General features: G+C 65.9%; 197 protein-coding genes and 4 pseudogenes (2 of these 201 running past the window's edge). 87 read left to right on the top strand and 114 right to left on the bottom strand.

Features of this window, described 5'->3' with window-relative positions; all coding sequences use genetic code 11:
• A protein-coding gene (locus L1080_RS11435; protein ID WP_250768366.1) for a non-ribosomal peptide synthase/polyketide synthase crosses the window boundary here: on the top strand, nucleotides 1-14,109 show its 3' portion. The gene continues 16,929 nt to the left of window position 1, outside the view; only the last 14,109 of its 31,038 coding nucleotides appear in the window; its start codon lies beyond the left edge, outside the window; its stop codon occupies nucleotides 14,107-14,109.
• Between the two features lie 205 nt (nucleotides 14,110-14,314).
• Here the strand turns inward: L1080_RS11435 and L1080_RS11430 are convergent, their stop codons facing one another.
• Nucleotides 14,315-14,959 carry a TetR/AcrR family transcriptional regulator gene (locus tag L1080_RS11430; protein WP_159922143.1) on the bottom strand — a complete coding sequence of 215 codons (645 nt, stop codon included), beginning with the start codon at nucleotides 14,957-14,959 and terminating at the stop codon, nucleotides 14,315-14,317.
• A gap of 160 nt (nucleotides 14,960-15,119) precedes the next feature.
• A complete protein-coding gene (locus L1080_RS11425; protein WP_250768363.1) occupies nucleotides 15,120-16,550 on the bottom strand; it encodes an MFS transporter in 1,431 nt (476 codons plus the stop codon).
• Between the two features lie 230 nt (nucleotides 16,551-16,780).
• On the opposite strand from L1080_RS11425, the gene L1080_RS11420 reads away from it, so the two are divergent.
• The 4 genes from L1080_RS11420 (at nucleotide 16,781) to L1080_RS11405 (ending at nucleotide 19,717) form a co-directional block, all read left to right on the top strand.
• The gene (locus tag L1080_RS11420) at nucleotides 16,781-17,212 is read left to right on the top strand and encodes an acyl-CoA thioesterase (protein ID WP_250768359.1); all 432 of its coding nucleotides are present in this window, start codon (nucleotides 16,781-16,783) and stop codon (nucleotides 17,210-17,212) included.
• A gap of 247 nt (nucleotides 17,213-17,459) precedes the next feature.
• Nucleotides 17,460-18,293, top strand: coding sequence for a phytanoyl-CoA dioxygenase family protein (locus L1080_RS11415; RefSeq protein WP_250768356.1), 834 nt, complete (start codon nucleotides 17,460-17,462; stop codon nucleotides 18,291-18,293).
• A gap of 29 nt (nucleotides 18,294-18,322) precedes the next feature.
• Nucleotides 18,323-18,724 carry a RidA family protein gene (locus L1080_RS11410; protein WP_159922151.1) on the top strand — a complete coding sequence of 134 codons (402 nt, stop codon included), beginning with the start codon at nucleotides 18,323-18,325 and terminating at the stop codon, nucleotides 18,722-18,724.
• Nucleotides 18,725-18,733: 9 nt separating this feature from the next.
• Nucleotides 18,734-19,717, top strand: coding sequence for a hypothetical protein (locus L1080_RS11405; protein WP_159922171.1), 984 nt, complete (start codon nucleotides 18,734-18,736; stop codon nucleotides 19,715-19,717).
• Nucleotides 19,718-20,302: 585 nt separating this feature from the next.
• Here L1080_RS11405 and L1080_RS11400 read toward each other — a convergent pair.
• Nucleotides 20,303-20,668, bottom strand: coding sequence for a hypothetical protein (locus tag L1080_RS11400; RefSeq protein WP_159922173.1), 366 nt, complete (start codon nucleotides 20,666-20,668; stop codon nucleotides 20,303-20,305).
• Between the two features lie 417 nt (nucleotides 20,669-21,085).
• Nucleotides 21,086-21,736, bottom strand: coding sequence for a helix-turn-helix domain-containing protein (locus tag L1080_RS11395; protein ID WP_250768353.1), 651 nt, complete (start codon nucleotides 21,734-21,736; stop codon nucleotides 21,086-21,088).
• A 132-nt stretch (nucleotides 21,737-21,868) separates the two neighbouring features.
• Between L1080_RS11395 and L1080_RS11390 the strand changes: the two genes are divergently transcribed.
• The 11 genes from L1080_RS11390 (at nucleotide 21,869) to L1080_RS11340 (ending at nucleotide 32,546) form a co-directional block, all read left to right on the top strand.
• Entirely contained in the window at nucleotides 21,869-22,843 is a 975-nt protein-coding gene (locus L1080_RS11390; RefSeq protein WP_250768349.1) for a sugar phosphate isomerase/epimerase family protein, read from the top strand.
• Between the two features lie 44 nt (nucleotides 22,844-22,887).
• Nucleotides 22,888-23,613 (top strand): SDR family NAD(P)-dependent oxidoreductase, encoded by a 726-nt coding sequence (locus tag L1080_RS11385; protein ID WP_250768346.1) that lies wholly within the window; start codon nucleotides 22,888-22,890, stop codon nucleotides 23,611-23,613.
• Between the two features lie 14 nt (nucleotides 23,614-23,627).
• Complete coding sequence (locus L1080_RS11380; protein ID WP_250768343.1) at nucleotides 23,628-24,524, top strand: intradiol ring-cleavage dioxygenase; 897 nt, start codon at nucleotides 23,628-23,630, stop codon at nucleotides 24,522-24,524.
• Nucleotides 24,521-25,597 carry a maleylacetate reductase gene (locus L1080_RS11375; protein ID WP_250768340.1) on the top strand — a complete coding sequence of 359 codons (1,077 nt, stop codon included), beginning with the start codon at nucleotides 24,521-24,523 and terminating at the stop codon, nucleotides 25,595-25,597. The genes L1080_RS11380 and L1080_RS11375 overlap by 4 nt, the downstream gene beginning before the upstream one ends.
• A gap of 49 nt (nucleotides 25,598-25,646) precedes the next feature.
• Nucleotides 25,647-26,033, top strand: coding sequence for a nuclear transport factor 2 family protein (locus L1080_RS11370; RefSeq protein ID WP_250768337.1), 387 nt, complete (start codon nucleotides 25,647-25,649; stop codon nucleotides 26,031-26,033).
• A 75-nt stretch (nucleotides 26,034-26,108) separates the two neighbouring features.
• Nucleotides 26,109-26,891, top strand: coding sequence for an SDR family NAD(P)-dependent oxidoreductase (locus L1080_RS11365; RefSeq protein ID WP_250768334.1), 783 nt, complete (start codon nucleotides 26,109-26,111; stop codon nucleotides 26,889-26,891).
• A gap of 256 nt (nucleotides 26,892-27,147) precedes the next feature.
• On the top strand, nucleotides 27,148-28,701 hold the full coding sequence (locus L1080_RS11360; RefSeq protein ID WP_250768306.1) for a sugar ABC transporter ATP-binding protein: 1,554 nt from the start codon (nucleotides 27,148-27,150) through the stop codon (nucleotides 28,699-28,701).
• The gene (locus tag L1080_RS11355; protein ID WP_250768303.1) at nucleotides 28,694-29,692 is read left to right on the top strand and encodes an ABC transporter permease; all 999 of its coding nucleotides are present in this window, start codon (nucleotides 28,694-28,696) and stop codon (nucleotides 29,690-29,692) included. Before L1080_RS11360 ends, L1080_RS11355 begins: the two co-directional genes overlap by 8 nt.
• The gene (locus tag L1080_RS11350; protein ID WP_250768300.1) at nucleotides 29,689-30,702 is read left to right on the top strand and encodes an ABC transporter permease; all 1,014 of its coding nucleotides are present in this window, start codon (nucleotides 29,689-29,691) and stop codon (nucleotides 30,700-30,702) included. The genes L1080_RS11355 and L1080_RS11350 overlap by 4 nt, the downstream gene beginning before the upstream one ends.
• Nucleotides 30,699-31,721 (top strand): sugar ABC transporter substrate-binding protein, encoded by a 1,023-nt coding sequence (locus tag L1080_RS11345; protein ID WP_250768297.1) that lies wholly within the window; start codon nucleotides 30,699-30,701, stop codon nucleotides 31,719-31,721. The genes L1080_RS11350 and L1080_RS11345 overlap by 4 nt, the downstream gene beginning before the upstream one ends.
• 24 nt (nucleotides 31,722-31,745) lie before the next feature.
• Nucleotides 31,746-32,546 carry an SDR family NAD(P)-dependent oxidoreductase gene (locus tag L1080_RS11340; protein WP_250768294.1) on the top strand — a complete coding sequence of 267 codons (801 nt, stop codon included), beginning with the start codon at nucleotides 31,746-31,748 and terminating at the stop codon, nucleotides 32,544-32,546.
• 442 nt (nucleotides 32,547-32,988) lie between these two features.
• On the opposite strand, the gene L1080_RS11335 is transcribed toward L1080_RS11340, so the two are convergent.
• The gene (locus L1080_RS11335) at nucleotides 32,989-33,999 is read right to left on the bottom strand and encodes an NADP-dependent oxidoreductase (RefSeq protein ID WP_250768290.1); all 1,011 of its coding nucleotides are present in this window, start codon (nucleotides 33,997-33,999) and stop codon (nucleotides 32,989-32,991) included.
• A 236-nt stretch (nucleotides 34,000-34,235) separates the two neighbouring features.
• Between L1080_RS11335 and L1080_RS11330 the strand changes: the two genes are divergently transcribed.
• The 7 genes and pseudogenes from L1080_RS11330 (at nucleotide 34,236) to L1080_RS11300 (ending at nucleotide 40,483) form a co-directional block, all read left to right on the top strand.
• The gene (locus tag L1080_RS11330) at nucleotides 34,236-35,204 is read left to right on the top strand and encodes a polysaccharide deacetylase family protein (RefSeq protein WP_250768287.1); all 969 of its coding nucleotides are present in this window, start codon (nucleotides 34,236-34,238) and stop codon (nucleotides 35,202-35,204) included.
• 45 nt (nucleotides 35,205-35,249) lie between these two features.
• The gene (locus tag L1080_RS11325) at nucleotides 35,250-36,770 is read left to right on the top strand and encodes a long-chain-fatty-acid--CoA ligase (RefSeq protein WP_250768284.1); all 1,521 of its coding nucleotides are present in this window, start codon (nucleotides 35,250-35,252) and stop codon (nucleotides 36,768-36,770) included.
• An 86-nt stretch (nucleotides 36,771-36,856) separates the two neighbouring features.
• Nucleotides 36,857-37,810 carry a helix-turn-helix transcriptional regulator gene (locus tag L1080_RS11320; protein WP_268962601.1) on the top strand — a complete coding sequence of 318 codons (954 nt, stop codon included), beginning with the start codon at nucleotides 36,857-36,859 and terminating at the stop codon, nucleotides 37,808-37,810.
• Nucleotides 37,811-38,054: 244 nt separating this feature from the next.
• Nucleotides 38,055-38,785, top strand: a pseudogene (locus L1080_RS11315) (SDR family oxidoreductase).
• On the top strand, nucleotides 38,786-38,998 hold the full coding sequence (locus L1080_RS11310; RefSeq protein WP_250768629.1) for a hypothetical protein: 213 nt from the start codon (nucleotides 38,786-38,788) through the stop codon (nucleotides 38,996-38,998).
• Between the two features lie 259 nt (nucleotides 38,999-39,257).
• A complete protein-coding gene (fabG, locus tag L1080_RS11305; RefSeq protein ID WP_159922205.1) occupies nucleotides 39,258-40,031 on the top strand; it encodes a 3-oxoacyl-ACP reductase FabG in 774 nt (257 codons plus the stop codon).
• Nucleotides 40,028-40,483, top strand: coding sequence for a MaoC family dehydratase (locus L1080_RS11300; RefSeq protein ID WP_250768281.1), 456 nt, complete (start codon nucleotides 40,028-40,030; stop codon nucleotides 40,481-40,483). The genes fabG and L1080_RS11300 overlap by 4 nt, the downstream gene beginning before the upstream one ends.
• 119 nt (nucleotides 40,484-40,602) lie before the next feature.
• On the opposite strand, the gene L1080_RS11295 is transcribed toward L1080_RS11300, so the two are convergent.
• A complete protein-coding gene (locus L1080_RS11295; protein ID WP_250768614.1) occupies nucleotides 40,603-41,025 on the bottom strand; it encodes a YciI family protein in 423 nt (140 codons plus the stop codon).
• Between the two features lie 696 nt (nucleotides 41,026-41,721).
• Between L1080_RS11295 and L1080_RS11290 the strand changes: the two genes are divergently transcribed.
• Nucleotides 41,722-43,062, top strand: a complete 1,341-nt coding sequence (locus L1080_RS11290) for a potassium channel family protein (protein ID WP_250768278.1) — start codon at nucleotides 41,722-41,724, stop codon at nucleotides 43,060-43,062.
• A gap of 310 nt (nucleotides 43,063-43,372) precedes the next feature.
• Here L1080_RS11290 and L1080_RS11285 read toward each other — a convergent pair whose 3' ends face one another.
• From L1080_RS11285 to L1080_RS11205, 17 genes and pseudogenes are all read right to left on the bottom strand, one after another.
• Nucleotides 43,373-43,498, bottom strand: a complete 126-nt coding sequence (locus tag L1080_RS11285; RefSeq protein ID WP_284707578.1) for a hypothetical protein — start codon at nucleotides 43,496-43,498, stop codon at nucleotides 43,373-43,375.
• An 87-nt stretch (nucleotides 43,499-43,585) separates the two neighbouring features.
• On the bottom strand, nucleotides 43,586-44,260 hold the full coding sequence (locus L1080_RS11280) for an esterase/lipase family protein (RefSeq protein ID WP_250768275.1): 675 nt from the start codon (nucleotides 44,258-44,260) through the stop codon (nucleotides 43,586-43,588).
• A gap of 945 nt (nucleotides 44,261-45,205) precedes the next feature.
• A pseudogene (locus tag L1080_RS11275) lies at nucleotides 45,206-46,278 on the bottom strand (2-oxo acid dehydrogenase subunit E2).
• A gap of 18 nt (nucleotides 46,279-46,296) precedes the next feature.
• On the bottom strand, nucleotides 46,297-48,633 hold the full coding sequence (locus tag L1080_RS11270; RefSeq protein ID WP_250768272.1) for a transketolase-like TK C-terminal-containing protein: 2,337 nt from the start codon (nucleotides 48,631-48,633) through the stop codon (nucleotides 46,297-46,299).
• A 481-nt stretch (nucleotides 48,634-49,114) separates the two neighbouring features.
• A complete protein-coding gene (locus tag L1080_RS11265) occupies nucleotides 49,115-50,737 on the bottom strand; it encodes an AMP-binding protein (protein ID WP_308202115.1) in 1,623 nt (540 codons plus the stop codon).
• Nucleotides 50,738-50,897: 160 nt separating this feature from the next.
• Nucleotides 50,898-52,001 carry a 3,4-dihydroxy-2-butanone-4-phosphate synthase gene (locus L1080_RS11260; RefSeq protein ID WP_250768267.1) on the bottom strand — a complete coding sequence of 368 codons (1,104 nt, stop codon included), beginning with the start codon at nucleotides 51,999-52,001 and terminating at the stop codon, nucleotides 50,898-50,900.
• A 2-nt stretch (nucleotides 52,002-52,003) separates the two neighbouring features.
• Complete coding sequence (locus L1080_RS11255) at nucleotides 52,004-52,522, bottom strand: flavin reductase family protein (RefSeq protein WP_159922217.1); 519 nt, start codon at nucleotides 52,520-52,522, stop codon at nucleotides 52,004-52,006.
• Between the two features lie 81 nt (nucleotides 52,523-52,603).
• Complete coding sequence (locus tag L1080_RS11250; RefSeq protein WP_250768264.1) at nucleotides 52,604-53,359, bottom strand: creatininase family protein; 756 nt, start codon at nucleotides 53,357-53,359, stop codon at nucleotides 52,604-52,606.
• An 8-nt stretch (nucleotides 53,360-53,367) separates the two neighbouring features.
• The gene (locus L1080_RS11245) at nucleotides 53,368-55,251 is read right to left on the bottom strand and encodes an AMP-dependent synthetase/ligase (RefSeq protein WP_250768261.1); all 1,884 of its coding nucleotides are present in this window, start codon (nucleotides 55,249-55,251) and stop codon (nucleotides 53,368-53,370) included.
• A gap of 26 nt (nucleotides 55,252-55,277) precedes the next feature.
• The gene (locus L1080_RS11240) at nucleotides 55,278-56,549 is read right to left on the bottom strand and encodes an ABC transporter substrate-binding protein (protein WP_159922221.1); all 1,272 of its coding nucleotides are present in this window, start codon (nucleotides 56,547-56,549) and stop codon (nucleotides 55,278-55,280) included.
• Between the two features lie 111 nt (nucleotides 56,550-56,660).
• Complete coding sequence (locus tag L1080_RS11235; protein ID WP_162603222.1) at nucleotides 56,661-57,380, bottom strand: ABC transporter ATP-binding protein; 720 nt, start codon at nucleotides 57,378-57,380, stop codon at nucleotides 56,661-56,663.
• Complete coding sequence (locus L1080_RS11230; protein WP_250768258.1) at nucleotides 57,367-58,152, bottom strand: ABC transporter ATP-binding protein; 786 nt, start codon at nucleotides 58,150-58,152, stop codon at nucleotides 57,367-57,369. Before L1080_RS11230 ends, L1080_RS11235 begins: the two co-directional genes overlap by 14 nt.
• Nucleotides 58,152-59,141: a branched-chain amino acid ABC transporter permease gene (locus L1080_RS11225; RefSeq protein ID WP_250768255.1), complete on the bottom strand. Its 990-nt coding sequence runs from the start codon at nucleotides 59,139-59,141 to the stop codon at nucleotides 58,152-58,154. The genes L1080_RS11230 and L1080_RS11225 overlap by 1 nt, the downstream gene beginning before the upstream one ends.
• The gene (locus L1080_RS11220) at nucleotides 59,138-60,004 is read right to left on the bottom strand and encodes a branched-chain amino acid ABC transporter permease (protein ID WP_250768252.1); all 867 of its coding nucleotides are present in this window, start codon (nucleotides 60,002-60,004) and stop codon (nucleotides 59,138-59,140) included. Before L1080_RS11220 ends, L1080_RS11225 begins: the two co-directional genes overlap by 4 nt.
• A 10-nt stretch (nucleotides 60,005-60,014) precedes the next feature.
• Entirely contained in the window at nucleotides 60,015-60,809 is a 795-nt protein-coding gene (locus tag L1080_RS11215) for an enoyl-CoA hydratase/isomerase family protein (protein WP_250768249.1), read from the bottom strand.
• A 3-nt stretch (nucleotides 60,810-60,812) separates the two neighbouring features.
• Nucleotides 60,813-61,679, bottom strand: a complete 867-nt coding sequence (locus tag L1080_RS11210) for an enoyl-CoA hydratase-related protein (protein ID WP_250768248.1) — start codon at nucleotides 61,677-61,679, stop codon at nucleotides 60,813-60,815.
• On the bottom strand, nucleotides 61,676-62,869 hold the full coding sequence (locus L1080_RS11205) for an LLM class flavin-dependent oxidoreductase (RefSeq protein WP_284707575.1): 1,194 nt from the start codon (nucleotides 62,867-62,869) through the stop codon (nucleotides 61,676-61,678). The genes L1080_RS11210 and L1080_RS11205 overlap by 4 nt, the downstream gene beginning before the upstream one ends.
• 353 nt (nucleotides 62,870-63,222) lie before the next feature.
• Here L1080_RS11205 and L1080_RS11200 point away from each other — a divergent pair, with 353 nt between their 5' ends.
• Nucleotides 63,223-63,810: a TetR/AcrR family transcriptional regulator gene (locus L1080_RS11200; protein WP_250768245.1), complete on the top strand. Its 588-nt coding sequence runs from the start codon at nucleotides 63,223-63,225 to the stop codon at nucleotides 63,808-63,810.
• 344 nt (nucleotides 63,811-64,154) lie between these two features.
• On the top strand, nucleotides 64,155-64,508 hold the full coding sequence (locus L1080_RS11195) for a VOC family protein (RefSeq protein ID WP_250768242.1): 354 nt from the start codon (nucleotides 64,155-64,157) through the stop codon (nucleotides 64,506-64,508).
• A gap of 34 nt (nucleotides 64,509-64,542) precedes the next feature.
• On the opposite strand, the gene fdhD is transcribed toward L1080_RS11195, so the two are convergent.
• The 3 genes from fdhD to L1080_RS11180 all read right to left on the bottom strand — a co-directional run bounded on the left by fdhD (nucleotide 64,543) and on the right by L1080_RS11180 (nucleotide 68,669).
• On the bottom strand, nucleotides 64,543-65,370 hold the full coding sequence (fdhD, locus tag L1080_RS11190; RefSeq protein ID WP_250768239.1) for a formate dehydrogenase accessory sulfurtransferase FdhD: 828 nt from the start codon (nucleotides 65,368-65,370) through the stop codon (nucleotides 64,543-64,545).
• Nucleotides 65,370-67,673 carry an FdhF/YdeP family oxidoreductase gene (locus L1080_RS11185; RefSeq protein WP_250768236.1) on the bottom strand — a complete coding sequence of 768 codons (2,304 nt, stop codon included), beginning with the start codon at nucleotides 67,671-67,673 and terminating at the stop codon, nucleotides 65,370-65,372. Before L1080_RS11185 ends, fdhD begins: the two co-directional genes overlap by 1 nt.
• A gap of 81 nt (nucleotides 67,674-67,754) precedes the next feature.
• Nucleotides 67,755-68,669 (bottom strand): LysR family transcriptional regulator, encoded by a 915-nt coding sequence (locus tag L1080_RS11180; RefSeq protein ID WP_250768233.1) that lies wholly within the window; start codon nucleotides 68,667-68,669, stop codon nucleotides 67,755-67,757.
• A 333-nt stretch (nucleotides 68,670-69,002) separates the two neighbouring features.
• Between L1080_RS11180 and L1080_RS11175 the strand changes: the two genes are divergently transcribed.
• Entirely contained in the window at nucleotides 69,003-72,311 is a 3,309-nt protein-coding gene (locus tag L1080_RS11175; protein ID WP_159922243.1) for a protein kinase domain-containing protein, read from the top strand.
• Nucleotides 72,312-72,342: 31 nt separating this feature from the next.
• Here L1080_RS11175 and L1080_RS11170 read toward each other — a convergent pair whose 3' ends face one another.
• Together L1080_RS11170 and L1080_RS11165 are read right to left on the bottom strand one after the other, a co-directional pair.
• Entirely contained in the window at nucleotides 72,343-72,924 is a 582-nt protein-coding gene (locus L1080_RS11170) for a dihydrofolate reductase family protein (protein WP_159922245.1), read from the bottom strand.
• Between the two features lie 225 nt (nucleotides 72,925-73,149).
• The gene (locus tag L1080_RS11165; RefSeq protein ID WP_250768607.1) at nucleotides 73,150-74,295 is read right to left on the bottom strand and encodes a helix-turn-helix transcriptional regulator; all 1,146 of its coding nucleotides are present in this window, start codon (nucleotides 74,293-74,295) and stop codon (nucleotides 73,150-73,152) included.
• Between the two features lie 103 nt (nucleotides 74,296-74,398).
• On the opposite strand from L1080_RS11165, the gene L1080_RS11160 reads away from it, so the two are divergent.
• Both L1080_RS11160 and L1080_RS11155 read left to right on the top strand, forming a co-directional pair.
• Entirely contained in the window at nucleotides 74,399-74,785 is a 387-nt protein-coding gene (locus L1080_RS11160; protein ID WP_250768230.1) for a hypothetical protein, read from the top strand.
• A gap of 94 nt (nucleotides 74,786-74,879) precedes the next feature.
• Nucleotides 74,880-75,683: an MBL fold metallo-hydrolase gene (locus L1080_RS11155; protein WP_159922249.1), complete on the top strand. Its 804-nt coding sequence runs from the start codon at nucleotides 74,880-74,882 to the stop codon at nucleotides 75,681-75,683.
• Nucleotides 75,684-75,814: 131 nt separating this feature from the next.
• Here L1080_RS11155 and L1080_RS11150 read toward each other — a convergent pair whose 3' ends face one another.
• From L1080_RS11150 to L1080_RS11125, 6 genes are all read right to left on the bottom strand, one after another.
• Nucleotides 75,815-76,681, bottom strand: coding sequence for an SMP-30/gluconolactonase/LRE family protein (locus tag L1080_RS11150; RefSeq protein ID WP_250768227.1), 867 nt, complete (start codon nucleotides 76,679-76,681; stop codon nucleotides 75,815-75,817).
• A gap of 267 nt (nucleotides 76,682-76,948) precedes the next feature.
• Nucleotides 76,949-78,580: a flavin-containing monooxygenase gene (locus L1080_RS11145; protein WP_213572187.1), complete on the bottom strand. Its 1,632-nt coding sequence runs from the start codon at nucleotides 78,578-78,580 to the stop codon at nucleotides 76,949-76,951.
• A 46-nt stretch (nucleotides 78,581-78,626) separates the two neighbouring features.
• Nucleotides 78,627-80,243: an AMP-binding protein gene (locus L1080_RS11140; protein ID WP_250768223.1), complete on the bottom strand. Its 1,617-nt coding sequence runs from the start codon at nucleotides 80,241-80,243 to the stop codon at nucleotides 78,627-78,629.
• Nucleotides 80,240-81,313 carry an acyl-CoA dehydrogenase family protein gene (locus L1080_RS11135; protein WP_250768220.1) on the bottom strand — a complete coding sequence of 358 codons (1,074 nt, stop codon included), beginning with the start codon at nucleotides 81,311-81,313 and terminating at the stop codon, nucleotides 80,240-80,242. The genes L1080_RS11140 and L1080_RS11135 overlap by 4 nt, the downstream gene beginning before the upstream one ends.
• A gap of 2 nt (nucleotides 81,314-81,315) precedes the next feature.
• The gene (locus L1080_RS11130; RefSeq protein WP_308202116.1) at nucleotides 81,316-82,482 is read right to left on the bottom strand and encodes an acyl-CoA dehydrogenase family protein; all 1,167 of its coding nucleotides are present in this window, start codon (nucleotides 82,480-82,482) and stop codon (nucleotides 81,316-81,318) included.
• 19 nt (nucleotides 82,483-82,501) lie between these two features.
• Complete coding sequence (locus L1080_RS11125) at nucleotides 82,502-83,275, bottom strand: enoyl-CoA hydratase-related protein (RefSeq protein ID WP_159922257.1); 774 nt, start codon at nucleotides 83,273-83,275, stop codon at nucleotides 82,502-82,504.
• 482 nt (nucleotides 83,276-83,757) lie between these two features.
• Here L1080_RS11125 and L1080_RS11120 point away from each other — a divergent pair.
• The 6 genes and pseudogenes from L1080_RS11120 to L1080_RS11095 form a co-directional block, all read left to right on the top strand.
• Nucleotides 83,758-84,081: pseudogene (locus L1080_RS11120) on the top strand (helix-turn-helix domain-containing protein); the annotation flags it as partial.
• 300 nt (nucleotides 84,082-84,381) lie between these two features.
• The gene (locus L1080_RS11115) at nucleotides 84,382-85,137 is read left to right on the top strand and encodes a TetR/AcrR family transcriptional regulator (protein ID WP_250768603.1); all 756 of its coding nucleotides are present in this window, start codon (nucleotides 84,382-84,384) and stop codon (nucleotides 85,135-85,137) included.
• Between the two features lie 341 nt (nucleotides 85,138-85,478).
• Nucleotides 85,479-85,883, top strand: coding sequence for a hypothetical protein (locus L1080_RS11110; RefSeq protein WP_159922261.1), 405 nt, complete (start codon nucleotides 85,479-85,481; stop codon nucleotides 85,881-85,883).
• 244 nt (nucleotides 85,884-86,127) lie between these two features.
• A complete protein-coding gene (locus tag L1080_RS11105; protein WP_250768214.1) occupies nucleotides 86,128-86,619 on the top strand; it encodes an SRPBCC family protein in 492 nt (163 codons plus the stop codon).
• A gap of 733 nt (nucleotides 86,620-87,352) precedes the next feature.
• Nucleotides 87,353-87,877: a pentapeptide repeat-containing protein gene (locus tag L1080_RS11100; protein ID WP_459030858.1), complete on the top strand. Its 525-nt coding sequence runs from the start codon at nucleotides 87,353-87,355 to the stop codon at nucleotides 87,875-87,877.
• A 52-nt stretch (nucleotides 87,878-87,929) separates the two neighbouring features.
• The gene (locus L1080_RS11095) at nucleotides 87,930-88,367 is read left to right on the top strand and encodes a hypothetical protein (RefSeq protein WP_159922267.1); all 438 of its coding nucleotides are present in this window, start codon (nucleotides 87,930-87,932) and stop codon (nucleotides 88,365-88,367) included.
• A gap of 46 nt (nucleotides 88,368-88,413) precedes the next feature.
• On the opposite strand, the gene L1080_RS11090 is transcribed toward L1080_RS11095, so the two are convergent.
• A complete protein-coding gene (locus L1080_RS11090; RefSeq protein ID WP_250768211.1) occupies nucleotides 88,414-88,989 on the bottom strand; it encodes a CGNR zinc finger domain-containing protein in 576 nt (191 codons plus the stop codon).
• Nucleotides 88,990-89,071: 82 nt separating this feature from the next.
• Between L1080_RS11090 and L1080_RS11085 the strand changes: the two genes are divergently transcribed.
• On the top strand, nucleotides 89,072-90,244 hold the full coding sequence (locus L1080_RS11085) for an epoxide hydrolase family protein (RefSeq protein WP_250768209.1): 1,173 nt from the start codon (nucleotides 89,072-89,074) through the stop codon (nucleotides 90,242-90,244).
• Nucleotides 90,245-90,311: 67 nt separating this feature from the next.
• Here L1080_RS11085 and L1080_RS11080 read toward each other — a convergent pair whose 3' ends face one another.
• The 3 genes from L1080_RS11080 to L1080_RS11070 all read right to left on the bottom strand — a co-directional run bounded on the left by L1080_RS11080 (nucleotide 90,312) and on the right by L1080_RS11070 (nucleotide 92,818).
• Nucleotides 90,312-91,352, bottom strand: a complete 1,041-nt coding sequence (locus tag L1080_RS11080) for an NAD(P)-dependent alcohol dehydrogenase (RefSeq protein WP_250768207.1) — start codon at nucleotides 91,350-91,352, stop codon at nucleotides 90,312-90,314.
• Between the two features lie 108 nt (nucleotides 91,353-91,460).
• Complete coding sequence (locus L1080_RS11075) at nucleotides 91,461-91,922, bottom strand: MerR family transcriptional regulator (RefSeq protein WP_159922275.1); 462 nt, start codon at nucleotides 91,920-91,922, stop codon at nucleotides 91,461-91,463.
• A 200-nt stretch (nucleotides 91,923-92,122) separates the two neighbouring features.
• Complete coding sequence (locus L1080_RS11070; RefSeq protein WP_159922278.1) at nucleotides 92,123-92,818, bottom strand: FadR/GntR family transcriptional regulator; 696 nt, start codon at nucleotides 92,816-92,818, stop codon at nucleotides 92,123-92,125.
• A 197-nt stretch (nucleotides 92,819-93,015) separates the two neighbouring features.
• Here L1080_RS11070 and L1080_RS11065 point away from each other — a divergent pair, with 197 nt between their 5' ends.
• From L1080_RS11065 to helR, 5 genes are all read left to right on the top strand, one after another.
• Complete coding sequence (locus L1080_RS11065) at nucleotides 93,016-94,380, top strand: SLC13 family permease (RefSeq protein WP_159922280.1); 1,365 nt, start codon at nucleotides 93,016-93,018, stop codon at nucleotides 94,378-94,380.
• A gap of 160 nt (nucleotides 94,381-94,540) precedes the next feature.
• Nucleotides 94,541-95,737 (top strand): CaiB/BaiF CoA transferase family protein, encoded by a 1,197-nt coding sequence (locus L1080_RS11060; RefSeq protein WP_250768205.1) that lies wholly within the window; start codon nucleotides 94,541-94,543, stop codon nucleotides 95,735-95,737.
• Nucleotides 95,737-97,245, top strand: coding sequence for a carboxyl transferase domain-containing protein (locus tag L1080_RS11055; RefSeq protein WP_159922284.1), 1,509 nt, complete (start codon nucleotides 95,737-95,739; stop codon nucleotides 97,243-97,245). Before L1080_RS11060 ends, L1080_RS11055 begins: the two co-directional genes overlap by 1 nt.
• A 200-nt stretch (nucleotides 97,246-97,445) precedes the next feature.
• A complete protein-coding gene (locus tag L1080_RS11050; RefSeq protein ID WP_250768203.1) occupies nucleotides 97,446-98,675 on the top strand; it encodes a glycosyltransferase in 1,230 nt (409 codons plus the stop codon).
• A gap of 5 nt (nucleotides 98,676-98,680) precedes the next feature.
• Nucleotides 98,681-100,819, top strand: a complete 2,139-nt coding sequence (gene helR / locus L1080_RS11045; RefSeq protein ID WP_250768601.1) for an RNA polymerase recycling motor ATPase HelR — start codon at nucleotides 98,681-98,683, stop codon at nucleotides 100,817-100,819.
• Between the two features lie 36 nt (nucleotides 100,820-100,855).
• Here the strand turns inward: helR and L1080_RS11040 are convergent, their stop codons facing one another.
• Together L1080_RS11040 and L1080_RS11035 are read right to left on the bottom strand one after the other, a co-directional pair.
• A complete protein-coding gene (locus L1080_RS11040) occupies nucleotides 100,856-101,278 on the bottom strand; it encodes a hypothetical protein (protein ID WP_213572140.1) in 423 nt (140 codons plus the stop codon).
• Nucleotides 101,279-101,397: 119 nt separating this feature from the next.
• Nucleotides 101,398-101,883, bottom strand: coding sequence for a carboxymuconolactone decarboxylase family protein (locus L1080_RS11035; RefSeq protein WP_109329809.1), 486 nt, complete (start codon nucleotides 101,881-101,883; stop codon nucleotides 101,398-101,400).
• Nucleotides 101,884-102,033: 150 nt separating this feature from the next.
• Between L1080_RS11035 and L1080_RS11030 the strand changes: the two genes are divergently transcribed.
• Entirely contained in the window at nucleotides 102,034-102,969 is a 936-nt protein-coding gene (locus L1080_RS11030; protein ID WP_159922292.1) for an RNA polymerase sigma-70 factor, read from the top strand.
• Nucleotides 102,970-103,503: 534 nt separating this feature from the next.
• Here the strand turns inward: L1080_RS11030 and L1080_RS11025 are convergent.
• Entirely contained in the window at nucleotides 103,504-103,842 is a 339-nt protein-coding gene (locus L1080_RS11025) for an RNA polymerase-binding protein RbpA (protein WP_005255751.1), read from the bottom strand.
• Nucleotides 103,843-104,014: 172 nt separating this feature from the next.
• Here L1080_RS11025 and L1080_RS11020 point away from each other — a divergent pair, with 172 nt between their 5' ends.
• The 7 genes from L1080_RS11020 (at nucleotide 104,015) to L1080_RS10990 (ending at nucleotide 137,030) form a co-directional block, all read left to right on the top strand.
• Nucleotides 104,015-104,347 (top strand): hypothetical protein, encoded by a 333-nt coding sequence (locus tag L1080_RS11020; protein WP_109329829.1) that lies wholly within the window; start codon nucleotides 104,015-104,017, stop codon nucleotides 104,345-104,347.
• Between the two features lie 225 nt (nucleotides 104,348-104,572).
• Entirely contained in the window at nucleotides 104,573-131,386 is a 26,814-nt protein-coding gene (locus L1080_RS11015; RefSeq protein ID WP_250768201.1) for a non-ribosomal peptide synthase/polyketide synthase, read from the top strand.
• 128 nt (nucleotides 131,387-131,514) lie between these two features.
• Complete coding sequence (locus L1080_RS11010) at nucleotides 131,515-132,738, top strand: lipase family protein (RefSeq protein WP_159922296.1); 1,224 nt, start codon at nucleotides 131,515-131,517, stop codon at nucleotides 132,736-132,738.
• Nucleotides 132,739-132,853: 115 nt separating this feature from the next.
• The gene (locus tag L1080_RS11005) at nucleotides 132,854-133,543 is read left to right on the top strand and encodes an SDR family NAD(P)-dependent oxidoreductase (RefSeq protein WP_250768199.1); all 690 of its coding nucleotides are present in this window, start codon (nucleotides 132,854-132,856) and stop codon (nucleotides 133,541-133,543) included.
• Nucleotides 133,544-133,626: 83 nt separating this feature from the next.
• The gene (locus tag L1080_RS11000) at nucleotides 133,627-135,948 is read left to right on the top strand and encodes an ATP-binding protein (protein WP_250768197.1); all 2,322 of its coding nucleotides are present in this window, start codon (nucleotides 133,627-133,629) and stop codon (nucleotides 135,946-135,948) included.
• Nucleotides 135,949-136,310: 362 nt separating this feature from the next.
• Nucleotides 136,311-136,703, top strand: a complete 393-nt coding sequence (locus tag L1080_RS10995; RefSeq protein ID WP_250768194.1) for a Zn-ribbon domain-containing OB-fold protein — start codon at nucleotides 136,311-136,313, stop codon at nucleotides 136,701-136,703.
• Nucleotides 136,704-136,706: 3 nt separating this feature from the next.
• Nucleotides 136,707-137,030 (top strand): hypothetical protein, encoded by a 324-nt coding sequence (locus L1080_RS10990; protein WP_159922304.1) that lies wholly within the window; start codon nucleotides 136,707-136,709, stop codon nucleotides 137,028-137,030.
• Between the two features lie 11 nt (nucleotides 137,031-137,041).
• Here the strand turns inward: L1080_RS10990 and L1080_RS10985 are convergent, their stop codons facing one another.
• From L1080_RS10985 to L1080_RS10960, 6 genes are read right to left on the bottom strand one after another with little or no spacing between them, the layout of a single operon-like run.
• On the bottom strand, nucleotides 137,042-139,135 hold the full coding sequence (locus L1080_RS10985; RefSeq protein WP_250768191.1) for a xanthine dehydrogenase family protein molybdopterin-binding subunit: 2,094 nt from the start codon (nucleotides 139,133-139,135) through the stop codon (nucleotides 137,042-137,044).
• Nucleotides 139,135-140,124: an FAD binding domain-containing protein gene (locus L1080_RS10980; protein WP_250768188.1), complete on the bottom strand. Its 990-nt coding sequence runs from the start codon at nucleotides 140,122-140,124 to the stop codon at nucleotides 139,135-139,137. The genes L1080_RS10985 and L1080_RS10980 overlap by 1 nt, the downstream gene beginning before the upstream one ends.
• Nucleotides 140,121-140,657 carry a 2Fe-2S iron-sulfur cluster-binding protein gene (locus L1080_RS10975; RefSeq protein WP_159922310.1) on the bottom strand — a complete coding sequence of 179 codons (537 nt, stop codon included), beginning with the start codon at nucleotides 140,655-140,657 and terminating at the stop codon, nucleotides 140,121-140,123. Before L1080_RS10975 ends, L1080_RS10980 begins: the two co-directional genes overlap by 4 nt.
• A gap of 46 nt (nucleotides 140,658-140,703) precedes the next feature.
• Nucleotides 140,704-141,354 carry a phosphate signaling complex protein PhoU gene (gene phoU / locus L1080_RS10970; RefSeq protein WP_250768186.1) on the bottom strand — a complete coding sequence of 217 codons (651 nt, stop codon included), beginning with the start codon at nucleotides 141,352-141,354 and terminating at the stop codon, nucleotides 140,704-140,706.
• A 39-nt stretch (nucleotides 141,355-141,393) separates the two neighbouring features.
• Entirely contained in the window at nucleotides 141,394-141,663 is a 270-nt protein-coding gene (locus L1080_RS10965) for a DUF4235 domain-containing protein (protein ID WP_250768183.1), read from the bottom strand.
• A 53-nt stretch (nucleotides 141,664-141,716) separates the two neighbouring features.
• The gene (locus tag L1080_RS10960) at nucleotides 141,717-142,178 is read right to left on the bottom strand and encodes an SRPBCC family protein (RefSeq protein ID WP_159922314.1); all 462 of its coding nucleotides are present in this window, start codon (nucleotides 142,176-142,178) and stop codon (nucleotides 141,717-141,719) included.
• A 135-nt stretch (nucleotides 142,179-142,313) separates the two neighbouring features.
• Between L1080_RS10960 and L1080_RS10955 the strand changes: the two genes are divergently transcribed.
• From L1080_RS10955 to L1080_RS10945, 3 genes are read left to right on the top strand one after another with little or no spacing between them, the layout of a single operon-like run.
• A complete protein-coding gene (locus L1080_RS10955) occupies nucleotides 142,314-143,636 on the top strand; it encodes an NAD(P)/FAD-dependent oxidoreductase (RefSeq protein ID WP_250768180.1) in 1,323 nt (440 codons plus the stop codon).
• Nucleotides 143,637-143,681: 45 nt separating this feature from the next.
• On the top strand, nucleotides 143,682-144,005 hold the full coding sequence (locus L1080_RS10950) for a GNAT family N-acetyltransferase (protein ID WP_159922318.1): 324 nt from the start codon (nucleotides 143,682-143,684) through the stop codon (nucleotides 144,003-144,005).
• Entirely contained in the window at nucleotides 143,998-144,222 is a 225-nt protein-coding gene (locus tag L1080_RS10945; RefSeq protein WP_109329860.1) for a hypothetical protein, read from the top strand. Before L1080_RS10950 ends, L1080_RS10945 begins: the two co-directional genes overlap by 8 nt.
• Nucleotides 144,223-144,269: 47 nt before the next feature.
• Here the strand turns inward: L1080_RS10945 and L1080_RS10940 are convergent, their stop codons facing one another.
• On the bottom strand, nucleotides 144,270-144,962 hold the full coding sequence (locus tag L1080_RS10940; protein ID WP_250768177.1) for an HAD family hydrolase: 693 nt from the start codon (nucleotides 144,960-144,962) through the stop codon (nucleotides 144,270-144,272).
• Between the two features lie 117 nt (nucleotides 144,963-145,079).
• Between L1080_RS10940 and L1080_RS10935 the strand changes: the two genes are divergently transcribed.
• Complete coding sequence (locus tag L1080_RS10935) at nucleotides 145,080-145,544, top strand: SRPBCC family protein (RefSeq protein ID WP_250768174.1); 465 nt, start codon at nucleotides 145,080-145,082, stop codon at nucleotides 145,542-145,544.
• Between the two features lie 79 nt (nucleotides 145,545-145,623).
• Here the strand turns inward: L1080_RS10935 and L1080_RS10930 are convergent, their stop codons facing one another.
• From L1080_RS10930 to L1080_RS10915, 4 genes are all read right to left on the bottom strand, one after another.
• Nucleotides 145,624-145,893, bottom strand: coding sequence for a hypothetical protein (locus tag L1080_RS10930; RefSeq protein ID WP_250768171.1), 270 nt, complete (start codon nucleotides 145,891-145,893; stop codon nucleotides 145,624-145,626).
• A 46-nt stretch (nucleotides 145,894-145,939) separates the two neighbouring features.
• Nucleotides 145,940-146,401 (bottom strand): DUF6098 family protein, encoded by a 462-nt coding sequence (locus L1080_RS10925; protein ID WP_250768597.1) that lies wholly within the window; start codon nucleotides 146,399-146,401, stop codon nucleotides 145,940-145,942.
• 62 nt (nucleotides 146,402-146,463) lie between these two features.
• The gene (locus L1080_RS10920) at nucleotides 146,464-146,706 is read right to left on the bottom strand and encodes an acyl carrier protein (protein ID WP_159922324.1); all 243 of its coding nucleotides are present in this window, start codon (nucleotides 146,704-146,706) and stop codon (nucleotides 146,464-146,466) included.
• 78 nt (nucleotides 146,707-146,784) lie between these two features.
• Nucleotides 146,785-147,228 (bottom strand): DUF4383 domain-containing protein, encoded by a 444-nt coding sequence (locus tag L1080_RS10915; protein WP_159927194.1) that lies wholly within the window; start codon nucleotides 147,226-147,228, stop codon nucleotides 146,785-146,787.
• 238 nt (nucleotides 147,229-147,466) lie between these two features.
• On the opposite strand from L1080_RS10915, the gene ctaD reads away from it, so the two are divergent.
• Nucleotides 147,467-149,230 (top strand): aa3-type cytochrome oxidase subunit I, encoded by a 1,764-nt coding sequence (gene ctaD / locus L1080_RS10910; RefSeq protein WP_159922326.1) that lies wholly within the window; start codon nucleotides 147,467-147,469, stop codon nucleotides 149,228-149,230.
• A 32-nt stretch (nucleotides 149,231-149,262) separates the two neighbouring features.
• Here the strand turns inward: ctaD and L1080_RS10905 are convergent, their stop codons facing one another.
• Complete coding sequence (locus tag L1080_RS10905) at nucleotides 149,263-150,069, bottom strand: MBL fold metallo-hydrolase (protein WP_250768168.1); 807 nt, start codon at nucleotides 150,067-150,069, stop codon at nucleotides 149,263-149,265.
• A gap of 13 nt (nucleotides 150,070-150,082) precedes the next feature.
• Entirely contained in the window at nucleotides 150,083-150,511 is a 429-nt protein-coding gene (locus L1080_RS10900; protein WP_159922330.1) for an STAS domain-containing protein, read from the bottom strand.
• A gap of 283 nt (nucleotides 150,512-150,794) precedes the next feature.
• Here L1080_RS10900 and L1080_RS10895 point away from each other — a divergent pair, with 283 nt between their 5' ends.
• The gene (locus L1080_RS10895) at nucleotides 150,795-151,226 is read left to right on the top strand and encodes an ATP-binding protein (protein ID WP_159922332.1); all 432 of its coding nucleotides are present in this window, start codon (nucleotides 150,795-150,797) and stop codon (nucleotides 151,224-151,226) included.
• Between the two features lie 112 nt (nucleotides 151,227-151,338).
• Nucleotides 151,339-151,587 (top strand): DUF6480 family protein, encoded by a 249-nt coding sequence (locus tag L1080_RS10890; protein ID WP_159922334.1) that lies wholly within the window; start codon nucleotides 151,339-151,341, stop codon nucleotides 151,585-151,587.
• An 18-nt stretch (nucleotides 151,588-151,605) separates the two neighbouring features.
• Here L1080_RS10890 and L1080_RS10885 read toward each other — a convergent pair whose 3' ends face one another.
• The 15 genes from L1080_RS10885 to mbp1 form a co-directional block, all read right to left on the bottom strand.
• Nucleotides 151,606-151,755 (bottom strand): hypothetical protein, encoded by a 150-nt coding sequence (locus L1080_RS10885; RefSeq protein WP_204164929.1) that lies wholly within the window; start codon nucleotides 151,753-151,755, stop codon nucleotides 151,606-151,608.
• A gap of 55 nt (nucleotides 151,756-151,810) precedes the next feature.
• The gene (locus tag L1080_RS10880; protein WP_250768165.1) at nucleotides 151,811-152,875 is read right to left on the bottom strand and encodes an NAD-dependent epimerase/dehydratase family protein; all 1,065 of its coding nucleotides are present in this window, start codon (nucleotides 152,873-152,875) and stop codon (nucleotides 151,811-151,813) included.
• A 41-nt stretch (nucleotides 152,876-152,916) separates the two neighbouring features.
• Entirely contained in the window at nucleotides 152,917-153,951 is a 1,035-nt protein-coding gene (locus tag L1080_RS10875) for an NAD-dependent epimerase/dehydratase family protein (RefSeq protein ID WP_250768162.1), read from the bottom strand.
• Nucleotides 153,942-155,261, bottom strand: a complete 1,320-nt coding sequence (locus tag L1080_RS10870; protein ID WP_250768160.1) for a UDP-glucose dehydrogenase family protein — start codon at nucleotides 155,259-155,261, stop codon at nucleotides 153,942-153,944. Before L1080_RS10870 ends, L1080_RS10875 begins: the two co-directional genes overlap by 10 nt.
• Nucleotides 155,254-156,216, bottom strand: coding sequence for a glycosyltransferase family 9 protein (locus L1080_RS10865; RefSeq protein WP_250768157.1), 963 nt, complete (start codon nucleotides 156,214-156,216; stop codon nucleotides 155,254-155,256). The genes L1080_RS10870 and L1080_RS10865 overlap by 8 nt, the downstream gene beginning before the upstream one ends.
• Nucleotides 156,207-156,911, bottom strand: a complete 705-nt coding sequence (locus L1080_RS10860) for an SDR family oxidoreductase (protein WP_109329885.1) — start codon at nucleotides 156,909-156,911, stop codon at nucleotides 156,207-156,209. Before L1080_RS10860 ends, L1080_RS10865 begins: the two co-directional genes overlap by 10 nt.
• A gap of 28 nt (nucleotides 156,912-156,939) precedes the next feature.
• The gene (locus L1080_RS10855) at nucleotides 156,940-158,370 is read right to left on the bottom strand and encodes a PfkB family carbohydrate kinase (RefSeq protein WP_250768154.1); all 1,431 of its coding nucleotides are present in this window, start codon (nucleotides 158,368-158,370) and stop codon (nucleotides 156,940-156,942) included.
• Entirely contained in the window at nucleotides 158,367-158,879 is a 513-nt protein-coding gene (locus L1080_RS10850) for a D-sedoheptulose-7-phosphate isomerase (RefSeq protein ID WP_159927196.1), read from the bottom strand. Before L1080_RS10850 ends, L1080_RS10855 begins: the two co-directional genes overlap by 4 nt.
• An 83-nt stretch (nucleotides 158,880-158,962) precedes the next feature.
• The gene (locus L1080_RS10845; protein ID WP_250768151.1) at nucleotides 158,963-160,006 is read right to left on the bottom strand and encodes a glycosyltransferase family 9 protein; all 1,044 of its coding nucleotides are present in this window, start codon (nucleotides 160,004-160,006) and stop codon (nucleotides 158,963-158,965) included.
• The gene (locus L1080_RS10840; RefSeq protein WP_250768146.1) at nucleotides 160,003-161,583 is read right to left on the bottom strand and encodes an HAD-IIIA family hydrolase; all 1,581 of its coding nucleotides are present in this window, start codon (nucleotides 161,581-161,583) and stop codon (nucleotides 160,003-160,005) included. Before L1080_RS10840 ends, L1080_RS10845 begins: the two co-directional genes overlap by 4 nt.
• 8 nt (nucleotides 161,584-161,591) lie before the next feature.
• A complete protein-coding gene (locus L1080_RS10835; protein ID WP_250768143.1) occupies nucleotides 161,592-163,232 on the bottom strand; it encodes a carbamoyltransferase family protein in 1,641 nt (546 codons plus the stop codon).
• 119 nt (nucleotides 163,233-163,351) lie between these two features.
• Nucleotides 163,352-164,302 carry a UDP-glucuronic acid decarboxylase family protein gene (locus L1080_RS10830; RefSeq protein WP_250768140.1) on the bottom strand — a complete coding sequence of 317 codons (951 nt, stop codon included), beginning with the start codon at nucleotides 164,300-164,302 and terminating at the stop codon, nucleotides 163,352-163,354.
• Between the two features lie 23 nt (nucleotides 164,303-164,325).
• Complete coding sequence (locus tag L1080_RS10825; RefSeq protein ID WP_250768574.1) at nucleotides 164,326-165,540, bottom strand: glycosyltransferase; 1,215 nt, start codon at nucleotides 165,538-165,540, stop codon at nucleotides 164,326-164,328.
• 43 nt (nucleotides 165,541-165,583) lie between these two features.
• Nucleotides 165,584-166,555 (bottom strand): glycosyltransferase, encoded by a 972-nt coding sequence (locus tag L1080_RS10820; protein ID WP_250768137.1) that lies wholly within the window; start codon nucleotides 166,553-166,555, stop codon nucleotides 165,584-165,586.
• 131 nt (nucleotides 166,556-166,686) lie between these two features.
• The gene (gene mbp1 / locus L1080_RS10815; protein WP_109329899.1) at nucleotides 166,687-166,929 is read right to left on the bottom strand and encodes a microaggregate-binding protein 1; all 243 of its coding nucleotides are present in this window, start codon (nucleotides 166,927-166,929) and stop codon (nucleotides 166,687-166,689) included.
• A 217-nt stretch (nucleotides 166,930-167,146) separates the two neighbouring features.
• Between mbp1 and L1080_RS10810 the strand changes: the two genes are divergently transcribed.
• The gene (locus L1080_RS10810) at nucleotides 167,147-167,974 is read left to right on the top strand and encodes an SDR family NAD(P)-dependent oxidoreductase (protein WP_159922358.1); all 828 of its coding nucleotides are present in this window, start codon (nucleotides 167,147-167,149) and stop codon (nucleotides 167,972-167,974) included.
• An 87-nt stretch (nucleotides 167,975-168,061) separates the two neighbouring features.
• Here L1080_RS10810 and L1080_RS10805 read toward each other — a convergent pair whose 3' ends face one another.
• From L1080_RS10805 to L1080_RS10765, 9 genes are all read right to left on the bottom strand, one after another.
• Nucleotides 168,062-168,385, bottom strand: coding sequence for a hypothetical protein (locus tag L1080_RS10805; protein WP_159922360.1), 324 nt, complete (start codon nucleotides 168,383-168,385; stop codon nucleotides 168,062-168,064).
• A gap of 63 nt (nucleotides 168,386-168,448) precedes the next feature.
• On the bottom strand, nucleotides 168,449-168,598 hold the full coding sequence (locus L1080_RS10800) for a hypothetical protein (protein ID WP_201453577.1): 150 nt from the start codon (nucleotides 168,596-168,598) through the stop codon (nucleotides 168,449-168,451).
• Between the two features lie 27 nt (nucleotides 168,599-168,625).
• Nucleotides 168,626-168,877, bottom strand: a complete 252-nt coding sequence (locus L1080_RS10795; protein WP_159922362.1) for a hypothetical protein — start codon at nucleotides 168,875-168,877, stop codon at nucleotides 168,626-168,628.
• Entirely contained in the window at nucleotides 168,874-169,332 is a 459-nt protein-coding gene (locus tag L1080_RS10790) for a phage holin family protein (protein ID WP_250768134.1), read from the bottom strand. The genes L1080_RS10795 and L1080_RS10790 overlap by 4 nt, the downstream gene beginning before the upstream one ends.
• Nucleotides 169,333-169,411: 79 nt before the next feature.
• Nucleotides 169,412-169,648 (bottom strand): DUF3072 domain-containing protein, encoded by a 237-nt coding sequence (locus L1080_RS10785; protein ID WP_159922366.1) that lies wholly within the window; start codon nucleotides 169,646-169,648, stop codon nucleotides 169,412-169,414.
• A 127-nt stretch (nucleotides 169,649-169,775) separates the two neighbouring features.
• Nucleotides 169,776-170,279: a DUF6328 family protein gene (locus tag L1080_RS10780; RefSeq protein WP_109329912.1), complete on the bottom strand. Its 504-nt coding sequence runs from the start codon at nucleotides 170,277-170,279 to the stop codon at nucleotides 169,776-169,778.
• A 35-nt stretch (nucleotides 170,280-170,314) separates the two neighbouring features.
• Nucleotides 170,315-171,031, bottom strand: a complete 717-nt coding sequence (locus tag L1080_RS10775) for a metallophosphoesterase family protein (protein WP_201453618.1) — start codon at nucleotides 171,029-171,031, stop codon at nucleotides 170,315-170,317.
• On the bottom strand, nucleotides 171,028-171,288 hold the full coding sequence (locus L1080_RS10770) for a BON domain-containing protein (RefSeq protein WP_201453578.1): 261 nt from the start codon (nucleotides 171,286-171,288) through the stop codon (nucleotides 171,028-171,030). The genes L1080_RS10775 and L1080_RS10770 overlap by 4 nt, the downstream gene beginning before the upstream one ends.
• The gene (locus L1080_RS10765; RefSeq protein ID WP_236603472.1) at nucleotides 171,285-171,941 is read right to left on the bottom strand and encodes a nucleotidyltransferase; all 657 of its coding nucleotides are present in this window, start codon (nucleotides 171,939-171,941) and stop codon (nucleotides 171,285-171,287) included. The genes L1080_RS10770 and L1080_RS10765 overlap by 4 nt, the downstream gene beginning before the upstream one ends.
• 153 nt (nucleotides 171,942-172,094) lie before the next feature.
• On the opposite strand from L1080_RS10765, the gene L1080_RS10760 reads away from it, so the two are divergent.
• Nucleotides 172,095-172,940: a DNA topoisomerase IB gene (locus tag L1080_RS10760; protein ID WP_250768131.1), complete on the top strand. Its 846-nt coding sequence runs from the start codon at nucleotides 172,095-172,097 to the stop codon at nucleotides 172,938-172,940.
• A gap of 81 nt (nucleotides 172,941-173,021) precedes the next feature.
• On the opposite strand, the gene L1080_RS10755 is transcribed toward L1080_RS10760, so the two are convergent.
• The 3 genes from L1080_RS10755 to L1080_RS10745 all read right to left on the bottom strand — a co-directional run bounded on the left by L1080_RS10755 (nucleotide 173,022) and on the right by L1080_RS10745 (nucleotide 174,131).
• Nucleotides 173,022-173,297, bottom strand: a complete 276-nt coding sequence (locus L1080_RS10755) for a GlsB/YeaQ/YmgE family stress response membrane protein (protein WP_109329916.1) — start codon at nucleotides 173,295-173,297, stop codon at nucleotides 173,022-173,024.
• Between the two features lie 106 nt (nucleotides 173,298-173,403).
• Entirely contained in the window at nucleotides 173,404-173,943 is a 540-nt protein-coding gene (locus L1080_RS10750; RefSeq protein WP_159922372.1) for a Dps family protein, read from the bottom strand.
• Between the two features lie 65 nt (nucleotides 173,944-174,008).
• A complete protein-coding gene (locus L1080_RS10745; RefSeq protein WP_257792479.1) occupies nucleotides 174,009-174,131 on the bottom strand; it encodes a hypothetical protein in 123 nt (40 codons plus the stop codon).
• A gap of 510 nt (nucleotides 174,132-174,641) precedes the next feature.
• Between L1080_RS10745 and L1080_RS10740 the strand changes: the two genes are divergently transcribed.
• From L1080_RS10740 to L1080_RS10725, 4 genes are all read left to right on the top strand, one after another.
• Nucleotides 174,642-174,845, top strand: coding sequence for a cold-shock protein (locus L1080_RS10740; RefSeq protein ID WP_250768572.1), 204 nt, complete (start codon nucleotides 174,642-174,644; stop codon nucleotides 174,843-174,845).
• Between the two features lie 160 nt (nucleotides 174,846-175,005).
• The gene (locus L1080_RS10735; protein WP_159927200.1) at nucleotides 175,006-175,803 is read left to right on the top strand and encodes an SDR family oxidoreductase; all 798 of its coding nucleotides are present in this window, start codon (nucleotides 175,006-175,008) and stop codon (nucleotides 175,801-175,803) included.
• A gap of 125 nt (nucleotides 175,804-175,928) precedes the next feature.
• Nucleotides 175,929-176,411, top strand: a complete 483-nt coding sequence (locus L1080_RS10730) for an adenosine-specific kinase (RefSeq protein ID WP_159922376.1) — start codon at nucleotides 175,929-175,931, stop codon at nucleotides 176,409-176,411.
• A gap of 285 nt (nucleotides 176,412-176,696) precedes the next feature.
• Complete coding sequence (locus tag L1080_RS10725; protein WP_250768128.1) at nucleotides 176,697-177,533, top strand: formate/nitrite transporter family protein; 837 nt, start codon at nucleotides 176,697-176,699, stop codon at nucleotides 177,531-177,533.
• Nucleotides 177,534-177,551: 18 nt separating this feature from the next.
• Here the strand turns inward: L1080_RS10725 and L1080_RS10720 are convergent, their stop codons facing one another.
• From L1080_RS10720 to L1080_RS10675, 10 genes and pseudogenes are all read right to left on the bottom strand, one after another.
• Nucleotides 177,552-178,454, bottom strand: coding sequence for an ATP-dependent DNA ligase (locus L1080_RS10720; RefSeq protein ID WP_250768125.1), 903 nt, complete (start codon nucleotides 178,452-178,454; stop codon nucleotides 177,552-177,554).
• Nucleotides 178,455-178,577: 123 nt separating this feature from the next.
• Entirely contained in the window at nucleotides 178,578-179,207 is a 630-nt protein-coding gene (locus L1080_RS10715) for an antibiotic biosynthesis monooxygenase (protein WP_250768122.1), read from the bottom strand.
• A 160-nt stretch (nucleotides 179,208-179,367) separates the two neighbouring features.
• A complete protein-coding gene (locus tag L1080_RS10710; RefSeq protein WP_250768119.1) occupies nucleotides 179,368-180,597 on the bottom strand; it encodes an NAD(P)/FAD-dependent oxidoreductase in 1,230 nt (409 codons plus the stop codon).
• Between the two features lie 114 nt (nucleotides 180,598-180,711).
• On the bottom strand, nucleotides 180,712-181,179 hold the full coding sequence (locus tag L1080_RS10705) for an SRPBCC family protein (RefSeq protein WP_159922386.1): 468 nt from the start codon (nucleotides 181,177-181,179) through the stop codon (nucleotides 180,712-180,714).
• 73 nt (nucleotides 181,180-181,252) lie between these two features.
• Nucleotides 181,253-182,758 carry an FUSC family protein gene (locus L1080_RS10700; protein ID WP_250768570.1) on the bottom strand — a complete coding sequence of 502 codons (1,506 nt, stop codon included), beginning with the start codon at nucleotides 182,756-182,758 and terminating at the stop codon, nucleotides 181,253-181,255.
• A gap of 231 nt (nucleotides 182,759-182,989) precedes the next feature.
• On the bottom strand, nucleotides 182,990-184,147 hold the full coding sequence (locus L1080_RS10695; protein ID WP_250768116.1) for a hypothetical protein: 1,158 nt from the start codon (nucleotides 184,145-184,147) through the stop codon (nucleotides 182,990-182,992).
• Nucleotides 184,108-184,587, bottom strand: a complete 480-nt coding sequence (locus tag L1080_RS10690; RefSeq protein WP_250768113.1) for a hypothetical protein — start codon at nucleotides 184,585-184,587, stop codon at nucleotides 184,108-184,110. Before L1080_RS10690 ends, L1080_RS10695 begins: the two co-directional genes overlap by 40 nt.
• A gap of 114 nt (nucleotides 184,588-184,701) precedes the next feature.
• The gene (locus L1080_RS10685; RefSeq protein WP_374433056.1) at nucleotides 184,702-186,513 is read right to left on the bottom strand and encodes a zinc ribbon domain-containing protein; all 1,812 of its coding nucleotides are present in this window, start codon (nucleotides 186,511-186,513) and stop codon (nucleotides 184,702-184,704) included.
• A 950-nt stretch (nucleotides 186,514-187,463) separates the two neighbouring features.
• Nucleotides 187,464-187,910: pseudogene (locus tag L1080_RS10680) on the bottom strand (AAA family ATPase); the annotation flags it as partial.
• Nucleotides 187,903-189,333 carry a 3' terminal RNA ribose 2'-O-methyltransferase Hen1 gene (locus L1080_RS10675; RefSeq protein ID WP_250768107.1) on the bottom strand — a complete coding sequence of 477 codons (1,431 nt, stop codon included), beginning with the start codon at nucleotides 189,331-189,333 and terminating at the stop codon, nucleotides 187,903-187,905. The pseudogene L1080_RS10680 and the gene L1080_RS10675, both read right to left, overlap by 8 nt.
• Before the next feature lie 192 nt (nucleotides 189,334-189,525).
• On the opposite strand from L1080_RS10675, the gene L1080_RS10670 reads away from it, so the two are divergent.
• From L1080_RS10670 to L1080_RS10650, 5 genes are all read left to right on the top strand, one after another.
• Complete coding sequence (locus L1080_RS10670) at nucleotides 189,526-190,713, top strand: serine hydrolase domain-containing protein (RefSeq protein ID WP_250768104.1); 1,188 nt, start codon at nucleotides 189,526-189,528, stop codon at nucleotides 190,711-190,713.
• A 74-nt stretch (nucleotides 190,714-190,787) separates the two neighbouring features.
• Nucleotides 190,788-191,366: a putative immunity protein gene (locus L1080_RS10665; protein ID WP_250768101.1), complete on the top strand. Its 579-nt coding sequence runs from the start codon at nucleotides 190,788-190,790 to the stop codon at nucleotides 191,364-191,366.
• Nucleotides 191,367-191,503: 137 nt separating this feature from the next.
• Entirely contained in the window at nucleotides 191,504-192,046 is a 543-nt protein-coding gene (locus L1080_RS10660) for a hypothetical protein (protein ID WP_159922394.1), read from the top strand.
• A 111-nt stretch (nucleotides 192,047-192,157) separates the two neighbouring features.
• Complete coding sequence (locus L1080_RS10655) at nucleotides 192,158-192,619, top strand: hypothetical protein (protein ID WP_250768098.1); 462 nt, start codon at nucleotides 192,158-192,160, stop codon at nucleotides 192,617-192,619.
• Between the two features lie 121 nt (nucleotides 192,620-192,740).
• Nucleotides 192,741-193,076 carry a hypothetical protein gene (locus L1080_RS10650; RefSeq protein ID WP_250768094.1) on the top strand — a complete coding sequence of 112 codons (336 nt, stop codon included), beginning with the start codon at nucleotides 192,741-192,743 and terminating at the stop codon, nucleotides 193,074-193,076.
• A gap of 4 nt (nucleotides 193,077-193,080) precedes the next feature.
• On the opposite strand, the gene L1080_RS10645 is transcribed toward L1080_RS10650, so the two are convergent.
• The gene (locus L1080_RS10645; RefSeq protein ID WP_250768090.1) at nucleotides 193,081-193,536 is read right to left on the bottom strand and encodes a hypothetical protein; all 456 of its coding nucleotides are present in this window, start codon (nucleotides 193,534-193,536) and stop codon (nucleotides 193,081-193,083) included.
• 147 nt (nucleotides 193,537-193,683) lie between these two features.
• On the opposite strand from L1080_RS10645, the gene L1080_RS10640 reads away from it, so the two are divergent.
• Entirely contained in the window at nucleotides 193,684-194,271 is a 588-nt protein-coding gene (locus L1080_RS10640; RefSeq protein WP_159922400.1) for an AAA family ATPase, read from the top strand.
• Between the two features lie 84 nt (nucleotides 194,272-194,355).
• Here L1080_RS10640 and L1080_RS10635 read toward each other — a convergent pair whose 3' ends face one another.
• A complete protein-coding gene (locus L1080_RS10635; RefSeq protein WP_250768568.1) occupies nucleotides 194,356-195,261 on the bottom strand; it encodes an amidohydrolase family protein in 906 nt (301 codons plus the stop codon).
• Between the two features lie 81 nt (nucleotides 195,262-195,342).
• On the opposite strand from L1080_RS10635, the gene L1080_RS10630 reads away from it, so the two are divergent.
• Both L1080_RS10630 and L1080_RS10625 read left to right on the top strand, forming a co-directional pair.
• Nucleotides 195,343-195,969, top strand: coding sequence for a class I SAM-dependent methyltransferase (locus L1080_RS10630; RefSeq protein WP_250768087.1), 627 nt, complete (start codon nucleotides 195,343-195,345; stop codon nucleotides 195,967-195,969).
• 140 nt (nucleotides 195,970-196,109) lie between these two features.
• Complete coding sequence (locus L1080_RS10625; protein ID WP_250768062.1) at nucleotides 196,110-196,757, top strand: HemK2/MTQ2 family protein methyltransferase; 648 nt, start codon at nucleotides 196,110-196,112, stop codon at nucleotides 196,755-196,757.
• A gap of 26 nt (nucleotides 196,758-196,783) precedes the next feature.
• On the opposite strand, the gene L1080_RS10620 is transcribed toward L1080_RS10625, so the two are convergent.
• Nucleotides 196,784-197,395, bottom strand: a complete 612-nt coding sequence (locus tag L1080_RS10620) for a flavodoxin family protein (RefSeq protein ID WP_250768060.1) — start codon at nucleotides 197,393-197,395, stop codon at nucleotides 196,784-196,786.
• 172 nt (nucleotides 197,396-197,567) lie between these two features.
• Here L1080_RS10620 and L1080_RS10615 point away from each other — a divergent pair, with 172 nt between their 5' ends.
• Nucleotides 197,568-197,999, top strand: a complete 432-nt coding sequence (locus L1080_RS10615) for an ATP-binding protein (protein WP_250768058.1) — start codon at nucleotides 197,568-197,570, stop codon at nucleotides 197,997-197,999.
• Nucleotides 197,999-198,796, top strand: a complete 798-nt coding sequence (locus L1080_RS10610; RefSeq protein ID WP_159922410.1) for a SigB/SigF/SigG family RNA polymerase sigma factor — start codon at nucleotides 197,999-198,001, stop codon at nucleotides 198,794-198,796. Before L1080_RS10615 ends, L1080_RS10610 begins: the two co-directional genes overlap by 1 nt.
• An 11-nt stretch (nucleotides 198,797-198,807) precedes the next feature.
• Here L1080_RS10610 and L1080_RS10605 read toward each other — a convergent pair whose 3' ends face one another.
• Nucleotides 198,808-199,062, bottom strand: a complete 255-nt coding sequence (locus L1080_RS10605; RefSeq protein ID WP_159922412.1) for a hypothetical protein — start codon at nucleotides 199,060-199,062, stop codon at nucleotides 198,808-198,810.
• A gap of 108 nt (nucleotides 199,063-199,170) precedes the next feature.
• Here L1080_RS10605 and L1080_RS10600 point away from each other — a divergent pair, with 108 nt between their 5' ends.
• The 5 genes from L1080_RS10600 to L1080_RS10580 all read left to right on the top strand — a co-directional run bounded on the left by L1080_RS10600 (nucleotide 199,171) and on the right by L1080_RS10580 (nucleotide 205,727).
• Entirely contained in the window at nucleotides 199,171-200,466 is a 1,296-nt protein-coding gene (locus L1080_RS10600; protein WP_250768056.1) for an ATP-binding protein, read from the top strand.
• A gap of 16 nt (nucleotides 200,467-200,482) precedes the next feature.
• A complete protein-coding gene (locus L1080_RS10595; protein ID WP_250768054.1) occupies nucleotides 200,483-202,531 on the top strand; it encodes a CocE/NonD family hydrolase in 2,049 nt (682 codons plus the stop codon).
• Nucleotides 202,532-202,601: 70 nt separating this feature from the next.
• Nucleotides 202,602-203,702, top strand: coding sequence for an Rv2629 family ribosome hibernation factor (locus tag L1080_RS10590; RefSeq protein WP_250768052.1), 1,101 nt, complete (start codon nucleotides 202,602-202,604; stop codon nucleotides 203,700-203,702).
• Nucleotides 203,703-203,704: 2 nt separating this feature from the next.
• Nucleotides 203,705-204,796 carry an FUSC family protein gene (locus L1080_RS10585; protein WP_250768050.1) on the top strand — a complete coding sequence of 364 codons (1,092 nt, stop codon included), beginning with the start codon at nucleotides 203,705-203,707 and terminating at the stop codon, nucleotides 204,794-204,796.
• A 148-nt stretch (nucleotides 204,797-204,944) separates the two neighbouring features.
• Entirely contained in the window at nucleotides 204,945-205,727 is a 783-nt protein-coding gene (locus L1080_RS10580; protein WP_250768047.1) for a GAF and ANTAR domain-containing protein, read from the top strand.
• 2 nt (nucleotides 205,728-205,729) lie between these two features.
• On the opposite strand, the gene L1080_RS10575 is transcribed toward L1080_RS10580, so the two are convergent.
• From L1080_RS10575 to L1080_RS10550, 6 genes are all read right to left on the bottom strand, one after another.
• Entirely contained in the window at nucleotides 205,730-206,554 is an 825-nt protein-coding gene (locus L1080_RS10575) for a glycosyltransferase family 2 protein (protein ID WP_250768045.1), read from the bottom strand.
• Nucleotides 206,551-207,555 carry a glycosyltransferase gene (locus tag L1080_RS10570; protein WP_250768033.1) on the bottom strand — a complete coding sequence of 335 codons (1,005 nt, stop codon included), beginning with the start codon at nucleotides 207,553-207,555 and terminating at the stop codon, nucleotides 206,551-206,553. The genes L1080_RS10575 and L1080_RS10570 overlap by 4 nt, the downstream gene beginning before the upstream one ends.
• The gene (locus tag L1080_RS10565; RefSeq protein ID WP_250768566.1) at nucleotides 207,552-208,679 is read right to left on the bottom strand and encodes a glycosyltransferase; all 1,128 of its coding nucleotides are present in this window, start codon (nucleotides 208,677-208,679) and stop codon (nucleotides 207,552-207,554) included. Before L1080_RS10565 ends, L1080_RS10570 begins: the two co-directional genes overlap by 4 nt.
• Nucleotides 208,661-209,728, bottom strand: a complete 1,068-nt coding sequence (locus tag L1080_RS10560) for a glycosyltransferase family protein (RefSeq protein ID WP_250768031.1) — start codon at nucleotides 209,726-209,728, stop codon at nucleotides 208,661-208,663. The genes L1080_RS10565 and L1080_RS10560 overlap by 19 nt, the downstream gene beginning before the upstream one ends.
• A 66-nt stretch (nucleotides 209,729-209,794) precedes the next feature.
• On the bottom strand, nucleotides 209,795-211,225 hold the full coding sequence (locus tag L1080_RS10555; protein ID WP_250768028.1) for an alpha,alpha-trehalose-phosphate synthase (UDP-forming): 1,431 nt from the start codon (nucleotides 211,223-211,225) through the stop codon (nucleotides 209,795-209,797).
• Nucleotides 211,222-211,677: an STAS domain-containing protein gene (locus L1080_RS10550; protein ID WP_159922430.1), complete on the bottom strand. Its 456-nt coding sequence runs from the start codon at nucleotides 211,675-211,677 to the stop codon at nucleotides 211,222-211,224. The genes L1080_RS10555 and L1080_RS10550 overlap by 4 nt, the downstream gene beginning before the upstream one ends.
• Nucleotides 211,678-212,018: 341 nt before the next feature.
• Here L1080_RS10550 and L1080_RS10545 point away from each other — a divergent pair, with 341 nt between their 5' ends.
• The 3 genes from L1080_RS10545 to L1080_RS10535 all read left to right on the top strand — a co-directional run bounded on the left by L1080_RS10545 (nucleotide 212,019) and on the right by L1080_RS10535 (nucleotide 215,530).
• Nucleotides 212,019-213,671 (top strand): RecQ family ATP-dependent DNA helicase, encoded by a 1,653-nt coding sequence (locus tag L1080_RS10545; RefSeq protein WP_250768026.1) that lies wholly within the window; start codon nucleotides 212,019-212,021, stop codon nucleotides 213,669-213,671.
• A gap of 69 nt (nucleotides 213,672-213,740) precedes the next feature.
• Entirely contained in the window at nucleotides 213,741-214,619 is an 879-nt protein-coding gene (locus L1080_RS10540; RefSeq protein WP_250768024.1) for a glycosyltransferase family 2 protein, read from the top strand.
• Entirely contained in the window at nucleotides 214,616-215,530 is a 915-nt protein-coding gene (locus L1080_RS10535; RefSeq protein ID WP_250768021.1) for a glycosyltransferase family 2 protein, read from the top strand. Before L1080_RS10540 ends, L1080_RS10535 begins: the two co-directional genes overlap by 4 nt.
• A 17-nt stretch (nucleotides 215,531-215,547) precedes the next feature.
• Here L1080_RS10535 and L1080_RS10530 read toward each other — a convergent pair whose 3' ends face one another.
• Both L1080_RS10530 and L1080_RS10525 read right to left on the bottom strand, forming a co-directional pair.
• Nucleotides 215,548-216,333 (bottom strand): ANTAR domain-containing protein, encoded by a 786-nt coding sequence (locus tag L1080_RS10530; protein WP_250768017.1) that lies wholly within the window; start codon nucleotides 216,331-216,333, stop codon nucleotides 215,548-215,550.
• 150 nt (nucleotides 216,334-216,483) lie between these two features.
• Nucleotides 216,484-218,280 carry a thiamine pyrophosphate-requiring protein gene (locus L1080_RS10525; protein WP_250768014.1) on the bottom strand — a complete coding sequence of 599 codons (1,797 nt, stop codon included), beginning with the start codon at nucleotides 218,278-218,280 and terminating at the stop codon, nucleotides 216,484-216,486.
• A 164-nt stretch (nucleotides 218,281-218,444) separates the two neighbouring features.
• Here L1080_RS10525 and L1080_RS10520 point away from each other — a divergent pair, with 164 nt between their 5' ends.
• Both L1080_RS10520 and L1080_RS10515 read left to right on the top strand, forming a co-directional pair.
• Nucleotides 218,445-218,705 (top strand): ANTAR domain-containing protein, encoded by a 261-nt coding sequence (locus L1080_RS10520; protein ID WP_250768011.1) that lies wholly within the window; start codon nucleotides 218,445-218,447, stop codon nucleotides 218,703-218,705.
• 88 nt (nucleotides 218,706-218,793) lie between these two features.
• Complete coding sequence (locus tag L1080_RS10515) at nucleotides 218,794-219,042, top strand: hypothetical protein (protein ID WP_250768008.1); 249 nt, start codon at nucleotides 218,794-218,796, stop codon at nucleotides 219,040-219,042.
• A 9-nt stretch (nucleotides 219,043-219,051) separates the two neighbouring features.
• On the opposite strand, the gene L1080_RS10510 is transcribed toward L1080_RS10515, so the two are convergent.
• Nucleotides 219,052-219,798, bottom strand: a complete 747-nt coding sequence (locus L1080_RS10510; protein ID WP_159922442.1) for a GAF domain-containing protein — start codon at nucleotides 219,796-219,798, stop codon at nucleotides 219,052-219,054.
• Nucleotides 219,799-219,880: 82 nt separating this feature from the next.
• The gene (locus L1080_RS10505; protein WP_250768005.1) at nucleotides 219,881-220,588 is read right to left on the bottom strand and encodes an ANTAR domain-containing protein; all 708 of its coding nucleotides are present in this window, start codon (nucleotides 220,586-220,588) and stop codon (nucleotides 219,881-219,883) included.
• Between the two features lie 183 nt (nucleotides 220,589-220,771).
• Here L1080_RS10505 and L1080_RS10500 point away from each other — a divergent pair, with 183 nt between their 5' ends.
• The gene (locus L1080_RS10500) at nucleotides 220,772-221,236 is read left to right on the top strand and encodes a hypothetical protein (protein ID WP_159922444.1); all 465 of its coding nucleotides are present in this window, start codon (nucleotides 220,772-220,774) and stop codon (nucleotides 221,234-221,236) included.
• Nucleotides 221,237-221,251: 15 nt separating this feature from the next.
• Here L1080_RS10500 and L1080_RS10495 read toward each other — a convergent pair whose 3' ends face one another.
• Nucleotides 221,252-221,470 carry a CDGSH iron-sulfur domain-containing protein gene (locus L1080_RS10495; RefSeq protein WP_109330043.1) on the bottom strand — a complete coding sequence of 73 codons (219 nt, stop codon included), beginning with the start codon at nucleotides 221,468-221,470 and terminating at the stop codon, nucleotides 221,252-221,254.
• Between L1080_RS10495 and L1080_RS10490 the strand changes: the two genes are divergently transcribed.
• Complete coding sequence (locus L1080_RS10490; protein WP_374433036.1) at nucleotides 221,471-222,553, top strand: iron-containing redox enzyme family protein; 1,083 nt, start codon at nucleotides 221,471-221,473, stop codon at nucleotides 222,551-222,553. It abuts the gene before it with no gap.
• A 15-nt stretch (nucleotides 222,554-222,568) separates the two neighbouring features.
• Here L1080_RS10490 and L1080_RS10485 read toward each other — a convergent pair whose 3' ends face one another.
• Nucleotides 222,569-223,954 (bottom strand): WS/DGAT/MGAT family O-acyltransferase, encoded by a 1,386-nt coding sequence (locus L1080_RS10485; protein WP_250768562.1) that lies wholly within the window; start codon nucleotides 223,952-223,954, stop codon nucleotides 222,569-222,571.
• A gap of 376 nt (nucleotides 223,955-224,330) precedes the next feature.
• Nucleotides 224,331-224,795, bottom strand: a complete 465-nt coding sequence (locus L1080_RS10480; RefSeq protein ID WP_250768002.1) for a DUF6292 family protein — start codon at nucleotides 224,793-224,795, stop codon at nucleotides 224,331-224,333.
• Between the two features lie 116 nt (nucleotides 224,796-224,911).
• Between L1080_RS10480 and L1080_RS10475 the strand changes: the two genes are divergently transcribed.
• Nucleotides 224,912-225,622 carry an enoyl-CoA hydratase/isomerase family protein gene (locus L1080_RS10475; RefSeq protein WP_250768000.1) on the top strand — a complete coding sequence of 237 codons (711 nt, stop codon included), beginning with the start codon at nucleotides 224,912-224,914 and terminating at the stop codon, nucleotides 225,620-225,622.
• On the opposite strand, the gene L1080_RS10470 is transcribed toward L1080_RS10475, so the two are convergent.
• The 6 genes from L1080_RS10470 to L1080_RS10445 form a co-directional block, all read right to left on the bottom strand.
• Nucleotides 225,609-226,061 carry a hypothetical protein gene (locus L1080_RS10470; protein WP_250767998.1) on the bottom strand — a complete coding sequence of 151 codons (453 nt, stop codon included), beginning with the start codon at nucleotides 226,059-226,061 and terminating at the stop codon, nucleotides 225,609-225,611. The genes L1080_RS10475 and L1080_RS10470 overlap by 14 nt on opposite strands.
• Complete coding sequence (locus L1080_RS10465; protein ID WP_159922454.1) at nucleotides 226,022-227,002, bottom strand: alpha/beta fold hydrolase; 981 nt, start codon at nucleotides 227,000-227,002, stop codon at nucleotides 226,022-226,024. The genes L1080_RS10470 and L1080_RS10465 overlap by 40 nt, the downstream gene beginning before the upstream one ends.
• A gap of 117 nt (nucleotides 227,003-227,119) precedes the next feature.
• Nucleotides 227,120-227,515 carry a VOC family protein gene (locus L1080_RS10460; RefSeq protein ID WP_159922456.1) on the bottom strand — a complete coding sequence of 132 codons (396 nt, stop codon included), beginning with the start codon at nucleotides 227,513-227,515 and terminating at the stop codon, nucleotides 227,120-227,122.
• Nucleotides 227,516-227,574: 59 nt separating this feature from the next.
• Nucleotides 227,575-228,003, bottom strand: coding sequence for a PPOX class F420-dependent oxidoreductase (locus L1080_RS10455; RefSeq protein ID WP_250767996.1), 429 nt, complete (start codon nucleotides 228,001-228,003; stop codon nucleotides 227,575-227,577).
• A 541-nt stretch (nucleotides 228,004-228,544) separates the two neighbouring features.
• On the bottom strand, nucleotides 228,545-228,835 hold the full coding sequence (locus tag L1080_RS10450; RefSeq protein WP_250767994.1) for a nuclear transport factor 2 family protein: 291 nt from the start codon (nucleotides 228,833-228,835) through the stop codon (nucleotides 228,545-228,547).
• Between the two features lie 128 nt (nucleotides 228,836-228,963).
• Nucleotides 228,964-229,356 carry a hypothetical protein gene (locus L1080_RS10445; protein WP_236603146.1) on the bottom strand — a complete coding sequence of 131 codons (393 nt, stop codon included), beginning with the start codon at nucleotides 229,354-229,356 and terminating at the stop codon, nucleotides 228,964-228,966.
• Between the two features lie 181 nt (nucleotides 229,357-229,537).
• Here L1080_RS10445 and L1080_RS10440 point away from each other — a divergent pair, with 181 nt between their 5' ends.
• Nucleotides 229,538-229,744 carry a hypothetical protein gene (locus L1080_RS10440; protein WP_250767991.1) on the top strand — a complete coding sequence of 69 codons (207 nt, stop codon included), beginning with the start codon at nucleotides 229,538-229,540 and terminating at the stop codon, nucleotides 229,742-229,744.
• Nucleotides 229,745-230,117: 373 nt separating this feature from the next.
• Nucleotides 230,118-230,686, top strand: partial view of an MBL fold metallo-hydrolase gene (locus L1080_RS10435; RefSeq protein WP_250767988.1) — the 5' portion only. Its footprint extends 256 nt past the window's final position; the window shows 569 of its 825 coding nt (coding positions 1-569); it begins with the start codon at nucleotides 230,118-230,120; the stop codon falls past the right edge of the window.

The raw sequence follows: 230,686 nt of genomic DNA, 5'->3' as shown, positions 1-230,686 counted from the left end.
GGGGTCACAGCGCTGGTCACCTATGTGTGTGCTGCATCGGGGAACGAGGTCGACGTCGACGAACTGGCCGCATTCGTCGGCGAGGCGTTGCCGGCGCACATGGTCCCCGGTGCGATCATGGTTCTCGACTCGATCCCGCTGACACAGGCAGGCAAGCTCGACCGCCGCGCTCTCCCCGAGCCCGTGTTCGTCAACCGTACCCGATTCACCGCACCCGAAACGGCGGACGAGCTCGCCGTCGCCGCTGCGTTCGCGGATGTGCTGGGCGAACGACGCATCGGTGTGGACGACAACTTCTTCGCGCTCGGTGGCAACTCGTTGTCCGCCACCCAGGTGGTTTCCAGGGTCGGTTCGGCGTTCGGCACCCGTGTCTCCGTTCGCACGCTGTTCGACAACCCCACTGTGCGTCAACTTGTGTCCGCAGTTGCCACGTCGGGCGCGGACGCGTCCGCGGGGCGCCCCGGCCTGACGCGGCGCGAGCGTCCCGGACGGATCCCGTTATCGCTGGCGCAACAGCGGATCTGGTTCCTCAACCAATACGATCCTTCGTCGTCTGCGTATAACATCCCGCTCGCACTGCGGATGTCGGGCCGGATCGACGTTCCGGCCTTGCGTGCAGCGCTCGTTGACGTAATTGAACGTCACGAGTCGTTGCGGACCGTGTATCCGGGTTCGGCGGACGGTGCGCATCAGGAGATCCTGCCTGCTGCCGTGGCAGAATTCGATCTCACACCGATCCGAACCAAGCCGGACCAGCTGATGCTCCGTATCGCCGAGTACGCATCCGCCGGTTTCGATGTGACCCGGGAGATCCCGTTCCGAATCCACCTGTTCCGGGAGAACCGTTCCGAACACGTGCTACTGCTCGTCGCACACCACATCGCTGCAGACGGATGGTCGTTCGGTCCGCTCGCCGCCGACGTGATGGCCGCATATGCATCCCGAGTGGAAGGGCTGGAGCCGTCCTGGGAGCCGCTGCCCGTCCAGTACGCCGACTACAGTGTGTGGCAGCGGGAACTGCTCGGTGCCGAGGATGATCCGGGCAGTCTGTCCGCTAAACAGATCGAGCGTTGGCGTGCGGCTCTGGACGGTGCGCCCGAGGCACTCGAACTGCCTACGGACCACCCTCGTCCCGCGGTGGCGTCGCATCGCGGCGAACGCGTGGACTTCGTGATCGATGCCGACATCCACCGTGGGCTCGTCGAGCGCGCCCAGAACAGCGGCACCACGCTGTTCATGGTCGTCCATGCTGCGTTTGCGACGCTCTTACACAGGCTCAGCGGCAGTACGGACATCGTGATCGGCACACCCGTGGCCGGCCGCGGCGACGAGGGACTCGATCCGCTCGTCGGAATGTTCGTGAACACCCTGGCCCTGCGCACACGAATTCATCCCGGCGAGAGTGTCGACGCTCTCCTGGCACAGGTGCGCGATGTCGATCTCACGGCCTTCCAGGACACCGAGGTTCCCTTCGACCGGCTCGTCGAGATCCTGCGTCCCACCCGGTCGTCCGATCGGCACCCGCTGTTCCAGGTGATGTTCGCCTTCCAGAACCTGCGACCGGTGACGCTGGAATTGCCGCAGTTGGTGGTGGAGGCCGTCGACTTCGATCCTCACATCGCGAAGTTCGATTTGGATTTGGCGCTCGCCGAAATTATGGACGACGCCGGACACCACAACGGGATCTCCGGGGCCTTCACGTTCGCATCGGAACTCTTCGAACGCGCCACTGTCGTGGGATTCGTGGACCGATTCTTGCGGATCCTGGAGGCGGTCGCTTCCGCTGACGAAATCGCCGTCGGCGATATCGCCATCCTGGGTGCGGCCGAGCAACAGTCCCTCGCACCGGTGTGGGGCGGGCCGCTTCTCGCGAGCGCCACCCTGCCCGAGCTGCTCGTCGCGGCCGCGGAACGGTATCCGGACTCGACTGCGCTCGTCTTCGACGGTGTCTCGATCGACTACAGTGAGCTGGATCGGCGATCGACCCAGCTGGCACGGGCACTTATCGGGATGGGCGTCGGCCCGGAAACCTACGTCGCAGTGGCCTTGCCGCGCTCTGTCGAATCGGTGCTATGCGTGTGGGCCGTTGCCAAGACCGGTGCGGCTTATGTTCCGATCGACCCCGCGCATCCGGTGGATCGGATCGCGCACATTCTGCGGGATTCGGGAGTCGTCGTCGGTGTCACTCGCGCCGAGTTCGCCGAACACCTTCCGGGTGTGACCGACTGGCTCGTACTCGACGACCCGGAGGTGATCCGCGAATTATCTTCGGCGAGCACGGAGCCGGTAAGGGACGCGGACCGCACATCGGCTCTGCACGTCGATCATCCCGCTTATCTCATCTACACGTCGGGTTCGACGGGTCTGCCCAAGGGCGTGGTGGTCTCCCACCGCGGTCTCGCGAATCTCGCCGGCTCGTATACCACCGCGGTGCGGGCAACCGAGGAGTCCCGGGTCGCGCACCTCGCGTCCCCGACGTTCGACTTGTCGGTCCTGGAACTGCTTCTGGCCCATACCTCCGGGGCCGCGCTGGTGGTCTGTCCGCCCGGTGTGTATGGCGGCGTCGAGCTACACGAGCTGTTGCAGTCCGAACGCGTCACGCACATGACCATCACCAATGCTGCTCTGGCGTCGGTCGAGCCGGAGGGACTGGACGATCTACGCTCGATCGTCGTGGGCGGCGACGCCTGCCCACCGGAGACGGTGGCGCGATGGGCCGACCGGGTCGAACTCGTCAACGGATACGGTCCCACCGAAGTGACGGTGGGCGCCACGTTCAGTTCGGTGCTCGGCCCGGGTAGAGACATCACCATCGGCGGTCCGCTGCCCGGGGTCGCCGCTGTGGTTCTCGATTCGAGGCTGCGGCCCGTGCCGGTCGGTGTCATCGGAGAGCTGTATCTGCTGGGGCCGGCTCTGGCACGCGGATACCACGATCGCGCCGCGCTCACGGCACACCGCTTCGTGGCCAGTCCGTTCGAGGCCGCCGGTGCCAGGATGTACCGCACCGGTGACATAGCGCGTTGGCGCGCAGTAGATTCCGGCATGACCGGCAGCATGACCGAAGGCACACTTCCCGGACATGCGATCGAATACCTCGGCCGCTCCGACCACCAGGTCAAGGTTCGTGGCCTACGTATCGAACTCGGCGAGATCGATGCCGCCCTCAACGCACATCCCGACGTCGACTTCGCCGCCACCTTGGGTTACGAGTCGCCATCGGAAACACGACTGGCATCGCACGTGCTCGTCGGTGCGGGCGCCGACCGTGACTCGGCAGCTCTGCTTGCGTTCCTGCGTCAGGCATTACCGGGGTACATGGTTCCGTCGGCGCTGGTGTTCCTGGACACCATCCCGCTGACCCCGAACGGCAAACTCGACCGGGGCGCCCTGCCCGTGCCCGACTTCGCCGCGGCCGCGAAGGAGATCGCGTACCGGGCGCCCCGGAACCCACTCGAGCGGTCGATCGCGGATGCGTTTGCCGAAGTGCTGGGCGGTACGGACATCGGTCTCGACACAAATTTCTTCGATGCAGGCGGTAACTCGCTCTCCGCGACGCGGGTGACGGCCCGGGTCGGTGCCCTGCTCGACATCCGGGTCACGGTGCGTGACGTCTTCGAAGCCCCGACCGTCCTCGCGCTGGCAGGTTCGCTGGCGCCGCGAATATCCGGGACCGGCGCCGGCGGTTCGGCCGGACCGGCTCTGGTGCCGCAGCCGCGCCCCGACCGGATCCCGCTGTCACTCGCGCAGCAGCGGATGTGGTTCCTCAACCAATTCGACACCTCGTCGGCGACGTACAACCTGCCCGCGGCCGTCCGGCTGACCGGATCGCTCGACGGTGCGGCACTGAGGTCGGCAATCGTCGATCTGGTCAGTCGGCACGAATCGCTGCGGACCGTCTTCCCCGATACGCGCAGCGGTCCCCACCAGGTGATCCTCGAACCCGGAGAGGTCACCCTCGACGTCGCACCGGTCCGGGTGAGCGAAGCCGCACTGCACGCGGACCTCCAGGAGTTCCTCCTGGCCGGGTTCGACGTCTCCCAAGCCGTGCCACTGCGGGTGAAGGTGTACTCGCTCAACGACACCGAGCACGTCCTCGCCCTCGTCGTCCACCACATCTCGGCCGACGGCGCCTCGATGGAACCGCTGATCCGGGACCTGATGATCGCCTACGCGAGCCGCGCCGCGGGCCGGGCGCCCGATTGGGCGCCGCTGCCCGTGCAGTACGCCGACTACGCGCTGTGGCAGCGGAAGGTGCTCGGCGACGAGTCCGATCCGGCAAGCCTCGCCGCCGCGCAACGGGAGTACTGGACCCGGTCGCTCGCCGGTGTCCCGGACCAGCTTTTCCTGCCCCGGGACCGGGCCCGGCCCGCGGTTCCGTCGCATCGCGGTGCTGCCGTGCGTTTCTCGCTGTCCCCGGACACCCATCGCGCCCTGGCGGAGCTGGCCCGGGCTCACGGCGCGAGTCTGTTCATGGTGGCGCACGCCGCCCTCGCGGTACTCCTGAGCCGACTCAGCACCACCTACGACATACCGGTCGGCACCGCTGTCGCCGGGCGCGGTCGCCGGGAACTCGACGACATCATCGGCATGTTCGTCAACACTCTCGTTCTGCGCACCGAGCTCGACCCCGGGGCCTCGTTCGTGTCGCTGCTCGGGCAGGTACGCGACGTCGACCTGGAGGCGTTCGCGCACGCGGACTTGCCGTTCGAGCGTCTGGTCGAAGTGCTGAGCCCCGTCCGCTCCACCTCCCATCACCCGCTGTTCCAGGTGGCGCTCGGCGTGGATACGGTGTCTGCCGATCGACTCGAACTGGACGGACTGTCCGTGGAACCGGTCGCCGCCCCGGTGAGTATCGCCAAGTTCGACCTGCACTTCACCCTCGTCGAACGGGTCGACGGCTCTGCGGAGCCCGCCGGCATCGACGGCGAACTGGTGTATGCCACAGACATTTTCGATGCCGGTACCGCGGCGGAATACACACTGCGGCTGCAGCGGATCTTCGAGTCCGTCGTTGCCGACCCGCAGCGCGCCGTCGGGGACATCCCCGTACTCGGAAACGACGAATACGAGGCGCTGACGCCGGTTCGGGGCGCCGACGCCCGCCCGGTGCAGATGCTCACCGAGATTCTCGCGGACGCGGTGGCCGCCGCTCCGGACGAACCGGCCGTCGTCTTCGACGGCCGAAGCATGTCCTACCGCGATCTGGACGAACGGTCGAACCAGCTGGCCCGACTTCTGGTCGATCGGGGCGTAGGACCCGAAACGCGGGTGGCGCTGGCACTGCCGCGCTCGTCCGAATCGGTGATGGCCGTCTGGGCGGTGGCGAAGTCCGGTGCCGCCTTCGTGCCGGTCGATCCCCGCTACCCCGAGGACCGGATTCGGCACATGGTGCAGGACTCGGGCGCAATGGTCGGCATCACCGTGTCCGCGGAACGCCCCCTCCTCCCGGATTCGATCCGGTGGCTGTTGCTCGACGACACGGCGCTCGAGCAGCGCTGCACCCACGAATCACGGCTGCCCCTCACCAACCGGGACCGCATGCGGCCGATCCTGCCCGACCAGGTGGCGTACGTGATCTACACCTCCGGGTCCACCGGGCGCCCCAAGGGGGTCGCGGTGACCCACCGTGGCCTGGTGAACCTGGTGACCGACGAACGCGAGCTTCTCGCGGTGACGTCCCGGTCCCGCGTCCTGCACTTCGCGTCCCCGAGCTTCGACGCCTCGGTGTTCGAGATGTTGATGGCGTTGAGCGCCGGCGCCGCCCTGGTGGTCGCGCCGCCGACCATCTACGGCGGCTCCGAACTCGCGGAGCTTCTCGCCGCGGAACACGTCACCCACGCGTTCTCCGCGCCCGCGGCCCTCGCCTCCGTCGACCATCACGGGCTCGACGACCTCGCCGTCGTGGTGGTGGCCGGCGACGTGTGCCCCCCGGAGTTGGTGGCCCGCTGGGCTCCCGGGCGTCGCATGGTCAACGCATACGGGCCGAGTGAGGCGACGATCATGTCGTCGATCACCGAACCGCTCCGGGCGGGCGAACCGGTCACGATCGGCGGGCCGAGTCGCGGCGTGCAGGCACTCGTGCTCGACGGGCGGCTGCGTCCGGTGCCGGTGGGCGTGCCCGGGGAGCTGTATGTCAGCGGGCCGAGCCTGGCCCGCGGCTATCTCGGCCGCCCCGGTCTCACCGCCGATCGGTTCGTGGCCGACCCCTTCGGCGAACCCGGGGCACTGATGTACCGCACCGGCGACCTCGTCCGGTGGCGCGAGGACCGGGTTCTCGACTTCGTCGGCCGTACCGACCACCAGGTGAAAATTCGGGGCTTCCGAATCGAACTCGGCGAGATCGACGCCGCGCTGACCGCGCACCCGCAGCTCGAGTACGCCACCACGATCGGTCACCAGCATCCCAACGGGGACACGTCCCTCGTCGCGTACGTGCTGCCGTTCAGCGGCGAGGACGTCGACCGGGTGGAGGTGGCGAAGTTCATCGGCGAAACCCTGCCTGGGTACATGATTCCGTCGTCGATCACGATCCTCGACGCCCTACCGCTCACCCCCGCCGGCAAACTGGACCGTGCCGCACTGCCCGAGCCGGTGTTCGCCGCCGCGGACCGCCCCTTCGAGGAACCCCGCAACCCGCTCGAAGTAATCGTCGCGGGTGTCTTCGCGGAGGTCCTGGCGTTGCCGGAAGTGGGAATCCACGACGGGTTCTTCGACCTCGGCGGCAACTCCCTGCTGGCCACGCAGGTGGTGTCGCGGATCAACGCCGCTCTCGACGTGCACGTCGGCGTCCGCGAAATCTTCGAAGCGCCGACGGTCGCGGCGCTCGCGGCCCGTCTCACCGAGTCCGCCCGCCACGGTGTGCGCCGCCCGCCGCTCGTCGCCGGGCCCCGTCCCGAGCACATTCCGCTGTCACTCGCCCAGCAGCGGATGTGGTTCATCAACCAGCTCGACACGGCGTCGCCCGCCTACAACCTCCCGATCGCGCTGCGGTTGACGGGGGAGTTCGACCTACCCGCGATGCGCGCCGCTGTCGCCGATCTGGTGGGCCGGCACGAATCGCTGCGCACCCTCTACCCCGACTCAGACTCCGGTCCCCATCAGGTTGTCGTCGACGCCGCGGGCGCGGTACCCGACCTGACCCCGATTTCCGAGCATCCCGACGACGTCCTCGAGCGGGTAATCGACTTCGTCACAACCGGATTCGACGTCACCGCGGAGGTGCCGCTGCGCGCCCGCATCTACCGCGTCGCCGCCGACGACCACGTCCTGGTCATGGTGGCTCATCACATCTCCGGTGACGGATGGTCGCTGGCACCGCTCGCGCGGGACGTCATGCTGGCCTACACCGCACGGGCTGAGGGGCACGTGCCCCAGTGGTCACCGTTGCCGGTGCAGTACGCCGACTACAGCCTGTGGCAACGGGAACTGCTCGGTGACGAGACCGATCCCGAATCTCTTGCCAGTGAACAGATTACGTACTGGAAGTCCGCGCTGGCGGGGATACCGGACCGGCTCTCGCTGCCGACCGACCGCCCCCGGCCCGCGGTGGCCTCGAACCGCGGCGCGCACGTCACGTTCACGATCGACGCCGACACCCACACCGCGCTACTCGCGGTGGCGCGCCGTCAGAACGCCTCGCTGTTCATGGTCATGCACACCGCCCTCACGGTGCTGCTGGCGCGGCTGAGCAACGACACCGACATCGCGGTGGGCGCACCCGTCGCCGGGCGCGGTGACCAATTCCTCGACGAGCTGGTCGGGATGTTTGTCAACACGCTCGTCCTGCGCACCTCGGTCGAGCTGGGTGGTTCGTTCGCCGACAATCTCGCTGCCGCGCGAGCAACGGACCTCGGCGCGTTCGCGCACTCCGACATTCCGTTCGAACGGCTCGTCGAGGTGCTGAACCCCGCCCGCTCCCGGGCGCACCACCCGCTGTTCCAGGTGGCGTTCTCGTTCCAGAACCTCGCCCGGACCGCCCTCGAACTCCCCGGACTGCACGTCGAGGGCCTCGACGTACCCAGTGCCGTCTCCAACTTCGATCTGCATCTGACATTGTCGGAAAGCTACGACCACGATCGGAACCCGGACGTGATCGAGGCGCAGTTCACCTATGCCACCGACCTGTTCGACGAGTCGACGGTGCAGTCCTTCGCGGACCGGTTCCTGCGGATTCTGGGATCGGTCGCCGGAGATGCCGATGTCGTGGTCGGTGGTATCGACCTCCTCGGCGGCGCGGAGAAGGTGCGAATCCTCGGTCAGTTCAACGACACCGCCGCTGAACTGCCGGCCGCCACACTGGTCGACCTGTTCTCCGCGCAGGTGGCGCGCACCCCCGACGCGGTCGCGCTGTCCCTCGGCGGCGTCGACGTGACTTATGCGGAGTTCGACCGCCGCGTCGGCGAACTCGCCCGGCACCTCGCCGACCATGGGGTGGGCCCGGAATCGGTGGTGGGGCTGGCGATGAACCGGTCCATCGAACTTCTGGTCGGGATGTACGCCATCCTGCGCGCCGGTGGTGCCTACCTGCCGATCGACCTCACCCACCCCGCGGACCGCCTCGCCTACGTTCTCGACGCCGCGGCCCCGGTCTGCGTCCTCACGACGTCCTCGGACGGTTTCGTCGTCGGCGGCGTGCCCACCATCGAGATCGATGGGTCATTCCTCGACACGCCGATCCCGTTCGACGCGCCGACGCTCGCGGCGCCGCGACCCGAGAACACCGCCTACCTCATCTTCACCTCCGGCTCCACCGGCCGGCCCAAGGGTGTCGCGGTACCCCATGCCGCCATCGTGAACCAGCTGCTGTGGAAACAGCATCGGTACCCGCTGGACATCACCGACGCCGTGGTCCAGAAGACACCGGTCACCTTCGACCTCTCGGTGTGGGAACTGTTCTGGCCGCTCGTCTCGGGAGCGCGATTGGTGATCGCCCGGCCGGACGGCCACCGTGATCCGGCGTATCTGGCCGACCTCATGCGCGAACATCAGGTCACCGCAGCGCCGTTCGTTCCATCCTTGCTCGAGGCGTTTCTTGCGACACCGGGTGCGGCGCAGCAGCCTGCCCTGCGACGTGTGCTGTGCATCGGCGAGGCCCTGCCCCCCGACCTCGCTGCTCGCTCCCGCAGCGCGTTCGGTTCGGCAGTTGCATTGCACAACCTGTACGGGCCGACCGAGGCCGCGGTGTCGGTCACCTCCTGGCAGCACACCGTCGACGATCGCGACAGCGTTCCCATCGGCACCCCCGCCTGGAACACGCAGGCGTTCGTGCTGGATGGGCGTCTGCAGCCGGTTCCGCTCGGGGTAGCCGGCGAGCTGTATCTCGCCGGCGACCAGCTGGCCCGCGGGTATGTCGCCCGGCCCGATCTCACCGCGGAGCGTTTCGTCGCCAACCCGTTCGGCGCGGCCGGCTCCCGGTTGTACCGGACCGGTGACGTGGTTCGCTGGCGCCTGCGCGGCACCGAGGGCGTGCTCGACTACCTCGAGCGCTCCGACTTCCAGGTGAAGGTGCGCGGATTCCGGATCGAACTCGGCGAGATCGAGTCGGCGCTGAGCGGATGCCCCGGCGTGCAGCAGGCCGTCGTCGTCGCGCATCAAAACCCGACGACCGGGACGGCTCTGGTCGGATACGCGGTGCCCGAGGATGGCGCGACCCTCGTCGTCGCAGACGTGCTGGCGGACGCGGCCCGTCGAGTGCCGGGCTACATGGTGCCCGCAGCGCTCGTCGTCCTGGATGCCCTGCCCCTGACCACCAACGGAAAACTCGACCGTAAGGCGCTGCCAATACCGGAATTCGGGACCGCGCACGACGAGTACCGGGCCCCGGAAACGGATATGGAGGCCGCTGTCGCCGCGGCATTCGGGGACGTGCTCGGGGTCGAACTCGTCGGCGCCGACGCGAGCTTCTTCGAACTCGGCGGCAACTCGCTGGTCGCCACCCGGGTTGTGGCGCGGCTGTCCGAAACCCTGGGACGCCGCGTAGAAATCCGCACACTCTTCGAGGCGCCGACGGTGGCCGGCCTCGCTGCGCTGCTCGAGTCGACGGAGAACGCCGACGCCGACCGTCCGCGCCTCGCACCGGCCGAACGCCCCGCACGCATCCCGCTGTCGTCGGCGCAGCGCCGGATGTGGTTCCTCAACCGGCTCGACCCGGACTCGGCCGCCGACAACATTCCGGTGGCGGTGCGCCTGTCGGGGTCCCTCGATGTCGACGCGCTGCAACACGCGGTCACCGACGTCCTCGGCCGCCACGAGTCGCTGCGGACGGTGTATCCGGATTCCCCGGAGGGGCCGCACCAGATAATCCTGCCCGTCGACCGGGTCGGGGGTGAACTGTCCGTGGTCAGCGCCGAAGAAGCGGAGCTGGCCGGGCTGATCGCCGCAGTGGCCACGACCGGGTTCGACGTCACCACCGAGGTCCCGTTGCGAGTACGGATCTTCCGGTTGTCCGACACCGAGCATGTGCTGGCGCTCGTCGTGCACCACATCTCCGGCGACGGCTGGTCGATGGCACCGATGGTGCGGGACGTGATGACGGCGTACGCGGCCCGCTCGGCGGGTGCCGCGCCGCAGTGGTCGCCGCTGCCGGTGCAGTACGCGGACTACGCGTTGTGGCAGCGGGATCTGCTCGGCGACGAATCGGATCCGACCTCGCTGGCGGCGCAGCAATTGGCGTTCTGGACCCGCACCCTGGCGGGTGCCCCCGACCAGCTGAACCTGCCCACCGACCGGCCACGTCCGGCGGTGTCGTCGTACCGGGGTCGAAGCATCGACTTCCTCGTTCCGGCCGCCTTGCACCACGGCCTCCACCGGACCGCGCGGGACGCGAACGCCACCCTGTTCATGGTGGTGCATTCGGCCCTCGCGGTGTTGCTGAGCCGGCTCGCCGGGACGAGCGACATCGCGATCGGCACCCCGGTCGCCGGCCGCGGCGAGCGCGCACTCGACGACCTGATCGGCATGTTCGTCAACACCCTGGTGTTGCGACAGCAGGTCGACGGCGCACGCACCTTCGCCGAGTTCGTGGCAGACATACGCGACACCGACCTGGCCGCATTCGCCCACGCGGATGTCCCCTTCGAGCGGCTCGTCGAAGTGATCAATCCCGCGCGGTCCACTGGGCGGCACCCGCTGTTCCAGGTGATGCTCACCTTCCAGAACCTGGACCAGGCAACCCTCGAGCTGGGGGAGCTGGCGGTGAGCGGTGTCGACCTCGACGTGGACCTGGCCAAGTTCGATCTGCAGCTGACGCTGATGGAACGCTTTGACGCCGACGGCCGCGCGGACGGGATCACCGCCCGGCTCACCTACGCCTGCGATCTCTTCGAGGAATCGACCGTGCACGTCTTCGGTGAGCGCTTCCTGCAAGTGCTCGCCTCCGCCGTCGACGATCCGGGTGTTCCGGTCGGCGACATCGACGTCCTCGGCGCCGGTGAACGGAAGCAGATCGTCGGCATCAACGCGACGTCGCACGACGTCCTGGCAGGAACCCTGCCGTCGCTCTTCGGTGCGCAGGTCGCCGCCACCCCGGACCGCACCGCCCTGGTTTTCGACGGGGAGGAGTTGACGTACGCCGAGTTCGATGCGCGCGCGAACGCGCTTGCGCGCCGACTGATCGAGCAGGGTGTGGGCCCCGAATCGGTGGTCGCAGTGGCCATGCGCCGCTCCGTCGAACTGCTGGTGTCGGTCTACGCCGTCGGAAAGGCGGGCGGCGCCTACCTTCCCGTCGACCCCGATCACCCGGCCGAACGCACGGCCTCGGTCCTCGCGACAGCGGCACCGGTGTGTGTGCTCGTCGACGGTGAGACCGTGGACACCGCGGTGCCGGTCATCGACATCGCCGCCGAGGATTTCACCGGATACAGCCGGGTCGCCGTCACCGACCGCGAACGGCTGGCACCGCTGTCGTCGGCGAACACCGCGTACGTCATCTTCACGTCAGGATCGACCGGCCGGCCCAAAGGCGTCGCCGTCACCCACGGTGCGATCGTGAACCGGCTGCTCTGGATGCAGCACGAATACGGACTCACCGCCGAAGACGTCGTTCTGCAGAAGACTCCGACCACGTTCGACGTGTCGGTGTGGGAATTGTTCTGGCCGCTACAGGTGGGCGCCGGCCTGGTGGTCGCCGCACCCGACGGGCACCGCGATCCGCGGTATCTGTCCAGGCTCGTCCGGGAACATCGCGTGACGACGATTCACTTCGTGCCGTCGATGCTCTCCGTCTTCCTCGCCGAACCCTCTGCCGCGCAGTGTGAGTCGCTACGGTTGGTGTTCTGTTCGGGTGAGGCTCTCACTCCGGAGCAGGCGCAGCGGTTCCGGTCGGTCAGTCGGGCAGACCTGCACAATCTGTACGGCCCCACGGAGGCGGCGGTCGACGTAACCTACTGGAACACAAGTGCCGCCGACCTCTACGCGGTGCCCATCGGGCGTCCGGTGTGGAACACCCAGCTCCACGTCCTCGATGCGCGGTTGCATCCGGTGCCCAATGGTGTGGTGGGGGAGTTGTACCTGGCTGGAGACCAGCTGGCGCGCGGCTATCTCCGGCGGCCGGACCTGTCGGCGGACCGCTTCGTCGCCAACCCCTACACGCCGGGGGCACGCATGTACCGGACCGGTGACCTCGTGCGACGCCGGGGCGATGGAGCGTTGGAGTATTTGGGCCGCAGTGACTTCCAGGTGAAGCTGCGCGGCCAGCGCATCGAACTCGGCGAAATCGAAACAGCCCTCGAAGCGCATCCGGACGTCAGCCAGGCGGTGGTGGTCGTGCACCGCGACTCGCGCGGGGACGAGGCACTGATCGCGTACCTGGTGCGAGGGCACTCACCGAGTTCACCCGACGTGCGCGCCCACCTGTCCACGCGGCTCCCGTCGTACATGATCCCGGCGCACGTCGTCGAGCTCGGCGCCCTCCCGCTGTCGGCGAACGGCAAACTCGACCGCGCCGCGCTGCCCGTACCGGAGCTGTCCTCGGCTGCCGTCGAATACGCGGCGCCTCGCACCGCGGCCGAGAAAATGGTTGCCCGCGTCTTCGAGGAAGTGCTCGGCCTGGAACGGGTGGGCCGCACGGACAACTTCTTCGATCTGGGCGGCAACTCGCTGATCGCGACCCGTGTCGCCTCCGCACTCGCCGATGAACTGGCAAGCGACTTCCCGCTCCAGTGGATGTTCAGCGACCCCACGCCGCAGTCGCTGGGGGAGCGGATCGCGAAGTCGACGGCGGACGGCGTCCTCGACACCGGTGCGTCCCTCGACGTCCTGCTGCCGATCCGCACCCGCGGAGCGGCGGAACCGCTGTTCTGCGTCCACCCCTTCATCGGGCTCGCGTGGAGTTACGCCGGGTTGAGTGGGCACCTGACCCAGGATCGGCCGATCTACGGGCTGCAGTCCCCGGCACTCACCGAGGACGAGGCGCCGCTCGCGTCGATCACCGAGTTCGCCGCGCGGTATGTGCGCGAGATCCGCTCGATTCAGCCACACGGCCCCTATCACCTGCTCGGATGGTCCCTCGGTGGCGTGATCGCCCAGGAAATGGCCGTACAGCTGCAGGCATCCGGCGAGAAGGTCCGACTCCTCGGGATGCTCGACAGTTACGTCGGGCTCGATCGCAGTGCGAGCGCCGAGAACCCCGCTACCGTGGCGGACCTCCTGGGCGGCTTCGGTCTCGAACTGCCCACGACGGGCGGATTCGACGAGCTCGCGCCGGACGGCATATTCGACGCAGAGCGAGCCGCAGCGCTCCTCGGGGCGATTGGGGGACCGCTGGCGAGCCTCACCGCGCCGCAACTCGCCCGTATCTACGCAAACGCGCAGCGGGCGCCGGAGCTGATCGATCGGCACCAGCCGCGGATGTTCGACGGCGACCTCGTATTCTTCACCGCTGCCCTGGACGACGGATTCCACATCGATCCGGTGACGTGCTGGAAGCCTCACGTCGGCGGCGACATTTACGAGCACCCCGTCGACGCGACGCACTGGACGATGACCACGCCGGAGGCGCTCGCGGTGATCGGGCCGCACCTCGCGACACCCGGTCCGGTGCGTGATGCCATCAGCGGACCCGATGGCAACGACCCCGACGACAGCGAGGAACGGCAGCCGTCCGTCCGCTAGGTGGACCGAGAGCGTCGCCCAAGTTCGATGTCAGTCGTCTCGACTTCGTGTCAGCGGCCGTAGCAGTTTCTCGAACTCGTGTCGGCAAGAATGTCTGAACCTGCACATTGGTGCAGGAAAGAGCGCTTCTCTCCCGAAGGGCGCCACCGGCAAGGTCCTCGAGCACGAACTGCGCCGAGGCTGAATTCGCTCCGGCTCACCGCCGCTACGGCGGAGAAATGAGCCGGATCACCCCGTCGAGTATCTGCTCGATCTTGTCGGCGCCGAAGTTGTGGGGCTCGAGGGGGGCGATGATCGCCAACCCGTCACCCATCGCCCCGATTTGATCGACGAGAATCACCGCGGATACGTCATCGCGGATCGTGCCGCGCCGCTGGCCTTCCCGGACAACATCGGCGAAGCGCGCACGATAACTCGCGTATCGCCGAGCGATGGTCTCCCGCAATTTCGCGTCGAATTGCGTATTGGCCAGCAGTTGCGACATCACATGGGAGAATTCCGGCTCCCCGACCGACATTTCCAGCCATTGCTGCAGCAGTCCACGGATATCTGCCTCCGGTGCGACGGCATCGAGCAGTGTGTCGTACCGGTCGAAGCGGCTTTCCGCGAGCGCGTGGACGAGGTCGCTCTTATTGGCGAAATAGTAGGTCACCGCCCCCGTCGTATATCCAGCGCGTTCGGCGACTTTTCGAAGCGACGCTCTCGCGAACCCCTGTTCGGCGATGACGCTGGTTGCCGCTCTGAGCAGCTCCGCCCTCTTCTCCTCGCGATCGCCTACCGGGCGCCCGGGTCCTCGCATCGGTCGTGCCGTGTGATCGGCACCACCCGGGTCGTTCGTCTGCGTCAGCATGGTCCCCATCATCACATCGCCGCCGCCCCGGATCGACCCGCGGGCATCTGCACGGTGCCGAACAGCGTTCCACCGCGGTTTCGGTTCCTGGCGACAACGGGCCGCCGGGCCTTTCCAGACCGGGCGGCCCGCGTGTACGCGACTGTGGTCAGTCGGCAGGTCACAACTCGCGCGCCGAGACTTCTTCCAACGATTTGTTGGCCGTCTTCGGGCCGAACCCGAACACTATGATCGCGGACACGATATACACCGCGGCTGCGCTGATCATCAGGCCCGACCGGTCGAGACCCCATTCGTCTGCACTGTAGATGGCGGCGCCGAGCACGCCTGAGAGAACGCCACCCAGTCGGCCGAGACTGAAAATGACGCCGGTTCCCAGACCTCGGGCCTCGGTGGGCATTGTTTCGGGAATGTAGGCGTAATAGACGGAGAACACGACACCGGTGAGAATGCCCGCGGCACCGCCCGCGATGGCGACCACGACATCGCTGGTAGCGAGCCCGAGCGCCAGGATCGGGAACGCCGAAGCCGTCGACGACCAGAGAATCAGCGTTTTACGCTCCATCCGGTCGATCAGCAACACGGTGACTAGTGGAGTGAGCGCATACACGAGTGACCAGACGAACTGGAGTGTGTAGGCGTCGGTCTCGGAGTATTGCAGCGAGTCGACCAGCACATAGACCGACCAGTTCTGATACATGTAGAGCCCGAGCGTGGCGCCGAACCAGCCGAAGCCGACGACGGCGACCAGCCGAAGCATTTTCTTGTTTCGCATCAGTTCGCGCAAGGTGTATTGGGTGCCGGTTTCGATGCGTACGATGGGCTCCGGCAGCGGTTTACCCGCGTGCCGGGCAATGCCTTCCAGGTCGGCGACCTGCTTGTCGGCGGCGTCGAGATTTCCTTGGCCGACCTGCCAGCGCACCGATTCCGGGAGCAACAGGCGGATGGCGGGGGCGATCAGCAAGCCGATTGCGCCGAATAGGAACAGGTAGCGCCACGTTCCTGGCGCGCTGTTGGGCAGCATGTACAGCGACAGGGCGCCGAGGATGGGCGCGGTGAGGGTGAAGGCGATCGTGGCGATCGCGACGAAGCGTCCCCGCGATTTCGACGGGAACATCTCGGCGATGTACACGAGCAAGACCGAGGTCGCCGCCTGCACACCTATGCCGGTGATGATCCGGGAGACCAGGAGCCAGGAGTATTCGGGTATTGCCGCCGACATCAGTGAGGCGAGGGAGTAGACCACTGTCGCCCACACCAACACGGGGCGGCGACCGAACCGGTCGGCCAGTCGCCCGCCGATGAGCGCGCCGACGAGCATGCCGACGAAGAAGGCGCTGCCGATGGTGCCGATCTGGCCGGTGGTGAGATTCGCGTCGGATTGCAGTGCCGGTGCGATGTAGATGAAAAGCCCGTTGTCGTAGTACTCGATCATCAAATTGATCGCGATGAGGGCAATCCACAGGAGGTGTGGTTTCAGTACCGGGAGCCGGTCCAGTCGGGCGACGATGTCGGGTCCGTGCAGGGGTGGGCTGACACGGTCGGTAGTGCTGGGCTGCTGTGTCAAGGTGTGCTCACTGATGTCGATCACACCGTCGCGGTGTGATGGGGATGGAGGCGTCGATACGTGGGGGACGCCTGCGAGCGGAACGGTCTCCCTCGCCGGGGCTCCGGCCCCCTGTTCGGGTGACGCACGCCACATTATCGACTCGCCATGATTAACGCAACAGTGGTTATGTAAACTCCGAGTTGCCGGCCGCGGAGTCGGCTCGTCATGAGCCTGTCGGCGGTCGGGCCCTGAGAAGTGAGCAGGTGAGGTGGATGGGCACATCGCAGGTCATCGGAATCCCGTTGCGTTGGAACGACGTCGATGCGTATCGGCACGTCTCGCACGTGGCCCTGGTGGCAATCCTCGACGATGGTCGGGGCCGCTGGCTCGACAGCGTCGTCGGCTCCCTGCTTCCGGGGTGGGGGTATGTCGTCGCCCGGCTCGAGCTGGACTTCCGGGCCCCCGCCTCACTCGGCGAACGGGTGCTCTTCGGCTCGTTCGCGGTGGAGCACATCGGCTCGTCGAGCATCAGACTGCAGGAGCGACTGACGACCGATTCGGGCACGGTGGTGGTCGAAGCTGTCAGCGTGATCGTCGCCTGGGATCAGGACGAGGCGGTCGGCCGCCCACTGACCGGTGCGGAGAAGGCAGCACTCGCCGAGCAATCGGCGTCCCTCAGCCCCTGGCTCGGCTCGGCGCCGTAACACCGTAAACGTGTGGGTGTCGGATTCGGGCCAGGTCGAACTCGCGGGCACCGGAGCCGATACCAGCTGTGAGCCGTCGCTTCGGTCCCGGCCAATCGCCGTTCAGATTCGGCTGCGTAGATCGTGCGTGATGTCGGCCGTGGAGCCCTGGGCTGCAGTGTGTTTCCTTTTACAAAACAGATGTTGTGCAAATGCCGTCTACCCGTTAGCGTGGTCTGCGTCACCCCCTAGGAATTAGGAGACTCCCATGATCGACGAATCCGTCAAGAAGGCCTTCTGGGAAGACGGCGCCACCGTTGTCCGCAACTTCCTCAACCCGGAACAGCTCGCGGAGCTGTACGAGGTCTTCAAGTGGAATGTGGCCAACCCGGGCCCGTTCGTCTTCCGTCGCCTCGACGGCACGAGCCTGCAAACCCACATCGACAACGCCAACCCGGCCGCGAAGGAACGGCTCGACGAACTGGTGACCCGGCTTCCGTTCGGCGAGTTCTTTGCCGAGCTGTGGGACTCCGAGCACGTCTGGTACTACGCCGAAGAGGTGTTCGTGAAGGAGAACGGCGCGAGCGGCCGCGGCCCATTTCACCAGGACACCTCGAACCTGCCGTGGGCGGGCCCGGACTGGGGCAACGCCTGGATCTCGTTCCAGCATGTCCCCAAGAAGAACTCGCTGGAAATCGTGCGTGGCAGCTGGAAGGGCATCGAGTACGACGGTGCCAGCTTCGCCAACGCCGACGACCCCACCGAACCGCTGTACGGCGACGGATCGCTGCCGCGGCTGCCGTGGATAGACAAGGACCTGGAAAAGGACCCGAACTCCTGGGATCTCGTCTCGTTCGAAGTCAACCCCGGCGACGTGGTGTTCCTGCACCCCCGCTCGCTGCACGGCGGCGCTGCGGTCGATGCCGATTGCCCCGATCGCCACACCCTGGTGCTGCGATTCTTCGGTGACGATGCAACGTTCCGCGAACTGCCGCAGTCGAACCCGCGCTACGCGCGCAACGGCGTGCTGTTCACCGACGAGATGGCAAAGCTGAACGCAGGCAACCCGTTCCGCTCGCCGGTCTTCCAGCAGCTCGTCTAATCCATCCCAGAACAGGAGATCCTTTCCCGATGTCGAAGCGTCAGAACTTCAATCCCGGACCGCGTGCCGAGCGTTACCACAATGACCTGCACTTCTCGACGGCCACCCGCGTCGGTGACCTGATCTGGGTGTCCGGTCAGGTCGGCATCGACCCGGCCACCTCGGCGCCCGCCGACGGCATCGAGGCCCAGGCCCGGTTCGCGTTCGACGGCGTCAAGCAGGCCCTCGAAGCGGCCGGGTCCTCGATGGACAACATCCTCGAACTGCTCACCTATCACACCGATATGGCCCGAGACGGTGAAATTTTCGGCCGGGTCAAGGACGAATACATCAAGGAACCGTACCCGTGCTGGACCGGCGTCGGAGTCACACACCTCGCCCGCCCGGAGCTGCTGTGTGAAGTCCGCGTCATCGCCTACGCCAACGACTGAGGAGCGGTAATGAATTCGACGCAGTCACGCCGGGTCGGACTTTACGGAACCGGACGCGCCGCCGCCCAGCTCGTCGGCGCCATCGAGGCGAGCCCGCACACGCTGACCACTGCCATCGTCTTCTTCGACGAGCATGCCGGCCAGGACATCGGCACACTCACCGGGGGTCGAGCCGCCGGGATCACGGCGACCACCGACCTCGAGGGCGCGATCCGCTCCGGCGACTTCGACGTCCTGACCTACGCCGGCCTGAAAGGTGAAGTGCTGCACCGGGCGATGGAACTGTGCGCCGACGCCGGTGTCGACCTCGTACACGCCTGCTTCGTCCATCCCCGGGTCAAGCTCGATCCCGAGATGTACTCGCGGTTACAGAAGCGCGCCGAGGAAACCGGTGCGCGCATCGTCGGCACCGGCATGCTGCCCGGATTCTGGCTCGACGTGCTGCCTGCACTGCTGAGCAGCGCGCTGCCCGCGCCGGTCTCGATCGTCGGCGAATCCCGCTCCGACATCACCGCGTGGGGCCGAGGCGTCCTCGCCGACGAGATGGGTCTCGGCACACTCGCAGACGGTCAACCCGGTCCTGTGGGCGGGGTGCTGCAAGAATCCGCGGAGATGATCGCCGATGTCCTCGGCCTCACCGGGTACGTGTCGAAGGTGTACGGCGGATTCGTCACGGCGGACGCCGCCACCGAGGTGGCGGGCATCCAGATCAGCCCGGGCACCAGGGTGGGTTTCGACGAGGCCGCGGTAGTGGTCCACGACGGTCGTGAACGCATCCGCATCGCCTGGAAAGGACTGCCCAAGGGGTCTTTCGAAGGTTACGAGCGCTCCTTGACGGTCACCGCGATCGGGGGCGACGACTCCGAGTGCACCCTGAGCATCACCCCGGCACTCGATCCCTATCCGGGTACCGCCGCACGCATCGTGCACGCCGTCGGCGCGCTCGGTGCGCTGCCGGGCGGCCAGCACACCCCGATAGGACTCGGTATCTGAACCAACGAGGTAGGATTGAGATTTCCGCCGCGAGAACCACGACGACGACCACGGGGCCTTTCGGAGGACCGCCCGGGCCTTCACCGAAGCCGAGGTCGTGAAGGTCTTGGACGAGTGACTCGCCGCAGGCATCGTGCCGAGGGACTTCTATCGCAATGTAGGCGAGATGGGATTCCTCGGCATCGGGATCCCTGAAGAAGCTCCAAGCAGTACCCCAGACGGTCCCGCTCGACATGCGGTGTGTTGTCCGCATTGGTTTGGTCCACCGGACCACCTTTGCGGGACAACAGCAGTCAAGCTTCCAATTGGGGACCGCTTCCGGAACACGCCGGTCGGGCTTCCGCTAGCGGAGTTTTCCGGCTCCACCGGCCAGCCGGAAGTTGACCCACCCAACGACGCCGAGTTGAGGACCGTGCCGCTCAGGGATCCCTCGGCATTGCGGACCCGTTCGGGCGCACCACTCGAGTGGTGCCCGAATGAGAACATCCTGGCCGGTGGTGAGCGACGTGAGGACCTCGATTCATGCCGTCATCTCTCGAGAGTAAATCATCGGCTCACATCAAACAGGCGGGCTGCGAACAGATCTCAGAGCGAGATGACAGCTTCGATTGCAGGCGCGGACACGTGAGCAGTAGCGGTACTCAACCAGAACCGGACGCGCCCGAGGCCCGACGCGACATAGGCCGCGTTACCCGAGGTTTGATATCGATCCGGGCGGCTGTCCATCGGATAGACCGTGCGACTGCCCGCCGCGCCCGTATCAAGGTTCTCCCAATGCACGGTCACCGGGATAAGGCACGAGGTCAGTTCGTGCGGTGCTCCTCGCAGCTCCGCGGGCACATAGAACTCCGGTGACAGCAGAATGTATGCCTCGGCACCTGGCCACCCGCTCGACAGACCCACCGTCATCGGGATCCGGGCAACACCGCATTGACTGACGTCCTCGGCCATAGCCCATGTATCACCGGCTTGCACCGGGACCGGAGCGGCGGAGGCCGACCCGCAACCGACCACAGCGGCTACAGAGACCGCGGCAAACGCAAACACAATCCGCCCAATAGACTTCAACATCGCCCCCCATTTCGGCGAGGAAGGCCGTCCCACGGCCACTCGCATCTCCGTGAATCCATTCGAGTGGATATCACCATCTCCGGTTCGATCGTTACACACTGGCGAGGGCTGACCAGAAGCCCACGTTCACAGTGATTGCAGAGAGTCGGCATACGCGGCAGGGGTCAACCAGCTGCTCCCGAGTCCGCGCCGGTGGACGCGCTGGTTCGCGGCGGCCTCGGCGCGGGTAGTGGGTACTCACCCGCAGGCAGGATCAGGCGGAGGTGATCGCCGAAATGTGGGGACAGGCTAGCGGGTTTACCTGAACGTGGGCAGATGGGTGCGGCTCTGGCCGGTTCCGTTGGCGGTTCGCATCGCGTCTAGCAACGATTTGACGTCGGCGGTGTGGCTCGCGGTGTCGAAGACGAACCAGACGCCGCGTGCGGGTACCGTGCCTGGGTTGTAGAACAGGTGTGGCCGGCTCGAGTCGAAGCAGAACGAGTCGCCGGGGCCCAGGTCATGTTCGTCGAAGTCGAGCCGGAGCCGCAGCGTGCCTTCGAGGATGTACGCGAACTCGGCTCCGTCGTGGCGCATCTGTTTGCCGTCGACCGAGCTGGAAGCGCCGACCTCGTAGGTGACATAGAGCGGTTCGATCTCAGTGCGCCCTCCGGTTGCCAGCCGCTGCCAGGTGACCCCGTTTTCCATTTCGAGGACCGGATTGTCTGCGGCGCGCTGGATACCCGCCGCGGCGTCGCGGTTCTGCGGGAGCTCGATGTCGAGACCGCTGCGACCGGACACGATCTGGTCGAGGGAGACCTCGAGCACGGTCGCGAGACCGAAGAGTGTTTTCACCGACGGCTGGGTTTTTCCGTTCTCGACCTGGGACAGCAGGCTGGTGGAGATGCCGAGCTGATCTGCGACCTGGCGAAGTGACAGTTTCTTGTCCAGGCGGGCCCGCTTCAAGGCCACGCCGATTTCCTCTTCCACCACTGTGCCCCGTTCTGTGTGTCTGACGCTGGATATCCACTCTGGCTTAACTCCGGCGGTGGTGCAACACCGCAGTTCATCGCCCGATGTTGACATTCACACTACACGGCTTGCATGATTGGAGTCACAAAATTAAGCCAAGATGAAATGTTTGGTTGGTCGGTCTGGCATCGTCGCGATCCTGCGCTACACCGCAGGATGCAATCCACCCAACCCCTCTGGAAGGAAGATTTGGTAGTGAGCAAGGTCGAATTGATCGCTGGAACGTGGACGACCGCTGGTGACGCCGATGCCGGCAATGCGGAGAACGATCGCAGTCCGCACAGCTTCCAGGAGCGCATCGAAGTTGCCGCGAAGGCCGGATTCACCGGCGTGGGCATTGGGTACCTGGATCTTCTCGACGCCGAGCAGCAGTACGGGTTTCCCACTGTCAAGACCATGCTCGCCGACAACGGCATCGCTCACCTCGAGCTCGAGTTCCTGGAGAACTGGTTCCTCACCGACAAGCGCCGGACAGCCGCGGACGAGATTCGCGCGAACATGTTCCGGGCCGCCGAAGCTCTCGGCGCCCGTCACATCAAGGTCGGCGGCGACTTCAGTGGTGGTGAATTTGATGCGGATCACATGGCGGCCGAATTCGTGAAGCTCTGCACCGACGCTTCAAACGCGGGTACCACGGTGGTGTTCGAGCCGATGCCGTTCGTGAACGTCAAGACACCGCAGCAGGCACTCGAGTTCATCGCCAAGGCCGATCATCCCGCTGGCGGGTTGTTGATCGACATTTGGCACGTCGCCCGTGCCGGCGTCGACTTCGACACTCTCGCCGATATCCCGGCGCAGTACATCTTCGACGTCGAACTCGACGATGCGCCATTGACGTTCGAAGGTGACCTCATCGCCGACACCTTCAACGGCCGCCGGCTTCCCGGCGAGGGCGAACTCGACGTCCAAGGCTTCGTCGACGCCATCCGTAAGACCGGCTACGACGGAATCTACGGCGTGGAGATCTTGTCCGCCGCCTACCGCAAGCTCCCGATCAGCGAGGCCGTTCCCGCCGCCTATGAAGCGACGATGAAGTACCTGCGCTGACCTGGCCGGATACCGATTCGAACACGAAAGAAGAGGGCAACACAATGGCGCGGTTGGAACAGAAGGTAGCTGTCGTCTCCGGCGGAGCCCGCGGTATCGGCCGCGCCACGGCGGAACTGTTCGCCGAGGAAGGCGCGAGGGTGGTGGTCGGCGACCTGCGGGAGCCGGAGCCCTTCGATCACCCGAACATCACCTTCAAGCGCCTCGACGTCACCCAGCTCGACAGCTGGCAGGGACTCGTCGACTCGGTGATCGCCGCGCACGGGCGGATCGACATCCTGGTCAACAACGCCGGCCTCGTCGGCTCCTACGAGGCGATCGACAAGATCGACCTCAACGACTGGCACCACATCATCGCGGTCAACCAGACCGGGGTCTTCTACGGTATGCGCTCGGTCTTGCCGACCATGCAGGCCCAGCACGCCGGCGCGATCGTCAACGTCTCGTCGATCTGGGGCATCGTCGGCGCCGCCGGGGTCTCGGCCTACCAGGCCAGTAAGGCCGCGGTGCGGATGATGAGCAAGAACGCCGCCCTGTCGTACGTCGGCGACGGCATCCGGGTCAACTCCCTGCACCCAGGTCTGGCCAGCACACCGATGATCGACGCTCAGGACGAGGCGATCACCGCCGAGGTGATCGCCGCCACCCCGATGAAGCGTGCCGCCAATCCTCGCGAAATCGCCTATGGCGCATTGTTCCTCGTCAGCGACGAGGCCAGTTACGTCACCGGCATCGAACTGCCGGTCGACGGCGGCTACACCGCACCGTGAAAGGAGTTGAACCGATGACCGATCGTGGACTGTTCACCGAAGGCCGCTCAGCCGAGGTGGTGATCGACAGCCTCGGAGCCGACACCGATCCCCGGCTGCGCCAGATTCTGACCTCCCTGATCCAGCACCTGCACGACTTCGTCAAGGACGTCCAGCTCACCGAGGAGGAGTGGACCGCGGGCATCGAGTTCCTCACCCGCACTGGACACACCTGCAACGACGTGCGTCAGGAATTCATCCTGCTCTCCGACGTTCTCGGGGTATCGATGCTGGTCGAGACGATCAACCACCGCGCCCTCGATCACGCCACCGAGCAAACCGTTCTGGGCCCGTTCCACATGGTCGACTCCCCGCCGCGCGAGCTCGGCGACACCATCGCCCTCGACGACGGTGGTGAGCCGTGCCTGGTGACCGGACAGGTCCGCAGCGCGGACGGCACCCCCTTGGCCGGGGCGAGTGTGGACGTCTGGCAGGCAAACGCCGAAGGCTTCTACGACGTCCAGCAACCCGGCATCCAGCCGGAGCTGAACTTGCGTGGGTTGTTCACAACCGACGACGAGGGCAAGTTCTGGTTCCGCTCGATTGTTCCGCGGTACTACCCCATACCCGACGACGGACCGGTGGGGGAGCTGCTGGCCATCACCGGACGCCATCCCAACAGGCCGGCGCACGTGCATTTCATCGTCACCGCACCCGGCCACGAACCGGTCACCACCCATCTGTTCGTCGACGGCACCCCTTACATCGACTCCGATGTCGTGTTCGGGGTCAAGGAAAGCCTGATCCGGGAGTTCCCGGTGGTCGACGACCCGGACCGCGCCCGCGAGCTCGGGTTCGACAATCCTTTCCGCACGGTCCACTTCGATGTGACCCTGCTCGAATCCGAGGTACGAGAGGCGGCCGGACTGTGACCTTCACCACCTCCTTCCACTATGAGGCCCTGCCGATGCGGGTGAGCTTCGAGGTCGGCGCGGTGACCAAGATCGGGGAGGAACTCGACCGACTCGGGCTGAGCCGGGCGCTGGTCCTGTGCACTCCCGAGCAGAAGCACCTGGCCGATCTCGTCATGGATCATCTCGGTGACCGCGGTGCCGGCATCTTCGACCAGGCTCGCATGCACGTGCCGGTCGACACCGCGGACCGCGCCCGGGACCGGGCCCGCGAGCTCGGCGCGGACAGCTGCGTGGTGATCGGCGGTGGTTCCTCGATCGGCCTCGGCAAGGCGATCGCCCTCGAACACGGGCTACCGATCATCGCGATCCCCACCACCTACGCCGGATCGGAGATGACCCCGATCTGGGGTCTGACCCGCGACGGGCGCAAGCAGACCGGGCGCGACGCGAAGGTGCTGCCGCAGAGTGTCATCTATGACCCACAGCTGACTACCACGCTGCCGGCGGGGATCTCGGCCGCCAGCGGCCTGAACGCGGTCGCGCATGCCGTCGAGGCACTCTATGCCCCGGACGCCTCGCCGATCATCTCGCTGATGGCCGAAGAGGGAGTTCGCGCCTTCGCCGAATCGCTTTCGGTGGTGGTCGCCGACGGCAACGATCTCGACGGCCGATCGAAAGCCCTGTACGGGGCCTGGCTGTGCGGTGCCTGCCTGGGGGCGACCACGATGTCGCTCCATCACAAGCTCTGCCATGTCCTCGGCGGATCCCTCGACCTGCCGCACGCCCAGACGCACGCGATCGTGTTGCCCTACGTGCTGGCCTACAACGAATCCCACGCCCCGGCAGCGCGGGCCGCCTTGCAGCGGGCCCTGGGCACCGACGGTGACCCGTCGACCGCGCTGTGGGACCTCGAACAGCAACTGCAGATCCCGCACTCGCTCGAAGAATTGGGGGTGAGCGAAAGCCAACTTCCTGCCGTCATCGACGAGGTCCTGTCCAACCCCTACTCGAACCCGGCCCCGGTCACCGAGGACGGGCTGCGCCACCTCCTCGGCCAGGCTCTGCGCGGCGATCGGCCCACCCGCCGATGACCTGGTACGACACCTACCCTCGCCCACCCTGAACAGCACAGGAGCCGACGTGACAGCTATCCACGATGCGACCACCACCATCCGTGACCTCGAAAACGCCCGGTACCGGGCGATCGTCGAGCAGGACCTGGCTCGGTTCGCCGAGCTGAGTCATCCCGACCTGGCCTACTCGCACTCCTCCGGGGACACGGACAGCCTCGACTCCTACCTCGACAAGGTGCGGTCGGGCTACTACGTCTATCACGACATCGACCACCCGATCGAGTTCATCCGGATCGTCGACGATGTCGCGCTCGTCATCGGTGAGATGAACGCCAGCATCACCGCCGGCGGACGCGAGAAGAAGCTGCGGAACCGGTGCCTGGCGGTGTGGAAGTACACCGACGAGGGCTGGCGATTCCTCGCCTACCAGCCCACCCCGGTGCCCACCGCGTAAATCCCCCTCGCCCGACCCCCGTGCACCGGTGTGCCTGCGGAGTTCACCCCACCCGAACACCAGATTGGATTCCCCATGTCCACCCTCGAGAACAAGATCGCCATCGTCACCGGAGCCAGCCGTGGACTCGGTGAGGGCATCGCCGTCGAACTCGCCCGACGCGGCGCCACGGTCGTCTGCGCCGACCTGCACAGCGCCGAGGAGACCGCCAGCACGCTGCAGTCCGCCGGCAGCCCGAAGAGCAGCTCCGCCAAGGTCGACGTGTCCAGTGCGGCGTCGGTGGACGAGTTGGTCGGTTCCACTGTCGAGACGCACGGGCGTCTGGACATCATGGTCAACAACGCCGGCATTTACACCTACGGTGCAATCGCCGAGGTCACCGACGAAGACTTCCGCCGCACCATGGACGTCAACGTCGGCGGCGTCTTCAACGGTTCCCGTGCGGCTGCCCGGGTGATGAAGAAGCAGAAGTCGGGGCGGATCATCAACACCGCCTCCCAACTCGGCAAACTCGCCCGCCCCAACGAGGGCGTCTACTCCGCATCGAAGGCGGCCGTCATCTTGATGACGCAGGCCCTCGGGCTGGAACTGGCGCCTTTCAACATCACCGTCAACGCCATCTGTCCCGGCTGCATGTACACCGAGATGATGGAGAAGTCGTTCGCGGAAATCGCTCAGAGCGAGGGAATTACGCTCGAGCAGAAGCTGCAGGACTACCTCGACGCCAAAATACCCACGGGTCGTTTCGGCACTCTCGACGATATGGGCCGGATGGTCGCCTGGCTGGCCTCCGACGAGGCTTCGTTCACCACCGGTTCCGCTCTCAACCTCACCGGTGGCGAGCAGGTCTTCTTCTAGGTCTCCGGCCTCCTCGGCGCAGACACCGCGGTGGTAACCGATCGGCTTCGTCCGATCGGTTACCACCGCGTCTGTATTCAGCTGCAATGAACATTGTCCGATGCGACTCCATGATTTCCCGACATTGACAGTCACACTGAACTAGATGGTATGGTGGGCGTCACACTTTAAGTAGTGATGAAAAGTCGTTTGGGGCGTCCATCACCCCCGCGCCCTGCAGTACCGCGTTATTTCCCAGCCTGTATCAGGAGCCCCCGTGACCTCACAGATCCCCGCTTCGTCACCCGCTGCCATCGAGGCCGCCGGGGTCAGCAAGCACTTCGGCGGTGTGCACGCGCTCGAGGACGTGAGCATCCGCATCGACTCCGGTACCTGTCACGCCATAGTCGGCGCGAATGGCGCCGGCAAATCCACACTGATGAAGGTGCTCGCCGGCCTCTATACCCCCGACGAGGGTCAGGTGCTGGTCTCCGGACAACTGCTGTCCGGGGGGACCGTAGCGTCCAAGGCCGCCGGCATCGCACTGGTCCATCAGGAACTGAGCCTGTGCCCGGACCTGACCGTCGCCGAGAACATCTGCGTCGGAACCACTCCCACCAAACACGGACTCGTCGACCGCAAAGCTATGCGCTCGATCGCCGCCGCACTGTGCGCGCGGCTGGGCGTGAACATCGACCCCGACACCCTCGTCGGTCAGCTGCCGGCGACCCTCCAGCAGTTCGTCGAGATCGCCAAGGCATTGCGCCTGGACCCGCAGATCCTCATCCTCGACGAGCCCACCGCCTCCCTGACACCCCAGGAGACCGACCAGCTGCTCGACCTGCTCGAGTCCCTGCGCGATCAGGGTGTGACCATCGTGTACATCTCGCACCGGCTGCGGGAGATCTTCAAACTGTGCAGCCGCGCTACCGTCCTCCGCGACGGCCGCCTGGTCGAGCACCTCGACCTCGCCGAGACCACCACCGACCGCCTGGTCGAGAGCATGGTCGGGCAGAAACTGCTCGACCAGGAACAACACGAGCGGGAAGAGAAGACGGACTCATTCGGTGAGGTGGTCCTGTCCGTCGACAACCTCTGCGCGCCTGGGGTGTTCGGCACCAGCCTCGAGGTCCGTGCCGGCGAAGTCCTCGGTCTCGGCGGACTGATGGGCTCAGGTCGCAGCGAACTGGTCCGGGCCATCCTCGGCCTCGAACCCCGCTCCCGCGGGTCGGTCACCCTCAGCTACGACGGCCACCGCCGCACCATCAGTTCCTACCGCTCCGCGGTCCGGTCCGGCGTCGCCTTCGTCCCGGAAGACCGCCGCACCGAAGGGGTACTGCTAGCCCGGTCGGTGCGCGAGAACCTGGTGCTACCCTCGCTGACCGCGCTGAGCCGGTTCGGACAGATCCGCACCAAGGCACTGAAAAAGATGGCCACCGGCCTCGCCGGCGAGGTCAACCTGCGCCCCGCCAACACCTCCGCCACCGTGAAACTGCTCAGCGGCGGCAACCAGCAGAAGGTCGCCTTCGGCCGGTGGCTACCGACCAATCCACGACTGTTCGTCCTGGACGAGCCCACCGCCGGCGTCGATGTCGGAGCCAAAGCCGAAATTCACGAACTAGTCCGCTCTTTGACCGCGAAGGGCACCGCCGTCATCGTCGTCTCCTCCGACCTCGAGGAACTGCTCTCGTTGTCGGACCGGATCGCGGTCCTGCGCGACGGCACGATCACCGGCGAACTGTCCGCCACCGAGGCCGACCAACAGGCCATCGTCCGGCTCGGCACCCATCACGACACCACGCACCAACGCAAGGAAGCCGCACATGTCTGACACCCAGATCGCGCCGGCAGGGCGGGTCGCACCTTACGTGCCGCCCCTGCGGCACACATTCGATGAGAACCCCACCGCAATCGTGGTCACCGGGGCGCTGATCGCACTACTGCTGTTCGCCGCGGTCGGACTCGACGGCTTCTGGTCCGCACAGAACCTCGGCACGCTGCTGCGTAACAGCGCCTTCCTCGGATTCGTCGCACTGGCAATGACGTTTGTGGTCGTCTCGGGCCTGATCATCGACCTGTCGGTGGTGCCGCAGATCGCCCTCGCCGCCATTGTCGTGATCGCGGTGAGCCCGCACGGCATCGCCGTGGCCGCACCGGCCGCGATCCTGGCGTGCCTGTCCTTCGCGATCATCAACGGCATCGGCGCCGGACTGATGCGCGGCAACGGAGTCATCGTCACCCTGGCCACCGCCACCGCCGGCATGGGCGTGCTCAACTACATCACCGGCGGCGCCCAGTACTCCGGAAACACCACGCTGTTGTCGTGGATCGGCAACGCCTCCGTCGCCGGCATTCCGGTGGTGTTCCTGATTTTCGCCGTCGTGGCCGTGCTCGCCCACAACCTGCTCTCCGCCACCAGCTTCGGGTACTCGCTGCGGGCCACCGGCACCAACCGCGGTGCCGCCCGGATCGCCGGACTGAACACCACCCGCACCCTCACCCTCACCCTCGCCGTCTCCTCGCTCGGGGCGGCCGCGGCGGGCATGGCGCTGGCCGGCTACAGCTCGAGTGCAGTCTCGACGATGTCCGCCGGCTACGACTTCAACGCCCTCGCCGCCGTCGTCATCGGTGGCACCAGCCTCTTCGGCGGCCGCGGATCGATCCTGGGCACCGTCCTCGGTGTCGCGTTCGTCCAGGTACTGCTCAGTGTCCTGTCCCTGGCCGGGTTGCCGTTCCAATGGCAACAGTTCGTGCAGGGCTTCATCATCGTCGCGACCCTCGCGGCGGACGCCATCCTGCGCCGACGTGGAGGTCTCAAGTGAACGGCCACACTCTTCTGACCCAGTTCAAGAGCTGGACCGCATTCCGGGCGGTGATCCTGCTGGCCCTGGTCGTCGTGGTGCTGCTGGCAGTCCAGCCGACCGCACTCGGCTCCTACGGCATCGCCCTGTCCCGCATCGTCGACGTCTGGCTGGTGGCGATCGCGCTGGTCCCGGTCCTCGTCCTCGGCGAGATCGACCTCAGCGTCGGATCGACCATGGCCGTCACCGCGGCCGTCGCCGCGCAGGCCTCCGGCAACCTCGCCGTCTCGATTCCCCTCGCGCTGATCACCGGTGCGGTGGTGGGACTGATCAACGGTCTCCTGGTCGTCAAGGTCGGCATCAACTCCTTCATCACCACCCTCGGCATGCTGATCACCCTGCAGGGTCTCGCCCTGGCGATCACCGACGGCGCCCCGGTGCCACTGCAGGACTCCACCCGGGCCCTGGAATTCAGCGTCCCGCTGATCGGGCAGATCACCCCGGACATCGTCATCGCCGTCGCCGCGACCGCCGCCCTGTGGTTCTTCATGACCAAGATGCGTACCGGCCGCGAGCTCTACATCATCGGCGGCAACGCCGAAGCCGCGGCGTCGGGCGGTATCTCCATCGACACCCGCAAGATTCTCGCCTTCACCATCTGCAGCTGCGTCGCCGGCCTCGCCGGTGTCGTCGACACCCTCAACCTGGTCGCCGCCTCACCCACCCTGGGATCGACGGTGATGCTGCTGGCAATCGCGGCCGCCGTCGTCGGGGGCGCCAGCCTGTCCGGTGGCCGCGCCAGCGTGATCGGCGCCGTCATCGGGGCGATCGCGCTCGGTGGCATCAGCATCGGCCTGCAGATGAGCGGGCTGGACTCGAGCGTCGAGAGCATCGCCATCGGCGCGATCCTGTTCGCCGCGATCGTCTTGACCAAGGAGGGCGTGCGGGCCCTGCGGCTCCCATCGCTGGTCGGTCCCCTCACGGGCGCATCCTCAGACCCCACAGCCGTCGCAGCAGGAAAGGCACGATGATGGCGCACAAGAGTTCTCTGTTCCGGCGAGCCGCACTCGCGATCGCCGTCTGCGTGGCCACCGTGCTGGCCGGCACCGCGTGCGGCGCTCCCGGCGCGGCCACCGACAACGAGGACTGGCCCACGATCGCCTTCCTCGTGCCGATGGACCGCAACCACGAGTACGGGCGCAACTACGTTTCGTCCCTGCGGAAGGCAGCCGAAGAACACCACGTCAACGCGTTCGTGATGAACTCGAACTACGACGCTTCGGTGCAGGCGTCGCAGATGAAGATTGCGATCGCCAAGAAGGTCGACGGCATAGTCATCTGGCCCGCGCTCTACGGCGCCGAACAGCCGATGCTGATCCAGGCCCAGCGGGCCGGAATTCCGGTCAACATCAGCAACTCCCAGCCCCCCGAGGGCCTCGACGCCAGCCTGTACCACGCGTTCACCGGACCGAACGACCAACGTATCGGCGAACTCCAGGGCAAGGAACTCGCGAAGCTGCTCGGCGGCAAGGGAACCTACGTCTACATCGGCGGCACCCCCGGCAACGCGGCAGCGATCAACCGTCAGATCGGACTCGAACGCGAGATGGCCAACCACCCCGACATGAAGCTCCTCGGCTCCCAGCCGGGCAACTTCGACAAGAACCAGGCCCAGACCGCAGCGAGCGCACTGATCAGCCGCTTCGGCAACCAGATCGACGCCCTCGTCACCCCGGACGACATCATGGCCTCCGGCGCCGCCCAAGCCCTCGACGCCGCAGGGATGGCCGGACAAGTCAAACTCCTCGGCCACAACTACGCCCCGGTCGCCCGGACCCTGCTCGAGAACGGATCCATGTCGACGACACTGTTCCAATCCCCGTGCTGGGACTCCACCCACGCCCTGACCACCATGATGGACGTCCTCGCCGGCAAAGACGTGCCGCCGGTCCTTTACATGCCGCTGCCGGTGGTCACCAAGGACAACCTCGACGAGTTCACCCCCAACGGCTGCCTGCCCGCGGGGTACTCCGAACTCGCCCGCAACTAACACCCACGCCCGAAAGGAATCACGATGGAAACCGGACTAGGGGACAAGGTCGTCGTCATCACCGGCGCCGGCTCCGGAATCGGAGCCGCATCCGCACGGGCTTTCGCCGCGGAAAACGCCCGCCTCGCCCTGCTCGACCGCGACCGGCACGGCCTCGACATCCTCGCCAAGGCACTCGAGCAGGTCACCGAGGTGCACTACGCCGTCGCCGATCTGAGCACCGAGGCCGGGGTGACCGGAGGTCTCGACGAGGTCCTCGCCCCTTACGACGGCCGGGTGGACGTGTTGTTCAACAACGTCGGCGCCGGCAGCCTGGGAACCATCGACAGCCTCACCGACACCGACTGGGTCTCCACCCTCGAACTGAACTTCCTCAGCCAGGTCCGCGCCGCCACCTACGTGCTGCCGACCATGCGGGCCGCCGGACGCGGTGTCATCGTCAACAACGCCTCGGACCTGGGGCGTCAGCCGATCGCCGCCGGACCGGACTACGCCGCGTCGAAGGCGGCCATCCTGTCGTTCACCAGTTCGCTGGCCATCAGCGAGGGCCCGATCGTGCGAGTCAACGCGGTCGCACCCGGCCCCATCCTCTCGCCGATGTGGCTGATGGAGGGTGGCCTCGCCGACACCTTCGCCGCCGTCCACGGCGTGCACCGCGACGAATCTATCGACGTCGAGATGAAACATCGCGGACTTCCTTTGCAACGCATAGGAACTCCCGAGGAAGTGGCCAACGTGGTTGTCTTCCTCGCCTCCGACCTCGCCTCGTACGTCACCTCCTCGGTGTACGGCGTCGACGGCGGTTCCTTCCGCGCCATCACCTGACCGCCCGCCCCACCCGGAGCGGCTGTCGATCACTGGCACGGTTCGGATCCATCGGAAGTGAGCCGAAGCGTTCGCTGAAGGGCAGCCTTGTGGTCGTGTGGTATCGCCCGACGAGACCGCACGTCCTGCGCCACAAGCAGATTCCGGTCACGGCCGAATTGACTGATGGTCAGGCGCGGCGCGAGGAACCACTTTTCGTATCCAATCTGGCTGCGCGGTAGGGGCGCCCAGGGCGGGAAGCCGCGGACTGACCCCAGTGCGCCTCGACGACCACCCGATCGGGTAGTTAGCGGGTATACCACGAAAGGGGAGCCTGCTATCCGGTTGGGGGAGTGATCCGTTAATGGGGGTGCTCGGACAGTGATGGATGCGTGTGGAGGCCGGATCCCTGCTGCGCGGTGATGGGATAGAACCTCGGGCTGAGGCCGGCTTCAGACGCTGGCTACGCAGTGAGATCGATGATGATTTTGCCTGGTTGGCCGTTGGAGAACGAGTCCACGAAGGCGGCTGGCAGCTGTTCGAATCCGGGCAATACTGATTGCACGGCCTCCAACTGTCCGGAACTGATGACTTCGCCGAGCGTGGCTTCAACCTCTGCTGCTCGATCCATGTAGTCGAGCACGATGAATCCTTGTGTGAGGACTCGCTTGGTGAGAAGCTGTCCGAAATTGCTTGGTCCGGCGGGTCGCTCGGTCAAGTTGTAGCCGTCGATCAGGCCACACAACGCGATGTGTGCGTGGTTGTTGAGTCGGGTGATCGATGCGTCGAACATCGGGCCTCCGGAGTTTTCGAAGAGGCGGTCGATGCCGTCCGGTGTTGCCGCCTCGAGCTGGCCCTTCCAGTCAGGGGCCTTGCGATCGATGACGGCGGCGGCGCCGAGTCGGGCGACCATCGAGCACTTCTCGGCGCCTCCTGCGATGCCGACAACATGTGCGCCCGCCTGCTTCGCGAGCTGGACGGCCACGCTTCCGACTGCGCCCGAGGCGCCGGAGATCAAGACGGTGTGCCCTGGTTCCGGCCGCAGGATGTCGCATACTCCGGCCCACGCGGTCAGGCCCGTCATCCCGAGGATTCCGAGGTAGTGCTCCAAGGGAACGTCCTCCCGTGGTGTGATTCGGTCCCAGTCAGTACCGGGCGAGCTGATGATCTGGCGCCGTTGCCAGCCGACGAAGCCACGCACAATGTCGCCCACGGTGAAGTTGCTGTTGCGTGAGGCGGTCACGCGTGCCAGACCGAAAGCGCGCACTGGCTCTCCGATCGCGACTGGCGGAAGATAACTCGGTCGGTCGTCGAGCCAGCCCCTGATGGCCGGATCGATCGAGATGAAGAGGGTCTCGAGTGCGACGTCGCCGGCCTCGAGTTCGGGCAGGACGACGTCCTCCACACGGAAGTCCTCCACGCTCACGTGCCCGTGGGGGCGCTGCGCCAGGACGATCTGTTGTGATGAATTCACGGTGTGCTTCTCCTTCGTCACCACCGACGGTAGATGTCATGACAAGGCGAAACTTGGCCCGATGCGCACGGAATTCGACGAGCACGCACAGCGCGCATTTCAATGCCGGATGCGTGTGCGCCTGATGAAAGCAGATGCGCGCAAACAACCAAGACGTGACGTCCGTCACTTCGTAGGGTCGGTGAGAAGTGGGCTGCGTGCCGAGGAGCCCACCTGGAAGATCCGGAGTCAACGCAATGAATGACACACGCACCGACCGACCTCTCGAGATTGCGGTCACGATCGATGACTTCGTCCTGTGGGACGGCGTTCCCATGCCGGACGAGACCACTCCCACCGACATCACGCGGTCTGTGGCGAAAACGCTGAACGACTACGGACTTGCGGGAACCTACGGCTTCTCTCATACCTACCGGCTCGAGAACGAGCCAGAGCAAATCGAGGCCTTCGAGGCGTGGGCCGAAGCGGGCCATCACCTGGGCAACCACACTCACCAGCATGCTCCACTGCGCTGGATGCCCGATGCGGCATTCCGATGCGATTTCGAGACGGCCGAGAAGTACATCGGTCATCTGATCGACGCCGCACCGTCGAAGTACTTCCGGTACCCCATGGACATGTCATCAGGATCGGAACGACGTCGAGGGGAAGTCGAGACGTACATCGCAGATCTCGGCTACCGCACTGCCCCGATCACGAGTTGGTTCAGTGATTTCGCGTTCATCATGCCGTACTTTCGCGCGATGACCCTTGGCGACAAGGACGTGCAGAAGCAGGTCCGCGACCTGCATGTGTCGACCGCGGTTGACATGCTCTACAAGCACGCGGACACCGCGCGTACCTTGTTCGGTGCCGACGCCCCTCTCATCTGGCTCGTACACGGCACCCCGATCTCTCGTGACACCCTCGCTCCAATCCTCGAGGCCTTCCTCGAGCGTGGCGTCGAATTTGTCACCCTCGATGAGGCGATGAAGCATCCGGTGAACTTCGGGAAGCCGCCGTGTAATGAGAGCTTCACCAACCAGCTTCAGAGGTTCGCGCTTGCTGCGCGCGTGCCGAAACCTGAACTCGACGTCGAGCGGCTGGCCGAGATCCTGAACCTTGCGCCCATTCCTGGTCTCGACACGATGGCGACCTACGAAGAGCGCATGTTCAAGCCGCTGGCGAAGCGGGTGGGAGCGAAGTACGACTGGGATTGGTCCTGAGTCGGCATTCCACATTCACAAACGTCATTATCTGAAAGCAGGATCATGCTCAACCTGGCCACCATGCTTGCCGACACTGCTCGACGCACTCCCAGCAGAACCGCTGTCATCGAAGGTGACCGCACCCTTACCTTCGGTGAGATCGATGCGGCTGCGAACAGTGTGGCCCATTTTCTTCTCTCACGGGGGTTGCGTCCAGGCGACCGCGTCGCCTTGACGATTGCGAATGTTGTCGAGTTTCCGATCGTCTACTTCGGCATCCTCAAGGCCGGTGGAGCCGTCGTGCCGCTCAACACGATGCTCAAGCGGGAGGAGGTTGCCTATCACCTCCGTGACTCGGGCGCGACGGCATACTTCTGTACCGTGCCGGGGCCCGACGACGAGGCGTGGCGCGGGTTCCAGGACGTCGAATCCTGCGAGTATCTGGTCACCCTTGGTTCCGCGTTGCCCGATGAGCCAGACGTGGGAACAACCCTGGCGAAAGTATTGGCCGAACACCCCGCGAAAGACGTCCTGCAAGTGACCGAGGCAACGGACACGGCGGTAGTCCTGTACACGAGCGGGACGACCGGCCAGCCGAAGGGCGCGGAGCTCACCCACGCCAACTTGGTCCTCAACGCCATAGGGCATAACCAACTGCTCGACGCCCGAGCCGACGACGTGCATCTGGTCACTCTTCCGCTCTTTCACTCGTTCGCGCAGACCGTACAGCTGAACGCCGGTTTCGCAATGGGTGCCACCCTGGTCCTGCTGCCACGATTCGACGCAGCTCAGGCTCTGGCATTGATGACACAGCACCGGGTAACGGTCTTCGCCGGTGTTCCGACGATGTACTGGGCGCTGCTCAACAAGGCCGCTGACGGAATAGACGTCGATCTGGCCGGTCTCCTGCGAATCGCGCTTTCGGGCGCAGCTGCCATGCCCGTCGATGTGCTGGAGCGATTCAGGGATGTCTTCGGTGTCGGGATCCGGGAGGGCTACGGACTCTCCGAAACCAGTCCGACCGTCACGTTCAACCCACTCGACCAACCGAACCGGTCGGGGTCGATCGGCACACCGATCTGGGGAGTAGAGGTCAAGCTCATCGACGATCAGTGGAACGAGGCTCCCGCCGGTGAGCCAGGAGAACTCGCGATACGTGGATACAACGTGATGAAGGGATACCTGGGGCAACCCGAGGCGACACAGGAGGTGATCCGAGACGGCTGGTTCCGCACGGGCGATATCGCAACGCGAGACGAGGACGGCTACTACTTCATCGTCGATCGCGCCAAGGACTTGATCGTGCGGGGAGGCTTCAACGTCTATCCGCGCGAACTCGAGGAAGTGATCATCGGCCACCCAGAGGTCAGCCTCGTGGCCGTCGTCGGAATCCCCGACGAGCGAATCGGTGAGGAAGTGAAAGCCTTCGTCATCCGCGAGCACGGATCGGAGTTGAAGGAAGAAGATCTGATCGGCTGGTCACGGGAACGGTTGGCGGCTTACAAGTACCCGCGCCTGGTCGAGTTCAGGGAGACCTTACCGATGAACGCGACAGGAAAGCTCCTCAAGCGGGCTCTGCGATGATCAAGCCGTTGGCGTGGGCGCCAGCGCGCGCTAGCGTCGACTCTGGCACGAGTCGCAGTTTCTGCATACCGGTGTGAGTAGGTGTTGTGGCCTTGTATTCCGTCGATACGTTGCGTAGCAACGAGCACGACCAGCGCGAGCGCGGTGATTGGTGGCGCGATCAAGTCTCTTCGATCCACTGTCCGATGGCCTTCTCCCTCGCAGACAACTACCAGGGAACCCTTCAGCATCAACATTCGGACACGTACCAGCTAATTCGCTGGTGGGGCGAAGCGGAGGTCCTCTCCCGCACGGCATCCGACATCCGTCGACATCCACACGGCGCCTACGAACTGCTCATACCGGTCCAGGGTGAAGTAATCCTCGAGCAGGATCGTCGTGAGGCCACGATCACACCGGCGGTCATGGCCCTCACGTCGCTGGACACCGCGACCGTTCTGCGCCACGGTGATGGCTTCTCCTCTGTCGCATTCGTGATTCCACGTGACCGGATCGAGGCGCGGGTGCCGACATTGCCTCACCCCGGCACCGTCCTCGATGCAACATCGGGACTGGGACGCATCGTTGTCGACGTGGTCAGTAGTTTGCGCAGGGAGCGGCACCAGCTCACCGGCGGTCAATTCGACGCGATCGCCGACCGAATCGTCGATCTCGTGGCACTCGCCTACAACGCAGACACGGCCGGCCCCTCCGTCGACGTTCAGGACGAGTTGGTCACCGCCATCCGGCGCTTTGTCCGAGAGAATGCGCACGACCCGAACCTCACAGGCGCCGTGGTCGCGACGCGCCTGGGCTGGTCGCTCCGTCACGTGCAGGCCCAATTGCAGCGGATCGGGACAACACCGTCGGACCTCATCAGACAGGAGCGTCTGGCGTTGGCCCGGTTGCGTCTTCAGGACCGTGGCTGGAGCCACCAGAGCGTTTCTCAGGTCGCATACTCCTCAGGATTCGGCGACCTCAGCACCTTCAGTAATGCGTACCGGCGGGCCTTCGGTGAGCGCCCGTCCGACACACGTTCTGCAGCATCCGAACACGACTGAATCAGCAGACCCGTGGGTCGGCTCGAGCGTGAGGATCGGGCCCGCCCGCCGGGTCAGCTCATGGGTTTGCTGCGCGCGGTGCAAGCGGAGTGCGTTGCCCCCCAATAGATAACGTCAATGCGTTCCTAGCGTAGATAGCATGAATAGTGCCACGACGTACGAAGTGCGACCGGAATTCGACTCCCTCTTCTCTGTCGCCGGGACGACCGCCGTCGTAACCGGTGGCTCACGAGGGATCGGCTCCATGATCGCCCGCGGCCTGGCACTGGGCGGTGCCCACGTTGTCATCACCAGCCGAAAGGAGGAACAGTGTCGCGCGACGGCCGAAACTATCAATGCCGAGGCAGACGCTGCGGGAACGGCAGGACGCTGCACCCCCGTCGCCGGTGACCTGTCATCTGTAGACGGGGTGGCCGGTCTGGTCGACTGGCTCGGCGAGCACCTGCGAGCATCGACATCCTGGTGAACAATGCCGGGGCTACCTGGGGTGCGCCGCTTGAAGAATTTCCCCTCGTCGGTTGGACGAAGGTACTCAACACCAACCTTGTCGCTCCGTTCTACCTCATCACGGGAACGCTTCCGCTTCTGCGCAATGCGGCACGGCCCGACCGGCCCGCTCGGGTCATCAACATCGGCAGCGTGGATGCCTGGGCTACGCCGAGCTGGGAGAACTACTCATACAGCGCGAGTAAAGCGGGGCTGCACATGCTCACCCGCCATTTGGCCAAGCAATTGGCGTCCGACGGCATCACCGTCAACGCGATTGCCCCTGGCCCGATCCTGACGGACATGCTCGGACACATCGCGGCGGATCCAGAGGTCGAGTCCGGGCTCCTCGGGCGCGTCCCGCTCGGCCGCTACGGAGAAACCGACGATCTGATCGGCACGGTCCGGTTCCTGGCCTCCCGTGCCGGCTCTTACCTCACCGGCAGCATCATTCCGCTCGACGGCGGGATCTCCGGCTGCGCCGGCTGAATGAGAACCACCATCTGCTCCTTCTTCCACAGCAATCACCGATTCGAGGAACACCCCCTGCCTGAAGCTGTCATCGGCGCCTCCGCCGGTTTACCGATCGGGAGAGCGATCAAGGGCTCATTGAAGGACATTCTGCCCGATGGTTTCACCGTCCAGATGATTGGAATCACTCCACTTACGCGCATCGTCAGCACCGGGGTCACCGGCTTGTAGCCCCGAGATCATGAAGATGTCGCCTTCCCCGGCGCGAAAGGCTTTGCCGGACGTGTACATCCGAAGCTTGCACCGAGACCTTCTCAGCGCCAACGTCAACGATGGGGCCATCGCAGAAGACGAAAACCGGGACAACCCCCGCGGGGGTGAGACCCCGAAACTATGTGCGTAGGCAGAGGACGGGGCATGGCCCTGACCCTCGACTCGCTCTCCTGACCCGAAGTCACACCGATCTAATCCCCGGAAGGAACCCCATTTCGTGAACGCATCACCTCATCCCGAACGCCGCCGCACCGCCATCGTCACCGGCGCCGCCGGGGGAATCGGCGCCGCCGTCGCACAGCGGCTCGCAGCAGACGGCCACGCTGTCGCCGTCCTCGACCTGGAGGAGGCCGCCGCCCAGAACGTGGTCGACACGATCACCCAGGCCGGAGGCACCGCACTCGCCGTCGGCGCAGACGTCTCCAACGCAACCGCCGTCGAAAAAGCAGTGGATAAGATCACTACGGAGCTCGGAGCACCGGTCGTTCTGGTCAACAACGCCGGCATCACCCGCGACAATCTTCTGTTCAAAATGTCGGCCACCGACTGGGATAGCGTCATGAACGTCCACCTACGTGGCTCGTTCCTGATGACGAGAGAGGTCCAGGGACACATGACTCAGGGTGGTTTCGGACGAATTATCAACCTCTCGAGCGTGTCGGCGCTCGGAAACCGCGGTCAAGCAAACTACGCCGCAGCCAAGGCCGGGCTGCAAGGTTTCACCAAGACCCTCGCCCTCGAACTCGGCAGATTCGGCGTTACCGCCAACGCCGTTGCTCCCGGTTTCATCGAGACCGAGATGACAGCCGCAACAGCAGCGCGAATGGGAATGAAATTCGACGAATTCAAGAAGAGGGCGGCCGCTGACATCCCCGTCGCCCGAGTTGGGATCCCCGACGACATCGCACACGCGATCTCATTCCTTGCGAGCGAGGGAGCCGGATTCGTCTCCGGGCAGGTTCTCTACGTCGCTGGAGGCCCTCAGGTATGAAGACACTCAAAGGGATCGACGGACTGCACGCCGTGGCGAACACCCGGATCGGCCACTCGTCATGGCACACCCTCACCCAGGAGAAAATCGACGCATTCGCTGACGCAACGGGTGACCGCCAGTGGATCCACGTCGACCCCTCACGGGCTGCTGACGGACCGTTCGGCGCCACCATCGCCCACGGACATCTGCTGACCTCGATGATCCCGATGCTGGTATGGGAGGTCTACGCCGTCGACGGCATGCGAATGGGCATCAACTACGGGTCGAACAAGGTGCGATTCCCAGCGCCCGCACCCGTCGGCTCACGAATTCGGGCTGCGGTTGACATAGCAAACGTTGAAACCGTTCCCTCGGGCGTCAAAGTTGTCACGGTCGTCACTATCGAACTCGAGAATGCCGACAAGCCGGTTTGTATAGCTGAGATCGTCAGCATTTACGTCGCGAATTAACGTCGCAAGATCGCAACCTGTGCATCCGCAGTGTCCCGACTCTTGCCCACGCGCGCTAGACAGACCGCCTTGTTCTATCGTCCCTCGGCACTGTGTTCGGATGATCCGGGGGACGGTCATCACCCGCGGTGAAAACCGCACTCCGTAGTCGGAGAGGCGGCCAGGAACGGGCGCATCTCGAGCCATTCGTGGATCGATTTCCCATCCGCGCCCGGTGCCGCGGACAGCTCGCCGGCCAGTTCGAGCGCCCGCTCGTGGATCTCGACGTCGATCACCATCCAGCCGGCAATCAGGTCCTTGGTCTCCGCGAACGGACCGTCGGTCACCGGCGGACGCCCCTCGCCGTCGTACCGGACGAACGTACCTTCCGGTGACAGTGCCTGACTGTCAACGTATTCGCCGGTGCTTTCGAGCCGGGCGGCGAACTCGTTCATGTACTGCACGTGGACCGAAACCTCCTCTGGCGTCCATTGATCCATCGGCACGTCGTTGACCGATGCGGGCGCGCCTCGGTAGTGCTTGAGGAGCAGGTACTTGGCCATCGTCTTCTCCTCGGTGTGGTGTACGGCCCATTGTGGCCGCATTGCACCCCTGGGACGGAGCTGCGCGCGGGTGATGGTGCCGTCGCAGCGGCCGCCGCGGGTGTAGTTGTGCCGGCGGGCTGCGGATTCGCCGGCCCGCACACCCCACAGCTCACCAGGTCCAGCAATGAGTGGGCTCGTCGGGCGGGTTCGGTAATCAGCACCTCATGCAAGTCGACGGCCGCGCCGACAGGGGCGGAGTGGTCGCACAGGCCGGAGTCGGCGAGGACCTGCAAGTAGTGGGGGGTCGGTTGGGGATGCGGGTGCCCGAGAACCGCTGTTCGACATTGGTGACCGCGATCGGTTCGAGCAGAGCCATTTCCATATTCCGTTCGCGGCAGCGACGTATTCGGAAAGTGGTCTGTGTATGCACTACCGCTCCGTGAGAATCTCAAGGGCTTAAACAGGACTACTTATGACCTAGTCCGAATTGTCGCTTACCGCCGTAAGGCCGGTGGTGGAACGGGGCGAGAACAGAGGTGGTGACGTGCGGTGAACATCAGGTTTTGTGAGCGCGTAGTTCCGGACTTCGTGTGCTGCGGTCCTGTTGCGCTACAGCCGAGCTTGCTCCGGACTACTCGCCGGTAGAAATTCTCGTGTGGGATCCGTGGTTTTTCTCGGGTACGCTCTCGTGATCCCGAGCCGGAAGGACCACACGTGAACGACTCATATCTCGTCATCGGCGAAACCACCGTGGCCCGACGGGTCTGTGCCTCCCTCCGCGAGAGGGACTTTCACGTACGCCATCTCGTTGCCCCGGACGACGACGAACTTCGCGTGGCGATGGCGGACGAGCCTTGCGGTATGGCCGTACTGGTGCGCGACGATGTCGTCGCGCTGCGTTACGCGCTGGCCGCGGCGCACATCTCGGCGTCGATCCCGTTGGTGGTGACTATCTTCGACCGCACGGTCGCGGACCAGCTGTCCCAGCTGCTTCCGCAGTGCGAGGTGACGTCCCCGGCCGACCTCGCCGCACCCACGCTCGCCGGACCCTGCCTAGAATCCGAACTCGTCGCTGCCCGGCATGCGGGCGAGCACATGCTGACGGTCCGCATGATCGACGGCCACCCAGAGGGCGCGCACGTCGACCTGCCCCGGCGGAGCTGGTGGCGCACCGCGGCGACCGGCGCGACCGGACTGTTGCGGTCGCACGACATCGGCACGCGCATTCTGCTCGGTGGGCTCGCCGGACTTCTCGCGGTCCTGTTCGCTGACTGGCTGTGGCTGATGCTCGGTCAGCACGTGGCACCGCTCGACGCGTTCAACGAGGCGGTGCGCGTGGTGACCACCGTGGGCCCGGGAACCGATACCCACGGCAGCCCCGCTTACGCTGTGTTCTCCTCGGTGGCGATGCTCTTCACCGTCGTCTTCACGGCCATGTTCACCGCCGGGATCATCGAGCGCCTGCTCGGCCCCCGGCTGGTTGGCCTGGTGGGCAGCCGCGTCCTGCCCCGCTCCGGCCACGTCATCGTCGTGGGCCTGGGCCAGGTCGGGCTCCGGCTCTGCCGGGAACTCCAGGCTCTCGGTGTCGCGGTGGTGGGCGTCGAACGCGACCCTCACGCCAGGAACCTGCGGCTCGTGCGGTCGATGAACATTCCGACCGTCGTCGGGCACGGCGGCGACCGTGAACTCCTCGAGCGACTGGGCGTGCGCCGCGCGCTGGCCCTGGCCGCCGTCGGCTCCGACGACCTGGACAACATCGCCGTATCCGTGGCCGCGCAAGCTCTGTCACCCGGACTGCGGCTGGTCCTGCGAGCCGGTGAGCAGGAGGCGATCGCCGAGACACGGTCGTTGCTGCGGCTCGGCATCATCCGCGACGTCACCAGCCTGAGCGCCACCTACGTGGTGGCCAAGCTGATCGGTCTGCAACCGCAGGGGGTCGTGGCCAACGGCAGCCGCCTCTACCTGGAGGTGCCGACGGCGGAATCGCCCGAACCCATATTCACCGAGCTGCCCGTGTCACCGCGGATGAGTTGCCGGCACCTTGTCACTGCCTAACGACTAGCGCGTCCGCTCGAAACCGCCGGTTCGCTCGAATCCATGATCCGAAATCTTCTGGCAGGGCCTGCAAGTCGGGAACGCGTCGTCGCGGCTGCCGTCGGTCGGTCGAGCGGCCCGGTTCGTGGCGCGTGAGATGAATGCGGAATGGTCGGCGGTCGGGTTCATCAATTACGGGGTCTGGTGGAGTGCGGTTCGTGTTCCTTTATCGGGAGCCGGACTGCCGGGACTGAGACACGGAAGGCATCGCGAGGCCCCGCCAGAGGCGTTCTGCCACAAACCTCTCCCGGCTCATCGTGCGCGCCGACACTCATTGCAGCAGGTTCTCGTACGCGCGGCGGTCGATGAGAGCGCCACCGAAGGCCGCGGCGACGAGCCACCAGGTCCGCCGGCGTACCAGCGTGCCACCCACTACCGACAGCTGGATTTGGCCCACCTGATGGTGAGCGGGAAAGTGGGCAGTGGGGAGTCCGGAATTGTGGACCGAAACCGCGGTACGCGATTCCGGTCCACACCAGCGGTGCTACCGGACGAAGTCGCGGACCTGACCGTAGATCGTGGCGTTCTCGAGTATTCCGTTGTGGGTGAGGCATCCTGTCTGAGTGTTGGTCGCACCGGCGAGGGACACGCTGGAGTCGGGGTTGATCACCGTGTCGCAGGGCGACCACCACGTTCCGTAGGCGGGCGCACCGGGCGTCTCGTCTCCGGAATTGAGACTCGTCAGATACGCCGAGCCGATCCGCATTTCGGTGCAGGAAGCGGTAAAGCAGCCGTTCGAGGTGTCGGTGCCGTGGTTGGGGCCCGCAAGGGAGATCCAGTCGTCGATCTTGGTGGCCCCGTTGAGGTTCGTGGCGTAATACCGGGTGGATAATCCGCCCATCGAGTGCGTGACGACATCCACCTTGGCGGCGCCGGTGATGCGGAGAATGTCGTCGACCTTCGCCTCCACCTGTGCGGCGGTCGTGACATTGGATTGATTGGAGTTGTACGACCAGTTGTAGAGCTCGGCGTCGGTCCATCCGTCTGCCTTGAATGCCGCGATCATGGTGTTCCACTGCGAAGAGCTGCCCTGCCATCCATGCACGAAGAGGATGGGATCGTGCCCGGTCGCGTGAGCGGGCGCCAAGGGTGCGATCAGCAACGACACCGCGGCCAGGCCGACGGCGGCGAACAGACGCGAGAGTAGAACACGAGGCATGTAGGTCTCCACTTGTAAGAAACTGATAAGGACTGGTGATGTTAACCACCGGTAACTTAGCCGCTGGCGTAGGAGCGGGGAGCGTTTTGGCCACACTCGTTCATGGGGTCCCGGCAGGGTGAATGTAACCCTGCGACAACAGATACCACCTTTCATACCAAGGACGACTTCCTCGCTCGAGGGCGCGAACATCTTGGCGACGGCGGGTTCCATCTCGCATTGAGCGGTCGAGACATCGCGGCTTTGCGACCAGTCCGGCCAGCAGCTCAGCTAGCTCGGCGACGCTTGGTCCCATCCCATCGGACCGTTATGTGCGATGTGAGAAGTAGATGGATCGGAGCGTGGTGGCGGTCTGGGGGTCGCAGTCCGGCTTTGAGAGGGCATCGGCAAGAACCTCGAGGTATCGCGCCGCTGTCATGCCGTATCGGACGAAAATCTCTTCCGTGGGCACCTTTCCGTAGGGTGCCCATGCCTGTGCAAAACGTATGAGATCAACGCTTTCTTCTGGTAACTGACGGTGTCGCGCTCGACGCAGTTCCTCGGACATTCGAGCGCGGCGCTGGCGGCGGTAGGCGCTCAGCTGGTCGGTGAGGGAATCTGAGGACATGGACGTGTGGTTTCCGGTGAGAGTGTTGCTCGGTGCTCGCTCCGCTCAACTGCAGATTGTCGGTCGTGAGGCGTCCAACTTGTGCTGGCAGAGTGCAATGATGTGTTGCCGGTCCGATGGATCCAGGCGTGGGCACGGGGGCGTCAGAAGGAGTGTGAGGAGTCTCCGGTAGTACATCGTTGGCTGCAGTCCGAACTCCGGCAAGATGTACTCGTCGAAGTCGGGGAAATTGTCGTTGATGGCAACTATCGGTGCCCACCGTAGGGCGAATGCGACGAGTCGGTGATCGTCACTGGTGCTGTGTCCGGGCATAGAACCTGGGACGTGTGCTGGCCCATTCACTGCAGGTCCGACGAGAGAAATCCGCCTTCGAGGCTGTGACGGACGGCGGCGAGGTAGCCGGCGGCGTCGGCGCCGTCGACGATGCGATGGTCGTATGACAGTGAGAGGTACGCCATCGACCGGACGCTGATCTGGAGTGCGCCGCCCTCGCCGCGCGTGGGGACGACGCGTTCGACGACGGTTCCAATGCCGAGGATGGCCGACTGCGGCTGGTTGATGATCGGGGTATCGAACAGGGCTCCGCGGCTGCCGGTGTTGGTGATGGTGAACGTGCCGCCGGAGAGGTCGTCGGGCCGGATCGTCCCGTCCCGCACGCTGTCCGCGACGACGGCGATTGCATTCGCGAGTTCAGGAATTCGCAATGCTCCTGCGTCGCGGATGACGGGAACCATCAGTCCCTTGTCGCTGTCGACGGCCATGCCCAGGTGCACCGCCCCGTGGTAGGTCACCTCGGTGCAGTCGACGTTCAGGGACGAATTGATCACCGGATGCTCGGCGAGCGCTTCGACGGCGGCGATGACGAAGAACGGCAGAAAAGACAGCTTCACCCCGGTGCGGCGCAGAAACGCATCTTTCTCCCGAAGACGCAGACGTGCGATGCCGGTGACGTCTACTTCGACGATCGTGGTCAATTGCGCTGATGTCTGCAGGGATTGAGCATGCGCTTTGCGATGGTTCGCCGAATGCGGGGCAGCTTCTCCACCCGGTCTACTGCGGAAGGTGGTGAAGCTGGACGGGGAGCCGGGTTCGAGAGGGATGTGGGTGCAGGGCCCTCTGGAGCGGCAGCGGGCGCCGGCGTGTCCTGGGGATCGCTGCACTGTGGGCCGAGGATGGCCATTGCCGCCCCGACCTCGACGACAGTGTCTTCCGGGGCGACAATTTCGAGGAGGGTGCCGGCGGCAGGGGAGGGGACCTCGGTGTCGACTTTGTCGGTGGCCACCTCGAGCAGCGGCTCTCCCGCCTCGACTCGGTCCCCTCGGGCCTTGAGCCAGCGGGTGATCGTGGCTTCGGTGACGTTCTCACCGAGCGACGGCAACACCACGGTGGTGCCTGTCTGTGTCGTGGTCATTCGTCATGTCTCTCTGGGTCAGTCGGTGAGGTCGAGGGCGGCGCGGACGATGTTGTCGGTGTCGATGCCGTGGTAGCGGTAGACGTCGTCGAGGGAGCCGACCTGCCCGAACTTGCTGACGCCGAGCGCCGCGCCGGGGACGTTGTTGATCCCGGTCAGGAATGCGAGGGTGTGCGGGTGGCCGTCGAGGACGGTTACCATCGGTGCCGCCCGGTCGGCGGGGAACACTTGGTCCAGGATCCACGACGGGCCGTCGGCGAGTCCGCGGCGCGCCTGCACCGCCTCGAACAACAGTCCCGGACTGGTGACGCACACGACGTCGGCGGTGATGCCCTGATCGGCTAATCGGTCTGCGGCGGTGAGGGTTTCGGTGATGACGGCGCCCATCCCGACCAGGGTGACGGCCGGACTGCCGGTGTGGCGGAGGGTGTAGGCGCCGGCGACGACCTGACGGCGACGGCGTTCCCGGGCCGCCGGATCGGAGGGGACGGCGGCGAGAGTCTGATCGACGGGGCGGGTCGAGAGTCGCAGATACGACGAGGAGCCGTCGGGGCGGCCCAGGCGAGAGATGCTGTCGAGCAGGGTCCACTCCACGTCGATCGCGAAGGCTGGTTCGTAACTCACGCAGCCGGGTTGTTCGAGTCCGATCGAGGGGGTCTTGATCGACTGATGGGCGCCACCCTCCGCGGCGAGGGTCACCCCAGAAGGGGTGCCGACCAGGATCGACTGCCCGCCCGCGTAGATCCCGTACGACCACGGCTCGAGCGCCCGCTCGACGAACGGGTCGTACATCACCCCGATCGGGAACAGCGGCTGACCCCACCGACTCCATGTGGCGCCGAGCTCACCCATCAACCCGACCAGGTTGGTTTCCGCGATCCCCAGTTCCATGTGCTGTCCGGTCGGCTTTTCCCGCCAGTGCATGATCGTCTCGGCGTCGTCGTCGAACCAATTGCGGCGTTCGTTCGGTGACCACACCCCCACCTTGTTCAACCACCCGGCCAGGTTCGTGGTCGAGGAGACGTCGGGGCTGACCGTCACCACCCGCTTCGCCGCCTCCGGTGCCTCCCGGGACAGATCGAGCAGCGCCCGGCCCAATGCGGCCTGTGTCGTCGAGATCCCGGACGGGGTGCGGCCGATGTCGGCCGGCACCGCAGGCGGGGTTGCGAGCTTGGTGGGGTCACGCTGAAGCCATTCGGCGGAGGCGGCGCAGACGCGGCCGGCGGTGCTGTCCGGGGCGAACCGCGCCCACGGATTGTTCGGGTCCATCCCCAACTCCGTGGCCAATTCTTCGTACTGTTCCACCGTGAGGAGCGAGGAGTGGTTCTGCGGATGCCCCTGCGTCGGCAGACCGCGGCCCTTGATCGTGTAGGCGATGATCACCGTCGGGCGGGTGTCGTCGATCTGCCCGTACGCCGCGCGCAGGGCGTCCAGGTCGTGACCACCGAGATTGCGAATGGCATGCAGGACGGTGTCGTCGTCAAGACCGGCGATCAGGGCGGCGATCTCCATCGCGTTCGGGCCGCCGCCGGGCAGCCGGTCCCGCACCTGCTCGGCCGTACAGCGCAGCAGCCGCTGGTACTCGGGATTGGGCATGTCCAGGATTCGGGTGCGCAGCGCCGACCCACCGGGTCGGCTGAACAGTGATTCGAGCAGGGTCCCGAATTTCACGGTGAGCACCTGCCAGCCGGCGGCAGCAAACATCGCTTCGAGCCGGCCGGCGGCGATGTTGGGCACCACCCGGTCCAGGGACTGCCGGTTCAGGTCGACGATCCACACGATCTCCCCGAGTTCGGCGACGGAGGTGTCGAGGATCGCCTCCCACACCGCACCCTCATCTAACTCCGCGTCCCCGACTAGCGAATACTGCCTGCCCGTCCCGGCGCCGCCGAGATGGGTGTCGACGAAGCGGCGGGCGATGGCACCCCATATCGGCGCCGTCGCCCCGATCCCGACCGACCCGGTCGAATAGTCCACTGGATCAGGATCTTTCGACCTGCTCGGGTACGACTGCAGCCCACCGAACTCCCGCAACGTCGTTAGATACTTCTCGTCCAGCTCGCCGAGCAGGTAGTTGATGCCGTGCAGCACCGGGGAGGCGTGCGGCTTGACCGACACCCGATCACCGGGACGGAGCTGCTCGAACCAGAGCGAGGTCATAATGGTCACGATCGACGCACACGACGCCTGGTGACCACCGACCTTCAGCCCCGTGGGGTTGGGGCGAACCCGGTTGGCGTGGTGGATCATCGCGGTCGACAGCCACAACACGCGTTGCTCGATCTCCACGAGCGCCTCGGGGGTCGGGGAGGGAGCGGTGTTGATGCCGGTGTCGACTGTGTTCGTGCCCTGCATGAGATTGCGTCCTTACCTATGAATTCGTGGGACCGACTGAACTGCGGCCAGCTCAGGTCGTGAGCGGTCGGTCGGTGATGTCAGCAGGCGGCTCTGGTGAGAGTCCGACGCCGCCAGTGGCGGTCGGTGAATCCGCCTGCTGAGGAGGAAGTCCCGTGTGCAGAACTCGCCTATAGTTCAGCATCGGCAGGTACTTTGTGCAACACCCATCGCAAGACTTCAGCATTGTGCGCACCGGTGCGCCTACAACCTCGCTGGGGGGTAGCACAATGCCCAATCGCGGCCACCATTTTCGGCGATCTCCGCGCCGCGGCGACGTGATCGCTGTGCTCTCCGATAGACGCCGGAAGTGTTCTGGCGCAGGTATTCTGCGAATCAGTCACACTGCAAACGCGGGTCGGACCGAGAAATAGCCTTTCGGCACCGGCCATGCCCCGGTGTGGTGGCGGGCGCCACCGCCAGTGCAACAGCTCGACAGTTCTCAGCCGTTGATCATGTTGTGCCGTGAACTCCACTCCGCGTCACGCAGTTCGTTCTTGCGAATCTTTCCTGTTGACGTTCTGGGAAGGTCGTCGACGAACTCGACCGATCTGGGTGCCTTGTATGACGCGATTCGCGACTTCACGTGTGCGATGACCTCAGCCTCGTCGATGTGCGCTCCATTGCCAGTCATCACGAACGCTTTCGGCCGTTCGCCCCACTTGTCGTCAGGTACCCCCACGACGGCGGCTTCGAGTATCGCCGGATGCGACAGAATTGCCTGCTCTACCTCGATCGTCGAAATATTCTCTCCCCCGGAGATCACCACGTCCTTCGCACGGTCGAGAAGTTGCACGTATCCGTCGGGATGCATGACGCCCAGGTCACCTGAGTGGAACCAGCCACCCTCGGTTGCCTTCCGCGTCCCGTCCTCGTCGTCGTAATAGCCTTTCATCACGGTATTGCCGCGCATGACGATCTCGCCCATCTCTGTGCCGTCTGCGGCCACGTCGGTCAACTCGCCCGCCGGTGAAAGTCCGGGACGCACAACCCGCAGCCGCTCGGCAGTGATCATGCCGACACCCTGGCGCGCCATGAGTTTCGCGTGGTCCTCGACATCCACCTCGTCCCACTCGGGCTTGGGTTCACAGACCGAGTAGGGTCCGTAGGTTTCAGTGAGGCCGTAGATGTGCACTATCGATGCGCCCAGAGCGCGGATCCCGGCGATGATGGTGGGGCTGGGCGGTGCACCTCCACTGCTGATGGTTAACGGTGTCGTGAGGGGATGGGCCTGCTCAGCGTTGGCCAGGAGGGTCAGAACTGTCGGTGCTCCGTTGAGGTGGGTAATCTGGTGCTCGTCGATCAACGACCACATGCTGTCGGCGCGCACCGCCCGGTAGCAGACGTGTGTCCCGAGCGCCGCGGTGACCGCCCAGGTCGTGCACCATCCGTTGCAATGGAACATCGGCAGAGTCCACAGATATTTGGTGGTCTTATCGAAGCCTGCATGTAAGATTTCGCCGAGCGAGTTGAGGTAGGCGCCGCGATGGGAGTACATGACTCCTTTAGGGCGGCCCGTGGTGCCGGATGTGTAGTTGATTGCCAGCGTACGGTTTTCGTCGTCAATCTCCCAGCGTAGATCATCGCCCTGGCCGCGTGTCACCAGTGAGTCATAGCTGTGAAGTTCGTTAGATCCGGTGAAAAGACCTTCCACCGTCGGTAGTTCGATCCACTCGTCGACGGTGGAGAAATCGAGTCCGGCGTGGAGCAGCGGCTTCAGTAGCTCGATCTCACCGAAGAGCAGGTGCACACCAGAATGCCCGCAGATGTATTCGATCTCGGCCGCTGACAAGCGTGTGTTGATCGCAACGAGTACTCCGCGCGCGAGCGGGACGGCGTAATGGGCGATGAGCAGCTCGGCGGAGTTGGTGGCCAGATATGCGACGCGTTCGCCATCCGTGATACCGGAAGCCCGGAGCGCTTTCGCGAGGGCCTGTACTGAGGCACCGAATTCACGGTAGGTCCATCGACGCTCGCCGTCGATGATTGCGATTTTGTCGGGCATGACCTCGACTGCACGTTCGAGGAAGCGAATGGGTGTCAAAGGAACGTCGAGACCGGTCACAGATCCTCCAGTTGAGGCAGCGCTTCATCCGAAGCGCTGGGCGGGTCGGGTTGCGAGTTGGAGGTACCGACTACGTCGGTACCTCCAGGGCGGAAGTGGGGTTTCAACGGCGTCAAGTTCGCGCCCACGGTTTCGGTCCCCCTGCCCCGGTTGGAGGCAGTCAGAGCGAGGCGGCGGTCTTGTAGGCCGGATTGCGGACAGTCGGCGTCAGGTCGAGCGCGCGGGCCGATGTCGGGTGCTGATCACCCGGCCATCCGGACACGATGACCGTGGTGAATCCAAGGTGGGTGAGGATGGAACTGATGGATCCCTGTGCGAGTTCGTGTCCCTGAACCGTGTACTGGTTGGCGGGCCGCGGGTTCGACCGCAAGTAGACGATGATCCCGCCTTCTGCGGCGATTCGGGTACGACGGGTTTCGAACTCCCGTCGGCACCCGCAGTCGGGTGCGAGTGGATCGCGGTGCGAACATTCGAAGACGATGTACACCGTCGGAGCTGCCGCAGGCGTTGTCGAACCGAGGAAGGCCGTGTGGTGGGCGCCGGTCAATTCGTCGTCGAAGTCGACTACGCGCAGGCACCTGTCAGGAACGTCCACAATACGTGTGGCCGTCTGGCGAACCCGCCCAACGTGGCCGTCGCCGTGGTGTAGGCGGTAGTGCACCACATCCTGGACCTGCACCACTGGAACGCCGTGTACCTGGGCGAAAGCCGCGAGTTCCGTGCCCTGCAGCAGGGTTCCGTCGTCACCCAGCAACGTGGCCGTCAGCGCTACCGGCGAAAGTCCGGCGATTTCGCACAGGTCGACCGCCGCTTCCGCACTGTTTCGGCGCTCGAGCACTCCACGTGAAGCCGTTCTCAACGGCAGGACGTGTCCCGGCCGCGTCAGATCCACTGGGCGGGTCTGCGGGCTGGCGAGCACCCGAGCGGTCCGCGACCGGTCTGTCGCGCTGATACCGGTTCCGACGCCGGCAACGGCGTCGACCCCTACACCGAAGGCCGGAGTTGTCGTGCTGGAGCCGTTGCCCCTCACCATCGCGGGCAGTTCCAGCTCGTCTGCCCGGGTCGAACGCATCGCCGCACACAACAGCCCGGAGGTGTATCGAACTGCCCAGGCGGTCCACCGTGGGCTGGCTAGGGCGGCGGGAATCAGCACATCGGCGACCTCCTGATCGTCCGCTCCGCTGACGATCAGTGCCGGCCTTCCGGTGGTCAACGCGTTTGTCGCGGATTCGATTCTCTTTTTCACGTCACAGACGTCGGTCATCACTATCCCTCGCCGATCACGAGTGTGCGGAAACGGCTGTCATGAAAAACAAGGGGTTGTGCTGTCTCATTTACCGCGGTGCTGTTGACCTCCAGAAGTACAACATCGTGGTCCCCTGCGGGGATCGACGTCGAGATCCTGCAATCGAGCCATGCTGCGGCGTCGGCTAGGAATACTGCATTGGATTCGCCTGCGAACCAGGAGATCCCGGCGAACCGGTCGACGTTCTTGGCCGCGATCTGGCGACTCGCCGCTTCGTGCGTCGATGCCAGGACCGAAATACCTAGATGGCCGTCCTTCGACAGCGTCGGCCACGTCGTCGAAGTGTGCTGCACGCAGATCGATACCAACGCCGGGTCCATGGACACTGGTGTGAACGAGGTAGCCACGATTCCCACCGGTCGTCCCTCCTGGAGCGCGCATACTGCCGCGACGCCAGTCGGATATTGCCCGTACAGTCGGCGGAGCTTGGTGGTATCCCGTTGCGAGTCACCCGTCTTTACTGGATCGAAAGTGATCATGGCGTACCGCCTTGGCTGAGAAGTGAATTGGATTTATCGACGTCGGAGGATCGCGTTGGGGTCGCTCGCATGTCGTGCATGTCACGCACCCCTGGCGCGCGCATGCTGGACAATGAGGGAGGTGACGGCGTCGAGGCATACCGTCCCGATGGATGGCGACGCGCCTGCAGGGTCTCCCAGAATTCCGTTGGGGGATATCGAATGAATGCCCTCCCGGAAGGCACGATCGAGGAGTCCCTTGTCAACCATGCCCGAGTATCCACGGGCAAAGCGTTCGACGCGAACCCTGTCGGGGTGAAGTGCGAGCATCACGGAGGTTTCTGCGACGTCAGCATGCCCACCGACGTTGCCGCCCAGGGAGGCCACGTCCTCGGCGGCCCGGCGCCAGGCGTCCAGAATCGCTTCACTGTCGGTGAAGACGATGACCGACAGTGGTGCCAGTTTGTCCGCCAGACGCAACTCGAAGTCGCGCATGACCGGGTAGTTGCCGATGTGGCCCGAGAACACGACAATCCGCTCGAAACCGGACGCAGCCAGGTGCGCGCTGTAATCTTCGCAGATCGCCTCGAGAGTCGATGCGCGGAGGGACAGTGTGCCGGGGAATCCGAGGTGATGCGGCGAGTACCCGACACTAACGGTCGGCAGGACGAGCGCACCTCCGAGGTCGTGCGCGACCCGCACTGCAAGAGCGTCGGCGTGGTCAGCGTCCATCGACAGCGGTAGATGCCGGCCGTGCTGTTCGACTGCACCGAGGGGCAGGATCGCGGTGCGCGCCCCACCTGCGATTGCGTCACCGATTTCGGCACTCGTCATGTATTCGATCCGAAGTTCGTTCATTATGGCACCTACTTGCGATCCGGCCTGGCAAATCGGGCCTGGCGGGCAATCTCGTCCTGCTCGCCTGCGTCGTACATCTCGTCGACGAGATCGGTGAAGGAGGCGAGGATGTTAGAGCGTCGGATAGTGGCTTTGGCCGTCAGCTCTCCCGCTGCCGCTGACAGCGCCCGCGGCAGAACCCGGAACTTCTTCAATTGCAACGGGCGGGCGAGTTCGGAATTGACCTCGTCGATCCATCGGGTCAGAGCAGCATCGCGGTCATCCCGAGTCATTGCCTGCGCCTCGTCGCTGACGCTGAGCAGTACGGTGAGGTACTTGCGGCCTTCGCCCACGACGATCGCCTCGTCGATCAGCGGACTCGCCTTGAGCCGTACCTCTATCGGCTGCGGGCTGACGCTCTTGCCGCCACTGGTCTTGAGGACATCCTTCATTCGCCCGATGATCTTCACCTCGCCATCGGAGCTCTGCTCGACAAGGTCGCCTGTGCGGTACCACCCCTCCTCCAGCGCCGAGGCCGTCGCCTCCGGATTGTTCCAGTAGCCGTCGAAGAGACATGGGCTGCGCACCTGCAACTCGCCTTCGTGGGACACACGGACAACCCACCGGGGATCGGGCATGGCCTTTCCAATGGTTCCCGGCGCTGGAAAGGCGCGATCCCACTGGGCGATCACGGAGCCACACGTTTCCGTTGTACCGAAAAGCTCGCGAAGATCGAGACCCCACATATGCCAGAGCGCGGTCACGTCGGGGGCCATGCTTCCGGAGGCTGTCCAGCTCACCTCGATGCGATCCATGCCGACTTTCGCCCGCAGTAGCAGGAACACGTATTTCAGGCACACGCCGTAGAGGACTTCGAGGTACTTTGGCACCTGTTGCCCACGCCAGCGTAAATCGCTGACCCTGCGCGCGACCTTCATCGCAATCGCGTATCCGAAGCGGAAAGCTCTGCCGGACTCGGCAAGCGCCTGCAGTATTTCGCTGGCGAGCTTCTCGTGCATCCTCGGCGGCCACAGGACAGCAGTTGGCCGCACCCCGCAGAGCGCTTCGACCCGTTGATCCATGGTGCAGTAGGTGACGACGAGCCTGGTCATTATCGGCGCGAAGACTCCGATCAGAGCCGGCGCAACATGTGAAAGTCCGAGGAATCCCACGAGGTCGTGCCGGGACCTGCCGATCTCGGGGTAGGACATTGCGAAACCAAGTACCGAGTACTGGAGTGTGCGGTGCGTGTGTCTCACGCCCTTCGGCGCTCCAGTGGATCCTGAGGTGTAAAACAGGGCGGCCAGCTGGTCGATGTCGCCCGCTTCGACAAGAAGCGAGAACAGTTCCGGCTCAGCCACAGCCCGAGCGCTCCCGATGGCGCATAAGGACTCCCAATGTACTGCTTTGACCGTTTCCGGCAGGTCTGCCGGCTCGGCGTCGAAACTGACAGTTGCACGTAAGTGCGGCAACTTGGGGGCGAGCGCAGCAACTTTCGCGATATCGGACGTGCCCTCGGCGAAGATCGCGGTCGCGCCGCTGCTCTCGAGCGCGTGCTCTACCTCAGGGGTCGAGCTTGTGGGGTATACCCCGACCGGAACGCCACCCACACTCAGGATCCCGAGTGCCGCCACAACCCACTCTCGGCGGGTAGAAGACATGATGGCCACCCGGTCGCCCGGCGCCACCCCGAGATCATGGAGGCCCAGTGCGGTCGCCCGCACTTCCTCTAGATACTCGCTCCAGCTGGTCGGGCGTGCAGCGCCCTCAACCCAGCTGCAGAATGCGACCGTGTCCGGTTCGCGCTCGGCGCGGTCGCACAACATCTGGGCGAAGGTGCGATCCACGGCCTCGAATCCCGAGACGCTGCGCAGTACCGGTATTCCATCCCTGCCGCCCTCACGCGAACTCATTGAAACAGTGTTCTCCATCTCCATGGTCACTGCAATTCCTCAGCTAAGTCGTTGATCTCGGTGCCCGTGTAGCGCTTGACTACCTGCCACTTCCCGTCGACTACCTGATAGATCCCGTAGTCGGGCACCGCAGTGTTCGTCGAGTTGTAATTGACGGGACCGCTGGCACCGTGATAGTCGATCGTTTCATCTTTGGCCAGGAGATCCAGGCCTTCGTCCAGGGAGAACACCGGCGTGCCGCCGGAATCAGTCACGTTGTGGAGGTTCTCGGCAATCGCCGTGCCGGTGGTCTCGCCGCCGGCCGCCATCGCCAAGAGTCCCGAAACGATCGCATCGTATGCCATGGCCGCCGTGGGCTGCTGAGCGATGGCCGCACCTTGCTCGACGCCATACTCCTCGACCAGCACATCGCGCATCCCCGCGACGGACGGCGAGTCTGCCGCGACCGCGGACTGACCGTACGCGCCTTCGAGGTATTGGGCCCCGACCTCGTCGAGTAGCACGGGGAAGGTCAACTCTGCGATAAATGCCCATTTGCCAGGTAACCCCGACCGCGCCCACTCGCGCACGATCGGTACAGCGGGCTCCACGGAGCCGGCGAGGAACACCATATCGGGCTGAGGCTCAAAGGCGCTGCGCACCTCCGGCAGATAGGAACTCTGTCCGCCGTTGAAAGCGACCTTCGCCACCACCTTGCCACCGAGCTTCGTGTAATAATCCTCCAACCAGCTCGACGTGCTTCGCGCTGAGTCGGAGTTTTCGTAGAGTATGGACAGGGTCTTGATGCCGTTGTCCCAGAGGTTTTTAGCGACCGCCAGGCCATCGAAAGTGTCCGGACCAATAGTGCGGAAGGTGTAGGGATTGGCCTGGTCGTCGTACTCGACGATGCCGGAGTACGGAGACGCGATCGCAACCTCGCTGCGTTCTGCCTGGCTGAGCGTCGCCATGAACGTCGATGACGTCGGACCCACGATGAATTGCGCGTCGTCTTTATTGATGAGCTTGGTGACGGCGCGGACTCCATCCTCGGCGTTGAACTTCTCGTCCTCGCTCACAACCTCGAGGGTCGTCCCATTGATGCCGCCACGCTTGTTGACATGGTTCACTACTGCTCGGGTGATCGAATCGACAGGCCCGCCGAAGACCGCCGCTTCGCCTGATAGCGGCGCGGCCACACCGATCACCGTGGTTCCGCCCGACGCCCCTCCACCGTCGCCGCAACCTGTGAGCACTGCCCCCGTCGCCATGACCACGCATGCGACCGATACCTTGCCTGCTGTTGTTCTGAGTACTTTCATCGCTCAAAATCTCCTGTGAACTGCTGCTTTGGGGGGTCGGACTTTCTCTGGTAGAAGCGAGGAGAGTGAAGCCTGCTTCTCTTTCGCGATTGCGGTAGGCATGCGTGCTGCTCACGCCTGTGGGATTCGAGCACCCAGGAACATCTCGGCGAAGCCCGGATCCGCTAGCAGTTGCGGCCCGTTTGCCTCGTGATGAATTTGGCCCGATTCCATGAGAAATACGCGTTCGCACAGTGGCAGGATCTGGCTGGGATGCTCCTCGATAATCCATAAGACGCCGGTCCCGCTGCGTTCGATGACGCAGATCTGCTCGATGAGCGAATCGACAATCTGGGGCGCTAGACCGGTGGTGGGTTCGTCGAGGATCAACAGCCTCGGCCGCATGAGCAGCGAGGAAGCGATTGCGAGCTGCTGCCGTTGTCCGCCGGACAGCGTTCCGGATCGCTGCTTTCGGCGCTCTGCGAGAATGGGAAACAGTTCGAAGACCTCGTCCACGCGATCATGAGGCAAGCGCATCGCGCGAGTAACGACTTCCAGATTGTCCTCGACGGATAGTGCACCGAAAACGTTGCGCAGCTGAGGTGTATATCCGAGGCCGCGGCGTGCGCGCTCGCGGGCGGACATCCCATCGAGGGGCTCGCCACCAAGTCTGACGCTCCCGCCGCGTGCATCGACTACCCCGGCGATGGTCTGCACGAGGGTTGTCTTGCCGGCTCCATTAGGGCCAATAATGGCTGTAATCGATCCTTCCTCTGCGGCAAGAGAAATGCCCCGGATGATGTTGTTTCGACCGTAGCCGCTGGTGAGGTTTTCGACATTAAGCAGTGGCACGGCGTACTCCCAGATAGGTTTCGATAACTAGGGGGTCGCGGATGACGTCCGCCGGTGGGCCGCTTGCAATGACATGGCCGTCGTGCATGACGTACAGCGCATCGGAGATTGCGTTCATGAAGGACATGTTGTGCTCGATGACGAGCACCGTGACGCCCTCTACATCGCGCAGCTGACGCACTGTCGCAGATAAGCGGTCCTGATCGTCGGGGTTCAGGCCCGAGGACGGCTCGTCGAGCATCAACAGCGACGGCGGTTCCATGAGCAGCCGGGCGATCTGCAGTAGGCGGCCTTGGCCGATCGACAGATCTCCCGCCCGGACGTTCGCCAATTCGACCAAACCCAGGCGATCAAGCAGAATCCATGCACGGTCGACCAGGCTGCGCTCACTCGCCGAGATCGCGCGCGGAGACGTGAAGAGGCGCGAGAGGCGCTCGCCTGGCACAGTGCGCACAGAGGTGAGCAAATTCTGCACGACCGACATGTCAGTGAAGTCAGCAGTGTTCTGGAACGTGCGCTTCAGGCCCATCCGCGCAAGTTGGTGCGTCGGAGCCCCTGTCACGACACGCCCGTCGAACACGACCGTCCCTGCATCAGGCTTCAGGAAACCGGAGACTGCATTGAACAGGGTGGTTTTGCCGGAGCCGTTTGGCCCAATGAGTCCTGTAACCTTGCCCCGGCTAACGGTCATATCGACACCGTCGAGCGCCCGGAGCTGACCGAAGCTCTTCACAACGCCCTTCACTTCGAGCAAGGGATTCGGTGCAGTCATCAGCGACCACCTGCCACAGAAGTCGCCAACACAGGAGGTGTTACGGAGGGGGAGCGTGGTGGCGGGTAGACGGACAGTCGCGGCCGGAAGAGGCCACCCGGCCAGAACAGGAGTATCACAATGAGGACCAAACCTTGCAGTGCGTCCTGAAGGCTGGCCAGCAGCTCCGGTGTAATAAAGTCCACTTGAATGTATGTGAGGCCCTCCCGCAGGCCCAACAGAACAACCGCACCAAGAACCGCGCCGACATTGCTGCCTGTCCCGCCGATAATCAGAGCAATGAAGACCGTGAAGGTGATATTCACGTTGAAGAAAGTCGGAGTAAGGATCGACAGATACCACACATACATCACCCCGGCCAGACCCATGAAGAACGCCGCAAAGACGAAAGCTTTGAGCTTGACCGCGTAGACGTTCACACCGAGCGAACGGGCCACCGCTTCGTTCTGGTTGATCGCGAGCAGACTTCGGCCGAACGCCGACCGAGTCACCCGCCGGAAGAGCAAGAAGCTGATTCCTGAAACAACCACAACGATCGCAGCGACGAACAACACCTGCGCTCGACCCGGGACGATATCGAGGCTGGGCACCGGCGCGTTCAGCAGCCCGCGCGCCCCATTGGCGATCGCCGGCTGGTTGATGAACAACTGGCGGATCACCTCGGCAAGCGCTAGCGAGACAACGGCGAGGTACTCCCCACCGACCTTCAGCAGGCCGCTTCCGACAACGAACGCGAGCAGAGCTGATACGAGACCACCAATGATTGCGCCCGCCCACCACGGCAAACCGAGCCCGAGAAGGTATGTGTACAATCCGGACGGTGCCGGCATGACGGTGAGTGCGTAGGCATAGGCGCCGACACCGAAGAATGCCGCCACACCGAAATTCACCATCCCGCCAACGCCGAACTGAAGGTTCAGTGCCAGGGCTGCGACGGCGTAGATCCCCATTAGAGTGATCAGTCCGCCAAGAATCAGCAGAGTGCTCATGCGACACGCTCCTTCGGCCCGCTGAAAAGGCCCTCAGGCCGGATGAACACGACCAAGGCGATCACCGCGAACACAACCATCTGGGTGTATTCGGACGGAATGACAAGGGTCGCGAGACTTGACGTAAGACCGACGAGGACTGCCGCGAGCATCACGCCGTAGATACTGCCGAGACCACCGATGATTGCGGCGGCGGAGATGATCAACACCTGATCCCAGCCGAGCTCAGGGTAAATGCGTGCGGTCAAGGCGATGAGCGTTCCCGCCAGCGCAGTCAGCGCACTCGCTACCGCCCAGGTGATGTATTGCAGATAAGTGGTGTTGACACCGCGAATCTGAGCCAGTGCCTGATTGTTGGCCATCGCGCGCAACGCCCGTCCGCTGTAGGACTTCGACAGCCAAAAGTGCAGTGCTATAACCACCAGAGCGGCAATGACGATTACAGCGACCTGATCGATGCCGGCCACGGCAATCCCACCGATACGGAAGGTCTCTTGAAGAGGGACGTCGAGTGTCTTTACGCCGTACCCCGTGAAGACCTCGATCATTGCGTGAATGAAGAACGCGAGACCGACTGATGCGATCATGGGAATATAGTGCGGACGCCCGCGCATCGGCCAGAAGATCAGCCGAGCTGATACGACGCCCGCCACCGTCGTGACGGCGATCGCCGCGAGACACGAGACTATCCAGTGAAACCCGAGCAGCACGTTGAACCCGTACGCGCTGAACCCACTGAGCACGATCAGCTGGGGCAGCGCGATATTCAGGAAGCCCTCCACCCGGCGCACCAATTCGAAGCCCACGGTCGCGAGCAGCAGAACCGCACCGCTGACCAGGCCTGCAACAAGGACGGCTAACATGACTCCACCCTCATCCCTGACCTCCTCGAGTGCGACTGCCGTTCCAGCTATCTCGTAGTCCACGGGCGACGGGGTCATCGAAGTACTCGGCGGCAGACCCAAGTGTGCGATGCAGGGAGACTTCGTCGCGGGAGTCGTCGGAATCGTTGACACTGCGTTTCAATGCGCCGTAGAGCACGGGTGCCTTGGCCCCGGCCTCACGTGCCGATGCGACAGCCGCAGCGACAAGGTCTGCGGGGTCCGCGAGGACATCGACGAGACCGATCTCCAGTGCGGTTTCAGCATCGAATAGTTCCCCCGACAACAGCAGTCGCCTCGCGGTACGTGCTCCGAGTAGTCGGGCGGCACGCTGAATACCCTTATCGGCCGGTAGGAGGCCGTGATTGATCTCTGGGAAACCAAAACGCGCACCGTGGACGGCCAGCACGGTATCGGCGAACAGAGCAATCTCCATGCCACCGCCCACACAGTGACCGTTGATCGCGCTGATCACCGGTCGCGGGTACCTGTCCATTGCTACAAGTAGCGAGTGAAACTCCCGCATCCGGGCGTCCAACTCTTGTTGGGGTGCTTGTTCGAGTTCTTTTATATCGCCTCCGGCGCAGAAGAATCGTTCTCCCTGGCCTGTGAGGACGACCGGGGGTGCTTCACGCATCTCGCTGAGGTCGGCAAACAGCGCCGCGAGATTGCGAATGGCTGATCGGTTCAGTGCGTTTGCCGGCGGCCGGTCCAAGGTGACGACAAGGACACCCGTATAGTCCGCGGCGGTGAACCCGGCGGTCTGTGTGGTCTCAGGCCCTCTCATGCTTCACCCGGCAACTTCTTGCGTCGCCGGGGAACCAACAACGAGGTGGTCATCTCGGCGGGCGGAGGGAAATCGGGCCGGTCGCCCTTCGCGGAAGGCTTGTCGGGCCTCGGCGTAGTCTGCGCCGGCGAAATTGAGGGTTTCCAACGCCGCCGACAATTCCTGCTGCGGAAGGGCGTTGGTCAGCCAACCAGAGTTCAGTGAACGCTTCGTCCAGCGGATTGCCTGCTGCGAGCCCTGGGCAAGGTCATCGGCGATCGCCAAGGCGCGTTCGAGCACGGCGCCTTTCGGTTCGGTGAGGCTCACCAAGCCGATCCGCTCGGCCTCCGCGCCGGTCAGGCTTGCTGACGTCAGCTGGTAGTACTTAGTTTTGGCCATGCCGACCAGCAGCGGCCAGATCAGGGAAGAATGGTCGCCGGCGACCACCCCGATGCGGGTATGGCCGTCCAGAAGCAAGGCGTCTTCAGCAGCTACGCTGATATCGGCGAGCAGTGCCATCGACAAACCCCAGCCCACCGCTGGTCCGTTGATCGCGGAGATGAGAGGCTTGTCCATGTTCAGGAGGGTCGTAATTCGCCGCCGCTCATCCTCCATGAGTTCGATCGCGTCATCCAGAGTAGGGTCTGGTTCGCGTACGTCCATGCCCGTGCAGAAACCGCGGCCGGCGCCGGTGATGACAGCCACACGCGTGTGGGGGTCTCGGTCGACGTCCTCCCAGATTCCGGACAGATGCTTGAACATCGGCAGCGTCAGGGAGTTGAGTCGCTCGGGACGATTGATGGTGATGAGGAGTACCCCATTCGGCTTGCGCTCGATCAAGATCTCCTTCGGGTATCGGCTGAAGACGTCATCCGTGGCCAATGTGCTCATCGTGCTTCTCCTACCTCGACACTGTTTCCGGTTGTTTCTTTCTGTGCACTTTCGAACGCTTCCACCTCGGCGTAGTGGGCCGGACGGGCGGCGCGAATATCGTCCAGAACCGCGGCAGGGGTGCGCACCATAGCGCGGGGGTTCTTGAACTTGGGGATTACGTACTTGCCGAAAAGTTCGATCGACTTCATCAATTCCCTGTGGGGGAGCCCGTCGATGCGCATAACGAGCGAGTCGGCGCCCAAGTCGGCGAATCGCTGTACCTGGGCGACACAGTCGTCGGGATCGCCCACGATGAAGCCGGAGGAGTCCTCGAACATGTAGCGCTCATCGTTGAAGTCCAGATGCTTGACGGCTCCCATGTACTGGTAGTCATCGGAGAGTTTCGAGAGGCGTTGGTACGCGTCGGTCGATAGCGCGACCGATTCTGTGAGGCTCCTCGCCCATGTGACGGCTTCGTCGCGTGTTTCTGCGCAATGCATACCGCCGCCGACTGCAACGAGCTTTTGTGCCTGCACTGGGTAGGTGTGCGTCGCGCCGTCGAGAGCGTCATCGTAGATACGCAGCATATTCTCGAGGAATTCGAAGCCCAGGTAGAAGCCTCCGACGATCGCGCCGACGCCGAGCTCCGCCGCAGTTCGAACAGACTCGGGACTCCCGGTCGCCATGTGGATCGGAGGATAGGGAGTCTGAATTCCTCTGGGTACGAGGCTTCGTGGTGGGATCTTGTAGTGCTCGCCCACAAAGGAGAAGACGTCGTTGTGCAGCGCGCGTCGAATGACTTCGAGCCCCTCGATCTGCTGGGCCTTGTTTTCCGTCGGTGAAACCTCAAAGGCCCGCAGTGCAAGGGTGGTGTTGCCTCGGCCGACACCGAGTTCCACGCGGCCGTTGGACAGAATGTCTTCGGTGGCCAGCCTCTCGGCGACCCGAAGCGCGTGGTTGATGCGCGTGGGCAACAGGGTCACCAGGTGCACGAACCGAATGCGTGAGGTCAGCGCCATCAAGTACGGATAGAGGACCTCCGGCGCGGACGTCGTCGCCGTGCCAATCGCCACGTGCTGCTCAGAGGTGCCGAACGCATCGAAACCCACCTCTTCGGCGAGGAGGACCTCGTCGACGAGCTCCCGGTATCGGTGCTCATGGGTATGCCCTGGGGGCGTTTCGCCCTCGCTCATGAAGATGAATCGCATGGCCACAACCTTTCGTGTGTGAATGCGCATTAACGTGAATGAGCATTAACGTAGAACGAGAGTGTGAGCTTGTCAACACTCGGCGGGCATTTGGGCACCTTCACTCGCCACGGCCCGCAATATCGCTGGTCAGATGCAAAAGTGTGCGGTCGCGCGCGGAGCGTGGGCCCGCAGCTAGCATCGACAGGTGTCCGATCGCTGTCCGATTGTGTTAATGCGTGTTACTATTGGTCGCATGGAGCTGATCAAGGTGGATGCGAGCGACGCTTGCAGGCGGTGTGCGACTCGGTATGTGTTGATCTCAGATTTCTCGGGTTGCCCGGTTGCTGTCGTGAACCATGAAGGCTGATCAGATGCCGTCAGCCGCGCCAACGGTTCGCCGGTCACGCCGGGAGCTGCTGCTGGAGGTCGCCGCCGATCTGTTCCTGCACCAACCCTACGACTCGGTTACGGTCGAGATGATCTGCGCGAAGGCAGGAATCTCCGCTCCCGGGCTCTATCGTCACTTCCAGAACAAGCAGGCCCTCCTCATCGCAGTGGTGGAGAATCCGTTGGAGTTTCTCCATCAGTCCGCCCGGGCGACGGTGGAGTCGGAACCCGATCCGCGTGCTGCGCTGGACGCCATGGTCGAATTCCACATCAGGTCGGTCCTGTCTGCGGCCCCGACAACACTGATTTTCCTCAAGAACGAGCACGCGTTTCCCGAAACGGATCGCCGGCGCATTCGACGAGCGATGAATATGTACGCCGAGGAGTGGATTTCGACAGTGTCGCTGCTGCGGCCAGAGCTGTCGGATCCGGAGGTACGCCTGCTTACGCAGGCGGTGTTCTCGATGTTGAATACCGTACCCACGCTCAATAAAGGTCTTGACCAGGAGTCGATCGTCAAGACAATGTCAACTGCGGCGGTCCAGGCATTGACCTCTCCTCGGGCCGAGTGATGGCGGACCTGCCGGATTGATCAGGCGCCTACGGAACGTGGCGATAGCATCCGGTACTGGCCTGTAAATAGACCCCGTTCAATCGGATACCCTGGTTGAACGGGGCTTGATCGTCGACGATCGAGCGAAGGCGACATCCGCCTGTGTCGGTCGCACCAGTCTCGACCTCAAATATTTAAATACACTGTTGCACAGTCGAATACTGCAGCAGACTGCGCGATCCTCAATGCGGCACGTGGATCGGAGCAGTGACGCCGGCCCGGGGTCGCGCAATGACAGGATCCGCGCCCTTCCGTGCGGAAGCGCCTGGCCGGTCCTGCAATCCGATTTACGGGGAGACTCAATTGAGCGAGCATGATGTGCGAATGATCGTCCTGTCAACCGACAACTTGGACGAATCGGTCCGGTTTTACTGCGAGACTCTGGGAATGCCGTTGAAGTTCCGCGACGGGGACCGTTTCGCGGCCCTGGATGGAGGGACTATCACCGTCGCGTTGGCGACTGCGGTCGACCACCCCATGCCGGGGCAAGTTGTCGTCGGCATAAGGACCGCCGACGTCGACAGTGCGGCGAAGGCCGTGGAAGCCAACGGCGGTGGCATTGTGGGAGGCCCGTATGACCACGGACACGAACGCCGTGCAATGGTCTACGACAATAACGGCAACGGCTTGGTCTTCTACAGCCCGCTGACCCGATAGCACAGGACTGCCGGGCCCCGCGCATTGCACGTGGTCAGCCTTGTATTACCCGATGGGTGTGGGTGTAGAGGTTCATGTTCTGGCCGCGAAGAAACCCCACGAGCGTAAGTCCTGTTTCGTCTGCGAGGTCGACAGCGAGTGACGATGGCGCGGAGACAGCGGCAAGTATGGGTATGCCTGCCATTGCGGCTTTTTGGGCGAGTTCGAACGAGGCGCGACCGCTGACCATGAGGATGCTGCCCCGGCAGGGGATGCGGTGTTGAGCGATTGCCCAGCCGACGACCTTGTCTACGGCATTGTGCCGGCCGATGTCCTCGCGGAGGGCGAGTAACTGCCCGTACTGATCGAAAAGTGCGGCTGCATGTAAACCACCGGTGCTGTCGAATACTTTCTGCGACTGGCGTAGTCGGTCGGGCAGTGTCGCCAGAACATCGACATGCACCGTGGTGTTGTCCTCGGCCGGGGAATGGACCGTCGCGAGGCGAACGGCGTCGAGTGATGCTTTCCCGCAAACTCCACATGAGGAGGTTGTGTAGAAGTTGCGTTCGACACCGGGTTGGGGTGGGGGGATGCCAACGGTGAGGGTGATGTCGAGGACGTTGTAGGTGTTGAGGCCGTTGTCGTCCACTCCGTCGCAGTAGCGGGCCGAAGCGACGTCGTCAACGCTGTTGATGACTCCTTCGGTGAGGAGGAAGCCGTGCGCGAGTTCGACATCGTGGCCTGGGGTGCGCATGGTGACCGCGAGCGGGGAGCCTCCGACACGGATTTCGAGTGGTTCCTCGACGACGAGTGTGTCGGGCCGAGTTGTGGAGTTCGGTCCACGCACGCGCACGATGGGGCGACGGGTAGTGATGCGTCCCATCAGGGTCGGTGCTCGAGCCGAATCAGGATGGCTTTGCTGACGGGCGTGTTGGATTTGTCTGCGACGTGGTCGAGGGGAATGAGGGGATTGGTTTCGGGGTAGTAGGCGGCGGCGTTGCCGACAGGCGTGGGGTAGGCGACGAGTCGGAAGTTGTCGGCTCGTCGTTCTTCGACGTTCCCGCTCCGGTTCTTCCATCCGGAAATCAAGTCGACGTGGTCGCCGTCTCGGTATCCGAGTTTTTCGATGTCGCGGGTGTTGACGAACAGAACTCGCCGGCCGCCTTTGACGCCGCGGTAGCGGTCGTCGAGACCGTAGATGGTGGTGTTGTACTGGTCGTGACTTCGCATGGTCTGCAACATGAGTCGGCCAGGCGGGACAGGTAGCCACACGAGGTCGTTGACGGCAAAGTTCGCTTTACCGGTCTCCGTCTGGAACGTGCGTGAGTCTCGCGGCGGGTGGGGGAGTCCGAACCCCTCCTTCTGTCGGACCTTGGTATTGAAGCCGTCGAAGCCGGGCACGACGCGCGAGATCGCATCCCGGATGAGGTCGTAATCGGCGGTGAACGACGTCCACGGCACGGGATGGCCGGGGCCGAACAACGTCTCGGCGATGCCGCAGACGATGGCAACTTCGGAGCGCATGTGGATGCTCGACGGGGTAAGACTTCCGCGGGAACGGTGGACCATCGACATCGAATCCTCGACGGTCACGAACTGCTTACCAGTCGCCTGGACGTCTTTGTCGGTGCGTCCGAGCGACGGCAGAATGAGTGCGGTGCGGCCGTGAACGAGATGACTGCGGTTAAGTTTGGTGGACACCTGGACGGTGAGCGAACAGTTCCGGAGGGCGGCCTCTGTGACGTCGGTGTCCGGCGTGGCGGACACGAAGTTGCCACCCATTGCCATGAACACCGAGGCTCGCCGTTCGCGCATGGCGCGGATGGAGTCGACGGCGTCGAGCCCGTGTTCTCGTGGTGAGGTGATGCCGAATTCGGTGTCGAGGGCGGCGAGAAACGATTCTGGCATCTTCTCCCAGATGCCCATGGTGCGGTCGCCTTGGACGTTGGAGTGCCCGCGGACGGGGCATACCCCGGCTCCGGATTTACCGATCATGCCGCGCATCAGCAGCAGGTTCACGGCTTCTTCGATCGTGGCAACACCGTGTGTTTGCTGGGTCAGTCCCATCGCCCAGCAGATGATGGTGGCGTTCGACTCGATCAGGGCCTGCGCTGTGTCGTGGAGTTGTTCGATTGTCAGGCCGGTGGCGTCGACGACCGTGCCGAGATCGACTCTGCGGATGTGATCGAGCCAAGCGTCGAACCCCGCGGTGTGGCGGTCGATGAAGCGTCGGTCGAGGACGGTGCCTGGCGCGGCGTCCTCGGCGGCGACGAGCAGTTTGGCCAGCCCCTGGAAGAGGGCCATGTCAGCGCCGATGCGGATCTGCAGGAAGTCGTCGGAGATCGCGGCTCCGTCGCCGATGACACCATGAACCTTCTGTGGGTCTTTGAACCGCAGCAGTCCGGCTTCGGGAAGCGGGTTGATGGCGATAACCCGGGCGCCGTTGGATCTGGCTTTTTCGAGTGTGGAGAGCATGCGTGGATGGTTGGTGCCCGGGTTCTGGCCGGCGATGAGAATGAGGTCGGCGTTCTCGATATCCGGAACGGATACCGATCCTTTGCCGATGCCGATCGAGGCGGTCAGTGCGCTGCCGGACGATTCGTGACACATGTTCGAACAGTCGGGCATGTTGTTGGTGCCGAAGGAGCGAATCAGTAACTGGTAGAGGAACGCTGCTTCATTGGATGTTCGGCCGGAGGTGTAGAAGATCGCCTCATGTGGGCTACCCAGCGCGTTCAGTTCGTCTGCGATGATGCGGTTCGCGTCATCCCATTCGATTGGCTCGTAGTGTGTGGCGCCTGGGCGTAGCACCATGGGGTGGGTGAGGCGTCCCTGCTGTCCGAGCCAGTACTCGGTGCGGCCGAGGAGGTCGTCAATGGAGTGTGCGGCGAAGAAGGCTGGGCCGACGGTCCGCTTGGTGGCTTCTTCGGCGACGGCCTTGGCGCCGTTCTCGCAGAATTCGGCGTGCTTGCGGTGGCCGGGTGTTTCCGGCCACGCGCAGCCCGGACAGTCGAAGCCTTTGCGCTGATTGAGTTTGGCGAGAGTGGCAGCGGTGCGCGTCGCACCCATCTGTGACATGCCGCGTTGAAGTGATACGAGCACCGCCGGTACGCCTGCGGCGTACTGCTTGTTCTTCGTCACGACGATGCTGTGCTCGTCGTATTCGTAGTCGTCTCGACGCGCCATCAGCAGTGCAGCCTTCCCCAGGTTTACAGACAGTCGGTCGAGGATGCACCACGGATATGGGTGGTGTCCAAGATGCCCGTCCTACTGGTCGATAGGCGTTGCCGATGATGTCTGGTCGAGGACTGAAGCCGTCGCTTCGAGAGCCTGAACGAGAAGGGACGACGGGCCTTCTGCGCGGGTGATCAACCCGACCACTGGAGCTGTGCGACCTTCGATGAGTGGAGTGGACCGGAGGCCGGGTGGTTCACCGAATACTTTGAACCACACCTGAGGCACGACTGCAGCCCACTGCCCGGTCTTGACGTGGGCATAGAGGGAAGCGATGGAATCGGTTTCGACTTGTGCGGTGTGGACGGCTCCGTCGTCGGCGAAATAGTCGTCGAGGATGCGCCTGCCGCGCATGATCGACGGCAATGTGCACATCGGCAACGTCGACGCTTCGCTCCAGGAGATGTCGGCGCGGCGCGGGAGGGCCGGGTCGTCGGCGGTCAAGAGTGCGTATCGCTCACGATAGAGCGGGAAAGTGTGGTAGCGCAGGGCGATGTCGTCGTCGAGGTAAGTGATGCCGCCGTCGAGCTCGAAGCGATCGAGCCGAGCTGTGATCTCGCTCGAGGACAGGTCTTCGGCGAGACGCACCGTGATAAGGGGATGCCGCAGACACAATGGGCTCGACAGGTCGGCGACTGTCGCGGATGCGGTGGGAATGACCCCTATTCGGAGGGTGCCGGTGACGCCCGACCGTAGGCTGGCGGCCTCGTGTAGGAGTGAGTCCTGGTTGGCAAGAATTCTCTGAGCCCAACGTACGATCTGCTCGCCCTCCGCTGTGAGGCCTTCGAACTTGCGGCCTCGAACGATCAGCGGCAGATCGAGTTCGATCTCCAGTTTGCGGATCGCCTCCGACAAAGCCGGTTGAGAGACAGCACATGCATCCGCTGCGCGAGTGAAGTGCTTCTCACGCGAGAGGACGACGAGGTACTCGAGCTGCCGGAACTGCACAGCATAATCTTCTCATCCCGTCTCGCTCCCGGAGGAGGCGGCGAAGTTTTGCGGCCCGACAGCTGAGTATCGGATGCGTCGTTTGGTGTCAGGGTCACCTCTCTCGCATCGCTGGCCAGGGTCTAGGCCAGGTCCGTTTTGGCCGTTTCGTGGATCGTGGTGAGGCCTCCCCAGGCGACTGCAACGGGACCAGACGGTCGGTATCGACGATTCGATCAACACAATTGCCCCGACTCGGTGGCAGGTGGCGTTACCCTGAATTCAGATCATTGAGGGACAAAGAAATGCTGTGTCTTTGGGGTACCGCCGGATCGAGTGAATCGCCAGCTGCGCATGGCAAATGGTGATCCACTCGAGACTCAGCGTGACGTGGCGTCCGCCGTCGTTGCGGAGTTGACCACGGCAGGGTTTACGGAGGTCCACGAAATCGGACGTGGCGGCTTCGGTCTTGTCTACCGTTGTGGGCAACCCTCGCTGGACCGCACTGTCGCGGTGAAGGTCCTCACCGCCAATCTGGACGAAGACAACCGGGCACGGTTCTTTCGAGAGCAGCGGGCGATGGGCCGCCTTACGGGTCACCCGAACATCGCTAACGTGCTCCACATTGGAACCACAACCAGCGGTCGGCCCTACATCGTGATGCAATACCACTCGCACGGTTCGTTGGACACCCGAATCCGTCGGCATGGCCGACTCGAGTTGGACGAGGCTCTGCGATTCGGCGTGAAGTTGGCCGGCGCGCTCGAGACCGCGCACCGGCTCGGCATCCTCCATAGAGACGTAAAGCCGGGGAATATCCTGATCACCGATTACGACGAGCCCGCCCTGACCGACTTCGGCATCGCTCATTTTGCTGGGGGATTCGAGACCTCGACGGGCATTCTCACCGGATCCCCGGCTTTCACAGCCCCCGAGGTGCTCGAGGGAGAGGAGCCGCCCAGCGCGGCCTCAGACATCTACAGTCTCGGCGCGACCTTGTTCTCGGCCGTAACCGGGCACGCAGCTTTTGAACGTCACAGCGGCGAGCAAATAGTCGCACAGTTCATTCGCATCACTACCCAACCGGTACCAGATCTCCGCGAGCAGGGGATTCCGGATGATGTCAGCGCGGCCATCGAACACGCGATGTCAGTAAATCCTCGGGAGCGTCCCCTCAGCGCGGCGCAGTTCGGTGACGAACTACGCCGGAGTCAGCTCGCTCACGATTTCCCGGTCGAAGAGATGGACCTGCTCGCCGAACGAGGCGCGAAGCGCTCCGCACAAGACCAACCAAGAGCCCGTCGCCGCTCCACCGCCGGCCTCCTCCACAACGCGATCCCGCCGTCAACATGGGGAGCGGCGGGAGATCTTCCGGCGGACCTCACCAGCTTCGTAGGCCGCCGTCGCGAGCTGACCGACGCCAAGGCGAAGTTGTCTACTTCCCGCCTGGTCACCTTGACCGGGATCGGCGGGGTCGGCAAAACGCGCCTTGCGCTACGCGTTGCGACGGAGGCGCGGCGCGGGTTCAGCGGCGGTGTGAGGTTGGTCGAGCTAGGCGAACTGAACGAGCGGTCACTGCTCGTGGATGCGGTCGCTGCGGCCGTCGGAATACATCATCGCTCGGCACGACCGCTTGAACGCGTAATTGCGGAGTTCCTCGCCACACGCAACCTTCTGCTCGTTCTGGACAACTGCGAGCGTTTGGTGGATGCAGTCGCCACGCTCGCCGGGGAACTGCTTCGGACCTGTCCCGAGCTGCGGATTCTGGCCACGAGCCGGGAGGCCCTCGGTATCGAAGGGGAAGCGGTGCTGCGCGTACCGCCGCTAACGATTCCCGACGCGGACGATGAGTCGTCCCTGCGCGGGCTTTCCCAGTACGACGCCGTGACGCTGTTCTTGGAACGTGCCGCCGCTGCGGTGTCCGGGTTCGAGTTGACCGAGGAAAACCGGATCACGGTAGCGCATATCTGCCGGGCACTTGATGGTCTACCCCTGCCGATCGAGTTGGCGGCCGCGCGGTTGCGGGCGATGTCTGCCGACCAAATCGCCGAGCGACTGAATGACCGGTACAAACTGCTGACCCTGGGACGTCGCGGTGCGCCGAGGCGCCAACAGACGCTGTGGTTGTCGATGGACTGGAGTTACGACCTGTGCAGTTCCTCGGAACAGCAGCTGTGGGCACGCGTGTCGGTATTCGCCGGGAGCTTCGAATTGGACGCGGCGGAAGGCATTTGCGTGGGGGAGAAGGCTCCTGAGGATCTGCTCGACGTGCTCACAGCGTTGGTCGACAAGTCGATCCTGATCAGGGAGGCTCCGTGGGGAGTGGTGCGTTTCCGCCTTCTCGAGACGGTACGTGACTACGGCCGACACAAAGCAGAGCAGTCCGGCGACTACCAGACGTTACGCTCGCGGCACCGGGATTGGTACGAGAAGCTGGCACTGACAGCGGAAGCGGAGTGGGTCAGTTCGCAGCAGTTGAAATGGATCGCACGGCTCGGGCGCGAGGAGTCGAATCTGCGTGAGGCGATGACGCTGTGCCTATCCGAGGTAGGCGATACCGACCCCGAGGCCGGGCTGCGGATCGCAGCTGCGCTGTATCCCTTCTGGCTTACCCGCGGCAAGCTCACCGAGGGACGATACTGGCTCGACCGAGCCCTCGCCTGCCATCCCCGGCAGCCCACCGCGACACGAGTCAAAGCCCTGTACTACAGCAGCGTGCTGTCCGAACTTCAGGGCGACCTCCCCGCTGCGACTGCACTGGTCGAGGAGGGGCGATCCTTGGCTGAGCAGATCGACGACCCGATGACGCGTGCACTCGGCACCCAAGCAGAAGGGCTACTCGCGCTCAACAACAGCGACCTCCAGCGCGCGAGCGGACTTCTGGAAGAAGCCCGCACCATGTACGCGACACTGAACGATGACCATCGAAAGGTTGCAGTTGAGTATCTACTGGGTATGGCATATGGACTGCGTGGGGACATTCCGCGGGCGATGGCATGTCATGACAGGGTTATCGCGATGACGGATGATTTGGGCGAGTCGATATATCGCTCGTATTCGTTGTGGTCCATGGGTGTTGGGGTTTGGCAGCAGGGAGATTCGAAGCGTGCCGCTCGCTTGCTTGAAGACAGTTTGCGGCTCGGCCGACTGGCGGACGACCAAATTACCGTCACCGTGTGTCTGGAATCCCTGGCGTGGCTTTGTGACGAGCGCCATGCACAGCGTGCCGCGGTGCTGATGGGCGCCGCCGAGGAATTGGGGCACACCGTGGGCAGCTCGACGGTGATGTTCCCCCACCTCCTCGTCCACCATGAAGAGAACAAGCGCCGGATTCGCCATACACTCGGTGAGCGCGCCTTTCAAGCCGCCCATCGGGAAGGGCGCGCGCTCGGAACTCACGATGCCATTGTGTATGCCTTGAACGAACAGCCCAGGGACACGACGCGGCCCGCCGGTATCGCGACGAACCTGACCAAACGTGAATGGCAGGTCGCCGACCTGGTAGCAAAGGGTTTGACCAACAGGGCGATCGCAAAGAGTCTCGTCATCTCGGACCGTACCGCCCAGGGCCACGTAGAACACATCCTGAGCAAGCTCGGATTCACCTCACGAGCACAGATCGCGGCCTGGTTCGTTGACCAGACCCAAGGCGAACAACTCTGACTCGTGAGCTCCGCGTACCCGCTCAGATCGGTCAACGGCGCACCCGATAGCGCAGGTGAAGCACCCGATTGCCCTGAATCACCACGTCAGGATCCTCCAACAGGTGCTGCGCGTGGACCGATCCGAAGAAACGCTTGCCGGACCCGAACACCACGGGTGCGACGTCCATGCGCACCTCGTCGACCAAACCTGCGGCAAGCACCTGGCCACCGACGTCGCCAGCGGCGACCTCGACGATGCGGTCACCCGCGAGCTCCTGGGCCTTGGCCACGGCTGCGTCGATGCCGTCGACGAAGTGAAACGGCGCCTCGCGGTCCCAGCCCTCGGGCATCGGCCGGTGCGTCACAACGACCACGTGGTCGATTCCGCCCGGAGGCTTGCCGTCCCAGCCGTCCGTCATGTCGAAGACGTGGCGGCCGACGATTGTCGCCCCGATCTGGTCCCAGTACGGCCGGGTGTAGTCGTAGGACGTCTGCGACATCTTGATCTCGCCGCTCTCGTCCAACGGGACGTCACCGCTGGACAACCAATCGAACAGCGGTCCGGGCTGGTCGTTCTCGTCCGCGATGAAGCCGTCCACCGACACCGAGCTGTACATGACCACCTTGCCCATGGGGCACTCCTCTGCTTTGGGGTTTCCCAAATGTAGCGGGTCGTGAGCTGTCGCTCTTGTAAGAAATCAATCGCCTGGCAGCGGCCACGCGAATGAGTGTCGCGCCGGATCGGTACGGCGCGGCAGGAGGCGCGGAAGACCATTGAGGAGATCCACCGCAGCACCGCTCTCGAGATCGCGCTTGGATTACGAACGAGATTTTTTGGCTTATTAGAAGGGGTTCGGCTATTGATTTGTGCGGCGCCGACGATCCGTGGGCCAGGGGCCACCCCGGAGCGGTCGGTCGTCGAGCGTGCGTTTCTCGTTGTCACGGAACCGCGGCTCGTAGTGATGGAAGAACACCTTGCCGACCAGGTCCCGTCGGCTGTGCACGCCGGTCTTGTCGAAGATGCTCTTCAAATGTTGCTGCACGGTCTGCGCCGACACGTGCAGCTCGGCGGAGATCTGCGAAGTCGACGCCCCTTGTAACACCATCGACGTGACCTCCTTCTCCCGCTCGGTCAGCCCGTACGCCGACATCAGCAGGGGATACAGACGACTCGGATGCGCCGGCTCGACGATCACCGCGATCCGCCGCCTGCCCGTCGACGTCAGGCATGCACCGTGCAGCACCAACCACGCACCCGACCGCGACAGCACCGGCGAGATGGCCACGTCGCCCAGCCGATCGCGGTCTTCTACACACCGCAACACACGACCGGCGAGCGTGATCACCGCGGCCGGCAACTCGCCCCGATCCCAATCCCCACCCGGCAGATCCACCATCCACCGGTCGACCCCGGGCGTCGCGGATTCGATGTTCCAGTTCTCGTCGAGAACAAGCAGACCCGGTGAATCGGCGTACTCCGGTTCCTCGGCCTGCCCGTACAGCAGTGCGCGGCGGGCACCACCCGCGAGGACCGGCGCGATCTCCTTCACGAACGACTTCTCGGTTTCGGAGAACATCGGCATTCCCTCGTCGCGATAGAGGCTCAGCGCTCCCCACGTTTCTCCCGAGCGCGTGCGTAACCGTGCGATCAGCTCCTGGTCGCCGCCGAGCGTCCGGTTCCGGCGCCAGCGCGGACTTCCCGACGGATCACCATGCGCCGCGTCGTGCAACGTGGAAACCCCGTCGGCGGAACGCATTACGTCGGGGACGGACTGAACGTCGTCCTCGTAGTACTCGGCGGCCAGCCATTCCCCGGGAAACTCGTCCATGCCGAAGTGATAATGACTGGTCATCAGCAAGGACACGGGGTCGAGGGTGAACCAGCACGGCGTCCAGTAGTACGGGACGACCCCGGCGACGACGTCCGACGCGTCCCGCCACAGCGAGACCAGCCCGCGTGGGGCGGCGCACAATCGTGCGACCTTGTCTACCGCGCACTGCACGGAATCCACGCTCACGAGTCAATCGTACGAGCGCGGATCGGCAATCGGATATACCAGAATTGTGGAATGGTGCCCCCTCCGCGTCGGGCCTAGCGTCGGTGACATGTCCAAAACCGATACCACGAATGTGCGGCTGAGCCCGCCGCCGCCCCAATTGATGCGGCTGGTCAATCCGTTGGTCCGGCGGGTCCTCACGACCCGGTCACTGGGGCGGCGCATCCGGCGCCAAGGACTGATCGAGTTCACCGGCCGTCGTACCGGGCGTACCCTGCGGGTGCCGGTATGCCTGCACGACGTCGACGGTCAGACGCTCGTCTTCACCGAGCGTCCGTGGCGGCGCAACTTCGCCGGCGGTGCACCCGTGACGGTCACCCACCGGGGCCGTGTCCGCCGGGGGCGGGCCCTGCTACTCGAGGCACCCCCGCCGAGGCAGGCGCCGCATTCCGGGCAGCTCTCGACGACGGGGCCACCCCGTTCGAACTCGGGCTGAAGGTTCCGCGAGGATACGAGCCGACCGAAGCCGAACTGGCGGCGATCGCCAGGTCACTGATCCGCGTCGACTACGATAACTGAGGAGAGTTCTTATGCGTATCAACAGAATCCGACGTGACATTACTGCTCTGAGCGACGAATTGGAAGTACCGGGGATCGGACACCTGCCGGTGAACGCGTACGTTCTGCACGCCGCCGAACCCGTCGTCGTCGACACCGGACTGAGTCTGCCCGGACGCGGGTTCATGGACGCCCTGGGATCGGTGCTCGACGCCGCGGACGTCGAGTGGATCTGGCTGACGCATCCGGACCGCGATCACACCGGCGCGCTGTTCGACCTGCTCGACGCGGCGCCGCGCGCCCGCCTGATCACGACCTTCGCGGGCGTAGGCATCATGTCGTGCGCACGGCCCGTGCCGATGGACCGGGTCTATCTGCTCAATCCGGGTCAATCCCTCGACGTCGGCGATCGGACGCTGACGGCGTTGCGGCCGCCGCTGTTCGACAATCCCAGCACCGTCGGCTTCTACGACGACCGCAGCGAGGCCTACTTCTCCTCGGATTGCTTCGGGGCGCCGATGGAGACCGCCGAACTCGCCACCGCCGATGACATCGGCTACTGCACGCCGACCACGGTGCGCGCTGCCCAGCACCTGTGGGCCACCGTCGACAGCCCCTGGGTTCACACGGTGGACCAGGACAAATTCCTGGCCACCGTGTCAACCCTGAGCGATCTCGAACCCCGGCGACTCCTCAGCACTCACCTGCCCCCGGCGGACGGGCGCACCGCGGAGTATCTCGACATGCTCGCCACCGCGCCACAGGCTGATGCCTTCGTCGGACCCGACCAGGCCGCACTCGAACAAATGTTGGCCGGATTCGAACCCGCTCGCTGAGAGTCCTCCGGGCTTGTTCGCGACCGACGCCGGCAAGCAGGAACAGGTGAAGCGGTTTCCACCACGATGTGCTCGGCCAGGTCGCGCACCGAAATCTGTGACGGTGTGGGCAGACGCCTGTCACCTCACGTTCAGATGGACGCCGGAACTCCGGTGCGCCCGACCCGCGCGACGGCCACATGAGCGGTCGAGCGTCCTTCGTGAAACGCTTCGAGCGTCGTTGTATTGCAGCAGAGGTAGAGGGTGTCGAGGTTCTCTCCGCCGAATGCGCACGCCACTGCCCACGTGTCGGTGACCTCGACCTTATCGGTGATCTGGCCGCCTTCGACGACCCGATAGAAGCCACTGTCGGCACCGAGGGTCAACGCGTTCCCGAACCAGAGGCCTCCGTCACTATCCAGGGCGATGCCATCGGGATGAAACGACTCGTCGAGCTGAGCCCATACTCGGTGGTTGGTCAGACCGCCATCTTCCGCCATGTCGAACGCGCTGATGCGGTGCGGGAAGGTTTCCGCGACCAGCAGGGTGCCATCTGGGGTACGTGCACAGCCGTTGGGGAAGATCAGATCTCCAGGAACCTGCGAGACGCTGCCGTCGGCACGGATGTGGACGAGGTGTGTCGGCTTCGGATCCTCTTCGCCGAGCGCGAATCCGAAATTGCCGGCATAGGCGTCGCCCGCCGGTGCAACGTACAGGTCGTTGCCGATCCCTCCAGCCAGTGCGCTGAAGTCGGCATACTGCTCGAGCTTGCCGCCGGCGGTGATGCGATACACCGACCGCTCGTTCTGCGAGACGACAAGAGGTGTCCCGTCGGGAAGGAAACCGAGTCCGGACGGTCGTCCGGGCACTTTGGTTATCGGCGTTGCGGCGCCGTCCTCAGCGAAGGTGAGCACCTGTTCGCTGAAGAAGTCGCTGGCCCAGAGTTTTCCGTCATGCCAGCGAGGTGCCTCGAGAAACTGATGCCCGGTCGAGAATACTGTGGGTTGGTAGGTAGCCATCGCGTGAACTCCTAAGTCCGTGCGGGTTGAGGTACTGGGTGATTTTCACTCGGCTGTCAGGAATTGGGTCCCGTGCCAAGGATTCACACTTGGGCACGATTGTGGACTGGATCGGCTCCTTGTGGAGAGAGTGGTCGACGAAAGTTCGAAATCCTCTTCGGGAATCGTCGATTCCACTGGTCTAGATGGACGGCTCAAAGGTGAATGTCACGACAGGTATGAGCGTGTTTACCCTCGGTTCAGATCGGGGTGGTTGGTCAGGTGAGATCAGACAAGTTCGAATTGCTCCTGATATCCACCGGCAGCGGCCTTCTCGAGGATTTCGAGGTATACCGAAAGACCGCCGGGATACATGAGCATTTCGACGGTTTTGCCGGGTACGTTGGCGCCCATGTACCATGACTTGGCCAGCGGGAAGAGGGTGGCCGAGGTGAGATCTGCGATATGCGCACCCCAATATTGCTGGGCTTCCGGCTTGGCCTCGATGCGGGTATAGCCGTTGTTCCGCATGTGCTCGACGATTTGGATCAGATGTTCGCCTTCAAGTTCGGCGCATGTCGGACCATTGCAGAATGCGTTCGGGCTCTGGGGCCCGTAGACGTACAGAAGATTCGGGAAGCCTACTGTCGCCTTGCCCAGCGCTGTCCGGCTGCCGCCGCGGAACACCTCCTCGAAGGTCTCATTGCTGGTGCCGCGAATATCGATGGCAGTCAAACCTCCGGTGACCGAGTCGAAGCCGGTGGCCAGCACGATGACATCGACTTCGTGTCGGGTTCCGTCCGCGGTGACGATGGCGTCACTGGTGACCTCCCGGATCGGATTGGCAGAGGAATCGACGAGCTCGACATCGTCACGGCACAGGCTCTCGAAGTAGTTCTGCTCCAGGGAGACACGCTTGACGCCCCACGGATGGATCGGCTCGGTCGGTGCAAGCAGTTCCACCAGCTCGGGTCTGGTGATACGTTGACGTGTCTTGTCCCGCCAGAACGCATACAGGATGTCGTTGTCGTCCTTGTCGAACAGGACATTCAGGAAGCCACCCAGCCAGGGCTGCAACCCACCGTTGGTCCAGAGCTCCTCGAGTATTTCGTTGCGACGTTCCTCGCTCAGATCCTGGAGGTTCTCTTTGAGGAAGTCATAATCGAAACCGGCCCAGGTGTTCTTGCGGTTGGCGAATCGCTCCGGGTAGGTCTTCTTCATCTCGGCATTGTCCGCCTCAGTGAGCGCTCGCTGATTCATCGGAAGCGCGGTGTTGGGGGTGCGCTGGAACACCGTCAGATGATCTGCGACCTTCGAGGCCTCCTGGATTACCTGGATGCCGCTGGCTCCGGTGCCGATGACGGCGACCCGCTTGCCCGCAAGGTCGTAGCCCTCCAGTGGCCAGCGTGCTGTGTGGAAGTAGTCGCCCCCGAACTTCTCGAGGCCAGGGAGGTTGGGGAAGAGGGGCTTGGAGCCGGCACCGAGACACATGATCACGAACCGCGCCTGGGTGGTGAATTCCTCACCGGTGCGCTCGTTGCGGGAGACCAATGTCCACTTATGGGTTTCTTCATCGAACCGGCCTGCCAGGACACGGGTCTCGTAGCGGACGTCTTTGCTCAGGTCGAGCTTCTCGTCGACGTATTCGAAGTAGCGCACCAGCTCGTCACGACCGGGGTACATCTCGCTCCAGTTCCAGTCGCGCCAGAGCTCTTCACGCGAGAACTGGTAGACCGGCGCCCAGGTATCGACGCGTGCACCTGGATAGGAATTCCAATGCCAGACGCCGCCGAGTCCGGTGCCGGCCTCGTAGATCTTGACGTTGTAGCCGAGGGTGCGCAGCCGGTCGAGCTGGTAGACGCCGGAGAAGCCGCCGCCGATGACGAGGACGTCGAGTTCCTCGAGGAGTGTGGTGTTCACGGGAGTTTCCTTTCGGAAGGGGTACGAGGGAGATGGGGGAGTGCGATCAGACAGCCTTGTCAGAGGTCAGAGTGTCTCGGATTCGGTCACGCAGGACGAACTTTTGGATCTTGCCTGTCGCCGTCCGCGGTAGTTGTTCGACGACTTCGAGCCGCTCGGGCAGCTTCTGGGTAGCCATCCGATGTTCGCGCAGGAACGACGTGAGCTCGTCCAGGGCAGGTGGATGCGCCTGGTCGCTCGGTACCACATAGGCGCAGATGCGTTCGACCATGATCGGGTCGGGCATGCCGATCACCGCGATATCGGCAATACCGGGATATTCGAAGAGCAGGTCTTCGATCTCCTTGGCGGAAATGTTCTCCCCGCCCCGGACGATGATGTCCTTACGCCGGCCGGTGATCTGGATGTAACCGTCCTCGTCGATCACCGCCAGATCACCGGTCCGAAACCAGCCATCCGGGGTGAAGGCATCCGAATTGAGTGTCGAATCGAGGTATCCGGTGAACAGGTCAGGGCCGCGAACCTGCAGGTCGCCGACCGCGCCCGGGGGGACCGGAGTGTCGTGCTCATCGACAGTCCTCGCTTCTGCGGACCCGATGGGACGCCCGTCGGTGGCGGCGCGCTTGTCCAGCGGATCGCTCGCGTTTCCGCCGGACAGAGTCGGGAATTCGGTCGATCCGTAGATGCGGGTCGCGGTGCAGCCCAGCTGCTCCTCGGCCTGCCGGATCAGTTCGGGGGGTACGTCGGCGCCACCGCAACCAAAAACCCGCAGGGTGATGTCGTACTCGGCGCGATCCGGGTGGTGTACCAGCCCGTGCAAGAAGGGTGTGGCACCGACGACGAACGTGCAGCGTCGGCGTTGCAGCAACTCCAGGCCGGCGCCGGGGTCCCAGATATCTTGGAACACGACATGGCTGCCGAGCATGAACGGCAACTGCAGTCCGTACAGAATGCCGGTGATGTGACCGACCGGTGAGGGCATGTACACGATGTCCTCGCCGGTCAGATCGAAGAGTTCGATGATGCTCCGGTTCTCGTAATCCAGGCTTTCGTGGGTGTGCAGAGCACCCTTCGGATCGGAGGTGGTTCCGGATGTGTACAGAAGCAATGCGATATCGGTGCTGGCGTGCTCGACGGGGTTGTCGAGTGGAGTTGCGCCCGAGAGGATTTGGTCGAACTCGTTGTCGGAACCGCGAACGGTGATCACATGCTCGAGGTCGGGGAGCGTGGGCGCCAGCTCGTCGAACATCCCGCGGTGGTCGAAGGTGCGGAACATGCCGGGCACAAACGCGATACGCGCTCGCGATTGCTTCAGAATGAACTGCACTTCGCGATGTCGATAGATCGGGATGATCGGGGTGGAGACCGCGCCGATCCGCAGCGCACCGTGATGTACGACGATCGCTTCGAGCCAGTTCGGCAACTGCCAGACCACCGAGTCGCCCGGCCGGATCCCACGCTCGAGTAGCACGCCGGCCAACCGGCGGATCATGGCGTCGAGTTCGGCATAACTGACCTGACGATCGCCATCGACCACAGCCAGCCGATCAGGGTGATGGTGTGCACACTCGGCCAAAGCAGAATCGATCGTGCTGCGGCTCCACTCGCCGCTGGTGAGGTAGCGGTCGCGGCGCGCGGAATCGGTGTGAGTTGCGGTGATCATCGGTCGACTCCGTCGGTCAGGCGCCGCGAACCGATGAGTGCGTGGAGTTCGTGCTCGTCCCCATACCAGGTCCGCAGGGCGAGGACGCGGCGGTAGTACCAGTGTAGGTCGTATTCGGTGGTGAAGCCGATCCCGCCATGCAACTGCAAGGCGTCCTCGACCACCTGTCGTCCGGCGCCGGCGGCATAGGCCTTGGCCGTCCACGTTGCCATCTCGATGTCGAAATCAACGTCAGCAGAGGCAATATCGGAAACCGTTGCCTCGCAGAGCGCCTCCATCGAGATGGTCGCCTGCGCCATCGACGCCGCAATGTGTTTCACGGCTTGGAACGATCCGACGGGCTTGCCGAATTGCTGACGTTGCGCGACGTACTCGACGGTTTTCTCGAGCATACGGCGGGCGATACCACTGATTTCGCAGGCGGTGAGAAGCCGGAACCATGCCCGGATCTGTCGTAGGAGTGTGGCCGCTTCGATTCCGGTGGCGAGGATCTCGGCGTCGGCGACAGTTCGCGATGCGATCTCCAAGCGCACGTAATGCGATGTGGGATCAGAACTGCTGATCGGCGTGAGCGTCAGCGCCGGGTCACTGCCCGGTAGGAGCAGCAGCGCCGGTCCGTCCGGGCCGTCGACTGCCAGTACCAGCGAATCGGCCTCGGCGCCAAAGCGTACGAGTTCGATCGTTCCCTGGATCTGCCCCGATTCCATGTGCACGTAACCGATCGAGGAGGCCCAGTCGAGGGTGACGGCAGGGTCGGCGAAGGCGACGAGCGAACCTTCGGGAATGTCGAGGTACGCCGGCAGGATCAGTTGCTCGACCAGGGGGCCGGGTACGAGCCGATCACCGACCAAGGCGATCAGACCGGCGACCGCGGTCAGGTCGATGCCTAGACCACCGCGGTTTTCGGGGCGGGTCAGCTCGAACCAGCCGAGGTCGTCGAGTTCGGCGATCAGATCCGGGTCCCAGCCGCCGCCGCTGAGCAGGGCATGACGGTAGTCGGATGTGACACGGCGGTCGAAGAATTCGCGGATAGGGGTGACGAGGTCCACGTCAGGTGCGGTGAGACTCATCATCAGCTCCTGGGTAGGCCGAGCAGCCGCTCGGCAACGATGTTGCGTTGGATCTGGGATGTACCGCCGTAGATTGATGCGGCACGCGAGAAGTAGTGATCGTGAATCAACTGTGCGGCGTTCAGGCCGAGAGGTTGTGATTCGGCGTCGAGGCGGAACGGTCCGAGAAGATCGGCGAGGGCGCGACCGACCACCTGCTCTGCGTCGTTGAGGACGAGCTTGTCGAGCGAGTCGAGGGGATGTGGTCCCTCTTCGTCGATCAGGCGTTGCACAGTTCGGCGGATCTGGGCGTCCAACACCCGCAGCGCCACGTGTGACTCTCCGATGGCGGTGCTGATCCGACGATTGGTCGCCGATTCCGGGGAGGTGCCTCGTAGTCCGTCGATCGTCTTCTCGACACCCCAGCCGATCTCCACCTGTCGGCGCATTGCATAGTTGCCTCGTTCCTGAGACAGGGTGTCGAGGGCAATTCGCCAGCCGTCGTTTTCTTTGCCGACCAGGTTGCCGACCGGGACTTCGACGTTGTCGAAGAAGACTTCGCAGAATTCGGCATCGCCTGTCATCTGGACGAGTGGACGGACGGTGATTCCGGGGGAACTCATGTCGACGATGAGGTAGGAGATGCCGGCGTGCTTGGGATCGGCGTCGGGGTCGGTGCGGCACAGCAGTGCGCACCAATTGGCCTGATTACCCCAACTGGTCCAGACCTTCTGTCCGTTGACGATGTACTTGTCCCCGTGGCGAAGAGCGCGGGTCCGCAGTGATGCGAGGTCGGAGCCGGCGGAAGGTTCGGAGAACCCCTGACACCAGATGTCTTCACCGGCGAGCAGCGGTGGCAGAAAACGGGAGCGCTGCTCGGGCGAACCGTACCGGTGGATCGAGGGGCCGACCACATCGAGGCCGATCAACCCGATCGGGGCGGGTGCATGAGCGCGCGCCAGCTCCTCGGAAAAGACTTGCTGGTGGCGCGCGGTGAGGCCACGTCCGCCGGCTTCCCGTGACCATCCCAGCCCCGTCCAGCCGGCATCGAATAGTGTGCGTTGCCATCGACGAAGGACGTTGAACCGTTCCTCCAGCTCCAACGGCACGGTGGGGATCTCTGCTTCGGCGAGCCACCTCCGAGCCTGGCGCCGCAGATCGGCGATCTCGGTGATCTGCTCGACCGGCACAGGTGAAACAGCATTCATCTCATGCTCCCGTGTAGGCCGGTGCGCGATGCTCGAAGAATGCTGCTACGGCCTCTTTGGCGTCTGAGTAGGCGGACAACTCGCCGGAAAGACCCTGCTCGAACTCGTAGCCGCCCTTGAGGTCCTGGTATTCGATCGCATTGAGGCTGCGCTTGGCGAACCGCAACGTGACCGGGGAGTGCCGAACCATTTTGGCCGCCACGTCGTAGGCTACATCGAGTAGCTGATCGGGATCGACGACTTTCAAGACGCCGCCCTGCTGGGCGAGTTCCTCGGCAGACAGCGATTCGCCGGTGAGGTGCAGGTAGCGGACCAACTGCTGCGGTACCAGGCGTGAGGCATGTTTGGCGCCGCCCATCACACCGACGTTGACCTCGGGAAGCGTGAAGGTGGCGCCCTTGGCTGCGACGACCAGATCACACGACGCTGCGAGGGCCAGTCCGGTGCCCACGGCCACTCCGTGGACAGCCGCGATCACCGGCAACGGGCAATCGTAGATCGACCAGAACGCTTCACGGACCGCAAGCATGCGCTCACCGGCGTTTTCCGGCGTCATCGTCTGGAATTCGGTGAGATCGTTGCCGCCGCAGAAGTGCTTGCCGGCGCCGGTCAAGACGATCGCCCGAGCCTCGGGGAGGTACTCCTCCGTGTGGGTGAAGAACCACTTGATCTCTGCGTACATCTCCCGGGTGACCGCGTTGACCGGTGGGCGGGTAAGCCAGACCGTGCCTATCTTCTGATCGGTCTGGCATTGCAGAAATTGCAGATCCTTCATCAAAGTTCCTTTGTTCGAACGGGTGTAAGCAGAAGCTGTGACCGGCCGGGTGCGGATGGTCACCTCCATGAGGCGGCATGTCCCTGATCCCTAGTGGTTTACTTCACAACCTGATGTGCTTCTACTCACATTAGTAGGCTCCTCTCCGTAGATATGTCAATAGCTCGTATCTGAAGATGTGGAACTGATCGGGTCCAGGAAGTTCAGAGGATGCATCATTGAACTTTCGTGCATTCGCGAACGTATGACCTGGTAGGGGCCCGGAAAAAGCCGAGTAGGGTGGGTGACTCCTCGTGAGTGAACCGCGGCAGCGCGAGGTGTGCCTCGCTGCGTGTTAAGCCGAGAATGTCATGCGAACGTATCTTCTGTTGAATCGAGCAGGTAGCATCGAATCAAGGAAGTTTGTCCATGGCTCTTATCGTAAAATGTGCGTACAGTACGGACTGCGGCCGTAGTGGAGACCTCACCTACGCTCGGGCGCAGTGCGCCTGCGCCGCCCCGCGTGGGAAGGGGGCATTGCGTCCGATCGGCTCTCGAACGGCGGCAGTGCGGGATACTGCGGTGGACCGTCCGCCGCATCCCATAGGGGCGTCGAGGAGGAAAAGGGTGTCGTGACCGCATCGCAAATTGTGAAGGTGTCCACCGCCTCGCGCCGGCGACCCCGTGACCGGCGTGCGCAGATACTCCACAACGCCAGTGAATTGTTCACGAAATACGGGTTTCACGCCGTGCGGATGGAAGACATCGCTGAGGCAACCGACGTCACCGCACGGGCGATCTACCGGCACTTCGCCAACAAGCAGGATCTACTGTCGCAGGTGGTCCTCGAAGACCAGGACCGACTGCTCATGGCAGCCCAATCCGTCGAGAGCTCCGAATCCGGCGGCTGCAGCTTGGAGCAGTTGTTGACGTTGATGGTCGAGGCATCACTGGAGAGCCTTCGACTCGGCCCCCTATGGCAGCGAGAAGCACGGCACCTCACCGCCGATGACTTCGAGCGAGTGCGCGAGGGTACTCGTCGCGTCGGAGGCGCGGTGCGAAGGGCCATTGAAAAGGCCGATCCCTCCAAGAGCAGATTCGGTGCCGACGTACGCGCGTGGATGGCAGTGAGCATCATCACCAGCCCAGGGCACTACGACCGTTCGCTGTCACAGCGTCGCCTGTCCCCACTGCTGGTGTCTGCTGCGTTGGCAGCCATCAATACCCCCGAATGCGGTTCAGCGTCGCCCGATTCCGGCGATGCGCCAGCGGCGGAGGCTCCAGTCGCACATGAACGGCCAGGTACTTCACGTCGCGAACAGATCATCGCAGCAGCGGCGCGCGCGTTCCGGGAGCGCGGTTTCGGTGGAGTCAGCCTCGACGAGTTCGGCATCGCAGGCCCTGCCGTCTACAGGTACTTCGACAGCAAGGCAGACATCCTCTCCGCCTTGATCATTCGAGTACAGGAATGGATGGCCCTGGAAAGCTCCAGGGCGATGCATCACAGCGCCTCGGATGAACAGGTCATCGAAGGCCTCGTGAGAGGTTATGTGCGTATCGCAACCGAAGCAACGGATCTGCTCGCCGTTTCGGTTACCGAAGCCCTCAACCTCCCCGCCAGTGCTGCCGAGCGTAATCGGCGAGTCCGCCAGGACGACCTCGCCGAATGGGTCAAATGGCTACGAATCTCGCGTTCAGAAGTCACCGAGGCCGACGCACTCGCGCTGGTGAATGCGGTTCGCACGGCACTCAACGATCTTGTCCGTATTCCGCACCTCTCACGACACGCCGAGTTCCCCGAAGAGCTTGTTGCGTGCTCGCTGAATGCTCTTCTGAATACCCCGATGCCATCGGCACGATCGGGTCGGCGGCGTGATGAATAACCATGGTTGGCTAGAGAGCGGTGCCCGAGAGTCCGCTGCACCAGGGCCCCGAAAACGACTCAGGCCGTTGGCGAGCTGAGTAGCGGCATACTGTGCCGACATGGATTGCGAGCCGAGTCGGTCGAAGGCGAACCACGGGCACCGACGTGGGCGAGTGCCGCTCCGAGGTCAGTGTGTCCGGCGGCTCGTCCGTGGTAAGGCCTTTGCCGCACACGTGCTCCGCGGCACCGAGTTCGAAGCCTCCCCGCGAAGACCGCCACTCGCCCCCACGCCAGTTGTTCGATCGGCCCGGAACCGGGCTTGTCGGGGACTGACAGCCCGTAACCGGCTAACCTGCGCAGATGAGGTTCTTGGTCGGCTGCTCCTACGTCAGTGTGTTGTGTGCCTTACTGATCGGAGTGTGGGTGCTTCCCCAGCTGTTGACGAAGGGATATATCGATGTAGGCGGTTCCCCGGCCTTCGAGCCGTTGTTCATCTATCCAGGGGTGGTCGGGTTTGTCGTCTGCATCATGGCCGCTGCGACTTCGTTGGTCCTGATTGGACGCCGCAGACTTACCTCGGTCGGTCAACGCCTGATCGCGGCTGGCCAGGTGTTCACAGTCACGTTGTTCGCCGCATGCATTGCGTCGTTGTGGCTGCCATCGGCGACTGGATGGGAACTACTCGCACTGCCCGGAGCATTGCTGATCGGTCAGACCGCGGTGGGGGCCGGCTTGGTGTTTTCGAGATCGCTGAGGGGCACCTGATGAACGGGATGCTGTGAGCGCTTGCTTGCCGCGACTGGGCACGCACTTCGTGGTGGATAATCGCCTCGGCGAGCCGCACGTCGACGGGTGCGGCGCAGCCGCAACACGCCCTTGCCCTCCGCAGATAGGGCGATCCCGCCGTGACCACCGCAACCGGGAGATCGTTGGACGTGCCATGACCTCACGGTATGAAGCGAGGGTGCTAGCGTCGGCTTCCTTACTCGGGAACCAGGAGCGCTCCGCCATGAAGTACACCGTCTCGATCGAGATCGCCCTGCCTCTGGAGACAGTGGTACAGCTGCTCGCCGACTCGGCACACCTGCCGAAGTGGCTGCGGGGTCTGGTGCTGCACGAGCCGCTGAGTGGGGTGCACGGGCAGGTCGGTACCAGATCGCGAGTCGTGATGCAGATGGGGAAGCACAAGTTCGAGGGCACCGAGACCATCACGCGTCGGGAACCGGCAGACCTGCGCGGGATCCCGAAAGGGAGCGTCGTTCACTTCGACCGCGAGATCGTCGGCGAGGGCATGTGGAGTGCCGTGCGCGACCGGCTGACCGAAGCGGGTCCGGAGATCACGCTCTGGGTGAGCGAGAGCGAATACCGGTTCGACGGCTTGCTGATGCGCCTGGTGGGGCTCCTGATGCCCGGCTCCTTTTGCAAGCAGTCGCTACAGCACATGCAGGACTTCAAGGCGTTCGCCGAGCAGGGAAAGGACGTCCGCGAAGCGAAGGACTGATCTACGAGCAGCTCTCCCGAAGAGTAGGAGCAGCCGGACGTGACCTCATGAGGCACCGCAAGGGGTCCGCTTTCGGAAACCGCTCGGAAGCTCGAGGTTCCGATTCGGGCGATCGGGCTGGGCGAGCGCGGTGGGGACGAGTTGCGGGTCGCCGCGGCCGAGCTGGTACTTTGTGTGCAGTGCTTACCATAAGTCGTCTGTGACCCAGACCCTTAGCGTTGATTGTGTGCCGCGCCTTCGTGCGGTGGTGATTCCGTGTGCCTCGAGAGGGAACCCGTTGGCGGGTTCCCTCCTCCTGTCCTGCATTGGAATCGCCACTTGGAGCTCACTTGATCATTTCATCGACAACCATGTCCATGCCGCGTCGGCGGCGCCCGTTCGTCCTCCGCCGTGCTGAGCTGGAGATTCTGCGATGACCGCCGGTCCTGCGCCTCAGCGCCGTCAGGATCTGCGCGCCGACTGCGGAAGCTGTTTCGCCTTGTGCTGCACTGCGTTCGGGTTCTCGCGATCGGTCGATTTCGCCGAGGACAAGCCAGCCGGCACACCATGCCGGCACCTCGGTTCGGAGTTCTCCTGCACTGTCCACGCGGGACTCCGCTCACGGGGGTTCCGCGGCTGTACAGTTTTCGACTGTTTCGGCGCCGGCCAGGCCGTATCCCAGCGATTGTTCTCAGGGATCAGCTGGCGGGAGCGTCCGGATTTGCAGCAACGCATGTTTGCCGCCTTCAAGGTCATGAAGCAACTGCACGAGATGCTGTGGTACCTGCTCGAGGCGCAGGCGCGTACCTATGACCCGGACGCTGCACATGAAGCTCGCGAACTCGCCTCAGTCATCACCGCACTGACTCGTGGCGGACTGCCCGAGCTACTCACGGTCGATATGGATGCTCTGCATTCCGATGTCAGAGCAGTCCTCGTCGACACCAGTGAGGAAGTTCGAGCTTCCTACTTCGCCGAAAATGAACACCTGGACAAGGGCCTCGCTTCCGGGGCGGACCTTGTCGGCAAGAACCTGCGCGCACGCAGATTGTGCGGCGCGGACCTACGCGGAGCCTGCCTGATTGCCGCAGACCTGAGGGAAAGCGACCTCACCGCGGTTGATCTGCTCGGAGCGGATCTTCGTGATGCCAGGTTGGAGGGCGCCGATCTGTCGGCCGCGTTGTACGTCACCCAACCTCAAATCAACGCCGCCCGAGGTAGCGGCGAAACGCGTTTGCCTACCGGTATTTCTGCTCCCGCACACTGGCACAGTCAGTAGCCGGTCGGCCGACTACATCGTTCCGTCACAGACTATTCCGCCGGATAGAGGGATGTCGACCGTCGGCGTGCTTGCTACGGACACCGGTCACTTGACCGATCTGGCCGCCGGTGTGGCTCACGGCATGGCCATCCCTCTATCCGGCCTGTTCGACGCAACGAAGCTCGGCGGCCTTCGGCAAACCCTCGCGACGCGGTGTTCGACGAGCTTCCTGCACCGTGATGCACTCACACATCTGTCGACACGGATTCGGAGCACGCGGGGCGCACTGCAGAACCGTGATCGGTGCGAGCTACCGGTGGACGATCGTGGCACCGAGACGAAGACTGCCGGTGAGAAACTCGGCGACTCGGTCGGTATCGGTGGGCGTGCAGCTCACCAGTATCTTCACTTCTACGTCGCGTTTCATCGCGTCAACGGTGAGCGCGACTGCGGTGATGCCGGTGGTCGAGTCCGTACCACGGAAATTATCGCTGTCCATGTCCACTAGATGTGTCGCAGACGTGGGGCCCATCTGGATGCGCCGAGGGTGACGGTTACTTTGCTGAGTGGAAGTTCTTGCGCTGGTTGGCATTGAAGCGCGCTTTCTTCTGACGATTCCCGCACGTGTTCATGTCACACCATTTGCGGGTGCGACTTTGGCTAGTGTCGAAGAAGGCGGCTTGGCAGGTTGGCGATGCGCACAAGGCCAATTTTCCGTCTCGTTCGCCTGCGATGATGCTGATGGCGTCGGCGGCGATCACGCCTAGGGCATCTTCTACGCAGGAAGCCGAGCTAAGTCGCCATCGCCGATTGCCTTCGGGCGTCAGGATAGCCGCGGCTCGGCCCTGAATGCTGCAGTCATTGATGACTTGGACAGCAGGCGCAGGGAGAGGGTCGTGGATTGCGGCCGCTGTTGCTGCGGCGTGAATTGATTCCCTCAATGCGCGAGCGAGTTCGAGCTGGGCGGGGGTGCAGGCGTCCACGGCGAGGCCGTTCGCGGCCAACCAGTCGATGAGGCGGTGCGGCGTGGGAATGCGCTCGACAGCGTTGCCATGACGCTCCGACAGAGTCCCGGTGAAGCTTGTCGCCAGCACATTACCGAGGCGAAAGTCAGGAAATCCAGCACGCATGGAACCACCTTAGCTGGTTGCGTGCTGACCTGAGGGCGTGCTAGAACCGTCTTAGCCGGTTCCACGATGATCGGGAGGTCTCATGTCCCGTCCAACGAGCGACGTGCAAGCATTCGAAGCCCACGCAACTGACGCTGAACTCGACGATCTGCGCTCGCGATTAGCCGCGGCGCGGCTACCAGAGACTGAGACGGTCTACCGCGCTGCGCCCGACCCTCGCCGATGGGAACAGGGCGTACCTCTCGCCGACCTCGTCGATGTCGTGGATTACTGGCGCACCGGGTATAACTGGCGGTCGTTCGAAGCGCGCCTTAACGGGATCGGCCAGTTCCGCACGAGCATTGATGATCTGGGGATCCACTTCCTGCACCGCCGATCTGCGCGCGCGGATGCCACGCCTTTGATCTTGACGCACGGCTGGCCAGGCAGCATTGCCGAGTTCATTGATGTTGTAGACGAGCTGGCAGATCCGAAGAATCCTGGCGCGCCGGCGTTCCACGTCGTGGTCCCGTCGTTACCAGGATTCGGTTACAGCGACAAACCGGCCACCACCGGGTGGGGAACCGAAAAGATCGCGGCCGCATGGGTGGAGCTGATGGGAAGGCTCGGCTACGGCAGGTTCGTAGCCCACGGGGGCGACTGGGGAGGTGTGATCACGACCGTCCTCGGCGGCAGGTTCCCCGCGCACGTTCTAGGCATCCACACGACGACCGCGCAGGCACCGCCCGGGTTGACAACGGACGGGCTGACGGCGGACGAGCGCACATGGACCGAGGAAACCCGCGATTTCTGGCGCCACCACGCGGCCTACGCGAAGCAGCAGGCGACCCGACCGCAGACCATCGGGTACTCGCTCGTCGACTCACCAGTCGGACTTCTTGCCTGGATCCTTGACAAATTCGCGGAGTGGACAGACACCGAAGACAGCCCGTTCGAGACGATTTCGAGAGACAGTGTTCTTGACGACGTCACCCTGTATTGGCTGACACGGACCGGCGCATCGTCGGCCCGCATTTACTACGAAAGCCACAACTCGCTCGACCCCGAACTTCGGGTCGACGTCCCGTCAGCAATCAGTATGTATCCCCGCGACATCGAGAAGTGTCCGCGCCCTTGGGCGCAGGAGCGGTACCGACAGATCGTCCGATGGAGGTCGCCCGAAACCGGGGGACATTTTCCGTCGCTGGAGGTTCCCGCGTATTTCGTCAAGGATCTACAAGAAGGCCTCGCGGCAGTGCTGGCCGCTAATCGGTGAGGCGGCCGGTTGCCGGTGTGTGATGTGCGGGTGAACGCCCGCCTCGTCCGGCGGGCGTTCACGTTGGTCAGTTCAGGGTGGCGGTGTCGATGACGAACCGGTATCGGACGTCTGAGGCGAGGACCCGCTCGTAAGCCTCGTTGATCTGGTCGGCGGGGATCACTTCGATGTCGGATCCGATGCCGTGCTCGGCGCAGAAGTCGAGCATCTCCTGGGTCAGGGCGATGCCGCCGATCATCGACCCGGCGAAGTTGCGACGGCCGCCGATCAGCGACATCACGTTCAGGCTGAGCGGCTCGGCGGGGGCACCGACATTGACCAGGGAACCGTCGACGGCGAGGAGTCCGAGGTAGGCGTTGAGGTCGATGGCGGCGCTGACCGTGTTGACGATGAGGTCGAACCGACCGGCGAGCTGCTCGAAGGTGCTGGGGTCGGAGGTGGCGTAGTACGCGTCGGCGCCGAGGCGGAGTCCGTCCTCGTGCTTCTTCAGCGACTGGGACAGCACGGTAACCTCGGCGCCGAGGGCGTGGGCGATTTTGACGGCCATGTGCCCGAGCCCGCCGAGGCCGACGATGGCAACTTTCTTGCCGGGACCGGCACCCCAGCGGCGCAGCGGGGCGTAGGTGGTGATTCCGGCGCACAGCAGGGGAGCCGCGGCAGCCGGGTCCAAGCTTTCCGGGACGGACAGGACATAGTCGGCATTAACGACGACGTGGGTGGAGTAACCGCCCTGGGTGGTGGTGCCGTCACGGTCTACGCCGGCGTAGGTGGGGACCATGCCGTCGGTGCAGTACTGCTCGTCGCCGCCCTGGCAGTTGATGCACCGGCCGCAGGAGTTGACCATGCAGCCGACGCCCACACGGTCACCGATTTTGTGGCGTGTGACGTCGGCGCCGACCTCGGCGACGGTGCCGACGATTTCGTGGCCGGGCACGACCGGGAAGGGTTGCGGACCCCAGTCGCCGTTGACGGTGTGGATGTCGGAGTGACAGATGCCGGCGTACTGAATCTCGATGAGGACGTCGTGGGAGCCGACGTCGCGGCGCTCGATGGTCGTTGGAACCAGCGGCTGGCCCGCGGCGGGAGCGGCGTACGCGTGGACGCGCATGGCAAATCTTCCTTCTTCTCTGGGGTCACTTCGGTAGTGAGTAGGGCAGGGTCGCGTGACCGGTGACGCATCCGTCTACGGGCGAGCACCGGGCGTGCGGGGTGTGGACTATCGCTTCTTGGTGTTCTTGAGGTCGTCAGCCAATGCACTCGCCTCGGCCGCGAGGAGCGTGGCACGGGCTTCGTCGCCCGCGTCGATCGCGCGCCAGTAGTCGATCTTCAGGTCGACGTAACGTTGGCGGAGTGCCATCTGCCGGGCCTCGACTGCAAGTTGCTGCCGGCGTTGGGTCAGCAATTCGATCTGTGCGGGTGCGGCCCCGGCCCCGAGTTGTGCGTTGGCGACGTACTCTTTCATGTCGCTGACCGACATCCCGGTTGCCGCCAGGCACGCGATTGCCAACAGCTGTCCCAAGTCGTTCTCGTCGTAGACCCTGTGTCTACTGCTCTCCCCACGGCTGATCGGCGCGATCACGCCGACCGACTCGTAGTAACGCAGCGTGCTGGCCGGAAGTCCGGTCAGTGCGGCCGCGTCCTTGATCGTGTAGTCGCGTGGGGTGGTTCGTGCACTCACGACATAAACGCTAAGAACTTCAAGTACTTGAAGTCAAAGGTTGAGTGGGTCACACCCGCGGACGTGGACGGACGATCGGCGCTTGCACACACTATGGGGCACCTTGCGGGTACAGCGCTGGCCGAGTGCGCCGTGATGCGGGTCGAGCGGGGAACGGACCCTGACCCACCGGCAGTCGGTCGGCGGCAAGGAGGCCCCGGTTACCCGCTCTCGCGCAGCAGCGCAACGTCGGACACCATCCGGATGTGATCGGCCATCGCACGGGAAGCGCCTGCGGAATCCTGGTCGCGAATCGCCGCCGCAATGCGCCGGTGCCCCTCGAGGGAGGCTCGTGGGCGTTCGGCCTGGGACAGGGATTCGATCCGAGTCTCCCGGATCAGTCCGGAAATTTCGCGCATCAGCTTGGCCAGTAATGACGAGTGTGCGGCGACGGTGATGGCCTCGTGGAACTGCTCGTCACCGAGATCGCCACGATCGCCGGCGGCGATCTCGGATTCCATCGTCGCGAGTGCGTCGTCGATCGCCGCCATCTCCGCGTCGGTTCGCCGCTCGGCGGCAAGCCCGGCGAGCTTGACCTCGAGTGCCTCGCGGGCCTCGATCACCTCGGGAAGGCGGTCGGCGTGTTCGCGTAGCGCCTTGACCGCTCGTTCCTCGATGGGCCGGCGGACGAGCACGGCGCCGTCTCCGTGCCGGACCGACACCACACCCTGCACCTCGAGGGCGACGAGCGCCTGGCTCAGGGAGGCGCGGCTCACGCCCAGCTGGGCTGCGAGTTCGCGCTCCGCCGGGAGTCGGTCACCCGGCGTCATCTCGTGGTCGGCGATATGGGCACAGAGCTGCTCGACGATTACCTCGTACAGCCGCGGTCGCGCTACCGGACGCAGTTGCTCAGCCACTGGGCCACCCACTCTCCATTCCACTGAACCTACTCCACGGTATCTCGGAAAGTCGTGTAACCACACCCACAGTTGCTGTTGACAGTGATCCGCGACACTGCTTTTATGAAGTGGCTAGGCCAATCTGCCACTGAGTCAATTCACCTTTCCGGTGGCGGCCGAGACCAGTTGCCACTGCCACAGAACCGGAGACGTTCATGTCGACCGAGTTGATCCCCATCCTTGCGCTCGCTGTCATGTTTCTGGCGGCGACCGTGCTGCCCGTGAACATGGGCGCACTCGGCTTCGTTGCCGCCTTCTTCGTCGGAACACTGTCGCTGCACATGAGCAGTGACGACATCATCGCCGGATTTCCCAGCAGCCTGTTCCTGACGCTGGTCGGCATCACCTACCTCTTCGCGATCGCCCAGAACAACGGGACCGTCGACCTGATGGTCCGCGGGGCGGTGCGGCTGGTTCGGGGTCGTGTCGCGTTGATTCCTTGGGTGATGTTCGGGATCACCGCGGTGCTCACCGCGATCGGTGCGCTCGGCCCCGCCGCCGTGGCGATCGTCGCGCCGATCGCTCTCGGCTTCGCCGCCCGCTACAAAATCAACGCGCTGCTCATGGGCATGATGGTCGTGCACGGAGCCCAGGCCGGCGGTTTCTCGCCGATCAGCATCTACGGCGTCACCGTTAACGACATCGCATCAAAGGCCGGATTGACCAGCAGTCCGCTCACTCTTTTTCTGGGAAGTCTCCTGTTCAACGCGGCGATCGGGGTGCTCCTCTTCGTGTTCCTCGGCGGCCGCGACCTGATAGGGCGCAGCGTGCACGACGACGGTCCCGAGGGCGCAGCGGGAACCGGCGGCGAGGGCTCGGGCGGGGGAGTGCCCTCGACCGGAGGCAACTCGGGTCCGGGAGGAGCCACCGCGACCAAGGTGCGCCCGACGCCGACTGTTACTGACTCACCGACACCCTCTCGTGTCACGTTCGATCAGGCCCTCACACTGGTCGGCCTCGCTGCACTCGCCGTGTTCTCGCTGATTCTCGACCTGGACGTCGGCTTCATCTCGATGACCGTCGCCGTCGTGTTGGCGCTCGCTTCGCCAAAGGCGCAGAAGGGCGCGATCGCGCAGATCAGCTGGTCGACGGTGCTGCTCATCGGCGGCGTCCTCACCTTCGTCGGAGTGCTGCAGGAAGCGGGCACCGTCGAGTACGTCGGAAACGCGGTCGCAAGCCTGGGCATGCCTCTCCTAGTCGCGCTGCTCCTCTGCTACATCGGTGCCATCGTCTCGGCCTTCGCGTCGTCCACGGCGATTCTGGGTGCGACCATTCCGCTAGCAGTTCCGTTCCTGCTCGCCGGTGAGGTCGGTGCGGTGGGAGTGATCGTCGCGCTCGCCATCTCCTCGACCATCGTGGACGTCAGCCCGTTCTCGACCAACGGTGCGCTGGTCCTCGCCAACGCGCAGAACGTCGATCGAGACCGGTTCTACAAGCAGATCCTGAAATACAGCGCCCTCGTCGTCGCGATCGGCCCACTCGCGGCGTGGGCGATTCTTGTGGTGCCCGGCTGGCTCTGACCGTAATCGGGTAGATCCGCTGCCTCTTCGCAGGCCACGGCGAATTTTCTCTCTTGACATCAGCCGGATCAGATGTTTCATTTAATTGGCTAGTCCACTAGCCCACTGAACCAACAGTCCAGCTCTCTCGGCTCTCGCCAGAAAGTAACGGTGGTTTCACATGTCCACGAAAACGATGGAGCGCACAGGTCCGCTGCAGGGAGTGGTCGTCGTCGATCTGACCCGCGCACTTGCGGGTCCGCACGCGGCGATGATGCTCGGCGACCTCGGCGCGGATGTCATCAAGGTCGAGACCCCGCGCGGCGGCGACGACACCCGCGGGTGGGGGCCGCCCTTCGTGGAGCCGGCCGACGCCGAACGGGAGTCGACGTACTTCCTGTCCGCGAACCGGAACAAGAAGTCGATCACTCTCGACCTGAAGACGGACGACGGCCGCGGGACTCTCGAGTCTCTCGTTCGGTGCGCCGACGTCCTGATGGAGAACTTCCGCACCGGTGTCCTCGACCGGTTGGGGTTCACGACCGAACGTCTCGCGGAGCTGAACCCGCGCCTGGTTGTCCTGTCGATCAGCGGTTTCGGTCACGACGGTCCCGAAGGCGGTCGTGCGGGGTACGACCAGATTGCCCAGGGCGAAGCGGGACTGATGTCGCTCACCGGACCCAATCCCGACGAGGTTCAGCGTGTCGGTGTTCCGATCGCGGACCTGCTCGCCGGCATGTACGGAGCGTTCGGTGTCGTCGCGGCCCTGCAGGAGCGTGAGCGCACGGGACGGGGTCGCGTCGTGCGAACGTCATTGCTGGCCAGTGTCGTCGGCGTGCACGCCTTCCAGGGCACGAAGTGGACCGTCGCGGGTGAAATCGGCGAGGCGCAGGGCAACCACCATCCCTCGATTTCGCCCTACGGGCTGTTTCGCACCGCCGACGGCGCCGTGCAGATCTCGGTGGGCAGTGAAGGACTGTGGCAGCGGTTCTGCGCGGGCTTCCACCTCGACCCGGACGCCCCCGGAGTGGCCACGAATGCCGAACGCGTCGAGAATCACAAGCAGGTCCTGGAATTGGTGGAGGATGCGTTCGGCGCGTACACCAGCGACGAACTTCTCATCGAACTCGACCGCATGGGCGTACCTGCCGGACGGGTCCGGACGATCTCCGAGGTCTACGAATGGGAGCAGACCAAGTCGCAGGGACTGCTCGTCGACGTCGACCACCGCACCCTCGGAACCATCACATTGCCCGGCCCGCCACTGCGATTCTTCGAACCGGACGGCACCGAGGTCACCGAGACCCGGCACACCGCACCACCGGTTCTCGGCGCCGACACCGACAGCGTGCTGTCGTGGCTGAAGGAGTGCAGCTGATGGCACGCCTGACCGCTCGCGAACTGCTCGATCTCGTGGTCGACGACGGCACCTGGGAGTCGTGGGACACCCCTCCGATTCAGGTTTCGGGGGACTGCGAGTACGCCGACGAACTGCAGCGCGCACAGGAGAGAACCGGCCTCGACGAGGCTGTCCTGACCGGGGTAGGCACCATCCGCGGCCGTCGAACGGCGATCCTGGTCTGCGAGTTCGGTTTCCTCGGCGGCTCCATCGGCGTGGCCGCGGGGGAGCGGCTGGTCGCCGCGATCCGCCGCGCCACCCGCGAGCGTCTTCCGCTGCTCGCTCTGCCCACGTCGGGCGGCACGCGGATGCAGGAGGGGACGACCGCGTTCCTGCAGATGGTCAAGATCACGGCGGCAGTGGTCAAGCACAAGGAAGCGCATCTGCCGTATCTCGTGTACCTCCGGAGTCCCACGACCGGTGGAGTGTTCGCGTCCTGGGGTTCCCTGGGCCACGTCACCATTGCGGAACCGGGAGCGCTCGTCGGTTTCCTCGGACCCCGCGTGTACGAGGCGCTGTACGAGTCGCCGTTCCCGGCGGGCGTCCAGACCGCCGAGAACCTCCACGCGCACGGACTCATCGACGCGGTGCGGCCGCCGGACCAACTCGCCGAAATCGTCGACCGCGCACTGCGCATCATCACCTCCCGCCGCGGTGGCCGGCCGTCGCTCGCTGACGCCCCAGTCCACGGAACCCAGCCCGAACTGTCCGCGTGGGAGTCGGTGGTCGCCTCCCGCCGCGAGGACCGGCCCGGTGTGCGGGAGGTGATGTTCCACTCCGCGTCGGATGTCCTGCCGCTCAACGGGACCGGTCAGGGCGAGAACGATCCAGGTCTCATCCTTGCTCTCGTCCGGTTCGGTGACATGCCGTGCGTCCTGCTCGGGCAGGACCGCCGAGGTCAGACCACGCGGTCACCACTCGGCCCGGGCGCGCTGCGGGAGGCGCGCCGGGGAATGCGGCTGGCGGCGGAACTGAATCTACCGTTGGTGACCGTCATCGACACCGCGGGTGCGGCGTTGTCGAAGGAGGCGGAAGAAGGCGGCCTCGCCGGTGAGATCGCCCGCTGCATCGCCGACATGGTCTCACTCGACGTCCCGACCATCTCTCTGCTGCTCGGGCAGGGCACCGGCGGCGGCGCGCTTGCGTTGATCCCGGCCGACCGGGTGCTCGCGGCCCGACACGGCTGGCTGTCCCCCCTGCCACCCGAAGGGGCGAGCGCAATTCTGCACCACGACATCGCGCACGCCCCGGACATGGCCGCCCGACAGGGAATCCGATCGTCAGATCTCCTCGCGAATGGCATCGTGGACGAGATAATTCCCGAATATCCTGATGCCGCAGAAGAATCCACGGCATTCTGCACTCGCGTCGGTGCCGCACTCCACCGCGAGCTGTCGCTCCTCGACGCGGCAGACGCCACCCAACGACTCTCCGACCGTGCGGAGCGATTCGACCGGATCGGTCTGTTGCAGCCCGCACCTGCATGACCACGGTGCCGGGGATCCCGATCGGATCCCCGGCACCGCGGTTTTCGGGGGAAGATGTGCGTCCGCATCGGACGAGAGGGAAAGAGACGAACTCTCTTCCACTTTCAATGTATAGCGCACCCGGGGTCTTGCGGCAAGGCCCGGGTTGTGCCGCACACTTACCGGCCTGAGCCGGAACCGGCGGAATTGGGGGACATGGAGTGCGTGTGTTGTTGTCGACGTATGGGTCGCGCGGTGATGTCGAACCGTTGGTGGGACTCGTGGTGCAGTTGCAGGACCTCGGCACGGAGGTGCGGGTGTGCGCGCCGCCGGACGAGGACTTCGCGCAGCGCCTGGCTGGTGTCGGCGTATCGATGGTGCCCGTCGGGCAGTCGGCACGTGCGCTGACGACCGCGGCACCGTCTTCGGCGGACCTGCCCCGGCGCGCGGCCGAGTTGATCGCCGCTCAGTTCGAGGCGGTTACTGCTGCTGCCGAGGGATGTGACGGGTTGGTCGCGACCGGTGTGATGCCTGCGGCGGCTGGTGCGTTGTCGGTGGCCGAGAAATTGGGAATTCCGTCCGTGTCCGTGACCTTTCAGCAGCTCACCTTGCCATCACCGCATCGCCCGCCGCTGGCGTATCCGGGCCGGTCGTTCCCGCCGGATGTGACGGACAACCGGACACTGTGGGACCTGGACGTTCAGAGCATCGATGCGCTTTTCGGTGAGGCGCTCGACACCAACCGGGCGTCGATCGGCCTGCCCCCGGTACGCCACGTCCGCGACTACGTCTTCGGCGACCGGCCGTGGCTCGCGACGGACCCGATTCTGGACCCGTGGCGGCGGACGTCAGATCTCGACGTCGTCCAGACCGGCGCGTGGATCCCGCCCGACGACCGCCCACTTCCTGCCGACTTGGTGGCATTTCTGGACGCCGGCACACCGCCGGTGTATGTGGGCTTCGGCAGCATGCCCATGGGAGCGGCGAAGGACGCCGCCAGGGTGGCCATCGAGGCGATTCGCGCGCAGGGGCGCCGCGCACTCGTCGGTCGGGGCTGGGCGAACCTGGCGCTGATCGACGACCTCGACGACTGCTTCGCCGTCGGCGAGGTCAACCAGCAGGCACTGTTCACCCGGGTAGCCGCCGTCGTGCACCACGGCGGCGCTGGAACGACGACGACGGCCACGCGGGCAGGCGCGCCACAGGTGGTGGTACCGCAGGTGGTGGACCAGCCGTACTGGGCCGGACGAGTGGCCGCTATGGGTATCGGCGCAGCGCACGACGGTCCGGTTCCGACCTTCGAGTCGCTGTCGGCAGCACTCACGGCGGCGCTGACTCCTCAGACCAGAGCGCGGGCGGCCGCCGTGGCGGGCACGATCCGCACGGACGGGGCAGCGGTCGCCGCGACACTGCTGCTCGACACGATTGACCGACCAACGGATCGGAGCTGATGACTGTGAACCCCTTGACTACTACGGCATTCGACCTTCCCGACCATCTCACGGCCAAGGCCGACCCGGCGCTGATCGCCGGGGACGAGCGGCACTTCGCCGCGATCGCAGAAAGCCTCGAACAGTCCATCGCCGACCTGTCCCGCCGCATCGATGCTGAACGCAAGGCGCCCCGCCGTCTGGGCCAGGAGGCGATGGAGCGGGACATGATGGTTCACGAGCTGAACGCTCAGCTGCGCGCCTTGCGCCGCTTCGGCTTGGACCTGTGCCTCGGACACATCGTCAGCGCCGACAACCCCGAGCCCGTGTATGTCGGACGCCTCGGCCTCATGGACAGCGCGGGCAATCAGCTGCTGGTCGACTGGCGTTCGCCCGCGGCCGAGCCGTTCTTCGGGGCCACCCACGCCAACCCGCTGGGCCTGACCCGCCGTCGCAGGTATCGCTGGACCCGCGGGCGGATCAGCGATTACTGGGACGAGGTGTTCACGCCGGACGGGTTCGAAGGGAACGCGGCGCTCGACGACCAGTCCGCGTTCATCGCCAGCCTCGGCAGCAACCGGACTGCCCGAATGCGAGACGTGCTCGGCACCATCCAGGCCGACCAGGACGCCATCATCCGCGCGGGATCGAGCGGGGCCCTCGTCGTCGACGGCGGCCCGGGTACAGGTAAGACCGTCGTCGCTCTGCACCGCGCCGCGTACCTGCTCTACTCCGACCCCCGACTCCGTCACGGGGTGCTGTTCGTCGGACCACACGAGCCCTACCTGGCCTACGTCGCCGACGTCCTGCCCAGCCTCGGCGAAGAGGGCGTCCAGCTGTGCACCCTGCGCGACCTCGTCACCGAGAGCGCCGCCGCCCGGGTCGAGCAGGATCCGGAGGTGGCGCGCCTGAAGTCGTCCGGCGATCTGGTGAAAGCGATCGGTGCGGCCGTCGAGTTCTACGAGGAGCCGCCCACCGAGGGCATGACGGTGGCGACCGACTGGACCGACCTCTGGTTGAGCGCCGACGACTGGGCCGAGGCATTCGCAGCGCCGGAACCCGGCACTCCGCACAACGAGGCGCGGGAGCAGATCTGGGAGCTGTTGCTCACGATCCTGATCGACAAGTACGACGGTGACGTCCCAGCCGCCCAACTCCGGAAGTCGTTGCAGCAGAACGACGAATTACGTGCAACCCTCGACAACGCATGGACCCTGGTCGAAGCCGCCGACCTCGTCGCAGACCTGTGGTCGGTGCCCGCCTACCTGCGCAAGTGCGCACCCTGGCTCAGCGACGACGAGATTCGGAAGTTGCAACGCGCGGACACCCAGAATTGGACGGTGTCCGACCTGCCACTGTTGGACGCGGCACGGCAGCGGCTCGGGGACCCGGAGGCGTCACGACGCCGACGTCGGTACGACGCCTCCGTCGCTGCCGAACGCGCGCGCATGAGTGACGTCGTCGACGACCTGATCGCGGCCGACGACTCGGAAATGCTCGTGATGTCGATGCTGCGGGGCCAGGATCTGCAGCAGTCCCTGGTCGACGAGACCGCTCTGCCGAGCTCCGACCCGGACTTGCTCGCCGGACCGTTCGCGCACATCGTGGTGGACGAGGCTCAGGAACTGACGGACGCGGAGTGGCAGATGTTGTTGCTGCGCTGCCCGTCCCGCAGCTTCACCATCGTCGGGGACCGGGCCCAGGCCCGGCACGGGTTCACCGAGTCGTGGCACGAACGGCTCGGGCGGATCGGGTTCGATCGGATCGACCTCGCCGCACTGAGCATCAACTACCGGACCCCGGAAGAGATCATGACGGTAGCCGAACCGGTCATCCGTACCTTCCTCCCGGACGCCAACGTGCCGACATCGATCCGCAGCAGCGGCAACCCCGTCGTACACGGATCCACGTCGGAGCTGGGCTCGATCCTCGACGCCTGGCTCGAATCGAACTCCGACGGGATCGCATGCGTCATAGGCGATCCCGCTTTCCGGTCGACGTCGCGTATCCGGTCGCTGACGCCGGAGCTGTCGAAGGGGCTCGAGTTCGACCTCGTCATTCTGGTCGACCCGGCGTCGTTCGGTGAGGGGATCGAAGGAGCCGTCGACCGCTACGTCGCCATGACGCGGGCAACCCGGCAACTCGTCATCCTCACGAGTTCCTGACGCCGGCCGACCACAGGCAGGGGAGCTGCCTTAGGACTACATCAGTTCGCCGCCAGTCGCCTGCAATTCCAGATAGTCGCGCACCAACAGGGGAGAGCAGGGTGTGGACACGTCAGCCCAGGGAGAGTGGTCGGGTAGTTGCAGTGGCAGCGTTTCGGGTATCGCTTCGCGACACCGGATGCCGGCCCGCAGTGGCGGCGTCAACGAGTTCCACCACGTGTCGAGGGCGCATCTGCAGTGGGCGAGGTAGTCCGAGAGTGGTCCCTGCAGAAGCGCGATCTGCGGTACCGAATCGGCTTTACCACTGATAGCCGCGACGCACGAGTTTCCGCACACGGTCATCACCTGACCGATGAATTGCGGCGGCATTATGCCTTCCGGGTTTCGCAGCAGGGCGAGGCGCGCGCCGGCGGAAAGGGCTTCATACGCCGCTTCGGGGTCGATTGCCTCGTCACCCATGCCACGACGGTACTCGGATGTGGTCGTCTGCTACCAGGAACCGCGCTAGTCGGTTTTTCCGGTCCGGTGAAGGATCGCCGAGTGGCTGGCGACCCTTCACCAGGTATTGGGTCTGCCGGTCAGCTCGTCATACTGGCGAACATGCCGGGTTCGTAGGACCCGGCCGGATTACGCACGATCACGTTGATCCGGTTGGCGGCATTGATCAGGGCCACCAGGGACACCAGCGCGGCGATCTGGTCGTCGTCGTAGTACTTGCGCACCTGCGACCAGGTCTCGTCGGACACGCCGTGGTGGGCGTCGGCGAGCCGGGTGCCCTCTTCTGCGAGTGCCAGCGCGGCCCGCTCGGCCTCGGTGAACACGGTGGCCTCGCGCCAGGCGGCGACCAGATTGAGCCGGATCGGGGTCTCGCCGGCGGCCGCAGCATCCTTGGTGTGCATGTCGGTGCAAAAACCACAGCCGTTGATCTGGCTGGCCCGGATCTCGACCAGGTGCTGGGTGGCCTTCGGCAGCGGCGATTGGTCGATCACCAGGGCCGCGTTCGCGAACCGCTTGGCGAACTTCATGGCAATCTCATTGTCGAACAGGTCGAATCGGGCATCCATGACTTCGTCCTCACTCGTGGTGTCGTGCTGATCTGTACGAACATGAGATGCCGGCCACCCGACCGTTGTGACACATGTTTCGGATGTCACAAAACGGCGGCGTCCGGTGTCTGGTGTGTGACACAAAACGACAGAGAAGAGGAGCCACCCATGGCCGGCACGTCGCAGACCACGCCCGCAGATCGTGGCGGGAGCCAGGATGATCATTCGGATCCCGCTACCGACGCGTTCGTCGCCCACCGCAACCTGCTGTTCACCGTTGCCTACGAGATGCTCGGCTCGGCCACCGACGCGGAAGACGTCCTCCAGGAAACCTGGCTGCGCTGGGCAGGCGTCGATCTCGACGCCGTCCGCAATCAGCGTGCATACCTGGTCCGGATCACCACCCGCCAGGCCCTCCTCAGGCTGCGGACGCTCAGTCGGCGCAAGGAGTCGTACGTCGGCCAGTGGTTGCCCGAGCCGCTGCTGACCGCACCCGATGTGGCCGAGGACGTCGAGTTGGCCGACAGCGTGTCCATGGCGATGCTGCTGGTGCTCGAGACGCTCGCGCCGACCGAGCGGGCGGTGTTCGTGCTGCGTGAGGTGTTCGATCTCGAGTACGGCGAGATCGCGGAGGCCGTCGGCAAGAGCCCGGACGCTGTCCGCCAGATCGCGCACCGGGCGCGGGGACATGTCGCGGCGCGCCGACCGCGCGGCGTCGTGTCCCCGGCCGAATCCCGAGGCGCACTCGAGGCGTTCCAGCGGGCACTCGAGACGGGTGATCTGCAGAGCCTGCTCGACCTGCTCGCACCCGACGTCGTCCTCTTGGGTGACGGCGGCGGGGTCAAGCAGGCTGTGCCGCGACCGATCGTGGGGGCCGACAAAGTGGGTCGCCTGCTGGCGGCCGGCCTGCCGCGGATCGACGGCCAGGTGTCGGTCGAGCCGGTGCAGATCAATGGCTGCCCAGCTCTGATCGTCCGGCTCGACGGTGAGATCGACGACGTCGTGGCCGTGCGGATGGACGACGGCATGATCACCGGGCTCTACGTCGTGCGCAATCCCGAGAAGCTCTCACGCGTCGAGCAGGAGAACCCGGTGAGCCGCTGAGGCGTCAAAGGGCCCGAGTACCTCTGATGAATCGATCGATACGCCGAACAGACCGAAAGGTTTGAACGAGGCGCCGACGGGAAATACCACACGCGGCGGCGCGTTGCAGGGGAAACGGGCTGGTGCACCCTCATCTTTTGTCGGCGCGGCGCCAGGGCGATCCGGGCGGCCCGTCCTGCTTGAAATTGAAACCAAACCCTTGACTCCGCCGTACCGAATAGTAGATTGAGAGCGGTCATGTGACCTACCTCTCGAGCTGAGAAGTCGGGTGGTCGGTCATACGTGGTGTTCTTCGACTGCGTGTTCGGGGCGTGACTCTCGGTTTGTGTGCCCGGAATGTAACGCGCCTGCGTTCCAGCAGATCGGAGTACGTGGATGAGTCCTGTCGCGACTGTCGCCACGCCAACGACCTATAGCAGCCAACCCATGCCCACCCTGGTACCAGCCACTGATCCCACATCGAGGACGGCGCAGACACAGCAAACGCCGCCCCAGTCGAGCCGGGACGGCGTTCGTATCGTGGAGCAGCCTGTATCAGGCTCCGCGTCGCTTGGCCTTGAGCAGGTCGAGACGCTCCTTGAGCAGCTCTTCCAGTTCTTCCTTGGAGCGACGCTCGAGCAGCATGTCCCAGTGGGTACGCGGCGGCTTGACCTTCTTGGCCTCGGGTGCGGTGCCCTCGACCAGGGTGCCCTCCAGGCCGTTGCGGCAGAGCCACGTGCCCGGGATCTCGGCGTCGTCCGCGAACGGGATGTCGAACACCTCACCGTTGTCGCACCGGTACTTGGCCATCCGACGGGGTGCGAGGTCGTGGTCACGGTCGGTCTCGTAGCTCACCGCTCCGAGTCGACTCCCTCGAAGTACGCGATCTGCCATGGTTGTGTCCTCTCCTCGATCGTCTCCGCGCGAGCACGCCTGGACAGCAGCCAAGCGTTCACACTCATCTACAACGCCACGGCTTCCCGATTGGTTCCCGCACGCCGCGCAGATGCAACCTCGCCATCTTACCGGGCGGGCATCGAGGGGTCGCGCAGTAAGGTGGTGGACCATGACCGGCGCATCCCGCAGACCCGACTCGTGCGTGTGGTGCGGCCGGGAAGTCGCGGAGTCCGGGATGGGGCGACGCCGCCGGTATTGCCGCCAATCGTGCCGGCAGCGAGCGTACGAGCAGCGCACTCAGGTCAAGGGCACGAGTATTCCCGCGGATGCCGTGGTGCTCACCGCCGAGGAAGCCTCCGCCATGGTCGACCGGATCTTCCAGGTTCGTTGTGCGGCCGAGGACGTGGCGACAGCCGTTGCCGAAGGTGCGGCGGCCCATGAGCTGGAGTCGTTGTGCGCCGACCTCCTGCACCTTGCACGTGAGGCCGAACGCTTCCGCTGAGGCCCGGCCACGGGCAGCGGGAAGTGCTGCGCATCCTGCTCGACCGGCCCCATCCGGGTCGCCGTCGCAGATCGATGGCGATTCCGGCACGAACATCACGAATCGACGCACACCGGACCCACGCGTGAAGCACGATCAGTACAGCGTGGCGGACCGGCGACAGTCGGTTCGTCCCACGCGCTGGGTCTGCGCATCCACAGTTTTGATACCTGCTGGGGGAACGAGATGACGAGTTTGACTTCGCCGCAGCCGAACGAGCGCGCCGCCGAGGGGAACGTGCCCGATGGGGCGTTCCCACTGTCCTCGGTGCAGAGGAGCATGTGGTTCGCGCAACAGCTGAGCCCCACGGTTCCCAAGTTCATCGCCCAGTACGTCGAACTGCGGGGCCACATCGACCTGGACCTGCTGAGTGAGGCCGCCGTTCGCGCCGCCCACGAATTCCAGTCGCCGTTCCTGCGGTTGCTCGATGTCGACGGGGAGCCGTATCAGATGGTGGATCCCACCATCGACCCGTCGATCGGGTTCCGCGACTTCCGCGGTGAGGCCGACCCGATGGCCACTGCGAAGGCGTGGATGGATGAGGACTGCGCGACTCCGCTGCGCCTGACCCGCGATCGGCTCGTCGAGATGACGGTGCTGCAGATCGGCGAACAGCACTACTTGTGGTACACGAGGATTCACCACGTCGCGCTCGACGGCTACAGCGGCATGACCATGGCCAATCGTGTTGCGGCACTCTACACATCCCTCGTCGAGGGCACCGAGCCCGAACCGAATCGGGCGCTCGATCTGCGCGAACTCTACGACCTCGATCAGAAGTACCGCTCCTCCAGCAGGTTCGAGAACGACCGCAAGTACTGGGCCGAGCGAATCGTCGGCATCGAGCACGGCAGCACCCTGGCAACCCACGACGCACCGGCCGCGGCGCAGAGCCGGCTCGAGAGCGCCACGCTGTCCGAGGCGGCCCTCGAATTCCTCGACGTCTCGGATCAGCGGGTGGGTGCGACTTCGGCGGCCGTGATGGTCGCCGGGTTCGCCTGCTATCTGTCGCGGATGACGGGTCGACGGGACGTCCTGATCAACCTGCCGGTGTCGGCCCGCACCACGGCCCCCCTCCAGCGGTCCGGCGGCATGCTCGTCAACGTCGCGCCGCTGCGCATCACCGTTCGTCCCGAAGACACCGTGGCAGAACTCGTGCAGCGTGTGCAGTTGGAACTGATGGGTGCACTGCGCCATCAGCGGTGCAGCCTCGAGGACATCCGCCGCGACGCGGGATTGTCCGGGACCGCCGAGGGTTTGGCAGGCCCGATGGTCAACGTGATGCTGTTCCACCAGACGTTCACCCTGGGCTCGGTGGTGGGGGAGTATCACATCGTCACCTCGGGTCCGGTGGACGATTTGCTGGTCAACATCTATCAGGGCGGTGATGGGGAGACCCTCCTCGACTTCCGCGGCAACCCCAACCGGTACGGGCCCGAGGAACTGCGGGCGCATCATCGCAGGTTCGCCGAGTTGATCGAGGAGTTCATCACCGCTGATCCGCAGACTCGGACGGCTGCCATCCACGCCGAGAGTGCCCGGTTGGCGGCGCGGGTTCTGGAACGGCAGTCCCAGTTCGAGTTCTGGTCGCGCGAGTTGGCCGCGCTGCCCGAGGTGACCGCACTTCCGCTCGATCGGCCGCGACCGGCGGAGCGGGACGGTGCCGGCGAGGTGGTCGACTTCGCCGTCGATGCCGAGGTGCAGCGGCGGGTGCACGAACTAGCACGCGACGCCGGCACCGGACCCTTCGTCGCCGTGCACGCGGCGCTCGCGATACTTCTGGGACGACTCGGGGACACCGACGACGTCGTGATCGGGACGCCGATCGTCGGGCGGGATCCGATCGACTCCGACGACCCGGAAAGGGGCACGTTCTTCAACAAGGCCGTCCTCCGCTCGCAGGTGGACGGAGCGTCGTCCTTCTCCGATCACCTCGCGCGGATCCGGGAAGCCGACCGCGCTGCCTTCGCGCATGCGGCGTTGCCGTTCGACGACCTGGTTGCCCGGCTCGTCACCGACCCGGACCCCTCACACGCACCGCTGTTCCAGGTGATGCTCGAGTTCACCGACGGCGGTCACCCGCACGACACAGCCGGGGACGCGCGCATCGATCCCATCGAGCGCGAACACCGGCCGCTGGGTCTCGATCTCGTCTTCTCACTTACCGAATCCGAATCGGGCGGCGGTCTCGACGGCCGGGTGCTGTACGCAACGGACGTGTGGGATCGCAGCAGTGCCGAGGCGCTGGCGGGGCGTTTCGTGCGCATCTTGCGGGCGGTGACGACCGACCCGGCGGCGCCGATCGGGGACGTCGCCCTGCTCGAGCCCGCCGAATACGCGGAGTTGAGTCCCGTTCGCGGGGACGCCCCCGTGGAGCCGCGAACCCTGCCTGCGTTGCTGCGGCACGCGGTGGAGACGGGAGGCGACGGTGCGGCGCTGGTCTTCGAAGGCCGCACCCTGACCTATCCCGAACTCGACGAGCAGTCCGACCGCCTCGCGCGGATGCTGATCCGCCGCGGTGCGGGGCCCGGCACGGTCGTGGCGCTGGCGATTGCGCGATCGATCGAATCGGTGCTGGCCACCTGGGCGGTCGCGAAGTCCGGCGCCGCCTTCGTGCCGGTCGATCCGCACTATCCGCCCGACCGCATCGAGCACATGCTGACCGATTCCGGCGCCCTCGTCGGACTCACCGTCACCGCACATCGCGACGCCCTACCGCAGACCGCACCGTGGCTGGTGATGGACGACCCCGAGTTCGGGCAGGCACTGGTCGACCGGTCGCCCGGCGCCGTCACCGACGCGGACCGTCTCCGGCCGCTGCGGTTGTCCGACCCGGCCTATCTCATCTACACCTCCGGTTCCACCGGCATCCCCAAGGGTGTCGTCGTCACCCATGTCGGGCTGGCCAACTTCGCTGCCGACCAACGCGCACGGTTCGGTGTCACGCCGGAGTCCCGCACCCTGCACTTCTCGTCGCCGAGTTTCGACGCCTCCATTCTCGAACTTCTGCTCGCGGTCGGGGGCGGAGCGACCATGGTGGTGGCCCCCTCTACGGTGTACGGCGGCAGCGAGCTCGCGGACCTGCTCCGGCGGGAGCAGGTGACGCATGCCTTCGTCACCCCGGCGGCGCTGGCGTCGGTCGACCCCGACGGTCTCGACTCGATCCGGTGTGTCGTCACCGGCGGCGAGAGTTGTCCTCCCGCCCTGGTGGAGCAGTGGGCGCCGGGCCGGGTGATGTTCAACGCGTACGGGCCGACCGAGGCGACGGTGGTGGCCAGTGTCGCCGGACCGCTGGTCGTGGGGGAGCCTGTCACCATTGGCCGGCCGTCGCGCGGTGTCGACCTGCTGGTGCTCGACGCGCGCCTGCACCCCGTCCCCAAGGGGGTGCCGGGCGAGTTGTACATCACCGGTGACGGTGTGGCACGGGGGTACCACAACCGGCCGATCCCGACGGCCGAACGATTCGTCGCCGACCCGCACGGGGCCCCGGGACAGCGGATGTACCGCACCGGCGACCTGGCGCGGTGGAACCTGCGCGGCGAGCTGGAATACCTGGGCCGCACCGACTTCCAGGTGAAGATCCGCGGATTCCGCATCGAACTCGGTGAGATCGACGCCGTCGTACGCTCGCATCCCGCCGTCGCATTCGCGACCACGGTCGGGCGCACCGCACCCTCCGGAGACACGGTGCTGGTGACGTATGTGCTGCCCGAGGTCGGCGCCGAACTCGTCATCGAGAACGTCCTCGAACACGCGGCGGCCGTGCTGCCGGCGCACATGGTCCCCGCACGCATCATGGTGCTCGCCGAGGTCCCGCTGACCCCGGCCGGCAAGCTCGACCGGAAGGCGTTGCCGGAACCGCACTTCGAGGCCACCTCCACGGTGTACCGGGCGCCGGGAACTCACACGGAGATGCGGGTCGCGGAGGTGTTCGCGGACCTGCTGGGCGTCGAACGTGTCGGCGTCGACGACAGCTTCTTCGACCTGGGTGGTGATTCACTGGTCGCCACCCGGGTGGTCTCCCGGGTCAACACGGCGCTCGGCACGGACATCGGGGTGCTGGACCTGTTCGAGGCGCCGAGCGTGGCGCTGCTCAGTGCCCGCATCGACGCCCTCGGGCCCCGCACGTCGGCACGCCCGCCGCTGGCGCCGCGCACCACCGCCGGCCCGGTGCCGGTGTCGCTGGCGCAGCAGCGGATGTGGTTCATCAACCAGCTCGACACCGCGTCCCCGGCCTACAACATTCCGGTGGCCATCCGGTTGCGCGGCACCCTCGACGTGGAGGCGTTGCGCGCCGCGGTGCGTGACGTCCTCGAACGGCACGAGTCGCTACGGACCGTCTTCCCCAATACCCCGAACGGGCCGTTGCAGGTGGTGCTGCCGGTCGCGGACGTCAGTCCGGACCTCGACGCGGTCGAGGTAGCTCCCGACGAGCTCGACATCCATCTGCTCGCGGAGGCGGCGACCGGGTTCGATGTGACCGTGCAGCCGCCGATCCGCGCCAGGCTGTACCGGACGGCGACCGAGGATCATGCGCTGGTCTTCGTGGTCCACCACATCGCGGCCGACGGACTGTCGATGACGCCGCTGACGCGGGACGTCATGGTGGCCTACCACGCCCGCGCCGCCGGTGAGGTTCCGCAGTGGGCGCCGCTCGAGGTGCAGTACGCCGATTTCTCCGTGTGGCAGCGGGAGCTGCTCGGTTCCGCCGACGATCCCACCAGCGTGCTGTCCCGGCAGCTGTCGTTCTGGGCCCGCACCCTCGACGGCGCACCGGAGGTGCTGGACCTGCCCACCGACCGGCCGCGCCCGGCACGGCAGTCGATGGTTGGCGGCACAACGGATTTCACCATCCCGGCACGTCTGCACGCCGCGCTGCTCGACATCGCCGGCGCCCACGACGCCAGCCTGTTCATGGTGGTGCACACCGCCCTCGCGGTGCTGCTGTCCCGGTCGAGCGGATCGTCCGATGTATCCATCGGCTCCCCGGTGTCGGGGCGCGGCGAGCGGCAACTCGACGACGTCGTCGGCATGTTCGTCAACACCGTGGTTCTGCGCACCGAGATCGATCCGGAGAGCAGCTTCCCCGAAATCCTCACCCGCACCCGGGCCGCCGACCTCGCGGCCTTCAGTAACACCGACCTGCCGTACGAGCTGCTGGTCGACGAGCTGAAACCGGCACGCTCCGAAGCCCATTCGCCGCTGTTCCAGGTGATGCTGGTGCTCCAGGGCTTCGCGGACACCCGGCTCGAGCTTTCCGGGCTCGAGGTGGAAGTTCAGGGGCTCGAGACCGGTGCCGCCAAATTCGACCTGCAGGTGATCCTCACCGAGCACATCGAGAGTTCCGGCGCTCCCGGCCCGATCGACGCCCAATTCTCCTACGCCGCAGAGCTGTTCGAGCCATCCACGATGGACGCCCTCGCGGAACGGTTCGTCACGCTGCTCGACACCGTCACTACCCACGCCGAGGCGAAGGTCGGCGACATCGAGTTGAGCGGGCCCGACGAGAACCGCCGGATCCTGCAGGAGTGGAACGACACCACCACCGTCGTACCGTCCTCGGCCACCCTGGTCAGCCTCTTCGAGGCCCAGGTGCGGCGCACGCCGGACGCGGTGGCAGTGGTGTTCGGTGAAGACGAATTGCTGTACGCGGAGTTCGATGCCCGCGCCAACCGGCTCGCCCGCGAACTCCTCGCCCGCGGCGTCGGGCCGGAATCCCGGGTGGCCGTGTCGTTGCGGCGTTCGCTCGAGTTGATGATCGCCATCTACGCGGTCGAGAAGACGGGGGCCGCCTACGTTCCCCTCGATCCCGACCATCCGGCCTCGCGTATCGCCTACGTTCTCGACAATGCCGCCCCGACGTGTGTCCTCACCTCGTCCCGTGATCGCTCCGAAGGGCTGATGAGCGAGGCCGGGAACACCGCGATCGAGATCGACACCCTCAACCTGGCGGCCCGGGCGAGCACACCCATCACCGACGCCGAGCGGGGCGGAGCCATCCATCCCGATTCGACGGCCTACGTGATCTACACCTCCGGTTCCACCGGTAGGCCCAAGGGCGTTGCGGTCAGCCACCGGGCCATCGCGAATCGGTTGCTGTGGATGCAGGACACCTATCACCTGGACCACACGGACGTGGTGCTGCAGAAGACACCCGTCACGTTCGACGTGTCGGTGTGGGAACTGTTCTGGCCGCTCGAGGTCGGAGCCCGGCTGGTGCTCGCGGCGCCGGACGGTCACCGCGACCCCACGTATCTGTCACACGTGATCGCCGACCATCAGGTCACGACCATGCACTTCGTGCCGTCGATGCTCGCCGTGTTCACCGCCGGCGCCGAGCCCGACCTGTGCGGTTCGCTGCGTCAGGTCTTCTGCAGCGGTGAGGCACTCCCGCCGGCCACGGCCGACGCCTTCCGGGACTTCGGATCGGCGGCGCTCCACAACCTGTACGGCCCGACGGAAGCCGCCGTCGACGTCACCTACTGGGAATGCACCGAGGCCGACCGGGTGTCGGTGCCGATCGGTGCCCCGGTGTGGAACACCCAGCTCTACGTCCTCGACGCCCGCCTGCATCCGGTGCCGGTCGGCGTACACGGTGAGCTGTACCTGGCCGGTGTCCAACTGGCCCGCGGATATGTCGGGCGTCCCGACCTCACCTCCGACCGCTTCGTGGCCAAACCGTTCGGCGAGCCGGGTCAGCGCATGTACCGCACCGGCGACATCGTCCGGTGGCGTGCCGACGGCAACGTCGAGTACATCGGCCGGCGCGACTTCCAGGTGAAACTGCGCGGACAGCGGATCGAGCTCGGCGAGGTGGAGGCCGCGCTGCTGGCGCATCCGTCGGTGGCGCAGGCCGTGGTGACCGTGCATCGCAGCGAGGCAACGGGGGAGAGCCTGGTCGGCTATGTGATCCCGGTGGCCGGCGTGGAGATCGACACCGCCGACATTCGCGACACCGCGGCCGAGTCGCTGCCTGCGTACATGGTGCCCACCCGCATCATGGTGCTCGACCGGTTCCCCCTCGGCGCCACCGGCAAGTTGGATCGCGGTGCCTTACCCGAGCCGGAATTCCTGAGTCCGTCAACCGAATTCGTGACTGCGCGCAATCCGATCGAGGAGATCCTCGCCTCGATTTTCGCGGATCTGCTCGGAGCACCGCGGATCGGTGTGTACGACAGCTTCTTCGATCTCGGCGGCAACTCCCTGGTGGCCACACGGTTGGTGGCGCGGGTCAATGCGGCACTGGGCAGCCGCATCGGTGTCCGGGAAATCTTCGACGCTCCGAGCGTCGCGACCCTGGCCACGCGGATCGAGTCCGAGGCCGTCCACAACGCCGAGCGTCCACCGCTGGTCGCCGGCGATCGGCCGGAGCGGGTGCCGGTGTCACTGGCGCAGAAGCGCATGTGGTTCATCAACCAGTTCGACATCGATTCGCCCGCCTACAACATCGCGCTCGCGGTGCGACTGACCGGTGACCTCGACGACGACGCCATGCAGGACGCCGTCGCCGACGTCCTGGAACGGCACGAGTCGCTGCGCACCCGCTTCCCGATGGTCGACGGCGAGCCCGTCCAGGTCGTCCTCGACACCGAGGACGTAGTGCCGGATCTCACCCCGATCGGAACTTCGGAAGACGACCTGCCGCAACATATTGCGCGTCTGGCCGGCGCCGGATTCGATGTGACGGTCGCGGTGCCGGTGCGTGCGGCCCTGTTCTGCACCGCACCCGAGGACCACGTGCTGGTCATCGTCGTGCATCACATCAGCGCGGACGGGTTCTCGATGGCACCCCTTGCCCGGGACGTGATGACCGCGTACGCCGCCCGCACCGGTGGCCAGGCACCCGACTGGGCGCCCCTGACCGTGCAGTACGCCGACTTCGCGCTCTGGCAGCACCGAGTGCTCGGCAGCGCCGACGATCCGGACAGTCTGCTGGCCGCCCAGCTCGACTACTGGACCCGAACCCTCGCCGGACTCCCGGAGTTGCTGGCGCTGCCCACGGACCACCCACGGCCGACCCAGCAGTCCTTCCGCGGTGGTGTCCACTCGTTCAGCATCGACCCCCAGGTGCACAGCCGGTTGATCACCACAGCGCGAGAACACAATTCGAGTGTCTTCATGGCAGTGCACGCGGCACTGGCCGTCCTGCTCGCCCGGCTCGGCGACACCGATGACGTCGCGGTGGGAACACCGATCGCCGGTCGCGGTGACGCTGCCCTCGACGACATGGTGGGCATGTTTGTCAACACCCTCGTGCTACGCACCCCGGTGAAGCCGGGTTGCTCCTTCTCCGAACTCCTGGCCAAGGTCCGCGATACCGACCTCAGCGCCTTCCATCACTCGGACCTCCCGTTCGAGCGGCTGGTGGACGCCATCTCGCCGGAACGCGCCACGTCGCATTCACCGCTGTTCCAGGTGGTACTCGAGTTCCGCAACAACGAGCGGCCACGTCTCGAGCTGCCCGGGCTGACCGTCACCGGGCTCGACCTCGCCACCGACATCTCGAATTTCGATCTTCAGCTGACCCTTACGGAGGAATTCGGGGTGTCGGGGGAGCCGGCCGGCATCTCGGCCGCCTTCACGTACGCGGCGAGTCTGTTCGACGCGTCGACGATCGCCGGTTTCGCCGATTACCTGCAACGGATATTCGACGCCGCCACGGCGGATCCGGAGCGCGCCGTCGGGGACATCGAGCTGATGGTGGCCTCCGAGCGCGCCGCGCTCACCCCGGTGATGGACGCACCCGACACCGAGCTGCGCACACTTCCCGAACTGCTCGCGGCGGCTGCAGCGACGGATCCGGAGGCGGCCGCACTGATCTACCAGGGTCGGGAGGTGTCCTATCGGGATCTCGATCAGCGATCGAACCGGCTGGCCCGGCTACTGATCGGGCGCGGCGTGGGCCCCGAATCGGTGGTGGCGCTGGCGATGGGCCGGTCCGTCGAATCGGTTCTGTCCCTGTGGGCTGTGGCAAAGACCGGCGCCGCGTTCGTGCCGGTGGACCCGGATTACCCGACCGACCGGATCGTGCACATGCTGACCGACTCCGGTGCACAGCTGGCCCTGACGGTGACCGAGTTCCGGTCGGATCTACCCGAATGCGTCGACTACCTGGTCGTGGACGCACCCGAGCTCGGTGACGACCTGGCCGAACAGTCGTCTGCCGCCGTCATCGATGCCGACCGCCCGCTGCCCGTCGCCTTGGAGAACACCGCGTATCTGATCTACACGTCAGGATCGACCGGCATGCCCAAGGGCGTCGCCGTCACCCACCGGGGCCTGGCGAATTTCGCGACGGACGAACGCACCCGATTCGGCATTACCGCGACCTCGCGCACCCTGCACTTCTCCTCTCCGAGCTTCGACGCCTCGATCCTCGAGCTGCTGCTCGCCGTCGGGTCCGGGGCGACGATGGTCATTGCACCCTCGACTGTCATCGGCGGCACCGAACTCGCCGATGTACTTCGTGAGGGCCGGGTCACCCACGCATTCATCACCCCTGCTGCGATGGCGTCGGTGGAACCCGTGGGTCTCGATCACCTCGAATGTGTCGTCACCGGTGGTGACGTGTGCCCGCCGGAGCTGGTGGCGCAGTGGGTCACCGCAGGCAGGCGGATGTTCAACGCTTACGGTCCCACCGAAGCGACCGTGGTGTCGAGCGTGACCGGTCCGATGGTGCCCGGCGAACCCGTGACCATCGGCAGGCCGCCGCTGGGTACGGGCGAAATGGTGCTCGATTCGCGCCTGCACCCAGTGCCGAACGGGGTGACCGGCGAGTTGTACGTCACCGGTTCGGGACTCGCGCGAGGCTACCGGAACCGGGCCGGCACGACGGCCGAGCGGTTCGTCGCCAACCCGTACGGCGGCCTCGGCGCCCGGATGTACCGGACCGGCGACCTGGCGCGGTGGAACCGCGACGGACAACTGGAGTATTTGGGCCGCAGCGACTTCCAGGTGAAGATCCGCGGCTTCCGCATCGAGCTCGGCGAAATCGAGACGGCCCTCGCCCGCTACCCGGGCGTGGCCCATTCGGTGGTGTCGGCGCACAAGGGCAGCACCGGGGTGAACCGGCTCGTCGGCTACGTCGTGCCGACCAACGGCGCCGAACTCGAGCCGGAAGCCGTCCTCACCTTCGTCGGCAGCTTCCTTGCGCCCTACATGGTGCCGTCCGCGTTGATCGTTCTCGACGCGCTGCCGCTGACCCCAGCGGGCAAGCTGGATCGGCGGGCACTGCCTGAGCCAGACTTCGGCGCCCGCGTGTCGTCGGGGCGCGCACCGGTCTCGGAGATGGAATCGGTGCTGGCCGACCTGTTCGCCGAAGTCCTCGGACTCGAGTCGGTGGGCGTGGACGATTCGTTCTTCGCACTCGGCGGCGACAGCATCATGTCGATCCAATTGGTGGCCCGCGCCAAGTCGGCGGGTGTGGTGCTGACCCCGCGGGACGTGTTCGAGGCCAAGACGGTGGCCGGGCTGGCGGCGGTGGCGTCCTGGGTGGGCGACTCCGACGTGGTGGTGCTCGAAGAGCTGCCCGGTGGCGGCGTCGGTGCCATGCCGACCACCCCCATCACCGCGTGGCTCCTCGAGCGCGGTGGCGAGTTCAACCGCATGTCGCAGTCGATGTTGCTGACCGCGCCCCCGAATCTGCGTGCGATCGAACCGTTGATCGAGACGTTCCAGGCTGTCCTCGACCGGCACGACATGTTGCGGGCGCAGCTGATCGTCGGGACCGACGAGTCGCATCTCGAGGCGTGCCCGGTCGGTTCGGTGGCCGCGCGGAACATTCTGCGTCGGGTGGCCGTGTCCGCCGCTCCCGGCACCTCCGAGTTCGCGGGCGCCGTCATCGCGGAACTCGATGCGGCACTGGACCGTCTCGACCCGGCGTCGGGTTCGATGCTGCAGGTGGTGTGGTTGGATGCCGGTGACGACGGCGGCCGGTTGCTCGTGGTCGCACACCACCTGGTGGTCGACGGGGTGTCGTGGCGGATTCTGGTGCCCGATCTCGCGACGGCGTGGGCGCAGGTCTCAGCGGGTCAGGAGCCGGTCCTCGAGCCGGTCGGCACGTCGATGCGGCGCTGGGCGCACGGACTGGTGGATCAGGCGGGTGAGCGGGCAGTCGAACTCGACCTCTGGCAGCGGATCCTCGACTGCGAGGACCCGCTGATCGGTAGCCGACCACTCGATCCGAACATCGACGTGAACGCCACCGTCGGCAGGATCACCGTCGAGCTGCCGGCCGAGGTCAGCGAGGCGATCCTCACGGCCGTGCCGGACGCGATCCACGGCAGCGTCAACGACGGGCTGCTCACCGCCCTCGCGATGGCCGTCACACAGTGGCGCAGGTCGCGGCTCGTCACCGGTGCCCATGGGCGGCCCGTCGACGGGACGCTCGTCAGCCTCGAAGGCCACGGGCGAGAAGACCAGGTGGTCCCCGGTGCCGACCTCGGCCGCACCGTCGGCTGGTTCACGGCGATGTTCCCGGTGCGCCTGGACCTGTCGGGCATCGACATCGAGGAGGCTTTCGGTGGTGGCCGGGCCGCCGGCTCGGCGATCAAGGCGATCAAGGAGCAACTGCTCGCCATCCCCGACCACGGCATGGGTTACGGCATGCTGCGGTACCTGAACCAGGACACCGCACCCGTGCTCGCGGATCGCTCGCTGCCTCAGATCAGCTTCAACTACCTGGGCCGGTTCGCCGCCGACCTCTCCGAGGCCGCGACCCGCGCCGGGTGGGCGCCGACCGGTGAAGTCGACATGGACCGCGCCCAGGACCTCGACACACCCGTCACCTCCGCCATCGACATCAACGCTGTCACCACCGAGGTCGAGGACCGTCCGCAGCTGCGAGCGACGTGGGCCTACGCGGCGGGTGTGCTCGACGTGACCGAGGTGCGGGAACTCGCGGAGCTGTGGGTGCAGGCGCTGACCGCGCTCACCACCTACGCGTCCCGCCCCGACGCCGGCGGAATCACCCCGTCGGACCTGGACCTGGTGTCCCTCGACCAGGACACGATCGACCGCGTCGAGGCCCGCTTCCCGGCGCTGTCCGACATCTGGTCGCTGTCGCCGTTGCAGTCCGGTCTGCTGTTCCACGCACTCCTGGCCGAGGAGTCGATCGATTCGTACACCGTGCAGATGACCATCGAGCTTCGCGGTGCGGATTCGGCGCGGCTGCGGTTGGCGGGGCAGGCGCTGCTCGACCGGCACGCGAATCTGCGGGCATCGTTCGTCTACGACGAAGGCGGCACCCCGATCCAGGCGATTTCCCGGCAGGTGGAGCTGCCGTGGACGGAGATCGACCTGTCCGGCCTCGACGCCGACGCTCGTGCAGCCGAGATGGACCGCATCGCCGACGCCGACCGGCGACGTGGTTTCGACATGTCCACCCCGCCGCTCATCCGGTTCACGCTGATGCAGGTGGGCGGGGACGAACAACATCTGATGGTCACCAACCACCACATCCTTCTCGACGGCTGGTCCATGCCGTTGCTGATCCGCGACCTGCTGACGCTGTACGCCACCGCGGGCGACACCGCCGCGCTGCCCCGGGTGAACCCCTACCGTGACTACCTCGCCTGGATGTCGCATCGCAGCACCGAGGAGTCGCTCGGAGTGTGGGCGCGCGCCCTTGCCGGTCTGGAAGGACCCACCCTGCTCGCACCGGCCGACGCGGCCGCCCAGAGCACCGACGAATCGAGTGAATTGATCGTCGAACTCGACGACGACGACACCGAACTCCTCAGCGCGCTCGCCCGGGAGCGGGGCATCACGCTGAGCACCCTGATTCGCACGGCATGGGGAATTGTGTTGGGCAGCATGACTGGTCGCACCGATGTCGTCTTCGGTGGCACCGTGTCGGGCCGGCCCCCGCAGATCCCCGGAATCGAGTCGATGATCGGCTTGTTCATCAACACGCTGCCGGTTCGCGTCGTGCTCGACCCGTCGGAGACGCTGGGGGAGTTGCTCGAGCGCATCCAGAGTGAGCAGGCGGCGCTGCTCGATCACCACTATCTGGGGCTCACCGACATTCAGGGCGTGGGCGGCGACGGCGCCGTTTTCGACACCCTGACGGTGTTCGAATCGTATCCGGTGGACCGGGCGGGCCTTACCGAGAACACCGACATCGCCGGCATGAACGTTCTCGACGTGCACGACCGCGCCAACGCCGCGCACTATCCGCTGGCGGTGATCGCCTCCGCGCACGAACGCCTGCAACTGAAACTCGAGTACGTTCCCACCTTGTTCGACGGTGACGCCGTCGCCCGCATCGGTGACCGAGTGGTCCGGGCCCTGATGGCACTCGCCGAGCGGCCGAATCTGCGGTTGGCACAGTTGCGGCTGCTCACCGCGGCCGAGGAGACCGCGCTGGTTCCCGTCCGGGGACTGCCGGGCCGTTCCGTGCGGACACTGCCCGCGATGTTCGCCGAGACCGCCGCGGCGGCCGGCGACGCCACCGCGGTCGTGGCCTCACACCGCCGGGTGACCTACCGGGAACTCGACGAACGGTCCAACCGCTTCGCGCGACTGCTCCTCCGCAGCGGTGTCGGACCGGAAGATTTCGTCGCCCTGGGTATTTCGCGCTCCCTCGAATCCATCGTCGCAGTGTGGGCGATCGCCAAGACGGGTGCAGCGTTCGTGCCGGTCGATCCGAGCTACCCGCGTGAGCGAGTCGAACACATGCTCGGCGATTCGGGCTGCAGGTTCGGTGTGTGCGTGAGTGCGGACCGCGGCCGGTTGCCGGCCGCCACGACCACGTGGCTGACGCTCGACGACCCCGAAATGGTCACTGCCGCAGCCGAAATGTCGTCCGATCCGGTCACCGACGACGAGCGTGTCGTGCCACTGCGATTCGCCCACCCGGCGTACATGATTTACACCTCGGGTTCCACCGGCACCCCCAAGGGGGTCATCGTCAGCCACCGTGGCCTCGACAACTTCGCCGAAGAACAGCGCGCCCGGTACGGGACCGACTCCGCCTCGAGGACGATGCACTTCTCGTCCCCGAGCTTCGACGCGTCGGTCCTCGACTATCTGATGACGTTCGCGGTCGGCGCGACCATGGTGATCGTGCCGACATCCGTCTACGGCGGTGACGAACTGACCGAATTGATCCGATCCGAGGGCATCACCCACGGATTCATCACCCCGGCGGCGCTGGCGTCGGTGGACCCGGAAGGCCTCGACGGCTTCCGTACCGTGGCGGTCGGTGGCGAGGCCGTCCCGCCGGAGCTGGTAACGCGTTGGGCGCCGGGCCGAAAGATGTTCAACGCCTACGGCCCCACCGAGTCCACCATCGTCGCCAACCTCAGTGATCCCCTGGAGGCCGGCGAGCCGGTGACGATCGGCGGACCGATCCGCGGCACCGCGGAAGTCATTCTCGACGCCTGGCTGCAGCCGGTCCCCGTCGGTGTCGCCGGGGAGCTGTACATCAGCGGTGAAGGACTTGCCCGCGGCTACCATGCGCGGGCGGGGCTCACCAGCGAACGGTTCATCGCGAATCCGTTCGGTGAGCCGGGCGAGCGCATGTACCGTACCGGTGACCTCGCGCGCTGGCGTCCGGATCGGACAGCGGAATACCTCGGCCGCAGCGACTTCCAGGTCAAGGTTCGTGGTTTCCGCATCGAACTCGGTGACATCGACAGTGCCCTCGCCGGGCATCCCTCGGTGGCGTTCGCCGTCACGCTCGGGCGCCCGGGGCCGACGGGCGACACCGCACTCGTGTCCTATGTGCTGCCCGAGGCCGACACAACCCTCGAGCCGCCGGAGCTGAAGCAGTGGGCGGCGGAACTGCTGCCCGCCCACATGGTGCCGTCGAGCATCATGATCCTCGACGAGATCCCGTTGACCCCGGTGGGCAAGCTCGATCGGGCGGCTTTGCCGGAACCACAGTTCCTGCCGACGACGGACGAGTTCCGCCCACCGTCGACGGTGCTCGAGCACACCATCGCCGACGTGATCACCACCGTCCTCGGGATCGAGCGGGTCGGCATCGATGACAACTTCTTCGACATCGGTGGTAACTCGCTCATCGCCACCCGCGTGGCCGCCCGGCTCACCGCCGAGTTGGACACCCAGATCGGAGTGCGCACCCTGTTCGAGGCGCCGACGATCCACGCTCTCGCCCGCATGATCGAATCGACCGCGTTCGCCCCCGCCGGGGACGGCGACCACGGCAGGGTTCCGCTCGAACCGAAGCAGCGACCGGAGCACGTGCCGGTGTCGCTCGCGCAGAAGCGCATGTGGTTCCTCAACCAGTTCGACACCTCGTCCGCCGCGTACAACATTCCGCTCGCGGTGCGGCTGACCGGACGGCTGGACGTGGAGTCTCTGCGCGCGGCCGTCACCGACGTCTTCGTCCGGCACGAATCGCTCCGCACCGTGTTCCCCTCCCACGATGGGGAACCGACGCAGGTGGTGCTCTCGCCCGGACAGTGGACACCGAATCTCGAGATTGCCGACGTGGCGGACAGCGAACTCCACGAGCACATCGCCGCGCTCGCGACCGCAGGGTTCGACGTGACCGCCGACGTACCGATTCGTTCGGCACTGTTCGCTCTCGCGCCGGACGAGCACGTGCTCGTCATCGTGGTGCACCACATCTGTGCCGACGGCTTCTCACTCACTCCGCTCGCCAGGGACGTGATGGCGGCCTACGCGGCCCGCATCGCGAGTAGCGCACCGCAGTGGAGCCCCCTGTCGGTGCAGTACGCCGACTACACGCTGTGGCAGCTCGAACAACTCGGCAGCGAAAGTGATTCCGGGTCCCTCATCTCCCAGCAACTGCGGTACTGGACAGAGCAGCTCGCGGACCTGCCCGAGATCCTGCAGCTGCCCACAGACCGCGCCCGGCCGGTTCAGCAGTCGTTCCGCGGCGCCCAGGTCGACTTCACGATTCCGGCCGAGCTGCACCGCTCGCTGTCCGCGCTGGCGCGCAAACACAACTCGACCATGTTCATGGCCGTGCACGCAGCCCTGTCCGTGTTGTTGTCGGCGTTGTCGTCCACCGAGGACATCGCGGTGGGGACACCGATCGCCGGTCGCGGTGAGGCGGCACTCGACGAGATGGTCGGCATGTTCGTCAACACCCTCGTCCTTCGGGCCGCCGTCGACCCCGCCGGTGGCTTCGGCGAACTGATCGATCAGGTGCGGGCCACCGACCTCGCGGCATTCCACCATTCGGACGTGCCGTTCGAGCGGTTGGTCGACGTGCTGGCACCGGAACGGTCCACCGCGCATTCCCCGCTGTTCCAGGTGCTGCTCGAATTCCGCAACAACGAGACCCCACGACTCGAGCTTTCGGAATTGACCGCTACAGCAGTCGATTTCGATCTCGAGGTGGCAAAATTCGACCTGCAGCTCAGCGTCGAGGAACGCTTCGACGAGGAGGGGACCGCAGCCGGAATCACCGCGGCGTTCGTCTACGCCACCGACCTGTTCGACGCCGGAACCGTGCGCACCATCGCCGACCGGTTCCTGCGGGTCCTCGGTGCGGTGACCGCCGATCCGCACGCCCCCGTCGGTGACATCGAACTCACCGACGCCGCCGAACGGGCCGCCATGGCGACCGAGTGGAACACCGTCGGCGTCGATGCCGGTCACGACACACTGGCGGACCGCTTCGCGCAGACCGTCGCCCGGTTCCCCCAGGCCACCGCGGTCACCTCCGAGGACGTGGCGTACACGTACCGCGAGCTCGACGAACGCTCGAACCGGTTGGCGAGGCTGCTCATCTCGCGTGGAGTCGGCCCGGAAACCCTCGTCGCGGTAGCACTTCCACGCACCTGCGATCTGATCGTCGCGTTGCTCGCGGTGATCAAGTCGGGCGGTGGATATCTTCCGGTCGACATCACCTATCCAGCAGACCGGCTGGCATTCGTCTTCGAGGACGCCGCACCGAACTGTGTGATCACCACCGTCGGCGACGCCTCGGCCCTTCCGGAATCCGGGACGCCCGTCATCCTCCTCGACGACATCGAGACCGACGCCGATCTCGGCCGGCTGTCACCGGCGACGATCACGGACGACGATCGGGTCACCCCCCTCGATGCGTCGTCGGTGGCCTACGTGATCTACACCTCCGGGTCGACGGGCCGCCCGAAGGGTGTGGTCGTCTCGCACCGCAACGTGCTCACCCTCTTCGCGAACACCCAACCGCTGTACGAATTCGACGAGAACGACGTCTGGACGATGTTCCACTCGTATGCCTTCGACTTCTCCGTGTGGGAGTTGTGGGGACCGCTGCTCTACGGCGGACGACTGGTGGTCGTCGACTACTACACCGCCCGGTCACCGGAAATGTTCCACGAACTGCTCCGCAACGAGCAGGTGACGGTGCTCAACCAGACGCCGACCGCGTTCTACCAACTGGCCGAGACCGACCGGATCGTCTCGGAGATCGACGTGACCGCAGCGGCGCTGGCGTTGCGGTACGTGATTTTCGGCGGAGAGGCCCTCGACCTCGGTCAACTGGGACGCTGGTATGCCCGGCACGACGACTCCGCGCCGACCCTGGTCAACATGTACGGCATCACCGAGACCACGGTCCACGTCAGCTACCTGCGGCTCGACCGTGCGTTCGCCGAGTCCGCCTCGGCCAGTGTGATCGGACGCGCCATCGCCGGGCTGCGTGTGCACGTGCTCGACCGGCGCCTGCATCCCGTACCGCCGGGCACCATCGGCGAAATGTATGTGTCCGGCGAGCAGGTCACCCGGGGCTACCTCGGCCGTGCGGCGCTCAGCTCCACCCGGTTCGTCGCCGACCCGCTCGGGTCCGGCGCACGGATGTATCGAACCGGCGACCTGGCGCGCTGGAACGCCGGCGGTCAACTCGAGTATTTGGGCCGCAGTGACTTCCAGGTCAAGATCCGCGGTTTCCGCATCGAACTCGGTGAGATCGAGTCGGCATTGCTCCGCTACCGCGGGATCGCGCAGGCCGTCGTCCTGACCCGCGACGACGGCCACGGGGGCAACCGGCTGATCGGATATGTGGTGCCCGAGTCCGGGTCCACCGTGGAGGTGTCCTCGGCGCTGGAATTCCTCGGCACCCAGCTCACGTCCTACATGGTTCCCGCGACCCTCGTCGTCCTCGACGCCCTGCCGCTCACCGGCAACGGCAAGCTCGACCGACGCGCGCTGCCCGAACCGGACTTCGGTGCCCGGGTGTCCGCGAGCCGGGCACCCACCACCGAGATGGAAACGGTGCTGGCCACGTTGTTCGCCGAGGTTCTCGGACTGGACTCGGTGGGTGTGGAGGATTCGTTCTTCGCGCTCGGCGGTGACAGCATCATGTCGATCCAGTTGGTGGCCCGCGCCAAGGCTGCGGGTGTGGTGCTCACCCCGAGGGACGTGTTCGAGGCCAAGACGGTGGCCACCCTCGCCGAGGTGGCGTCCTGGGCCGGGGCTGCCGACGTGGTCGTCCTCGAGGAGTTGCCCGGTGGCGGTGTGGGCGACATGCCGATCACCCCCATCACGTCGTGGCTGCTCGAACGCGGCGGCGACTTCCGCCGCTACACCCAGACGGCGCTGCTCGCCCTGCCCCCGGCAACCGACCGCACGATGCTCGAGCGGACGATCCAGGTGGTCGTCGATCACCACGACATGCTGCGTGCCCAGCTGGCCGGGCCCGCACCACGGTGGCGTATCGAGGTGCGCGGGCCCGGGTCCGTCGACGTCCGCGAGTTCCTCCACCGCGTCGAGGTGCCCGCGGTGACCGGTTCCACCTTCGCCGAGATCGCCACCCGCGAACTCGACGAGGCCGCGGGACGACTGGACCCGGTGGCCGGTGTCATGTTGCAACTGGTGTGGTTCGACGCCGGTGACGGCGGCGGGCGGTTGCTGGTGGTCGCTCATCACCTCGTGGTCGACGGGGTGTCGTGGCGGATCCTCGTCCCCGACCTGGCCACCGTGTGGGCGCAGCTCTCCGCGGGCCAGGAACCGGTCCTCGAGCCGGTCGGTACGTCGATGCGCCGGTGGTCCCACGGTCTCGCCGGCGCTGCCGTGGACCGCGCCGGGGAACTCGACCTGTGGCGCGAGGTGCTCAGCGGTGACGACCCGCTGATCGGGTCGCGGCCACTCGACCCGGACGTCGACGTGGCGGGCACCGTGGAGAAGCTGACCGTCGAAGTGCCCACCGACGTGACCGACGCACTTCTCACGAAGGTGCCCGAGGCGTATCACGGCGGAGTCAACGACGGACTGCTCGCGGGACTGGCGCTGGCACTGGCGCGGTGGCGTGCCCGGTCGGCGCGGCGCACCCACGGTGAAAGCTGTGCCCAGTCACTGGTCAATCTCGAAGGCCACGGTCGTGAAGACCAGGTGCTGCCGGGCGCGGACCTCGGCCGTACCGTCGGCTGGTTCACCGCGATGTTCCCGGTTCGCCTGGACCTGTCGGGCATCGACCTCGACGAGGCCTTCGACGGCGGCCGGGCCGCCGGCTCGGCGATCAAGGCGATCAAGGAGCAACTGCTCGCCATCCCCGACCACGGCATCGGCTACGGCATGCTGCGGTATCTGAACCCGGACACTGCAGAAGAACTGCGCGCGCTGCGCCAACCTCAGGTCACGTTCAACTACCTCGGACGGCTGGGCGGGGCAACGTCGACCGATACCCACGGACATCCGTGGGTCCCGGTCAGCGACACCAAGCTCGACGACGTTCCCGCCTCCGACATCCCGGTCGCCTCGGTGCTCGACATCAACGCCGTCACCGACGCCGCAGCCGACGGAAACCGGTTGCGCGCGACATGGGCGTTCCCGGCCGGTGTCCTGACCGAAGCAGAGGTACGCGAACTCGCCGAACTCTGGGTACAGGCACTCACCGCGTTGACTGTCCATGTGTCGCGGCCCGGTTCGGGCGGTGTGACGCCGTCCGATCTCGATCTCGTCAGCCTCGACCAGACCGCGATCGACCGGCTCGAGGACCGCTTCCCGGCACTCGCGGACATCTGGTCGCTGTCACCCCTGCAGTCGGGGCTGCTGTTCCACGCGCAGTTCTCCGACGCCGCCGTGGACCCCTACATGGTGCAGCTGACCCTCGAACTGCGCGGGCAGGTCGATGCCGACCGGATCCGCCGCGCCGGCCAGGCACTGCTCGATCGGCATCCCAATCTGCGGGCCGCGTTCGTCCACGACAGCGCGGGCGCCTCCGCCCAGATCATCCAGAACGGTGTCGTCCTGCCGTGGTCCGAGTTCGACCTCTCGGGTCTGGAACCGGCCGAGACCGAGCGGGAATACGACCGGATCCTGGAGCGAGACCGGGCGGTCAAGTTCGACATGTCGCAGGCACCGCTGCTGCGGCTCGCGCTGATCCGGCTGACGGGCCAGGACTACCGGCTGGTCCTGACCAATCACCACATCCTGCTCGACGGCTGGTCGACGCCACTGGTCATCCGTGACCTGCTCACCCTGTACGCCACCGACGCCGACGGCAGCCTGCTGCCCCGGGTGCACTCGTACCGCGACTACCTGTCGTGGATGCGACGTCACGACATCACCGAGTCACTCGCGGCGTGGCGCGCCGCTCTCGACGGAGTGGACGAACCGACGCTGCTCGCGCCGATGGACCGGGCCGAAGCGCATTCGGCGATGGCCGAGGAAACCGCCTTCACCCTGTCGGAGGAACAGACCACCCGCCTGCGTGAGCTGAGCCGTGAGCGCGGACTGACCCTCAACACGGTCGTGCAGACGGCGTGGGGCATCGTGCTCGGTGGACTGATCGGACGCACCGATGTGGTGTTCGGCGGAACCGTGTCGGGCCGGCCGCCGGAGATCCCCGGCATCGAATCGATGGTGGGTCTGTTCATCAACACCCTGCCGGTCCGGGTGGCGCTGAACCCCCGGGAACCGTTGGGAGAGCTGCTCACCCGCGTCCAGAGCGAGCAGGCGGCACTGCTCGATCACCATTACGTGGGGCTCACCGACATCCAGTCGGTGGCCGGGCTCGGGGCGGGCTTCGACACGCTGACCGTGTTCGAGTCGTATCCGGTGGACAAAGACGGGCTGACCGAGCACACCGATATCGCGGGCATGTTCGTCACCGGAATCGGGGGCAAGGACTCGGCGCACTATCCGCTTGCCGTGGTTGCGTCCGGTGACGAGCGACTGAACCTGAAATTCGAGTACCTGCCGGAGGTGTTCGAGGAGCGCGCGATCGACGAGATCGCGGATCGCCTGCAGCGAGTACTCGCCGCCATCGCCGATCGGCCCGAGATCCCCCTGGCGCACATGCAGTTGCTCACCGAGTCCGAACTCGCCGAGTTCGCTCCGGTGCGGGGGCGCCCCGGTTTCTCGGTCCGGACCCTCCCGCAGATCTTCGAGGACGCTGCCGCGCTCGATCCGAACCGCACGGCGCTCACCTTCGAGGGCCGGAACGTGTCCTACCGCGAACTGAACGAGCGTTCGAACCAGTTGGCGCGGGTTCTGATCGCGCGCGGCGCGGGCCCGGAGGCGTTCGTGGCGCTGGGAATTCCCCGGTCCATCGAGTCCGTTCTCGCTGTCTGGGCGGTGGCCAAGACGGGCGCAGCCTTCGTCCCGGTCGACCCCAACTACCCGATCGACCGCATCGAGCACATGCTCACCGATTCCGGTGCCACCATCGGACTCACCACGACGGCCTACGAGAAGGACCTCCCCGACACGGTGCCGTGGCTGCTGCTCGACTCCCCAAAGTTCGAGAAGGCATGCCAGGCGAAACCGGCTCTGCCCGTGGCAGATTCGGATCGGAAGTCGCCGATCAGCCTCGATAACGCTGCCTACATCGTGTACACGTCGGGTTCGACGGGTAAACCGAAGGGCGTCGTGGTCACGCACGAGGGACTCGACAACTTCGCCGAGGATCAGCGTCAGCGATTCGGGGCCACCCAGACCTCGCGCACGCTGCACTTCTCCACTCCGAGCTTCGACGGGTCGATCTTCGAGTACCTGCAGGCCTTCGGCGTCGGCGCAACCATGGTGATCGCCCCACCGACCGTCTACGGCGGTGCCGAGCTGGCCGAACTGATCCGTGCCGAACACGTCACGCACGCCTTCGTGACCACGGCTGCTCTGGCCACGGTCGATCCCACGGATCTCGACGAGTTCCAGCACGTGACCGTCGGTGGGGAAGCATGCCCGCCGGAACTGGTGACGCGGTGGGCCCCCGGCCACAACCTGTTCAACGGGTACGGCCCCACGGAGACCACCGTGATGGCCAACATCAGCGACCCGTTGGCGGTGGGCGAGCCGATCACGATCGGCGGACCCATCCGCGGTGTCGAGGAGCTGGTCCTCGACGCCCGGCTCCAGCCCGTCGCGGTGGGTGTGCCCGGCGAGCTGTACATCACCGGCGCCGGCCTGGCGCGGGGCTACCACCAGCGGCCCGCGCTCAGTAGCCATCGCTTCCTCGCCAACCCGTACGGTGAGCCGGGGGAGCGGATGTACCGCACCGGCGACATCGTCCGCTGGCGTGCCGACCACTCGGTCGAGTACGTGGGGCGCAGCGACTTCCAGGTCAAGATCCGCGGCTTCCGCATCGAACTCGGTGAGATCGACGCCGAGGTCGCCACCTTCCCGGGCGTCAGTTTCTCGGCCACGCTCGGCGTGCCCGGACCGTCCGGGGACACCGTTCTGGTCACCTACCTGCTGCCTCTGACGGAAGGCGGGGTCGACCCGGCCGCGTTGACGGCGCACCTGTCCACACGGCTTCCCGCGCACATGGTGCCGTCGAGCATCATGTTCCTCGACGAGATCCCGCTGACACCGGTGGGCAAACTGGATCGTTCGGCGCTGCCGGCGCCGGCGCTCAACGTCCACACCAAGGAGTTCCGCGCGCCGTCCACCGACCTCGAGCGGACGATCGCGGACATCTTCGCCGATGTCCTCGGACTCGAGCGGATCGGCGTCGACGACAACTTCTTCGACCTCGGTGGCAACTCCCTCGTCGCGACCCGCGTCACCGCCCGGCTCCGTGATGCGCTCGACACCGACATCGGAGTTCGGGCACTGTTCGAAGCGCCCGACGTGCGATCGCTCGCCGAGCGAATCGGCGAGGGTTCCGTTCCCGGCGGGGGTGCCCGCCCACCGCTCGCCCCGGTCGAGCGACCCGAGCTGATCCCGCTGTCCCTGGCGCAGAAGCGGATGTGGTTCCTCAACCAGTTCGATCCGTCGTCGCCCGCCTACAACATTCCGCTCGCGGTGCGGCTCACCGGACGGCTCGACGAGGAAGCGCTGCGACTGGCCATGTCGGACGTGCTCGAGCGGCACGAGACGCTGCGCACGGTGTTCCCGACGGTCGGCAACGAACCGACCCAGCGGATACTTCCGGCGGAACTGGTCCGGCCGGAATTCACGACCGCCACGGTGACCGCGGAGGAGCTCCCGGCGCGCATGCGGGACCTGGTGTCCCGCGGATTCGACGTCAGCACCGACCTACCCGTGCGCGCCGCCCTCTTCCGGACCGAGCCCGACCATCACGTCCTCACGATCGTGGTTCATCACATCTGTGCGGACGGGTTCTCCCTCGCCCCGTTGGCGAGGGACGTCATGGTCGCGTACGGCGCGCGTCTCGACGGAGACGGTCCGCACTGGGCGCCGCTGCAGGTGCAGTACGCCGACTACACCCTGTGGCAGCACGCCGTGCTCGGGTCGGAGGACGACCCGGCGTCGCTGATCAACCGTCAGCTCCGCTTCTGGTCGCAGACTCTCGCCGGACTGCCGGACGTCATCCAGTTGCCGACCGACCGGCCACGCCCGATTCAGCAGAGTGTCGAAGGCGATCGGGTGGAGTTCGCAATCGACGCCGACCTGCACCGGCGGTTGACAGCGCTCGCCCGGGAGAACAACGTCACCATGTTCATGGCGGTCCATGCCGCCCTCGTGGTACTCCTGGCTCGCCTGGGCAGCACCGATGACGTCGTCATCGGGACACCGGTCGCCGGCCGCGGGGAAACCGCTCTCGACGACATGGTCGGCATGTTCGTCAACACGCTTGTCCTGCGGAGTCGCATCGATCCCGCGACGACGTTCACCGAGCTGGTCCGTCAGATCCGCGAAAGCGATCTCGCCGCGTTCGCGCACTCGGACCTGCCATTCGAACGGTTGGTGGAGGAGTTGAACCCGAGGAGGTCCACGTCCTACTCACCGCTGTTCCAGGTGGCTCTCGAGTTCCAGAACAATGAGCGCGCGTCGCTCGAGCTGCCGGACCTGCGGGTCGAGGGCGTGGATCTCGAGACGAGGGTGGTCAAGGAAGACCTCGAGGTCATCCTCGCCGAGCAGTTCGATTCGACCGGTGCACCCGCCGGGATCAGCGGTGGCCTCGACTTCGCGGTGTCGCTCTTCGACGAGGAAACCGCCCGCAGGATCGCCGACCGGTTCGTCCGCGTCCTCGCTGCCGCCACCGCCGACCCGGAGCAGTCCATCAGCACCCTGCCCATCCTCGACGAGGCGGAGCAGGAGGAGTTGGCACCCGCCCGCGGCAAGCCGGAGGTCCGACCCGAGCTGTGGCCCGACATCCTCGCCGCCGCGGCGGCCGTCGCCCCCGAGGCGACAGCCCTCACCTTCGAGGACCGTCACGTCAGCTACCGCGAACTCGACGAATGGTCCAACCGACTGGCCCGGGTCCTGAGGGCTCACGGTGTGGGCCCGGAAACGTTCGTCGCACTGGGCATGCCGCGCTCCATCGAAGAGGTGGTGTCGATCTGGTCGGTGGCCAAGTCCGGCGCGGCGTTCGTGCCCGTCGATCCGACGTATCCCCGTGATCGCATCGAATACATGCTCACCGACTGCCGGGCATCGGTCGGTATCACCGTTGCCGAGCGTCGGGACAATCTGCCGGAATCCGTCCCGTGGCTGGTGCTCGACGACGAGGAATTCGCGGAGCAGGTGGCAGTGGTGTCCTCCGAGCCGATCACCGACGCCGACCGGACGCGACCCCTCCACCTCGGGCATCCCGCGTATCTGATCTACACCTCGGGTTCGACGGGCAAACCCAAGGGCGTCATCGTCACCCATCGGGGCATCGCCAACCTCACCGCGGAAGAGCACGAGCGTTTCCTGGTCACCCTCGACTCGACGGTGTCGCACCTGGCGTCGCCGAGCTTCGACGCCTCGGTGTTCGAGCTGATGATGGCGTTCGGCGCCTCGGCTCGGCTGCTGATCATCCCGCCGACCATCTTCGGCGGCGACGAACTCGCGGAACTGCTGCGCAGGGAACAGGTGACTCACGCGTTCATCACTCCCACCGCGCTGTCCTCGATGGAGGATCGTGACCTCGACACGCTGCGGATGCTGGCCGTGGCCGGCGAGGCGTGCCCGCCCGAGCTGGTCGAGGTCTGGGGCCGCCACCGCCGCATGCACAACGGGTACGGTCCGACGGAAACGAGCATCCAGGCCAGTGTCAGCGCCCCGATGCGACCCGGTGGGGTGGTCAACATCGGTGCTCCCGCCATCGGCTTCGAGTACCTGGTACTGGACGAGCGGCTCCAACCCGTTCCGGCGGGCGTCCCCGGTGAGCTGTACATCGCCGGGCCCGGATTGGCGCGGGGGTACCACAAGCGCGCGGCCCTTACCTCGGAACGGTTCCTGGCCTGCCCGTTCGGCGAGCCCGGACGGCGCATGTACCGGACAGGTGACGTGGTGCGGTGGCGCGGGGATCACACTGTCGAGTACATCGGGCGCACCGACTTCCAGGTGAAGGTGCGGGGCTTCCGCATCGAACTCGGTGAGATCGACGCCGTTCTCGCCCGTCATCCGGCGGTGGCCTTCGCGGCCACGATCGGGCACACCGGGCCGTCCGGAGACACCCTGCTCGCGGCCTACGTGCGTGCCGTCGACGGCCACGACCTCGATCCCGCGGAACTGCGCACCTACGCGGCCGAGCGACTGCCCGCCCATATGGTTCCCTCGGCCGTGGTGGTGCTCGATCAGGTGCCGATGACCCCGGTGGGCAAGCTCGACCGCAAGGCGTTGCCGGCGCCGGAGTTCGGCACCACCGCGGCCGCATTCCGCGCACCCGACACCGAAACCGAACGCGTCGTCGTGGAGGCGTTCGCGGAGGTACTCGGAGTCGATCGGGTCGGGACGGCGGACAGCTTCTTCGACCTCGGCGGCAACTCGATCGTCGCCACCCGCGTCATCACCGTTCTCCAGGAACGCCTCGGCCGGCGGATCCCGCTGCAGTCGATGTTCCTCGATCCGACACCGGCGGGACTGGCGCGCCGGATCGAGACGGACGGCGGCGGCGAGTCGGCCGTCGACGAGGCGCTGCGTGTGGTGATTCCGCTGCGACCGACGGGGGAGACACCGCCACTGTTCTGCATCCATCCCGGGATCGGGCTCTCGTGGGGTTACGCCGGGTTGCTGCAACACCTGTCGCAGGACCGTCCCGTCTACGGCCTGCAGTTGCCGAGCATCAGTGGGGGACCGACCTTCGACTCGATCGAGGAGCTCGCCCACCATTACGTGCGCGAAATGCGGAGTATCCAAGGTTCCGGGCCGTACCACCTGCTCGGGTGGTCCCTCGGCGGCATCATCGCGCAGGCCATCGCGGTGGAGTTGCGGCGGGAGGGCGAATCCGTCGCCACCCTCGCCCTGATGGACAGTTACGTGATCGGTGACGCCGACGCCACCCCGGACAGCCTCACCGTGTCCGAGTTGCTGCACGGTCTGGGGCTCGACCTCGAGTCCGAGGGCGAGGACGGAGAACTCACCTACGAGCGCGCCGTCGAACTGCTCGACGAGGCGTTCGGGCAGAAGACGGGTATCACCCCACAACACCTCGAGCGCATCAGCCTCGGGTTCACGAACTCGTCGAGACTGATGAGCGGGTTCCGTCCGCAGCAGTTCGACGGGGATCTGCTGTTCTTCACTGCGGCGTCGTCACCTGCGGAGCACTCACCCGAGGAGTGGGCGCAGTGGGTGGGTGGACGAATCCGGGAAGTGAAGCTCGAGTGCGAGCACAACCAGATGATCGAGCCGGAGGTCCTTGCGGTCATCGGGCCGGTGCTCGAGGAGTATCTCGATCTGCCCTGAGCCGATGCGTGCCCGCGGCCCGGCTGTGACCGGTGGGCCGGTCCGATTGCAGTGACGTAACGGACCGGCCCGGATACCGATAACACCGGGGAACTCGGTCACACTCGAACTCGATTCCAGGAGGCGATATGGGGCGCTCACCCAGCAAGGGCCTGTCAGCACGCGCCCTGTGCGCGGTTTTCACCGCGTGCGTCGCCGTGGCCGGTGCGGGAGGTGTGGCCGCCGCAGCACCGATCTACCCTGCCTCCGAGACGGATCCCTTCTACGTGCAGCCGTCGAATCTCGAGTCCGCCGCGGCCGGGCAGCCGATCGCCACCCGGCCCATGCCTCCGCTGCTCGCGTTCCCCGACACCGATGTTTGGCAGGTGAAGTACCGCACCACCAATTCGCAGGGCCGCCCGATCTCCTCGGTCAGCACCGTGCTGGTACCGCACACCCGGCCGGTGAACGGTCCGCTGCTGTCCTACCAGCACATCATCAACGCGCTCGGACCGCGGTGCGCGCCGTCACGCACCCTCTACACCAACGACCCGGACCTTCAGATCAAGGAGGCGCCGGCGCTGAATCTCGCACTGCAGCGGGGCTGGACGGTCGCCCTTCCCGACCATCTCGGACCCAACAGCGCCTACGGTGCGGCCAAGCTCGGCGGGTTCATCACCCTCGACGGTATTCGCGCCGTGCAGCGGGTTCCGGAACTGAACGTCGCGCAGAGCCCTGTCGCGCTGGCCGGCTACTCCGGGGGCGGCATGGCGTCGGCCTGGGCTGCGGTTCTCGCGCCGGAGTATGCCCCGGAGCTGAACATCGTCGGGGTCGCCGAGGGTGGTGTACCGATGAACATCGGGAAGATGGCCAACGGCCTGGGTATGCAGCCGCATCCCGCGTTCGGCCTGGCGATGGCGGCGGCGCTCGGCCTCGAACGGGAGTATCCGGACCGGCTGCCGATCAGTGAGCAGCTGAACGATCGTGGTCTGGCCATGCGCAGCGATATGGCTAATGCGTGCACCAACGGCATCCTCGCGGCGGGGGCCGGTCGCAGTGCGACCGAGGTGGCCAAGACCACAGACCTCATGAGCAGCCCGCAGGCGTGGGAAGTACTCGACGAGAACAGTGTCGAGCTGTATCCCGGTGTGCCGACCGCGCCGATCTTCGAATGGCACAGCCCGACCGACGTGCTTATCCCCGTCGATTCGATCGAGACGACAATCGCACGGTACTGCGCGGCCGGTGTTCGGGTGCAGTCGGAACTCTTCCCGAGTCCCGACCACCTGTCGACGGCGGTCCTGGGTCTTCCCACCGCCCTGGATTACCTGGACGCGCGGTTCCGGGGCGATCCGGCACCGAGCAACTGCTGACCGACCAGCCCACTCCGGGCGGTGATATGCGTGATCGTCATCGGATTGTGTTCTGCCTGAACGGCGTCCGGATAGCGGAGCGTTTGAGCCCCGGAAACCACGGGTACCCAAAATTATGCATGCCAGCGCACTCAATGCCGTCGTGACGGGATCGGACTCGGGGATCGGCCGGGCCGTCGCACTGGCACTCGCGGACGATGGTTTCCACCTCGGGCTGGCATATGCCACGGATCGAGAAAGCGCGGAGGCCACGGCCGGCGAGGTGAGGGCCAGGTCGGTGCGCGCGGTGGTGCGGAAGATGGACCTCGCCGAGCTACCCCACTCGGCTACCGCGGTCGACGAGTTCGCCCGGGAACTCGGCGGAATCGGTGTCCTCGTCAGCTGCCCGGGCAGCACTGCCGTCGAATGCATACAACGCGGTGTCCGGTACATGATCGCCGGCGGGCAAGGTGGCCGCATCGTGAACATCACCGCCTCGGCGTCGTCGCTCGGCGGGCTGACGGGTCTCCTCGCCGCCGAGTTGTCGCGGTACTCCGTCACCGTCAATTCCGTCGTCGTCCCCGCCGCGGATCCCGCGTTCCCGTCCCCGGGCCGCGACGACGGGGAAGCCGCCACCGTCGCGTCGTACCTCACAGCGCCTGCCGCGATGTTCGTGACGGGCGCCCAGTACACGGTGGAAGGGCGCAGAGTCACCATTACCCCGCACAGCCTGACCGACCCCGGCCCTCGCCGTCCCGGTCCTCGGGGAAGCCACCGTATCCGCTCCTACGCCGGTCGCTGGGCACCGACACGGTGGACTCGCTGACCCTCCGTTGTGCGAAAACTCGGTGCAGGACGAGCGTCGCTGTACCGTTGTTCCAGGGGGCGTGAAATGAGAGTGACGGCTTCATGCAGCCCGCAGCGAAGATCAAGGTGGGGAATCTGCCTCACGAGCTGACGAGTTTCGTCGGTCGGCGTCGAGAGATCGCAGAAGCGCGCGGCCTGCTGGCCACCTCACGCCTGGTCACACTCACCGGAATCGGAGGAGTTGGCAAGACCAGGCTGGCCCTGCGAGTTGCGCTCGATTCGAGTCGGGCATTCGAGGACGGCGTGTGGCTGGTCGAACTGGGCGAACTCGAGGAAGACGCCCTGGTAGTCGGTGCCGTGGTGGCAGCTCTGAAGCTGCGTGAGCAGCAATCCGAGGCACCCGAGGTGGTATTGCGGGAGTTCCTGGAGCCACGGTGCGTGCTGCTGGTCCTCGACAACTGCGAACATCTCGTGGACGCCGTCGCCGGCCTGACCGAGTTCTTGCTGCGGAGCTGCCCCGATTTGCGGATCCTCGCCACCAGCCGGGAACCACTCGGAATCCCGGGCGAGGCCACCGTCCGGGTGCCACCGCTGACCCTGCCCCACTCGGGCCATCCCGCATCGGTGAAGGCCCTCGCCCAGTACGAGTCGGTCGCACTGTTCGCCGAGCGCGCCGCCGCGGCCGTCCCCGGATTCCATCTCACCGAGGACAACCACGTTGCGGTCGTGCAGATCTGTCAGCAACTCGACGGTCTGCCATTGGCGATCGAACTGGCCGCAGTGCGACTCCGCGTGATGTCGGTCGAACAAATCCTTCAGCGGCTGACGGACCGCTATCAGCTGCTCACGACCGGATGCCGCGGCGCGCCCGCACGCCAGCAGACGCTCCTGTGGTGTATCGACTGGAGCCACGAGCTGTGCACCCCGCAGGAACGGGAACTGTGGGGAAGGCTCGCAGTCTTCGCCGGGGGCTTCGAATTGGACGCGGTCGAGAAGATCTGTTCAGGATCATTGCGCCCCGCCGAGGTCGTCGACGTGGTCGCCTCGCTCATCGACAAGTCGATCCTGATCCGGGAAGAGGCCAGGGGCGCGGTGCGCTACCGGCTCCTCGAGACTCTCCGCGAGTACGGCCGCGAGAAGTTGCAGGAGACCTCGGAGTTCGCGTCACTGCTGCGCCGGCACCGGAATTTCTACGAGCAATTGGCGGTGCAGGCGCGGTCCGAGTGGGTCAGCGCTCGGCAGGTCGGGTGGATCGAGCGCCTGGACGCCGAGCAACCGAACTTGCGAGCCGCCCTGCATTTCTGCCTGACGTCACCGAAGGAAGCGGCGGCGGGGCTCCGCATGGCCGCAGCCCTGTACCCGTTCTGGCGGTCGCGGGGACTGCTGAGGGAGGGCAGACGCTGGATCGACCAACTGCTGGCTGTCCGCGGCGCCGGTTCCGCGGAGGAGCGGATCCGCGCCCTCTACGTGGCGGTCATGTTGTCCGAACTCGACAGCGACGTCGAGGCCTCGTCCGCGGCGATCGAGGAGGCTCATGCACTCGCCCAGGGGGTCGCCGACCCGATCTCACACGCACTGATTGCTCACGCCGAAGGTGGTCGCGCGATGTTCGGCGGACACCTCGACGCGGCCCGGGCAAATTACGAGGCCGCGTTGGCCGTATTCCGCACCGACGACAATCTTCTGCACCTGATCTGGGGGCTTCTCGGACTCGCGCTGGCGACCGGTTCGACCGATCCGGATCGGTCCGCACAGTGTCAGCGCGAGATACTCGCCCTCACCGAAGCGCACGGCGAGTCGGTGTATCGCAGTTGGTCACTGTGGGCGGCAGGTATGTCGGCGTGGCAGCACCGCGACTTCGAGGGCGCGGAGGGACTGCTGAAACAGGGTCTGCAACTGGCCGGGATGGTCGACGACCGCATCAGTGCTGCGGGATGCCTGGAAGTGCTGGGCTGGATCGCAGTGGGTAGGGGAGACAGCCACCACGCGGCCGAACTGATGGGGGCCGCGCACGCGCTGGCGCATGCGGTCGGCAATCCGAACACGGTCTATCCGAACCAGCGCATCCATCATCTCGACTGCGCCGAACAGGCGCGACGGGACATCGGTGACCGCGCGTTCGAGGCAGCCTTCCATCAGGGAATGAACACCTGCCTCGAGGAGGCTGCAGCGGCTGTGCTGGGGACGAAGCAGCGCACGAATCCGAACACCGATCAATCGCACACCGCCCTGACGCGCCGCGAATGGCAGGTGGCCGAACTCGTCGCCGACGGGCTGACCAACAAGGCGATCGCCGCCACCCTGGTCATCTCGCAACGCACCGCCCAGGGACACGTCGAGCACATTCTGGCAAAACTCGGCTTCACCTCCCGCACCCAGATCGCGGCGTGGGTCGTGGAGCACGCGCAGGATCGGCACGTCTGACAACTGCACGGCCGGGACGGGGGGACGCGTCGCGGGGGGCGAAACAGGTATGTGCCCGGGTCGATCGGCCGCTGTACTTTCCGGCGGCACGGGTCAAGCTCATACGCGTCCCCCTTTCAGCCGGTACCACCCCCGAGGCCCCCAATGTCCCCTACACCGCGAACACACCGAAAGCCCGACTCCCACCGCGCTCGGCCCCCGATCCTTCGGCGGCCTCACCCGACCGACGGGTCCCGACTCCGAAGCGGGGGGAAACGGAGGTTGTTCGGCATGGTGGGTCGGGGGACACCGCACAGCAGGCCGTTACCTTTCGCGTCCGTGACGCCGACGGTAGGTCTCACCTTCGCCGGGCGGGTGACGGTATGAGCCCGGAACGACACAGCCGCGGGCATGCGCTCGCGAAGGCGTGCGCGCTGATGATCCAACGCTGCCGCAGCTGCACGACCCTGCTGGCACCGCTGATGGCCACGTGCTCGACGTGCCAGGGTTCCGATTTCGAGCAGGTGCCCTCGTGTGGTGTCGGTTCGATCGTCTCGTCCAAATCGGTCGAACGTGAACGGCACGGCCGGGATCGTGCCACCGCCCCCTGCACGATCGCGATCGTGGAACTCGACGAAGGCCCCTGGGTGTACACCTGGATCGACGGCGAGGTCCCTGCCTCTTCCTCCCAGCAACCCGTCCGTGTCGAGTTCCGGCCGGCGGCAGCGGCCGAGCAGCTACCCGTGTTCGCGATCCGGCACTCCAGCGAGGGCTGACCCATGCAGACGCGTCCTGCGGTCGAGCCCGGCGAGAAGTACGACGCCGAGTGGATCCGCTTCTGGCTCGGCCGCTGTGAGTGGCTCGAGCGGACCCATTCGCTGAGTTCGGACGGCCGCTGGATGGCGGTCTTCGCCATTCAGTGGGCCCCGTTCGGCGGTGCCGCCGCGGCGGACCTGATGGAACGTTTCGGCGTCGAGCGGGAGCGTTTCCTGGAACTCGTCCTCGCAGCACTGGCGCCGCGCAGCTCTGATCTGCAGCGGATTCGCGCGGTGAAAAGTCGTCTGCGGGCCTCCCTCGAGCACGCGTGGCGGCGAATCGAGTAGTCGCGCCGCGGTCAGTCGTGCAACAAATCGTCGAGGTGGATCGGTACCGCCCTGACCCGGATCCCGGTGGCGCTGCGCACCGCGTTCGCCACGGCAGCGGCGGCACCGACGATCCCGATCTCCCCGGCGCCTTTCGAGCCGATCGGATTGGCGTGCTCGTCGACGTCCTCGAGGCAGACGGCGTCGAGGTAGCGGATGTCGGCGTGCGCGGCGATGTGGTAGCTCGCGAGGTCGTGGTTGACGATGTGGCCGAAACGGGGATCCCCGACGCTTTCCTCGTGCAGGGCCATCGACACTCCCATCGTCATGCCGCCGATGAGCTGGGAGCGGACCGTCCGCGCATTGACGACCCGTCCGATGGCGAACACACCGAGCATCCGCTCCACCCGAATCTCACAGGTGTCGCGATGGACGTGCGCCTCCACGAAATGGGCGCCGAACGAATGGAGTGCGAACCTTTCGGCGTCAGGGTTAGCGGGTGTCTCCGCACTCGCTTCCGCCCCCGGGTGCGGCGCCGTGCCGTGTGTGTCGCGGAACACCCGGGCCGCGGCGACCACGGCACTGCCCCAGGAACTGATACCCGTGGAACCTCCGGCCACCGTGGCGGACGGTAGGTCGCTGTCGCCGATCTCCAGGTCGATCGCGTCGAGAGGACAGCCGAGGGCATCGGCCGCGATCTGGGTGAGGGCGGTCCATGTTCCGGTGCCGATGTCGACGGACCCGATCTGCACCCGGTACCTGTCGCCCTCGTAGCGAATGCGCGCAACCGACCCAGGTGACGTGTTCGCCGGGTAGGTCGCGGCGGCCACTCCGTACCCGACCGACCAGTCCGAGCCGGAGCGAATCTCGGCCTTGGTGTCCCGGTCGGCCCAGCCGAAACGGTCGGCGCCTTCGCGGAGGCAATCGACGAGGCGCCGGCCCGACCACGGGTGACCGGACTCAGGGTCGGTGGCCGGTTCGTTTCTGATGCGCAGTTCGATCGGGTCGATGCCGCACACCTCGGCGAGTTCGTCCATCGCCACTTCCGCCGCGAACATTCCGGGGGTCTCGCCCGGGGCCCGCATCCAGGACGGCGCGGGCACGTCGAGGGCGACGAGGCGATGTGAGGTGTACCGGGCGGGGGAGGAATACATCATCCGCGACGGCACCGCCGCCTGCTCGGCGAATTCCTTGATCCTGGCGGACTGGGTGAGCACCTCGTGGGAGACGGCGGTCAGGTGACCGTCGGTGTCCGCGCCGAGCCGGATGTGCTGCAGCGTCGGGGCTCGGTAGGCGGACAGCGCGAACATCTGCTGCCGGGTGACCGCGAACTTGACCGGCCGGCCGGGTACCTTCTGCGACGCCATCGTCACCAGCACGTTGTGCGCGTGAGGCAACCCCTTCGATCCGAAGCCGCCGCCGACGTGTGGTGCGATGACCCGGATGTCCTCCGGTTCGAGACCGAACACCGGCGCCAACGTCTTCCGGACCGAATGAACGCCCTGCGTCGAATCGTGCAGTGTCAGGACGGGGCCCGGTCCGCCCGGCCGCCACTGGGCGATCGTGGTGTGCGGCTCCATCGGATTGTTGTGCTCCATGGCCGTGGAGTACACCTGGTCGACCGTCCGTGGGGCGGCGGTCAACGCCGCCTCCACATCACCACTTCGCGTGTCGGTGGGAAAACCGGCATTCACTGTTTCCGGGGCGTAGAAGTCGCTCCGGTCGGCACGGAAGTCGGTGTCGTGGTCACGCACGTCGTACTCGACTCGGATCAGGTCGGCAGCCTGACGGGCAGCTTCGGGCGACTCCGCGACCACCGCGCCGAGGAACTGACCCCGGAAGTGGACCTCGGGGTCCTGCAGGATCGCGAGTTCACCGTCGGAGGTGTCCGAAAGCCGCGGCGCATCGAACACCGTCAGTATGGTGACCACCCCGTCCACGGCCTGCGCGTCCCCTGCATCCATGGCGGTGACCTTCCCGCGGGCGATGCTTGACAGGACGGGATGCAGATACGTCGGATTCGGCACTGCGTGCTCGAAGGCATACCGCGCCGCACCGGTCACCTTGTCGTGACCATCGAGGCGCTCGGTGGGCGTCCCGACGACCCTCGGTTCGAGCAACGCCATCAGCGTGCCTCCTCGGTGAGGGAACGGAGCGTCGCGGACAGGACGCGTCTGGTGAGGGTCACCTTGAACTCGTTTCCCGGCAGGGGGCTCACCGCGGACAGTTCGGCGTCGGCCGCCGCGGCTAAAGTCTGCTCCGTAGGTGCGGAACCGTTCAGCATTTCTTCGGCTCGCTCCGCGCGCCACGGTCGGTGCGCCACCCCGCCGAGTGCGATCCGCGCGGAACCGATGCGGTCGTCCTCGATCGTCAGTTCCGCGGCCACGGACACGAGTGCGAACGCGAACGACGCCCGGTCACGCACCTTGCGGTACGCCGACCGGCTTGCCGCCACCGGCGGTGGAAGCTCCACCGCGGTGACGAGATCACCGTGCGTGAGCTCGGTGTCCCGGTCGGGGCTGTCCCCGGGGAGCCGATAGAACTCGGCCAGGGGAATGCGCCGTTCGCCGTCGACACTCCGCACGACCACCACTGCGTCCAGCGCGGTCATCGCGACGGCCATGTCGGATGGATGCACGGCCACGCAGTGCTCGGAGGCACCGAGGATGGCGGAGTAGCGGGCATACCCTCCGAGAGCAGAGCAGCCGGTACCCGGTGCACGTTTGTTGCACGGTGTCGTCATGTCCTGGAAGTACACGCACCGAGTGCGCTGGAGAAGGTTGCCCGCGGTGGTTGCGAGATTGCGGAGCTGACCCGACGCGCCGGACAGCAGTGCCCTCGACAGCATCGGGTACCGGGAACGGACGAGTTCGTTCGCGGCCAGATCGCTGTTGCGGACGGTGGCACCGATCCGGAGCCCGCCGTCCGGGAGTTCGTCCACGTCGCCCAGGGGAAGCGCACTGACATCCACCAGTCGACCCGGCTGCGCCACACCGAGTTTCATATGATCCACGAGGTTGGTGCCGCCGGCCAGGAAGCGCGCGTCGGGGTCCGCGGTGACGGTGGCGACGGCCCCGTCGACGTCGGTGGCCCGTTCGTAGTCGAACGGAATCATGCCTCTGCCGCCTGACGAATCGCGGCCAGAATATTCGTGTACGCGCCGCAGCGGCACAGGTTCCCGCTCATCCGTTCACGGATCTCGTCGTCGGTCAGCTCGGGCGGCGCCGTCAGATCCTCGGTGACGTTGCTCGGGTGCTGCGCCCAGAACTCGTCGAGCATTCCGACGGCGGAGCAGACCTGACCGGGTGTGCAGTAGCCGCACTGCAGCCCGTCCTGCTCGACGAATGCCTGCTGCATCGCGTGCAGCTCGTCGCCGTCGGCCAGGCCGCTCGCCGTGGTGATGCGGGCACCGTCGTGGGCGACGGCGAAGGTCAGGCAGGTGGTGGCCCGCCGACCGTCCAGTAGCACGGTGCACGAACCGCATTGGCCGTGATCGCATCCCTTCTTGGGTGCCGTCACACCCAGATGCTCCCGCAGGGCGTCCAGCAACGTCGTCCGCGTGTCGACCTCGAGGGTGCGATGCTCGCCATCGACGTCGAGGGCGATCTTCGCGTGCCGTGCGCCCCGCGGACCGGAAGGGAGATTCATGTGTTGAGGCGTACCCATGAGCCCAGATTCCGAACCGCATCTGCCGCTAGCCCTGGTCGGGGAGGACTCCGGTCCCGAGGAAGATCACCCGCCTGCCGATTTCGACGGTGTGATCGCAGAACCTTTCGTAGAACCGGCCGAGGAGGGTGATGTCGACCGCAGCCTTGACACCGTGTGGCCAGTCCTCGGCCTGCGTGATCGCGAAGAGTCCGCGATGCAGGTCGTCCATCGTGTCGTCGGCGGTCAACAAACCCCTGGCGCGTTCGGGGTCGCGGTGCTGCAGGACCTGCTCGGTTTCCTCGGCCTGGGCCACCGCGACCGCCCCCATCCGGGTGAACACCTCGAGCACCTCGTCCGGGACGACATGCTCCGGATGCCGTCGGCGGACGATCTTCGCGATGTGCACCGCGAGGCCACCCATCCGATGCAGGTCGGCGGAGATGTGGAGACCGCCCACCATGAATCGGAGGTCGTGAGCGACCGGTGCCTGCAACGCCAGCAGTGAGAACGCGCGCTGTTCCCAGCGGGACGCGGCTGCGTCGAGCTCGCCGCTCACGTCGATGACGTGCTCGGCGAGCCCCAGGTCCGCCTGCAGCAACGCACCACTGGCCTCCCGCATCGCCGTCACGGTGAGCCGGCACATAGCAGCCAGGTCACCGGCGAGACTGTCGATGTTCTCCGCGAATCGTGTGCGCATCGGGTCAGCCTAGGTGTGTTCTGTAGCAATTGCGTTGCACTAGCGGGGGTCCGCGTGCGCGAGCTTGCGGTATCCCCGCGCCCCTGCGCGGTCGACCGCAGCTCGGACCAGACCGAAAATCGTGCCCTGCACGGCGGCGGCGATGAATACCTCGCGATCGGTGCGGGAGAGATCCTTCGGGTCCGGCGCGTCCGGTTCACCCGCCACGCGCTTCCACACCTGGCCGAACACCGCCCCCGCCAGTATTCCGCCGCCGACACTCGCGGCGAGGGCCAGTGGTTTGTACATCACTTTCGATACGGCACTCATGTTCTCGTCCTTTGCGGCGTCGTCGCGGGTCGCGGTAGTCGGTGATCTGGTCTTCAGGGGCCGGGGCGATCGACCTCACCGCGCCATGCATCGGTCTCGGTGCCACGGGACTCGATGAACTCCTTGAACCGGGCCATGTCGCCTTTCACTCTCTTGCCCAGCACGCCCAGCTTGTCGGCCACGTTCTCGACGAACCCGTCGGGGTCGACGTCCATCTGCGCCGTCACGCGTGTCTTGTCGTCGTCCAGACGGTGAAAGGTGATCACCCCGGCGTGATGGGGGCCGTCATCGGACTTCCATGCCACCCGTTCGTCGGGGTGCTGCTCGGTGATGGTGGCATCGAATTCGCGTTTCACCCCGGCGATCGACACGACCCAATGGACGTGTGTCGGATCGATCTGGCGGATTTCGTCGACACCCTCCATGAATCGAGGGAATTCTTCGAACTGCGTCCACTGGTTGTATGCCGTGGTCACTGGAACGGACACGTCCACGGCCTCGGTGATGGTGCTCATTTCGTCTCCTGTCGGTCGGTGTCGCGGTGAACGCGTACCCCGAGGGGGCCCGGGTCAATCCGGCGAGGAGGACCGGGCCCGCACGGACCGGCGGCTCGTGTTTCAGAATTCCCCGGGTGGGGCAATGCCCCCTATATGGCCAACGAATCAACTGGAGGGCCGCCGCGGATCGTCGTGGTGGGAAGCGGCTTCGCCGGATTCGAATGTGCGCGGCGACTTCGGCGCTCACTGCGCGGCACCGGCGCCCGCATCATCATGGTCTCGCCCAACGACTACATGCTCTACACCCCGTTGCTGCCCGAGGTGGCGGGCGGCATTCTGGACGCCCGGTTCGTCACCATCGCACTGTCGGACGCGCTCCCCGGCGTCGAACTCGTCCGGGGCGCTGTCGATTCCATCGACCTCGACAATCGCACCGTGCACGTCACCGATTGCGAGGCGGGTGCGGAGGTGCTGTCGTGGGACCGGCTGGTGTTCACGCCCGGCTCGGTGACGCGACTGTTCGACATCCCGGGCCTCCTCGACCACGGCCGGGGACTGAAAACGCCCGCGGAGGCGCTGTACTTCCGTGACCAGCTCCTCACCCAACTCGAAATGGCCAGCCGCGACACCGATCCGCGGGACGCGCGGGCGCGGCGGACATTCGTCGTGGTGGGCGCGTCCTACGCCGGGACGGAGTTGATTGCCCAACTGCGCGCTCTGGCCGACAGCGCGGCCGCCCGCCAGGGCCTCGACCCGACCGCGGTCCGGTTCGTGCTCCTGGACGCCGCCGACAAGGTGATGCCGGAAGTGGGGGAGAAGCTCGGTGCCCAGGTGCTCGACGTGCTGCGGTCGCGCGGTATCGAGGTGCGGCTCGAGACGACGCTGACCGAGCTCACCGAGAACAGCGTGACACTGAGCGACGGCACGGTGCTCCCCACCCGCACGGTCGCGTGGGTGACCGGAGTGACCGCGCATCCTCTCGTCGACTCGCTCGGCCTGCCCACCGAGAAGGGCAGGCTGAAGGTCGCCGCGGACCTGTCCGTCGAGGGACACCCCGGGGTCTTCGCCGGCGGGGACGCCGCGGCAGTCCCGGATCCGCGCCACCAGGGGTCGATCACACCACCGACGGCGCAACATGCGGTCCGTCAAGGGCGCACACTCGCCCGCAACGTCGCGGCCAGCCTCGGGGTCGGCGACGCGAAACCCTATGCGCACCGCGATATGGGCCTGGTGGTCGATCTGGGACCGGGCTTCGCAGTGGCCAACCCGCTTGGCATCCCGCTGTCGGGACTGCCCGCGAAGATGGTGACCAGGCTGTATCACCTCTTCGCCATGCCCTCGCCGGTCAACCGGTGGGCAGTCGGCCTCGCCTATCTCACCGACCTGCTGTTCCCTCGCCCGTTGGTGTCGATCGGCTTGGCCACCGAATCCCAGGCGCAGTTCGCGGTCAGCCAGGGCATCGGTGCGCGGAACTGACCGCGGCGCCGGGTACAGAAGGGTTGTCGAAGAGGAAGGAATGCGATGGCATCGCAGGTGCAGGACAATCCGCAGCGGAACCGTTATGAACTGATCGCGGACGGTGACGTTGCCGGGTTCATCGACTATTCGGCGGGCGACGGTGTGCTCACCCTGACCCACACAGAGGTGGGTGACGCGTTCGAGGGCAAGGGGTACGCGGGCCGGCTTGTGGAGGACACACTCGACGACGCCCGGAGCCGTGGGCTGGGAGTCCTTCCCGAATGCACATACGTGCAGCAGTGGATTCGCAAACATCCGGACTACCGGACTGTGGTGCCGGAAAACGATCGGGGCCGGTTCGACCTGGAACGGAGTGACGATGAGTGAGGACAAGAGAACCTTCGTGGCACGGCGCCTCGACGAGGTGATCCACGAGTGGGAGGCGGACGCCCCGCCCGGTTCGGGCACAGGTCAGGCGGACGGGCCGCTGGTGACGGCGCAGCGCCATCGCGCCGAAGTGGACACCGCGACCGACGAACGTGTCGACGAGATCGCCGCCTCGTACCCGGATATCGCCGCGGCCTGGTCCTCGCACCGGGACTGATCGCCGGCGCAGACGGGCGCCGCGGCACGTACCGGCGACGGCGGAGGTCACCGCCCGAAAAGACTTGCGAGCGCACTCGATTCGAGTCCGTCCGCAAGGGCTTGCGTGTCGTCGTACACTTCTTTCGCGCCGGCGTCGAGCAGTTCCCCGCGAGAGATGCCGCCACTGAGCAGACCGATGAACGGAACCCCGGCCTCGGTGGCGGCCTCGGCGTCCCATACGGCGTCCCCGACCATCACCGCGGTGTCGGGTGATGTGGACGATCGCTCCAGTGCGGTCTTCACTACCTCGGGATCCGGTTTCGCCTGTCCGACATCGCCCGAGGACGTGGTGTGCGCGATGCAGGAATCCACGTCCAGAACCGCACGAAGCACCGAGAGTTCGTCCTCGGGTGCGGAGGTCGCCAACACCACCTGCACGCCGCGACGGTGCAACTCGCGGATCAGCTCGCGGGCACCGGGGAGTGGCCGCATACTCGGCTGCAGATCCAGGTAGTACTGTTTGTGCAGCTCCTTCGCCCGATCACCCACCTCGCCGGCGGCGTCGCCCAGTAAGGTGTCGAGCAGTAACTGCGAGTCCAATCCGATGGCGCGGTGTATCCGCCATGCGTCGATATGATGCCCGACTTCGGCGAACGCCCGTTGCCACGCATCGACGTGGAGGTAATTCGAATCCACCAGCGTGCCGTCGACGTCGAACAACGCCGCCGTGGTGCCGGACCCTGACCCGGGATCTGCCACGATGAACCTCCTCGAAAATCCACACGTGTGGTCGAGCAAACCACACGGGTACGATCGCGGCCAGCCGTAGCCCGGGTGGTTTCGCGGGCGCCGGCGCCGGGTAAGCGGCTGTCACCGATGCACCAGCGCGAGGGAGTGATCGTCATCAAGGCTCAATGGGATACAACAGCTTCGGTGTCCGCCGTCTGGTCCGTCCTCGCCAATGGGTGGTTGTATCCGTCCTGGGTGGTGGGTGCGTCGCGCATGCGCGCCGTCAACACGGAGTGGCCCGCCGTGGGAAGTCAGCTGCACCATTCGGTGGGTGTCTGGCCGGTACTCATCAACGACTCGACGGAAGTCCTGGAAGTCGACGAGGAGCGAGAGCTTCGGCTGCTTGCCCGGGCCACGCCCGCGACGAAGGCCGTCGTGCACCTCCAGCTCGAGCCGAGAGGCTCCGGCTGCCACCTCGAGATGGACGAGAAGGTCGCGACGCCACCGCTGAAGTGGATCCCGCGGTCGGTGCAGGACGTGGCCGTCTATCCCCGCAACCGCGAATGTCTGCGCCGGCTCGCCTTTCTGGCCGAGCAGACGTCCACCCCCTGACAACCCGCCGACTGCACGACACCCCCGGACTGCCCCCATGAACCGCGGACAACGGTAGGGGCAGCGGAGAGGCCCACTCTCAACGCGGGACGAGTTCGAAGAATGCGCCGTCCTCGCCGGCGTCGGTATCGCGGTAGCGGAAGGCGAGTGCGAACCGGTCGAACGCGGAGAACCAGTCGTCCCACGAGATGCGTTCGAGGGCTTCCTCGGAAGCGCCGCCGGCGAAATCGAGCCGAAGTAGGACGGTCTCCGGGGAGCCGGCGTTGCCGACTCTGGCCGGAGCTCCGTCGTGTCGGTCCACCCACCGCCGGATCTCGGTGTGGTCGGTGGTGGTTCGGGTGTCGGTCATGGCGTTCCGGTTCGTTTCTCGGATGCCATCGCAGTCTCCTCTGATGTCAGGCAGTCGAATCTTGGCCCACGTCGAAGCGCTCCCGGTAGCGGTGCGCTGCTTCGTCGAGAACCGAATGGCTCAGTCGGGCGAGAGGCCGGATATCCGTCAGCAGCGGTTCGTGATCCGGGCCCCGCCCGACGACTCGGCCTTTGAGTAACCAGGCGAAGCGGCCCTCCTGCTGAGACAGTTCGGCGTACTTGCGGATCCGTCTCGCAACCCAGTCCTCGACCGGCCGGTGCCACCACGGCTCGGGGGAGATGGTGGTCACCGACAAGCCGGGCAGGGTGAGTTCGGCCTCGTAATCCTTGCTGGGACCCTCCACCGCGTCGGCCCATGGCCCCTTGGAGTGACGCAGGTAGACCTCGGAGTCGGAGGCGACGATGTCGGTCAGCGCTTCGAGGCTGTCGATCACCGGAAGATCTTCGTCGCCCACCGGGCGGCTGTGATGATCCGAAGAGCGGATCATCGGCTTCGCCGGTTCGGTATCCCCACTCGGCATGTGCGCGTCGGTCATGTACTCACCAACGTTCAGCTCATTGCAGGGCCGGCGTCCGACGATCCGGTCATGTCCTTGAGGAACTCGTGGCAGCGGCGTGCGCGGTCGGAATCTTCCGCCATCACCTGCTCGAAGAACGACGCGATGTCGTCGCGGCCGGCGTTCTTGGCGTCCCGCACATATTGCCCGTAGTCGTGACCGGCCTTGAGCGAATGGTATTGGACGGATACCAGGTCGTAGCTGACGTCGTCGAATCCGGTTTCTCCGGTAGCCATGATGTTCTCCTTTGTTCTCGTTGAAGTCCCGCCGCCCGGTGTGGCGGCGGGCGATCGAGGGATAACTCGCGGGCTGGGTTACCGCGGGGGGACCGCGGTGGTGTGTCCGGTCGACCTCAGCCGGGGAAGCAGGAGGCCGAGCGCGATCATGCCGACACCCAGCGCGAAGTGCAGCCAGTTGTCCGCAGTGTTCACGGGGACGAAGTTGGCCGCGCTGTCCTGGTCGATGAGGAGTCCGTAAATCCACAGGACCAGGTAGATCGCGCCGCCGCCGACGAGGAAGGCCTTCGCCGTGTTGGCGGCGCGCGCCATGACAATGCCTGCGACGCCGAACAGGATGTGCACGATGTTGTGCAGAATCGACACCTCGAAGATGCCCAGCAGCATGGCGTGCGACTCGTGCCCGGCGACGGCCATCATGTCGTAGTCGGTGGTCACGCCCGGGATGAACCCGAGAATGCCCACCAAGAGGAATACCGCTCCGACCACCAGCGCCGCAATCTGTACGGGTGTGGCGGTCATCGAGCTTCGGGTTGAGGTCGGTCGTGTCATCGCCCTACTCCTTCGGGTGCGTTACCGGTAGTTCGCGGTCTACCCGCCGTGTACCTCGCCGCCATCACCTCAAACAGGGAATTAAGAATGTTTTTGTCGCGTCTTCCTCGCATGCCGGGAGGGGTGGCCGCCGCCGACCGCAATTCCTGCAGACCTGTGAGGATGGGGTTTACGCTGTAGTCCAAAAGTGTCGACCGTGGAGTTGGACATGACGGCAACTGGTGTGCGCCCGATCGAAGCCCGCAGGCCCTATCCGCCGCGTTATCGCCGCAAAGGGTCGTTCATCTACGACATGATCTCGACGACGGACCCGAAGACGCTGGGTTTGATGTACCTGGTCACCGCCTTCGGGTTCTTCCTCGCCGGCGGATTGATGGCGATGCTGATTCGCGCCGAGCTCGCGGTGCCCGGCCTGCAGTTCTTGTCGAACGAGCAGTACAACCAGCTGTTCACCATGCACGGCACGATCATGCTGCTGCTGTACGCCACCCCGATCGTCTTCGGCTTCGCCAATTACATCCTGCCGCTGCAGATCGGTGCCCCCGATGTGGCCTTTCCCCGGCTGAATGCCTTCTCGTACTGGGCCTTCCTCTTCGGCGGCCTCATCGCCTTCGCGGGGTTCATCACTCCCGGTGGCGCCGCGGACTTCGGCTGGACCGCGTATTCGCCGTTGACCTCCGCCATACACTCTCCCGGGCTCGGGGCGGACCTGTGGATCATGGGCCTCGCGCTGTCCGGGCTCGGCACCATCCTCGGTGGCGTCAACATGATCACCACGGTGATCTGCCTACGATGCCCCGGAATGACCATGTTCCGCATGCCGATCTTCACCTGGAACATCTTCATCACCAGCATCCTTGTGCTCCTTGCCTTCCCGATCCTCACCGCCGCACTCATGGGGCTGGCCGCAGACCGGCACCTCGGAGCCCACGTCTTCGACCCGGCCACCGGCGGCACGATCTTGTGGCAGCACCTGTTCTGGTTCTTCGGGCACCCCGAGGTGTATATCGTCGCGTTGCCGTTCTTCGGCATCGTGACCGAAATTTTTCCCGTGTTCAGCCGTAAGCCGATCTTCGGCTACAACGGCCTGGTCTTCGCAACCATGGCCATCGCGGCCCTGTCGATCGCGGTGTGGGCGCACCACATGTACGCCACCGGCGCGGTGCTGCTGCCGTTCTTCTCGTTCATGACCTTCCTTATCGCGGTGCCCACCGGGGTGAAGTTCTTCAACTGGATCGGCACCATGTGGAAGGGGCAGCTGACCTTCGAGTCGCCGATGCTCTTCGCCGTCGGCTTCATCATCACGTTCCTCTTCGGTGGTCTCACCGGCGTCATCCTCGCCAGCCCGCCGCTCGACTTCCACGTCACCGACAGCTACTTCGTGGTTGCTCATTTCCATTACGTGCTGTTCGGCACCATCGTGTTCGCCACCTACGCCGGCATCTACTTCTGGTTCCCGAAGATGACCGGGCGGATGATGGACGAGCGCCTCGGCAAGTGGCACTTCTGGACCACGTTCATCGGCTTCCACGGAACTTTCCTCGTGCAGCACTGGCTCGGGGCTGAAGGTATGCCGCGCCGGTACGCCGACTATCTGCCGCCGGACGGGTTCACCACGCTCAACATGATCTCCACGGTGTTTGCTTTCGTCCTGGGAATCTCCACGCTGCCGTTCCTGTGGAACGTCTTCAAGAGCTACCGGTACGGCGAGGTCGTCACCGTCGACGACCCGTGGGGTTACGGCAACTCGCTCGAGTGGGCCACCACCTGCCCGCCGCCGCGGCACAACTTCACCGAGATTCCGCGGGTGCGCTCCGAGCGTCCCGCGTTCGAGCTGCACTACCCGCATATGGTCGAGACGATGCGGGCCGAAGCGCACATCGGCCCGGGTGGCCACAAGCAGACGGCCGTCGACGTCGAAGACACCGCCCAGCGTTCGGAGGAGCCGGGAGGACCGGCAGGGGACCGGTGAGGCTCCCCGGTGTCGAGGGCGAGGGAGGGCGATCAGATGGTCACGGTCTCGCCGCGGTCGACGTAGACGACGCGCTCGGCCAGCGAACGTTTCTCCATCTCGACCCGAAAGTCTCCCAGGGCCGAGGCGAACACGGTGTAGTCGTCGAAGTGGACGGGCACTACCCGGGGAAGATCGAGTAGCTCGACCGTGTCTGCGCCCTGCTGCGCGTCCATCGTCACCGTGAGCCCGAACGGTAGCCGGCGTCCGGCCGGCAGACGGGTACCACCGAGGTGCAGCACGCCGCCGTCGACGGGAGGAAATCGCTTCGGAATCTCCTGCAGTTCCTGCACGAAGAGGGTGTCTCCGGAGACGTACAGGCGACGTTCGACCGAACCCGAACGCGGGCCGAACTCCAGCATCGTCCCCATCACGGGCGGCAGCAGACGATGCGTCGACCCGGGCGCGTGGCGGCCGGGGAGGGATGTCACCGTCACCTGCACGTCGTCCTTCGAGATGGTGGTCGATTGCCACGTCCGTAGCCCGGAGGCCCGAGAGAACCCGCGGCGCACCAGTCGCTTCGCGGCGTGGGGTGTGGTGAGGACCGGGAGGTCGTGGTCGAGGTCTTTCTGGGCGGTGCGGTCCCAATGGTCGCCGTGCATGTGGGACAGGACGATCACATCGAGGGGCGGTAACTCGTCGATCCGCAGGGCCGGGTCCTTCAGGCGCCGCGACACCAGGCCGTAACCGAGATAGGCGTGCTGGCCGCGGTGCAGAAAATTGGGGTCGGTGAGCACGGTGATCGGGCCATAGCCGAGGAGAACGGTTGCGTTCCCCACGAAGGTCAGCGAGACAGTCATCACTGATCGGTCGTCATGCGTGCCCGCGAGCATCTATCCAGTCGAGAGCCTTGCGTACGGAGTCCCAGGTGGGGATCTTCGTGTCGAGTCCGGTGGCCTGAATGGGACGCAGCACCGCCCGGTTGCCGGCAAGCGCCCAGGTCATGTGCCGCTGCCGCGCGGACTCGGCGAACGTCGAGAGCACCGACAGCGCTGAGGTTCCGACGAAGTCGACGCCGGTCATGTCGATGACGAGCGCGGCGTCGTCCTGCGCGAGGTCGGCCAGCGCCAACGCGAACGACGGTGCGGCAAGCACGTCGATGTCACCCGAGATTCGGCCGATCGTGGCGCCCCCGGGCGCGGCCGCTTCGACCGCGACACCGATTTCGTGGTCGTGCGCGAGACGCGATCCCCGGTCGCAGTGCGGTGCGGCCACGGCGCTGACGCTGCGTGAAGATTTCATGACCCTCCGATCGCATGCAATCTGTGGGCGTCCGTGCGCGTCTCTTCGTTCCGCGGCGCGGGCACACCAAGCGCAAGCGTCGGTGGCCCGATGCCACGTACAGGGCGCACAACCTCCGTCCATTGCGCATCCTGTGGCGTCCGGACTGCGTGCGGCTGTGTTCTCAACCACGCGCGATCAACCCTACGTCCACGCACGGCGCGCTTTCAACCGATTGGCGGTTCCGATCGCTGGGTACGCTGCGCGAAGATCCACGCACCTGCGACCGAAATGTGGAGTGCAGATGGCCGAGATCGGCGAATTCGGGAAGCTTCGAGCGGCGCCGGGTTCACCTGTCGAATTACGGGTGACGGCCGAGTTCGATCAGCTTCCGGTGATCAGGGCGGTGGCCGAAACACTCGCTGCCCTCGCTGATTTCGGTGCCGACGAGGTAGCCGACATCAAGCTCGCGGTCGATGAGATCGCCTCCGAGCTGATCGGCGCCGTGGTCTCCGATGTGGATCTGACGTGTTCGTTCGTGACCTCGGATTCCGCGCTGGCCGTCACGGTGGCGGCCAGAATTCCGGCGGGCAACGTGCCGGACCGCGGGGCCTTCGGGTGGCGCGTCGTGGAGACGGTGACCGACGGCGTGACGGTCACCGAGAGTGAGCTCGATTCGGCGGCACCGGAACGGCAGGTGGCCGTCGAATTCGTCAAACATCGCGGACCGCAATGAGTGCCGGGCGGGGTGCTGTCCTCGTGTGGACGGTGCGCGGGCGGGTACTCGGCGAGGATACGCGCGGCTCGTGCTCGCGAAATGTCGAATCAGGACAGGGAGGATCGTCGCCATGACCGCTCAACCCCCGGATCCGGACCCGGCCGAGACCCCCGATCTCGAGCCGGGGGGTGGCGTCAGCCCCGGTTCGACCCCACCTGATGCGGCGCAGACCTCGGGGACGTCGTTCTCCGAGCCCCGGACCGGCAGACACTTTCCGCCTACGGGCATCGCGACAATGGTGGCAGTCGGTGCGATCGCCGCGGTGTTCCTGGCAATTGCCGTTCTGCTGATTCTCGACCTCGCCGGCGTGTTCGACTGAGTAGGAACGAGACCCGCGTCAGCTCGGGTCGTCGTCCTCGCCCTCGGCCTGATCCGGTTGATGTGTGCCGGACAGCAGATTCTCCGGGTCCGAATCCGGGTCTTCCGCCGGGTCGTAGGGCTTTTCGGACTCACTGCTCGTGCCTGGCGTTCCCGCGTCTTTCGTCATGGCAACTACTCAGTCCTTTCCTTGTCACTCACGTACGGCGTCGCGGTGTCGATGGTCATGGTCGCTGCCCGATTCCGGTCGCGAATTCCCGGAGCCGACCACCTACCGTGTCCCCGTGCAGGGGTGGCGTGGGCAACCCGGCACCATCGCGCAACCCACCGAGAAATTCCTCGAGGGTTTCCCGGGGCGTGTAGCGCGGCTGCCACCCCAATTCCGTCCGAGCTCTGGTCGTGTCCATGATCGGCAACTGCAGAACGGTGTCGAGGAGTCCGGGGGAGGCGGGTACCGCGTGGGTGTGCCACGCCGCCCACAGAACACCGCGGACCGCGGGCCGCGGAAGGGGAATCTGACGGGCACCGAAAAGTTCGGCGAGGTAGGCGCCATCGACAGGCGGTTCCGCCGCAAGGTTGAAGGCACCGCGCACCGGCCTGAGTACCGCCTGGACGTACGCCGCAGCCGCATCGGTGGTGTGCAGAATCTGCGCACGCAGATCCTCGACGAGGGGAACGGCCGGGATGAGCCCGCCCCGGACCAGCCGGCCGGTCAGCAGGGGCCCGACGAACAACCGACGCTGCGCGGTGGCCGACTCCCGCTTGAAGATGAAGCCGGGACGCATCCGCACCACCCGCATGTCCGGGTTGCTCAGCTCGTACGCGTCCAGCCACCGCTCGAGATACGCCTTCTCACGCGGGTAGGCGGCGCCGGGCCAGCCGTGGGTGGGCCAGTCCTCGGTGACGCCGGTGTCGGACGGCCCCGGCGAATACGCCGCGACCGAAGAGGCGTACACGAGGGCCGGTACCCGTTCCTCGGCCACGGCCTCGAACACGCGGATGGCACCGAGGACGTTGTTTTCGAATGTGACTTCCGGCTTGTGGGTGGGCTGGAACAACCAGGCGAGGTGGATGACGGCGTCGGCGCCCCGCACGATCGGCCGGAAGTCGTCGACGCCGGCATCGGCGAATATCCACCGGGTCTTCGAGCAGGTCCAGTCGGTGTGCCTGCGCGCTACGCCGACGATCTCGTCGACCGACGGCTCCTCGCTCAACGCCTCGACGATGCTCGTTCCGACATTGCCGGTGGCACCGACGACGACGACCTTCAGCCGCTGCTGCTCGCTCATGGCAGCCGAATACCCACCGAACGCACTCGTAATCGGCAGGGTCACCGGGTCCCGTCGAACGGCGATCGGCGGCGCAGCACAGGACTGTCTCCGGCATCGCCGCCGATGACGCCGCGTACCGCCGCGTCGAGCGTGTCCTGTGCCGAATACCGGGGTTCCCACTGAAGTTCGCGGCGGGCCCTGGCCGAATCGAGCAGGGGAACCGAATAGGCCAGATCGATCCACCCGCGGTGGACAGGTTGCAGGTGGGCACGCCACGTCACGTCGACGAGAAGCGTGAGCAGCGAGCGCGGCACGTGCACGGGGCGGGCGTGGAGCGCCGCACCGAAGTTGTCCGTGCCCAGCGGGGGATCGACCGACAGATTGAACGCCCCGGTTGCCCGCTCGAACACCATTCGAGCCAGCGCGTCGGCAACATCGTCGGCGTGGACGGCCGGGATCGCCAGCGAGCGGTCCAACGGGAGGAGCGGAAGAAACTTCAGAACGCCCGCGGGAATGCCCCGCGGCAGGGTGTAACGGCCGAGTTCACTGCCCGCTGCCTGCTGGCCGATGAATCCCGGCCGTACCCGGGTGACGGCCACCGAAGAGTTCTTTTCGAAGTCGTCGAGTCCCGCCTCGGCGGCGGCCTTGTCGACGCTGTACACCGAGCCCGGCACACCGCCGCGGGGTGCGGACTCGTCGACCGTCCGTCCGGGGGCCGGTGAGTACACCGCCCCGGACGACATATGGATCAGATGCGCGACACCGGCGGCCTCGGCTGCGGCCGCCACCGCCAGGGTGCCGTCCACGCCGACGCGTCGGAGGTAGTTCCGGTCGTGGGTGGGCTGGAACGCCCACACGAGGTGGATCACCGCGTCGGCGCCCTCGAAGATGGGCCGCAACAGGTCGATCGCATCGGGGTGCGCCACGTCGATCGCGTGCCACTGCAGCCCGTCGTACGGCGGGACCTGCGCGGGAGGTCGTCGTGCGAGCCCCACCAGCTCGAGGTCCTGGTCGAGGTGCTCGGATCCGCCTCGGAGCCGGTGGAGCAGGGAGGTGCCGACGTTACCGGTCGCCCCCGTGATGATCAGCCGCATCGCTGTGCCTCGCCGTCCCCGAGTCCGTTCGACACGAGCTGAAAGCCGGAATCTCTCAACACGGCGGGGTCCAGGAGGTTTCGCGTGTCGACGATCGCCTTGCGCTGGGCGAGTGTGCCGACGAGGTCCCAGTCGAGGGTTCGGAAGTCACTCCATTCGGTCAGAAGGACCAGCACCGCGGCGTCTTTCGCTACCAAGTAGGGGTCGTCGACCACTTGCACACCGGGGATCGTCGGGGAATCCGGCGACACTCCGGGATCGTAGGCGGTGAGCACGGCTCCTTCAGCGGACAGCGCGGCCGCGACGGTCAGCGCCGGCGAGTCGCGCACGTCGCAGGTGTCGGCTTTGAACGCCAGGCCCAGCAGCCCGATGCGTACCCCTTCGAGGGAGCCGCCTGCGTCGATCCCGGCGGCCTGCCGCGCTTTGGCGACCACCCGGTGCGCCTGCGCGGCATTCGTCTCGAGCGCCGCACGCAGCAAGGGAAACGACACGCCCCCGCGTTCCGAAGTCGCCAGCAAGGCGTGGGTGTCCTTGGGAAGGCACGATCCTCCCCAGCCGGGCCCGGGGTTCAGGAAGCTGGCCCCGATACGGTGGTCGGCGCCCATGGCCCGTCCGACGTCGCGGATGTCGGCGGCGAAGTGATCACACAGCTCGGCGAGGGTGTTCGCGTAGGACAACTTGAGTGCGAGGAACGCGTTACTCGCATACTTGGCGAGTTCGGCACTGGCCGGATCCATCCGCAGAACCGGCGCCTCGACGTCGGCGTAGAGGTCGACGACGCGTTGCCCGGCGCCCGCATCCGAGGCGCCGACGACGATGCGGTCGGGGTTCAGGAAGTCGTGTACCGCATGGCTTTCCCGCAGAAACTCCGGATTGCTCACCACGGTGATCCCATGGGGTTCGAGGCGTTCGCCGATGCGGATGGTGGTTCCCACCGGCACAGTCGATTTGGTCACCACGATACTGCCGGGTGCGAGCAGTGCCGCCAGTTCGGTAACCACGGCGTCGACGGAAGACAGATCGGCGGCGCCGTCCTCAGCCATGGGGGTGGGCACGCACACGAATACGGTGTCACACGACGCGAGTGCAGTCCGGTCGGTGGTGATGTGCAGGCGTTCCGATGCCACACCCTGCGTGACGAGCCGTTCGAGTTCCGGCTCGAGGAAGGGCAGCTCACCACTGCGCAGGGCCTCGACGCGGTGCGCGTCGATGTCCACCAGGGTGACTCGGTGTCCCAGATGGTAAAAGCCTGCGCCGCTGGTCAAGCCCACGTAGCCGGCGCCCACGACGCCGACATGCCGGTCAGACATCCAGCCCTCCTTCCATCACGTGCTTCTCTGCACATACCTCGCCCACGGCGCCCAGCACGTCCTCGACGGTGATCGCCGCGAGCCCGGGGTCGAGACTGTTCCCGTGCGGGTCACCGCGCCGTCCGGACCACAGGCACGCGTGCTGCGGGCGGCGAGGCGGCCCCCAGTGTGCGGGTGAGACCGGACCGAACAGGATCACCGACGGAGTGCGAAACGCGGTGGCCAGGTGCGCGATCCCGGTATCGCCGCACAGGATCAGTCGCGCATGGGCGACCACTGCCGCGGTCCCGCGCAGCGATGTCTCGCCCGCCAGGACGGCGCCCGGCGGCAGTCCGGCGGAATCGGCGACCGCTTCCGCGAGTGGCCGCTCACCTGCACTGCCCGTGACGACGATGCGATGCCCCTGGTCGGCGAGGACGCGGGCCACCGCTCCGAATCGGTCCACCGGCCAGCGGCGGGCTGGGGATGCCGCCCCGGGATGTATGACGACCGCGCCGGGTGCGGCGGACGCCTCCGGTGGCGGGGTGAGATCGAGATCTTCTGCATAACAGGGGATTCCGAACCATTCGAGGAGGGAACACCACCGCTGCACCTCGTGCTGGTCCGCCACCCATTCCGGCCCCGGGAGGTCCTGGTAGTCGGCGTGCCGATAGGTCAGGGTGCGGGGCGGATTCTGGCGCAGCAGATCCGCGATGCTCTCCGGGCCGCGCCCGTGGAGATTGACCGCCAGGTCGAGCTCTCCGCCGCGGAAGTCGAGGGCGCCGAGACCGGCGGTCGGGACGAGTTCGTCGACTGCGCCGATCAACTCCACGAGTGGCGCCAATCCCGTTGGGGCCGCGAGCGCAATCCGCCGGTCCGGACAGGACCGGCGGATCCCGCGCAGAGCGGGCACCGCGGTCAGGAGGTCACCGATACCGAGCGCGCGCAGGACGAGGACGGTCGGCGTCAGGGCCATGAGCTCTCGGTCGACGAGCACACGACCATCTCTCGAACCTCACATCCGGGGGGCTGGCTCAGGGCGAACAGCACCGTGTTCGCGACGTGCGCCGGATCGTTCAACTTGGCATCCGCCGGCGGCTTGTACTGCTCGTCGCGTCCGTCGAAGAAAGGAGTGGTCATTCCGCCGGGAATCAGCAGCGTGACGCCCACCTCGCCCGCGGTCTCGGCCGCGAGAGCCCGGGTGAATCCCACGACACCGAATTTGGCCGCGCAGTAGGCGGTGGCATCGCTGACCGCTTTGATCCCCAAGGTCGATGCACAGGTCACCACCGTTCCGCGGGATTCCTTCAGGTGCGGCAGCGCCGCACGAACCACCGCCACCGTACCCAGGAGATTGACGTGCACCACGCGCTCCCAGTCCTTGGTGGGGACGGTGTCGAGCCGGCCGCAACTGTCGATACCGGCGGCCGTGAACACGCCGTCCAGCCGCCCGCCCGCCCTCTCGACCAGATCGTGCACGGCCTGTTCCGCCGCACCGGAGTCGGCGAGGTCGGCAATCACGTACTCGACGTCACCCTCCGGCGCCACCCGGTCGATCACGAGCGGCCTACCACCGCGCTCCCGCACGGCGCGGACCGTCGCCGCGCCGAGACCGGACGCACCACCGGTGACGAGTACGGTACCGATCTGATCGTTGCTGGCTGTTGTCATCAGGGCTCCCTTCGAAAGTTGAGGGCCGTCACCGCGGCCCGGGGTAGTTGCGGCCGTCACGGGATTCGGCTCGAGTTGCCGCCCGGGCGGTCGCGAGCATCCGGGTCGTCGAGTAGCCGTCGACGACCCGCACGAACACCACGTCACCGCCGTGCCGCCGCACCACCTCCGCTTCCGGAATCTCCCTGTCTGCGTAGTCGTCGCCCTTCACCCACACATCCGGGCGCAGGCGTTCCAGAATTTCGGCGGGCGAGGACTCGTCGAAAATCACCACGGAGTCGACCGAACCGAGTTCGGACAACACCCGCGCGCGGTCCTCGGCACGTACGAGGGGACGGTCGGCGCCCTTCATGCGGCGCACCGAGTCGTCCGAATTGAGGCAGACGATCAGCGCGTCACCGAGCATGCGGGCCTGCTGAAGCAGGCTCACGTGCCCGCGGTGCAGCAGGTCGAAACAGCCGCCGGTCGCCACCAGCCGTCCACCGTTCCGGCGCACGCGGTCGGCGAACGCGTACGGGTCGGTGTGAGCGTCGCCGCCGCCGAAGGAAGGCGCGTGCGTGGAGGAACACACCGAGACCGCGGAGGCCCCGCCGAGGCCGACGAAGCGGGCGGCCGATTCGACCGCCGCGGTCACCGCCTGCTCGACCGAAGCCCCGTCCAGAAGTGCGGTGGCCGCCGCACTGGCGAAGCGATCTCCGGCACCGCACGTGTCGGGCCTGCTCGCCGCGGCGAGACGGGCCGATTCGGGGACGGCGATCATTCCGCTCGTGCCTGGTGACCGGGTGGCGAGTGCTGCCCCGGCGGCTCCGACCGTGACCGCCACCGCGTCGCTGTCCCACCGCACGGTCAGCCCGGCGGCCCGGTCGAGTGGTCCACGCGCGTTGGGTTCGGCTCGGGTGGCCTCCGCGTCGTTGGGTGTGATCAGCCGCGCGCCCGGCACCGGTGCCGGGCCGCGGGGATGGGGATCCCACACCACCGGAACGTGCGCGGCGCGCTCGGCGACGAGCGCCCGGATCTCGGGGTGGTTCGCCATTCCGCGTCCGTAATCCGACACGAGGATGGCACCCGCACCGGTGATCGCCTCCCGCACCTGGGCTCCCAACGGCTGGGTTGTTGCGATCCCGCCGCCGGAATCGAGGCGGACCAGGGACTGACCTCCCGCGCGGACCCGGGTCTTGCAGACCGTGGTGCCGACGAGGGGCACCGCGACGACCTCGACACCGGAGCCGAGCAGATTCGTGAGCCGGTCGGCGTCGGCGTCGGTGCCGAGGGCGGTGACGAGCACGACCTGCCCGGTGGATCTCGCTGCGAGGAGTGCGGCGAGGCCGGCGCCGCCGGGCCGTTCCCACCGCCGCTCCACGTCGACGACGGGCACCGGTGCCTCCGGGCACAACCTGTCCGCGCTACCTTCGATGTCGACGTCGAGCAGGGTGTCACCGATCACCACGAGCGGCGTCACGAGGTGACTCCCAGTTCGGCGTCGAGGGCGGCGCACAGCACATGCACCAGCGCAAGATGCATCTCCTGCACCGTCGCCACCGTGGGCGCTTCCACCGCGATGGCGTCATCGCACAGTGCGGCAAGAGGATTCGGTGCCGGACCCGTCAGAGCCCAGGTGGTCACGCCGATGTCGTGGGCGGCCTTGGCTGCGGCCACCACGTTGGGACTGGTTCCGCTGGTGGACAGAAGCACGAGGACGTCGCCGCGGCGTCCGTGCGCCCGGACCTGCCGGGCGAACAGCTCTTCGACGCCGTAGTCGTTGAGAATGGCGGTGGCGGCCGAGGTTTCGGCGTGCAGGGCGATGGCCGACAACGGCCGGCGTTCGTCGCGGAAACGGCCGACCAGTTCACCCGTCAGATGCTGCGCCTCAGCGGCGCTGCCCCCGTTCCCGCATGCCAGTAGCCGCCCATCGGCCGCGAAGATCTCGGCGAGGCGGCGGCCCCAGCGGGCGATGGTCGGTGCGCACATTCGGTTACGTGCCAGCGCATCACTGAGTTCCGCGAAATGCTCGACCGTGAACGTCCGGTCGTCTTCCGCTCTGTGGTCGTCGATCACGGCGTACCTCCTCCGTCGGTGCGGACATCCGGGTGCGCGGTCAACTGCTCGATGGCCGCGAGAACCTCCTCGGTGGTGACAGTGTCGAGACAGGGATGACCGGGCACGGGGCACTCGCGCGCCCGCGTCCCGGCGCAGGGTGCGTTCGCGCGCCCCAGAAGCCGGTGCGGAACCCCGTAGGGTGCCCACCTGTCGGCGGGCACCACCGGTGCGAAGAGGGACACCACCGGCGTGCCCACGGCCGCGGCGAGGTGCGCCGGCCCGGTATTCGGGGCCACCAGCACCCGCGCGCCGGCGAGGATTGCGGCCATTTCGAACATGTCGGTCGCGCCGCCCAGATCGGTGGCCCAGTCCCCGGCGACGTCGCGGGTGAGATCCCGTTCCCCAGGTGTCCCGGTGACCAGCACGCGAAGACCCGCCGCCACCAGTCCGCGGACCAGGTCGCGGCTCCGATCCACGGACATCCGGCGGGCGGGCACCGCCGCCCCGGGATGGACGACGATGTACGGGGTGTCCCCGGTGACGGTGGATACGTCGGGCAGGGGTCGCCGAACCTCGAGCCGGCCGTGGTCACCGGCCGGCAGCGCGTACCCCGCGGCGGTGGCCAGCGACAGCGCGCGCTCGGCCTCGGGCGGGTCGCCGCCGACATGATGGCGTAGGTCGAGCAGTGCCCCGGGGTAGTCCTCGCTGATCGCCCCGATCCAGGGCACCGCGGCCATCCGGAGTACGAGGGCGAGGGGGAGCGGTGACTGGTGGAACGAGGTGAGGATCAGCGCGCGGTCGAGTTCGAGTGTCTCGACCTGTTTGATCAGTTGGTGCACCGATTCGGCGGTGACGGGGGAGTGCTCGAAGTCGACCCACGGCGCCTGCCACTCGATGATGTCGTCGACGCCGGGCAGCAGTTGCGCCGCCGCACGGCCGCGGGGGCCGACCAGCATGGTGAGGCGGGCGCTCGACTGCGCCACGGCCCGAACCGCCGGACCGGCGAGCAGGACGTCGCCGGCGCTGTCCAACCGGGCCACCAACGCGTTCCCCGTCATCGCCGATCTCCCATCGCCAGAGCGACCGCGGCCACGAGAGTCGGGGCCACGGCCGCCTTGCGGTGCGCGGCCGCCACCTCCTCGGGCAGTGTCCGCGTCGTCGGGACGAGGACCGCACGCGCACCGGCGGTCAGGGCGGCGTCGACGTCCGCTCCGGTGTCGCCGATCAGCACGCAGCGGCGTACATCCACCCCCAGTTCCTCCGCTGCCCGCCGGACCATCGTGGGATGCGGTTTGCGGCACTCGCAGCCGTCGGCGGCGTCGTGCGGGCACACCTGCCAGGTGTCGAACGGCCCGAGAACCTCCTCGACCCGCGAATTGACCGCGGCCAGCCGCTCCGGGGAGATCAGGCCCTTCGCGACGCCCGACTGGTTGCTGATCACCCCGATCGGAACCCCGTGTGCGCGCAACCGCCCGAGAAGTTCGACCGCACCGGGAACGGGCCGCACGAGGTCCGGGTCCGAAAGATAGGGCACGTCGACGATGATCGTGTCGTCTCGATCGAACAGGACGGCGGCCGGACGTTCCCGCTCGGCCCGGCGCACCTGAAACTCCCCGCGCAGCCGCCACCCGCACGCGACGGGGGGAATGAGGACGCTGGTGAGCGCCATTCGGAACACCTCGCGGGGAGTACGCGGTCCGGGAAGGATTCGGCGCACCGCGAAGTCGACGGTGCTGCCGGCCCACAGTGCACCGGCGACCACCGCCGCCCGCCGCTTGCCGACCAGGCCCAGCGCCAGGGCCAGACTTCCCGCCGCGGTCGCGAGGACGTGTCCCCGCATGCGTCCGGGACCCTCGCCGATCTCGTGCCGCCAGTGCGGGCCGAACTTGCGGCGCATCAGGGCGTTGTCCGCATTGCCGGCCTGCGCCCGCACACTCGTCAACATGGTCCCGCGTCCCGGCGGATGCGTGGTGACGCGGGCGCCGTCGACGATGCGGTACCCGGCGCGAATCACGCGCAGCGCCAGGTCGGCGTCTTCCCGGAAGGCGCGGGGAAACCGCTCGTCGAAGCCACCGACGGCCTGGAGCGCGGACCGGCGATACGCCATGTCGGCGGTGATCCATCGGGCACCGGCCAGGGCTGCGGTCCTGCGTTCGTCGTCATCGGGCGGGCGGGACGTCGGGAGCGGCACCACGATGCGTGCCTGCGACGCTCCGACCGGGTCGTCCGCCGCGGCCGCGGCGGCCTCCTTCAGGTCGGCGGCGAGGTCGTCGAACCAGGTGGGCGCGACCAACACGTCGTCGTCGAGGAACGCGATCCATCGGCTCGCCGCCGCCCGCCAACCGACGTTGCGGGCGGCCGCCGGACCGCGGCCTCCCGAGGTGAGGAGCCGCACGGGCAGATCGCCGGTAGGCACCTGGAGTGGGCCGTGGTCGCCGGGACGGTCGTCGACCACCACGATCTCGTGCGGCCGCGGACCCGTGGCGGAGGCGAGCGCCCCGAGGAGACGTTCGAGACTCGGCCTGCCCACCGTCGGGATCACGACCGAGTAGGCGACTGCACTGTCTCCAGGTGCAGTGTCTCCAGGTGCGCTGTCTTCCACTGCGCTGGGTCCGCGCCGATCGTCCTCGCTCATGACCGGGTTCACCGACCGGTCACCGACGGCCGCGTCACCACGAAAGGCCCGATCGCCAGCAGGTCGACGGGGGCCGAACCGAAACACTCGAGCGCGTCGCGGGGGCTGTCGACCATCGGCCGGCCTGCGGTGTTGAGGCTGGTATTCACGACGACCGGCAGGCCCGTGAGCCTCTCGAACTCGGTCAGCATGCGCGCGACCAGTGGCTCGGCCCCCTCGTCCACGGTCTGGATGCGCGCGGTGCCGTCCACGTGGGTGACCGCCGGGATCCGGTCCCGCCACGCGGGGTGCACGTCGTGCACGAACAGCATGTAGGGGCTCGGTATCGGCCCGCGGCTGAAGATGTCGGCGACGCGATCCGCCGCGACCATCGGCGCCACCGGGCGGAACTGTTCCCGGCCCTTGACGTCGTTGAGTCGTTCGAGGTTCTCGGCGCGGCCGGGGTGAGCCAGGAGGGAACGGTGCCCGAGGGCCCGGGGACCGAATTCGGCGCGTCCCTGAAACCAGGCGACGATCTTGTCGTCGGCCAGCGCCTCGGCCACGACGGCCGCGACATCGTCCGGTTCCGTGAACGGGACCTTCGCGGCGACGAGGGCTCCCCGGATCTCCTCGTCGGAGAATCCGCGGCCGAGGGCGGCGCCCGTCCACCGGGGCGGCGGTTCACTCGCCTCGGCGGCGATGGCGAGCGCGGCGCCGAGTGCGGTCCCGGAATCACCTGCGGCGGGCTGTATCCACACCTGTTCGAACGGACTGTCGGTGTGGATGCGGGTGTTGGCAACACAATTGAGGGCGATACCGCCGGCCAGGGTCAGTTGGGTGGCATTGGTGCGCCGGTGCAGCCACGAACACAACTCCAGCAGGACTTCTTCGAGGCGGGTCTGGATGGAGCACGCGAGATCGGCGTGTTCGGGGGCGAATTCGCCGTCCGGGGCGCGGCGGGGAGCAAGCGTGTCCCAGTCGATCGGCAGGGTCCGGAATCCGCCGTCGTCGGTGGTGACGACCCGTTCGCGAAGGTACTCGAGATGGCGGGGTTTGCCGTACGACGCGAGCGCCATCACTTTGTACTCGTCGCTCGAGCGCGCGAACCCGAGATACTCCGTCAGGTCCTCGTACATCAATCCGAGCGAGTGTGGAAGCTGCTGCGTGGCAAGGATATCCAACTTCCTGTCGCGGTACTCACCGGCAAGCATCGAGGTACTCTCACCGCGTCCGTCGAGGGTGAGGACGGCCCCGTCGCCGAAGGGGGCGACGAGCCCGGCGGACGCCGCGTGCGCGACATGGTGCCGCACGAACTGCACCTTGTCGGGGTCGAGGCCGGGTAATGCGGTGGCGAGAAAGCGCGGCGCGCGACGCGCATACGTGGTGCGCAGCTCTTCCCACCCGGGATCGAGGCCGTCGAGACTGTGGTCGACGAGTTCCGGGTCGTACGAGTAGCCGACGGCGTCGAGATCCTGCGGACGGAGCCCACCGACCTCGAGACACCACCTGGCAGCCTGCTCGGGTAATTCCCAGGTGGAGAAGGGTACCGGCCGCTTCCCGTGTTTCCGCCGGGAGAATCGTTCCTCCTCGGCGGCGGCCACGATCTGCCCGTCGACGACGAGCGCGGCCGCGGAATCGTGGAAGACGGCATTGATGCCCAGAATCCGCATAGCGCCTCTCTCGTTGTGCTCGATTCGGATGACCAACGTGGCACGGAACGGTGTCGCCCGATCTGGGTGGCGATTACCCTCGGAAAGGGACCATAAACACCTATAGGTGATTTACCCGTTCACGCCGCCGCGGAGCGCTCCGTGACCCATCGGACCGTGCGACGCAGCCCCTCGTCGGCGCCGACGCGCGGTGCCCAGCCGAGCGCGCTCCGGGCGCGGGCGATATCCGGACATCGCTGCTGGGGATCGTCCTGAGCAGCGGGTATGTGCACGATCGGCGATCTGCTGCCGGTGAGATCGAGGATGCGTTCCGCCACGGACAGGACCGTCATCTCGTCCGGATTCCCGATGTTGACCGGACCCCGCTCCCTCGATTCGGCGAGCGCGCACAGACCGGCGACGGTGTCGGTGACGAAACAGATCGACCGCGTCTGCCGTCCCGTCCCCGCCACGGTGATCGGTTCGCCGCGCAAGGCTTGACCGAGGAAGGTGGGGATCATGCGCCCGTCGGCGTCGCGCATCCTCGGCCCGTAGGTGTTGAAGATTCGCGCGATGGCGATATCGCAGAGCCCCGCACGGCCGTACGCCGCGCACAGCGCCTCCGCGTACCGCTTGGCCTCGTCGTACACACTGCGCGGACCCACCGGGTTGACATTTCCCCAATAGCTCTCGCGCTGAGGATGTTCCAGTGGGTCTCCGTACACCTCACTCGTCGAGGCGAGCAGGAACCGGCCCCCCTGCGCCACCGCCAGATCGAGTCCGTTCTTCGTACCGTGCGACCCGGCCAGCAGGGTTTGCACCGGCAGTCGTTGATAGTCGACCGGCGACGCCGGCGACGCGAGGTGAAAGACGACGTCGACCGAACCGACGTCGGGAAACGGTTCGCTCACGTCGTGGTCGACGTACTCGAACAGGGGGGAGTCGCGCAGTGCCTGCACGTTGGCCGGAGTGCCGGTCGACCCGTTGTCCATGCAGCACACCGCTGTACCCGACCGGACCAGTTCCTCACACAGGTGGGAACCGACGAAGCCGGCGCCACCGGTGACCAATGCGCGTTCGAATCGTGTCATGAGCGTGTGGCCCCGGGTTCCGGTTACCGCGCGACGACGGAACCGGCGCCCTGCTCGGACGGGTTGATGCGCTGATAGGCCCGCACCGTGTCCGAGGCGATCCGATCCCAGGAGTACCGGGAACGGGCCCGGTCGTGACCGGCGGCACCGAAGGCGGCGCGCGCCGAGTCGTCGGCCAGTAGGCGTCGTAGCGCCGCTGCCAGCGCATCAGGATCCCGTGGGGGCACCAGCCGACCCGTTCCGCCGTCGACCACCGTGTCCAGCATGCCGCCCACCGCGGCGGCGACGACGGGAACGCCGCAGGCCATGGCCTCGACAGGGACGATGCCGAACGGCTCGTACCACGGCGTGCACACCACGGCGTCGGCCGAGCGCAGCAGGGCGGGCATCCGTTCCCGGCTGATCTGGCCGGGCATCAGGACGCGATCCCGCACCCCGAGCTCGTCGGCGAGGTGGAGCAGCCTGGCGGCCTCGGGGTCCTCGGCGAGGCAGCCGTGCGCGGGACCGCCCGCGATCACCAGCTCCATATCGGGCAGCTGCGGGAGAGCGGAGATGGCGATGTCGAACCCTTTCCTGGGCACCAGCCGCCCCACGGTGACGAGCCGGTGACGCGCCCGCGTCGGTTCCACCGGGCCGGTGGGGGTGAACAAGTCGAGGTCCACCCCGCACGGCACAACGGAAACACTCGAACGGCGAAGACCCATCCGCACCAGTTCGAACACCTCGTCCGAGCAGGTGGCCACGATGCGGTCGGCGGCTTTCGCGAGATCGAGCTCGAGCCGAATCCTGTCGTGCGGGCTGGTGTCGGCATCACCCTGATAGCGACGTTTCACCACGCCCAGCGCATGAAACGTCTGCACCGTCGGCACGCCGAGGGGGCGGGCAGCGGACTGGGTGGCCAGTCCGGACATCCAGAAGTGGGCGTGGGCGACATCCGGTCGGTCCGCGGCCCAGGCACCGCGCAGGTAGACCCCGAAATCGTCCATCCACGGCAGCAGGTCGTCCTTCGGGAGAACCCGGGGCGGACCCGCCGGCACATGAACCACCCGATAACCGGCGGGAGTCGGGACCTCGTCGGGCAGCGTGGTCGAATCGCGACGGGTGTACACGGTCACTTCGTGTCCCATCCTGACCAGGCCGGCCGACAGTTCGGAGACATGCACGTTCTGTCCGCCGGCGTCAACGCCACCGAGAGCGGCAAGGGGACTGGCGTGTTCGGACACCATCGCGATTTTCATCATCCTCCGTCCCGGCTCGCGCCGTTTCTGTTGTGCGGGTGTTCTATTCGGAAGTCTCGGCCAAGAGTTCGTCCCACCGATCGAGGAAGGTGCCCAACCCGAAGTTCTGGAGGGCGAAGTCGCGCGCCGCCTTCCCGTACAACTCGGCCCGGTCCGGTTCGTGCACGAAATCGGCGACGGCGCGTGCGAGTACAGAGACATCGGCGGCGATGACTCCGGCCTCCGGCGGAACCGAAGTCGGCACCTCCGTCGATGCCACCGCCACCACAGGCATTCCGAGGTGCATCGCCTCGACGAGCGACAGCCCGAGCGAAGTCCAGCGCGCCGTGTGCACGAACACGCGTCGCCGGGCGACCTCACGGTGCAGTTCGGCGGTGAGCAGATCACCACCTCCACGCACGCGACCTTCCGATCCGGGCGGTGTCCAGGTGTCCGTTCCGATTCCGAACACATCCACCGGCGCCGCCGCCGCGAGGGTCGGCAGCAGATCGCTGCCGGTCACCCGCCACCGTCGCTGCGGTTCGTTGATCATCGTCACGGCCCTCGGTAGTTCACCGGTGTAGAGGTGTCCCGGGTCGACGATCCCGTGGGAGATCACGTGCGTGCGGGCAGAACCGTTGTCCCACATCAGGTTATTGAAATGAGTGACGTGGACGATCGGTATGTCGGACTGGCCGGCGAGTGGATGCGGGGTGGTGGCGGCACCGGCGGCGGGGGTGTTGTGTTCGAGATACAGTGCAGGAACGTCGCGTCCGGGCTGCCGCCCGAGCCATTCCTGCGCGAGTTCGAGTTCGTGTGGGCGCTGCAGGACCACGACGTCCACATTCGATCGGCGCAGCTCCTCGGGAGAGACCTCGCGGGCAGATTCCGGCCAGGGGCGACCGCAGCGGCCACGTCCCCAGTCCCCACCCTCCGGCAGGGTCGGGATCAGGTACCGGTGGCGGCCCTGAACGAACGCCGTGGTCCACGCACCGTGTACGTGCCACAGCACGATGTCGAGTTCGCGCTTCGGCATGCGTACAGAGTGTCCCGAAGAAGGAGAAGTAAACCGACCACCCCGGGAATGGGCGCCGCGAGGGGCGTCACGACGCACGGCTGCAGGCCCCGTGACTCCTCGGCCCGGGGCCTGCAGTCGAACTGCTCGTCCTATTTACCCTGCTCGGCGCGCTGCCGGGCTTCTTCGGCCGCCGCCTCGCCGCGTGCCTTCTCGGCTGCTGCTTCCTTCTCCGCGACTTCGCGCTGAGCCTCGGCCTTGTCCTGCTGCGCCTGCCCTTCGCGAGTCATGCCGTCGTTGCCGGTCACAGCTCCCGCTGCTTCCTTCGCTTTGCCCTTGACGTCTTCGACGACACCCTTGACACCCTCGGCCGGACCTGACTTGTCGTCTGCCACTGAGATGCACCTCCTGGTCGGTGGACGCGCGCACGGACAATCCCCGCACACACGCTCCGACTACCCGGGCGCCGTAGCGGCCAAACGACAGCGATCCCTTCGGCGTGTGCTGCGTATTCGGCTCCCGCTGAGGGGGACACCGCGCGTCCGGGGCCCGCTCCGCTTCTTATTCTGAGGCCGAGAGTAGAACCGCCCAGCTCCTGTTAGGGGATTCACCGTGACAGATCCGGACATGCGCACGAACTCGGTGGCGGTCGTCACGGGTGCGGGGAGTGGGATCGGAGCAGGACTCGCCAGGACGGCAAGGCGGCGCGGTATGCAGCTGGTACTCGCTGACGTCGACGCCGCGGCCGTGCACGACCTTGCCGCGGAACTGGGCGGCGATACCATCGCCGTTCCCACCGACGTCGCGGATCCGGCGGCCGTGGACGCCCTCGCCGACGCCGCCTTCGAAACCTTCGGCCGAGTCGATCTGCTGTTCAACAATGCGGGCATCATGCGGGCCGGGTTCATCTGGCAACTCGCTGAATCCGACTGGGACACCGTGCTCGGCGTCAACGTGAGAGGCGTCGTCAACGGAATCCGAGCGTTCGTCCCCAGAATGATCGACCAGGACGGCACCAGTCGTGTGGTGAACACCGCCTCCGTCGGCGGATTCGCACCAGGACCGATGATGTCGCCGTACAGCGCGTCGAAGTTCGCGGTGGTTGCCCTGACCGAATGCCTGCAGATGGAACTGGCGATGGTCGAAGCCCCGGTGTCCGCAAGCGTCCTCGCACCAGGACCGGTGAACACCTCCGTGTTCGAGAATCCCTACGGCCGGGTGTCGCACCCCGCAGTCGAGCGGATGGTCACGCAGATGCGGGACCTGCTCACCACGCACGGCCTCGACACGGACACCTTCGCCGATCGGGTCTTCGACGGCATCGATCGCGGCGACTTCTGGCTCGCACCGCAGGGGGACCACCTCGACGAGATGGTCAGAGAACACACCGCCGGCATCCTCGAACGGCGAGAACCCCTGATACGGGGCTCTTTTCGCTGACTTCGCCCCGTCTCCAGCCGGGACAGTCACCGCCGCAACCAGGGGAGGGGAAATCCTCCGGTCAGCCGATAGGGGATACAGCCCGGATCAATGACCTTCCTGGTCGCTGAGCGATTCTCCGTCGAGGGCCTTGACTCGCTTGCGCTCGAGGAGCACGAGTGTGGCGCCGCCGATGAGGCACACCACACAGATGATGGCGCCGATCACGGCCCAGCCTTCGAAACCGTAACCTGCTCCGACCAGTGTCGCCCCGAGCGCAGCGATTCCGGCGGCGATCAGGAAATACCCCGGCCAGTTGCGACTGTCGGTGATCGCTTCCCCGGCGTGCCCGCGGATGGTCCGCGCGTCGTCCTGGGGACGCTCGTTCTCTGAGGGGCCCTTCCCGGCCCCGGTATCCGGCTGATACGTCACTGCTGCCGACCTCCTGTGCTCATGTGACCTCGTCTATACGGACGATCCGGTGACGCACCCGGCTCATTCGTCGGGGTCATCGGATCCCGCCGATTCCTCGGCCAATTCAGGCGCGTTCTCCCGGGTAGCCATGCCACCGTCCTTGCCCTGATCTGCAGGACCGGGCCGGCCACCCTTGGGTGTGTCCCGGTCGTCGTTCGTGTCCTTCTGCATCTGAAATACGCTCCTAGGGTGGAGATCTCAGTGGGCGTTCCGCCGCCGCCGTACCACCAGCAGCACGAGGAGGAGGGAAGCGACGACGCCGACCGCTGCCACGCGTTGCGGTTGCTGCTTGAGCGTCTCGATGTCGTGGCGTGCGTGCGCCTTGGCCCGCGAGCCGATATCGATCTTCTTGTGCAGAGCATCGACGGTGGCGGCCAGTTCCGCCCGCTGTTGCTCGACCGGGGGGCTCGGCGTGGGGACCTCGCCGTTCGGCTGCTGTGCCTCGGTCATCGGAAGCCCTCCTTGACGGTGTCGACGTCCGCCCGGACGCTGCGGGTGGTCTGCTCCGGAACGGGAGGCAGCGCGTTCTTGGCGCGACGCCCGCCGACGGCTGCGGTGATCGACCCCGCGATGATCAGCACGGCGGCCACGATCAGGGCGGCGAGCCACGGTTCGAGGGCTGTGGAGAGCCCGAGCACTGCCGTGGCAACGAGCGTCGCCAAGCCGAACAGCAGCAGCAGAAGGCCCGCTCCCGACACGCCGACGCCGATACCGACCCGTGTGCCTTTCTCCTTGACCTCCGTCAGGGCGTGACTCACTTCGGTGCGGACGAGTTGCGACACCTGCTCGGTGAGCCGCTCGACGAGCTGCACGGTCGACAGATCGTCGACGTTGTCCGAGCGGCCCGCCGGGGTGGAACCGGGCGACCCGGTCCGATGCGCATCACTGCGATGGATGTCCGTCATGTCACTGCTCCTTTCGTACTCGAACGCCTACCCGGCTGCCGACAGCACGAAACGCCGAGGCCAGCGCGCGTCGGCGGTCTCACGTGTCCGAGGAGTCCTCGCCGCGGGCGCCTCGCCCCGATCGTCGCTGCATGTCGTCGATCAGTTTCGATGCGGTGACCTTGGTCAGGTCGTCGGGAACGGTCTCACCCAGCTCCTGAGCGAGAGTGTGCAGGTAAGACCGTTGTGGCCCGGTCATCGGTTCGTCTCCGGTGATCCAGTCGTCCGGATCCTTCTCGGGGGTCGGCGACGGTCCGGAGGATTGAGAGTCGGCCATGCCATTCCTGTCTGCTCGTTCGGTTCGGTTCGGGATTTTTGACCCGAGGACGTGGCATCCGAACGATTGCCCGCCGGCCGACATTCCGAAACGGCCGTATCTGCCGGAGGGGGAATTGGCGCCGCCCTCACTTGCGGTGTCGCCCCTGCAGTATGCGGGCGAACAACCACAGTCCGAGAAACAGGGCCACGGCCACGGCGGCGGCGACGACTCCGACGACGGGTGAGACGACGAAGCTGAAGATGAGCAGCACCACACCGATGAGCGCCATCGCCAGCGTGGTGATCCCGCAGATCGCCAGCCGGTGCGCCACGGCAACCAGGTCGTACAGGGCGTGCAGGCGGAACAGCATCCGGTGAATACCTACCGGGGCGACCAACAGCATGGTCGATGTCACCGAGAGGGCGACGGTGACGAGGTAGATGAGAACCTCGGCGTCCGTGAGCTCCCCGAACCTTTCCTGGAAGGGCAGCGTGAGAAGAAACCCGGTGAGCAGTTGGACCCCGGTCTGTACGACGCGTAGTTCCTGGAGCAGACCGTTCCAGTTCCGGTCCAGTCGTTGGGTCTCGGTCTCGTGGCGGGCGCGGAAATTCCAGTCCGCGTCATCGCGCTCCAGTCGGCCACTGTCCATCCGTCATCACTACTCTCTCGGCGTACCGAATTCGTTCATTCCGTGTGAATTCCGTACACCGCGTAAGCGGAGTGAATCACGGGTTGCGCAACATTGCGCACCCGAACGCCGCCAGGGGTGGTGCCGCGTTCGCGTCCCGCGTGGGCGTGGCCGTGCACGGCGAGGTCGACACCGAACTCGTCGATCGGTTCGCCGAGGAGATACGACCCGAGGAAGGGATAGATTTCGGGAGGCTCACCGTGCAAGGTGTCGGAGATCGGCGAGTAGTGGGTGAGGGCCACCCGGATGTCGGTCTCGAGGGTCGACAGGGCACGGCGTAGCTCCGCGGCGACCTCCACGGTATGACCGGCGAAGTCCTTCATCTGCCGCTCCCCGAAGGCGCTCGCGCATTTGCCCGCGAACCCGCCACCGAACCCCTTGATTCCCGCTACGCCGAGGGTCTGACCATCCACCGCCACGGTGGCAGTGGTTCCTTCGAGAACGGTGATGTCCCGGCTTTCGAGCAGTGCGGTGATCTCATCGGCGGCATCGCAGTGGTGATCGTGGTTCCCGAGAACCGCGATCACCGGAACGCCGAGATCCCGGAATTCGTCGGCGACCACCGAAGCCTCTTCGACGGTGCCGTGGCGGGTCAGGTCACCCGCGAGCAACAGCACATCGGCGTGTTCGTGGAGTTTGTCGAGTGCGGGACGAAGCAGACCGCGCGCATCCTCGGCCAGGTGCACGTCACCGACAGCTGCAATGCGCATCAGTCGAGTTCCTCTCGGCCTGCCGGTTCACGATTGTCCACGACCTGAACATCGTTGCGCACCGACATGGTAGGAAGGTGCTCGCGCACAACGACTTCCAGATCATCCCTGCGGTGGGCGCAGCTCACCTCTCCACTCAGATAGACCTGGTTCGCTCGCACCGAGATTCGCACGCCGAGTTCGGACGTGCGTGGGTCCTCCGCCAGCGCGCGCCGTAGATGCGCGACAAGGTACTGGGGCGGCTGCTCTTCCGGATTCATGCGCTCTCCTCCGTTGCCGGCGGCGACTGATGGCCACTGCCCGTGCCGTCGGAGATGTGAAGGTCACCGAGTAGTGCCAGAAAAGCTCGGGCGTAGGGTGATTCGCCGGCACTGAGCTCCACCTCCTGCCAATCGACCTGCTCGCGCAGATCTCGGGCGATACGCAGCAGCGGGACGAAGTCGCATCGGTGCGCGTCCAGCACGAGAAGTTTGTCGACCATGAGGTCGGTAGCACTGATCACCAGTGCCGCGGTGGGGCCGACCCGCATCCACGTCGCGCGTTCGAAGAGCTCGTCGGTGACGGGCTGGTAGTTGGGCCGGAAGACCAGATCGACCAGCACTTCACCGTCGTAGACCTTGACGAGCCAGTCCTCGGGCGGAACCACCCGGGTCATCCCGGCGGCTTCGAGGGCGCGCAGTGCGGACTCCGCGTCCTCCTCTTTCAGGAAGATGTCGACATCGTGATCGGACGGCGGTCCACCGCGCGCGTAGACGGCGCAGCCGCCGGCGACCGCGAACCTGATACCCGTGTCGTTCAGCGTGCTCACCACCTTGGTGAGCGTCTGGAGAAGTTCGGTCTCGTCCATGTCGAATCCGGTCGCTTTCTGCCCGGGCAGCCTCCGATGCGGAAGATCGGCGTGCGTGCTGTTCACACCTCCTGTCCGCTACGGGTGCCCCGACTCTCGCCGCGCGAAACGTGGCGGTGTGAGGGACCCCCGGCACGGGTATTACGGGACTTCCGAGATCCGGGTGCACGAGTGTCGGGGCAGGTGACGGTTAAGGGGAGTACATGCGGTTGCGGCACAGTGACCCGTGCGGGCCGGGGTTTCTCGTACGACGCACCCGACGGCGCGGCCGGAGTGTCGGACGAGGACCGAGCGCGGATCGACGCACTGGTCATCCCGCCCGCGTGGCGTAAGGCGTGGATCTGCCCGCGCCGCAACGGCCACATCCAGGCAGTCGGACTCGATGCTGCCGGTCGCCGCCAGTGCATCTACCACGAGCAGTGGCGGCAGGAACGGGACGAGGAAAAGTTCGACCGGGTGCTGACCATGGCGTCACGTCTGCCGGAACTGCGGGAACGGGTCGATGCGGACCTGTGCCGCCGCGGCCGTGGGCGGGAACGGGTGGAGGCGGTTGCCTTGCGGCTGCTCGACCGCGGGGTCCTCCGGATCGGCAGCGAGGAGTACGCCGAAACCAACGGGTCCCGCGGGGTCGCCACCCTGCTGCGGAATCATGTGGCCGTGAAGGGCGGGGAGATTCGACTCGACTTTCCGGCCAAGAGCGGAGTGCAGCGCACCCTGACCATCGAGGACGGTCCGCTCGCGACGGCGATCCGGTCGTTGCTGCGCACCGGGGCGCCGTCGGATCGGCTGTTGGTCTACCGGAAGGGGGACCGCTGGACGGAGGTGCATGCCGACGACATCAACGCGCGCTTCAAGGAGGTGGCGGGGGAGAAGTACACCGCCAAGGACCTGCTCGGGAATACACCGCAGATCGCCCGCACGTCCTATGTCGACCCTCGGGTCATCACCGCCTACCAGTCGGGACGGACGATCGGTGGGGCGCTCGCGCGGGCACGCAAGACACGCACGGAGGATGCGGAGCGAGCGTTGGTCGAACGCGCCGTGATTCGTCTTCTCGCCCGATGACACCGCAGCACGCTCGGTGACACCGAAAAAAGGGGCCTGCCCATCCTCTCGGATGGGCAGGCCCCTTTACTTCGGTTGCGGTCAGCGGCGGGCGGCGGTGCGTCCGGTGACCAGCTTGACGAGGAACAGGAGAATCACGGCCCCGAGGAGGCAGGTGAAGAAGCTGAACCAGAGACCGCCCCCTTCGACGTCCACATTGAGCAGTTTGAGGAGGAAACCACCGAGCAGTCCGCCGATGATGCCGACGACGATGTTGAGGAGGATGCCCATCTGAGCATCGGTCTTCATGATCTTGCTGCCGATCCAGCCGGCGAGTCCGCCGATGATGATCCAGCCGATAATTCCCAGTCCTAGCACGGAAGTGTCCTTTCGGAAGCGAGCGAGCCCGGTTCGGCCGGGATCACTCGGTCAGGTGACGCTCGAATAGGTGACGCGTGGTCGGGTCGGACAGAAATGCCGACGATCAACGAGCCTGCGCCGCGGCCTGCTTCTCCGAGTGTGCGCCTTCGTTGGCGAGTGACCCACCCGAATTTTCGAGATGAGCGCGAACGAACCACTGGAACTTCTCGAGTTCGGCGGTCTGCCCGATCAGCAGGTCCTCGGTGATGGGGTCGATATCACCGAATTCTTCGATGGCCTTGCGATTGTCCTCGATGACGCCGGTGTAGACGAGATCGAGCGCGGCGAGGTGCGCCTGGGCGGTGTCGCGGCCGACCGAGTAGTCGTCCCACGTACGGTCCCGTCCGATGGCCGCGGGTGTGCCGTCCGGTGACTTGCCCAGGGCGGCGATACGCTCGGCGGCCGCATCCGCGTATCCGCGGACCAGTTCGACCTGCGGGTCGATCATCTCGTGGACGCCGATGAAGTTCGGCCCCACCACGTTCCAATGGATGTGCTTGAGCGTCAGGTGCAGATCGTTGTAGGCGCTGAGCCGTTTCTGCAGGGTGTCGGCGACTTGCGAACCCTGCTCCGCGGACAGGCCTGGCACGGTGAATTTCGACATTCTCGATCCTCTCGTTCGCTACTGCCGTGTACCGGCAACGGTGTCGGTTGCGCGGGGGACGTCGTTCAGGACGACGAGTCGGCGGTCTCGGTGGCGGTGTGCTCGAACATCCACTCGAGCCGGTTCTTCAACTCTTCCGTCGACAACGTCCAACTGCCGGCCCGGGTCGATCCGGCGGGCGTGGTCACCGCGTACCCCCAGGCCGCAGCCGCGAACCAAGTATGTGAACCCGCCCACCGCAACTACTGTGCTCCATCACGCCCGTCGTCCTTCCCGATTTCTGGAACCTCTCGTCGGAAGAACCGGGGTTCTTCCGTGTTCCCTTCAGATTCGAACGATACGACCGTACAACAAAATCTATATCTGTCAAAACAGATCTTGTGCAGATCTTGTGTGGGGTGCGCATGCGAATGTCTTCTGATTGCGACGACAAGGTGGTGGCGGCCCAAAAGATTTCGATTCGGCAACCTCTGCGCGCAAATGGCGCCCATTCCGCGTTTCGAGACCCTATCTTCGGGGGAATCGACAGCGACACGGTCGTGTCCGGTGTTCGTAGGAGGCGCAATGCTCAACGTAACTCTGCTGGTGGGGCTGCTGGGATCGAGTCTGTGGGTGGCGGCCGCGCTCCAAGGCATGGCCGACCGGAGGTCGGTGCGATGAGCACCGGAGATACGCTGGCACGCTCGACGGATCGGGGCCTGCGCTCCGGGACCGTGCGATGGTTCAACGAGGATCAGGGGTTCGGATTCATCGCCCCCGACGACGGGTCCGAGGATGTGTTCGTGCACATCTCCGAAATCGCCGGAGACGGCCATCGCTGCCTCGCCGACGGGCAAAACGTGAGGTTCGAGGTGTGCCGGACGGCGACGGGGGACCAGGCGCGCAACGTGCGGATCCGCTGAAGGGCCGGTTCGCGACAACGGGGTGCGGTCCGGGTTCGGGTTCACACCACCCGGGCGGGGTAACCGGCGGGGTGACGACACAGCCGAACTCGACCCTTCGGAGGCAACAGTGAGCGAACATGCCCCGCACACCATCGACTACCCCGGCCACACCGCCGAGATGGCCGACCAGCCGCAGGACGAGATGCGCGCCTACCGCGGCAGAGACCTGCTTGCGGGCAAGAAGGCCCTGATCACCGGGGGCGACTCGGGCATCGGCCGGGCAGTCGCCGTCGCCTTCGCGAAAGAGGGCGCCGACGTGGCCATCGCCTATCTCGAGGAGAGCGACGACGCCGGCCACACCGCTGAACTGGTCGCGGCCGAGGGCCGGAAGTGCCGCGTCTTCCCCGGTGACCTGGCCGACCCGCAGCACTGCCGTGACGTCGTCGAGCGCACGGTGTCCGAGTTGGGCGGACTCGACGTCGTCGTGAACAACGTGGCGTACCAAGAGCCCGTCGATGACTTCCTCGACCTGTCCGACGACCAATGGCGCCGCACGTTTTCCGTCAATATCGACAGCTTCTTCCACGTGACCAAGGCCGCTGTCCCACACCTGGCCCCCGGCTCGGCCATCATCAACACCGGTTCGGTGAACGGGCTGCGTGGCAACAAGTCGCTGATCGACTACTCCGCCACCAAGGGTGCGGTGAACGCACTGACGTACTCGTTGGCGCAGGCACTGCTCGAGCGGGGAATCCGTGTCAACTGTGTCGCCCCCGGCCCGGTCTGGACACCGCTGATTCCTGCCACCATGGACGAGGAGAAGGTGGCGGACTTCGGCAAACAGGCCCCCTACGGGCGGGCCGCGCAACCGGACGAGATCGCCCCCTCGTACGTGTTCTTCGCTGCGGGTCTGCTGTCGTCGTACTACAGCGGGGAGGTTCTCGCACCGCTCGGCGGCGAGACAATGCCCGGTTGAACCACCCCTGGCCCGGCGAAGTCACTGGTGTGCTCTCGCGGCACAGGCGTTGTCCCCGTTGCCGGAGCGGCGCACACTGAGATCGATGCCGGCTTGCGTGGCCGCAGGCGATGGAGGAGACGATCGTGGAGTTGCATACCGTGGCGATCGACAAGCCCGACGACATGAATGTGATCGTCGGGCAGGCCCATTTCATCAAGACGGTCGAGGATCTGCACGAAGCACTGGCTGGAGTAAGTCCGCACCTGCGGTTCGGGGTGGCGTTCTGCGAGGCGTCGGGTCCCCGCCTCGTGCGCTGTTCGGGCAACGACGACCGTCTCGTCGAGTTGGCCACGCGCAACGCGGTCGCGGTCGGTGCGGGCCACTCCTTCTTCGTGTTCGTGGAGGAGGGTTATCCGGTCAATGTGCTGAACACGCTCAAGCAGGTGCCCGAGGTGTGCGGCATCTTCTGCGCTACGGCCAATCGGGTCGAGATCATCGTGGCCGAGACGGAACTCGGAAGGGGCATCGCCGGAGTGATCGACGGGTTCACACCTGCCGGCGTCGAGACGAGTGCCGACGTTGCCGACCGTAAGGCTCTCCTCAGGACCATCGGGTACAAGCTCTGAGCGTCGAGTCACATCTCGTCGGCGCACCCTGAGCGTGAGGACGACACGCGCACAGTGACCACTGTTGTCGCCATGTCGGTGTGTATCGGCCTGGCCGACGAGGATCGCCGTCGACATCGTCGACTAGCGTTGGACTGCCTGTTCATCACACAGGTGGCGGGATGGTCGTGAGCGGTTCGTTACCGGCCGGACAATCGGCGGGTTCAGATAGTTAACGCGTCGTTTCTACTGTCGCTCGAAATGCCGAAGCATCCAGTTCGGCACCGTCCCACAAGGAGAGCCACGTTGTCCTACGTCAAGCCATCCGACTTGGTCACGGCGATGATCGATGCCGGTGCGTCCAAGGTGTTGATGTCCACACGCGACACCGTGATTCGCGCCTATATGGGAGGCGCGATACTCGCCCTCGGTGCGGTCTTCGCCGTCACGATCGGCGTGCAGACCGGCCAGCCGCTCATCGGTGCGCTGCTCTTCCCCGTCGGTTTCTGCATGCTGTACCTCCTCGGCTACGACCTGCTCACCGGTGTCTTCGTGCTCGCCCCGATGGCCTGGCTCGACAAGCGGCCGGGGATAACCGGTGTCGGGGTGTTACGGAACTGGGGACTGGTGTTCCTCGGCAACTTCCTCGGCGCGTTCACTGTCGCCGTGATGATGGCGATCGTCTTCACCTATGGATTCGCAACCGAGCCCAACCAGATCGGCGAGGCCATCGGCCATCTCGGCGAATCGCGCACACTGGGTTACGCCGAGTACGGTGCCTCAGGCATGCTGACCCTGTTCATACGCGGCGTCCTGTGCAACTGGATGGTGTCGACGGGGGTTGCCGGGGCAATGATCGCCACCGACATCCCCGGCAAGGTCATCGCAATGTGGATGCCCATCATGCTGTTCTTCGCAATGGCATTCGAACATTCCGTCGTCAATATGTTCCTGTTCCCCTCGGGTCTGCTGCTCGGCGGCGACTTCACCCTCCTCGACTACCTGATCTGGAACGAAATCCCCACCGTGCTCGGCAACCTGGTCGGCGGATTGATCTTCACCGGCCTGGCCCTGTACCTAGCGCATCGGCGCACCGCACCCACACCCGTTGTCGCCCGCGACGCAGAGCTCGAGACCCTCTGAACACCGCGGGGCGCGGGTCTACGGCAATTTCTCGATGGTCACCCAACTGGGGTCTATGCCCGCTCGGAAACCCCTCCACGATGGGCGGTGGAGCCGCCGGTCCGGGGTGAACTCGCGGTACTCGACGGTGCCGACGAGGAGCGGTTCGACCCAGCGGGCGTGGCGGGCAAGCTCATCGGGGACCTGGTTGTCGAACGGACTGGTGGGGCGTTCGAATGGTCGGAGCAGCGCAAGCGTCCGCCGCCGGTCGGCTTCACTGAAGCCGGAGCCGACCTCCCCGACGAACACCAAGCCGACCCCATCTCGGTGGGCACCGACGATCAGCGACCGCAGCCCACCGCGGCCGGTCGCCTCCCACCCACCGACGATCACCTCTGCGCTGTTGAGGAGCGGGGTCTTCACCCAGTCCGGTGAGCGGCGTCCAGGGAGATACGGCGACGTCACCTTTTTCGCGACGATCCCGTCGAAACCGTGCTCGTCGGCCACCTCGAGCATTGCCTCGCCATCGACGTCGACCCAGTACGGGGCCACATGCACGACCTCGCCTTCGAGACCGGCGTCGGCCAGGAGCTGGCGGCGCTCGACGTAGGGCCAGCGCAGGATCGGCGCCCCCCGGTGCGCCATCAGATCGAAGACGCAATATGCCAGGCCAGTCGCGGCAGCGACGATCTCGCCGTCGACTACCACGCCACGGCCCGCGTCTACGTCGGAGAGTCCGACGGCGATCTGCGAGTACTCGGCGGTGATGTCGGCACAGTTGCGGCTGAACAGATTCACGGAGTCTGCCGTGACCGTGGCGACGGCGCGGATGCCGTCGAACTTCATCTCCACCGCCCAGTCGTCCCCGCCCGGGGGAGGGCCGAGCGTCGCCAACATCGGTTTTACCGGGCGCAGAGGCAGTGCGGGCCGATGGATTGCCACCCTCCCGATTCTGCCCCCGTACTCAGCCGACGGCAGTGCCCCCGGCGCGCGAAAGCCGGGCGAAGAGATGGACGGGCACACCGCCGCATACCGAGCGGTGTGCCTTCTCGACCATCCGGCAGGTCACGCCATCTCGGGGACGTGCAGGTGGGCGATGGCGAGCTCGAACTCGCACGTGTCGAGCACCTCGGCGTTCGCCTCGCGGGCTGTTTCGTCGCGGATGCTGTCGACGCGTTCCCTGTTACGTTCCATCGCTTCGGCGCTGTCGAACGTCAGCGACGACACCCCGCGACCTGCGGCATGATCGAGCATCAGGCTGGCGCTGCAGAATCCGTCGAGTTCCTCCATCTTGGGTAGAGCGGCCATTTTCCACATGTCGACGCCGCGGTCCATGTGGGCCGGCTCGGTCTTGATCCACGTCACGCGGCAGCAGGCCCCGCGCTCCGAATGGTGGTCGCGATGCATGACCGCGATGTCCCACCGCGACACCTCGGTGGTGCCGTGGAAAATTTCGGCGGCGGTGTCACGCAGATTCTGCACCGGTCCCTCGCTGGCGCGTAGAGATTCCTCGTCCCGCCACGAACTGGTCGCGATGCATCGGCCCGAATCACGATCGACGAGAAGGGACATACCGAGACAGCCCTCGATGTCCGCCAGTGCGGGCATCACAATGTCCCGAAAGTGCTTGATCCCGGCGTCGATGTACGACGGGTGCGAATGAATTGTGGTTGAGCGTGCGAACACGATCGGCACCTTTCTCCTCGGGGCGGCGCCGACACGGCGTCGCCGGTCATTCCCCGTGTTTCACACTGCTCTTCCAATCCGCCGGAGGCAATGGGCGGCTCCGCCGCCTGTGCGCCTTTTTGGTTGTCCCAGCTACCAGAAAGGCGCACGGGCGCGGAGCGCCTCTGCTTCATTGGCCGGGGTCGGGTCGCGCCTGCAGCACCGGCGCGGCGGCTGCGAGCAGCGCGTTGCGGTCGCGGTTCAACGGGGGATAAATCCGTTGGGTGTTGATGGTGACTTTGGTGGCTTTGGCCTGCGCACCGTGCGCCACCACCTGGCGATCCCATCCCTCGGTGTACACCGCGCCCGCCGGTCCGAGGTCGAGAACAGTCGCGTACCAAGGTATCCGGAGCGGCATCATCGGCTCTCCGAGTAGATCACCGATCACGTTGTAGCCCGCGTAGCGGCCCATCGGACGCCCGTGCTGGCACGACATCACCGACAGGTGGTCGTCGTCCACCCATGCCGCGGCGACGTCCCCGGCGGCGAATACTCCGGGTGAGCCGAGAACTCGCAGATAGTCGTCGACCGGCAGGCGACCCAGCCGGTCGCGGTCCCCGGCGAGCTGGGCGGTCAGCGGATTTGCCCGCATGCCCGCGCACCAGACGACGGTGCCCGCGGCCAGCACCTCTCCGGACGAGAGCGTCACGCCGTGCTGGTCAACGGCGGCGACGCCGACGCCGGTCATCGTTTCGACCCCGTTCTCGGACAGCGCCGCTTCGATCACCGGTCGCGCCGACGCCCCCATGTCGGAACCGACGTAGGGGTTGTGGTCGATCAGCACCACGCGCGGGTCGAGGTTGCGTTCGGCACTCAGTGTCGTGAGCATCCCGGGCAGTTCCGACGCCGTTTCGATGCCCGTGAGACCGGCGCCGACGACCACCACGGTCGCCGCGCTCACGTCCGCTTCGCCGTCGGACAGAGCGGCCAGATGGCGTTGCAGCTTCAGTGCGCCGTCGTAGGTGTCCACGTCGAAGCCGAATTTCCGCAAACCGGGGATATCGGGTTTCGCCACCCGACTGCCCAGTGCCATGACCAAGCGGTCATATTTCTGCGTGGCGCCCTGCCCTCCGCTATCCGCGACGGTGACGGTGCGCGCCGTGGTGTCGATCGCCGTCACCTCGGCGGTGATGTGCCCGACGTCAGCCGGGTCGAGCAGGTCGCTCAGCGGAATGCGGCACGCGCTCAGGTCTGCCTCGTAGTTGCGGACCCGGATGTCGTGAAATGGCAGCTTGCTGATCACTGTGACATCGACGGTGCCGGTCGCGTCGAGTTCCTCGAGTCGCCGCGCCGCCCCCAGCGCGGCCCATAAACCGGCGAATCCCGAACCGAGGACGAGGACGCGGCCTGAATCAGTCACCCCGATATCGTGTCAGGTCGTGGCCGGGGCGACCGTTGATTCGCATCATGCGTGATCATGGGTCCTGTCGGCCGTCGGCCACACGCCGTAGGCTCCGTGCAGCGTGAGGGGCGGTCAGTGGGCCCGTTTCTCGGCGGCGTCGGCGATGTCGTCGAGGTCGCGCCGGATCGCCTTCGTGGTGGCCTTCAGGGCGAAGGAGCCGAAGATCTTCATCATGAATCGCGAGAACGCGCCGAGGTCGTTCGCTTCTGCGGAGAAGTGAAAGGTCAGGGTGGTGCCGTCACCGGCAGGGGACAGGGTGAACACGGTCGTATAGTTCGCCCCGTGGGAGGCAGCCTTCACCACGGTGCGCTTCTCCGGGTCGATCTCCGCTACCCACATCTCTTCGGTCGACGACTTGCCGAACAACACCCGGGTTTCCCGCCACCGGGTGCCGACTTCGTACTTCGTCGAGTCGAGCCGTTCGAGCTTCTCCACCCCGCTCAGCACCGACTCCGCGTTGTCCAGGTCGGTGAGGACTGCCCAGACCGCGCTTACGGGCGCATCGATCGTTCGACTCAACTGGATTTCCGAAGCTGACATGAGTGTTCCGTTTCTTCGAGCAATCGCCGAATGTTTCCCGGGCAACGGTAGGCGATCATTCGCCCTTCGGCTGCTACATGCTGGGCCCGAGGTGCCGGGCGAGGGTGCGGTAGCCGAGTTCGTGAAGGTGGTGATGTTCGGGCCACAGGGTGCGGGTCCAGGCCGGGTCGGTGTGAGCTGATGTGATCGCGGCGGTGGTGGAAGCGTGCAGGTCGAACTCGAGGTCATGGCAGAGTTCGGCGACGGCAACCGGGTCACGGGTGTCGGCGATCCGCCCGATCGTGTGGGCAACTTGTTCGTCCGCGTCGCGCAGGATCCGCCGATACGAACGCGGAAGCACGGTCCACAGCACGACAAGCGCCATCGCCACGCCGAGAAGGGTTTCGAGGAGCCGATCCCGGGTGACGACACCGAGGTCCATGTGCGTCCCCAGGCTCCCGACGACCAGGGCGAGCGGCGTGATGAACACCATCGCCACGCCGTAGTTGCGGACAAGGAAAGCTTCCGTCCCCGCCATCAGGAGAGCCACGACGAGAACCAGCGCGGCGGCCGTCAGGTCGAGTGTCGCCAGCACCGCCAACAGGCCGAGACCGAGCACGGTGCCGAAGAAGCGGTGAAGGCCGCGGTACGTTCCCAGTACGCGATCCGGGCCCTGGTGAAGGATCATCGCCGCGGTGATCACCGCCCAATCGGGCCGTCTGACATCGAGACTCAGCGCCAGGAGACCGGCGGCGGGGCACGCCACCAGCAGCCGAGCGACGATGGTCCAGGATCTGCCCCGCGGATGAGCCGCCCGCCCGAGTCGGTAACGAATCGACGGCCTGGGCAGCGGTACCTGTGGTCGCAGATCGTCGGTGTCCGAGGCGTGGTCTGCGTCGCGACCGTCCACCATGGACGCACACCGCAAATGAGCGGCATGCAGGGCGCGGGTCAGCGCGTGATCGCGACCGACGAGTGCGGCGTCGTGCAGACACTGCCACGCGGCGTGCAGCGCCCGCACCGCGTCCCGGCGTGAAGTCGGTGATGAACTGTCGGAGAGCGCGGCACCGACGGCGGCGGCCGCTGCCGCGACCGCGGCCCGCTCGGGGTTGCGACGACGCACCAAGAACCCGGACATCGAGACGAGCAACGCCGATGCCGCTCCCGAAGCCGTCCAGGCCAGCACCTCCGTCGTAGACACACCGAGAGCGGGCAGCGACGACGCGATCTCCACGGTCAGCAGGGGAAGGAAGGCGCCGGGGGCTCCGAGTCGCAGGCCGTCGACGACGAAGGCGCAGACGGCGACGACGACGGTCATCGTGAGGATCAGCACCGTTGCCCACAGCGCGGAATTCCCCAGTGCGGAGTTCCCCGCGGCCGCCGCTGCGTGGACCGGTGCGCCGACTGCGGCGCCCACACCCGCCAGGAACACCAGTGCAGCGGCCGCGATCGACACCACCCGCCACCGCACGCGGTACGCCCGGCCCTCGCCGTAGACGACGGCGAACGCGCCCAGCGTGGCCGTCGCTGCGACCGCAGAGTGTCCGAGCGCAATCCCGGCGAGGGCGGGCAACGCCGCCGCCACCCCGGCGCGCACCACACCCGGCCACCGCCGGCCCTGGCCGGCAACCCCGAGGAGTAACGATCGTGCCGGGGCCGGCGCAGGAATCTGCACATCGTGTTCCCGCGACGCGGTTCCCTGGTTCTGCGCTCCGACCGACACGACGACACAGAATACGAGCGACCGAGTGCGTCGAGGTAGTCGATGAGTTGTTTCTCTCACCCTCGGTAGGTGCGGTCGACACGCCAACCGGACGATGCGACCCTCCGACTACAACCGGGGGTCCACGGGCTCGGACTCGAGCGCAAGAACCGCGAACACCGGTTCGTGCACTCGCCACAGCGGGTCGCCTTCCGCCAGCCGGGTCAGCGCCTCGAGCCCGAGCGCCTGCTCGCGCAGGGCCATCGATCGTTTGCGGCCCAGAGACCGGTCGCGGAGCACGTCGAGATTGTCGGTGTAGTCGGGACCGTAGATGATCCGCAGGTACTCCTGCCCCCGCACCTTGATGCCCGGCTGAATCCTTCTGTGTGCCAGTTCCGCGGGTGCCTGGCCGACCGGCTTGACCACCATGCCTTCACCGCCGGCATCGGTCAGTCGTGACCACCAGGCGGTGGCGGCGTCCCGGGACGCATCCGAGGTGAGATCGACGAACACGTGTCGGGTGGCGGTGACGAGGGGATCGTCCAGCATCGCCAGCTTGGCGAGGTGCCAGGAGTGCGGTTCGGTGACCGCAGGCGCCCGGCCCTCGCAGGCGAGGATCTGGAACGGGGCCAGTCGCACGCCGTCCAGTCCGGTCACCGGCCAACAGTATCGGGCATATGCTTTCCGGAACCGATCGGCGTTGACCGCACGGGTTCGGGTGCGGGCCAGCAGCTCCCCGACGTCCAGACCGCGGGCGGCGGCGCGCTCGAGTGCGGCGATCGCCTCCGGCAGCGCTGCACCAGCAGCAGCCCCGACCGATGCGTACTGGCTGCGGATCAGCTCACCCGCCTTCGCCGACCAGGGCAGCAGTTCACAATCGAGTACCAGCCACGATGACTCCAGGTGGTCCATCAGCGGCCCGCATGCGGCGCGTAGCCGGTCGACCAGTTCACTCATCGTGGCCGCATCGTCGAAGAACGGGCGCCCCGTGCGGGTGTAGACGATGCCCGAGCTGCCGTCGGTGACGCCGATCCGCTTCGCCGCGGTTGCCGCATCGCGGGCCAGCACGGCGATCGCCCGGGAACCCATGTGCTTCTCCTCGCACACGAGCTCGGTGACGCCGTCGGACGCGAACTCGGCGAGGGCCTGCGCCGGATGCTCCAGATAGCCGTCGAGGTTCGAGGTGGCCGGTGGGGCCATGGTCGGCGGCAGGTACACCAGCCAGCGCGGGTCGACGGCGAATCTGCTCATGATCTCGAGGGCAGCGGCGGTGTTCTCCTCGCGCACCTTGATGCGCCCCTTGGTGTACCGAACTCGATGTGCCGCGTTCCGCGCACGTCGTCGATGGACAGCTGGCCCGGATCGCGCTGTGCCGGGGGATCCGACCTGGTCGAGCCGGTGGTGAGGGGGCGCACCGGTTCGAACCACACCCGTTCCGCCGGTACGGAAACTATTTCTCTGCTCGGGTAGCGCAGGGCGGTCAGCTTGCCGCCGAAGACGACGCCGGTGTCGAGGCAGAGCGTGTTGTTGCTCCATTCGGCCTCCGGCACCGGGGTGTGTCCGTAGACGACGACGGCGCGGCCGCGATAGTCCTGGGCCCACGGGTAGCGCACCGGCAGTCCGTACTCGTCGGTCTCGCCGGTGGTGTCCCCGTACAGGGCGAACGAGCGCACCCGGGCGGACGCGCGGCCGTGATAGGCCTCCTTCAACCCGGCGTGCGCGACCACCAGATTGCCACCGTCGAGTTCGTAGTGGCTGATCAGGCCGTCGATGAAGGCGTGGGCGTTCCTGCGGAAGTCGTCGGGTTCCGCGGCGAGCTGGTCGAGCGACTGCTGCAGCGTCTACTTAAATCTCATACTATATGCCACTGATGTGGCCGATGTCGGAGATGTACGTACTTCACGGCTACCCGTAACGCCCTGTGATGCTGCGGGTTTGACCGTGTCCCACACCGACGCTTGAGGTGCAGGAACAATCTTTTTCTGATTCACCCCCGCCTGTGGTGTCGCTGTGGGAACACTGCGGCGGACCCGGCGATGACGCGGGCGGCTCGGGGTGGGACTTTTCTTGTCGCGGCACTGCCGGACCGGCGCATGCTCGGCGATCCGGATCTGTGGGTTCTGTCCGCGCTTGTGAACGACTCTGCGGCGCCCGAGGAGTGCACGTTTGGCGAGGTTCACAGCGGCTACGTGGTCGCGATTGCCGCCGACCTTGCACCGTGCGCACCATGCCCGGTGGTAGCCGCCCGGGCGGGAGAGGGTGTCGTTGCAGCCCGGGCACAGCGCCGACGTGCCGCGGGCCGGGACGGACACCACCGTCACGCCGACCCCTGCGGCGGTGTGTGCGAGAGCGTCGACGGCCTTGCGGCGGGCGGACTGCGCGGCCCGGTTGTTGTTCACCCGGCCATGACCCCGGGTTTCGAGGGTGGTGAGGTCTTCGACCCCGATCACCTTCGCACCGGCCGCGGCGGCGTAGTCGGTCACTTCCCGGCCGAAGTGGAAGGCGAGTTCCCGGTTGATCTTGCCCCGTTTGACACCGACCGCGGTGCGGTGGGCGTCGAGGACCGCGATCTTGTTTTCCAGGTTGGCGCGCACCTCGGGTGGTGCGGTCGCGGCGAGCCGCGTCAGTCGTGCGGCTTTGCGGTGCAGGCGTTGGCCTTCCGCTTGGAGGCGGGCCAGTCTGATTCCCAGGCCCCGGTCGTCGTAGGTGAAGCCCCGGTAGTCCGAGACCAATCCGTCGGGGCTTTCGGTGACGATGGCGGCTGCTCCGAGGGTGGCCAGTGACCAATCCACTCCCACCGCGGTTGATCCCGACGTCAGATCGGGCGCTGGAATAGATTCGGTGGCAGCGCAGCGCAGCAGCAGGCCTCGGTGGTCGAGGACGAGGGTCGGCAGATGCCAGTCGGTGATTGCTCTGGTGTGCAGGTGTGGTGGGATCGCGGCGATCAGGCGGACCCGCCGCCAGTGCGCCCGCCCGGCCGGGGCCTCATGCGTGGGAAGTTTCACCGTCAACGTCATGACGGCGTCCGTGACGGCGATCTGGGAGAGTTGATGATCGGCGGCGGAGAGCATGGCCATCATCGATGTCTGCGGTGGTGTCTGCACGTCGGTGATCCGCAGGCGTTCATGGCTCGCATCCCCGGCCCGGCGGGAGCGGGCTGCGAGTTGCCGTGCCACGCCGCGCGCGAAGCCGGACGGCACACACTCACCGGCCGTGGTGGGCGGCGCCAGTCGGCCGGTGACGGGGTCGAACCTGGCCGACAGCGAACCGATGGCGTTGTCCCGGTAAGCCAGGGTGCGTAGAGTGCCGATCGCCTGGGAGGTGACCACCCGGGTTACTCGCGAGGGCACGTACATACCGGGGGGATAGGTCGGGGTCCAGCCCAGCCGCGCTGCAGCGACATGCCCCTGTGCCGGGAGCTTCCGGCCTTGACCATCGCGTCCGGCGGCGAGGGCATCGAAGGAGGCTGGTTGCCACAGCCTCGACACCAACTCCGATTGCGCGGCGCCGATCAAGTCGAGCAGCCACCGGACACGAAGGTCGATGTCGTCGAGCCCGAGCGGGGCGCCGGTAGCGTCGTCGACCGCCGCGTACGGGCGGGTCGTGTACGAGAACTGGCGCGGCACGGTACATCCAGCCTCGGCAACGGTCACCTCGCCCCGCCGAGTACGAGAGTCAGCGATGCGCGCGGTGCCTCATTCTTCGGACAGCAGCAATGTCCTGTTCCATCGCAAGGTCCAGCGTGCACCCACCAGGTACGGTCATCGTGGGGGTTCACTCCGACCACCCGCAACTCCGGATCTTCCGCTGCAGCTCCCTTGACGAAGTCTTTCGACGCGCGGAACACGATGTCGTCGACGGTGACCATCTCGTCGTTGTTGAGCCGCAGCTTCCCGGCGCCTTCTGCGTGTCCACCGTCTTCATCGAGTTACCCCCGCAAACCGTGCTGCCGCATCGGCCGAGAAGACGGCGTTGATTCAGCCTCGACCGCAACTGATAGAACCGGCCCGAAAACGACGCCAGCAACGCCATGAAGTCATCGATCAACTCTTCCCTCCACCGATGTGTCGCCATGCTCCCGCAGGACCTCGACCGTAACCCCGACCACCGACAAGTAGCCTCGATCCAGGCGACACCGACCTGGCCAACCGATCCCGCAACACCACCCGCACCACCGTGAAAGTGACCCTTGGCAGCGTCGTCGAGCATCCGGTCCAAACCCGCCCGCATTCCCACACACCCGAACCGCGATCCTTCTACACCCGATACACGACCCCGGAAGGCGCTCTCGCGCAACATCTTCTCCCGATCGGCGAGCGAGGACTCCTACCCAGTCGAGCCGGACACCCGGCGGTACCACGCTTCCACCCGATCGACCGAAGCGTTGTCAGTGGCAGGTCGGCCGAGATAGGCGTCGAGGTCAGCGCGGTCGAAGACTCGTTGACCGAAACCCTGTACACCGGGAGGGCAGCCGGCCTTCCGACGCGGCCTTGCGAACTCCCACGACTGACAGTTCAGCTACACCGCGGCCTCACCCATTCACATGAAACGGAGAGTAGCAGACAGGATTAGGGGGTATCAGAGACGACGTCAACTGTTGAGAGCCTTCGCGGCCCATCTTCGGCAGCGATCGTCGAAGTTCCTTGTGCTGCCTTCGGATCACGTGCGCCCCGAAGTCGCGGTCCGATCGGGCCTGGTTGCGTGCGATTGCGACGTCGTCGGGGACGTCGAGCACGATCGCGTCCACCAGGACGTCGTGAGACTTGGCCAGATCGATCAACGCCTTGCGTGATTCACGCTGCACGTTCGTGGCGTCGACGACGGTGAGCAGGCCCCGACGCAGCCGAGTTGCGGCAATGTAGAGCAGCACGTCGAAGGCATCGGACGTTGCCGCCTGGTCGTTCTGGTCGTCGGCGACCAGGCCGCGGCAGAAGTCGGACGACAGCACCTGAGTGGGCGCGAAATGGTGGGCAGCGAACGTCGATTTTCCGCTTCCCGAGACTCCGACGAGCACGACCAGCGACAGCGCCGGCACCGAGATATCAGACATCGGCGCCGCCCACCCGGGTGAAGACCGCCATCTGAGTGGGGGAACCGACCGCGGGGTCGTCGTCACCCACCGGGCGGAAGTCGACGGTGTAACCGAATTCTTCACCGACATGGTCTGCCCAAGAACCGAATTCGGCGCGGGACCACTCGAAGCGATGGTCGGGGTGGCGCATACCCCGAAGGTCGGCGTAACGCACGTTGTACTCGGAGTTCGGGGTCGTCACGATCACATGCCCGGGCCGTGCCGTGCCGAACACCACCTGCTCGAGTGCGGGCAGCCGCGGCGGGTCGATGTGCTCGACAACCTCCATCAGCACTGCCGCGTCGTAGCCGGCGAACCTTCTGTCGGTGTAGGTGAGCGCCGCCTGGAACAGCTGCAGACGTGCGCGGCGCCGCTCCGGCATCCGATCCAACCGCAACCGGCGTCCCGCGATCGTCAACGCTCTCGTCGACACGTCCACACCGGCGATCTCGGTATAGCCGGGATCGTCCAGCAGCGCGGAAACGAGTTGACCGGACCCGCATCCGAGGTCGATGACCGTGCGAGCGTCCAGCTCGTCGAGCACTCGAAGGACCGCCTCACGCCGAAGCAAGTTCAGCGGCGGCGGGACCGAGGTGTCCGGCGCGGTCACCGTGTCGTTGTCGGGCTCTTCGTCGACCGGCGGTTCCAGCTGCTCCTCCATATCGTCGCCGAGTTCGGCGAGTCGCTCGAAGGCGGCGCGAGTGAGTGCGGACTGGTGCCGCAGATAGCGGCGGGTGATCAGCGTCCTTTCGGGGTGCTCGGTGAGCCAGGATCCGCCGGCCCGGATCAGTTTGTCGACCTCGTCGGAGGCGACCCAATAGTGTTTCGCGTCATCGAGCACGGGAAGCAGCACGTAGAGGTGATTGAGTGCGTCGGCGAGCCGGACGTCACCCCGCATGGTGAGTCGGACGTAATGGGAGTTTCCCCATTCGGGAAATTCGACGTCCAGCGGCACGGCGCGGGCCACGACCGTCCATCCCAGCGGGGTGAAAAGTCGCTCGGCCAGCTCCGGTCCACCGCGACACGGCAATGCGGGCAACGAAATCTCGAGCGGTATCCGGGTGGCAGCGAGCTCGGGTTTCATCGTGCACCGGCCGGCGCGGGCGGTGCGGAATACCTCCGCCAACGCCACCGACAACAGCGAGGAGACAGCGTAGGGCCGATCGTTGACGTACTGGCCGAGCGCATAGTCGGGTGCAGACCTGCCTGACATGCGGGCGAGCCGTACCGAGTCGACATTTAGCAACAGCGCTGCCGTGCAGCGATCCGCGGTCGCCTCGGGATAGAACACGCGGGCGACACCGCAGGATTGGGGGAACTCCTGGGCCCGATCAGGGTGCTTGTGCAGCAGGTAGCCGAGATCGGTGGCCGGTCGTACTGTCGTGGAGATCGTCAGAATCACCAGGCACAGTCTGCCGCAGACGAGGCGTTCGCCGCAGCAACATATTCGGCAGGCCTTGATTCCGTACTTCGCGGCGGGAGTACACGGTGGCCCGTGATTTACGGCCAGAACCCCTCAGGCCGAGGAAGGTTTGTGCCTAGAATCAGGAAGCAGCGAGTCCCGCTCGACCCTGCGCACGAAGGGATCGACCTCATGAGTTCGTCGACTCGCAGCCGGGTGCGTCGAAGCGCGGTTGCCGCGCTCAGCATCGTTCTTGTTTTCGGCGCCGTGTCCTGTGGCTCGGAAGAACGCGGCGGACAGCAGACAACAGAGCACGGTGCGGATGCGCTGCACGCGGACGATCCCGACGCCGACAGAATCGTCGACGTAGTGCGCAACAAGCTGGCGGAACTCGATCTCAGCGGTGCCGTCTTCGGTGTGTGGCGCGGTGACGAGGAAATTGTCAGCGGAGCAGTGGGGGAGTCGCCGCTCGGCGTTCCCGCGACCCGTGACATGCAATTGCGAGTCGGCCAGCCGATGGAACCAATGCTGTCGACCGTTCTGTTACAGCTGGGCGAAGCCGGAACGCTGAGTCTGGACGAGCCGATCGCCAAGTGGGTACCCGACTTTCCGCGCGCCGACAAGATCACCCCACGGATGCTCGCCAACAGCACGACGGGCATTTCGGACTACGTCACCAACCCCGAATTTCTGAAGACCTTCTACGCAAATCCGATCAAAGGCTTCACGTCTCAGGAGATCTTCGACCTCGCCAATTCCCGCCCACCGCTGTTCGAACCGGGGACCAGTTTTGCCTACGCGCACAGCGATCTGTGCCTGCTGGGAGTGGTACTCGAGCAGGCGACGGGAAAGCCGCTCGGTGATCTGCTGGAGGAACGCATCTTTCAGCCACTCGGGATGAATCAGAGCAGCGTGATGTTGACACCCGAGATCAGTGAGCCAATTCTGCACGGCTATACCAACGAACGTGGCGTCTTCGAGGACTCCACGTTCTGGAATCCCACCGCGTTCCTCAACAGCGGCAACATGAACTCGACGGTGGCCGAAGTCGCGCGGTGGGTACGGGCGCTCGGCAACGGCGAGCTCCTGTCCGACACGGCGTTCACGGAGATGATGGCGGACAAGACCGCCGGGCTGGGCCCGCTGACTGCGGACAGATACTTCGCATTCGGAACCGTTCACCTGGGCAGTTGGCTGCTCATGAACCCGGCTTTCGGGGGCTACAACGGCATCGCCCTCTACGACACGGAGTCGAAGACCACGATCGTCGTCTACGCCACGCTCGGACCGACGGCCAACGCAAACGCCAATAACACCGTGCCGATCGGCAACGACCTCGGCGCACTCCTCCTCCCGGACAACCCGCCCAAGGTGCCCTGACCGACCCGGCACCTCGAGCTGGTCACTGCCTAGGTAATGGTGAGGCTCAGGTCCCTGTGCGGAAGGGTGACCCCATGGCGGATGACTCCACCGAGATCGAACTCAGCCGCGCTGAACTTCGCGAGATCGCCGGCTATGCAGTGGCGTGCGCGCGACCTGCATTGGCGGTTTTCGAACGTGAACGCCCGCACGATCAGCGCCCACGAGCCGCGATCGACGGTGCAGGGGCGTTCGCGGAGGGAGCCGAGCGGACCACAACTCTCCGCGACAGCGCGTGGGCAGCACACCGAGCTGCTCAGGAGGCCCGCGATGCAGGACAGCCCGCAGCGAGCGACGCTGCCCGCGCGGCCGGCCACGCGGCCGGTGCGGCGTTCCTCCATCCACTCGCCAAAGCCACGCAGGTAAAGCACATCCTCGGCTCCGCCGCTCATGCCGCACGAGCGTTCGAACTCTCCGCCGGCGACGATCCCGTCGTCGGAGTCGAATACATCGCGCGGACGCAGAGACTTGCGAATCACGTGGTGGTAGACGTCCTGCGCCGCTACCCGGTGGCCCCGGGTGGGGGAGGACGGGTCGGGGAACTGATCCGTCAGTTGGACGCGTGCCTCCGTTGTTCCCCCACGATTGCGGACCCCACGGACACACCGGCGTAGTCGGCGGACTCGAGCCTGGACGCCACCCCAGACCTCGTCCATTTCGCACCACCTGTAACAAACTCTGTTCCGTCTCCGAAAGTGGAAGGGGGCGGACACGTCTTCATTCTCGCGGTAACAAAGGAAATGGAGTGCTCATGAGTAACAAGCTGGGACGCCGCGTAGGCGCGGCCGCACTCACTGCGCTCGGGGTGGGAACTGCAGTGGTGGCCGGGGGAGGCGCGGTCGCAAGTGCTCAGCCCGCGCCACCGACATCGACAACGATGACGTGTTCGAGCGCGAATCCACTTATGTGGGCACCGCCATTCACGTGGACCGTCAACGCCGCCTCCGGGGAGTCGCTTCGACCGGGTGGAACCGCGCTGGAGCCGTCGATTCTGCTCAGCGGCGGCAACGAATTGCCCGCGCCGCCCGGTGGTCTGATCCCCAGCATCGGAGTCAACTGGTACGGCACGAGGGTGTCGGTCGACTGGCACAACACAACGACAGGTGCGACCGGTCACAGTGTCAGCGATGAGGCGGCCTGGCAGCAGAAGCCGGGAATACCGATCAACCGCACCTGGGCGGGAACCGGAACGGTGTCGTTCACCGTCACCGTCCAGACCGGCGCCGGATGGTGGTTCGTCAATCCTCAGAACGCCGTCTGTCGGGGAACCATCTCGGTCGTGCCCGGTAGGTGACCCGGACCCATCCCGTCTGATTGGTAGTCGCTAGACGCGGACCTGGCTTGCGTCCGATCCACCCGCCCGATCACGGTCGGGACCGCTGTTCACGAATGTGTCTGGAGCACCATGTTTCTTCCCGAGTTCCGTCGGTCGATCGCGATCAGTGGACTGGTGCTGGCCGGGATGTTCGCCACCAGCAGCCCTGCTGCGGCGGATCAGACGCAAGACCGATGGGTGTACATCCCGGACACGGTGACCGCCGCGGACGGAGTCGCCTGCGGCGGCCGAATCGGGGGAGTCACCGTCGCGACGGACAGGCTGCCCGGGCTGGTCTACGTTCGGCTGAACGCGACGTTCGTCGGGATGTCGACGACGCCTGGTGTGCTGTGCTCGGTATCCGCAACGCTGCACTGGCGAAACGTGGATACCGGGGCAGCCGGAACGTGGTCCGCCGAGGTCAGTGGAGGGCTGATCGATTTCCCCGCGGAACCGTGGGCACACCTCGAGACCGGATCCGGTCGCGTCGAGGTCACGCTGACCACCGATCGTCCGCATATTCCCAGCACCACCGACATCAACGTGTACTGAGCGGGTTCCGGAGACCCTTGCGCGAGGGGATGTCTGCACAGCGTGCGCGAGTGTCGTGGTCGGGGTCCGCACGGCGGTAAATGTGATGCTCACGCGCGTTGGTTGTTGTTACCGTCGGAACATGCACATTCGCTACCATGTCACCTCGGTCCTGAACCGTGCATCCATTTCGCGACACGGCCTGGACTGGAGCCGAATGGGTGCTGCCCCCGGTATTGCGGGAAGCCGTCGTCCGGAGCAGGAGGGCTGCTTTCTCGCGGCCGACGACTTCGAATGCGACTGGTTCGTGCGGATGAACAACACGGGCGGAGCCGTGGACGTGTGGGAGGTCCGAAGCATCGACGCTGACGACCTGATCCAATCTCCGGAGGGCTACTACTACTTTCCCGGCGTCATCGCAGCCTCCGATCTGCGGTTGGTGCAACAGGATCTGCCGCCGGTTCACCACCATCCCTGACTCTTCACTGGGGGCGAATCGGATTGCAGCCGACGCTGACATAGGTGACGATCCCCTCTTGGAGTCCGCAGGTCGTGAAGGCGCCCGTCGCACCTCCGACCTCCCACCACGGGGCGCCGACCCCGCCGATGCACGATCCGGTCGACGGTATCCCGGTCGGTGTCCACATGCCCTCGCGGCGATATCCCTGGATCCACGGAATGTGCGAAACACCGCCGGGTCCGGGAATCGCCCGTGGCGTCAGCCCGAAGCACTCGACGGTTCCGATGTGGACCGCGGTCATCCCGGCGGGCACCCCGTGCGCCGTGCAATGAGACGCGCCGGAAGTGGGTGTGGTGGTGGTGTGACAGTCCGCCGACGGTTCGGCGTGGGCGGGTGCTGCGCCCCCCGCGACCACCGCGGCGGCGAGAGCGGACGATGCGGCCGCTCCGGCGAGGACACTGCGGATCCTGTGGGTCATCGGATACTCCTCTGGGTCCAGCGGAACCCTCCTGATGGTGGGGTCCGTATGTGGTTGTGTCGGTTCGGCACCGGATTCTGTTAGCCGTGGGTGACGGCAACCTCTCCGTCGAGATACCGTGCCAGTGCTGTCCGTTACGGTGTCCCGGTGCCCATGATCGACCCCCGTCAGAGCCTTGCCCGTCGTCCACGGCGAGTCCTCGTCGCAGGAACCTCCGGCGCCGGCAAGACGACACTTGCCGCGCGCATCGCCACGCAGCTCGGTATCGAACATGTCGAGATCGACGCCCTGTATCACGGATCGAACTGGATACCGCGCGATCAATTCCTCACCGATGTGGAGGAATTCAGCTCGCAGCCGCAGTGGGTCACCGAATGGCAGTACGGCACTGTACGCGACCTACTCGCCGACCGTGCTGATCTGCTCGTCTGGCTCGACTTGCCCCGCGCCACCGTGATGCGCCAGGTCACCGCCCGCACCATTCGGCGGCGACTACGCCGCGAGGTGCTCTGGAACGGCAACATCGAGCCGCCCCTGCACCGGTTCCTTCTCGACCGAGATCACATCGTGCGCTGGGCCTGGACCACCCACCACAAGAGCGAACTCAGAATCTCCGCACTTGCGCAGCGACGACCCGATCTCCCCATCGTCCGGATCCGCAGCCGCGCCGATGTCGAACACTGGCTCGCAGGACCGCTTGTCGGCACTTTGGCGAACAACTCCGACAGGAAGTGATCGCTGTAGCCGGCGCCCGTTCGAAACTTGTTTCATTGGAAGATGTTTCGTGCTCGGCGCCAGACCTGCGTCGGGGGCTCGACATCAACTGCCGGCCGGCAGGCGATACACCCGCCGGGCGGTGTCGCCGAAGAACAGCGCTTGCTCTGTCGCCGACACGTCGCCGAGGGCCGCCTGGACGGTGGATACCATCGTTCGGCTGTCCCACGGCAGGTGGTCGATCGGGTAATGAGAGGCGAACATGCATCGCCGGGCACCGAAGATGCTCAGCGCCGTCCGTACCCATTTTCGGATCGCATCGAGAGATGTTCCGAATATGAGGGCAATTCCCTGCAACTTCAGGACGACGTTCGGAAACTGACTCACCGCCGTGAGGCGTTCTTCCCACCGGGAAAAGCCTTCGGCGGTGAGCTCGACCGGCCAACCGGCCGCCTCCAACACGAAGGTGGTGTCGGGAAAGGCAGCTATGAGTTCGTGTGTCGCGGGTAGCTGCTCGTCGTAAACCAGAAGATCCCACACCAGCCCCGCATCGGCGACCTGCTCGAAGCCGCGCAGCCAAGCCGGGTCCGACAGGTAAGTGCCGGATCCGCCCAGCCGCTTGACAGGGTCGGCCGCCCAGTACAGCGGCTGGCGCACCGCCCGGACCACGGGCAGATCCCGATACCGCGCGAGGGCATCGGCCACCTTGGGTGAATCGAGCCGCACGGCCGCGATGAAGGCGGATGGAATGCCGAAGCGGTCGGCGCAGTGCTGAACCCACACAGCTTCCGCGACACCGTCTGCTGCCCCGAATTCACATGCGACCGAGGCCGTGATGGGCGTCCCGGCAACCTCTGCCCGATAGTCGCGCGGCAGATACGGGCGCGCAGCGTCATAGTAGTTCGGCAGCAAAGCGGTCAGCGCGGGCGGGCGACTGTCGATCCATGGGTACTCGAGGTCGGGAAGGTTGATGAAATGGTGATGAGCATCGACAATTTTCACCTCAGACAGCGTATTTCACTTCGGCGGGTGGGTGAGCGATTTCGTCCTGGAGGTTCGGCACGGTGCACCCCATCGACGATGATCGTGGGCATGGAAAACACGAGCGCGCAACGAATTGATACCGTCCGAGCGTCCTACTCGGTCCGATCCCGGGAATACGTGGATCTCTTCGGCTCCATGGCCTCGACACACCCGTCCGATCGGGCTCTGGTGAGTGCCTGGGCCACCACTCTCACCGGTCCGGTGCTCGACGCTGGATGTGGTCCCGGACAGTGGACGGACTTCCTGGCCGAGTGCGGACTGGAGGTGAGGGGGATCGACCTGGTGCCCGAGTTCGTGAAACGAGCTCGCACGCAGTATCCGCACCTCGTGTTCGACGTCGGCGGCTTCGAGGCGCTGGACGCCGCAACAGGATCACTGGGTGGTGTGTTGTCCTGGTACTCGCTCATCCACCACGATCCGCACGAGATCCGGACTCCGCTCGCGGAGTTCGCGCGCGTCCTTCAGCCGGGTGGGGGGTTGTTGGTGGGCTTCGTCGAAGGAGCGACCGTGGGGACCTTCGACCATGCCGTCACCACGGCCCACCGATGGCCGGTTGCCGAACTCAGCCAGGTGTTGCTCGAGGCCGGCTTCGAGGTGCTCGAGGCACATACACGCACGGGGAATGGCCACAGGCCGCATGGGGCAATCACCGCGCGCAGGCGAAGCGCCCGGTGATGGACGTCCCCGGCCCGCCCGCGGTCACATCACATCCTCAGCCCTTCGGCGGCGTGTCCCTCGCAATGGACAGGGACCTCCGTATTGTCGAGTGTGGCGGTCGACGCGGATCGCTGTCGGTGCATGATGAGGAGTCGACGATGTTGCTGCGCATTCCCGGGGTGTATCCGCCGCAGGAAGATACCTGGCTTCTCGCCGACGTTCTCGACCGTCACGGGCTCGCGCCGGGGAGAAGCGTTCTCGACTTGTGTACCGGCACGGGCGTACTGGCACTGCGCGCGGCGCAGGCCGGTGCCCACTCCGTGACGGCGGTCGACGTCTCGCGCCGGGCACTGGTCACCGCGTGGACTAACGCGCGGCTGCGCGGCCACCACATTCGGGTGCTGCGTAGCGACCTCGTTGCAGGGGTGCGCGGCGAACGCTTCGACCTCGTGGTGTCCAACCCGCCGTATGTGCCGGCGGCCGACGACGAGCTGCCCGACACCGGGATCGCCCGGGCCTGGGATGCGGGCAGGGACGGGCGGGCACTTCTCGACCGGATCTGCGTCGAGGCACCCGAAGTTCTCGGCGAGCGCGGAACACTGCTGCTCGCACAATCCGCATTGAGCGGGGTGGAAAAGACCCAGACGATGCTCGAGGAGCAGGGCCTGTCCGTCGACGTGGTGGCCCGCACCGAGATCCCGTTCGGCCCGGTCCTCGCCGCGCGGCGGGCCCTGTTCGAATCCAGGGGCCTCATCGCGCCCGGGCAGCGCACCGAGGAACTGGTGGTCATCCGGGCCGTGCGGTAGCCGCGCACGACGTCGGCGTCGGCCGTTCAGTCTCCCGGAAGGTACGGCTCGGCTTTCAAGGCACGCGCCAGGTGCGCCGCATTGCGCGCCAAGGTCGCGGTGGTCGACGCCACCGCCTCCGGCACCTCGTCGAGGTCGTTGTAGTCACCGGGTGTCATTGCCTCACCGTTCCAGTACGTGCAGCCCTGTGCGGGAATGGTGAAACCACAGTCGTTGAGGGCCTGGAACAGGTCGGCGACAATCGCGTGGGCCCCGTCCTCGTTGCCGACGACGGCCGCGATCGCGACTTTGTCGAACAGGATGGGACGCTGCTGCTCATCGGTCTCGGACAGTTCTGCGTCCAGCCGCTCGAGCGCCCGTTTTGCCACGCTCGACATCTGGCCGAGCCACGTCGGTGTCGACACGAGAAGGATGTCGGATTCGAGGATGCGTGTGCGGACATCCGGCCACTGATCGCCGTTTCCCATGTCGGTGCCGACTCCCGGGCGGATGTCGAGATCGACCAGTCGCACGGTGTCCCCGGTCACCCCGTGCTTGCCCAGCTCGGCGAGGATCTGCTCGGCCATCAGTTGACTACTCGAGGGTGCCGGAGAGGGTTTCAGCGAACAGGTGAGGGCGAGTGCGGTAAGAGGAGTCATGACAGCGAAGTACCCGGGCCCCCGCCGGGGTACGCACCTCCCCGGTCACCCGAATTCCTACCGGTCGGTTCCGCTGCCCGCGTGCTCGCTGGGGCTGTCGGTCGGTTGAGTAGTGCACTCCCTGGGTACGCTGCCGGAAGTCGAAGATACCGACGACAGACGTGGAGTGCAGATGGCCGAGGTCGACGAGGTTACGCAGATGAAAACGAGATCGGGTGTGCCCGTGGTGCTTCGTGTAGCGGCGGAGTTCGAACAGTTGCCCGTGGTGCGTGCGGTTGCAGAGACCCTCGCCGTCCTCGGTGACTTCACCCTGGACGACGTGGCCGATGTCAAACTCGCGGTCGACGAGGTGTGCTCGGAAATGATCGCGGCAGCGCAGCCGAGTTCGGAGTTGACCTGCTCCTTCGCGGTTGCGGAGAACGCTTTGCACGTCACCATCGGTGGGTTCCTTACCCGGGCGGGTGTGCCCAACCGGGAGAGCTTCGGCTGGCACGTACTGGAAACGTTGATGGATACGGTGTCGGTGACCGAGGGGGCCCGTGACGACGCGATCGGTGTGCGAGGCGTCACCGTCGACCTCGTCAAACACCGGGGCACACTCTAGTGTCGCCCGTGTCGGAACGCAGCGAGCGGCGCCGTCCCGGCAGAGATGACTACAAGGACGTGGCGCCGACCCTTGCGCGCCTCGGGGCGCTCGAGAGTACGTCCGCCGAGGCATCGGTGCTGCGCGACGATGTCATCACCCGGTGCCTGCCGCTGGCCGAGCACATTGCCCGCCGGTTCGGTGGCCGCGGTGAGGCGCACGAGGATCTGTTGCAGGTCGCGCGCCTCGGATTGGTGAAAGCGGTCGACCGTTTCGATCCGGACCGCGGCTACGACTTCGTCTCCTACGCCGTGCCCACGATCATGGGGGAGGTGCGGCGCTACTTCCGCGATGTCGGATGGTCGATGCGTGTGCCCCGGCGAATGCAGGAGATGCATGCACTGATCACCAAAGCGGTCGACGAACTGTCCCAGGATCTGGGTCGTTCCCCGTCCGCCAGCGAAATCGCGGCGGAACTGGACCTCGACGTCCGCGAGGTGTCGGAGGGGCTGCTCGCGAAGAACGCGTATCAAACCTTGTCGATGGATGCGACCATGGGCGACGATCCCGATGACCTTCCGCTCGCCGAGACACTAGGCGAGGAGGACCCCGAGTTGGCGAATGTGGAAAGTCATGCGGCGGTGCGGCCGGCCCTCGAGAAGCTACCTCCACTAGAGCGCCGTGTGCTGATGTTGCGGTTCTTCGGCTCGATGACACAGACCGAAATCGCGCAGCGGGTCGGCGTCTCCCAGATGCAGGTGTCCCGGATCCTCGCCCGGACTCTCGCCGGGCTGCGGGAGCAGCTGGGAGACGGCTGAACAGTGGCCGTTCACCCGCCGAGCGACGCCACCGTCGACTCGAGCTCGGCGGCATGGAATTCGAGGTCACTGTCGCCGTAGTCCCTGTCTTTCGGAAGCCGATCGCGCAGGTCGTCCCGCGTGACGATGACGAACGGCTGCGCCTCGTCCTCGAGGTCCGCGGAGCCGACCACCCGAGGAGTCCCGTCGACGAGAATCAAAGTCGCGTCGGGCAGTGACGAGTCGAGCAGTTCGCGTAAGAGTTTCACCGTCACGTGGGTGTTCATCAGTCGCCTTCCCTCGGTTGGACAATCGATCCCGTCTCCTGCGTACCCAGAGGCTCGGGGGACGAATCTCCCGTTTCCCGGGAAGTGGTTGCGGGAACGCTGCAACGTATGGGTAAGAACATCTTCATTCTCGGCCTTACCGACCTGCAACGCGAAGAACTCGGCACCGTCCGCGACGCGGAAAGTTACCAATTCCACGGCTTGCTCGACTACCACACCCTGGTCGCCCCGGACGAGTACGTGTTCGAGGATCTCCTCACCAGGTGCCGCGAGAAACTCGACGCGTTTCCCGGAACAGTCGACGCGATCATCGCCCACTGGGACTTTCCCACCAGCGTTCTGGCACCCATCCTGGCCGCCGAGCGAGGCATTCCCGCGCCGCCCCTGCGCAGTGTGCTCGCCTGCGAGCACAAGTACTGGAGCCGGCTCGCCCAGCAAGAATCCGTGCCGGACACGGTGCCCCGGTTCGCTTCCTTCGACCCGTTCGACGACCATGCCCTCGATTCCATCGGGCTCGAGTTCCCGTTCTGGGTGAAGCCGGTGAAGTCGCATTCCTCCCAACTCGGGTTCGAGATCGGTGATGCGGCCGCCTTTCATGAGGCAATCGCAGAGATTCGCGAGAGGATCGGCCTGGTGGGGCATGCGTTCGATGAAGCGCTCCGGCGCGTCGACCTCCCCGAGGCGGTGCGGGGAGTGTCGGGCACGACGTGTCTCGCCGAGCAGGTGATCACCGGAATCCAGGCCGCCCCCGAGGGCACGATGTTCAACGGCGAGTTCTCGGTGCACGGGGTCTTCGACATGCACAAGGATGCCACGGGGCACAGTTTCGACCGGCTGGACTATCCGGCGAGCACGGTGCCGCCCGAGGTGCAGCAACGGATGATCGACATCACCGAGCGGTACCTGCGGCACGTCGGATTCGACAACGGCTGCTTCAACTCCGAATTCATGTGGGACGAGAAGGAGGACAAACTCTGGCTGATCGAGGTGAACACCCGCATCTCGCAGTCGCACAGTGACCTGTTCGCCAAGGTGGACGGCATGTCGAACCACGAGGTGGCGATCGACATCGCGCTCGGCACACCACCGCGCATGCAGCGGCGGCACGGCACATTCGGCGTGGCGGCGAAATGCATCATCCCGTACTACGAGGACGGCATCGTGACGAGGGTGCCGAGCAATGAGGACATTGCCCGCGTGCAGAAGGCGGTGCCCGAGACGAAAGTCCTCATCGATGTCCGGCCCGGCGACCGCCTCGCCGACCTGCCGAACCAGGACGCCTACCGCTATGTGCTCGGGACCATGTACATCGGCGCCGACGACATCGCCCAGTTGGAAAAGCACGTCGACCGCGCGCTGGCGGAACTGCCATTCGAGTTCGAGCCGGTCCCGAACCAGCACTGAGAGGACGGTCCTTTTCATGCAGACGGTCACCGCGTTCCCCCGCGAGGTCCGCGCCATCGAGAACACCTTCATCACCATGCCGGACGGAGCCCGGCTCGCCGCCCGGATGTGGTTGCCGGTCGATGCGGACACTGATCCGGTCCCGGCGGTGCTCGAATACCTGCCGTACCGCAAACGTGATTCCACCCGCGGGCGGGACGCCCTGAACCACCCCTATATCGCCGGTCACGGTTACGCCTGCGTGCGCGTCGACATGCGCGGCAGTGGCGACTCCGACGGCGTCCTGCAGGACGAGTACCTTCCCGCCGAGCACGATGACGCCTGCGAGGTGATCGCGTGGCTGGCCCGGCAGCCGTGGTGCGACGGGAACGTGGGGATGATGGGCATCTCGTGGGGCGGTTTCAACAGCCTGCAGGTCGCCTCGCAGCGCCCACCCGCCCTCAAGGCGATCATCAGCGCCTCGGCCACCGAGGATCTCTACGTCGACAACATGCATTACATGGGCGGGTGCCTGCTCTCGGACAACCTGTCCGAGGCCACCGTGATGTTCGCCTTCAACAGCCTGCCACCGGATCCGGCGATCGTCGGAGACAGCTGGCGGGAAATGTGGTTGGAACGGCTCCGGGGCAGTGGATTGTGGATCGAGAACTGGCTCGAGCATCAGCATCGGGACGACTACTGGAAACGTGCCTCCGTCAACGAGGACTACAGCGCTGTGCGCTGCCCGGTTCTGGCGGTCGGGGGATGGGCGGACGGATACACCAACGCGATCTTCCGCCTGATGGAGCATCTCGACGTCCCGCGCAAGGGCCTGATCGGGCCGTGGGGCCACAAATACCCGCACCTCGGTGTGCCCGGTCCGGCGATCGACTTCCTCGCCGAGGTGGTCCGCTGGTGGGATCACTGGCTCAAGGGAATCGACAACGGTGTCATGGACGAACCGATGGTGCGGGCATGGATGCAGAACAGCGTGGAACCGAATCCTTCCTACGCGCAGCGGCCGGGCCGGTGGGTCGCCGAACCGTCCTGGCCGTCGCCCCACGTCGAGCAGCGCCGGTACACCTTCGGCCGGCACATCCTCACCGAAACCGGTGCGGCCGCCCAGGAGGACGACGAACCCCGCCCGCTCTTCCTCCAATCGCCGATGAGCGTGGGCATGTTCGCCGGCAAGTGGGCGTCCTACGCGGCCACCCCCGATCTGCCGTCGGATCAGCGTGAAGAGGACGGCGGCGCACTGGTTTTCGAAACCGAATCGCTCGACGAGCCGCTCGAAATTCTCGGGCTACCGGAAGTCGAACTCGAGGTGTCGTCCGATACCCCCGTCGCCATGCTCGCCGCCCGCCTGTCCGATGTGGCCCCGAACGGCGAGGCCACCCGCGTCACCTACGGTGTCCTCAACCTCACGCACCGGGACGGCAGCGAACATCCCGCCCCCCTCACGCCGGGACGGAACTACCGGATCCGGTTGCCGCTCAACGGCGCAGCCCAGGTTTTCCCGGCCGGCCATCGCGTGCGGTTGTCACTGTCCACCTCGTATTTTCCGTTGGCATGGCCCCCACCCGAACCGGTGACCTTGACGGTTTCCACGGGCGGAACCCTCGTCCTGCCCGTCCGCCCGCCCCGCGACGAGGACGACGCCCGGTTGCGCGACCTCGGTGAACCCCGGGCCGCCGAAAAGCTGGCGGTGACCCGGCTTCGCCAGGGGGAGCACCACTGGCGCACCATTCGCGACCTCGAGAGCGGCACCTCCACGCTCGAGATCGTCGACGACCAGGGCTCGTTCCGCGTCGACGAGATCGGGACCGTCGTCAGCAGGGCGACGCGGGAGTGGTTCAGTTTCCGCGGCAACGATGTCAATTCGGCGCGCGGCGAAACGCAGACCGTGCGCCGATACGAGCGGGACGACTGGCGGACCGAGGTCCGCACCCGCACGGTCCTGACGTCGACGGCCACGGATTTCGTGATCACCGCGGACCTGGACGCGTTCGAACTCGATGCCGCGCAAGGGGACCGAAGGGTCTATTCGCAGAACTGGCACCGACGGATACCGCGTCAGCTGGTGTGACGGGGGGCCGGTTTCGCAGACCGGATGCCGGGCACACGAGAACTGTCGTACACGTGGATTGGAGAAGACTGTGCACGCCGAACGTTTCCACCCCCTGATCTCCGCGGAGGGACCCTTCGCCTCGGTCTACTTCGAGGACTCGCACGACACCGAGGACGCCGCTAAGCAGCTCGAGCTGAGATGGCGGGGCCTGCGCGAGCAACTTCGCGGTGACGGGGCGCCCGACGCGGTGCTCGACACCCTCGAGGAGGCCGTCCTCACCGCCTCCCCGGCGGTGGGTCGCAGCGGCCGAGGACTGGTCGCCGACGCCACCCGGGTCTACCTCGACGAACACCTGCTCCGGCCGCCTGCCGCCACGGTCTCTCGGTATTCCGATCTGCCGTACCTCGTGCCGATCGTCGAGCACGGAGCCACCGGATCGCCCTACCTCGTCGTCGCCGTCGATCAGGAGGGTGCCGATCTGTCGGTGTACGACACGCAGGGGCGAGCCGTGTGGTCGGAGACGGTGTCCGGCGCCGACGAGCCGGCACAGGCGGCCGCCGGGGCCGACACCCGCCGTTCCGGGGATCCGCAGCCGCCGGAAGAGGAAGCCGCGCGGCGGACCCTCTCCACCGTGGCCGATCGGCTGACCGTTCTCGCCGACAAACATCACACGGAGCCGATCTTCGTAATCGGGGAGGTGCAATCGCGCACCCAGTTGTTGGCCACCCTGCCCGAACGCTCCCGAGCGGCCGCGGTGGCCCTGGAATCGGGTTCTCGGTCCGCCGGCGCGGGCACGGTGGACGTGCACCGTGCCATCGACCAGGAACTGGCGCGCCGCCGGCTGGCGGTGATCGACGACGCCGCCGACCGGGTGCGGGCCGAAAGCGGCCGAGCGTCGGGCCTTGCCGCCGAGGGACTCGATGCGGTCACGGCGGCGCTGCGCGCCGGACAGGTCGAGACGCTCCTCATCGGCGATCTCGAGAACCGCACCGTGCTGGTCGGGGACACCCCGACCTGGGTCGCTACCAACGCCGACCAGCTGTCCGAAATGGGCTCGACCGTGGAAGTCACGCGGCGGGCGGACGAAGCGCTGCCCTTCGCCGCCGTCGCTACCGGTGCAACCCTGATTCGGACCGACGAGCGGCTCACGCCCGCGGACGGTTGCGCGGCCCTGCTCCGCTACACGTGAGGGTGTTCCGCCGCCTTCGCACGTGGACGTCGGACGCCGATCGCGGCACCGTCCTGATCCAGGCGGTCAAAGCGGCCACGGCCGCCGTCCTGGCATGGGTGCTGGCAACCATGGTGTTCGCGCTGCCTCAGCCGTTCCTGGCGCCGTACGCGGCGGTGTTCATGATCGAGGCGACGGTGTCCCGCTCGCTGCGGGTGGCGGCCGAACAGCTCGCCGCCGTGTCCCTCGGGGTGGTGCTGGCCGCCGCCGTGGGAGCACTCGTCGACTCGATCACCGTCGGGGTCGGGATCGCGGTTCTGGTGGGCCTGCTCCTCGGGCGCTGGCGCCGACTGGGTTCGAGCGGCATCTGGGTGGCCGTGACGGCACTGCTCATGGTGACGTACGGCGCCGCCGAGGACCCGGATGTGCTCGGCTTCCGCATCGTGGAGATCGCCCTCGGCGCGGCAACCGGGGTCGCGGTGAACGCCCTGTTCCTGCCGCCGCTGTATGTGAAGCGGTCGCAGCGCGCGGTGACCGGGGTGGGGGTGACCGCCGCGAATCTGCTGGCCGAGGTGCCGGAGGAGCTGAAGGGCGGGGGCAGCGGCCGGGCAGCTGAGTGGAACGAGCGGTCGGCGCAGGTCCGCTCGCAACTCGACGAGGCGCTCGAGGCGGTGGCCTGGACCGAGGAGAGCGCCCGCGGCAACCTCCGGTCTGCCGCCTCCCCGGCGCTCGCCGCCAAGGAGCGGTGGGGCAGCGCCGTGGTCGCCCTGTCCGAGGCGTGGCCCCAATGTGCCGAGATTCTGCGCGCGGCAGAACTGACCATCGACCCGCATCCGCCGTTCGACCCTCTGCCGCCGCCGATCGGTACGGCGGCGGCCGAGTTCGTGCAGGCTCTCGCCGAGGTGATCCGGACGTCATTCGGTGTCGACGCCGAACATCGCGACCGGGCCGCCGCCGTGCGCACCGCTCGGCAACGCTTGCGACGTTTCGAGGAAGTGGTCGCCCGTCACGACAGTCAGACCACGGGTTCCTCGATGAGCGCCGGAAGCCTCCTGCGGCCGTGCGGACCGGCGTTGAACTCGCTCGCCGGCGGGGACGACCAGCGGGTTCGCTGACCGGTGTGGGCGGCGTCCCGGCTGCGGGTATCGGTGGGCAGGAGGACATCCGCGGTCGAGTAAAGTCATCTCGACGGTAGAGACAGCTGCTGCGTTCGTTCAGTGGGTGTCCGTTCGGTTACACCCGGAATTTGAGGTGTATCCGAGAATGGTCGAGACTGCTGGTGAGTTTCCCGGGTCGATGCCTCCTACCCTCGACGGTGCCACGGTAGCGGCCCAATTAGGTTCCCTGGCAGTCGCACTCGACGAGTTCAACAGGAACTGCGGATCCGAGGTGGAGATGGACGTTCTCCTCCGGCGGGTGTGCGAGCAGGTGGTCGACGCGATCCCCGACGCCGACCTGGCGGGGATTTCTCTCGTGCGGGACGGCGAGGTGGTGACCGTCGCCTCGACCGACGACGCGGTGCGCGCCGTCGACCCCCGGCACCTGGTACAGCACCGACCGTCCGCTCCGGCGGACGGTGCCCCCACCGCGGCGGCGAGGAAGGTTCTGCGGTTGCGGCTCGTCGACGCGGCCGTGCAGGCACCCACCCTGGCCGAGGAGCTCGCGCAGGCCGGGATGCGCAGTGTCCTGTCGGCAGCCCTCACGGTCGACGAGAGCGTCGCCGGCACCCTCGACCTCTACGGGCGCGAAGACCACGGTTTCAGCGACTTCGACGCCGTCGTCCTACTCGTGTACACCACGGCGATCGAGGGGCTCCTCAGGAGCGCGAACAGCATGACACAGGCCAGGAACGAGATATCGGGCCTGACCAAGGCGATGGAAACCCGTGCCGTCATCGAGCAGGCCAAAGGCATCGTGATGGCCCTACAAGGTGTGTCCGCCGATCAGGCCTTCGAGATCCTCGTCGTGCAGTCCCAGCAGGAGCATCTCAAGCTGGCCGAGGTGGCGCGTCGCATCGTCGAATCGGTGACCACTCCCGCCGAGTGAGATCACTGCGGCACCCACCGCAACTTCGCCGCGTCGTAGTCGATCAAGCCGAGGGCCTCGAACGCCTCGAGCCATCCCCGCATCGGCCACCATCCCCACCTGCGGTGAAACAGGTGAGCGTTGGCGAGGATGTCGCCCAGGTGCTCGACGGGCGGATCGGACACCGGATGGTGCTGGTGGAACGCGTCTGCGCCGCCGACCCACCGCAGACCGATCCCGGCCTCGGCCGCGGAACACGCGAAGTCGGTGTCCTCACCTCCGTATCCACGGTATTCGGTGCAGAAACCGCCGATGCGGTGCCAGGTCTCGCGGCTCACGGCGAACGACAGAGACCAGAAGAGGGTGAAGTCGGTCCCGGTCAGGACGGTCCCGTCCTCGGGGGCGGGACGGGCGGGATGCGGATTCCGCAGCTCGGCGAGGCGGTCCAGGTCGTAGCCTCCCGGCCCGGGCGGCGGGAGGTAGGTGACCGGCCCGCACAGCAGGGTGGAGTGGTTGCGCGGATGGTCGGCGGCCACCCGATATCGCCGCAGCAGCGCCGGGCCGGCGAGACAGTCGACGTCGAGGAAGACGATCAGGTCGGCGCCGGCCGCCAGGGCAGCATCGGCGCCGAGATTGCGGGCAGCCGCCAGGGGGAGGGGTCCGCCGTCGTGTTCGCACCACACACTGCGGGCGCCGCCGACCTCGGACACCACCTCGGTGGTTCTGCGGTCGCCGATCGCGACCACCACGTGATCGCCCACCCGCTCCGTCATCTGCCCGACGGAACGCAGATGCTGCCGGAGGTGGTGCTCGCGCCGGGCCGCGATCGTCACGACCGCCGTCTTCATCGCAGTCCCCCCGCCCGCTTGGCCACACTGTCGATGACCGCGGCGGCGCGGGCCGCCGCACCGGACGTCTGCCAGCGGACCCATCGATCGCCGCCCAGTGCGAGCGCACGGTCGACGAGCTGCGGCCACTTCGACGTCTCCGGCCATCGGGGTATCGACACGGCGAGTCCCGCGTTCCCGAGCGCGCGTGCCGTCTCCACCTGCTCGTCGAACGGTCGTGGCTGACCGATAATGATCGACGGACGACGCGCCACGGCGATGTCGGCCACCGCGTTCTGCCCGGCATGCGAGACGACCACGTCGCAGCCGCACAGGTGCGGCCACGGGTCCTCGGCCCACGGCGCCCCCGGAATGCCGAGCGCCTGCCACCGGTAGTTGCGGTGCTCGTGTGCGCAATGCCGGATGTCGTCCATCGTCAGGGACGTTCCGCCCGCCCCGCTGAGTACGAGGATGCGGGTCTGCACGGACCGGTCGGGTGCGGTGACGGCGCGTCCCTCGAACCGGCTGATCCCGCCCACGAAGGTCGTCTTGTGGGCGAACTCGCGCAACCACCGGGGGTCGTACAGGTTTTGCGGCCATGCGGCGATGATGTGGTCGGCCAGTTGGTAACCGAGATGGTGCGGTGCGTCGGTGCGCTCGCCGGGCATGGCGATCAGCACGACCGGGACACCGAGCAACCGTACGAGCGCTGCCACCTCTACCGATACGTCCACCACCACCAGATCGGGGCGGGTCGCGTCGATCCAGGACACGATCCGGGCCATCCGTGTCCGCAGCCCGGTGTCGTGTGTGGGCGCCCAGTGCAGCGCGCCGTCGGCGGTGGGGTTGACGGGGTCACTGCCGCGGTCGTCACGGGCCAGCGCGATGCTGTCGGCGAAACGTCCCGCGGGCGGTGGCGGCGCCGACGACAGCGTGGTGACCGGCGACTGCAACTGCGCGGAGATACTCGATGCCCGCATCCGGTGACCATGACCGTGGTGGTGAATGTAGTAACCGATCACGGTGCGGCCTTCCCCTGCGCCCGGGGGCAGGTGTGGCCCCGGGCCAGTCGGCGGTACAGGCCGACGTACGTGTCGACCATCCTGCGCTCGGAGCACCGTTCCCTGGCGTGGGCGCGCGCCGCCGCACGCGAGCGCCCGACGACGTCCGGGATCGCCCGGGCCAGGGCCTGGACGTCGCCCGCGGCGACGAGACTGCCGCAGTCCGGGGTGAGTACCTCGGGGATCCCACCGCGGGCGAACGCCGCCACAGGCGTTCCACACGCCAACGATTCTGCGACCACCAGCCCATACGGTTCGTCCCACAGGGGAGTCACCAGTGTCGCCGCCGCCCCGCCGATCGCCGCCGCCAGCTCGGGCTGCGCCAGATGCCCGAGATAGGTGACCTCCGATCCCAGCCGAGGCCGGATCATCCGGTCGAAGTACTCGGCATCACTGATCGGACCCGCGAGCACGATCGGGAAACCGGCGCGCCGGGCGGCGTCCACCGCGACATGGGCGCCCTTCTCCGGCACCAGCCGGCCGAACCAGATGAGGTGCGGCCCACCGCGACCTTCGGGCCAGCTGTCCAGATCGACCCCGTTCGGCACCACCTCGATGTCATCGACGGCGTGCTGCCACGCCGCCGCGGTGTGTCTGCTCACGGCCGCGAAATGTGCCCCGGCGCCCGAACGCACTGCGAGCGCCGATTCCAGCCACGGAGTGGGCGGGGTGTGCAGCGTCGACAACACGGGTGCCGGAACGGCAGATGCCATGGCGACCGGCAGATAGTGCAAGCTGTGGTTGTGGACCACGTCGAACGACTCGGCCAGTGGGCCGGACAGGTCGAGCATCAGCTGCAGATAGGCGTGATGCTCCTGCATGAACCACATCGACGGCATCGAAACATCCTGCCGCGCAGCATGACTGACATCCAACGTCCGCACCTGCAGGTGAGCGCAGCCCAGCGTGCGGTCCGAACCCGGGCCCGCGAACAGGGTGACGTGATGACCGTCGCCGCTCAGGGTACGGGCGAGATACCAGACGTGCGATTCCAGACCACCGGGGAACGGCTGGCGGATAGGGTAGCGACTCGATGCGATGAGGGCGATCCGTAGCGGGTCGGCCGTCACGGCAACACCCGCCAGGAGAGCGCCCGCTCGTAGAGTTCGCGATGAGCCCGTGCCAGGTTTCGCCGCTCCTGTTCGCGTTCACCCCAGGTGGCCCGCAGGTTCGACTGCTCGTAGAGGCCCTCGATGCAACGCTCGAGCGACGAGCCGTCGTAGGCGCTTTCATCGAAATCGTAGCTACCGCAGCGTTTTTGCTGGGCATAGAACCCGCAGGACGGCGCGGCCACCGCGGTGCCCAGGTCGTAGCAGGCCTCGAGCCAGCCGGAGTGGGTACCGAACCGGTACGGCAGCACGGACACCGACAGGGACGACAGATAGTCCCACAACTCTTCGTCGGAGAAGTAGGGGTGTACTCGCAGGTCGACGCAGTCCGACTCGGCGTAGCTCAGCAACCGGGCTCCGGCGTCGGGGGCGTACCAATGGTTGGCCGGATCGAATATTTCGTCGTGGACGTCGATCTGCAGGCGCGCCCCGTCCAGCGCCGACACGGTTCGGGTGAGGGTGTCGAGCACCGGGAACGGATCCATGTTCGCTCGAAGACTCTTCACGTGGACACCGACGACGAAGGCTCCCGAAGCGGGCCGAGCGCGTTCGATGAGGGGCCGCTCCACGACGTGCGGATGCGGAAGGACGGTGGCTGTGCGGGCCCAATTCGACTCGATCACCGCGGCCGCACCGGGAGTGAGGGTGACCAGCTCGGTGGCGGCCGGCACCAGCACGTCCAGAGCTTCGAGGTGCGGTTCGGGGTCAGGATGATGTGGGTTACGCAGGTCGTGGACCGTGTACACCAACGGTTTCCGCCGCGACGACAGCTCGTGCACGATGTCCTTCATCAATGCCGGTTCGATGGCGTCGAAACCGAAATGAATGTGGAAGACATCGAAACTTCGGTGATTTCTGCTGATCCATTTCGGGTCGAGCATCAACGGCGGCCACCACCCGCCGGGAACTTTCCGTCCGTCTGCAGGCACCGGATCCGGGAGTCGAACAACGGTGTCGTTGCCTCCCGGATCGGTCAGATGGCGAACGTACACATGAGACGCCGGTACGGAGGCGACCCGAATCACTCATTACTCCTTCGTCCGTGGGCGAGCGGTGCATCATGGTTCGGCGCCCTGTCGGCGCGCGCCGGATCACGGTGGCGTCAGCGCGCCCAGGAACGACTCGGCCCATCGATGCACATCGTGCTCGACAACCTGCTCGTGCAATTTCGTCATACGACGCCGCCCCTGCTCGGGGTCCTGTTCGAGGGCTTCGAGGATCGTGTTTTTCACACCGTCCAGATCGTGGGGGTTGACCAGATAGGCGCCGCGCAGTTCGGCGGCGGCTCCGGCGAACTCGCTGAGCACCAGCGCACCACCCAGATCGGTGCGGCATGCCACGTACTCCTTTGCCACCAGGTTCATCCCGTCCCGCATCGGCGTCACCAGCATGACGTCCGCGGCAAGGTAGAGCGCGATCAACTCTCGGCGGTCCACCGGCTGGTAGAGGTAATGCACCACAGGCTTGCCGATCTGACCATGATCGCCGTTGATGTGGCTGACCTGCTCCTCGATGGAGCTGCGCATCTTCATGTAGTGCTCGACGCGTTCGCGGCTCGGGGTCGCCAGTTGCACCATCACGGTGTCGGATGGATCGAGACGACCCTCGTCCAGGAGTTCACCGAGCGCTGCGAGGCGCAGGTCGATTCCCTTGGTGTAGTCGAGGCGGTCGACCCCGAGCAGCACCTTCCGCGGGTTTCCCAGTTCGCGCCGGATCTCCGCTGCCCGCGCGACGACGGCAGGATCGGTCGCATCGTCGATGAGTTGCCGGGCGTCGACGGAGATGGGGAAGGCCCCCACCCGGACGACCCGATCGTCCAGCCGCACTTCACCGAGCCCGCTGCGAAGTCCGCCGCCCGCCGCGGTGGTCTCGAGCCCGAGCAGACGCTCGGCGAGGAAAAGGAAGTTGTTGGCGCCGCCGGGGAGGTGGAATCCGATGAGATCTGCCCCGAGCAGTCCTTGCACGATCTCCTTGCGCCAGGGCAACTGCATGAACAATTCCACGGGCGGGAAGGGGATGTGCAGGAAGAAGCCGATGGTCAGATCGGGACGCATTTCGCGCAGCAGCCGCGGAACGAGCTGCAACTGGTAGTCCTGCACCCACACGGTCGCACCCTCGGCCGCCGTGCGCGCGGTCTCCTCGGCGAAATGACGGTTGACGTCCACATAGGTCTGCCACCAGCCACGATCGAACACCGGCGCGACCAGCACGTCATGGTAGAGCGGCCAGAGGGTGGCGTTGGAGAAACCCTCGTAGTAGCGGGTCATCTCGTGCGAACTGAGCTCGACCGGATACAGATGAAGTTTCCCCGACACGATCGGTTCGACCTTGGTGTCGGGGACACCCGGCCAGCCCACCCATGAGCCGCTCTCCCGATCGAGAATCGGTTCGAGGGCTGTGACGAGTCCCCCCGGGCTCCGCTTCCACCGGGTGGTCCCGTCGTCGAGTGTCTCGAGATCTACCGGGAGCCGGTTCGCCACGACGACGAAGTCGGATGTGCCCTGCGGCGTTTCATCGTTCACGCCGAAATCCCGTGGGTAGGGAGCCCCTCTGCGACAAGCCTGCATGCGTCGTCGAGGGAGGTGGAATACGGCACCACCGTGTCCAGCTTCATGGCGGTCAGAGGCCGGCGGACCGCGGTGTTCCCGGTGACCGCCCAGGGCAGTCCCAGCCTGCGGGCGCGGCCGGCGATGATCTCCAGCACCGAAAGTGCTGATGCGCAGAAGAACTGAACGTGGGTCAAGTCCAGAACGAACGGCAGGCGTTCGTTGATCGCCTCGTCCAGGTGAATACCGAAGAGAGGAACGGTGGTGACGTCGATGTCACCGGAGATACGGACGACCAGGACGCCGCCGGCACCGGGGGTGCACTCGACGGTGAGCTTGCCGTGCTCGGGCTCGGCGGCCCAACTGAAAAGCATGGTGTTTTCTGCAGAATCGTGGTGTCCCGAATGTGCACTGAGAACAGATTTCATGTCGGACTCCTCACGGTCGTAGCGACGAGGGAGACAGGCACGGGAACGGTGTGCGAACCCAGCCCGTCCTTTGCGGCTGGGGGCTCAACCGTGCAGGACACTGACGTTACCCCATCCTGTCAATTTCGGCCTCACCTCCTTCCCGGTGTGCACGCTGCCCGCGACTGCGGCGTGGTGCATAGGTTCCGGGAAGCCGGGTAAACGGGAGCTATGGAGCTCATTGCACTGGTGATACTGGTGGCTGTCGTACTGTTCGTCGTCGCACGTCAGCGTGCGAAGAAGCGGAACCAGGGCTGATTTCTCACGATGCCGCCGACCACGCCGCCATGGGGCAGACGACGATGACCGAGCGCGCATCCGACCTACGCGAGAGATTGCAGGCGACGGCGCGGGACACATTCGGCTGGGACACCCTGCGCCCCGCACAGCTCGAGGCGATGCAGGCGTTGATAACCGGCCGCGACGCGCTCGTCGTCATGGCCACCGGGGCGGGTAAATCGGCGATCTACCAGGTCCCCGCCGTCCTGCTCATAGGGACGACTCTGGTCATCTCCCCACTGATCGCGTTGCAGGAGGATCAGATCGCCGGCATCGACTCGGCGGGCGCACCCCGGGCGGTGGCGATCAACTCCACACGGTCCGCACGCGACCTCGAGGCCACCTGGCGTGCCGTCGAGAAGCAGGAGGCCGGGTACGTGTTCGTCGCCCCCGAACAACTGGCGAACAGCGACGTGATCTCCCGATTCGAGGCAGCGAACGTCTCCCTCATCGTGGTGGACGAGGCGCATTGCGTCGCCGCCTGGGGCCACGATTTCCGTCCCGACTACCTACGCATCGCCGATACCGTGCGAAGGCTCGGTCACCCACCCGTCCTCGCGCTGACCGCCACGGCGCCGCCCCCGGTCCGGCAGGAAATCATCGACCGGTTGGCGCTCGATGATCCCGCGGTGGTCGCGACGGGCTTCGACCGCCCCAACATCACCCTCGAGGTGGACCGCTACGTGAGCAGAGCGGACAAGGAACGCGCCGTACTCGACCGGGTACCGGACCTTCCGCAACCGGGATTGCTGTACACGGCGACCCGCAAGGACGCCGAATTCTATGCCGAAGAGCTGTCCGACCGCGGGCTGCGGACCGCCGCCTACCACGCCGGAATGAAAAAATCCGAGCGGGAAAACGTACACGAACAATTTCTCGACGGCCGCTTCGACGTCGTGGCTGCGACCTCCGCCTTCGGAATGGGTATCGACAAACCCGACGTGCGCTTCGTCGTCCACGCCTCCGTTCCCGACTCCCTCGACAACTACTATCAGCAGCTCGGACGGGCGGGCCGCGACGGGGAGAGCGCGTTGGCGCTGCTGTTCTACCGGCCCGAGGAGCTGTCACTCGGCAGGTTCTTTGCGTCTCACCGAGCGGACGGGGATTTTCTCGCCCAGGTGTTCGAACTGCTCCGCAGCGGTGGCCGCATGAAGATCAAGGACCTCCGCGCGGCACTCGACGCCGGGAGCCGCAAGGTGACGGCAGCGATCAACCTGCTCGAACAAGTCGACGCCGTCGCCGGAGAAGGAAGAGGCTTCACTGCCCGCGACCTGAGCACCGACGAGGCCCTGAGCCGGGCAACCGACCGTGCCGCCGCGGAGGAACGCCTGGCACGGTCGCGTGTCGAGATGCTGCGCGAGTACGCCGACAGCCGCAACTGCCGTCGTAGCTTCCTGCTCGGCTACTTCGGCGAGGCCTTCGACCCGCCCTGCGGCAACTGTGACCGATGTTGCGCGGCCGAGTCCACCGCACACCCGGAGCCCACCGGCGAGGCCGCCGCCTCCGACCAGGACGCACTCTGGCCAGTCGACACCGCGGTCGAGCATTCCGAATGGGGCCCGGGAACCGTCATGAGCGCCGCACCCGACCGGATCACCGTCCTGTTCGACGACCACGGCTACCGGACCCTCTCCGTCGCCGCCGTCGAAGAGTCCGGTGTGCTGCGGTCACGCTGAGCGGCGCACCGACCTCCTCTCCCTCGGCCGGCTGTTTGCGGTGCGCCGCCCCTCGGGTACCACTGCGGGGTGACCTCGAAGACGACCGTCGTGATAGTGACGCACAACCGGGCGACGAGCCTCTCGCGCACCCTCCTCGAACTGTCGAAACTTCGGCCCATACCCCCGATCGTCGTCGTCGACAACGCGTCCACCGACGACACCGCGAACGTCGTCGATGCGGCGCGCAGCGTCATTCCGGCCCTGACCACGATCACACGAACCCGCAATGAGGGCGCCGCCGCTCGCAACTACGGTGTGTGGGCCGCGTCGACGCCCTACATCGCGTTCTGCGACGACGATTCCTGGTGGGACCCTGACGCACTGCCCCTCGCGGAGAAGGTGCTGGACGAGCATCCCGCCGTCGCGCTGCTCGCCGCCCGCACCCTCGTCGGCCCCCAGGCCCGCAACGACCCGCTCAACGACCTCTTGGCCTGCAGTCCGCTCGGAACACGGCCTGGTGCCCCCGGCCCCTCGGTGCTGGGTTTCCTCGCCTGCGCGTCGGTGGTGCGACGATCCGCATTCGAAAACGTGGGGGGCTTCTCGCACGTGCTCGAGTTCGTGGGGGAGGAGGCGCTACTCGCACTCGACCTCGCCGCGCAGGGGTGGGAACTGTGCTACATGGAGGACCTCGTCGCCTACCACCATCCCTCCCCGGTTCGCGCGAACGCGAGCCGCCGACGCAACCGCGAGATCCGCAACGACACCCTGACCGTCGTGATGCGGCGACCGGTGCCGACCGTCGCGAGTGCCCTCATCTCCCTCATACTCGCGGCGGTCCGGACACCGTCCGCGGCGCCGGCGTTGTTCGACACGATCCGCAAGCTTCCCGCCGCGGTCGCACACCGGCGGGTTGTGCCCACTCACCTCGAACGCCGTCTCGAAGAACTCGAGAGGAGCCGGCCGTGAGCGGCGCCGAACCGCAGAAGCCGTCGCCGGTCACGGTGGTGGTCATGACCTACAACCGGTGCGCCGAGCTGCGCAAAACCCTCGCCCACATGACCACCCTGCCCGACCGTGCACCGATCATCGTGGCGGACAACGGCTCCGGTGACGGCACCACCGACATGGTGCGGCGCGAATTCCCGCAGGTCCGGCTCCTCGCGTTGGGGGACAACCTCGGCGCCGTCGCCCGGAACCGGGCCGTCGAGCTGGTGACGAGCCCGTATGTGGCGTTCTGCGACGACGACACCCGCTGGCAACCAGGTGCCCTGACCGTCGGTGCCGCGGTCCTCGACGCGCATCCGACGATCGGATCCGTGACCGGCAAGTGCTTGGTGGCACCCGACCTTGTCGAGGACCCGATCACTCCCGAGTTCCGGGACTCACCGGTACCCGGGCCGTCGTGGCTGCCGGGTCCGGCTGTCCTCGGCGTGATGGCCGGCCTCACGATGTTCCGGGTGGAGGCATTCCGTCAGGTCGGCGGCTTCTGCGAGAAGATGTGGCTGGGCGGCGAGGAGGAACTCCTCGCCCTCGATCTCGCCGCCGCCGGCTGGTGGATGATGTGGAACGAGGAAATGGTGATCCACCACGAGCCCTCGGTGAGCCGGGACGCCACCCGCCGCCGGCAACTCGGTATCCGCAACACACTGTGGACCCTCTGGTTGCGGCGTCCGGTGCGAAGCGCGGCGCGCCGCTCGCTGGTGATCCTGCGTAGCGCCCCGAAAGACCGCGCTACCGCGGCTGCCCTGCTCGAGGCCCTCAGGTCGACCCCGTGGGTTCTGCGTCACCGGCGCGTGGTGCCCGACACCGTGGAAGCCGGACTGGTGCTCCTCGAGGAACCGCAGTCCCGGTCGAAGGCGCGCCGATACATCGGCTGACCCGAGCCTTGTCCGCGTCAGTCGGAGTCGCCATCATCGGCGGCGACGGTCTCGACCACCTCGTGCGCCACGGTGACCAGCTTGACGTTCCTGCGCTGCGAGTTCGTCACCAGCATCCGGAACGCCTCGTCGGCCGATATCCGCTCCGCCGCCATGAGAATTCCCTTCGCCTGCTCGATGACACCGCGCGTGACCATGGCCTTTTTCAACCCGGCCACCTCGTCGTGGGCTGCCGCCGCCTCACGCGTCATCCTGGCCACCACCTCGGCGAGACTGGTGAAGATCCTCAGCAACGCCACATCGAGATCGCCGAATCCATGGCTGCCGAAACTGTACAAATTCAGTGCACCGGCGTGCGCCTCACCCAGCCGCAACGGCGCCGACAGGTAGCTGGCAGCACCGATGTCGTGCACGTCGGCCGCGAACGCCGGCCACCGTTCGACAACCTCGTCGACCCGCACCTTGACGATCTGCCCCGTGGTGGCCGCCTCCAGGCAGGGGCCCTCACCGTTGCGGTACTGGTTCAGGTCGATGTCCACTGCGCGCCGATCGGTGCACGCCGCGGTCTCGGCATGCCCATCCTCGCCCACCAGGGTCACACCGGCCATGTCCGCTTCGACAATCGTCGACACCACACAGTCGCACACTTCCTGCAGGAAACCCTGCAGCTGCGCGGGGGTGGTCAGACGGCGCTGCAGGTTGTCCAGCGCTCTCGCAACTGCGTCGACACGTGCGGTGGTGTCGACGTCGGCACGGGGGTGCCGCAGAGTGTCGTCGGCACCGAGATCCTCGGGCAATGGCACTACTCTCCCTATTTCAGGCGAGCGAGTACCCATGCACCCGCCGCCACTTCAGCGGTATGGCAGGTGTCTCTACCGAACAAACATCCGAATAATACCGCCTCGCCGCGCCTCCTCCGATTCGAGACCGCAGTCGCAGCATCCGGAATGTCGTCACCGCTGGTGACGGGGTGGGAGGACCTCCTGGGCCTTCATCTTCGCCCCCTGTACGACGAGGTGCCATGCGTTCGCGTCACCCGCGAGTACCGCCTCCGCCGTCGACTTCATCTGCTCATAGGTGGCGTGCGGGGGAATCGGTGGAACCTCGGGGTCACAGCGAACATCGAGGACCACCGGCACGGAGGCGGACAGAGCGCGATCCCAGGCGGCGCCGAGCTCGTCGGGCGAGCCGACGGCCACGGCCTCGAGTCCGATGGTCCGTGCCAGGTCGGCGTACGACACGTCCGGGAGAGTCTGCGATTCCTCGAACTTCGGTGCGCCGCCCATCGCGCGTAACTCCCAGGTGACCTGATTGAGGTCGTTGTTGTGGAAGATGCACACGATCAGGCGGGGGTCGGTCCACTCCCGGTGGTAGCGGGCGATGGTCAGGAGTTCGGCGAGCCCGTTCATCTGCATCGCCCCGTCACCGACGAGCGCGACAACCGGACGGCCGGGATGCGCGAACTTGGCGCCGATAGCGTAGGGGACACCCGCACCCATGGTGGCCAGCGTGCCGGACAACGATCCGCGCATGCCTTCCCGCAACCGCACGCACCGCGCATACCAGTTGGTGGACGACCCCGAATCGGCGGTGAGAATGGCACCTTCCGGCAAGCGCTCCGACAACTCCCACGCCACCCGCATCGGATTGACCGGCTGCGCCGACACCATGCACTGGCGCTCGACGGTGTCCCACCACCGCCGAACACCCCGTTCGATCTCCTCCCGCCACAACCGGTCGACCTTGTGTTCGAGCAACGGGATCAGCGCCGCCAGAGCAGCTTTCGCGTCGGCAACGATATTGACCTCCGTGGGGTACCGCATCCCTATCCGGGTGCCGTCGATGTCGATCTGCACGGCCCGCGCCCGGTCGAATGCGGGCAGGAACTGTGAGTAGGGAAAATTCGACCCGACGATCAGCAGCGTGTCGCAGTCCCGCATCAGCTCGTAGCTGGGCCGGGTGCCGAGCAAGCCGATCGCGCCGGTGACGAACGGCAGATCATCGGGAAGCACATCCTTCCCGAGCAGCGCCTTCGCCACGCCCGCACCGGTCCGGTCCGCCACCTCACACACTTCGGCAGCGGCACCGCGTGCGCCCTGTCCGACGAGAATCGCCACCTTCGTCCCCGCATTGAGGATGCGAGCGGCACTGTCGATCTCTTCGGCTGCAGGCTCCACCCAGGATCCGCTCACGCCAGGCGGACTGGACGGCACCTGCTTGAACTCGTGCGCCGGGGGAGTGTATTCCTCCTCCTGCACATCAGCGGGGATGATGACCGCCGTCGGCGCCCGCCGTGCCAGAGCGGTGCGGAACGCCCGGTCGAGAGCGTTGGGAATCTGAGCGGCCACATTGACCTCGACGAGATAGTCGGCGGCCACATCCTTGTACAGCGACTGCAGGTCGACCTCCTGCTGATAGCTGCCGCCCATCGCGCTGCGCGATGTCTGGCCGACGATGGCCACGACCGGAACATGATCCAACTTGGCGTCGTACAAGCCATTGAGCAGATGGACCGCACCCGGCCCGGACGTCGCCATGCACACACCGACCCGGTCGCTGAACTTGGCGTAACCCGTCGCCTCGAACGCAGACATCTCTTCGTGCCGCGCCTGTACGAAACGAGGGTCGTTGCCGGAGCGACCGAACGCCGCGACCAACCCGTTGATGCCGTCCCCGGGATAACCGAAGACGTACTCGACGCCCCATTCCCGTAAGCGGGACAACACCTCGTCGGCAACCGTGCGAGACATATTGTTCTCCTTCGTGGCGGGCACTCGTCGAAATACCCAGCACTGCGAGACCGAATCCATCCGTTCCGCTTCTCATCGACGTCGACGAAAAGCGAAGGCTGATCGGGTCGTTCAACGCCTACAGTTTCCGAGCCGAGGCGTTCGACCCACTCGACCAACGGCTGATGACGCTACTGACAGCAGCCGCGGCCACCGCAATCAGCAACGGGTGGCGGTGGCAGAATGCCCGGGACCACATCGAACAGATGAAGCTCGCCCTGACCTCCCGCGCCGAGATCGATCAAGCCAAAGGCGTGCTCATGGCCCTGCACGGAATAGACAGCGACGAGGCATTCCGCCGGCTGGCGCACATCTCGCAACACACCAACACGAAGCTGCACGACGTGGCCCGCGACCTCCTGCGGTCCTGCACGGGCAACCTCTGACACCGCGGTTCGCGCGCACCACGGACGGTCGTCGACCGGCATCCACGCGGGGCTGGCGTAGCGCCGCAACAGAGAGGACCGTGGAGTCATGAGCAAGGAATCCGACCTGACGCGTGTGCTCGCCGCAGCGCGTCGCATCCGCGAGGCAGTGCGATTGCGCGCCGTCCGGGGGGAGAGCGTCGGCATCCTGCAGGCGTGGGGCGGATGCACGACGGCACAGGCCGGCCGCGCCTTCGATCAGAATTCGAGCGCAGACGGATGTTCGGTGGAGGCAGCGCGGCTGCGGGAGCTGGTGGATTCGGCGGCCAACGGCCGAAACGATCCCGACTGGGATTGACTGCCGCCGTCAGCTTTGTCGGACGAGCAGTTCTGCCGGCCGGACTGAGCCCTCGGTGATCCGGCGGGCAACATCTCGCAACGCGACGCCGTTTCCCTGTGCGTAGTCCTCGAGCGCGGCGCGTGCCGCCGCCGGGGCAATGCCCAGCGTGCCCGCGACCAACCCGGTGGCATGACCGACATGCACCCGATCGTTGAGCAACGACATGGTCCGCTCCGCCAGGCGCCCCGTACGCGGTTCACCACGCTCCTGAGTGAGGCCGAGAACCGCCAGCCGGGCCAGAATCACGGACAGCCCGCGGTCGTGGGCTGAAATGGCCTCCGTCTGCGTGTACAGCAAATTCAGTCCGCCTACCGTGCGCCCGTCGAGGCGCATCGGTACGGCGAGCACCGACCGGTACCCCGCCTCGAGTACGGCGGAGGTGAAGTCCGGCCACCGACCGGTGAACTCACGCAGATCGCTCGCCTCCACCATCTCCGAGGTTCGGATGCAGTCGATGCACGGGCCCTGGTCGATCTGAGTCTGCAGCAACTCGACCAGCCTGGCGCGCTCGTCGGACGCGGCGACCACGGCGACGCCGCCCCGCGGATCGACGACCATGATTCCGGCGGCATCGGCATCGAGCACGTTCACGCAGGTGCCGGCGATCTGATACAGCGTTGAACCGCTGTCAGAGGAATCGTCGACGAGTTGCGCTGTGATCGCGGAAAGCGCGTCGACCAGATGAGAAGTCGCGTCCGGCACATCTTCGAGCATACGGTGTCACCTCCTTATGGTGCGGAATCGTCAGTCGTTGAGGTCGTCGACACTCCTCAGTCGTTGAGGTCGTCGACACTCCTCAATCGTTGAGGTCATCGACACCGATGCGTTGCTCCAGCACGTCGCGCGCGACGTCCAGGACGGACCGGTTCTTCATGAACGCGTGCCCGCGCAATCGCACGAACGCATCGGCCAGGCTGATGTGCAACCGGGCCGCAAGGATCCCTGTGGCCACGTTGACATCCTGATACGAACCGTCCCGGCTCCAGAGTTCACCCGCCGCAGCATCCCGTTCGGTGTGTTCGAGCAGCGCCACGGTAATCAAGTCGGCCAGCACGGCCGCATCACCGAGAGTGCGCGGCGTAAGCCCACCCACCCGGCGGCGGTAGAGGTCGAGGGTGCCGAGCATGATGCCGCCGATTTGTAACGGAAACGCGAACACCGCGGCCGCCCCGACCGCCCGCGCAGCCTCCGAGAAGCCCGGCCAACGATCCTCGTCGACACTGAGGTCGCTGACGAGTACGGGGGAACCCGAGGCGAAGGCGAGCACGCCCGGACCCTCACCCAAGGTGTACTGCTGATCGTCGAGGGTCCCACCCCATTCGTCGCTCGCCCCGAGCATGTCCTGGGCCGAGGCGGTGGCGCGGATGGTGAGCGCCGCCGAGTCGATTCCACCGAGCAGTTCGACCGCCGCGCAGCACACAATCTCGGCCCAAGCACCTTGCCCGCGCACGTCGGAGGCCGCGGCGACCGCACGCCACAACGACCGCCGTCGCTGCTCGTTCACGACCTACCCCTCACCGCCGTCGATTGCCTGTCGTGTCCAGCCTACGAGTTCCACCGTCGTACGGGCGTCACCCCAGCAGCATGACACGTCGCGCGAAGGGGTTTGGCGCGCGCAGTCCGGGGCATAGCTACAACAGTGGGTCCGTCGAGGACACACGCTTCGCAGCGCTGTCGAGGAGGAATCATGGGTACCGAACCAGGCGAGCAGCTCCAAGAGGAGCCGCAAGCCGAACGGGGTCCCGTCGGCTCACGCGACTCGGGTCCGGACGAAGCCGGGGCGGGTCCGTCGGACCGGGAGCCGGGAACTTTAGATCAGGAGGAAGTGGCCACGACGGGTGAAGGCCCCGATCCCGGTCGGGAACACGTCGCCGGGCCGGCCGGCGGCTCCACTCCACCGGGAGACGCCCAGCCCGCAACACCGCCCTACGACGGCCGCACCACCAGCACGGCCGAGGGCCGTCCGGAGCACGACGAGCACGTCGACGCGAACCGGCTCCAGGACAAGGATCCCGACGACACCGCCCGCGGAGCGGTAGCGTCACCGTCGGAGGAGAAGCCGGCGGCCGACACCGAGCAGGCGGAGTCGAGCGACGAGGGCGTCGGACCTGCACACGAAACAGGTGTCGGTAAGGGCGAAGACAAGAAGTGAACCGGGCCGCCGCCTCTACGGACGGCGGAGTTTCTTCTTGTGGGAGCTGTCACAAAAGGGCGCAATGCCGGTTCTTCCACACCGGCACAGCGCCACCGTGGCCCGGTTCGACGGTAACGGGTTACCGTCGGTATCGAACAATTGCGCCGAACCGCGGACGAGAAGTGGCCCATCCGGGCACACCGTGATGGTCACGTCGGATCCGTCGGTTCCCGTTGTGAAATTGGAGTCCATATGACCACCTTGCACTCTCGGTCGTTGTCGGAGACAGTGGCCCCTTCCGGATCCGCGATGCCGTTTCCTGCATCACGCGGCCCCGTGAGCGAGCTCTTGTTCTCCATTCTGCGCGGAGACGTCGAGGACAGCGAATCGTTGGTGACGGCGGCGCGTTCCCTCGCAGAGACTTCCGCGGACACGACGGTCGACGGGCGTCCCGCCATCCTCTACGACGAGGACGCCCAGATCTGTCTCACCGCCCTCTACGAACTGCATCTGCAGGGCATTGCGGGCGTCGGAGACGACTGGGAGTGGAACACCGATCTGCTCGCGGCGCGGGAAGCTCTGGAGGTTCCGTTCGAGGCGGCCATCCGGATCGTCGCGAACCCGCCGACCGATACAACAGATGTGGTGGCGGAACTGTGGAGAATGACCGCACCCACCGCCGGACCCGGTCTGTCCACCTTCATGGCACGCGACGCCGACCGCCAGCACTTCCGCGAACTGCTCGTCCACCGCTCACTGAACCAGCTCCGCGAAGCCGACGTGCACACGCTCGGCATCCCGCGACTCGCCGGCGCACCGAAGGCGGCGTTGGTCGAAGTGCAATCGGACGAATACGGCGGTGGCCGCCCCGAACGCATGCACTCCGCGCTGTTCGCTACCACCATGCGGGAACTCGGGCTCTCCGACCGCTACGCCCACTACATCGACGCCGTTCCGGCGATCACCCTGGCGTCCCTGAACGCGCTCTCGCTCTTCGGTCTTCACCGCCGCCGTCTGGGTGCATTGGTCGGGCACCTCTGCGCGGTCGAAACCACCTCGGCGTTGCCGAGTAAGAAATACAGCGCCGGACTGACCCGGCTCGGCTTCGGCAAGGCCGCCACGCTGTTCTTCGACGAGCACGTCGAAGCCGACTCCGTGCACGAGCAGATTGTCTGCCGCGACCTCGCGGGCGGTCTGGTGTCCGCGCGCCCGTCGACCGGCGACGACATCCTGCTGGGCGCCGCGGCGTGCCTCGCGTTCGACGACCTCGTCGGTGACCACGTGACCCGATGCTGGGAACAGGGCATCAGCTCACTGCGGCAGGCGATCGAGTAGACGCCGAACCGCGCCTCAGGTTCCGGATGCCGCGACCGCGCTCTCGAGGTCACTGAGCGACGTCTCGAGATGCGTGATGATGCGCTGCAGGTGGGGGACCGCGTGACGGTCGCCGACCACGCCGACATCGAGTTGCCCCGCCCGACTGGTGACCGTGATGCTCAGCGCCTGACCGCCGAGGATCGTCGGCACCGGATACACGGCGTCCAGGCGGGCGCCGTTCCAGTACCGCGGCCTCGACGGGCCCGGCATGTACGAAATCATGACGTTGAACGGCGGGGGAGTGTCGTCGACGAACCTCCGCACCGGTTCGAGCAGTATCGGACTGATCGCGAGCGCGCTCATCAGCTGGAACTGGTTGTGGCTGAGCGCACCGAACACCCTGTGCGTGTGTTCCATGGCGTCCGTGATGCGCGCCAGACGCGCTGCCGGATTGCGTTCATCGGTGGCCAGGCCCACGACCATCGCACCCACACCATGATCCCGCCCGCGCGGTCCGATCGCAGGACCGCCGAGGTCGAGTGGCACCGGCAGCATCGCCGTCAACGGCGCATCCGGTAGGGCGTAATTCTCGAGCAGATAGCTGCGGAGCGCGCCCGAACACATCGCGAGAACGACCGTGTCGATGGTGGTGCGGGCGGCCGATGCGACTGCCAGCAGGCGACGAATCGGCCACGAACGCGCCGCCACCTTCCGGGCCCGGCCCACCGGCACGTTCAGCATGGTGGGGGGCGACTGCAGGGGGAGGGTCAGATGCTGTTCACGGAGGCCATCCAAGGTGGCCTTCGCGGCCGCCGGGACCACACCCACCAGGCTGGTCGCCGCCCGCCAGCCCGCACGGACGGCCGCCACCGGGAAGGGTGAGGTGCGCTGTGACATCGCCGCGACACCGGGTGTCCACGGCGCCGGGCAGTTCGTGTCGTCGGGCTCACTCGACAAGGCATGATGGAGCAACCGCAAACCCGCCGGACCGTCCATCAGCGACAGGTGAATCTTCGAGTACACGGCGGTCCGCCCGTCGGCAAGTCCTTCGATCACATGCATCTCCCACATCGGATGCTGCGGATCGAGCGGTATGCCGTGCATTTGGGACACCAGAGACAGCAAATCGTCCATCCGTCCGGCGCCCGGCACCGCGCTGTGCCGCACGTGATACCCCAGATCCAACCGATCGTCGACCGACCACCACGGATAACCGACTCCTCGAAGCGGGCGAACCGCCCGCTTACGAAACAGCTGGGACGACTCCTCCTGGGAAGTCAACGCCTCGAACATCGTCCGAGCGTGGTCCGCACCGGCCTCGGCCGGCGGATCGAACAGTTCGAGCGCCCCCACGTGCAGCGGATGGGACGGTGTCTCGAACAGCACGAACAGCGCCTCCATGGGGCTCATCACCAACATCCGCACCCCCGTTCGGGCGACCACGAGCCACACTGGCACGTCGACGTGTCCATCGATGGGATCCTGCTGATCCGGACCGGACGGCAGAGCCCCACACCACGGCAGTAAGCAGACCACGAAAAGGCTGTCGCCATGCCCATTTCGGTGCCGCCGATTCGAAATTCCGTCACCACCGCACACCGCATACGGCCCGGAACATGCCCGGCAACGGCCACGAATGTGGCGATGATTCGACTGCTACCGCCTCGGGTATGCGGTCAGCACGTCGCAGTCATACCCGGGTACGACTTCGGCCAGGTCTTGTCGGTTGAGCCCTACAGCCGACGAGGCCGTGCTTCGGCACGACACCGGTCTTCCGGGTCGGCGGACGCGGCGATCAGGGACGCTTCACCACCCGGTCGCGGCGCCCGCGCCAGGCAGTCTCCGTACCGATCCGCGAACAACGATCGTGTTCTATCGACGAAAGGCTCTCTGCGGTACCACGGTTCGGATCGGAGTCGTCCATCTGCGTCGGCGTCGACCGGAAGTATCCGTCGATCAACTCGAGGGCGCGGTCCGAACACAGCGCGGGCGGTGGGGTCCGCCCGATCCCGAGTCCCTCGATGACGACGATGCTGCCGCGCCCGACCCCCTCCGCACCGAGCGACCACCCGAAGTGCCGGTTCCACACCAGAACCGCATTGCGCCCCGGCAGGTAGCGCAACCGCAACGGCAGGACCAGAACGACATCGACGCCCTCGGAGTCCCACCAATCGATCGAATCGGCATGAACGCACCGGGCGACCGCGTTGATGTAATCCCGAACAGTTCGCCCGTCGGCAACACCTGTTCCAGTTTTCATCGTTCACCGCCTCAGCTGTAGAAACACGACATACCCTGGCCGGTTGCGGTTGAAACTTCACGCACAGCCCGTCTATTCGACGGGTGCTCGCCGCCGCCGTTGGGTAGCCTCGCGGCATGCCTTACTTGGAGCGGTCCGAAGACGTGTTCGTTCTCTACCTGGGCGAGCGGGGAAGTCGCGACAGCGAAAATGCCTTCCACCCGGACTGGCTCGAGCAGGTCGCGGATCTGCTGGACGAGGTCGAAAGCACGGACGGTCCCGGCGCACTCGTCACCACCGCCGTCGGCAAGTTCTACTCCACCGGCCTCGACACCACGTGGGTTGTGCAGAACACGGACAAGCTGAACTCCTACATCGACCGCGTGCAGGAACTGTTCGCCCGGATACTGACGTTCCCGCTGCCCACCGTCGCAGCCCTACCCGGACACACTTTCGGTGGCGGCGCCATCCTGGCCACCGCCCACGATCACCGGATCATGCGCGAAGACCGCGGCTACTTCTGCCTGCCCGGGATCAGCATCGGCGCCAGCTACGCGCCCGGCAGCATTGCCCTCCTCGCGGCGCGACTGCCTGCGCCCGCGGCGCACACCGCCCTCGTCACCGGTCACCGCTACGGCGGTGCCGAAGCGCACGCCGCGGGCCTCGTCGACGACGTCGCCGCCGAGGACGTCGTCCTCCCCAGAGCGATCGAACATGCCCGCGGGCTGGCCGCCACCCGCGGCCGCACCCTGCGCGAGATCAAAACCACCCTCTACTCCGACGTCGTCGCATCTCTGCGCACCCCTGTGCAGAATCTCCAGGCTCAGGAGGCACTCAGCGCAGACTGACACCCGTGGAGGTGCCGGATCGGCGGGTGCGTGTCCACTCGTCGAGAAGGAACCCGAGGCCCATCCCGAGCATCCATACATCCTTGCTGACCGCTAACCCGTTCTCGTTCGGCCAGATACTTCCCGGGTTACGCAGTCCCGGTGTCCGCGCATACATCGCGACCAGACCACCGGAAAAGGCGGTGAGTGCCGCGCCGGCCAGCGCGGTCGGCACGAGCGGCACCAACAGTGCGGCGCCGGTACCGATCTCCGCCACCGACAGCAACTTCAGAAATCGTGCCGGCGGCACTCCGTTCAGAAAGGGAAAGGCGCCCGCGGCCATGCCGTGGATACCCGCGGCCGTCTGCTCGTCGCCGGGCCACTTCTGAAGTCCCGAATGCAGGATGAAACCTCCGGTCGCTATCCGTCCGGGCAGCTGTCCGAGTGTGGGAAGTCGCATTGGTTATCTCCTGCCGAGTACGAGGAAACGCCGGAATGGCTCCCTTCAGCCTCCCATCCGGCCGCCCGGCCGGGGAAGCCTCGGCCGGACCCTCGAGCGGGTGCAGGGTGTGCGGAGACGAAGTCGTCGATGATGCTGACAACCTCACCAGGCGCCTCCAGATGCGGATAGTGGCCGACACCATCGAGGACGGCGAGCCGACTGCCCGGCATTGCCTCGTGCGCCGCATAGGCGTGAGCGACGGGAATGATTCGGTCCGAGTCCCCCCAGATCAACTGGGTGGGCCGGTCGGCGTTCAAATAGAGGCGGCTCAGCGCACTGACGGCCTGACCCCGGTAGTCGACGACGGCGCGCAAAGTACGCAGAAATGCCTGCCGCGTATCCGGATCGGAGAGCGATGCGTAGGACTGCCACATCTCGTCCCCCCGCACCGACCGCAGACCCGCCGCCCCCAGCCACGAGCGCACTGTGTTCCCCGCCTCACGCACGACCCCCGGCGCGATCAGAGGCAGGAGAAACTCGGCTCCCGGCGCAGCCAGCAACCGGAGCGTCCAATTGACATCGCGTCCCAGCCCACCGCTACCGATGAGCACCAACCGATTACACAGTTCCGGATGCTGGTAGGAAAATTGCATCGCCACTCCGCCGCCCAACGACTGCCCGACGACCGTCACCCGTGGGATGCCGAGTTCGTCGAGGAGATCGCGCAACCACGCGGCGAATGCGCCGAGGGAGTAATCACCGCGCGGTTTGGCGGACCTGCCGTGGCCCGGCAGGTCCGGCGCCAGAACCTGATACCGGCGCGAGAGCTGGGGGATAACCGCACGCCAGGTGTCGGAGCTGCCGGCCATGCCGTGTATCAGCAGGAGCGTCTCACCCTCACCGGAGAGGTGATAAGCAGCTTCGTCCCCGTGCAGTTCAGTGCGTTGGAGGCGAGACATCAACGCAACCTTCCCTTCGAATGGCGCCGAACGTCGTATGCTACCCATCCTCGCCGAACCCGCAAGGCCTCCGAGCCGGCGTATCCGCGTCATGGCGTGCAGGTCATGGGATACAGGTCAGGGCAGGTCGAGGCGTGCCTGCTCAGGCGCAGCGGCGTTGTCGACGACACAGAAGAGGTTGCCCTCGGTGTCGGCGAGGACCACGAAATCGGAGTCGTCGGGGTAACGGTCCCAGGGCACCCGTCGTGCGCCGAGCCCGACGAGTCGTTCGATCTCGGCCGCCTGGTCGTCGCTGTCCCTGGCATAGAGGTCGAGGTGCATTCGCGGTTCGGGCTCGGCATCGTGGTCGCTCTGCTGGATCGACAGCAGTGGCCGCCCGTCGGGCAGATACAGGTTGGTGAAGCCGTTGCCGCCGAACGGATCGCCGGCGGTCAGCCCGAGTGCCCCGGCCCAGAACGCGGTTGCCCGGCGGATGTCGCGTGCCCCGATGACAGTGGTCCCGAAAATCAGCATGCGCAAAATCTATGTCGATCGTCCCCGTCCTGTGGCCACGTTCGCCCGAAGAGCACCGCTCAGTCGGCGACGTCGCGGTGTGCCAGGACCTTCACGATCCGCAGGCGTACCAGCAGTTCGCCTGCGACGCCATTGCGTTCGCCGAACTCCTCGGCTCGGTCGACTCCCATGTACCGGCCACCGAGCCGCGCCGCCCACCGGCGCAGCTCGGCAGGATCCTCGGACACCTCGGCTGTGCCGGTGATCACAACGTACGCGAACGGTGGACGGTCGTCGTCGACACACAGCGCGGCACGCCCGTCTCGGAGGAGGTTGCGTCCTTTGACGGTGGTCTTGCCGGTCGTGAACACGAGGTCGTCACCGTCCAGGACGAACCAGATGGGGGCCACGTGGGGGCTGCCGTCGGCGCGGACGGTCGACAATTTGCCCGTGCGTGTTCCCGCCGAGACGAAGGTGCGCCATTCCTCGTCCGACATCCGCTCAGCCATGCCGTCATTCTCACACCTGAACCATCCCGGAAGCGGTACAACGCGACGACGCGCGTGCGAGCGCGAATGCTAGGCCATGGGTTGACCACAGTGGACGCCGTACCGCTGGCCGCCATTACGTCACTGTGACGAAATGCGGTCAGGTGGCTGGAAGTTCGGGCGCACGGGGCAGCGGGGCCTCAGGCTCGCACGGGCACGTATGCGGCCGACTCGTTGCAAGCCGTCCACATATCGGGACGCTCGCTGGGGCTGCATATTATCCAATGGCATGAATCATCCGGACGTTCCGGCGAGCGCCGGTTCGGATGTCTCGCGAGTGCGCTCCAGCGCAGGTGTGCAAGTCCGGCCAGACAAACGGGAGGCCGACCGACAGCCGGCCGTGAGAGAAAGCGTCCACAGGTATACCGCAGACCACTTCAAGCGACGTGAGTGGTAAAACTCCAGGTGGGTAATTTGCCGATAATCGACATTATGTCAACTAACGCGCGGACGGGGCACCCCCGGCGTCCGTTGTCGCGCTCCCGTCGGCAACCCTTCCGGCTCACTGCGGGTTCACCGACGAATGATGATGGGCGATCAGCCACTTACCCTCTTCGTACCGATACACCCACGTCACCCTGGCTGCCGCATCTTGGCCATTGGCATTGATGACCCAGCGACCCACGTTGTACGCGAGATTGCAATCCGAGTATTTGACGCTTTCCTCCATGCGGATCTTGGGATCGGCTTTGATCAGGTTGGCGAAATACTCCGTTATCTCCCCCGGAGCATCTGCGATGGGCACCGACAGCGTCGGCAGCAGCACCGCGTCCGACCGGTACAACTCAGCCACCTTGCGCTGCCTGCAGATGCAGAACTCCCACAATGGAATGCTTCAAGCCTGAGTCGCTGCGACCGACTGCCGTCAACACATGCTGACGGTGGCGCGACGGCCTTGGTTCTGAACGGGTCGACCTCGTTCTATCGCGATGTCGCAGTGGGGTTCGGAACAGCCGGTTTCCGATGACGTCTCCGGTACCAGGCGTGGGCGGATTGTTTGCTCATCCCGAGAACACGTCCGATGTCGGACCAACTGGCTCCCTCAGCCAATGCGCGCCTGACGACGTCGAATCGCGCGTTGTGCAGTTCATTTTCGAGGTGGATGCTGATCGCCAGGGCGTCGAGATGACTGGGCGCCGGCGATCGCAGCTGAGCCCGTTCTGCGAGTTCCCTCCGCCGGGCAGCAGTTTCCTCGTCGCCCCGTTCGGCCGCCGCTACGGCTGCTTCGCTCATGTTCTGCACACTGTCGTAGTGAACCCACAGCGCAGAGAGCCCCTCGACTCCCCTGACGCCCTGCTGTTCGCCGCTTTCCACGCCGTCAGCTTAAGCTGACGCCGTCGTCGGCGGTGCAATCGACCAGGCGGCTCGTGGCGAGAGACGGCGCATGCGATACCGGAGGGTGGCCGACCAGCACCCTGCGGTGCCTATTTCCTGTGTCGGGGATGGCGCAAGCTTCTAGTAGCGGCACACAGGCCGCCAACAATCAAGGAGCAGCATGATCCGAACGACGACAGCCCGCGCCACCGTTGCCGCCCTCGCCGCGCTCGCGATCTCACTGACCGGCGCCGCCGGATTCGCCTCCGCCAAGCCTGCCTCGCCCGGATCCGGGCCCAGCACCGTCTCCCCCAGCCAGAACGTCGAAATCCCCGGCCAGTGGGTGTGTTTCCCGGATGGCGTCTGCATCTGGGTTTCGTCGAAGTAGGGTGTCGACCGCGTCTCGAGGGCCGGTCCCGTCGCCCGAACGACCTGCAGAGAAAAAGCCGCCGACACCATGGTGTCGGCGGCTTCTCGGGCGACGGTGCCCGCCAGTGCGCCTCTCGGCAAGTGGTCGCTCGCAGCGACAATATTGATGTGGTACCCGGGGCATTGGGTCGAACACCGCCGGCCTATTCAACCCCGCCGGTCCCCCAAGTATTCCCGCACTCCCGGGCGCGCGAAGGTGTGAGGCCGGCCACCGCTCGGTCAACCTCGCCGAGCGGAGCGCTGCTGCTCACCGAGTCGGCACAGTCCTGCGCGACGGCGGTCACCGCAGGATTACAGCAACTCGGTGAGCTATGAGGATGCATGATCGAGGGGTGTTATTTCATCTCTGCGCCACGTGCGGCGTCGAACAGGACCCCACAACGCCCCTTCCCGACGAATGCGCAATCTGTGCGGACGAACGCCAGTACATACCGCTGGGTGGTCAGGAGTGGACGACCGCTGAGGACCTCACGCGTTCCGGTCACCGCATTGTCGAGCGCGAACTCGAACCCGGGCTGCGCGGACTGTCGGTGGAACCGAAGGTCGCGATCGGCCAGCAGTCTCTGGTGCTGAGCACCCCGGCCGGATCGCTGCTGTGGGATCCGATCGGCCATATCGACCCGTCCGCGGTCAAGGCTGTGGCCGCCCACGGGCCCGTACTCGCGGTCGCGGCGAGTCATCCGCACATGTTCGGCGTCCAATCCCAGTGGTCGGAGGCACTCGGAAATGTTCCGATCCTCGTGGCCGACGCAGATCGTGCATGGCTGGCGCGCACCGACGGCCCGATCGAGTTCTGGTCCGGCACCCACGAGGTCGCGCCGGGGCTGACGTTGCATCAGATCGGTGGGCACTTCCCGGGTAGTGCCGTGGCGCATTGGCGCGACGGCGCGGACGGGAAGGG

Origin of the sequence: Rhodococcus sp. MSC1_016 (genome assembly GCF_023667485.2) — a bacterium.
GTDB lineage: Bacteria > Actinomycetota > Actinomycetes > Mycobacteriales > Mycobacteriaceae > Rhodococcus_F > Rhodococcus_F oxybenzonivorans.
The sequence above is the reverse complement of the archived record's forward strand: the minus strand, read 5'-3'. Positions and strand labels throughout refer to the sequence as shown.

Excerpts from the sequence above, each read along its gene's own strand:
- L1080_RS11020 (WP_109329829.1), top strand. The coding sequence starts at position 104,015 with ATGACCGGCGCATCCCGCAGACCCGACTCGTGCGTGTGGTGCGGCCGG.
- L1080_RS10465 (WP_159922454.1), bottom strand. The coding sequence starts at position 227,002 with ATGTCTCGCCTCCAACGCACTGAACTGCACGGGGACGAAGCTGCTTAT.
- L1080_RS10470 (WP_250767998.1), bottom strand. The coding sequence starts at position 226,061 with ATGCGACTTCCCACACTCGGACAGCTGCCCGGACGGATAGCGACCGGA.
- L1080_RS10975 (WP_159922310.1), bottom strand. The coding sequence starts at position 140,657 with ATGAATCTCCCTTCCGGTCCGCGGGGCGCACGGCACGCGAAGATCGCC.
- L1080_RS10985 (WP_250768191.1), bottom strand. The coding sequence starts at position 139,135 with ATGGCGTTGCTCGAACCGAGGGTCGTCGGGACGCCCACCGAGCGCCTC.
- L1080_RS11365 (WP_250768334.1), top strand. The coding sequence starts at position 26,109 with ATGTCCACCCTCGAGAACAAGATCGCCATCGTCACCGGAGCCAGCCGT.
- L1080_RS10525 (WP_250768014.1), bottom strand. The coding sequence starts at position 218,280 with ATGTCTCGCACGGTTGCCGACGAGGTGTTGTCCCGCTTACGGGAATGG.
- L1080_RS10935 (WP_250768174.1), top strand. The coding sequence starts at position 145,080 with ATGCACCAGCGCGAGGGAGTGATCGTCATCAAGGCTCAATGGGATACA.
- L1080_RS11260 (WP_250768267.1), bottom strand. The coding sequence starts at position 52,001 with ATGACCGACGTCTGTGACGTGAAAAAGAGAATCGAATCCGCGACAAAC.
- L1080_RS11390 (WP_250768349.1), top strand. The coding sequence starts at position 21,869 with ATGATTGGAGTCACAAAATTAAGCCAAGATGAAATGTTTGGTTGGTCG.
- L1080_RS10840 (WP_250768146.1), bottom strand. The coding sequence starts at position 161,583 with ATGAGCGAGGACGATCGGCGCGGACCCAGCGCAGTGGAAGACAGCGCA.
- L1080_RS11005 (WP_250768199.1), top strand. The coding sequence starts at position 132,854 with ATGCATGCCAGCGCACTCAATGCCGTCGTGACGGGATCGGACTCGGGG.
- L1080_RS11105 (WP_250768214.1), top strand. The coding sequence starts at position 86,128 with ATGAAGTACACCGTCTCGATCGAGATCGCCCTGCCTCTGGAGACAGTG.
- L1080_RS10860 (WP_109329885.1), bottom strand. The coding sequence starts at position 156,911 with ATGACAACAGCCAGCAACGATCAGATCGGTACCGTACTCGTCACCGGT.
- L1080_RS11250 (WP_250768264.1), bottom strand. The coding sequence starts at position 53,359 with ATGAACGAACTTCGGATCGAATACATGACGAGTGCCGAAATCGGTGAC.
- L1080_RS11200 (WP_250768245.1), top strand. The coding sequence starts at position 63,223 with ATGCCGTCAGCCGCGCCAACGGTTCGCCGGTCACGCCGGGAGCTGCTG.
- L1080_RS11150 (WP_250768227.1), bottom strand. The coding sequence starts at position 76,681 with ATGGCTACCTACCAACCCACAGTATTCTCGACCGGGCATCAGTTTCTC.
- L1080_RS10510 (WP_159922442.1), bottom strand. The coding sequence starts at position 219,798 with ATGCTCGAAGATGTGCCGGACGCGACTTCTCATCTGGTCGACGCGCTT.
- L1080_RS10660 (WP_159922394.1), top strand. The coding sequence starts at position 191,504 with ATGAGTAACAAGCTGGGACGCCGCGTAGGCGCGGCCGCACTCACTGCG.
- L1080_RS11170 (WP_159922245.1), bottom strand. The coding sequence starts at position 72,924 with ATGGGCAAGGTGGTCATGTACAGCTCGGTGTCGGTGGACGGCTTCATC.
- L1080_RS11340 (WP_250768294.1), top strand. The coding sequence starts at position 31,746 with ATGGAAACCGGACTAGGGGACAAGGTCGTCGTCATCACCGGCGCCGGC.
- L1080_RS11140 (WP_250768223.1), bottom strand. The coding sequence starts at position 80,243 with ATGATCACCGCAACTCACACCGATTCCGCGCGCCGCGACCGCTACCTC.
- L1080_RS11055 (WP_159922284.1), top strand. The coding sequence starts at position 95,737 with ATGGCACGCCTGACCGCTCGCGAACTGCTCGATCTCGTGGTCGACGAC.
- L1080_RS11330 (WP_250768287.1), top strand. The coding sequence starts at position 34,236 with ATGAATGACACACGCACCGACCGACCTCTCGAGATTGCGGTCACGATC.
- L1080_RS10490 (WP_374433036.1), top strand. The coding sequence starts at position 221,471 with ATGACCACCTTGCACTCTCGGTCGTTGTCGGAGACAGTGGCCCCTTCC.
- L1080_RS10480 (WP_250768002.1), bottom strand. The coding sequence starts at position 224,795 with ATGAAAACTGGAACAGGTGTTGCCGACGGGCGAACTGTTCGGGATTAC.
- L1080_RS11300 (WP_250768281.1), top strand. The coding sequence starts at position 40,028 with ATGAAGACACTCAAAGGGATCGACGGACTGCACGCCGTGGCGAACACC.
- L1080_RS10920 (WP_159922324.1), bottom strand. The coding sequence starts at position 146,706 with ATGGCTACCGGAGAAACCGGATTCGACGACGTCAGCTACGACCTGGTA.
- L1080_RS10735 (WP_159927200.1), top strand. The coding sequence starts at position 175,006 with ATGGCCGACCAGCCGCAGGACGAGATGCGCGCCTACCGCGGCAGAGAC.
- L1080_RS10800 (WP_201453577.1), bottom strand. The coding sequence starts at position 168,598 with ATGCAGAAGGACACGAACGACGACCGGGACACACCCAAGGGTGGCCGG.
- L1080_RS11040 (WP_213572140.1), bottom strand. The coding sequence starts at position 101,278 with ATGGGTGACGAGGCAATCGACCCCGAAGCGGCGTATGAAGCCCTTTCC.
- L1080_RS10550 (WP_159922430.1), bottom strand. The coding sequence starts at position 211,677 with ATGAAATCTGTTCTCAGTGCACATTCGGGACACCACGATTCTGCAGAA.
- L1080_RS11000 (WP_250768197.1), top strand. The coding sequence starts at position 133,627 with ATGCAGCCCGCAGCGAAGATCAAGGTGGGGAATCTGCCTCACGAGCTG.
- L1080_RS10790 (WP_250768134.1), bottom strand. The coding sequence starts at position 169,332 with ATGACGGACATCCATCGCAGTGATGCGCATCGGACCGGGTCGCCCGGT.
- L1080_RS11270 (WP_250768272.1), bottom strand. The coding sequence starts at position 48,633 with ATGCAGGGCACGAACACAGTCGACACCGGCATCAACACCGCTCCCTCC.
- L1080_RS11135 (WP_250768220.1), bottom strand. The coding sequence starts at position 81,313 with ATGAGTCTCACCGCACCTGACGTGGACCTCGTCACCCCTATCCGCGAA.
- L1080_RS11085 (WP_250768209.1), top strand. The coding sequence starts at position 89,072 with ATGTCCCGTCCAACGAGCGACGTGCAAGCATTCGAAGCCCACGCAACT.
- L1080_RS10875 (WP_250768162.1), bottom strand. The coding sequence starts at position 153,951 with ATGCGGCTGATCATCACGGGGGCGACCGGTAACGTCGGCACCTCCCTG.
- L1080_RS11280 (WP_250768275.1), bottom strand. The coding sequence starts at position 44,260 with ATGCCTCGTGTTCTACTCTCGCGTCTGTTCGCCGCCGTCGGCCTGGCC.
- L1080_RS10845 (WP_250768151.1), bottom strand. The coding sequence starts at position 160,006 with ATGACGGGGAACGCGTTGGTGGCCCGGTTGGACAGCGCCGGCGACGTC.
- L1080_RS10780 (WP_109329912.1), bottom strand. The coding sequence starts at position 170,279 with ATGGACAGTGGCCGACTGGAGCGCGATGACGCGGACTGGAATTTCCGC.
- L1080_RS10905 (WP_250768168.1), bottom strand. The coding sequence starts at position 150,069 with ATGACTGTCTCGCTGACCTTCGTGGGGAACGCAACCGTTCTCCTCGGC.
- L1080_RS10890 (WP_159922334.1), top strand. The coding sequence starts at position 151,339 with ATGACCGCTCAACCCCCGGATCCGGACCCGGCCGAGACCCCCGATCTC.
- L1080_RS10630 (WP_250768087.1), top strand. The coding sequence starts at position 195,343 with ATGGAAAACACGAGCGCGCAACGAATTGATACCGTCCGAGCGTCCTAC.
- L1080_RS11245 (WP_250768261.1), bottom strand. The coding sequence starts at position 55,251 with ATGAGTTCGCGTGAGGGCGGCAGGGATGGAATACCGGTACTGCGCAGC.
- L1080_RS10960 (WP_159922314.1), bottom strand. The coding sequence starts at position 142,178 with ATGAGCACCATCACCGAGGCCGTGGACGTGTCCGTTCCAGTGACCACG.
- L1080_RS10820 (WP_250768137.1), bottom strand. The coding sequence starts at position 166,555 with ATGCCGAAGCGCGAACTCGACATCGTGCTGTGGCACGTACACGGTGCG.
- L1080_RS10595 (WP_250768054.1), top strand. The coding sequence starts at position 200,483 with ATGCAGACGGTCACCGCGTTCCCCCGCGAGGTCCGCGCCATCGAGAAC.
- L1080_RS11125 (WP_159922257.1), bottom strand. The coding sequence starts at position 83,275 with ATGAAGGATCTGCAATTTCTGCAATGCCAGACCGATCAGAAGATAGGC.
- L1080_RS11295 (WP_250768614.1), bottom strand. The coding sequence starts at position 41,025 with ATGGCCAAGTACCTGCTCCTCAAGCACTACCGAGGCGCGCCCGCATCG.
- L1080_RS11255 (WP_159922217.1), bottom strand. The coding sequence starts at position 52,522 with ATGATCACTTTCGATCCAGTAAAGACGGGTGACTCGCAACGGGATACC.
- L1080_RS10955 (WP_250768180.1), top strand. The coding sequence starts at position 142,314 with ATGGCCAACGAATCAACTGGAGGGCCGCCGCGGATCGTCGTGGTGGGA.
- L1080_RS11400 (WP_159922173.1), bottom strand. The coding sequence starts at position 20,668 with ATGGCCGAGGACGTCAGTCAATGCGGTGTTGCCCGGATCCCGATGACG.
- L1080_RS11420 (WP_250768359.1), top strand. The coding sequence starts at position 16,781 with ATGGGCACATCGCAGGTCATCGGAATCCCGTTGCGTTGGAACGACGTC.
- L1080_RS10575 (WP_250768045.1), bottom strand. The coding sequence starts at position 206,554 with ATGAAGACGGCGGTCGTGACGATCGCGGCCCGGCGCGAGCACCACCTC.
- L1080_RS10885 (WP_204164929.1), bottom strand. The coding sequence starts at position 151,755 with ATGACGAAAGACGCGGGAACGCCAGGCACGAGCAGTGAGTCCGAAAAG.
- L1080_RS11385 (WP_250768346.1), top strand. The coding sequence starts at position 22,888 with ATGGCGCGGTTGGAACAGAAGGTAGCTGTCGTCTCCGGCGGAGCCCGC.
- L1080_RS10545 (WP_250768026.1), top strand. The coding sequence starts at position 212,019 with ATGACCGAGCGCGCATCCGACCTACGCGAGAGATTGCAGGCGACGGCG.
- L1080_RS10705 (WP_159922386.1), bottom strand. The coding sequence starts at position 181,179 with ATGTCAGCTTCGGAAATCCAGTTGAGTCGAACGATCGATGCGCCCGTA.
- L1080_RS11415 (WP_250768356.1), top strand. The coding sequence starts at position 17,460 with ATGATCGACGAATCCGTCAAGAAGGCCTTCTGGGAAGACGGCGCCACC.
- L1080_RS11175 (WP_159922243.1), top strand. The coding sequence starts at position 69,003 with ATGGCAAATGGTGATCCACTCGAGACTCAGCGTGACGTGGCGTCCGCC.
- L1080_RS10645 (WP_250768090.1), bottom strand. The coding sequence starts at position 193,536 with ATGACCCACAGGATCCGCAGTGTCCTCGCCGGAGCGGCCGCATCGTCC.
- L1080_RS10950 (WP_159922318.1), top strand. The coding sequence starts at position 143,682 with ATGGCATCGCAGGTGCAGGACAATCCGCAGCGGAACCGTTATGAACTG.
- L1080_RS11065 (WP_159922280.1), top strand. The coding sequence starts at position 93,016 with ATGTCGACCGAGTTGATCCCCATCCTTGCGCTCGCTGTCATGTTTCTG.
- L1080_RS10995 (WP_250768194.1), top strand. The coding sequence starts at position 136,311 with ATGAGCCCGGAACGACACAGCCGCGGGCATGCGCTCGCGAAGGCGTGC.
- L1080_RS11355 (WP_250768303.1), top strand. The coding sequence starts at position 28,694 with ATGTCTGACACCCAGATCGCGCCGGCAGGGCGGGTCGCACCTTACGTG.
- L1080_RS11025 (WP_005255751.1), bottom strand. The coding sequence starts at position 103,842 with ATGGCAGATCGCGTACTTCGAGGGAGTCGACTCGGAGCGGTGAGCTAC.
- L1080_RS11325 (WP_250768284.1), top strand. The coding sequence starts at position 35,250 with ATGCTCAACCTGGCCACCATGCTTGCCGACACTGCTCGACGCACTCCC.
- phoU (WP_250768186.1), bottom strand. The coding sequence starts at position 141,354 with ATGCGCACACGATTCGCGGAGAACATCGACAGTCTCGCCGGTGACCTG.
- L1080_RS11210 (WP_250768248.1), bottom strand. The coding sequence starts at position 61,679 with ATGAGCACATTGGCCACGGATGACGTCTTCAGCCGATACCCGAAGGAG.
- L1080_RS10945 (WP_109329860.1), top strand. The coding sequence starts at position 143,998 with ATGAGTGAGGACAAGAGAACCTTCGTGGCACGGCGCCTCGACGAGGTG.
- L1080_RS11310 (WP_250768629.1), top strand. The coding sequence starts at position 38,786 with ATGAGAACCACCATCTGCTCCTTCTTCCACAGCAATCACCGATTCGAG.
- L1080_RS10835 (WP_250768143.1), bottom strand. The coding sequence starts at position 163,232 with ATGCGGATTCTGGGCATCAATGCCGTCTTCCACGATTCCGCGGCCGCG.
- L1080_RS11035 (WP_109329809.1), bottom strand. The coding sequence starts at position 101,883 with ATGGATGCCCGATTCGACCTGTTCGACAATGAGATTGCCATGAAGTTC.
- L1080_RS10925 (WP_250768597.1), bottom strand. The coding sequence starts at position 146,401 with ATGATCCGCTCTTCGGATCATCACAGCCGCCCGGTGGGCGACGAAGAT.
- L1080_RS10825 (WP_250768574.1), bottom strand. The coding sequence starts at position 165,540 with ATGAAAATCGCGATGGTGTCCGAACACGCCAGTCCCCTTGCCGCTCTC.
- L1080_RS10515 (WP_250768008.1), top strand. The coding sequence starts at position 218,794 with ATGAGCAAGGAATCCGACCTGACGCGTGTGCTCGCCGCAGCGCGTCGC.
- L1080_RS11345 (WP_250768297.1), top strand. The coding sequence starts at position 30,699 with ATGATGGCGCACAAGAGTTCTCTGTTCCGGCGAGCCGCACTCGCGATC.
- L1080_RS10915 (WP_159927194.1), bottom strand. The coding sequence starts at position 147,228 with ATGACCGCCACACCCGTACAGATTGCGGCGCTGGTGGTCGGAGCGGTA.
- L1080_RS10980 (WP_250768188.1), bottom strand. The coding sequence starts at position 140,124 with ATGATTCCGTTCGACTACGAACGGGCCACCGACGTCGACGGGGCCGTC.
- L1080_RS11240 (WP_159922221.1), bottom strand. The coding sequence starts at position 56,549 with ATGAAAGTACTCAGAACAACAGCAGGCAAGGTATCGGTCGCATGCGTG.
- L1080_RS11410 (WP_159922151.1), top strand. The coding sequence starts at position 18,323 with ATGTCGAAGCGTCAGAACTTCAATCCCGGACCGCGTGCCGAGCGTTAC.
- L1080_RS10655 (WP_250768098.1), top strand. The coding sequence starts at position 192,158 with ATGTTTCTTCCCGAGTTCCGTCGGTCGATCGCGATCAGTGGACTGGTG.
- L1080_RS10600 (WP_250768056.1), top strand. The coding sequence starts at position 199,171 with ATGGGTAAGAACATCTTCATTCTCGGCCTTACCGACCTGCAACGCGAA.
- L1080_RS11100 (WP_459030858.1), top strand. The coding sequence starts at position 87,353 with ATGAAGCAACTGCACGAGATGCTGTGGTACCTGCTCGAGGCGCAGGCG.
- ctaD (WP_159922326.1), top strand. The coding sequence starts at position 147,467 with ATGACGGCAACTGGTGTGCGCCCGATCGAAGCCCGCAGGCCCTATCCG.
- L1080_RS11060 (WP_250768205.1), top strand. The coding sequence starts at position 94,541 with ATGTCCACGAAAACGATGGAGCGCACAGGTCCGCTGCAGGGAGTGGTC.
- L1080_RS10625 (WP_250768062.1), top strand. The coding sequence starts at position 196,110 with ATGTTGCTGCGCATTCCCGGGGTGTATCCGCCGCAGGAAGATACCTGG.
- L1080_RS10495 (WP_109330043.1), bottom strand. The coding sequence starts at position 221,470 with ATGGACTCCAATTTCACAACGGGAACCGACGGATCCGACGTGACCATC.
- L1080_RS10500 (WP_159922444.1), top strand. The coding sequence starts at position 220,772 with ATGGGTACCGAACCAGGCGAGCAGCTCCAAGAGGAGCCGCAAGCCGAA.
- L1080_RS10620 (WP_250768060.1), bottom strand. The coding sequence starts at position 197,395 with ATGACTCCTCTTACCGCACTCGCCCTCACCTGTTCGCTGAAACCCTCT.
- L1080_RS11205 (WP_284707575.1), bottom strand. The coding sequence starts at position 62,869 with ATGCGATTCATCTTCATGAGCGAGGGCGAAACGCCCCCAGGGCATACC.
- L1080_RS10485 (WP_250768562.1), bottom strand. The coding sequence starts at position 223,954 with ATGTTGGTGATGAGCCCCATGGAGGCGCTGTTCGTGCTGTTCGAGACA.
- L1080_RS11215 (WP_250768249.1), bottom strand. The coding sequence starts at position 60,809 with ATGAGAGGGCCTGAGACCACACAGACCGCCGGGTTCACCGCCGCGGAC.
- L1080_RS10895 (WP_159922332.1), top strand. The coding sequence starts at position 150,795 with ATGGCCGAGATCGGCGAATTCGGGAAGCTTCGAGCGGCGCCGGGTTCA.
- L1080_RS10880 (WP_250768165.1), bottom strand. The coding sequence starts at position 152,875 with ATGAGCGAGCAGCAGCGGCTGAAGGTCGTCGTCGTCGGTGCCACCGGC.
- L1080_RS10440 (WP_250767991.1), top strand. The coding sequence starts at position 229,538 with ATGATCCGAACGACGACAGCCCGCGCCACCGTTGCCGCCCTCGCCGCG.
- L1080_RS11405 (WP_159922171.1), top strand. The coding sequence starts at position 18,734 with ATGAATTCGACGCAGTCACGCCGGGTCGGACTTTACGGAACCGGACGC.
- L1080_RS11155 (WP_159922249.1), top strand. The coding sequence starts at position 74,880 with ATGCGTATCAACAGAATCCGACGTGACATTACTGCTCTGAGCGACGAA.
- L1080_RS10475 (WP_250768000.1), top strand. The coding sequence starts at position 224,912 with ATGCCTTACTTGGAGCGGTCCGAAGACGTGTTCGTTCTCTACCTGGGC.
- L1080_RS10520 (WP_250768011.1), top strand. The coding sequence starts at position 218,445 with ATGACGCTACTGACAGCAGCCGCGGCCACCGCAATCAGCAACGGGTGG.
- L1080_RS10460 (WP_159922456.1), bottom strand. The coding sequence starts at position 227,515 with ATGCTGATTTTCGGGACCACTGTCATCGGGGCACGCGACATCCGCCGG.
- L1080_RS11010 (WP_159922296.1), top strand. The coding sequence starts at position 131,515 with ATGGGGCGCTCACCCAGCAAGGGCCTGTCAGCACGCGCCCTGTGCGCG.
- L1080_RS10990 (WP_159922304.1), top strand. The coding sequence starts at position 136,707 with ATGCAGACGCGTCCTGCGGTCGAGCCCGGCGAGAAGTACGACGCCGAG.
- L1080_RS11230 (WP_250768258.1), bottom strand. The coding sequence starts at position 58,152 with ATGACTGCACCGAATCCCTTGCTCGAAGTGAAGGGCGTTGTGAAGAGC.
- L1080_RS10900 (WP_159922330.1), bottom strand. The coding sequence starts at position 150,511 with ATGAAATCTTCACGCAGCGTCAGCGCCGTGGCCGCACCGCACTGCGAC.
- L1080_RS11220 (WP_250768252.1), bottom strand. The coding sequence starts at position 60,004 with ATGTTAGCCGTCCTTGTTGCAGGCCTGGTCAGCGGTGCGGTTCTGCTG.
- L1080_RS10650 (WP_250768094.1), top strand. The coding sequence starts at position 192,741 with ATGCACATTCGCTACCATGTCACCTCGGTCCTGAACCGTGCATCCATT.
- L1080_RS10750 (WP_159922372.1), bottom strand. The coding sequence starts at position 173,943 with ATGTCGAAATTCACCGTGCCAGGCCTGTCCGCGGAGCAGGGTTCGCAA.
- L1080_RS10930 (WP_250768171.1), bottom strand. The coding sequence starts at position 145,893 with ATGACCGACACCCGAACCACCACCGACCACACCGAGATCCGGCGGTGG.
- L1080_RS11185 (WP_250768236.1), bottom strand. The coding sequence starts at position 67,673 with ATGGCGCGTCGAGACGACTACGAATACGACGAGCACAGCATCGTCGTG.
- L1080_RS10665 (WP_250768101.1), top strand. The coding sequence starts at position 190,788 with ATGGCGGATGACTCCACCGAGATCGAACTCAGCCGCGCTGAACTTCGC.
- L1080_RS10605 (WP_159922412.1), bottom strand. The coding sequence starts at position 199,062 with ATGAACACCCACGTGACGGTGAAACTCTTACGCGAACTGCTCGACTCG.
- L1080_RS11225 (WP_250768255.1), bottom strand. The coding sequence starts at position 59,141 with ATGAGCACTCTGCTGATTCTTGGCGGACTGATCACTCTAATGGGGATC.
- L1080_RS10455 (WP_250767996.1), bottom strand. The coding sequence starts at position 228,003 with ATGGCTGAGCGGATGTCGGACGAGGAATGGCGCACCTTCGTCTCGGCG.
- L1080_RS11110 (WP_159922261.1), top strand. The coding sequence starts at position 85,479 with ATGAGGTTCTTGGTCGGCTGCTCCTACGTCAGTGTGTTGTGTGCCTTA.
- L1080_RS11080 (WP_250768207.1), bottom strand. The coding sequence starts at position 91,352 with ATGCGCGTCCACGCGTACGCCGCTCCCGCCGCGGGCCAGCCGCTGGTT.
- L1080_RS10865 (WP_250768157.1), bottom strand. The coding sequence starts at position 156,216 with ATGGCCCTGACGCCGACCGTCCTCGTCCTGCGCGCGCTCGGTATCGGT.
- L1080_RS10830 (WP_250768140.1), bottom strand. The coding sequence starts at position 164,302 with ATGACACGATTCGAACGCGCATTGGTCACCGGTGGCGCCGGCTTCGTC.
- L1080_RS10785 (WP_159922366.1), bottom strand. The coding sequence starts at position 169,648 with ATGGCCGACTCTCAATCCTCCGGACCGTCGCCGACCCCCGAGAAGGAT.
- L1080_RS10965 (WP_250768183.1), bottom strand. The coding sequence starts at position 141,663 with ATGAGTGCCGTATCGAAAGTGATGTACAAACCACTGGCCCTCGCCGCG.
- L1080_RS11430 (WP_159922143.1), bottom strand. The coding sequence starts at position 14,959 with ATGCTGACGCAGACGAACGACCCGGGTGGTGCCGATCACACGGCACGA.
- L1080_RS10850 (WP_159927196.1), bottom strand. The coding sequence starts at position 158,879 with ATGTGCGCACCGACCATCGCCCGCTGGGGCCGCCGCCTCGCCGAGATC.
- L1080_RS10795 (WP_159922362.1), bottom strand. The coding sequence starts at position 168,877 with ATGACCGAGGCACAGCAGCCGAACGGCGAGGTCCCCACGCCGAGCCCC.
- L1080_RS10870 (WP_250768160.1), bottom strand. The coding sequence starts at position 155,261 with ATGTCTGACCGGCATGTCGGCGTCGTGGGCGCCGGCTACGTGGGCTTG.
- L1080_RS11030 (WP_159922292.1), top strand. The coding sequence starts at position 102,034 with ATGGCCGGCACGTCGCAGACCACGCCCGCAGATCGTGGCGGGAGCCAG.
- L1080_RS10615 (WP_250768058.1), top strand. The coding sequence starts at position 197,568 with ATGGCCGAGGTCGACGAGGTTACGCAGATGAAAACGAGATCGGGTGTG.
- L1080_RS10580 (WP_250768047.1), top strand. The coding sequence starts at position 204,945 with ATGGTCGAGACTGCTGGTGAGTTTCCCGGGTCGATGCCTCCTACCCTC.
- L1080_RS11095 (WP_159922267.1), top strand. The coding sequence starts at position 87,930 with ATGTCGACCGTCGGCGTGCTTGCTACGGACACCGGTCACTTGACCGAT.
- L1080_RS11380 (WP_250768343.1), top strand. The coding sequence starts at position 23,628 with ATGACCGATCGTGGACTGTTCACCGAAGGCCGCTCAGCCGAGGTGGTG.
- L1080_RS11160 (WP_250768230.1), top strand. The coding sequence starts at position 74,399 with ATGTCCAAAACCGATACCACGAATGTGCGGCTGAGCCCGCCGCCGCCC.
- fdhD (WP_250768239.1), bottom strand. The coding sequence starts at position 65,370 with ATGGGACGCATCACTACCCGTCGCCCCATCGTGCGCGTGCGTGGACCG.
- L1080_RS11015 (WP_250768201.1), top strand. The coding sequence starts at position 104,573 with ATGACGAGTTTGACTTCGCCGCAGCCGAACGAGCGCGCCGCCGAGGGG.
- L1080_RS11090 (WP_250768211.1), bottom strand. The coding sequence starts at position 88,989 with ATGCGTGCTGGATTTCCTGACTTTCGCCTCGGTAATGTGCTGGCGACA.
- L1080_RS10670 (WP_250768104.1), top strand. The coding sequence starts at position 189,526 with ATGAGTTCGTCGACTCGCAGCCGGGTGCGTCGAAGCGCGGTTGCCGCG.
- L1080_RS10770 (WP_201453578.1), bottom strand. The coding sequence starts at position 171,288 with ATGAATCCGGAAGAGCAGCCGCCCCAGTACCTTGTCGCGCATCTACGG.